The 230,686-nt window shown below is 45.2% G+C and carries 194 protein-coding genes, 2 other RNA genes and 1 other annotated feature (1 of these 197 cut by a window edge); of the genes, 63 read left to right on the plus strand and 133 right to left on the minus strand.

Annotated elements, in window-relative coordinates; genetic code table 11:
• Window positions 1-21: 21 nt before the first annotated feature.
• From map to CCZ37_RS09940, 3 genes are all read left to right on the plus strand, one after another.
• Complete coding sequence (gene map / locus CCZ37_RS09930; RefSeq protein ID WP_010320126.1) at window positions 22-864, plus strand: type I methionyl aminopeptidase; 843 nt, start codon at window positions 22-24, stop codon at window positions 862-864.
• A gap of 115 nt (window positions 865-979) precedes the next feature.
• Window positions 980-3,604 (plus strand): bifunctional uridylyltransferase/uridylyl-removing protein GlnD, encoded by a 2,625-nt coding sequence (gene glnD, locus CCZ37_RS09935; protein ID WP_094500421.1) that lies wholly within the window; start codon window positions 980-982, stop codon window positions 3,602-3,604.
• 128 nt (window positions 3,605-3,732) lie between these two features.
• Window positions 3,733-4,116 (plus strand): DUF3461 family protein, encoded by a 384-nt coding sequence (locus CCZ37_RS09940; RefSeq protein WP_010320128.1) that lies wholly within the window; start codon window positions 3,733-3,735, stop codon window positions 4,114-4,116.
• Between the two features lie 144 nt (window positions 4,117-4,260).
• Here CCZ37_RS09940 and pgpA read toward each other — a convergent pair whose 3' ends face one another.
• From pgpA to vcdP, 15 genes are all read right to left on the minus strand, one after another.
• Window positions 4,261-4,764: a phosphatidylglycerophosphatase A gene (pgpA, locus tag CCZ37_RS09945; RefSeq protein WP_094500422.1), complete on the minus strand. Its 504-nt coding sequence runs from the start codon at window positions 4,762-4,764 to the stop codon at window positions 4,261-4,263.
• A complete protein-coding gene (gene thiL, locus CCZ37_RS09950; RefSeq protein ID WP_026027638.1) occupies window positions 4,761-5,735 on the minus strand; it encodes a thiamine-phosphate kinase in 975 nt (324 codons plus the stop codon). The genes pgpA and thiL overlap by 4 nt, the downstream gene beginning before the upstream one ends.
• A 123-nt stretch (window positions 5,736-5,858) precedes the next feature.
• Window positions 5,859-6,326, minus strand: a complete 468-nt coding sequence (nusB, locus tag CCZ37_RS09955; RefSeq protein ID WP_013856197.1) for a transcription antitermination factor NusB — start codon at window positions 6,324-6,326, stop codon at window positions 5,859-5,861.
• Window positions 6,326-6,796, minus strand: a complete 471-nt coding sequence (gene ribH / locus CCZ37_RS09960; RefSeq protein WP_026027639.1) for a 6,7-dimethyl-8-ribityllumazine synthase — start codon at window positions 6,794-6,796, stop codon at window positions 6,326-6,328. Before ribH ends, nusB begins: the two co-directional genes overlap by 1 nt.
• A 208-nt stretch (window positions 6,797-7,004) precedes the next feature.
• Window positions 7,005-8,114: a bifunctional 3,4-dihydroxy-2-butanone-4-phosphate synthase/GTP cyclohydrolase II gene (gene ribBA, locus CCZ37_RS09965; protein ID WP_094500423.1), complete on the minus strand. Its 1,110-nt coding sequence runs from the start codon at window positions 8,112-8,114 to the stop codon at window positions 7,005-7,007.
• Between the two features lie 88 nt (window positions 8,115-8,202).
• The gene (locus CCZ37_RS09970; protein ID WP_010320134.1) at window positions 8,203-8,859 is read right to left on the minus strand and encodes a riboflavin synthase; all 657 of its coding nucleotides are present in this window, start codon (window positions 8,857-8,859) and stop codon (window positions 8,203-8,205) included.
• A 1-nt stretch (window position 8,860) separates the two neighbouring features.
• On the minus strand, window positions 8,861-9,958 hold the full coding sequence (gene ribD / locus CCZ37_RS09975; protein ID WP_094500424.1) for a bifunctional diaminohydroxyphosphoribosylaminopyrimidine deaminase/5-amino-6-(5-phosphoribosylamino)uracil reductase RibD: 1,098 nt from the start codon (window positions 9,956-9,958) through the stop codon (window positions 8,861-8,863).
• A 6-nt stretch (window positions 9,959-9,964) separates the two neighbouring features.
• Entirely contained in the window at window positions 9,965-10,414 is a 450-nt protein-coding gene (gene nrdR, locus CCZ37_RS09980; protein ID WP_010320136.1) for a transcriptional regulator NrdR, read from the minus strand.
• Between the two features lie 142 nt (window positions 10,415-10,556).
• On the minus strand, window positions 10,557-11,807 hold the full coding sequence (locus CCZ37_RS09985) for a glutamate-5-semialdehyde dehydrogenase (protein WP_088732791.1): 1,251 nt from the start codon (window positions 11,805-11,807) through the stop codon (window positions 10,557-10,559).
• A 13-nt stretch (window positions 11,808-11,820) separates the two neighbouring features.
• Entirely contained in the window at window positions 11,821-12,960 is a 1,140-nt protein-coding gene (proB, locus tag CCZ37_RS09990; protein WP_094500425.1) for a glutamate 5-kinase, read from the minus strand.
• 122 nt (window positions 12,961-13,082) lie between these two features.
• Window positions 13,083-13,472 carry a sigma factor-binding protein Crl gene (crl, locus tag CCZ37_RS09995; RefSeq protein ID WP_026027640.1) on the minus strand — a complete coding sequence of 130 codons (390 nt, stop codon included), beginning with the start codon at window positions 13,470-13,472 and terminating at the stop codon, window positions 13,083-13,085.
• 100 nt (window positions 13,473-13,572) lie between these two features.
• Complete coding sequence (gene frsA, locus CCZ37_RS10000; protein WP_010320140.1) at window positions 13,573-14,820, minus strand: esterase FrsA; 1,248 nt, start codon at window positions 14,818-14,820, stop codon at window positions 13,573-13,575.
• 89 nt (window positions 14,821-14,909) lie between these two features.
• Complete coding sequence (gpt, locus tag CCZ37_RS10005; RefSeq protein WP_010320141.1) at window positions 14,910-15,374, minus strand: xanthine phosphoribosyltransferase; 465 nt, start codon at window positions 15,372-15,374, stop codon at window positions 14,910-14,912.
• A 39-nt stretch (window positions 15,375-15,413) separates the two neighbouring features.
• The gene (locus tag CCZ37_RS10010) at window positions 15,414-16,709 is read right to left on the minus strand and encodes an NCS2 family permease (RefSeq protein WP_081245039.1); all 1,296 of its coding nucleotides are present in this window, start codon (window positions 16,707-16,709) and stop codon (window positions 15,414-15,416) included.
• A gap of 331 nt (window positions 16,710-17,040) precedes the next feature.
• On the minus strand, window positions 17,041-17,127 hold the full coding sequence (gene vcdP / locus CCZ37_RS19730; RefSeq protein WP_481008213.1) for a small protein VcdP: 87 nt from the start codon (window positions 17,125-17,127) through the stop codon (window positions 17,041-17,043).
• 469 nt (window positions 17,128-17,596) lie between these two features.
• Here vcdP and CCZ37_RS10015 point away from each other — a divergent pair, with 469 nt between their 5' ends.
• The 4 genes from CCZ37_RS10015 to CCZ37_RS10030 all read left to right on the plus strand — a co-directional run bounded on the left by CCZ37_RS10015 (window position 17,597) and on the right by CCZ37_RS10030 (window position 21,768).
• Window positions 17,597-19,069, plus strand: a complete 1,473-nt coding sequence (locus tag CCZ37_RS10015; RefSeq protein ID WP_094500426.1) for an aminoacyl-histidine dipeptidase — start codon at window positions 17,597-17,599, stop codon at window positions 19,067-19,069.
• A 296-nt stretch (window positions 19,070-19,365) separates the two neighbouring features.
• Window positions 19,366-19,806 carry an ATP-dependent zinc protease family protein gene (locus CCZ37_RS10020; protein ID WP_094500427.1) on the plus strand — a complete coding sequence of 147 codons (441 nt, stop codon included), beginning with the start codon at window positions 19,366-19,368 and terminating at the stop codon, window positions 19,804-19,806.
• Window positions 19,806-20,711 (plus strand): 30S ribosomal protein S6--L-glutamate ligase, encoded by a 906-nt coding sequence (rimK, locus tag CCZ37_RS10025; RefSeq protein ID WP_010320145.1) that lies wholly within the window; start codon window positions 19,806-19,808, stop codon window positions 20,709-20,711. The genes CCZ37_RS10020 and rimK overlap by 1 nt, the downstream gene beginning before the upstream one ends.
• Window positions 20,671-21,768 (plus strand): succinylglutamate desuccinylase/aspartoacylase family protein, encoded by a 1,098-nt coding sequence (locus CCZ37_RS10030; RefSeq protein ID WP_088729107.1) that lies wholly within the window; start codon window positions 20,671-20,673, stop codon window positions 21,766-21,768. The genes rimK and CCZ37_RS10030 overlap by 41 nt, the downstream gene beginning before the upstream one ends.
• 106 nt (window positions 21,769-21,874) lie before the next feature.
• Here the strand turns inward: CCZ37_RS10030 and CCZ37_RS10035 are convergent, their stop codons facing one another.
• From CCZ37_RS10035 to CCZ37_RS10095, 13 genes are all read right to left on the minus strand, one after another.
• Complete coding sequence (locus CCZ37_RS10035) at window positions 21,875-23,230, minus strand: sodium-dependent transporter (RefSeq protein ID WP_026027641.1); 1,356 nt, start codon at window positions 23,228-23,230, stop codon at window positions 21,875-21,877.
• Window positions 23,231-23,356: 126 nt separating this feature from the next.
• Window positions 23,357-24,949, minus strand: a complete 1,593-nt coding sequence (locus CCZ37_RS10040; protein WP_208613913.1) for a diguanylate cyclase — start codon at window positions 24,947-24,949, stop codon at window positions 23,357-23,359.
• 63 nt (window positions 24,950-25,012) lie between these two features.
• Window positions 25,013-25,756 carry a YggN family protein gene (locus CCZ37_RS10045; RefSeq protein ID WP_094500429.1) on the minus strand — a complete coding sequence of 248 codons (744 nt, stop codon included), beginning with the start codon at window positions 25,754-25,756 and terminating at the stop codon, window positions 25,013-25,015.
• 142 nt (window positions 25,757-25,898) lie between these two features.
• Window positions 25,899-26,963 (minus strand): DNA polymerase IV, encoded by a 1,065-nt coding sequence (dinB, locus tag CCZ37_RS10050; RefSeq protein ID WP_094500834.1) that lies wholly within the window; start codon window positions 26,961-26,963, stop codon window positions 25,899-25,901.
• 118 nt (window positions 26,964-27,081) lie between these two features.
• Window positions 27,082-27,315, minus strand: a complete 234-nt coding sequence (gene nqrM, locus CCZ37_RS10055) for a (Na+)-NQR maturation NqrM (protein ID WP_010320029.1) — start codon at window positions 27,313-27,315, stop codon at window positions 27,082-27,084.
• Between the two features lie 8 nt (window positions 27,316-27,323).
• Window positions 27,324-28,331 (minus strand): FAD:protein FMN transferase, encoded by a 1,008-nt coding sequence (locus CCZ37_RS10060; RefSeq protein ID WP_094500430.1) that lies wholly within the window; start codon window positions 28,329-28,331, stop codon window positions 27,324-27,326.
• 184 nt (window positions 28,332-28,515) lie between these two features.
• Entirely contained in the window at window positions 28,516-29,739 is a 1,224-nt protein-coding gene (nqrF, locus tag CCZ37_RS10065; RefSeq protein ID WP_010320031.1) for an NADH:ubiquinone reductase (Na(+)-transporting) subunit F, read from the minus strand.
• Between the two features lie 34 nt (window positions 29,740-29,773).
• On the minus strand, window positions 29,774-30,370 hold the full coding sequence (gene nqrE / locus CCZ37_RS10070; protein WP_010320032.1) for an NADH:ubiquinone reductase (Na(+)-transporting) subunit E: 597 nt from the start codon (window positions 30,368-30,370) through the stop codon (window positions 29,774-29,776).
• Window positions 30,371-30,375: 5 nt separating this feature from the next.
• A complete protein-coding gene (locus tag CCZ37_RS10075; RefSeq protein ID WP_094500431.1) occupies window positions 30,376-31,008 on the minus strand; it encodes an NADH:ubiquinone reductase (Na(+)-transporting) subunit D in 633 nt (210 codons plus the stop codon).
• Complete coding sequence (locus CCZ37_RS10080) at window positions 31,008-31,775, minus strand: Na(+)-translocating NADH-quinone reductase subunit C (protein WP_094500432.1); 768 nt, start codon at window positions 31,773-31,775, stop codon at window positions 31,008-31,010. Before CCZ37_RS10080 ends, CCZ37_RS10075 begins: the two co-directional genes overlap by 1 nt.
• On the minus strand, window positions 31,765-33,009 hold the full coding sequence (locus tag CCZ37_RS10085; protein WP_010320035.1) for an NADH:ubiquinone reductase (Na(+)-transporting) subunit B: 1,245 nt from the start codon (window positions 33,007-33,009) through the stop codon (window positions 31,765-31,767). The genes CCZ37_RS10080 and CCZ37_RS10085 overlap by 11 nt, the downstream gene beginning before the upstream one ends.
• A 5-nt stretch (window positions 33,010-33,014) precedes the next feature.
• Window positions 33,015-34,355, minus strand: a complete 1,341-nt coding sequence (locus tag CCZ37_RS10090) for a Na(+)-translocating NADH-quinone reductase subunit A (RefSeq protein WP_010320036.1) — start codon at window positions 34,353-34,355, stop codon at window positions 33,015-33,017.
• Between the two features lie 510 nt (window positions 34,356-34,865).
• Window positions 34,866-35,174, minus strand: a complete 309-nt coding sequence (locus tag CCZ37_RS10095) for a BolA family protein (protein ID WP_094500433.1) — start codon at window positions 35,172-35,174, stop codon at window positions 34,866-34,868.
• 161 nt (window positions 35,175-35,335) lie between these two features.
• Between CCZ37_RS10095 and CCZ37_RS10100 the strand changes: the two genes are divergently transcribed.
• The 4 genes from CCZ37_RS10100 to CCZ37_RS10115 all read left to right on the plus strand — a co-directional run bounded on the left by CCZ37_RS10100 (window position 35,336) and on the right by CCZ37_RS10115 (window position 39,080).
• Entirely contained in the window at window positions 35,336-36,466 is a 1,131-nt protein-coding gene (locus CCZ37_RS10100) for a methyltransferase (RefSeq protein WP_094500434.1), read from the plus strand.
• Between the two features lie 24 nt (window positions 36,467-36,490).
• Entirely contained in the window at window positions 36,491-37,060 is a 570-nt protein-coding gene (locus tag CCZ37_RS10105; RefSeq protein ID WP_094500435.1) for a YajG family lipoprotein, read from the plus strand.
• Window positions 37,060-37,605 carry a peptidylprolyl isomerase gene (locus CCZ37_RS10110; RefSeq protein ID WP_094500436.1) on the plus strand — a complete coding sequence of 182 codons (546 nt, stop codon included), beginning with the start codon at window positions 37,060-37,062 and terminating at the stop codon, window positions 37,603-37,605. The genes CCZ37_RS10105 and CCZ37_RS10110 overlap by 1 nt, the downstream gene beginning before the upstream one ends.
• Before the next feature lie 83 nt (window positions 37,606-37,688).
• Entirely contained in the window at window positions 37,689-39,080 is a 1,392-nt protein-coding gene (locus tag CCZ37_RS10115; RefSeq protein ID WP_094500437.1) for an AmpG family muropeptide MFS transporter, read from the plus strand.
• Window positions 39,081-39,135: 55 nt separating this feature from the next.
• On the opposite strand, the gene CCZ37_RS10120 is transcribed toward CCZ37_RS10115, so the two are convergent.
• From CCZ37_RS10120 to CCZ37_RS10130, 3 genes are all read right to left on the minus strand, one after another.
• Window positions 39,136-39,819, minus strand: a complete 684-nt coding sequence (locus CCZ37_RS10120) for a ChrR family anti-sigma-E factor (protein WP_094500438.1) — start codon at window positions 39,817-39,819, stop codon at window positions 39,136-39,138.
• The gene (locus CCZ37_RS10125) at window positions 39,816-40,418 is read right to left on the minus strand and encodes an RNA polymerase sigma factor (RefSeq protein ID WP_010318254.1); all 603 of its coding nucleotides are present in this window, start codon (window positions 40,416-40,418) and stop codon (window positions 39,816-39,818) included. Before CCZ37_RS10125 ends, CCZ37_RS10120 begins: the two co-directional genes overlap by 4 nt.
• A gap of 161 nt (window positions 40,419-40,579) precedes the next feature.
• On the minus strand, window positions 40,580-41,155 hold the full coding sequence (locus CCZ37_RS10130; RefSeq protein ID WP_208613944.1) for an LON peptidase substrate-binding domain-containing protein: 576 nt from the start codon (window positions 41,153-41,155) through the stop codon (window positions 40,580-40,582).
• 329 nt (window positions 41,156-41,484) lie between these two features.
• Here CCZ37_RS10130 and CCZ37_RS10135 point away from each other — a divergent pair, with 329 nt between their 5' ends.
• From CCZ37_RS10135 to csdA, 3 genes are all read left to right on the plus strand, one after another.
• A complete protein-coding gene (locus tag CCZ37_RS10135) occupies window positions 41,485-42,273 on the plus strand; it encodes a nucleoside-specific channel-forming Tsx family protein (protein ID WP_094500440.1) in 789 nt (262 codons plus the stop codon).
• Window positions 42,274-42,377: 104 nt separating this feature from the next.
• Window positions 42,378-43,274 carry a 2-dehydropantoate 2-reductase gene (gene panE / locus CCZ37_RS10140; RefSeq protein WP_094500441.1) on the plus strand — a complete coding sequence of 299 codons (897 nt, stop codon included), beginning with the start codon at window positions 42,378-42,380 and terminating at the stop codon, window positions 43,272-43,274.
• The gene (csdA, locus tag CCZ37_RS10145) at window positions 43,267-44,478 is read left to right on the plus strand and encodes a cysteine desulfurase CsdA (protein WP_094145265.1); all 1,212 of its coding nucleotides are present in this window, start codon (window positions 43,267-43,269) and stop codon (window positions 44,476-44,478) included. Before panE ends, csdA begins: the two co-directional genes overlap by 8 nt.
• Window positions 44,479-44,510: 32 nt before the next feature.
• On the opposite strand, the gene csdE is transcribed toward csdA, so the two are convergent.
• The 4 genes from csdE to CCZ37_RS10165 form a co-directional block, all read right to left on the minus strand.
• Window positions 44,511-44,942, minus strand: a complete 432-nt coding sequence (csdE, locus tag CCZ37_RS10150) for a cysteine desulfurase sulfur acceptor subunit CsdE (RefSeq protein WP_017044037.1) — start codon at window positions 44,940-44,942, stop codon at window positions 44,511-44,513.
• A 5-nt stretch (window positions 44,943-44,947) separates the two neighbouring features.
• Entirely contained in the window at window positions 44,948-45,757 is an 810-nt protein-coding gene (tcdA, locus tag CCZ37_RS10155) for a tRNA cyclic N6-threonylcarbamoyladenosine(37) synthase TcdA (RefSeq protein ID WP_017044038.1), read from the minus strand.
• A gap of 90 nt (window positions 45,758-45,847) precedes the next feature.
• The gene (mltA, locus tag CCZ37_RS10160; RefSeq protein ID WP_094500442.1) at window positions 45,848-46,951 is read right to left on the minus strand and encodes a murein transglycosylase A; all 1,104 of its coding nucleotides are present in this window, start codon (window positions 46,949-46,951) and stop codon (window positions 45,848-45,850) included.
• A gap of 83 nt (window positions 46,952-47,034) precedes the next feature.
• The gene (locus tag CCZ37_RS10165) at window positions 47,035-47,469 is read right to left on the minus strand and encodes a DUF2850 domain-containing protein (protein ID WP_244187266.1); all 435 of its coding nucleotides are present in this window, start codon (window positions 47,467-47,469) and stop codon (window positions 47,035-47,037) included.
• Between the two features lie 184 nt (window positions 47,470-47,653).
• Between CCZ37_RS10165 and argA the strand changes: the two genes are divergently transcribed.
• Window positions 47,654-48,991 carry an amino-acid N-acetyltransferase gene (gene argA, locus CCZ37_RS10170; protein ID WP_010318245.1) on the plus strand — a complete coding sequence of 446 codons (1,338 nt, stop codon included), beginning with the start codon at window positions 47,654-47,656 and terminating at the stop codon, window positions 48,989-48,991.
• A 256-nt stretch (window positions 48,992-49,247) separates the two neighbouring features.
• Window positions 49,248-49,427 (plus strand): hypothetical protein, encoded by a 180-nt coding sequence (locus CCZ37_RS10175; RefSeq protein WP_013856153.1) that lies wholly within the window; start codon window positions 49,248-49,250, stop codon window positions 49,425-49,427.
• Between the two features lie 114 nt (window positions 49,428-49,541).
• Here CCZ37_RS10175 and recD read toward each other — a convergent pair whose 3' ends face one another.
• The 4 genes from recD to CCZ37_RS10195 form a co-directional block, all read right to left on the minus strand.
• Window positions 49,542-51,668: an exodeoxyribonuclease V subunit alpha gene (gene recD / locus CCZ37_RS10180; RefSeq protein WP_094500445.1), complete on the minus strand. Its 2,127-nt coding sequence runs from the start codon at window positions 51,666-51,668 to the stop codon at window positions 49,542-49,544.
• On the minus strand, window positions 51,665-55,282 hold the full coding sequence (gene recB, locus CCZ37_RS10185) for an exodeoxyribonuclease V subunit beta (RefSeq protein WP_094500446.1): 3,618 nt from the start codon (window positions 55,280-55,282) through the stop codon (window positions 51,665-51,667). The genes recD and recB overlap by 4 nt, the downstream gene beginning before the upstream one ends.
• A gap of 273 nt (window positions 55,283-55,555) precedes the next feature.
• Window positions 55,556-58,999, minus strand: coding sequence for an exodeoxyribonuclease V subunit gamma (recC, locus tag CCZ37_RS10190; protein ID WP_094500447.1), 3,444 nt, complete (start codon window positions 58,997-58,999; stop codon window positions 55,556-55,558).
• 144 nt (window positions 59,000-59,143) lie between these two features.
• Window positions 59,144-60,112 carry a TDT family transporter gene (locus CCZ37_RS10195; protein WP_094500448.1) on the minus strand — a complete coding sequence of 323 codons (969 nt, stop codon included), beginning with the start codon at window positions 60,110-60,112 and terminating at the stop codon, window positions 59,144-59,146.
• A gap of 117 nt (window positions 60,113-60,229) precedes the next feature.
• On the opposite strand from CCZ37_RS10195, the gene CCZ37_RS10200 reads away from it, so the two are divergent.
• The 3 genes from CCZ37_RS10200 to dapD all read left to right on the plus strand — a co-directional run bounded on the left by CCZ37_RS10200 (window position 60,230) and on the right by dapD (window position 62,795).
• Window positions 60,230-61,123, plus strand: a complete 894-nt coding sequence (locus CCZ37_RS10200) for a LysR family transcriptional regulator (RefSeq protein ID WP_094500449.1) — start codon at window positions 60,230-60,232, stop codon at window positions 61,121-61,123.
• 97 nt (window positions 61,124-61,220) lie between these two features.
• The gene (locus CCZ37_RS10205; protein ID WP_010318120.1) at window positions 61,221-61,520 is read left to right on the plus strand and encodes a YebG family protein; all 300 of its coding nucleotides are present in this window, start codon (window positions 61,221-61,223) and stop codon (window positions 61,518-61,520) included.
• Window positions 61,521-61,763: 243 nt separating this feature from the next.
• On the plus strand, window positions 61,764-62,795 hold the full coding sequence (dapD, locus tag CCZ37_RS10210; protein WP_094500450.1) for a 2,3,4,5-tetrahydropyridine-2,6-dicarboxylate N-succinyltransferase: 1,032 nt from the start codon (window positions 61,764-61,766) through the stop codon (window positions 62,793-62,795).
• A gap of 134 nt (window positions 62,796-62,929) precedes the next feature.
• Here dapD and CCZ37_RS10215 read toward each other — a convergent pair whose 3' ends face one another.
• Together CCZ37_RS10215 and CCZ37_RS10220 are read right to left on the minus strand one after the other, a co-directional pair.
• Window positions 62,930-64,114 carry an NnrS family protein gene (locus CCZ37_RS10215; protein WP_094500451.1) on the minus strand — a complete coding sequence of 395 codons (1,185 nt, stop codon included), beginning with the start codon at window positions 64,112-64,114 and terminating at the stop codon, window positions 62,930-62,932.
• Window positions 64,115-64,293: 179 nt separating this feature from the next.
• Window positions 64,294-65,409, minus strand: coding sequence for a GNAT family N-acetyltransferase/peptidase C39 family protein (locus CCZ37_RS10220; RefSeq protein WP_094500452.1), 1,116 nt, complete (start codon window positions 65,407-65,409; stop codon window positions 64,294-64,296).
• Window positions 65,410-65,479: 70 nt separating this feature from the next.
• On the opposite strand from CCZ37_RS10220, the gene CCZ37_RS10225 reads away from it, so the two are divergent.
• The 6 genes from CCZ37_RS10225 (at window position 65,480) to CCZ37_RS10250 (ending at window position 72,946) form a co-directional block, all read left to right on the plus strand.
• Complete coding sequence (locus CCZ37_RS10225; protein WP_017046561.1) at window positions 65,480-66,931, plus strand: RimK family protein; 1,452 nt, start codon at window positions 65,480-65,482, stop codon at window positions 66,929-66,931.
• Between the two features lie 66 nt (window positions 66,932-66,997).
• Window positions 66,998-67,939 (plus strand): zinc transporter ZntB, encoded by a 942-nt coding sequence (locus CCZ37_RS10230; RefSeq protein WP_017047492.1) that lies wholly within the window; start codon window positions 66,998-67,000, stop codon window positions 67,937-67,939.
• 256 nt (window positions 67,940-68,195) lie between these two features.
• Window positions 68,196-69,344: a chromate efflux transporter gene (chrA, locus tag CCZ37_RS10235; RefSeq protein WP_010320570.1), complete on the plus strand. Its 1,149-nt coding sequence runs from the start codon at window positions 68,196-68,198 to the stop codon at window positions 69,342-69,344.
• 224 nt (window positions 69,345-69,568) lie between these two features.
• A complete protein-coding gene (locus tag CCZ37_RS10240; RefSeq protein ID WP_010320571.1) occupies window positions 69,569-70,717 on the plus strand; it encodes an HD-GYP domain-containing protein in 1,149 nt (382 codons plus the stop codon).
• A 176-nt stretch (window positions 70,718-70,893) separates the two neighbouring features.
• On the plus strand, window positions 70,894-72,579 hold the full coding sequence (locus CCZ37_RS10245; protein ID WP_094500453.1) for an AMP-binding protein: 1,686 nt from the start codon (window positions 70,894-70,896) through the stop codon (window positions 72,577-72,579).
• Between the two features lie 154 nt (window positions 72,580-72,733).
• Entirely contained in the window at window positions 72,734-72,946 is a 213-nt protein-coding gene (locus CCZ37_RS10250; RefSeq protein ID WP_010320573.1) for a VF530 family protein, read from the plus strand.
• A 294-nt stretch (window positions 72,947-73,240) separates the two neighbouring features.
• Here CCZ37_RS10250 and fusA read toward each other — a convergent pair whose 3' ends face one another.
• Window positions 73,241-75,334 carry an elongation factor G gene (gene fusA, locus CCZ37_RS10255; protein WP_094500454.1) on the minus strand — a complete coding sequence of 698 codons (2,094 nt, stop codon included), beginning with the start codon at window positions 75,332-75,334 and terminating at the stop codon, window positions 73,241-73,243.
• 162 nt (window positions 75,335-75,496) lie between these two features.
• Window positions 75,497-76,876 carry a DNA repair protein RadA gene (radA, locus tag CCZ37_RS10260; protein ID WP_094500455.1) on the minus strand — a complete coding sequence of 460 codons (1,380 nt, stop codon included), beginning with the start codon at window positions 76,874-76,876 and terminating at the stop codon, window positions 75,497-75,499.
• Between the two features lie 191 nt (window positions 76,877-77,067).
• Between radA and CCZ37_RS10265 the strand changes: the two genes are divergently transcribed.
• The gene (locus CCZ37_RS10265; protein ID WP_094500456.1) at window positions 77,068-79,410 is read left to right on the plus strand and encodes a PilZ domain-containing protein; all 2,343 of its coding nucleotides are present in this window, start codon (window positions 77,068-77,070) and stop codon (window positions 79,408-79,410) included.
• Window positions 79,411-79,554: 144 nt separating this feature from the next.
• Here CCZ37_RS10265 and serB read toward each other — a convergent pair whose 3' ends face one another.
• The gene (serB, locus tag CCZ37_RS10270) at window positions 79,555-80,535 is read right to left on the minus strand and encodes a phosphoserine phosphatase (RefSeq protein ID WP_094500457.1); all 981 of its coding nucleotides are present in this window, start codon (window positions 80,533-80,535) and stop codon (window positions 79,555-79,557) included.
• A 187-nt stretch (window positions 80,536-80,722) separates the two neighbouring features.
• Between serB and CCZ37_RS10275 the strand changes: the two genes are divergently transcribed.
• Entirely contained in the window at window positions 80,723-81,340 is a 618-nt protein-coding gene (locus CCZ37_RS10275) for a YtjB family periplasmic protein (RefSeq protein WP_010318294.1), read from the plus strand.
• Between the two features lie 57 nt (window positions 81,341-81,397).
• Here the strand turns inward: CCZ37_RS10275 and deoD are convergent, their stop codons facing one another.
• The 9 genes from deoD to CCZ37_RS10315 all read right to left on the minus strand — a co-directional run bounded on the left by deoD (window position 81,398) and on the right by CCZ37_RS10315 (window position 91,025).
• Complete coding sequence (gene deoD, locus CCZ37_RS10280; protein ID WP_094500458.1) at window positions 81,398-82,117, minus strand: purine-nucleoside phosphorylase; 720 nt, start codon at window positions 82,115-82,117, stop codon at window positions 81,398-81,400.
• Between the two features lie 78 nt (window positions 82,118-82,195).
• Window positions 82,196-83,419 (minus strand): phosphopentomutase, encoded by a 1,224-nt coding sequence (locus tag CCZ37_RS10285; RefSeq protein WP_094500459.1) that lies wholly within the window; start codon window positions 83,417-83,419, stop codon window positions 82,196-82,198.
• 21 nt (window positions 83,420-83,440) lie between these two features.
• On the minus strand, window positions 83,441-84,802 hold the full coding sequence (gene deoA / locus CCZ37_RS10290; RefSeq protein WP_094500460.1) for a thymidine phosphorylase: 1,362 nt from the start codon (window positions 84,800-84,802) through the stop codon (window positions 83,441-83,443).
• A gap of 95 nt (window positions 84,803-84,897) precedes the next feature.
• Window positions 84,898-85,674, minus strand: coding sequence for a deoxyribose-phosphate aldolase (deoC, locus tag CCZ37_RS10295; RefSeq protein WP_094500461.1), 777 nt, complete (start codon window positions 85,672-85,674; stop codon window positions 84,898-84,900).
• A 646-nt stretch (window positions 85,675-86,320) separates the two neighbouring features.
• Entirely contained in the window at window positions 86,321-87,580 is a 1,260-nt protein-coding gene (locus CCZ37_RS10300; RefSeq protein WP_094500462.1) for a NupC/NupG family nucleoside CNT transporter, read from the minus strand.
• 208 nt (window positions 87,581-87,788) lie between these two features.
• Window positions 87,789-88,577: a TatD family hydrolase gene (locus CCZ37_RS10305; protein WP_094500463.1), complete on the minus strand. Its 789-nt coding sequence runs from the start codon at window positions 88,575-88,577 to the stop codon at window positions 87,789-87,791.
• On the minus strand, window positions 88,564-88,701 hold the full coding sequence (locus CCZ37_RS19040) for a DUF5363 family protein (protein WP_013856121.1): 138 nt from the start codon (window positions 88,699-88,701) through the stop codon (window positions 88,564-88,566). The genes CCZ37_RS10305 and CCZ37_RS19040 overlap by 14 nt, the downstream gene beginning before the upstream one ends.
• Window positions 88,702-88,717: 16 nt before the next feature.
• Window positions 88,718-89,491 (minus strand): peroxide stress protein YaaA, encoded by a 774-nt coding sequence (gene yaaA, locus CCZ37_RS10310; RefSeq protein WP_047691605.1) that lies wholly within the window; start codon window positions 89,489-89,491, stop codon window positions 88,718-88,720.
• Between the two features lie 109 nt (window positions 89,492-89,600).
• Window positions 89,601-91,025, minus strand: coding sequence for an alanine/glycine:cation symporter family protein (locus CCZ37_RS10315; protein WP_094500464.1), 1,425 nt, complete (start codon window positions 91,023-91,025; stop codon window positions 89,601-89,603).
• Window positions 91,026-91,735: 710 nt separating this feature from the next.
• Here CCZ37_RS10315 and CCZ37_RS10320 point away from each other — a divergent pair.
• A complete protein-coding gene (locus CCZ37_RS10320) occupies window positions 91,736-91,915 on the plus strand; it encodes a DUF3545 family protein (protein WP_010318284.1) in 180 nt (59 codons plus the stop codon).
• A 51-nt stretch (window positions 91,916-91,966) separates the two neighbouring features.
• Here the strand turns inward: CCZ37_RS10320 and CCZ37_RS10325 are convergent, their stop codons facing one another.
• From CCZ37_RS10325 to nfo, 3 genes are all read right to left on the minus strand, one after another.
• Entirely contained in the window at window positions 91,967-92,518 is a 552-nt protein-coding gene (locus tag CCZ37_RS10325) for a hemerythrin domain-containing protein (protein WP_094500465.1), read from the minus strand.
• A gap of 87 nt (window positions 92,519-92,605) precedes the next feature.
• A complete protein-coding gene (gene ung, locus CCZ37_RS10330) occupies window positions 92,606-93,286 on the minus strand; it encodes a uracil-DNA glycosylase (protein WP_094500466.1) in 681 nt (226 codons plus the stop codon).
• A gap of 270 nt (window positions 93,287-93,556) precedes the next feature.
• A complete protein-coding gene (gene nfo, locus CCZ37_RS10335; RefSeq protein ID WP_094500467.1) occupies window positions 93,557-94,474 on the minus strand; it encodes a deoxyribonuclease IV in 918 nt (305 codons plus the stop codon).
• A 298-nt stretch (window positions 94,475-94,772) separates the two neighbouring features.
• Between nfo and grcA the strand changes: the two genes are divergently transcribed.
• On the plus strand, window positions 94,773-95,150 hold the full coding sequence (gene grcA, locus CCZ37_RS10340) for an autonomous glycyl radical cofactor GrcA (protein ID WP_010318280.1): 378 nt from the start codon (window positions 94,773-94,775) through the stop codon (window positions 95,148-95,150).
• Between the two features lie 109 nt (window positions 95,151-95,259).
• Here the strand turns inward: grcA and thrC are convergent, their stop codons facing one another.
• The 4 genes from thrC to thrL all read right to left on the minus strand — a co-directional run bounded on the left by thrC (window position 95,260) and on the right by thrL (window position 100,136).
• The gene (thrC, locus tag CCZ37_RS10345; protein WP_094500468.1) at window positions 95,260-96,543 is read right to left on the minus strand and encodes a threonine synthase; all 1,284 of its coding nucleotides are present in this window, start codon (window positions 96,541-96,543) and stop codon (window positions 95,260-95,262) included.
• Window positions 96,540-97,496, minus strand: a complete 957-nt coding sequence (gene thrB, locus CCZ37_RS10350; RefSeq protein ID WP_010318278.1) for a homoserine kinase — start codon at window positions 97,494-97,496, stop codon at window positions 96,540-96,542. Before thrB ends, thrC begins: the two co-directional genes overlap by 4 nt.
• 18 nt (window positions 97,497-97,514) lie before the next feature.
• A complete protein-coding gene (thrA, locus tag CCZ37_RS10355) occupies window positions 97,515-99,974 on the minus strand; it encodes a bifunctional aspartate kinase/homoserine dehydrogenase I (RefSeq protein WP_094500469.1) in 2,460 nt (819 codons plus the stop codon).
• A 29-nt stretch (window positions 99,975-100,003) separates the two neighbouring features.
• Window positions 100,004-100,121 (minus strand) — a sequence feature (Thr leader region).
• Complete coding sequence (gene thrL, locus CCZ37_RS10360; RefSeq protein ID WP_081480684.1) at window positions 100,059-100,136, minus strand: thr operon leader peptide; 78 nt, start codon at window positions 100,134-100,136, stop codon at window positions 100,059-100,061. (Overlaps the previous feature by 63 nt.)
• A 242-nt stretch (window positions 100,137-100,378) precedes the next feature.
• Here thrL and CCZ37_RS10365 point away from each other — a divergent pair, with 242 nt between their 5' ends.
• A complete protein-coding gene (locus CCZ37_RS10365; RefSeq protein ID WP_029626850.1) occupies window positions 100,379-100,882 on the plus strand; it encodes a hypothetical protein in 504 nt (167 codons plus the stop codon).
• Here the strand turns inward: CCZ37_RS10365 and CCZ37_RS10370 are convergent.
• Window positions 100,879-101,364 carry a putative 4-hydroxy-4-methyl-2-oxoglutarate aldolase gene (locus CCZ37_RS10370; RefSeq protein WP_010318275.1) on the minus strand — a complete coding sequence of 162 codons (486 nt, stop codon included), beginning with the start codon at window positions 101,362-101,364 and terminating at the stop codon, window positions 100,879-100,881. The two genes, CCZ37_RS10365 and CCZ37_RS10370, sit on opposite strands and share 4 nt — an antisense overlap.
• 697 nt (window positions 101,365-102,061) lie before the next feature.
• Between CCZ37_RS10370 and arcA the strand changes: the two genes are divergently transcribed.
• Complete coding sequence (arcA, locus tag CCZ37_RS10375; protein ID WP_013856108.1) at window positions 102,062-102,778, plus strand: two-component system response regulator ArcA; 717 nt, start codon at window positions 102,062-102,064, stop codon at window positions 102,776-102,778.
• Between the two features lie 167 nt (window positions 102,779-102,945).
• Here the strand turns inward: arcA and arcB are convergent, their stop codons facing one another.
• Both arcB and mnmL read right to left on the minus strand, forming a co-directional pair.
• Window positions 102,946-105,279 (minus strand): aerobic respiration two-component sensor histidine kinase ArcB, encoded by a 2,334-nt coding sequence (arcB, locus tag CCZ37_RS10380; RefSeq protein WP_094500470.1) that lies wholly within the window; start codon window positions 105,277-105,279, stop codon window positions 102,946-102,948.
• A 99-nt stretch (window positions 105,280-105,378) separates the two neighbouring features.
• Window positions 105,379-106,314, minus strand: coding sequence for a tRNA modification radical SAM protein MnmL/YtqA (gene mnmL / locus CCZ37_RS10385; protein WP_094500471.1), 936 nt, complete (start codon window positions 106,312-106,314; stop codon window positions 105,379-105,381).
• Window positions 106,315-106,852: 538 nt separating this feature from the next.
• Here mnmL and gltB (CCZ37_RS10390) point away from each other — a divergent pair.
• From gltB (CCZ37_RS10390) to CCZ37_RS10430, 9 genes are all read left to right on the plus strand, one after another.
• Window positions 106,853-111,400, plus strand: coding sequence for a glutamate synthase large subunit (gltB, locus tag CCZ37_RS10390; RefSeq protein WP_094500472.1), 4,548 nt, complete (start codon window positions 106,853-106,855; stop codon window positions 111,398-111,400).
• Window positions 111,401-112,870 (plus strand): glutamate synthase subunit beta, encoded by a 1,470-nt coding sequence (locus tag CCZ37_RS10395; protein ID WP_094500473.1) that lies wholly within the window; start codon window positions 111,401-111,403, stop codon window positions 112,868-112,870.
• 411 nt (window positions 112,871-113,281) lie between these two features.
• A complete protein-coding gene (gene gltB, locus CCZ37_RS10400; protein ID WP_094500474.1) occupies window positions 113,282-117,745 on the plus strand; it encodes a glutamate synthase large subunit in 4,464 nt (1,487 codons plus the stop codon).
• A gap of 18 nt (window positions 117,746-117,763) precedes the next feature.
• Window positions 117,764-119,176 (plus strand): FAD-dependent oxidoreductase, encoded by a 1,413-nt coding sequence (locus CCZ37_RS10405; protein ID WP_064625861.1) that lies wholly within the window; start codon window positions 117,764-117,766, stop codon window positions 119,174-119,176.
• A gap of 138 nt (window positions 119,177-119,314) precedes the next feature.
• Window positions 119,315-119,740 carry a DUF1499 domain-containing protein gene (locus CCZ37_RS10410; protein WP_167372405.1) on the plus strand — a complete coding sequence of 142 codons (426 nt, stop codon included), beginning with the start codon at window positions 119,315-119,317 and terminating at the stop codon, window positions 119,738-119,740.
• 96 nt (window positions 119,741-119,836) lie between these two features.
• Window positions 119,837-120,532: a 5'-methylthioadenosine/S-adenosylhomocysteine nucleosidase gene (gene mtnN / locus CCZ37_RS10415; RefSeq protein WP_094500476.1), complete on the plus strand. Its 696-nt coding sequence runs from the start codon at window positions 119,837-119,839 to the stop codon at window positions 120,530-120,532.
• Window positions 120,533-120,549: 17 nt separating this feature from the next.
• A complete protein-coding gene (locus CCZ37_RS10420) occupies window positions 120,550-121,503 on the plus strand; it encodes a cobalamin biosynthesis family protein (protein WP_094500477.1) in 954 nt (317 codons plus the stop codon).
• Complete coding sequence (btuF, locus tag CCZ37_RS10425) at window positions 121,504-122,328, plus strand: vitamin B12 ABC transporter substrate-binding protein BtuF (RefSeq protein WP_094500478.1); 825 nt, start codon at window positions 121,504-121,506, stop codon at window positions 122,326-122,328. It begins immediately after the preceding gene.
• Between the two features lie 74 nt (window positions 122,329-122,402).
• Window positions 122,403-123,023, plus strand: a complete 621-nt coding sequence (locus tag CCZ37_RS10430; RefSeq protein ID WP_029627214.1) for a TRIC cation channel family protein — start codon at window positions 122,403-122,405, stop codon at window positions 123,021-123,023.
• 31 nt (window positions 123,024-123,054) lie between these two features.
• Here the strand turns inward: CCZ37_RS10430 and CCZ37_RS10435 are convergent, their stop codons facing one another.
• The 5 genes from CCZ37_RS10435 to CCZ37_RS10455 all read right to left on the minus strand — a co-directional run bounded on the left by CCZ37_RS10435 (window position 123,055) and on the right by CCZ37_RS10455 (window position 130,402).
• Window positions 123,055-123,840: a TSUP family transporter gene (locus CCZ37_RS10435; RefSeq protein ID WP_010320296.1), complete on the minus strand. Its 786-nt coding sequence runs from the start codon at window positions 123,838-123,840 to the stop codon at window positions 123,055-123,057.
• Between the two features lie 329 nt (window positions 123,841-124,169).
• Complete coding sequence (locus CCZ37_RS10440; RefSeq protein ID WP_094500479.1) at window positions 124,170-126,332, minus strand: hypothetical protein; 2,163 nt, start codon at window positions 126,330-126,332, stop codon at window positions 124,170-124,172.
• A 793-nt stretch (window positions 126,333-127,125) separates the two neighbouring features.
• Window positions 127,126-127,794, minus strand: a complete 669-nt coding sequence (gene ptuB, locus CCZ37_RS10445; RefSeq protein WP_094500480.1) for a retron Ec78 anti-phage system effector HNH endonuclease PtuB — start codon at window positions 127,792-127,794, stop codon at window positions 127,126-127,128.
• A gap of 3 nt (window positions 127,795-127,797) precedes the next feature.
• Window positions 127,798-129,486: a retron Ec78 anti-phage system effector ATPase PtuA gene (ptuA, locus tag CCZ37_RS10450; protein WP_094500481.1), complete on the minus strand. Its 1,689-nt coding sequence runs from the start codon at window positions 129,484-129,486 to the stop codon at window positions 127,798-127,800.
• Window positions 129,479-130,402 (minus strand): retron St85 family RNA-directed DNA polymerase, encoded by a 924-nt coding sequence (locus CCZ37_RS10455; protein ID WP_094500482.1) that lies wholly within the window; start codon window positions 130,400-130,402, stop codon window positions 129,479-129,481. Before CCZ37_RS10455 ends, ptuA begins: the two co-directional genes overlap by 8 nt.
• Before the next feature lie 662 nt (window positions 130,403-131,064).
• Between CCZ37_RS10455 and CCZ37_RS10460 the strand changes: the two genes are divergently transcribed.
• Window positions 131,065-131,553 carry a hypothetical protein gene (locus tag CCZ37_RS10460; protein WP_094500836.1) on the plus strand — a complete coding sequence of 163 codons (489 nt, stop codon included), beginning with the start codon at window positions 131,065-131,067 and terminating at the stop codon, window positions 131,551-131,553.
• Window positions 131,554-131,667: 114 nt separating this feature from the next.
• Here the strand turns inward: CCZ37_RS10460 and carB are convergent, their stop codons facing one another.
• The 5 genes from carB to secA form a co-directional block, all read right to left on the minus strand.
• A complete protein-coding gene (gene carB, locus CCZ37_RS10465) occupies window positions 131,668-134,898 on the minus strand; it encodes a carbamoyl-phosphate synthase large subunit (RefSeq protein ID WP_010317985.1) in 3,231 nt (1,076 codons plus the stop codon).
• Window positions 134,899-134,914: 16 nt separating this feature from the next.
• Window positions 134,915-136,054: a glutamine-hydrolyzing carbamoyl-phosphate synthase small subunit gene (gene carA / locus CCZ37_RS10470; RefSeq protein WP_094500483.1), complete on the minus strand. Its 1,140-nt coding sequence runs from the start codon at window positions 136,052-136,054 to the stop codon at window positions 134,915-134,917.
• 482 nt (window positions 136,055-136,536) lie between these two features.
• Complete coding sequence (dapB, locus tag CCZ37_RS10475; RefSeq protein WP_208613914.1) at window positions 136,537-137,361, minus strand: 4-hydroxy-tetrahydrodipicolinate reductase; 825 nt, start codon at window positions 137,359-137,361, stop codon at window positions 136,537-136,539.
• 89 nt (window positions 137,362-137,450) lie between these two features.
• Window positions 137,451-137,849 carry an 8-oxo-dGTP diphosphatase MutT gene (gene mutT / locus CCZ37_RS10480; RefSeq protein WP_010317990.1) on the minus strand — a complete coding sequence of 133 codons (399 nt, stop codon included), beginning with the start codon at window positions 137,847-137,849 and terminating at the stop codon, window positions 137,451-137,453.
• A 104-nt stretch (window positions 137,850-137,953) separates the two neighbouring features.
• Window positions 137,954-140,680, minus strand: coding sequence for a preprotein translocase subunit SecA (gene secA / locus CCZ37_RS10485; RefSeq protein ID WP_094500485.1), 2,727 nt, complete (start codon window positions 140,678-140,680; stop codon window positions 137,954-137,956).
• Window positions 140,681-141,004: 324 nt separating this feature from the next.
• On the opposite strand from secA, the gene CCZ37_RS10490 reads away from it, so the two are divergent.
• Window positions 141,005-141,460: a DUF721 domain-containing protein gene (locus CCZ37_RS10490; protein ID WP_010317992.1), complete on the plus strand. Its 456-nt coding sequence runs from the start codon at window positions 141,005-141,007 to the stop codon at window positions 141,458-141,460.
• 70 nt (window positions 141,461-141,530) lie between these two features.
• Here the strand turns inward: CCZ37_RS10490 and lpxC are convergent, their stop codons facing one another.
• From lpxC to rsmI, 16 genes are all read right to left on the minus strand, one after another.
• Complete coding sequence (gene lpxC / locus CCZ37_RS10495) at window positions 141,531-142,448, minus strand: UDP-3-O-acyl-N-acetylglucosamine deacetylase (RefSeq protein ID WP_010317993.1); 918 nt, start codon at window positions 142,446-142,448, stop codon at window positions 141,531-141,533.
• Between the two features lie 97 nt (window positions 142,449-142,545).
• Window positions 142,546-143,763, minus strand: coding sequence for a cell division protein FtsZ (gene ftsZ / locus CCZ37_RS10500; RefSeq protein ID WP_017042647.1), 1,218 nt, complete (start codon window positions 143,761-143,763; stop codon window positions 142,546-142,548).
• A 30-nt stretch (window positions 143,764-143,793) separates the two neighbouring features.
• Complete coding sequence (gene ftsA / locus CCZ37_RS10505; RefSeq protein WP_010317995.1) at window positions 143,794-145,056, minus strand: cell division protein FtsA; 1,263 nt, start codon at window positions 145,054-145,056, stop codon at window positions 143,794-143,796.
• Entirely contained in the window at window positions 145,049-145,822 is a 774-nt protein-coding gene (locus CCZ37_RS10510) for a cell division protein FtsQ/DivIB (RefSeq protein ID WP_010317996.1), read from the minus strand. Before CCZ37_RS10510 ends, ftsA begins: the two co-directional genes overlap by 8 nt.
• A gap of 188 nt (window positions 145,823-146,010) precedes the next feature.
• Window positions 146,011-147,471 (minus strand): UDP-N-acetylmuramate--L-alanine ligase, encoded by a 1,461-nt coding sequence (gene murC, locus CCZ37_RS10515; RefSeq protein ID WP_094500486.1) that lies wholly within the window; start codon window positions 147,469-147,471, stop codon window positions 146,011-146,013.
• A gap of 13 nt (window positions 147,472-147,484) precedes the next feature.
• Window positions 147,485-148,546, minus strand: coding sequence for an undecaprenyldiphospho-muramoylpentapeptide beta-N-acetylglucosaminyltransferase (gene murG, locus CCZ37_RS10520; RefSeq protein WP_094500487.1), 1,062 nt, complete (start codon window positions 148,544-148,546; stop codon window positions 147,485-147,487).
• Window positions 148,533-149,708 (minus strand): cell division protein FtsW, encoded by a 1,176-nt coding sequence (gene ftsW, locus CCZ37_RS10525; protein ID WP_094500488.1) that lies wholly within the window; start codon window positions 149,706-149,708, stop codon window positions 148,533-148,535. The genes murG and ftsW overlap by 14 nt, the downstream gene beginning before the upstream one ends.
• Before the next feature lie 42 nt (window positions 149,709-149,750).
• Complete coding sequence (gene murD / locus CCZ37_RS10530; protein WP_094500489.1) at window positions 149,751-151,088, minus strand: UDP-N-acetylmuramoyl-L-alanine--D-glutamate ligase; 1,338 nt, start codon at window positions 151,086-151,088, stop codon at window positions 149,751-149,753.
• 15 nt (window positions 151,089-151,103) lie between these two features.
• Complete coding sequence (gene mraY / locus CCZ37_RS10535; protein WP_013856079.1) at window positions 151,104-152,186, minus strand: phospho-N-acetylmuramoyl-pentapeptide-transferase; 1,083 nt, start codon at window positions 152,184-152,186, stop codon at window positions 151,104-151,106.
• Window positions 152,183-153,541, minus strand: a complete 1,359-nt coding sequence (locus CCZ37_RS10540; RefSeq protein ID WP_094500490.1) for a UDP-N-acetylmuramoyl-tripeptide--D-alanyl-D-alanine ligase — start codon at window positions 153,539-153,541, stop codon at window positions 152,183-152,185. Before CCZ37_RS10540 ends, mraY begins: the two co-directional genes overlap by 4 nt.
• The gene (gene murE / locus CCZ37_RS10545; RefSeq protein WP_094500491.1) at window positions 153,538-155,025 is read right to left on the minus strand and encodes a UDP-N-acetylmuramoyl-L-alanyl-D-glutamate--2,6-diaminopimelate ligase; all 1,488 of its coding nucleotides are present in this window, start codon (window positions 155,023-155,025) and stop codon (window positions 153,538-153,540) included. The genes CCZ37_RS10540 and murE overlap by 4 nt, the downstream gene beginning before the upstream one ends.
• Before the next feature lie 16 nt (window positions 155,026-155,041).
• On the minus strand, window positions 155,042-156,772 hold the full coding sequence (locus tag CCZ37_RS10550; protein ID WP_094147960.1) for a penicillin-binding transpeptidase domain-containing protein: 1,731 nt from the start codon (window positions 156,770-156,772) through the stop codon (window positions 155,042-155,044).
• On the minus strand, window positions 156,769-157,086 hold the full coding sequence (gene ftsL, locus CCZ37_RS10555; protein ID WP_010318013.1) for a cell division protein FtsL: 318 nt from the start codon (window positions 157,084-157,086) through the stop codon (window positions 156,769-156,771). Before ftsL ends, CCZ37_RS10550 begins: the two co-directional genes overlap by 4 nt.
• Window positions 157,087-157,089: 3 nt before the next feature.
• The gene (gene rsmH, locus CCZ37_RS10560) at window positions 157,090-158,040 is read right to left on the minus strand and encodes a 16S rRNA (cytosine(1402)-N(4))-methyltransferase RsmH (RefSeq protein ID WP_010318016.1); all 951 of its coding nucleotides are present in this window, start codon (window positions 158,038-158,040) and stop codon (window positions 157,090-157,092) included.
• A gap of 200 nt (window positions 158,041-158,240) precedes the next feature.
• An RNA gene (gene rnpB, locus CCZ37_RS10565) (RNase P RNA component class A) lies at window positions 158,241-158,644 on the minus strand.
• A gap of 119 nt (window positions 158,645-158,763) precedes the next feature.
• Window positions 158,764-159,630 carry a 16S rRNA (cytidine(1402)-2'-O)-methyltransferase gene (rsmI, locus tag CCZ37_RS10570; RefSeq protein WP_010318018.1) on the minus strand — a complete coding sequence of 289 codons (867 nt, stop codon included), beginning with the start codon at window positions 159,628-159,630 and terminating at the stop codon, window positions 158,764-158,766.
• 69 nt (window positions 159,631-159,699) lie between these two features.
• Between rsmI and CCZ37_RS10575 the strand changes: the two genes are divergently transcribed.
• Genes CCZ37_RS10575 through CCZ37_RS10590 form a run of 4 tightly spaced genes read left to right on the plus strand, consistent with a single transcriptional unit; the run spans window position 159,700 to window position 163,027 of the window.
• Window positions 159,700-161,505 carry a penicillin-binding protein activator gene (locus tag CCZ37_RS10575; RefSeq protein WP_094500838.1) on the plus strand — a complete coding sequence of 602 codons (1,806 nt, stop codon included), beginning with the start codon at window positions 159,700-159,702 and terminating at the stop codon, window positions 161,503-161,505.
• The gene (locus CCZ37_RS10580) at window positions 161,492-161,860 is read left to right on the plus strand and encodes a YraN family protein (RefSeq protein WP_094500492.1); all 369 of its coding nucleotides are present in this window, start codon (window positions 161,492-161,494) and stop codon (window positions 161,858-161,860) included. Before CCZ37_RS10575 ends, CCZ37_RS10580 begins: the two co-directional genes overlap by 14 nt.
• Before the next feature lie 3 nt (window positions 161,861-161,863).
• Window positions 161,864-162,454, plus strand: coding sequence for a phosphoheptose isomerase (locus CCZ37_RS10585; RefSeq protein ID WP_010318025.1), 591 nt, complete (start codon window positions 161,864-161,866; stop codon window positions 162,452-162,454).
• Between the two features lie 3 nt (window positions 162,455-162,457).
• Window positions 162,458-163,027 (plus strand): BON domain-containing protein, encoded by a 570-nt coding sequence (locus CCZ37_RS10590; RefSeq protein ID WP_094500493.1) that lies wholly within the window; start codon window positions 162,458-162,460, stop codon window positions 163,025-163,027.
• Between the two features lie 86 nt (window positions 163,028-163,113).
• Here CCZ37_RS10590 and sspB read toward each other — a convergent pair whose 3' ends face one another.
• From sspB to zapE, 8 genes are all read right to left on the minus strand, one after another.
• The gene (gene sspB / locus CCZ37_RS10595; protein WP_010318029.1) at window positions 163,114-163,593 is read right to left on the minus strand and encodes a ClpXP protease specificity-enhancing factor; all 480 of its coding nucleotides are present in this window, start codon (window positions 163,591-163,593) and stop codon (window positions 163,114-163,116) included.
• 9 nt (window positions 163,594-163,602) lie between these two features.
• Window positions 163,603-164,238 carry a stringent starvation protein SspA gene (gene sspA, locus CCZ37_RS10600; protein ID WP_026027272.1) on the minus strand — a complete coding sequence of 212 codons (636 nt, stop codon included), beginning with the start codon at window positions 164,236-164,238 and terminating at the stop codon, window positions 163,603-163,605.
• Between the two features lie 97 nt (window positions 164,239-164,335).
• Entirely contained in the window at window positions 164,336-165,073 is a 738-nt protein-coding gene (locus CCZ37_RS10605) for a cytochrome c1 (protein WP_010318033.1), read from the minus strand.
• A complete protein-coding gene (locus CCZ37_RS10610) occupies window positions 165,070-166,335 on the minus strand; it encodes a cytochrome b (protein WP_010318035.1) in 1,266 nt (421 codons plus the stop codon). The genes CCZ37_RS10605 and CCZ37_RS10610 overlap by 4 nt, the downstream gene beginning before the upstream one ends.
• Complete coding sequence (petA, locus tag CCZ37_RS10615) at window positions 166,335-166,931, minus strand: ubiquinol-cytochrome c reductase iron-sulfur subunit (protein ID WP_010318038.1); 597 nt, start codon at window positions 166,929-166,931, stop codon at window positions 166,335-166,337. Before petA ends, CCZ37_RS10610 begins: the two co-directional genes overlap by 1 nt.
• A gap of 325 nt (window positions 166,932-167,256) precedes the next feature.
• Window positions 167,257-167,649 carry a 30S ribosomal protein S9 gene (gene rpsI, locus CCZ37_RS10620; protein WP_010318040.1) on the minus strand — a complete coding sequence of 131 codons (393 nt, stop codon included), beginning with the start codon at window positions 167,647-167,649 and terminating at the stop codon, window positions 167,257-167,259.
• Window positions 167,650-167,664: 15 nt separating this feature from the next.
• The gene (rplM, locus tag CCZ37_RS10625; protein ID WP_010318042.1) at window positions 167,665-168,093 is read right to left on the minus strand and encodes a 50S ribosomal protein L13; all 429 of its coding nucleotides are present in this window, start codon (window positions 168,091-168,093) and stop codon (window positions 167,665-167,667) included.
• 237 nt (window positions 168,094-168,330) lie between these two features.
• A complete protein-coding gene (zapE, locus tag CCZ37_RS10635) occupies window positions 168,331-169,437 on the minus strand; it encodes a cell division protein ZapE (protein ID WP_010318043.1) in 1,107 nt (368 codons plus the stop codon).
• Between the two features lie 142 nt (window positions 169,438-169,579).
• On the opposite strand from zapE, the gene zapG reads away from it, so the two are divergent.
• From zapG to degS, 3 genes are all read left to right on the plus strand, one after another.
• The gene (gene zapG / locus CCZ37_RS10640) at window positions 169,580-170,023 is read left to right on the plus strand and encodes a Z-ring associated protein ZapG (RefSeq protein ID WP_010318045.1); all 444 of its coding nucleotides are present in this window, start codon (window positions 169,580-169,582) and stop codon (window positions 170,021-170,023) included.
• A gap of 116 nt (window positions 170,024-170,139) precedes the next feature.
• Window positions 170,140-171,504 (plus strand): Do family serine endopeptidase, encoded by a 1,365-nt coding sequence (locus tag CCZ37_RS10645; RefSeq protein ID WP_094500494.1) that lies wholly within the window; start codon window positions 170,140-170,142, stop codon window positions 171,502-171,504.
• A 164-nt stretch (window positions 171,505-171,668) separates the two neighbouring features.
• Entirely contained in the window at window positions 171,669-172,733 is a 1,065-nt protein-coding gene (gene degS / locus CCZ37_RS10650; RefSeq protein WP_094500495.1) for an outer membrane-stress sensor serine endopeptidase DegS, read from the plus strand.
• A gap of 71 nt (window positions 172,734-172,804) precedes the next feature.
• On the opposite strand, the gene parC is transcribed toward degS, so the two are convergent.
• The 6 genes from parC to nudF form a co-directional block, all read right to left on the minus strand.
• The gene (gene parC / locus CCZ37_RS10655; protein ID WP_094500496.1) at window positions 172,805-175,081 is read right to left on the minus strand and encodes a DNA topoisomerase IV subunit A; all 2,277 of its coding nucleotides are present in this window, start codon (window positions 175,079-175,081) and stop codon (window positions 172,805-172,807) included.
• Window positions 175,082-176,965 (minus strand): DNA topoisomerase IV subunit B, encoded by a 1,884-nt coding sequence (gene parE / locus CCZ37_RS10660; protein WP_017042666.1) that lies wholly within the window; start codon window positions 176,963-176,965, stop codon window positions 175,082-175,084.
• 212 nt (window positions 176,966-177,177) lie between these two features.
• Entirely contained in the window at window positions 177,178-177,762 is a 585-nt protein-coding gene (yqiA, locus tag CCZ37_RS10665) for an esterase YqiA (protein WP_010318050.1), read from the minus strand.
• Between the two features lies 1 nt (window position 177,763).
• Window positions 177,764-178,585: a 3',5'-cyclic-AMP phosphodiesterase gene (cpdA, locus tag CCZ37_RS10670; RefSeq protein ID WP_010318051.1), complete on the minus strand. Its 822-nt coding sequence runs from the start codon at window positions 178,583-178,585 to the stop codon at window positions 177,764-177,766.
• Between the two features lie 47 nt (window positions 178,586-178,632).
• A complete protein-coding gene (locus CCZ37_RS10675; protein ID WP_017042669.1) occupies window positions 178,633-179,067 on the minus strand; it encodes a DUF1249 family protein in 435 nt (144 codons plus the stop codon).
• Window positions 179,055-179,684 (minus strand): ADP-ribose diphosphatase, encoded by a 630-nt coding sequence (nudF, locus tag CCZ37_RS10680; RefSeq protein WP_010318052.1) that lies wholly within the window; start codon window positions 179,682-179,684, stop codon window positions 179,055-179,057. The genes CCZ37_RS10675 and nudF overlap by 13 nt, the downstream gene beginning before the upstream one ends.
• Before the next feature lie 234 nt (window positions 179,685-179,918).
• Between nudF and tolC the strand changes: the two genes are divergently transcribed.
• Window positions 179,919-181,226 carry an outer membrane channel protein TolC gene (tolC, locus tag CCZ37_RS10685; protein ID WP_094500497.1) on the plus strand — a complete coding sequence of 436 codons (1,308 nt, stop codon included), beginning with the start codon at window positions 179,919-179,921 and terminating at the stop codon, window positions 181,224-181,226.
• An 84-nt stretch (window positions 181,227-181,310) separates the two neighbouring features.
• Here tolC and hldE read toward each other — a convergent pair whose 3' ends face one another.
• The 4 genes from hldE to CCZ37_RS10705 all read right to left on the minus strand — a co-directional run bounded on the left by hldE (window position 181,311) and on the right by CCZ37_RS10705 (window position 188,937).
• Window positions 181,311-182,741: a bifunctional D-glycero-beta-D-manno-heptose-7-phosphate kinase/D-glycero-beta-D-manno-heptose 1-phosphate adenylyltransferase HldE gene (gene hldE / locus CCZ37_RS10690; protein WP_094500498.1), complete on the minus strand. Its 1,431-nt coding sequence runs from the start codon at window positions 182,739-182,741 to the stop codon at window positions 181,311-181,313.
• Window positions 182,742-182,804: 63 nt separating this feature from the next.
• Window positions 182,805-185,648 (minus strand): bifunctional [glutamate--ammonia ligase]-adenylyl-L-tyrosine phosphorylase/[glutamate--ammonia-ligase] adenylyltransferase, encoded by a 2,844-nt coding sequence (glnE, locus tag CCZ37_RS10695; RefSeq protein WP_094500499.1) that lies wholly within the window; start codon window positions 185,646-185,648, stop codon window positions 182,805-182,807.
• Between the two features lie 126 nt (window positions 185,649-185,774).
• Window positions 185,775-187,031 carry a methyl-accepting chemotaxis protein gene (locus tag CCZ37_RS10700; protein ID WP_010318060.1) on the minus strand — a complete coding sequence of 419 codons (1,257 nt, stop codon included), beginning with the start codon at window positions 187,029-187,031 and terminating at the stop codon, window positions 185,775-185,777.
• A gap of 382 nt (window positions 187,032-187,413) precedes the next feature.
• Window positions 187,414-188,937 carry a CYTH and CHAD domain-containing protein gene (locus CCZ37_RS10705; RefSeq protein WP_010319784.1) on the minus strand — a complete coding sequence of 508 codons (1,524 nt, stop codon included), beginning with the start codon at window positions 188,935-188,937 and terminating at the stop codon, window positions 187,414-187,416.
• A gap of 205 nt (window positions 188,938-189,142) precedes the next feature.
• Between CCZ37_RS10705 and CCZ37_RS10710 the strand changes: the two genes are divergently transcribed.
• The 3 genes from CCZ37_RS10710 to CCZ37_RS10720 all read left to right on the plus strand — a co-directional run bounded on the left by CCZ37_RS10710 (window position 189,143) and on the right by CCZ37_RS10720 (window position 191,994).
• A complete protein-coding gene (locus CCZ37_RS10710; protein ID WP_094500500.1) occupies window positions 189,143-189,823 on the plus strand; it encodes a TIGR00153 family protein in 681 nt (226 codons plus the stop codon).
• Window positions 189,824-189,967: 144 nt separating this feature from the next.
• Complete coding sequence (locus CCZ37_RS10715; protein ID WP_094500501.1) at window positions 189,968-191,227, plus strand: inorganic phosphate transporter; 1,260 nt, start codon at window positions 189,968-189,970, stop codon at window positions 191,225-191,227.
• A gap of 158 nt (window positions 191,228-191,385) precedes the next feature.
• Window positions 191,386-191,994 (plus strand): TIGR04211 family SH3 domain-containing protein, encoded by a 609-nt coding sequence (locus tag CCZ37_RS10720; RefSeq protein ID WP_094500502.1) that lies wholly within the window; start codon window positions 191,386-191,388, stop codon window positions 191,992-191,994.
• Window positions 191,995-192,053: 59 nt separating this feature from the next.
• Here CCZ37_RS10720 and CCZ37_RS10725 read toward each other — a convergent pair whose 3' ends face one another.
• Window positions 192,054-192,821 carry a general secretion pathway protein GspB gene (locus tag CCZ37_RS10725; RefSeq protein ID WP_094500503.1) on the minus strand — a complete coding sequence of 256 codons (768 nt, stop codon included), beginning with the start codon at window positions 192,819-192,821 and terminating at the stop codon, window positions 192,054-192,056.
• Window positions 192,821-194,419, minus strand: a complete 1,599-nt coding sequence (locus tag CCZ37_RS10730) for an ExeA family protein (RefSeq protein WP_094500504.1) — start codon at window positions 194,417-194,419, stop codon at window positions 192,821-192,823. Before CCZ37_RS10730 ends, CCZ37_RS10725 begins: the two co-directional genes overlap by 1 nt.
• 88 nt (window positions 194,420-194,507) lie before the next feature.
• Between CCZ37_RS10730 and CCZ37_RS10735 the strand changes: the two genes are divergently transcribed.
• A complete protein-coding gene (locus CCZ37_RS10735; protein ID WP_094500505.1) occupies window positions 194,508-195,719 on the plus strand; it encodes a multifunctional CCA addition/repair protein in 1,212 nt (403 codons plus the stop codon).
• A 113-nt stretch (window positions 195,720-195,832) separates the two neighbouring features.
• Here CCZ37_RS10735 and eno read toward each other — a convergent pair whose 3' ends face one another.
• From eno to rlmD, 5 genes are all read right to left on the minus strand, one after another.
• Window positions 195,833-197,134, minus strand: a complete 1,302-nt coding sequence (eno, locus tag CCZ37_RS10740) for a phosphopyruvate hydratase (protein WP_013856041.1) — start codon at window positions 197,132-197,134, stop codon at window positions 195,833-195,835.
• A gap of 79 nt (window positions 197,135-197,213) precedes the next feature.
• Window positions 197,214-198,854 carry a CTP synthase gene (locus CCZ37_RS10745; RefSeq protein WP_094500506.1) on the minus strand — a complete coding sequence of 547 codons (1,641 nt, stop codon included), beginning with the start codon at window positions 198,852-198,854 and terminating at the stop codon, window positions 197,214-197,216.
• A 223-nt stretch (window positions 198,855-199,077) separates the two neighbouring features.
• The gene (gene mazG, locus CCZ37_RS10750; protein ID WP_094500507.1) at window positions 199,078-199,875 is read right to left on the minus strand and encodes a nucleoside triphosphate pyrophosphohydrolase; all 798 of its coding nucleotides are present in this window, start codon (window positions 199,873-199,875) and stop codon (window positions 199,078-199,080) included.
• Between the two features lie 134 nt (window positions 199,876-200,009).
• Window positions 200,010-202,232 carry a GTP diphosphokinase gene (relA, locus tag CCZ37_RS10755; protein ID WP_064625889.1) on the minus strand — a complete coding sequence of 741 codons (2,223 nt, stop codon included), beginning with the start codon at window positions 202,230-202,232 and terminating at the stop codon, window positions 200,010-200,012.
• 63 nt (window positions 202,233-202,295) lie between these two features.
• The gene (gene rlmD, locus CCZ37_RS10760) at window positions 202,296-203,618 is read right to left on the minus strand and encodes a 23S rRNA (uracil(1939)-C(5))-methyltransferase RlmD (protein WP_094500508.1); all 1,323 of its coding nucleotides are present in this window, start codon (window positions 203,616-203,618) and stop codon (window positions 202,296-202,298) included.
• A 183-nt stretch (window positions 203,619-203,801) separates the two neighbouring features.
• Here rlmD and barA point away from each other — a divergent pair, with 183 nt between their 5' ends.
• On the plus strand, window positions 203,802-206,582 hold the full coding sequence (gene barA / locus CCZ37_RS10765) for a two-component sensor histidine kinase BarA (RefSeq protein WP_094500509.1): 2,781 nt from the start codon (window positions 203,802-203,804) through the stop codon (window positions 206,580-206,582).
• Between the two features lie 109 nt (window positions 206,583-206,691).
• Here barA and acpS read toward each other — a convergent pair whose 3' ends face one another.
• The 11 genes from acpS to rpoE form a co-directional block, all read right to left on the minus strand.
• Window positions 206,692-207,072 carry a holo-ACP synthase gene (acpS, locus tag CCZ37_RS10770; RefSeq protein WP_094500510.1) on the minus strand — a complete coding sequence of 127 codons (381 nt, stop codon included), beginning with the start codon at window positions 207,070-207,072 and terminating at the stop codon, window positions 206,692-206,694.
• Window positions 207,073-207,081: 9 nt separating this feature from the next.
• Window positions 207,082-207,813, minus strand: a complete 732-nt coding sequence (gene pdxJ, locus CCZ37_RS10775) for a pyridoxine 5'-phosphate synthase (protein WP_013856034.1) — start codon at window positions 207,811-207,813, stop codon at window positions 207,082-207,084.
• Window positions 207,810-208,538 carry a DNA repair protein RecO gene (gene recO / locus CCZ37_RS10780; protein WP_026027280.1) on the minus strand — a complete coding sequence of 243 codons (729 nt, stop codon included), beginning with the start codon at window positions 208,536-208,538 and terminating at the stop codon, window positions 207,810-207,812. Before recO ends, pdxJ begins: the two co-directional genes overlap by 4 nt.
• A gap of 47 nt (window positions 208,539-208,585) precedes the next feature.
• Window positions 208,586-209,560 (minus strand): GTPase Era, encoded by a 975-nt coding sequence (gene era, locus CCZ37_RS10785; protein WP_094500511.1) that lies wholly within the window; start codon window positions 209,558-209,560, stop codon window positions 208,586-208,588.
• On the minus strand, window positions 209,553-210,230 hold the full coding sequence (gene rnc / locus CCZ37_RS10790; RefSeq protein WP_010319803.1) for a ribonuclease III: 678 nt from the start codon (window positions 210,228-210,230) through the stop codon (window positions 209,553-209,555). Before rnc ends, era begins: the two co-directional genes overlap by 8 nt.
• 36 nt (window positions 210,231-210,266) lie before the next feature.
• A complete protein-coding gene (gene lepB / locus CCZ37_RS10795; RefSeq protein WP_013856032.1) occupies window positions 210,267-211,163 on the minus strand; it encodes a signal peptidase I in 897 nt (298 codons plus the stop codon).
• Window positions 211,164-211,256: 93 nt separating this feature from the next.
• Entirely contained in the window at window positions 211,257-213,050 is a 1,794-nt protein-coding gene (lepA, locus tag CCZ37_RS10800) for a translation elongation factor 4 (RefSeq protein ID WP_010319805.1), read from the minus strand.
• 112 nt (window positions 213,051-213,162) lie between these two features.
• The gene (locus CCZ37_RS10805; protein ID WP_010319806.1) at window positions 213,163-213,633 is read right to left on the minus strand and encodes a SoxR reducing system RseC family protein; all 471 of its coding nucleotides are present in this window, start codon (window positions 213,631-213,633) and stop codon (window positions 213,163-213,165) included.
• Window positions 213,630-214,610: a sigma-E factor regulatory protein RseB gene (gene rseB / locus CCZ37_RS10810; RefSeq protein ID WP_094500512.1), complete on the minus strand. Its 981-nt coding sequence runs from the start codon at window positions 214,608-214,610 to the stop codon at window positions 213,630-213,632. Before rseB ends, CCZ37_RS10805 begins: the two co-directional genes overlap by 4 nt.
• Complete coding sequence (locus tag CCZ37_RS10815) at window positions 214,607-215,230, minus strand: sigma-E factor negative regulatory protein (RefSeq protein ID WP_094500513.1); 624 nt, start codon at window positions 215,228-215,230, stop codon at window positions 214,607-214,609. The genes rseB and CCZ37_RS10815 overlap by 4 nt, the downstream gene beginning before the upstream one ends.
• Window positions 215,231-215,264: 34 nt before the next feature.
• Window positions 215,265-215,837 carry an RNA polymerase sigma factor RpoE gene (gene rpoE / locus CCZ37_RS10820; RefSeq protein WP_026027282.1) on the minus strand — a complete coding sequence of 191 codons (573 nt, stop codon included), beginning with the start codon at window positions 215,835-215,837 and terminating at the stop codon, window positions 215,265-215,267.
• A 405-nt stretch (window positions 215,838-216,242) separates the two neighbouring features.
• Between rpoE and nadB the strand changes: the two genes are divergently transcribed.
• The gene (nadB, locus tag CCZ37_RS10825) at window positions 216,243-217,850 is read left to right on the plus strand and encodes an L-aspartate oxidase (RefSeq protein ID WP_010319810.1); all 1,608 of its coding nucleotides are present in this window, start codon (window positions 216,243-216,245) and stop codon (window positions 217,848-217,850) included.
• A 54-nt stretch (window positions 217,851-217,904) separates the two neighbouring features.
• Here the strand turns inward: nadB and CCZ37_RS10830 are convergent, their stop codons facing one another.
• Both CCZ37_RS10830 and CCZ37_RS10835 read right to left on the minus strand, forming a co-directional pair.
• Window positions 217,905-218,249 (minus strand): protein YgfX, encoded by a 345-nt coding sequence (locus CCZ37_RS10830; RefSeq protein ID WP_244187297.1) that lies wholly within the window; start codon window positions 218,247-218,249, stop codon window positions 217,905-217,907.
• 52 nt (window positions 218,250-218,301) lie between these two features.
• Window positions 218,302-218,562 (minus strand): FAD assembly factor SdhE, encoded by a 261-nt coding sequence (locus tag CCZ37_RS10835; RefSeq protein WP_010319812.1) that lies wholly within the window; start codon window positions 218,560-218,562, stop codon window positions 218,302-218,304.
• Window positions 218,563-218,709: 147 nt separating this feature from the next.
• On the opposite strand from CCZ37_RS10835, the gene ygfZ reads away from it, so the two are divergent.
• Window positions 218,710-219,681 carry a tRNA-modifying protein YgfZ gene (gene ygfZ / locus CCZ37_RS10840; RefSeq protein WP_094500515.1) on the plus strand — a complete coding sequence of 324 codons (972 nt, stop codon included), beginning with the start codon at window positions 218,710-218,712 and terminating at the stop codon, window positions 219,679-219,681.
• 635 nt (window positions 219,682-220,316) lie between these two features.
• Complete coding sequence (locus tag CCZ37_RS10850) at window positions 220,317-220,523, plus strand: DUF1107 domain-containing protein (protein WP_010319814.1); 207 nt, start codon at window positions 220,317-220,319, stop codon at window positions 220,521-220,523.
• Between the two features lie 74 nt (window positions 220,524-220,597).
• Here CCZ37_RS10850 and CCZ37_RS10855 read toward each other — a convergent pair whose 3' ends face one another.
• The 3 genes from CCZ37_RS10855 to CCZ37_RS10865 are packed head-to-tail and all read right to left on the minus strand — an operon-like array spanning window position 220,598 to window position 223,609.
• A complete protein-coding gene (locus CCZ37_RS10855) occupies window positions 220,598-221,827 on the minus strand; it encodes an FAD-dependent 2-octaprenylphenol hydroxylase (RefSeq protein ID WP_094500516.1) in 1,230 nt (409 codons plus the stop codon).
• Window positions 221,828-221,839: 12 nt separating this feature from the next.
• Entirely contained in the window at window positions 221,840-223,021 is a 1,182-nt protein-coding gene (gene ubiH / locus CCZ37_RS10860; protein ID WP_094500517.1) for a 2-octaprenyl-6-methoxyphenyl hydroxylase, read from the minus strand.
• Window positions 223,022-223,033: 12 nt separating this feature from the next.
• Window positions 223,034-223,609: a YecA/YgfB family protein gene (locus CCZ37_RS10865; protein ID WP_094500518.1), complete on the minus strand. Its 576-nt coding sequence runs from the start codon at window positions 223,607-223,609 to the stop codon at window positions 223,034-223,036.
• A 243-nt stretch (window positions 223,610-223,852) separates the two neighbouring features.
• On the opposite strand from CCZ37_RS10865, the gene CCZ37_RS10870 reads away from it, so the two are divergent.
• From CCZ37_RS10870 to serA, 5 genes are all read left to right on the plus strand, one after another.
• Window positions 223,853-224,161 (plus strand): cell division protein ZapA, encoded by a 309-nt coding sequence (locus tag CCZ37_RS10870; protein ID WP_010319818.1) that lies wholly within the window; start codon window positions 223,853-223,855, stop codon window positions 224,159-224,161.
• 20 nt (window positions 224,162-224,181) lie between these two features.
• Window positions 224,182-224,366: non-coding RNA, 6S RNA (gene ssrS, locus CCZ37_RS10875), on the plus strand.
• Window positions 224,367-224,368: 2 nt separating this feature from the next.
• Window positions 224,369-224,959 carry a 5-formyltetrahydrofolate cyclo-ligase gene (locus tag CCZ37_RS10880; RefSeq protein WP_010319819.1) on the plus strand — a complete coding sequence of 197 codons (591 nt, stop codon included), beginning with the start codon at window positions 224,369-224,371 and terminating at the stop codon, window positions 224,957-224,959.
• A 64-nt stretch (window positions 224,960-225,023) separates the two neighbouring features.
• Window positions 225,024-225,680, plus strand: a complete 657-nt coding sequence (rpiA, locus tag CCZ37_RS10885) for a ribose-5-phosphate isomerase RpiA (RefSeq protein ID WP_010319820.1) — start codon at window positions 225,024-225,026, stop codon at window positions 225,678-225,680.
• Window positions 225,681-225,943: 263 nt separating this feature from the next.
• A complete protein-coding gene (serA, locus tag CCZ37_RS10890; protein ID WP_094500519.1) occupies window positions 225,944-227,173 on the plus strand; it encodes a phosphoglycerate dehydrogenase in 1,230 nt (409 codons plus the stop codon).
• 82 nt (window positions 227,174-227,255) lie between these two features.
• Here serA and ilvN read toward each other — a convergent pair whose 3' ends face one another.
• The 3 genes from ilvN to CCZ37_RS10905 form a co-directional block, all read right to left on the minus strand.
• Window positions 227,256-227,750 (minus strand): acetolactate synthase small subunit, encoded by a 495-nt coding sequence (gene ilvN, locus CCZ37_RS10895; RefSeq protein WP_010319822.1) that lies wholly within the window; start codon window positions 227,748-227,750, stop codon window positions 227,256-227,258.
• Between the two features lies 1 nt (window position 227,751).
• Entirely contained in the window at window positions 227,752-229,491 is a 1,740-nt protein-coding gene (locus tag CCZ37_RS10900; protein ID WP_094500520.1) for an acetolactate synthase 3 large subunit, read from the minus strand.
• Window positions 229,492-229,921: 430 nt separating this feature from the next.
• Window positions 229,922-230,686 carry the final stretch of an AMP-dependent synthetase/ligase gene (locus tag CCZ37_RS10905; RefSeq protein WP_094500521.1) on the minus strand. Its footprint extends 1,044 nt past the window's final position, so the window shows 765 of its 1,809 coding nt (coding positions 1,045-1,809); its start codon lies beyond the right edge, outside the window — the gene reads right to left on this strand; its stop codon occupies window positions 229,922-229,924.

Below are 230,686 nucleotides of genomic sequence, written 5' to 3' on the forward strand. Positions count from 1 at the left end.
ATTAATGCATAGAGAAAGCCGATGTCTGTAAAAATCAAAACTGCTGAAGAAATAGCCAAAATGCGCATTGCGGGTAAACTGGCTGCCGATGTCCTTGAGATGATTGAACCGCATGTAAAAGTGGGGATAACGACTGAAGAGCTAGACCAGATCTGCCACAAATACATCACTGAAGTGCAGCAAGCTATTCCAGCACCATTGAATTACCACGGTTTTCCTAAATCGATCTGTACCTCTATCAATCACATTGTTTGCCATGGAATTCCAGCCACTCAAGATGAGCAGTATGGGCAATTACAGCGCCCTGGAGTGCTGAAAGAGGGTGATATTCTAAACATCGATATCACAGTTATTAAAGATGGCTACCACGGTGATACCTCAAAAATGTTCCTTGTCGGTGAAGCATCCCCAGCAGATAAGCGCCTATGTCTTGTTGCGCAAGAGTGTCTTTATATCGGCATGAAAAAGGTCAAACCCGGCGTTCAGTTAGGTGAGATTGGTACAGCAATAGAAAAACACATTAAAACCAACAATAAGAATAACCCTCGCCTCAAATTCTCGATTGTGAAGGATTATTGCGGCCACGGTATTGGCGCTCAATTTCATGAAGACCCACAAGTGGTTCATTATAAGAACAGCGACAGAACCGTACTGCGTGAAGGGATGATTTTCACTATCGAACCAATGATTAATGCGGGTAAATTTGGTTGCCGCCTTGATGATGAAGACAATTGGACGGTTTATACCGCCGATGGTAAAAATTCAGCGCAGTGGGAACACACCATTTTGGTTACCGCCACCGGCTGCGAAGTACTGACGCTGCGTGAAGAAGAAACCATTCCGCGTCTGATGAACAACGCCTAATTGCGTAGAAACGAAACCTTATAAAAATATCCCTCTTGCAGGGATATTTTTTTATCTGTAGCGATTTGATACAGTCAGGCTACGTTGTGACATATCACCAGCATGGATTGCCGTTATGCCTTTTCAGTCTCCTCTCACTTTTACTGACTTACAGCTCACTATCAGCGAGCTTAAGCAGCAACTTGACCAGTTCACTCATTATCAAAAATATCAATTTTTGCACCATCATCCAGTTAATGACCTGGTACTAGGCCGCTCTGAATATATGGATCAACTGCTCTACAGGTTATGGGAACATTACGCATTTTCGCAGGTTCCTGACATCAGCTTAGTGGCTGTCGGAGGCTATGGACGCGGTGAACTGCATCCTCTTTCGGATATCGATATTCTGGTCGTCTCCCATCATACTTTACCCGCTGAACTCGGCAGTAAAATCAGCGAATTCATCACCCTGTTGTGGGATTTGCGTTTAGAAGTCGGCCATGCCGTGCGTACCGTACAACAGTGTGCTGAGATTGGCCGTGAAGATTTAACCGTCGCAACAAACTTACAAGAAGCTCGGTTAATATGTGGCAGCGAAAAGACATTTTATAAACTCAAAATGTTGATTCATTCCGAGTCATTTTGGCCAAGCGAGACCTTTTACCGCGCCAAAATTCAAGAACAACGTAACCGCCACGCTCGTTACCATGACACCACTTATAACCTTGAACCCGACATCAAATCGACGCCAGGAGGCTTAAGGGATATTCATACGTTAAGCTGGGTAGCTAGACGCCACTTTGGTGCGACCTCTCTGTTTGAAATGAGTCGTTTTGGTTTTTTAACTGATGCAGAATATCGTGAGCTAGTAGAGTGCCAAGACTTTTTATGGCGCGTGCGCTTTGCGCTGCACATTGAATTAAAACGTTATGACAATCGGCTCATTTTCGCTCATCAAGCTCAAGTGGCAGAACATCTTGGTTTTACTGGTGAAGGGAATCGCGCAGTCGAGATGATGATGAAAGAGTTCTACCGCACGCTGCGTCGTGTTGCGGAACTCAACAAAATGTTACTGCGTCTGTTTGATCAAGCCATACTCAATAACGGCGAAGAAGCCGCAGCAGAAATTTTAGATGATGATTTTCAACGTCGTGGCAACTTGATAGAAGCTCGTAAACCGGCGCTGTTCCAAGCTCGCCCTGAAACGATTTTAGATATGTTTATTCATATCGCCAATGATTCCAGCATCGAAAGCGTCGCGCCCACAACCATGCGCCAGTTACGCACAGCCAGAAGGCGGCTCAATAAATTCCTGCACACCATTCCAGAAGCACGTGAAAAATTCATGACATTGGTACGTCACCCTAACGCACTACATCGTGCGTTCAGCCTAATGCATAAATTAGGCGTGCTTGCCGCTTATCTTCCCCAATGGAGCCAAATTGTTGGACAAATGCAGTTCGACCTATTCCATGTTTATACGGTCGATGAACACAGCATTCGTCTTCTCAAACACATCAATACCTTTAGCTACGCACAAAATCACGATAAACACCCCATCTGTTGCGAAGTCTACCCACGTCTCCAAAAAAAGGAGATGCTGATTCTGGCCGCTATTTTCCACGACATCGCCAAAGGGCGTGGCGGTGATCACTCTGAAATCGGCGCGGTAGAAGCCTATGATTTTTGTATTGAACACGGTTTATCAAAACCTGAAGCAAAATTAGTCTCTTGGCTGGTACAAAACCACCTCTTGATGTCGGTAACGGCGCAAAGGCGCGATATTTACGACCCAGATGTCATTACCGAATTTGCCAAAAAAGTGCGCGATGAAGAGTATCTCGAACATCTTGTTTGCCTGACTGTCGCCGACATCTGCGCTACCAACCCTGAGCTTTGGAACAGTTGGAAACGCACCTTGCTGGCAGAGCTCTACCATTCAACACAGCGGGCGCTCAGACGTGGGCTTGAAAACCCGGTAGATGTGCGCGATCGCATTCGCCACAACCAACAAATGGCATCCGCATTGCTTCGTAAAGAAGGCTACAGCGCACGTGAAATTGAAGTGCTTTGGCAGCGCTTTAAAGCGGATTACTTTTTGCGTCACACTCACAAGCAGATCGCTTGGCATTGTGAGCACCTACTCAAACATAGTGATCCAAGCCAACCGTTGATCCTGATGAGCAAAAAAGCCACGCGTGGCGGCACTGAATTGTTTGTTTACACTAAAGATCAACCCGCACTCTTTGCAACTGTGGTTGCTGAACTGGACCGTCGAAATCTCAATGTCCATGATGCGCAGATAATGTCGAGTAAAGATGGCTATGTCCTTGATACTTTTATGGTGCTGGATCAAAACGGTCACGCGATTGATGAAGAGAGTCACCCATCGCTGATCAAACACCTACTCAATGGGCTAGACACTGGCTGGCAAAACAAACTGAAATTACGCCGCACACCACGTAACTTGCAACATTTTAAAGTCAAAACTAAAGTCGATTTTTTGCCTACCAAAAGCAACAAAAGGACATTAATGGAATTTGTCGCACTTGATACTCCTGGGCTACTGGCAACGGTCGGAGCAACCTTTGCTGACTTAAACATTAACCTGCATGGTGCTAAAATCACCACCATTGGTGAACGAGCAGAAGACTTGTTTATACTGACAGGTTCACAAGGCGGAAAATTGAGTGAAGAAGAAGAGTGCACGTTGCGTGAAATTCTGATTAAAAATGTTTCTGAACTCGCGCCAAATTAAACGAAAAAGGAAAGCGATCTTGCCCACAACTTGCGTCTTTGATATCACTATGAGCTACCTCGTGCGGGCATGGACTGCTACATTGAAATGATTCATTGATGTGTCACAAAAAACAATAGAGGTCGCTTATGTATCCCTACCTCACCGGTTTAGGCATTCAAGATCCTAAACAGATTGAGCGCTATTCACTTCGTCAAGAAGCCCATAAAGATGTGCTGAAGATTTACTTTCATAAGCAGAAAGGCGAGCTGTTCGCTAAGAGCGTGAAATTTAAATACCCTCGACAGATAAAAAATGTGTTAGTTGATAGCGGCAGCCATCAGTACAAAGAGGTGACGGAGATCAATCGAAATTTAACCTTGGTGATTGATGAACTGAACAAAATCACTAAGCCTGTTCCGATGAGTGATCTCGATCTGAAGCAAAAAATATTGACCGACTTGCACCATTTGGAAAAAGTGGTCACGAGCAAAATCGCTGAAATTGAAGCTGACCTAAAGAAGCTAAAATAATATCGAGACGACAAAGTAACTTTAGATACCCAGAGCATCGAATAACCCTGTTGTAGATGACTCTTCGCTGACAAAACAGGTTCCCAAAGGAAGCTGTTTTGTTGCTAAGCCTAAGCGTTCAGTCAACATTGAACGCTGAGCGAGTTATAACCAACCCGCCCAAAAGCCGACCCAATACAGCGCAATCGCCGATACAACACCCGCTACGATATCATCGAGCATAATCCCCAAACCACCATGCACTCGTTTATCTAACCAACTGATCGGCCACGGTTTGAGCATATCGAAAAAGCGAAACAGCACGAAGCCAGTCACCAGCCATTTCCAATCTAAACTGGGCAGTTCAAGCAATGGCACGACTAGCATTGTTATCCAGAAACCAGCAAATTCATCCCACACAATTGAACCGTGGTCATGCACTTTCATGTCGTCAGAAGTCACTTGGCAAATTTTCACACCCACCAAGCAAGCCAGCACAACCACAGCACAATAAATAGCAATAGGTAGCTGTACTAACAGCAAATAAAAAGGTACCGAGGCGAGCGTTCCCGTTGTGCCGGGCACGATAGGCGATAGGCCACTGCCAAAACCCGTGGCCAAAAGATGCCAAGGGTTCTTTAATGAGATTAATGCGATAGGGTTTGTCATTCGTTCACCTTAAAATGATCATAGCCGCTTAACTGCCAATTGAGTTTTTTTCCTTGATGCTGGAGCTCAAAAATACCCTGCGGGCGAATTTGGCCAATGCAACTCACCTTACAACCGCAATGAGCAAGCGCACTTTCGATGGAACCTCGGTTATGCTCTGGAACAGTGAAACACAACTCATACTCTTCACCGCTGGTTAGTGCATATTGCTGGGCTATTTGTCTCTCGCCCACAAACTGCAACAGCTCTTGCGAGATAGGCAACGCACCGACATCTAAACTCGCCCCAACATTTGAACGATGCAAAATATGTTTGAGATCAGACACCAAACCATCGGAAATATCAATTGCAGAAGAAGCCAAATGAAGCAATGCTTGACCGGCAAGAATTCTTGGCGTTGAGAGATAGTGACGCTTTTCAAGCTCTTGGGCAAAAGGTTTATGGCGTAAGCTTGGGTCAAGAACCACATCGAGCCCTGCTTGGCTATCACCAAGCTCGCCAGTGACATAAACCCAATCTCCCACTTTGGCTCCACTGCGCAGCAGCGCCAATTCTTGTGGCACAAAACCTTGAACTGTCAAGGTAATGCTCAGTGGGCCTTTGGTTGTATCCCCACCAATTAACTGAATGTTGTAATAGTTCGCAAGTTCGAAAAAAGCATCACAAAAGGGTTTTAGCCATGCTTCATCGACACTAGGTAGAGTGAGTGCAAGCGATACCCAAGCAGGCGTTGCCCCCATAGCAGCCAGATCACTGATGTTAGATGACAATGCTTTATGAGCCACCCAAGCGGGATTCGCATCGGTTAAAAAATGAGTGCCTGCGACTAAGGTGTCGGTACTGATGGCGATCCGAACATTTTCTGGTGCTTTGACTAATGCACAATCATCTCCTAGAGCAAGAGAGACATCTTTACGTTGTGACTGACGGTTAGAGAAATAGGTATCGATTAAATTGAATTCACCGAACATAAAAAATTCCCTGCCCTGAGTTTTTATTCTGTACATCATTTCTCATCGCTTAGGGCTTTCGCGGAGAAAGATCCGTCATAAAAAAGGTCAGCGAATGCTGACCTTTTATTTTAAAACGACTTATTATTTTTTGCGTACATGTGGGGCGGCTTTATCAAGCACGCCATTCACAAATTTATGGCTATCTTCAGCAGCAAATACTTTTGCTAACTCAATCGCCTCATTGATGACCACTTTATATGGCACATCATCGCGACGAGTCATTTCGTACATGGCTAAACGAAGTAACGCCAATTCCATCATGTCTAAGTCTTGCATTGGACGAGACACGAAAGGACGCAATTTGCTATCTAGCTCTGTGTGGCTTAGCACTACACCCGTGAGTAGATCACGGAAATATGCAACGTCGGTTTCTGGAGCCGCTAACGCTGGCTCAGCAGCATGATGCTCTTCTTCATCATACTTACCACCCGAGAGGAATTGCTCTTCGATAGTGGCAACATTTTCTTTTGTAATTTGCCAAGAATAAATTGCTTGTAGCGCAAATTGACGTGCATTACGACGTGCGGCTGGTTTCACACTGGCCCCCATTAGGAATCGATTTCTGAAAGAACGTTAATCATCTCAAGCGCGCTTAGTGCAGCTTCTGCACCTTTGTTACCAGCCTTGGTTCCCGCGCGTTCAATGGCTTGATCGATGGTATCAACAGTTAGAACACCAAATGCCACTGGAAGGCTGTATTCCAAAGACACTTGCGCCAAACCTTTATTGCATTCACTGCACACATAATCAAAGTGTGGCGTACCGCCACGAATCACAGTGCCAAGAGACACGATAGCGTCGTATTTACCCGTTTTTGCTACGCGTTGAGCAGTAAGAGGTAATTCGACAGCACCAGGGCAGCGAACAACAGTAATATTGTCATCGCTAACTTGTCCGTGACGCTTTAAAGTATCGATTGCACCAGAAAGCAGGCTTTCGTTAATAAAACTGTTGAAACGAGAAATAACGATAGCAATTTTTGCATTTGGTGCGGGGAAACCACCCTCGATCACTTTCATAAGCCTTCCTTTAACTATATACACAAGTGAGAATCGCCGGATTCTAGCACAATTTTGTGAGCAATATCTAATGGAAATTCGGCTTAGACGGCAAACCAAGCGGCTAATCAGCGAAATAATAAAGGAAGCATTGGGCTTCCTTTATTGGTTTTATTACGGTGTATTTTTAAATGTGGCCTTAGGTTCTAAGCGCTAAAACGAGATGAGGTTATTGACAAACATACTCTGTCACATTCAAGCCAAAACCGCCTAAAGCGTGATACTTTTTATTGGCTGAGGAGAGTAAACGCATATCACGAACGCCTAAATCCGCCAGAATTTGTGAACCAACCCCAACTCGGCGTGAAGTACCTTGTTTTTTCGCTAAAGTAGGCGCTTGGCCCTTGTCTTGCTGTTCAAACATTTTAACGCGATGGATCAATAAATCGCTCGACTCTTCATTACCTAAAATGACCAATACGCCGCCCTCTTGGCCGATACGCTGCATCGCTTTATCTAAAGTCCAACTGCGCTCAGCATTGCGATCGCTACGCAGCAAATCGGTAAAGGTATCGTGCAGATGAACTCGCACCAAGGGCGCTTGACCATCCAATGTTCCTTTTTGCAATGCGTAATGGATCTGATTATCAATCACGTCGCGGTAAGTGATCAGTTCAAATTCACCGTATTCTGTCGGCAACTTGCACTGTGCAACACGCTCAATGGTCGTCTCAGTATTGTTACGGTATTCAATCAGATCGGCAATCGTACCGAGTTTTAAACCATGTTGCTCGGCAAACACTTCAAGATCAGGGCGACGCGCCATGGTGCCATCATCATTTAAAATTTCGACGATCACAGACGCGGGCTCTAACCCCGCAAGGCGCGCCAAATCACAACCGGCTTCCGTGTGCCCAGCGCGAGTTAAAACGCCCCCCTCTTGCGCAGCCAGTGGAAAAATGTGCCCAGGCTGCACTAAGTCTGAAGCTTTCGCCTCTTTCGCCACCGCAGCTTGTACCGTCACGGCGCGATCGGCCGCTGAAATGCCGGTGGTTACGCCTTCGGCCGCTTCAATCGAGACGGTAAAATTGGTGGTGTATTGAGCATTATTATCCTGCACCATAGGAGCCAAGCCTAAACGCTGACAACGAGCTTTAGTCATGGTTAAGCAGATCAGGCCACGACCAAATTTAGCCATAAAATTAATCGCTTCAGGAGTAACGTGCTCGGCGGCCATGATCAAGTCACCTTCGTTCTCACGATCTTCGTCATCCATTAAGATGACCATTTTCCCAAGGCGAATATCTTCAATGATCTCTTGCGGGGTACTTATTGGCATACTCTATTTTCCTATCGCTGAACTATTTTCCGCACAGTCCCTGACTTAGATTTATCCACGACCGTGGTAGCATGGGACAATGCGCGGTTTACGCAAAACCATTTTGTTGTAAAAATGCTAAGCTAATTTTTGACTCTGGTGTCTCTTCATCTTGCTGGTTTTGCAGCAAACGCTCCATATAACGCGCGAGCACATCCACTTCCAAATTCACTTTACGCCCAACATGAAATGCATCAATGGTCGTTTCGGCAGAAGTGTGAGGCACTATGGTCAGCTTAAAGGCATTCTTTCTTAAATCATTCACAGTGAGGCTGATACCATCTACTGTAATTGAGCCTTTTTCAGCCACGTATTTATTCAATGCCGGTGGGATCGCTACCCAAAACTCTATCGAACGACCAACAGGATTTCGTTCAATGATTTCACCAACACCGTCAACGTGCCCAGAAACAATGTGTCCACCAAAACGAGTGGTGGGCAACATGGCTTTTTCTAGGTTGACCTTGTCACCAACTTGATAGTGAGCAAACCCGGTTTTGTTGAGCGTTTCTAGTGAGAGATCCGCTGTATATTGAGTGCTGTTATAATCTACCACGGTCAAACAGACACCATTTGTGGCAATACTGTCACCAAGTTTGACATCGCTCATATCAAGATGACCGACTTTCACGGTCACACTGATGTCTTCACCTTTGGGTGTAATCGCGGCAAGTGTACCTACCGCCTCGATAATTCCTGTAAACATGCTATTTATCTTTTATTTTAGGTACGGCAATGATCCGAATATCCGGCCCAACTTGTCGTACATCTTTGATGATTAACTCTAGCGTATCCGCCATGGAAGATAGCCCCAAAGCACCAAATAGCCCCCGACCATCACTACCCATGATTTTAGGCGCTAAGTACAAAATGATCTCATCAACCAATTGGGCTTGGATCAGTGAACGAGCCAGTGTGGCACCAGCTTCCACCCAGAGATGATTCATTTGTGAATGCTCAGCTAAATAAGCTAAGGTATCCGCTAACTCAAATTGCGTCTGGTTGCTATTGAGCAATGACGTATGTTCACTGCCAAGCACCAATACTTCACCGGAATGTTGATACAGCTTTAGACCATCATGGAGTTGGTTTTGCCTGTCAAGAATGACTCGCACTGGTTGGCGTAACTGATGTTGTGGGTAGTTCACTTGCACTGATGGAGGCAGTTCATCCCAACGCACAGTCAATGAAGCATCATCTTCAATCACTGTTTTGCTGGTCGATAAAATCCCACCCGCTTTGGCGCGAAATTTTTGCACATCTCGCCGCGCGGCTGCTGAAGTTATCCATTGACTCTGACCATTATTGAGTGCCGTTTGTCCATCAAGACTTGCGGCCATTTTCAATTGGACAAAGGGCATCCCACTTGTCATGCGTTTAATAAAACCCGGATTGAGCACGATGGCATCCGCTTCTAACAAACCGAGTTCGACTTCAATCCCAGCGTCACGCAGCATTTGAATACCACGCCCAGCGACTTGAGGATTCGGATCCTGCATTGCGCAAATCACTTTCGCCACTTTGGCGTTAATCAAACCTTCAGCGCAAGGCGGTGTACGGCCATGATGCGAGCAAGGCTCTAAAGTGACATAAGCGGTAGCGCCTCGCGCTTGCTCGTTTGCCATGCGTAAGGCGTACACTTCGGCATGCGGCTCACCAGCACGCGCATGAAAACCCTCACCAACAATCTGCTCTCCTTGAGTGATCACGCAGCCGACATTGGGGTTAGGTTGAGTGGTAAAAACGCCACCTTTGGCAAGCTCAATGGCTCGCGACATCATTTGATAATCAAAAGGAGTAAACATAAGCGATTAATCTTCCAGCTTCGCGATTTCTTCACCAAACTCACGAATATCTTCAAAACTACGATACACGGAGGCAAAGCGGATGTAAGCGACTTTATCGAGTACTTTGAGCTGCTCCATCACCAAGTTACCAATCATTTTACTTGGGACTTCTCGCTCACCAGTAGCTCGCAACTGAGATTTAATCATACTGATTGCAAGCTCAATCGCATCGGCGCTGACGGGGCGTTTTTCTAATGCTCGCTGTATACCACCGACCATTTTATCTTCGTTAAACGGTTCACGATTTCCATTTGATTTGATGACTCTTGGCATCAAGAGCTCGGCCGATTCAAACGTGGTAAAACGTTCATTACATGCCAAACATTGACGGCGACGGCGCACTTGATGGCCATCTGCGACAAGACGAGAATCAATCACTTTGGTGTCGTTCTCTGAACAAAAAGGACAATGCATATCACCTCCATAGCAATGAGCATCAGTGTACCGGAATTAGTACGCAAGTTGAACGCAAAAGGGGCATCAGCCCCTTTTCAATCTCTATTGTGTTAACGGCCACACTTTGTTAACTCGCACCGTTAGCCATCACAAAAAGAACTTAGCGACGTGATAAGTAATTGGCTTTGCCAACCCACTTGTAACTGGTCAACTCTTCTAAGCCCATCGGCCCGCGAGCGTGCAATTTTTGGGTCGAAACGGCCACTTCAGCGCCTAAACCAAATTGAGCCCCATCGGTAAAGCGCGTCGAAGCATTGACATACACTGCAGCAGAGCCCGCGGAATTAATAAACAGCTCTGCATTAAATAGGTCATTTGTCATGATCGCATCCGAATGGCTTGCATTGTGTTCACGCATATGTTCAATCGCTTGCTGCACGTCATCGACCACTTTAACGCCCAAAGTGTAACTTAGCCATTCGGTGTCAAAATCGCCCTCAACAGCCTCTCTCAACTGCTTCGCGTGGCTCATGCAGGCTTGGGCTTTTGGCTCGACAACGAAGGTCACTTGATCATTAAGTCGTAGCACCAGTTTTGCCAAAAATTCACTGGCAATCGCTTGATGAACCAGCAAAGTATCCAGTGCGTTGCACGCAGAAGGGCGCTGAATTTTGGCATTTTCAATTACCTCGACTGATTTATCCAGATCCGCCGATTGGTCAACAAAAATATGGCTAATGCCAAAACCACCAATAATCACCGGAATCGTGCTGTTTTCTTTGCACATTTTATGTAGGCTAGCGCCGCCGCGCGGAATGATCATATCAACATATTCATCCAGCTTGAGCAGCTGTGAAACCAGTTCGCGATCCGGTTTTTCAATATACTGCACAGCAGCCGCTGGTAGTTGTGCTTTTTCTAGCGCCGATTGAATAACGTTGACTAGCGCCATATTGGAGAAAAAGGTCTCTTTCCCTCCCCGTAAAATACTGGCGTTACCCGTTTTTAAACACAATGCCGCAATATCAATGGTTACATTCGGACGCGCTTCATAAATAACGCCCACCACACCTAACGGTACTCGGCGGCGAGACAATGACAATCCGTTTTCAAGCACTCGGCTATCGATTTCACTACCGACAGGGTCATTGAGATTAATCACATTACGCACGTCATTAGCAATGGCTTGCAGGCGCGATTCATTGAGCAATAGGCGATCAAGCATGGCATCGTTCAACCCGGCTTCGCGGGCCAGTTCGATATCTTGAGCATTCGCTTTTAAAATCGCGGCGCTCTGCTCCTCCAGTTCATCGGCAATGATCGCTAATGCATTGTTTTTTTGTGTCGTTGAAACGGTAGCGAGCTGGAAAGCGGCCTGTTTGGCGGCTTTACCCATTATGGTTAAATCCACTTTCTTTTCCTTACTATTCTTGGATCACAACAAGATCATCGCGATGAATGACTTCTGAGCCATAATCGTAACCTAAAATGCCTCCGATATCTTTGCTGTGTTTGCCCGCGATTTTGGCTAAGTCTTGGCTGGAATAAGCGGCGATGCCACGGGCAATTAATACGCCTTGTTTATCGGTTACTCGCGCCACTTCACCACGTGCAAAAGTACCACTGACATTCACTACCCCTTTCGCTAATAAGCTACTGCCATTCGCGACTACAGCTTTGACGGCTCCGCCATCAATGACAATGTCACCAGAAGCGGCAGGACCCGCTAAAATCCAGCGTTTGCGGTTTTCTAACGCTTCAGTACATGGCAAGAAACGGGTGCCTTGTGGCGCATCACTTAAAGAGTCAAAAATAACGTTGCTGGCACGCCCTGCGGCGATAATGACTTCAATCCCTGCACGGCGAGCAATATCCGCAGCCTGAAGCTTAGTTGCCATACCTCCGGTTCCAAGAGTGGTACCACTACCCCCAGCGATTTTACGCAAGGTATCATCAATGGTTTTGACTTCTTTAATCAATTCAGCGTTAGGATCTTTACGCGGGTCCGCGGTGAAGAGTCCTTTTTGGTCAGTGAGCAGCAATAGTTTATCGGCACCGCATAAAATACCGACCAAGGCTGACAAATTGTCGTTGTCGCCCACTTTGATTTCACTGGTTGCCACGGCATCGTTTTCGTTGACTACAGGAATAATATCGTGCTCGACCAAAGCATTAATGGTATCTCGCGCATTCAAAAAACGCTCACGATCTTCTAGATCGGCACGAGTCAGTAGCATTTGACCTATTTTAATCCCATAGATGGCAAAAAGAGATTCCCATGCTTGAATCAGTTGACTCTGCCCAACCGCAGCAAGCAACTGTTTGCTAGCCATTGCGTTGGGGAGTGCGGGGTAACCTAAGTGTTCTCGACCAGCGGCAATTGCGCCCGACGATACAATCACCACTGAGTGGCCTTGCTTTTTCAGTTCAGCACATTGACGGACAAGCTCAACCATATGAGCTCTATCTAACGCCAAAGTACCACCGGTTAATACACTGGTTCCTAGCTTCACAACGATTGTTTGAAGTTGCACCGCTTTTCCGCTTTGTTGATTCGTTGTCATGATTTCTTCTGAAATGGAAAACACATAAGAGCTGATGTTTTAGCAATCAAAGCAATAATTCACAAGTAGAAAAGGTGCTAAAAAGCACCTTTTTCATCACGAGGGTAAGGGGATAACGAAAATCAGACGAATTCAGCGGAATCTTGTGCAATCTCAACACTCAATTCAAAGCGCTCATAGAGACTCGCTACCAGTTTGGCATGAAACTCTTCTTGGGTACGTTTGACTTCAGAAAATACGGATTTAGGAATCGCGTCGGCATCCCACGCGCCAGCTAAGTTGTAACGTCCTGTATGATACTTAGCCTCAAACCCTGATTCTTTCTTAGTAAGTTCCAGCCACCAGCCCCAAAACTCTCGTTTTTCTGGGGATTTTTTGTCATTAACGCAAGACGCAAGGCAATCAAATAAGTAGTGATCCTCACGACATTGGCCTTCTCGTAAATAAGGTCCAATAGCTTTTAAAGCAGACAATAAGCGATAATGAGTCGGGGTGTGGGTCATTTCTGACATATTGACTCTCCATTTCAATGTTAAGAACGATCATTATTTTTATTAATCATATGCTTGTTACCGCATACCAATATCATGCTTAACTAATTTAGTAGAAAAGTCACCTAAATAGCTCATCTTCTAACCACTTTATCGCTAAATCGAGGGATTGCTCATATCCTTGTGTAATTGTTTTGCTTTTTATCTGTTTCGCTTTGCCATATTCACTAAAAATTGCAACTAATTGATTATCCGAATAGGGTGAAATGGGATCGCCTTCTAATCCTAAAGCTAAGATTGGAACCTTTGTGCGCCGACTGGTTAGAAAACCTTGCACTTTCAGTGACCACGCCCGCATCAACCCAGCGAGACTATTAATATCAACGACTTCTTTACCTAAACGAGAAGCCAGTACATCGATGTACATTTTAGGCATTTTTTTCAATTTTTCTGGCGAGGCCAAAATATCGTGGATAGGTGCACCTAATGAAACACAAGCCTTGATTTTATCTTGCTCTAGAAAAGAGAGCCTGATCATAGCGTTACCACCAAATCGAAATCCAACAAGCCCTACTTTTCGATGATCAACCCAAGGCAAGCTTTCCAGTTCATTGAGTACCGCTTGATGCAGACATGAAGAATCTTCAGTTAAAGGCCAATGAGAGCTATGACCGACAGAGGGCATATCAATGGTTAACATCGCAATATCTCTAGGCGCGAGATAATCTCTAAACAAACGCCACATATCCGTCTGCAAACTGTCTAAACCAGCGCTAACCAAAACGACCGGATGAGGCCTATCGGTATTAGGTAAATGTAAATTAGCGACTATTTTTTTATTCTTATAGGGTACTTCAACCTGCTTAATCACATAACGAGTCAGCTTAGCCGCTTCGTTATAAGCGCTGTTTGACAGTATCTGTGCCTGTAGGGATAAATTATCGTTTTTTAGATGTGGATAGCCAGCAATGCTAAAGCAGAGCGACGCGGAAAAAAGTTCATTGGCCGCCTCTTCGTCTTGTTTGCCATTAGCGCGCTTTTGGTGACGCATACCTAGTTTGATCCACTCGTATGCCCAGTTGCCACTGTGATAACCCATAACAGTATCGAGCCAATCCGCTTCGGTTCGCGAATGCTTCGAAGAGGCAATGCGTGCGAAAACTTCTTCTTGTTCTACTGGGTCAACACCTTGCCATATCCACTGTAAACGCCTAAGGTTTCGATACCAAACGTACCCTTCTTGCTGTTTTTTTAGGTCCAAAATTTCTTGGCTACTTGGCATATAGCGAATCAATGCCGAAGTTTCTTGAGCTTGCTTGTGTTTCTGAAATAATTTTTCAGAAAGATTTTGGCTATTAGATTCAGACATAAGTCGATTCAATTGAGAGCGGTGCTCTAATAGTAATAAAAAAAATGGCCCGATAAAGGGCCATTCTCAAATAAACGCAAAGAAAACCATTACTTTTGCTTACGGTTAATCGGTTCTGCGTACTGAATCGTCATATCCCATGGCTGTTCAATCCAGGTATCTTGAGCAATATCGACAACGTAATCATCTAACAAGCTGACGCCAGAAGGCTTCGCACACACCGCAATCAATTTCGCTTTAGGATACATTTCACGTAGCTTACGTGCGGTATCACCACTATCAACCAAATCTTCAACAATTAAGAAACCTTCGCCGTCACCTTCAGGTGCTTTGATCACTGTCATGTCACGCTGGTGATCATGATCGTAACTTGAAATGCAAATCGTATCGACATGGCGAATACCTAGTTCGCGCGCCAATATGGCACCAGGAACCAGACCACCACGGCTCACCGCCCAAATACCTTTCCATTGCTCTGCAGGCATCTGTTTTTCTGCCAATTGACGGCAGTAAGTCTGCATATTGTCCCAAGTGATAACGAATTTATTACTCATTGTTGTAAACCTAATTATTTAAATAATCTGTGTCGTTCATTACATTGCAGAGGCGATATATTTAAAGATGAAGATGGCTGACATTACCCACACACTCATCGATACACTGCGCCCTTTGCCACTAAATAGTTTAATAGCCGCATAAGCAATGAAACCAAGAGAAATACCTTCTGCGATAGAGAATGTCAGCGGCATTAATAAACAGGTAACGACGACAGGAGCCGCTTCTGTTAAATCGCGCCAATCAATACTGACCAAACCAGAAAGCATCAAAATTGCCACATAAAATAATGCACCAGACGTAGCGTACGCAGGGATCATTCCAGCTAATGGCGAGAAGAATAATGCAAGTAAGAACAAAATGCCAACAACGACTGCAGTCAGCCCTGTGCGCCCGCCAGCCGCAACACCCGCCACACTTTCAATGTAAGAGGTTGTGTTTGATGTACCTAGCAGGGCACCGACTGACGTAGCGGTAGAATCGGCAAGCAATGCTTTATTTAGACGTGGAATTTTACCATCTTTACCAATCAAATCTGCTTTTTGCGCCACGCCAACTAAGGTGCCAGCCGTGTCAAATAGATCGACAAACAGAAACGCAAACACCACTGAGATCATACCCACTTCAAAAATGGCGGAGAAATCAAGCTGCAAAAAAGTTGGCGCAATACTTGGTGGTGCCGACATAATGCCATGCCACTGAACGTCACCAAACACTAAACCAAGGCCAGTAACCGCAAGAATCGCGATCATTACGGCACCCTTTAAACCACGATGAACCAAAGCAATCGTCAGGAAGAAACCTATCGCACCGAGTACAGCAGGAAGAGAAGTAATTGCGCCGACAGAAACCAAAGTTGCAGGGTTATCAACCACAATGCCAGCATTCTTCAGGGCAATAAAGGCAAGAAAAAGTCCAATACCGGCCGAGATCCCCGTTCGTAATGACATAGGAATCGAACCGATGATCCACTCACGGATTTTAAAGATACTAAGAAAAATGAACAGCACACCAGAAACGAATACCGCCGCCAGCGCAACTTGCCATGTATATCCCATACCGAGCACAACGGCGTAAGTAAAAAATGCGTTTAACCCCATACCCGGAGCCTGCGCAATTGGGTAGTTGGCGACAAAGCCCATGATGAAACAGCCAATAGCCGCCGCAAGACACGTAGCAACAAATACTGCACCACGGTCCATGCCGGCATCCGCTAAGATCGCAGGGTTAACAAAGATAATGTATGCCATCGTGAGAAATGTCGTCATTCCTGCGATAACCTCAGTGCGCACGTTTGTACCATATTCACTGAGTTTAAATAGCCTTTCGAGCATGATCGAGTCCTATAAAGGGTAAAGAGTAAACGGTTGCGTAATCGATTGGCTGAGGATTATAGAGAGATCAGATCACAAATTCCAGATAGAATTAAGGCTGCAATATGCTTTTATTAATAGCTTATGAACCTAGTCGCGCTTCATTTCTTCAAAAATAAAAAGCAGGCTTCAATATCGTCTTGTCACCGAGCTGTAAAGGAAGTGTGGAACATTGAGATAAAAAAACGCCACCTCATCTGAGGTGGCGGCGAATCATTTTAGCCAAACTGACTACAAAAAAATTCCAATATCTAGGGGGTGAACATACAGTTCAAATAACATGCTTAAAGTCTTAATAACCAAAGCTTGTTGGGTAAGCAAAGTTGCCAGTGTAAACAGACTTGTTTGTCCAGAACATTGCTGATGGTAAACCTTTCATAACTATCACCTTATAAAATCAATTGAACATAAATTTGATTTCTCGGTTCCATGGAGGCGATAAACGGACTCATCCTTTGAGCATTTTTTCTTCGCTTTCGAAGTTGGTTACAAATATACCACCAAGAAATTAAATTACAATATTTAGCGTGATAAAAATCACATAATTTTATTTTAATGATCTGCATCAACAGATTTAGGTAATTAAATTACACAAATATCAGCAAAAAATGATTATTAGGCGGTAAGGGGAAGAATCTCATCGCCGATTGTGTCATCTCTTCTATACGCTACAGTCGATTTAATGTGACACCAATAAAACAATTCTCAAGCGGTGAGGCTACTCGCTGATTGTCGAGAGTGGTATGCTGTCCACCACTACAAGTCATGCTCAGATCTAGTCGATATCGCTACCAAAGAAACATTTCGCCTGTTCATGATCTGGCAAGCTCGAATAAAAGGAGTATTCCGTGTCTGAGTTCTATTCTGAAATCAGTAAATTGTCATCGGCACCCGTATGGCAATTTTTCGATAAAATCTGTTCCATTCCTCACCCATCTAAGCATGAAGAAGCCTTAGCCCAATACATCATCCAGTGGGCGACAGAGCAGGGTTTAGCGGTACGCCGAGATCCAACCGGTAACGTTTTCATAAAAAAACCAGCGACAGCTGGCATGGAACATAAGAAAGGTGTGGTTCTACAAGCTCATATTGATATGGTGCCGCAAAAAAACGAAGACACGCAGCACGACTTTGCTAAGGACCCTATCCAACCGTATATCGATGGCGAATGGGTAACAGCCAAAGGAACCACTTTAGGTGCCGATAACGGTATGGGTATGGCAGCATGTTTGGCTGTTCTCGCGTCAAAAGAGCTCAAGCACGGTCCTATTGAGGTGTTACTGACGATTGATGAAGAAGCGGGTATGACAGGTGCTTTCGGCCTTGAAGCGGGTTGGTTAGAAGGAGAGATCCTGCTCAATACTGATTCAGAGCAAGAGGGCGAAGTGTATATGGGCTGCGCTGGTGGTATTGATGGTGCAATGACTTTTCATATCCAACGACAAGCCATGCCAGTCGGTTACATAACGCGTCAATTGACTTTAAAAGGATTAAAAGGAGGTCACTCAGGGTGTGATATTCATACCGGCCGAGGGAATGCCAATAAGCTGCTGGCCCGTTTTCTTGCTGGTCACGCACAAGAGCTTGATTTACGTTTGATCGAGTTTCGCGGTGGTAGCTTGCGTAACGCCATTCCTCGAGAAGCCTTTGTCACTGTGGCCATTCCTGCAGAAAATGTAGTGAAACTGGATGAACTATTTAGTGCCTACACCCTGCTCGTGAAAGAAGAGCTTGGACGCGTGGAAACGGGAATCGTCACCTTCAACAACACACAAGAGAATGCGAAAAACGTCTTCGCTCTTGTTGATCAACAACGTTTTATTGCCGCATTAAACACATGTCCAAACGGTGTGATCCGGATGAGCGATGAAATTGAAGGCGTGGTTGAAACCTCATTGAATGTCGGTGTGATTACCACACAAGAAAACTCTGTGACTGTGTTATGCCTTATTCGTTCTCTGATTGATTCAGGTCGCCAACAGGTTGAAAGCATGCTCAAATCCGTTGCTGAGCTAGCGAATGCGGAAATTGCCTTTACTGGTGCTTATCCGGGCTGGAAACCAGATGCCGATTCAGAGATCATGGCTGTTTTCAGAGACATGTACCAAGGTATTTACGGTCATAAACCGAATATCATGGTGATCCATGCTGGCCTAGAATGTGGTCTTTTCAAAAAACCTTACCCAGATATGGATATGGTTTCATTTGGCCCAACCATTAAATTCCCTCACTCACCGGATGAGAAAGTTAAGATCGACACAGTCGACCTTTTCTGGGAGCAAATGGTTGCCTTACTAGAGCATATTCCAGCCAAAGCTTAACACCTACTCGGATGTCGAATTCCTTAGCCATTTTTTAATAACAAGTAGATGAATATCTTGCTTTAGCAAGGGAATTCGGCCTCCACTTCGACATCTTTTCTATCAATTAATTTTATCGATAAGGCAAATTAATTTCATTAGCGCACATTTTTTGTGACTGCTAGAGTTCGCCCCCTTGAAGTTCCTAGAGTTATTCACCACACTCTCTTCAAGCGATAACACCATTTAAAAGTTGTATCGGGGATGCGGCTACTCCTTAGCGGCGTCTTACATTCTCCAAAAATATTGAAACTGCGATGAAAGAAAAAATGATTGTCGGATGGCGAGAAACTCTCAGCCTTCCAGGGTTAGGTATTGAGCAAATTAATGCCAAAGTCGATACCGGAGCCCGCACGTCGTGCTTACACGCATTTAAGGTAGAGAGCTTCACCAAAGAAGAGGCTCTTTGGGTTCGCTTTTGGATCCATCCTTTGCAACGTAATAATGAAAAAGTCACGGTTTGTGAAGCTAAGGTCCTCGATGAACGAATCGTCCGTGATTCTGGCGGCCATGAAGAATCCCGTTACGTTATTCAATCAGACGTCAGTTTGGGCGGCCAAACTTGGCCCATTGAAATAACGTTAACCAATCGCGAAAATATGGGTTTTCGCATGCTATTAGGTCGCACCGCAATGCACCATCGAATTTTAGTTGATCCTACTAAATCGTTTTTAATCGCTTTCGAGGAGAGCAAATAATGAAAATTGGTATTCTGTCACGTAATGCTTCGTTGTATTCAACCAAGCGTCTGATTGAAGCGTGTAAAAGCCGTGGCCACCAAGTCAAAGTGATTGATGGGCTGCGTTGCTATATGAATATCAATTCTGAAAAACCCGAAATTCACTTTAAAGGTGAAGAGTTAGCGGGTTTTGATGCAGTCATTCCTCGTATTGGTGCATCCGTTACGTTTTACGGCACTGCGGTATTACGCCAATTTGAAATGATGGGGGTTTATCCCGTCAATGAATCTGTGGCTATTAGCCGTTCCAGAGATAAACTTCGCTCAATGCAGCTATTGTCTCGTCGCGGCATTGGTATGCCAATTACAGGTTTCGCCAGTAAACCCGATGATGTCAAAGACTTACTCGACATGGTCGGAGGAGCACCGGTAGTGATTAAATTACTTGAAGGAACTCAAGGCATCGGTGTAGTGTTAGCGGAAACACGCAAAGCAGCAGAAAGTGTGATCGAAGCGTTCATGGGCCTGAAAGCCAATATCATGGTGCAAGAGTACATCAAAGAGGCCGGTGGCGCCGATATTCGCTGTTTCGTTATTGGCGACAAAGTTATCGCAGCCATGAAACGGCAAGGTGCCGATGGTGAGTTTCGCTCTAATCTACACCGCGGCGGAACGGCCTCTTTGGTAAAAATTACTCCCCTAGAACGTAAGACGGCTATCGATGCGGCGAAGATTATGGGTCTCAATGTTGCGGGTGTGGATCTTTTGCGATCGGAACGTGGCCCACTAGTGATGGAAGTCAATTCATCGCCAGGTCTTGAAGGTATTGAAGCTGCTACTGGTAAAGATATCGCCGGGTTGATTGTCGAATTTATTGAAAAAAATGCGGCAACGAAAGGGACAAAAACACGTGGCAAAGGTTAGGAAAAACACAGCATTTCATTTCCTGGGGGATTCAGTTCCCCCAGGAACGCGCAAGGCAATGGAGCTAGAAGCGGCTAAGCTTTATACACACTCGCCGCTCTCTATTCCTATCGAAATCATTAATGGAATATCCACTGGCCCAACCTTGATGATCAATGCCGCCATCCATGGTGATGAACTGAACGGCGTTGAAATAGTCCGTCAACTGATCAACTCCATCGACCCGCAAAAACTAAAAGGGACACTGATTGTTGTCCCCATCGTCAATGCCTTTGGCTTTATTCATAAATCTCGCTACCTTCCTGATCGACGCGATCTCAATCGCTGCTTCCCTGGAAGTGAAACTGGCTCCCTCGCCTCTCGCATTGCACATACTTTCTTTTCCCAAGTCGCTTTACGTTGTGATTACATCATCGACCTGCATACTGGTGCGATTCACCGCACGAATTTGCCACAAATCCGCGCCGATCTCACTAATCCTGAAACCTTGCGTATTGCCCAAGCATTTGCAACCCCAGTGATCATCGACTCTCCACTGCGTAATGGCTCGCTCAGAAGTGAAGCGGAGAAATCAGGCATCACAGTATTAACTTATGAAGCAGGTGAAGCGCTAAAATTTGAACCCATTGCCATCAATGCGGGTATTGTCGGTGTAAAACGCACCATGCAAGCCATTGGTATGATGCGCAAGAGTCGCAAGGCCGTACCGACATCGATCATCGCAAAATCAACCAGTTGGCTAAGAGCCGAAAGCGATGGCATCTTGCGCACTGTGGTGACGCTTGGTGACAAGGTCGAGAAAGGACAAGTGCTTGCCTATATCAACTCACCGCTTGGTCATGTCGAAGTCGAATTAAGAGCCAATAAGGGTGGTATTGTGATTGGCCAACAAACTCTGCCTCTTGTTAATGAAGGAGATGCCGTATTCCATCTCGCCTACTTCTCGCAAAGCGATGAGATGGTTGAGCAAGTCGTGGGCGATTTTATTGAAGAGGTCGCAGACAGCGATTTAGAACCTCTAACCACGGGACACCTGATGCCACCGTCGATGGTCTAAATAGTCGATAAGTCTAAACAATAGAGACACATAAGTTCAATAATAAAGCCCTTATTCAAAGGGCTTTATGCTGTTTAAGCGTGAGTGGGATGAAGAAAGTAACTCATTAACCGAACGAAGCCCAAATCACCGTAGCCACTAATACAGGGCAGACAAATTTCACATACCAAGGCCAGATTTTACCAAACCAACCCAATTGGAACTCAGGGAAACCTTGCTCTAACTCTTTGACCTTCGCGTGACGACGCCATACCCAACCGCCAAATAGGCAGAACATCAGCGCTGCTGTCGGCTGCAAATATTGCGTCGCAACCGTTGCCACTAAGCCAAATAGCGCACCAAAGTTATAAACAATAACAACACTGACTAGCGCAATTAACGCGCCTAATACCCAGCTTGTTGGTGCACGTTTCGTGTTAAAACGCTCGCTGACTAAGGCTACTGGGCATTCCAGCATAGAGATAGAAGAGGTTAACGCGGCGATCGTCAGTAAAGTGAAAAATACGATCGCAAACACCTGACCCATCCAACCAAGGCTATCAAACATCAATGGCAACACGGTAAAAACGAGCGTGTCTGAATTGAGTAAAGAACCGTCAGCGGCATAGATTTCCACTCCTTTATGCATCGCAACAAACATCGCAGGCAACACGACAAGACCAGCAATAAAAGCCACGGCGGTATCAACTAAAGTCACATTTAGTGCCATCTTCGGCAGGTTTTCTTGCTTACTCAGATAAGATCCGTAAATCAGCATCGAGCAGCCACCTATGGTTAATGAGAAGAAACCTTGCCCCATTGCCGCCAGTAAGAGATGTCTGTCAAACACCTTTGAAAAATCAGGGACCAAATAGTGTTGTAAACCTTCCATCGCACCAGTTTGCATCATGATGTAAACAAACAGCACACCAAACAGTACAAACAATGCAGGCATTAAACGCGTTGACCATTTTTCAATCCCGTCTTTAACACCACCTTGCACGATTAGAATCGTCAAAATATAAAACACCAAGGTTCCGAATAAGTTACGCTCAACACTAAACCCTTTCAACCAAGCTGTGATTTCCACAAAACCCAATAACTCAGTCATCGCACCGAGTAAAAAGCAGATTAGCCAGCCACCGACGATGCTGTAAAACGCCAGTACCGCACTCGGAACACTCAAACCAATCCAACCGACAAAGCCACCGACCATTTTACCTAGTGGATGAGGCGTTAATGAGCGCATGCTATCAACAGGGTTTGCTTGCCCAAAACGGCCTATCGCCATTTCAACCACTAACATAGGGAAGGCAACGACCATGATCATCACCAAATAAACCAATAAGAATGCGCCGCCGCCGTTGCTTGCCGCTTGGGTTGGAAAGCCCCAGATATTACCTAGGCCAACTGCCGCACCCGCCGCCGCAAGAATAAAACCAAGACGTGAACCAAAATGTTCACGAGAATCAGACTGTGTCATACCACTCACACAAATATCAATAGACTAGTTAGCTAGTACAGTAATACAGACCATCAAACTGAGCAATTGCACTGCTTATTTATTGCACAATCAGTGCAAAAATAAACAGAATTTACTTCGTAAAGATTATTGAACAGGCAATACTGACGGGAGATTAGAGGTGAATTTTTGCACGAGGTAACGACCTCTTCCTTGGGCTTTGACTGCATAAAGTGCTCTATCAGCCACATGAAAAAAATCTAGATAGTGACTCAACTGCGGTGTATCAATCTCAACCCCTCCGACACTGATTGAAAGCGTCTTCTTAGCTTGGGAAAATTGGTGGGTAATGCGCAGCGATTCAACCGATTCGATCAGTCGTTTAGCATAAGCTTGACCATCAATTTCGATGTCGCTCGCCAAAACTACACAAAACTCTTCTCCACCAAAGCGAGCAACCAGTTTTTCACCGCTAAAATCCAGAGTATTTAAGCTAGAAGCCACTGATTTCAATGCTTCATCACCCTCTAAGTGGCCGTAGTGATCATTGAATAGTTTAAAATAGTCAATATCGATTAAAAACAGTACGATATGCCTGAATTGATAATCAACAATATAGCTTTTAAAGACCTTTTCTAAACGGCGACGGTTCGCAATACGTGTGAGTGGATCGTGCTCTGATTGCCATTTTAGTTCACGCCGACTAATTTCCAGCTCCCATACTATTTGGCTCATCGTACGAGAAAACTCCTTCATTTCCTTCGATATAAAGGAGCGTTCACTAGGCATCTTTCCACCCGAAGCTTTAAATTGCTCCAATACTTGATTAGCATTGTTAATTGGCTTAACCACTTTATTCGCTACGACTAAGTTCAAGAAGAACATCAGGATAGAGAAAGCGGCAAGCCCTGAAAGCTCCTGCCATTGAATAAATGGCGGCACTTTAACCGTATGATTTATTTTAATTAATATGGTGAGGCGGTTTCGGTAATCAAGCATTTCAAGGTAGGAGATATTGTTATTGTGTGGCGCGACAGTAGGTTGAGCAGCGACAGTAGGTTGAGCAGCGACAATAGGTTGATCATTGCGCTTATTGATCAACATCACTTCCACATTGACACCTGTCGCCGTCACAAGCTCATTGATAAACTGCTCGCTTATCCTTTTTAAAAAAAGTAAATAACCTTTATCGCATTCCTTTGCATTACTATTGCAAACTCGAGAGGTTGCGACGATAAAAGGTTTGTTATCTATCACGATAAAACTGAGGTCCGGTTTGATGAAATCTTTCGGTGCTTTCATCGCACTCGCCAAAATATCACCAAAATTATATCGAATCGTATCATAGCTGGCTTCATTGCCAGTATCATAGTCATAAAACATGCCGCAGACTAACCGCATATCCGGATTAAAAATAAAAATACCGTCGAGTAACTTAGATTCAAAGGCGTGATCACCAATACTGTCGCGAATAAAATCATCATTAGGCTTGGCAATAAAATCAGCCATTTCATTCCATGCAGCATAATCAGCCAGTGATGCACCCATGTCTGCTTTTTGCATCTTAAGAATGGTTTGGACTCGGTTTACCTCATTGCGTTGCAAAGAAAGAGCATCTTCAACAGCGCGATCATAAGACCACATAAACTTAAATAGTAGATAACACAAAATAAACAGCACAACGAAGGCTATTGAAACTAATGCTGTTAACCATCTCAAACTAAAATTATTAAACGACATCCATACCAGCAAATTGAGATAACATCATAGACAAATAAAGAGCACCGAATGTGCTCTTTCAGTTTAGATGGTAAATACTTGATAATCTTTTAATAGAGGTATTTTTTGGTGCAGTTGCTGCTCTTGCTCAACCATATCATCGAGCGACTCACAAAAATCACGGCTCTCTTTTTGAATTGTGGCGGCGTTTTCTTGAATCCGCTCAGCTAACTTAACTTTTAAGTCCGCCATGGTATCGGTCAATTTTGTGATGTTTAATCCCCCCTCTTCTTTCATTTTCAGTGAAAGAGCATCAAAGGCACCGGATATAAACTCTTTGTTAAATAAAGCTTTCGCTTTTTCAAAATCATCGGCCCAAGTTTGCGTCATTGATTCAAAAGTCTGCGCAGGGAGAACCAGCTCACCATCTTTGTAATAACGAGATTCAATATTGGCAAAAAAAGCAGCCATGGATTGCTTGGCGCTATCGAAAGCGTTGGGAGATCCAATACTTTTCGCGACATCATCCAAAATATTATTCGCCATAACCAAGCCATCACTCGCCATCTGTTTCAGTTTAGGCAATGAAGCATTCATTCTTTCTCGATACTGCTCAAGGGCCGTTCTCTGATCACTGTCGAGCTCCATTTTTTCACCACGGATATAGAGATTGTTCTGTTTATCCATCAAAACGGTGTCGGTGCTCGTTTTGAGAATTTCAACCTTATCACCATCAAGGTGAACTTCATGGTTAACATCAACTCGGCACTGTGCGGCCCACAAAGGGAAACTCAACAGCATTGAAGTGACTAGCACTACTTTTTTCATTGTTTTCTCTCATCGATCGTTTTATGACTAACCATATCAGGTGTGGATATTTGATGAGTTAGTACTTCTCGCTAGCAATATAAATGATTTCAACCTAAAAACCGTCAATTTAATGACATAAATGTTAGTTTGTTTCACTAATTTAAAAAAAACTGAGCTGCTTATTAAGCATTTCTGGCTTTAACATCACTTGCAAACCGAGTAAGCGAATTTCTCGCCCATTTTGCCGCAACAAAATATTTTCCAAAAGAGTTCTAAAATCATTGAGATCTAACTGTGGATGAAGATGCTCAATCGTCGTGAGTTGAAAATCGGCAAACTTAATTTTGATCCCTTGCTTAATAATCGAACCATCAACACTCACTCTGCCTAACCTCGCTTTTATCTCTGGATAAAGATGATGCTCAATCACCTGCCAGCACTCTTCATAGCTTGAGATATTTTGGCTAAACGTTCTTTCGACACCTAATGATTTTCGCTCCCTTTCGGTCACCACTTCGCGATTATCAATGCCATGACTTTTCTTCCATAATGAAGCTCCTAACCTGCCGAAGTTACTCAGTAGTTCTCGATAATCGGTCAGCTTGATATCTTCACATTTATAAAAACCTGCTTGGTGCAGTTTTTCCAGACTCACCTTACCGACACCGGGTATTTTCTCTAGTGGCAATAAATCGACCACTTGCTGTACTTTATCGGGCGGTATTACAAATTGGCCGTTAGGCTTATTCATATCAGAAGCCACTTTGGCCAAAAACTTTACAGGTGCTACGCCCGCAGAGGCGGTCAGTTGAAGTTCGTTGTAGATATCATGGCGAATGGCTTGAGCTATCAATGTTGCGCTTCCTTGACATAGCGGTGAATCACTCACATCAAGAAATGCTTCATCTAATGATAACGGCTCAATAATGGAAGTATAACGTTCAAATATTTGTCTGATTTGAATAGAAATAGCTTTGTATACCGACATACGGCCCGGAACGACCAGTAGATTAGGGCATAGTTTTAATGCTTGAGCGGTTGGCATGGCAGATCGAACGCCAAATTTCCTCGCTTCATAATTGCAAGTACTTAACACACCACGCTGCTTTTCATGACCACCCACAGCTAGAGGGCGATGCCTATATTCAGGGTTATCACGCATTTCTACCGCAGCGTAGAAACAATCCATATCAATATGAATGATTTTTTTGATTTTATTTTCCAATTCAAAACCATTTAAAAAACCTGTATGCATAAACAGTATATTCTTGATTTCTATGGATTGAAATGAATTGCTTTTAAAAATTAAAGAGCCTACACAAAACAGGCTCTTTAATCGTAGTTCAGGCGATGCGATCTTTTTCCCAATGCGCTAACTTTTCAGCTCTTGCTGCGGCCTTAGCTTCGCGTTTTTTACGTGCATCACAAGGCTCTGGGCAATTGCACACTTTTTCAATGCCGACAGCACCTAATCCACCACAACTACCTTTGACTACTTTCTTTTGAAAGATATAGCCAACCGCCATCGCGGCAATGACACACAGAAATACACTGAATGTAATGAAAAAAGTATTCATAACTTAACTCACTTTTTATTTAGAAATGACTTAAATGCACTGGAGGCAATCTCTTCAAAACCTTGTTCTGTTTTCACAATCATGAACACAGGAATATTATATTGCTCTGCAACCTCAATGCCTTTCGTCTCTCCTAGTACCATTAATCCCGTCGCTAGGCCATCTGCCGTCATTGAAGAAGCATCCAACACAGTGACTGACACCACTTTATTATGGATGGGTTTTCCAGTGATAGGATTGATAATGTGAGAATAACGCACACCATCTTGCTCGAAATAGTTGCGATAATCACCCGAAGTGGCAATCGCCATATCACCAGGTTCAATGATCTCTTGAACGGTACGCTCATCAACCGTCGGTTTCTCTATCGCTATTCGCCAAGGTACACCTTCTCGGTTTACGCCTTTTAAGCGCATCTCGCCACCGACTTCAACCATGTAATTGGTAATGCCTTGTGCTTGAATGTAGTCAGCGACTACGTCTACTCCCCATCCTTTCGCAATAGTTGAGAGGTCCACATAGAGATTAGGAAGATCTTTACTTAACGTAGTGTCGGTTGCGCTAAGGTGCTCAATGCCTATATTGGCTTTACGCTCAGCCAATTCGGCATCGCTTGGCACAACATCAGGACGAGCTTCTGGGCCAAAACCCCATAGATTAACCAAAGGACCGACAGTCACGTCCAATGCACCTAAAGTAAGGCCGTTAAGACGCAGCGCTTCTTTCACCACGGTTGCGGTTTGAGAAGAAACCGCAAAAGGCTCCGTTCCTTGATATTGATTAAAACGGCTGAGTTCGGAATCTTTACGATAAGTCGACATTTGATCGTTCACTTCTTCCAGCAAACGATCAACTTCCTTTTGGAGAGTCTCCGGGCTAGGGATCCCTTCGGCTTTCAGGTATTTGATATTGTAAGTAGTGCCCATGGTAGGGCCACTGAGATGAACTTGCTCAACCGATTTTTCACAACCCGCCAAGATGAATAGAGAAGCTAACGCAACAAGCCATTTTTTCACTTGTTTACTCCTAAAAATGAAAGTGAATATAGAAAAGAAGTGGTTATGGAAAAGAAATTCTTACACCTATTTTCTATGTTAACTGAGTTGGAATTCAAAGCCACAAGGCAAAACTAAAACTAAAACTAAAAAAACAATGGCTGACTCATCAGAGCCAGCCATAGGTTTTACTTACTTCAGTGAATTAACCACCGAAGTCATCAAGAAGGATGTTCTCATCTTCTACACCAAGGTTCTTCAGCATGCCAATCACAGCCGCATTCATCATCGGTGGACCACACATGTAGTATTCACAATCTTCAGGCGCTTCATGATCTTTCAGATAGTTTTCATACAATACATTGTGGATGAAGCCTGTGTATCCATCCCAGTTATCTTCAGGCATTGGATCAGAAAGCGCACAGTGCCATACAAAATTCGAGTTTTCAGCTGCAAGGCCGTCAAAATCTTCAACGTAGAACATCTCACGCTTAGAGCGCGCACCATACCAGTAAGACATCTTACGGGTAGATTTTAAACGCTTAAGCTGATCGAAGATGTGTGAACGCATTGGAGCCATACCCGCGCCACCACCGACAAAGACCATTTCTGCGTCCGTATTTTTGGCAAAGAACTCACCAAATGGACCAGAAATAGTACATTTATCACCTTCTTTCAGTGACCAAATGTAAGAAGACATCTGACCCGCAGGCACATTGGGATTATTAGGCGGCGGCGTAGCAATACGCACGTTTAGCATAATAATACCGAACTCTTCTGGGTAGTTCGCCATTGAGTAAGCACGAATAATATCTTCATCAACTTTTGACTCGTAGCGGAACAGGTTAAATTTGTCCCAATCGCCACGATACTCTTCTGGCACGTCAAAATCTGAATATTTGATATGGTGTGCTGGCGCTTCGATCTGAATGTAACCACCAGCACGGAAAGGTACTGATTCGCCATCAGGGATCTGAAGTTTAAGCTCTTTAATGAAGGTGGCTTTGTTGTCGTTAGAGATAACGCTACATTCCCACTTTTTAACACCAAAGATTTCTTCTGGAAGTTCAATGTCCATGTCTGTTTTCACAGCCACTTGACACGCTAAACGTTCACCCTCACGAGCTTCACCTTTAGTTATGTGATCAAGTTCAGTAGGAAGAATATCACCACCACCAGATTTCACTTTTACACGGCATTGACCACAAGAGCCACCACCACCACAAGCAGATGATACAAAGACACCAGAACCTGCAAGTACGCTCAGTAGCTTGCCGCCTGGGTTAGTCACGATAGACTTTTCTGCATCACCGTTAATTGAAATTGTAATGTCGCCTGTTGGAACTAGCTTAGATTTGGCAAATAGAATGACCAAAACGAGTGCTAGAACAATCAGGGTAAACATCACTACACCAAGAATAATGTCCATTGACTATTTCCTTAATTGTTACGGTTTACCCGACTTACAGTTGAACACCAGAGAAAGACATAAAGCCTAACGCCATTAAACCTACCGAGATAAAAGTGATACCTAAACCACGAAGACCCGGAGGTACGTCTGAATATTTCATTTTTTCACGAATACCAGCAAGAGCGACGATCGCTAGCATCCAACCCACACCCGAACCAAAACCATAAACCACAGATTCAGCAAAGTTGTAATCACGCTGAACCATGAAAGACACGCCGCCAAAAATGGCGCAGTTCACTGTGATTAAAGGTAAGAAAATGCCCAGCGCGTTATACAAAGGCGGAAAGAAACGATCCAATATCATCTCTAAGATCTGAACCAATGCAGCAATAACACCGATAAAGGTAATGAAGTTAAGAAATGTTAAATCAACGCCATCAACCAGAGCATTTTCTTTCAGTACTAGGTTATACACTAGATTGTTAACAGGCACTGAGATTGTCAAAACCACAACAACAGCAATTCCCAAACCAAAAGAAGTCTTAACTTTCTTCGATACGGCAAGGAAAGTACACATACCTAGAAAGAAAGATAACGCCATGTTTTCGATGAAAATCGACTTAACAAGTAGACTAATATAATGTTCCATGACCTTTACTCCTTCGATTCTAGTTGTTCAGGTTTGAACGTACGAATCGCCCAAATCATAAAACCAATCAGGAAGAACGCAGAAGGCGCCAATAGCATTAAACCATTGGGTTGATACCAACCACCATTGCTAACCAATGGCAGCACTTCTATACCAAATAGCTTGCCTGAACCGAGAAGTTCACGGAAGAAACCAACAGTGATCAATACAAAACCATAGCCCAAACCATTACCGATACCATCGATAAAGGAAGGAATCGGTGCCGACTTCATTGCAAATGCTTCAGCACGGCCCATTACGATACAGTTAGTAATGATCAACCCTACGAACACCGATAGCTGTTTCGAGATATCGTATAAGTAAGCGCGTAGGATCTGGTCGACCACAATAACCAATGAAGCAATGATCGCCATCTGAACGATGATACGCACACTGTTGGGAATGTGGTGACGAATTAACGAAACGAATAAGTTAGAGAAAGCTGTTACAAACATAACGGCTAGCGTCATAACAAACGCCGTTTCCAGTTTTGTGGTTACCGCAAGGGCAGAACAGACACCAAGCACTTGAAGTGCGATTGGGTTGTTATCCAACACTGGCGCTAGAATGCTCTTTTTAATCTCTTTTGCGCTAGACATTAGTTCAAACCTCCGTCACGAACTTTTGCTAGGAATGGACCAAAGCCCATATCACCTAACCAGAAGTCGAAAGTGTGTTGAACACCGTTACTGGTCAGTGTGGCGCCAGAAAGTCCATCAACGCCATGCTCAGATCCGGCAGGAGCGCCACCTTTCACAATTTTGATTGCAGGTTGGTGGTTGTCATTAAACAATTTCTTGCCAACAAATTGAGCACGCCATGATGGGTTTTCAACTTCACCACCCAATCCCGGAGTTTCACCTTGTTCGTAGTAAGTAATGCCGAAAACGGTATTACCATCGGTTTCTACAGCCACAAATGCGTACATCATTGACCACAAACCATTACCGTGAACGGGAACAATCACTTTAGAAATCTCGTCGCCACTTTTCACTAGGTAAACAACCCCAGTATTGGCACGACGAATAATCTTCGCTTTATCTTGTTCCGCTGTTAGCTTGATAGATTGAGCTGGGTCTTTAGAAGCTTTGCGTTGATCATAGACCGTTGCATCGCCATCAACAAAGTTCCCAGTTTTAAAATCAATCAAACGAGGTTCAATGTATTTAGCAAAAAGCTCTGGCACGCTACCAGACTCGTTAATGCCTGCAACTTCAACAATCTTGCTTTGCTTATCAAGTACTGCGTTAACTTTTTGCTTGTCACGCAGGCCAACCGCTGCTGTCGATACGATGATTGAACAAACTAGGCTCAATCCGATAACAACACCCAGCGTCTTTTTAATGCTGTCGTTATTACTTGCCATAGCGTGCTAGTCTCCGCTTGATGTTCTTCTCAATCACAATATGGTCAAACAAAGGTGCAAATAGGTTCGCAAATAAGATCGCCAGCATCATACCTTCTGGGTAGGCTGGGTTAACCACACGAATCATCACACACATTGCGCCAATCAAAATACCGTATGCCCATTTACCTTTGTTAGTAAATGAAGCCGATACTGGATCGGTTGCCATGAAGAACATACCAAACGCAAAGCCACCAAGAACGAGGTGCCAATGCCAAGGCATATTAAACATTGCATTTGTGTCTGAACCAATGACATTGAACAGCGTTGAAATGGCAATCATACCCACCATAACACCAGCAATAATGCGCCATGAAGCGATGCCCATGTAGACAATAAATGCCGCACCAATCGCCAGTGCCAACGTCGATACTTCACCGATAGAACCAGGAATGTTACCAACGAACGCGTCCATCCAAGTAATGGCTTCGCCAGTGACCTTATTGAGCAGAGCACCGTTACCACCTTGAGCCCATTGGCTTAAGGCCGTTGCGCCAGAAAAACCATCTGCAGCTGTCCAAACAACGTCACCAGAGATCTGTGCTGGATAGGCGAAGAATAGAAAGGCACGACCAGCTAATGCTGGGTTTAGGAAATTACGCCCGGTACCACCAAAGATTTCTTTGGCAACAACCACACCAAAGGTAATCCCTAAAGCGGCTTGCCATAACGGCAGTGTGGGTGGAACAATCAGAGCAAACAAAATTGAAGTAACAAAGAAACCTTCGTTAACTTCATGCTTACGCACCATACAAAACAGCACTTCCCAGAAACCACCGACCAAGAAAACCGTGGCGTAGATAGGTAGGAAGTAAGTCGCACCGAGCAGCATCATACTTGCCCAACCGGCTTGCGTACTTAATGTACCGCCAAGCATTTCAGTTAGCCAATAGTGCCAGTTACCACTGATGACTGTCGCCAATTCAGCGCCAGAATACAGATGGTTAAGTGCAGTAATCGATTGGTGACCAACGTTATACATACCCCAGAACATCGCTGGGAATACCGCTAGCCAAACCATGATCATGATGCGTTTGAGATCAACGCTATCACGAACGTGTGAGCTTCGTTTTGTAACTAAACCAGGCGTATAAAAAAGCGTTGCGGCTGCTTCATACAAGGCAAACCATTTTTCGTGTTTACCGCCAGGTTCAAAATGATGCTCGATGTCTTCAAGAAACTTTTTAAGGCCCATGAAAATTACCCTTCCTTCTCAATCTTATCTAGGCACTCACGAAGTAGCTGACCATATTCGTATTTACCAGGACATACAAAGGTACACAATGCGAGATCTTCTTCGTCCAGCTCAAGGGCACCGAGACGTTGAGCGCTATCGATGTCACCTGCACATAGGTCACGAAGTAGGAGCGTTGGTTCCATATCTAGTGGCAACACTTTTTCATAGTTACCAATAGGTACCATCGCACGATCACTACCATTGGTTGTGGTTGTCATGTTGAACAACTGACCTTTGAATAGATGACCAAGGAAAGAGCGAGTGACTGAAAACTTGTTCTTGCCAGGCATTGCCCAACCAAGAAAATCTTTGTCACGACCTTCACGCAGAACCGATACTTGGAGGTGGTAACGACCAAGATAAGCTACAGGCCCCGTCGCTTTCACACCAGAAAGCACAGAACCAGAGATGACACGAACTTCGCCCGGCATCAATTCGTTATCCGTTAACTCTTCGAGGCTAGCACCAATCTGAGTACGGACAAGACGAGGTTTGTTGACCACGGGTCCTGCAAGCGACACCACTCGTTGTGTGTATAGCTCACCGGTTAAGAACAATTGACCAAACGCAATCACGTCTTGGTAATTGATGCTCCACGCCACATTGACTGCATTTACTGGATAGAGGAAATGCATGTGAGTCCCTACAAGACCAGCAGGGTGTGGGCCATCAAACACATGTTCTTCAACGTTTGGCTGTGAAGAGCGTGGTAAGCTAGTACCAGATTTACAGACGTAAACCTTGCCCTCAGTCAGAGTTGACAGGATATCGAGACCAGCGACGAATGCTTCAGATTGCTCATTAATGATCGTCTCAGGTTTTGCCGCTAATGGATTGGTATCCATTGCTGTCACAAAAATAGCCTGAGTTGAAGACTCAATTGCTGGAACCTTGCTAAACGGACGAGTACGCAACGCAGTCCAAAGACCAGACTCAACTAACTGAGTTTTAACCGTTTGACGGTCAATACTTGCTAGTTGGCTAGCTTCAAAGCTATCGAACGTGATTTGCTCATCACCTGCCACTTCAATCACAACCGATTGTAGGACACGTTTGGCGCCACGATTGACTTCGATAACCTTACCGCTTGCTGGTGAAGTAAATTTAACACCCGGATTCTTTTTATCTTCAAAAAGAATTTGAGCTTTCTTTACTTCATCGCCTACGCGAACATGCATGGTAGGACGCATGCCAACGTACTCTTCGCCAAGCAAGGCGACTTTAGTGATGGTTTTACCATCATTAATCACCTGGGAAGGAGTTCCTGCAATAGGAAGGTCCAAACCCCTTTTTATTGTAATCATACGCACTTGCACTATTTTATCGGGAAAAAGATTCTTTTAATTGCGTAAGTTCAAGACTTGTTTATCTTTCATGGTCGTTCTTGATAAGAGGCCAAATGAAAGTTAAACCAGCCTTAGACACGACATTTCTGTGTCCGATTTTGGCTTGTTTTAAACGCCAGAACCGCAACATCCTTTTAATAACCTCATCACAAGTATGGTATGAGATCCATTAGGTGCAATAGTTTAGCATTTTTTCGGAACCTGATGCCATGACCAATCCTCTGATAAGTCGTTTTATTTGGAAGGATTTGAATCATAAAGGCTAGCGAATAGTCATAACTTTGAAGCATCGCACAAATAGCCTATTCCTTACCCCTTATGAGTATTTATTTCTATTCACTACCTAAAACAATTTCTCTCAACTTGTTCATCTCGTCAATTTGTTGATCTACTGTTAACATGCGGCTCAAAAACAGAACAAAAAAGAACAGAATAAGAGAACGGCATATTCAGACGGTTCTGAACGAGTTATTTTCCACCGCCCATACACATAGGACTATCAGGTGCGCCACTAATTTGCGCCTGCCACTCGTGTGGTGTGTAGGTATGAATCGAGAGTGCATGAATGTGGTTCGCTAACTCTTCTGCCAACACTTGGTTAACCTGGCGGTGACGGCCAATCAAACGCATTCCTTCAAAACTGTCACTCACCACGATGACTTTAAAATGGCTTTCCGATCCTGAAGGCACATTGTGCATATAGCTTTCATTTTCAACTTTCAAATAATCAGGGTGAAATGCTTGATGCAATTTTTGTTCGATTATGGGTTGGATCATACCGTTGCCTTTCTTCCTCAAATAAGAGCATGAGAATATATACGAGTGTAAAGAGATTTAAGTTTAACTAGCCTTATAGAATAGCGAAAGGTTTTGGTTCCTTGTTTCTACGCCATTTGAGACAATGCATCCGTAATTCTCACTACGACCTATAAAAAATTATGAAAACAGAGTTGGCACTGCATGATCGAACGTTGAGTTTGCACCGTTTCCCACATCGTTCAAATGAAACATTACAAGCTTGGGATGCGGGCGATGAATATGTGATTAATCATATTGAAGCGTTGAATTTAGTAATAGGCAAACGCATCCTTATTTTAAACGATCACTTTGGCGCTCTATCGTGTTGGTTTGCAGATAAGCATCACGTCACCATGATGAGCGACTCTTTTATTTCGCAACAAGGTACGTTAAACAATCTTCAGCGCAATCAGTGCCGCAACGTGCAATTGCTTTCAACAATGGATGCCATCCCTGAATCGGTCGATCTGGTGCTTTTTCAATTGCCCAAGAGCAATCGCCACTTGGTTTGGCAATTAAGCCAACTCCGTCAGTCCCTTGCCCAAGATTGCCCTGTGATAGCGGTCAACAAAGCGAAAGAGATCCACACATCAACCTTAAACTTATTTGAAAAGTATTTAGGTTCAACAAGCACTTCTCTTGCATGGAAAAAACACCGCCTCGTTTTTTCAGCACCGAACGTATCACCGATTGAAACGGTGGAACCCATAACTGAATGGGCCGTAGAAAACGAATCCATCCATCTAAAAAACCTGCCGAATGTCTACTCAGGTGAGGGATTGGATCTCGGCGCACGCTTTTTTCTACAGCATCTTCCACAAGATCCTAAGTTACAGCACATCATCGACCTTGGATGCGGCAACGGGGTGTTATCAATCAAGATGGGCCAACTCAATCCTCAAGTACGAATGACCTGCGTTGATGAAAGCTTGATGGCCGTCGAGTCTGCAAGACAAAACTTAGTGGATAATTTAGGAGAAGATCGCAATATTCAATGCATTGCGAATAACTGCTTAGATGGTTTTCAACAAGAGAGTAGCTGTTTAGTATTGTGCAACCCACCATTCCATCAACAACAAGCTATCACGGATCACATTGCTTGGCAGATGTTCTGTGATGCAAAGCATGTTCTTAAAAAAGGGGGACGATTATTAGTGATCGGCAATCGCCACCTCGGCTACGATGTAAAACTAGCAAGATTATTTGGCCAAGGGCAGGTAAAAACTGTCGCGACCAACCATAAATTTGTTATCTTACAAGCAACTAAATAGGCAAGGATAAGAAAGGAAATGACCATGAAAAAACTGGTTCTCGCAGCCTCAATCGCATTACTCACCGCTTGTGCCGCACCTCAGCAACAGCAAATCAACTTTATGCCCACGGCAACGACCAGCAAAAATACGGTCGTCAACGATAAAGCCTTTACTCTGGTCAGCAAAGATGTTCGATCGGCGCAATATGTGGCATTAGTGGACAGTGGTCGATCCAATATTGAACCCATTCATGCCAAGCAAAACGTTCGTATTGCGGTTGAGAACGCGTTGGCGGAGCAATTTGGGTCTCAAGGCTATCGCTTGACAGTGAACAGCGAAAACAATGTCACAGCTGAAATTTCAGAAGCACTAGTAACAGTAAAACACAGCGTTATGTCAAATGAAATGGATGGCAGTGTCACGCTTGAAATCACCGCTGAAACACCAAAAGGCAAATTAGTGAAAACGTTCAACGGGACGGCAAAACGCTCCGGTACACTCAGCGCTTCAAATGATGAGATTGAGATGGTACTCAACGATGTTATGAACTTGGTACTTAAAGAAATTGCCAATGACAGCGAACTGAATAGCTATTTGCAGGAGCGCTTTTAATGTTACGTTCTTTCGTTACGACACTGGCGCTCTTTAGTTGCACTGTGTTTGCGGCACCCAACGTCCTGATTGAAACTAACTTAGGGGCGTTCACTATTGAACTAAATACAGAGAAAGCGCCAACGACTGTCGCAAACTTCGTAAAATATGTTCAAGATGGCAGTTATGTTGGCAGCCAATTTCACCGCGTTATTCCAGGGTTTATGGCACAAGGCGGCGGATTTGATGCGGATTTAAAACAACTCACCACTTATGCTCCCATCAAAAATGAAGCGAGCAATGGGTTGACCAATGACACTGCGACGATCGCAATGGCGCGTACCAATGATCCTAACTCGGCTACTCGCCAATTCTTTATTAACTTGGTCGATAATGATTTTCTCAACTACAACGCTCGCCCACCGGGTTATGCAGTCTTTGGTAAAGTCACGCAAGGGTTTGATGTTGTGCAAAAAATGGCTCAACAGCCGACCAGCACGAAAGGGCGAATGCAAGACGTCCCCATCGAACCAATCGTTATTACGAATGTCACACTAGAACAATAACCATACCAACGCCGATTTATCGGCGTTTGATTTTATTGGGTCGCCTTTCGACCTAAGCTGCTTTGTTAACAAGGATTAACTGTATGTCATCAGCGTCTCCCTCTCTTTCTTGGATGGAAACTATCCGTAGCTATCTTGATAAACGCCTATTGTGGGTATTTATGATGGGGTGTTCGAGCGGTTTTCCGTGGGTTTTGATTGGTTCGAATATGTCAGGATGGCTAAAAGATGCAGGCTTAACCACCGCTGCAATTGGTTATTTTGGCAGTGTCTTCGCGGTTTACGCGATTAATTTTCTATGGGCACCATTGGTGGATCGCGTCAAATTACCCATTCTGACGCCATTATTAGGTCAACGCCGCAGTTGGGTGTTTTTGTGCCAATCGATCATTTTGCTCTGTACGTTGCTGATTGCGGGTGTCAATCCAGCCCAAAATTTGATGTTTACCTCAATGCTTGCCTTGGGCATTGCGATCGCTTCTGCCACTCAAGATATCGCGATTGATGCTTTTCGTATCGATACTTTCCCCAAATCACAAGCCAATAAGCTGCCACAAGCCTCCGCCATGGCCATCATGGGGTGGTGGACTGGATACTCTCTGCCGGGCTATCTCGCTTTTGTAAACGCTGATAGTATCGGTTGGAATGCCGTTTATTATGGCATGGCACTCTGTGTCGGCCTGCTAATGCTTTTCACGCTCTTGGTGGGCGAACCAAAAACACATCGCGAAGCGCTACAGCATCAAGCGGAGCTGCGACACAATCAGGTAGTTGGTTCGAAAGTCGTCGCGTGGTTCACCGTTACCGTAATCGAACCATTTCTCGATTTCTTCAAACGCAATGGCGCGCAAGTAGCAATAACCCTGCTGTTGTTTGTCTTTTTATTCAAGATTGGCGAAGCTTTTCTTGGCCGAATGTCGATTCCATTTTACAAAGAAATTGGCTTTAGCAACGAACAAATTGGTCACTACTCGAAGCTAATTGGTTGGGGAGCAACCCTGTTCTTCACTTTGATTGGTAGTATGTTTAACGTGAGGTTTGGTATTGTTCGCGGCTTGATGATTGGTGGCATCGCGATGTCTGCCAGTAATTTGATGTTTTCGTGGATCGCTCAAGTTGGCCCTAATGAGCACCTGTTCTTAGCGACCATTATTGTTGATAACTTTACCACTGCGTTTTCCACCGTGGCCTTTGTTTCGTTTCTTACTGTGTTAACGGGGCAGGCATTTTCAGCAACGCAATATGCGCTATTGGCCTCTCTAGGAAACTTTGGCCGCACCACGCTGGCTTCCTTTAGCGGGGAGCTGGTCGATTATCTCAATAATTGGTCACTGTTCTTTATTATCACCGCACTGATGGTAGTACCAAGCCTTATCATGCTCTACTCACTGCGCCATTATTTTGCTGATTTGCTGCAAAAAGCTCACCAGAGAGACATCGATGATATTGCTAAGCAAGGCATTGATAAGCGTTAGATGAAAAAAAGGTCGTACAATACGACCTTTTTTCATTTGATGTGTCCGCTATAGACTATGGATAGAGGCCTTTACCAAATAAGTTAAACACTCTCGCAACACCTTGCGTAAACAGCATTGGCTCAGTTAACACCGTTAAGCATAAACAATCTTCATCCACTTTGGTAAAAGGGCTGTGTTTAATACTCGCATCTCTTTGAATGAAATCACCCACTTGATAATGTCCATCTTCATCACTGAAACCACCATGGAGTACCAAGGTCGACTCAACCCCTTTGTGTGTATGCTGAGGGATCTGCACGTTGTGATTGATGTACATCAGGTTCATGCGAGAGTCTTCAGCAATATCTAGGTGGGCACTAAAAACTTTACCACCATAGCTACGCCACTCGCCTTTAAAGCGAATCAGTTGGCTCAGCGTACTAGGCAGCATCACAACGCGATCATTGACTTTAATTTCTATCGATTCAGGCTTACGCAAGGTCGATGGATGTAGGGTATCCAGCGCCGTGATCGTTTCAAACATCTGGTTTAAATGATCATCATTAGAAGCGGCCATCGTTTGCTGCGGCAACGATTGGCTCAACAACGCTTCGGCGGCACGAGTTTCTAAGTATTGAACCTGTTGACGACACTGAGTACAGAGTTCAAGGTGAGTGGCAATCATAATGCCATGCGCCGCATCAATTGAACCATTGGCATACTGCTGCAGTACTTCGTTGCTTGGATGGTGGCTCATAATTGCTCCGCTTGAATAGAATGTCTAAGTTTTTCAACAGCTAGTCGTAAACGCGATTTGACAGTACCGAGAGGAATATTGAACATCTCCGCAACCTGCTGCTGCGGCAGTTCTTCAAGATACACCGCCTTCACGATGGCTTGCTGAGCTTCAGGCAACAACGCCACAAACTTTAATATTTGCTCTTTTAACATGTCATGTTCAGGACAGTAATGTTCAACCAAATCAGGTGGGCAGTAGTCAGTTGGCCAAATATCATCAGCATAAACATGTAACTCTCGCCCGCGCTGCTTACGCAGAAGATCAAAACACAAATTGCGTGCAATCGTGTAAACCCATGTCGAAAGCGAACTTTTTCGGTTATCGAATAGATGCGATTTCTGCCACACCGTGGTCATGGTTTCTTGCACCATTTCTAACGCCACTTGCTCGCTGCCTACATGCTTAAACGCAAACTGCTGTAAACGAGGAGAGAAATAACGAAACACTAAAGCAAACGCCTGTTTATCACGTTGCTTGACACGTTCCATGCATTCAGCCCAGTCTTGCTTGGTGTAGCTTGGGCTTAGCGACACACTATGCTGAGAATCACTGATCATGCTGCGCTCTTCCTTTAGGGGTAACCTTGGTCATTGGCATAACGTAGCCATAAAACCTTATACGTGAGCAATGAATCCATCGATCACTCTTCAATATTCTTTTTAATGCAGAGTCGTTGCTGAGCGACTTCACATTATCAGTGTAATGCACGCTTTCAAAGTTAGTGTGAGACTTCGATAACCTGCAACAAAAAATCAACCGCACTGTGCGCGTCATCCTGTCTCATTAAATCATCAAATTGTTGAATCGAGATAGGGAGCAGCTCTAGCCATCGCTGCGCCACCCAACTGGCATCATCAAAAAAACAGTGTGAATAGAGCTCGCCAAGTTGAGGAAATTGTTGATAAACCGCTTGTAACTGGTGGCTTAAATACCATTCGTGAGGTTCTAAATCTCTTACTGACCAACCATTCAATGGCGTGACATGAGCAACTCGCAGGCCATCAAATTCGCTTACTACTGACTCTATTCTAAAGCGCTCCATCCCCATCACAGTTAATCCTAACATCCCATTATCGAGCGCTTCAAAATCAACAATTTTAACCAACATCCCAAATTTAGATAACTGATTTGCTTTATTGCCTTTTTTGTTATGAATCAAACAAATGCCAAATGTAGAGTCAGACTGGCTGGATTGAGTGACCATCCGCTTGTACCTTGATTCAAAGATCCGTAGCTTCATTTTCCCTTCAGGTAAAACGATTGAAGCCAAAGGAAACAGCATCAATTTCTTCATCATTCATCACTCTTCATCATGCCCATCAATAAATACGTTGAAGATTACAAAACGATCACTAACTAAAAATGTTGGTTTATCGATTTGCATAAAGCAATACCAAAGCAAACGTTTAAGTTATTAAAATCACACTAAAGATGCAAAAGAACGAAATATTAATTTAGTTCCGAGCAAATATTCATTAACGTGACCATGGTCACTAAATTTGTTCAAATTTGCATTCGCAATCACTTTTAATTGAGATTTTTATCGTTATTATTCGGGCCAATTGAACGCACATCAGAAATATACGTGTGCTGAATTATGACAAAACATAGAGAGTCCCCCTTATGCGTAAATCACTTCTAGCTCTAGGCCTAATGGCTGCAACTTCTGCTCCAGTTATAGCAGCTGACTATTCAGATGGCGACATCCATAAAAACGATTACAAATGGATGCAATTTAACCTAATGGCTGCAATCGATGAATTACCAGGTGAGTCATCGCATGATTACTTAGAGATGGAATTTGGCGGCCGATCAGGGATTTTTGATCTGTACGGTTACGTTGATATCTTTAACCTGCTAAGCAACCCAAGCAGTGACAAAGACGGCGCCGAAAAAATCTTTATGAAATTTGCACCTCGTATGTCACTAGATGCACTTACAGGTAAAGATTTGTCTTTCGGGCCAGTGCAAGAGTTGTATGTCTCTACGCTAATGGAATGGGGTGGTAACTCTGACGTTAACACTCAAAAAGTGGGCCTTGGCTCTGATGTGAATGTGCCTTGGCTAGGTAAAGTAGGTTTAAACCTTTACGGTACTTACGATTCAAATAAGAAAGATTGGAATGGTTTCCAAATCTCAACCAACTGGTTCAAACCTTTTTACTTCTTTGAAAACGGCTCATTTATCTCTTACCAAGGTTACATCGATTACCAATTTGGTATGGAAACAGACAAAGGATACGCAACATCTAGCAATGGCGGCGCTATGTTTAACGGTATCTACTGGCACTCAGACCGCTTTGCTGTGGGTTACGGCCTAAAAGGCTACAAAGATATCTACGGTATCAAAGATACTGATGGATTCAAATCAACTGGCTTTGGTCACTACCTAGCTGTGACTTACAAGTTCTAATCGAACCTAAGTTTTTGGCTAAATGGCGCTCTCGAGCGCCATTTTTATTGCTTTCCATTTCTACCTCATTATCCTTGGCGCAAAGTTAACAATGGAGAGGTGTTATGAATATCGTCGTGCTTGGGCCGGGCGCGGTTGGGTTGCTTTGGGCGACAAAGCTGCATGCTGCTGGACACCGCGTTTCATTATGGGGCAGACAAGCTCAATCTTCACTTTCCATTGCTTTAGATAAACAGGCATCTATTACCCTGCCCTGTAATGATTGCAGCGCGCTCTGCCATGCCGATCTCTTACTGATTACCGTTAAGGCTTGGCAAGTTGAGCAAGCGCTCACTCCACTGCTGAATACACTCAATCGTGACACCATTTTGCTATTTATGCACAACGGCATGGGCGCGCTTGATTCGATGCAGGATCAACTGAACGACTTTCCTATTGTGCTTTCAACCACCACGCACGGTGCACTCAAGCCGTCAATGAATCAAGTATTGCATACTGGCAAAGGCGTAACTCAATTAGGGGCTTACAACGCCCAAGGCAAGCAGTGTCAATTTCTAGTGGATGTACTTCAGCATGCATTGCCAGACGTAATGTGGAATAACACGATTGAAGAAGCACTATGGCATAAGCTTGCAATTAACTGCGCGATTAACCCGCTCACCGCGTTAGAGCAATGTCGCAATGGTGATTTAGCCGATGAACGCTTCCAACGGCCGCTGGCAAATATTGTTGCAGAGCTAGCCGATGTCATGAGCGCTGAAGGCTTTGCGATCACTCAATCATCACTGCTTGCTAAGGTTAAGCAGGTGATTCAAGCCACAGCCGAGAATTATTCATCAATGCATCAAGATATTTTTTATCAACGCAAGACTGAGATAGACTTTATTACGGGCTATTTACTGAAGAAAGCAGAGCAACATCAGCTCGCAACACCGGAAAACCATAAACTTTATCTGGCAATCAAGCATCAGGAACAGAGTTGGGTAAGCAATCATGTTTAATATCCAAAACATCCGCCGTCAATTTCCGGCTTTAGCTCAAAATGAAGGCCAAGAAGCGCTCATCTATTTAGACAGCGCGGCCACCACGCAAAAGCCACAAGTGGTGATAGATGCCATTAGCCATTACTACAGCACGCAAAATGCCAATGTACATCGTGGTAGCCATCGCTTAACGGCCAAAGCGACCAGCGATTTTGAAGCGGCGCGTGACACTATGGCTCAATTTATTGGCGCATCATCTCGTAAAGAGATTCTTTGGACTCGCGGAGCGACCGAAGCGATCAACCTGATCGCGCAGACTTACGCACGTAATACCTTGCAAGTCGGTGATGAGATTCTGGTCAGTGAAATGGAACACCACGCCAATATAGTGCCTTGGCAAATCGTCGCAGCGCAAACCGGAGCAAGCGTCGTCAAAATCCCCATCACGCCAGAGTGCCACTTTGATCTTGAGGCTTTTCAAGCACGACTATCGAGTAAAACCAAAATTGTCGCCTTAGCCCATACCACCAACGTGACGGGCACGCGCCAACCGATTGAAACTGTGATTAAACTGGCGCACCAAGTCGGCGCTGTGGTCGTGATTGATGGCGCGCAAGGAATTGTGCATGAAACGGTCAACGTGCGCGAACTCGACGCAGACTTTTATCTCTTTTCTGGGCACAAGCTTTACGCTCCCGCTGGCATTGGCGTTTTGTACGGAAAATTAGCGCTGCTTGAAACAATGCCTCCATGGCACGGCGGCGGCAAGATGGTAGAAAAAGTCTCGTTTGAAGGCACAACATTTGCTGAACTGCCGGGGAAATTTGAAGCAGGCACACCGAATGTCGCAGGGGCAATAGCCCTTGCCAAAGCAATCGAATGGTTACAAAGCTGCGATAGAATCGCCATAGAAGCGCACTTACATAGGTTGCAAAAACTGACCTATCAAGCCCTGCAGCAACTCGATGATATTCGCGTCATCGGCTATCAACCGAATGCCAGTATTCTCAGTTTTGTGATGGATGGCGTTCATCATCAAGACATAGCCACCTTACTCGATCAACAAGGTATTGCCGTTCGATCTGGCCATCATTGCGCTCACCCATTAATGGATGCGCTCGGTTTAACTGGCACAGTGAGAATTTCGTTTGGTATTTACAATACCGAACAAGAGGTTGAACAGTTGATCGCCGCCATCAATAAAGCGGTTGATATGCTGTAATAATTCCCCCTTTCATCAAAAGGGGGAGATGCTCAGCTTGGATCGATATTTTTTATCTTATCGACAATGGCTTTAAGGCCATTACCACGTGAAGGACTTAAATGGGCAATCAAGCCTATTTTTTCAAAATAAGCATCCACATCAAACGCTTGAATTTGTGCGTAGGTCTTGCCGTTGTACGCAGCAAGGACTAAAGCAATTAAACCACGCACAATCCGCGCATCCGAATCGGCACAGAAAGACCATACTCCTTGGCGTTCATGCCCCACTAACCATACTTGACTCTCGCAGCCTGCAACACTGACTTGCTGCGATTTCAAAGCATCAGGCATCGTGGGCAATAACTTACCCCACTGGATCACTTGTCGGTAGCGATCTTCCCAGCCAGTAAAATTTTGCATGGTTGCCACAATCTCATCAGCGCTAATCTCACGACCAAAGGGGGAGGCAGGAAAAGGAGTCATTAACGTTACACCTTATGTTTCTGAATTAACTTTTCAACAATGCGCGCTACGGCAACAAAACCAAAGGTTGCGGTAACAACCGTCGCAGCGCCAAATCCGCTGGCACAATCCATCCGCTTTGGCCCTTCTGCGGTTGATTTCACCGCGCACACACTGCCATCGGCTTGCGGATATTTGAGCTGCTCTGTCGAGAACACGCAATCAATACCAAACTTACGCGCAGGGTTTACAGGGAAATTATGGCGATGACGAAGCGTATCTTTGAGTTTTTTTGCCAATGGGTCTTGAATCGTTTTGGTTAAATCCGCGACCTTGATTTGAGTTGGGTCAACTTGACCACCCGCACCACCAACGGTAATAACTTTAATTTTATTGCTACGGCAATAAGCCAGTAGTGAAGCTTTCGCTTTCAAACTGTCTATCGCATCGAGCACGTAATCGAACGTTTGACTCAAATAGCGGTGCTGGTTATCTGGCGTGATAAAGTCATCAATTAAGTGCACCACACACTCAGGGTTGATGAGCTTGATCCGCTCGGCCATCACTTCAATTTTACTTTGCCCAACCGTACCGCTCATCGCATGGATTTGACGGTTGATGTTGGTGACGCACACATCGTCCATATCAATCAGTGTTAACTCGCCAATACCGGTGCGCGCCAATGCTTCGACCGCCCATGACCCAACGCCACCGATACCAATCACACACACATGCGCAGCACGCAGTATTTCAACCTCACGATTTCCATAAAGGCGACGAGTGCCTCCGAAGCGTTGGTTGTAGCTATCTGAAGCAGGGGTATCGAGTTCACGCATAATTAAAAGTCCGATTGAAAGCGATAGAAAAATAAAGAGTGCGATTTATACGCACTCTTTATTTAAAAGTCTAGGTCGAAACCTGTGTCACTATTGTAGCTTTTCAGGCGGCAATGCCCAAGGCGCTTGTGTGGCTGAGTTTTCTAACCCCAGTTTCCAAACGCGACCAAAATGTTTGTAGTGCCCTGCTTCGGTTCCGGCGCGCTCGCCCATGCCATGGTACAGATCGAGGTGGTTATCTTTTACCGCGCCGCCCGTATCTAGCACAATCAACATTCGCAACTGATGGGCGCCACTCCATGTGCCATCAGCATTGAGCAGCGGCACTTCTGCTAAAATAGGTGTGCCCATAGGAAAGATGGAACGATCTCCGGCCACCGAGGCCATCGGCAGGAGTGGAATACCGGCAGAGCCAGTGACAGGGGCTGCCGCTTTGGGCGCAAAAAAGACATAGGAAGGATTTTGCTCTAGCAGCTCTCTCACCGTCGGTTCATCATTGGCTAGCACCCATTCTTTGATCGCTTTGAGTGACATTTTCTCTCGTGTCACTTCACCTCGTTCAATCAAGACTTTGCCAATACTGATGTAGGCTTTGTTATTCTTACCTGCGTAAGCGAAGTACTCAAGTGTATCGTCATCTTCAAAATGCACAAAGCCACTGCCTTGCACTTCCATAATGAAAGGATCAATCAGGTTCGCCGCATAACCTAACTCAAGCCCTTTTTCAGCTAACGCACCATCATAAATTTGCGCACGCGTTGGGCAATCGGCCGAACATTCAGGCAAACCAAATACGGGATATTTGAATATTTCATCCGGTTGATGGCGAAGCTCCATCACCGGAGAAAAATAGCCAGTGAAAAGCACATTACCTTTTTTATCGCCACCACCAAGCTGCGCCGCTTGTATTCCAAAATTCGCCAAATCTTGTGGATCACCACTTTGCAAAATCCATTCACTGATCTGTTGATACAAAGGTTGATAAATCGCTGCCATTGACGCCGAGCGAGTCACCACTTGTTCGCTCTGTTTGGAAAATTGCGTAAAGTCACGCGGCGTATTGGACTGCAGCGTGTCTACTTTGTTGAGCGCTTTAGAGAAATCGCCATCCAAATATTGCTGAGCACGGTCGGTCGATTGCGCACAACCAAACAGCAGCAGTACTGCCGCAAGAGGAAAAATTTGCTTAATCACAGAAGTTATCCGTTATTTGAGTTGCTAAAAGCATGACAAACTCGCGCCTAAACCGCAATCAGCGAATTGTTAATTGTTAATTGTTAACGGAGGTTTTTTTGGTATTTCCCTGACAATCGGAAGGTTGGATTGTAGTGCGACGACGACATTTGTGTCATTTCAGTGTTGCTGTCGTCACGCATTTTGTAACGATAAAGCGTATCGCCAATTTGGTACTCCACAATACGCCCATCAAACTCAAATGAAGTGGTGAGCACACGACCACCACTGATCACGCCAGCTTTGCTCAATTCAATTCGTTTGGCTGAATAAGGGGCAACATACTGCTCAACCCAAACCCCATACACCTTATCCTTTGGCGAAAAATAGTTTTCCAACCGAGTAAACAGGTCACCGTATAGCGACGCTACGGAAAGCAAGCCAATCATCACAAGCAGCATCAAACCTCGTTCAATGTACTTACGTCTTCGTAAGTTTATTGCCTGAGGCGTAACCGTGAGGTCTGCGTTTTTTGTCATTTTTGTGCGACTCAAATCGTTGGTTTTGGCCATATTTCGCCTTTATTAATCGGTAGTCTAACGAACCTTAAATTAGAGATAAAATCGGCGATTGAATAATTGCACCAAACTCAAAAAACCACTTGCCGACACATGAATAAAAAGTCATTATTTGAACATATTTAAACACCAAGGTGCTCTCAGAGTGAAAATTCGCAGTACAGCTCTCGTTAAAGGATTCAGACAATCAGCTCCCTATGTTAACGCTCACCGTGGAAAAACCATGGTGATCATGCTCGGAGGTGAAGCCATTGCCGATAAGAACTTCGCTAATATCATTAGCGATCTCGCACTACTGCATAGCCTTGGTGTTAAAATTGTTTTGGTGCACGGTGCTCGGCCACAAATCAATCAAATTCTGGCAACACATCATTGCTCCACTCCTTATCACAAAGGCATTCGGGTCACTGATGAAGAAGCGCTCAGCTTAGTCATGCAAGCTGCGGGGCAGCTCCAACTCGCTATCACAGCACGCCTTTCAATGAGCTTAAATAACACACCAATGGCAGGAACTCAGCTCAATATCGTTAGTGGCAATTTTGTCATCTCTCAACCATTAGGTATAGATGATGGTGTCGATTATTGCCACAGTGGCCGTATTCGCCGTATTGATATTGAAGGCATCAACCGTATGCTTGACCAAGGTTCGATCGTGCTACTGGGGCCCATTGCGAGTTCCGTCACTGGCGAATGTTTTAATTTGCTCTCTGAAGAAGTAGCCACACAAGTCGCAATACGCCTAAAAGCAGATAAGCTGATCGGCTTTTGCTCAGAGCAAGGCATTATCGATGAGCAAGGCAACGCGATTGCTGAACTGTTTCCATCTGATGTTGAACGGATAATGCAGCGTATTGAAGCAGATACCGACCAAGTTCAGGATAATAGCTCAGGTACCTCACGCTTTCTGCGAGCCGCCGTTTCAGCGTGCCGCGCAGGTGTGCCACGTAGTCACTTAGTCAGTTACAAACAAGATGGTGCTTTAATTCAGGAGCTGTTTTCTTTTGACGGGATCGGCACTCAGATCGTCATGGCAAGTGCCGAACAAGTGCGTCAGGCACAGATCGATGATATCGGCGGGATTTTCGATTTAATTCGCCCGTTAGAAGAACAAGGAATACTAGTGAGGCGCTCACGTGAACAGTTAGAACAAGAGATCCACAAGTTCACGATTATTGATAAAGATGGCTTATTAATTGGTTGCGCCGCGCTTTACCCTTACCCAGAAGAGGGCATGGCAGAAATGGCGTGTGTTGCCATTCATCAGGATTATCGGGACGGAAACCGCGGTTTATTGTTGCTTAATCACATGAAGCAGCAAGCAAAATCGATGCGTTTAGATCGCCTCTTTGTTTTGACGACGCACAGTTTACATTGGTTTAGAGAACAAGGTTTTTATGAAGTCGGCGTAGAATCGTTACCGATAACCAAACAAAGTTTGTACAACTATCAGCGCCGTTCAAAAATTTTAGTTCTGACGCTCTAACGTCAGGATATTGTGTTTATCCGTTAAGTTATGGTAAATATTTTATCTTCGATCAAATGCAAACGTTTTCATTTGTCTGTACACAAAATAAGCACTTTATTTAACTTAATATTATGTGTAGAATCCGCCGACTCATTAATGATGTACATTTAATGAACAACACAGGAACTTGGCTTTATCTCACTTGATCAAACATCAACTGAGTAAGCTTGCACGGATTGCTTTTACTACGACACGTACTTAAGAGCAAAATTCTATGAAAACTGTTATTTGTAACTCACTTCAAAGCTTTTGGGATATGGCTGATAACCAATTCCTTGAAGGCCAACATGTGCATTGCGTATTTCCCGTTAACGACAAGCTACGAGTCTTTATACTCAGCTCGCAAGATCGTTATAAAATCAGAAACATCTCTTTTACTCATGCTTTCGCATAGCAGCACACCAAATCAGTAATTGAGCTTCCCCCAAACAACAGAATGAATTCAACATACCATGTAAATTTCAAACTGTGTGGGGACAGCTCAAACTCGTTTATCCTAGTTGTTGATTTACGCTAGTCTCTTGTCTAATCTCGTAACTAAGCCGCTGGCTCGCTGCGTTTTTATCTTGAGCCCTCGTTTCATCGTTCCCATGTCAGCAAAAAGCATCAGCTGCTTCTTGGCGCGCGTAATGCCAGTATAGATAAGCTCTCTGGTCAATATCGGGCTAAAATCAGGCGGTAAAATCATCAGCGTTAGATCAAACTCACTGCCTTGTGATTTATGAATGGTCATCGCATAGGCTGTTTCGTGCTCTGGTACGCGGCTTGGTAAAATAGCTTTCACGCTACCATCTGGCAGCTCAAAATACACCTTCAAACGCGGTTCTTGCTCGCTCGTATCGAGCATGCATATGCCGATATCGCCATTATACAAACCCAAACTATGATCATTACGCGTCACCATCACTGGCCGGCCGTGATACCAAATCTCATCTTGAGTCTTGATCAACTTACGTGCGACCAGCGCACGTTCAATGCGTTGATTCAAACCACTTACCCCAAAATCCCCTTCACGAATAGCGCAAAGCAAACGGCATTGATTAAAGCAATCCAATACGGCTTTGGCTTTTTGGGCTTGAGTTTCCGCAGCATAAGCACCAGAACTCTCGATGCGCGTGAGATAACGACCATACTCCTTGACTAAGGTTTTCAGCATTAGGTTATAGCTTTCACTGCTGAGTGAGTGGTGCGTAATATCAGCATAATTACGTTTTAACACCTCATCCACCATAGCCACTTGCCCAGCATTGATCGCTTTGGCTAATTGACCAATGCCTGATCGGACATCAAAGCGGTAGCTTTTTTGCAACATGCATAAGCTGTCTGAAATCGGGCTTGCGTTAGGGTGTGAATGAGCAATCAAGGTTTGATAGCCTGTTAACTTAGCCAGGTACTCGCTGTGCGCTCGGCTGTAGCCTAAGGTCAAAAATGAACAAATGTCCCCCAGCACAGCGCCCGCTTCGACTGACGCGAGTTGGTCTTTATCACCCAGTAAAATCAAGCGCGCGTGTTTGGGTAATGCCTCGATTAACTTGACCATCATCGGTAAATCGACCATTGATGCTTCATCAACCACCAATATATCCAAATGCAGCGGGTTACGCTGATGGTGACGAAACTCAACACTGTTAGGTATGACGCCCAATAAACGGTGAAGTGTGCTCGACTCGGTGGGAATCGCCGCTTTCAACGCTGGCTCAACCGCCAGTTCAGCCACCGCTTTACCGATCGATTCCGTTAAACGTGCCGCGGCTTTACCCGTTGGTGCGACCAATTTAATGGTGGGCGTCTCACCTTGCTGTTGGGCTTGGGTAATCAAAGCGGCTAGTAATTTAGTAACCGTGGTGGTTTTACCGGTTCCAGGTCCACCAGAAATAACGGCAAAGCGGCGTGTCAGTGCCACTGCCGCTGCGACTTTTTGCCAGTTGATGCAAACGCTTTGCGGGATCAGCGTCTCTAATGCTTCGAGTTCTTTCGCCGTACGTGCTTGGCTAATGACTTGATCAATCTCATTCCAATCAAGTTCATCGGCGTTGACCACATCCAGAAAATCACACACTTGTTGCTGGCGTGCTGATGCATTGGCTGTCTCTGGCAATTGACGAAGCGCATGGAGCAGAAAGTGGTATTGACGCGCAAACAGTGTATCGAGCAGCAATTTTAGCTTTTGGACATCAGTAGGCTTTAGGCTCATTGGTGTCCCAAAGCTGATTAAACGCTGCGCTAAGGTGACTTCATAGTACCAATAGCGGTGTAGGTATAAACGTTGCCCATCAAACATTAAAGGCACCGCTTCCCCTTGCTGGCCGACTAAGTCTGAACGGTTGAGTAGCCAAGGCCAATCAATCGCCAATAGGTGCTGATTGACCGCCAAGGCAGCCTCACCAAACAAGCCTAACTTAGCCGCGAGGTCGACACCCTGCGCCGTTGAAGCATCCACTAAAGGTAAGCAGATATGCCCCTTGGCCAATTCAGCACTGACCACTGCGGCAATAAATCCGAGCGCTTGGCTATGTTCAGCGCCAAGTTGCTGCTGGCTTTTTTGTTCGATAAAACGCGCGAATTGGTAATCTAACTGACGCATAGCGCCTTTTTCCGCTAACTGCTTAAGCGTTGTCATTAGCGTACTGCTCATAAATCTAACTCCATTTGCCCTGCATCGGTCGCGCGAGTATCTACGGTTTCTCCATCAATCAATCTGTCCATCTCATCAAGCAGTTCAAAGCTCGGTTTGGTTGAGAAAACCCCATGCTCAGACTCGCCATCCATGCCGCGCAAAAAGAGATAATAGACTCCGCCAAAATGGCGATGGTAGTCATAGTTTGCTAGACGGCTGCGTAAGAATCGATGCAGCGCCAATGCGTAGAGTTGATATTGTAAATCATAGCGATGCTCTGCCATCGCCGCGTTTAAACGCTCGCCATGATAGGCGCTGACATCATCCCCCAGATGATTCGATTTCCAGTCCAGCACGTAATACTTTCCTTGATGCTCAAACAGCAAATCAATAAAGCCCTTCAGCATGCCCTGCACAGTGTAAAAACCAAGATCTCCGGCTTTGGCCGACAGTGGATCATGGCGTTGAATGACACGGTTCAATGCAGGAGCGCTCAGTACTTCTATCGGTAATAGAAATTCCATTTCAACCAAACGCTGAGTGGCGGTTTTTTGGTTCAAACGCAACGTTTTGCCATCTAAAGGTGTCTGTAACACGGTATCGACCAGCGTTTGTAATACTGGTAACCATTCAATATCGATTTGTTCTCGCACCAGTAAATCCAGTATCACTTTTTGGTTAGCATCGCTGCTAGCAGGCTCAGTAAACTCGACCTCCTCAAAGAGAGAGTGCAAAAAAGTACCGGGCGTTGCACCGCGTGGAAAAGTAAAAATGGAACGTTCTGGCTCAACCAGTAAAGCTTCCGCTTGCTCATCAGCAGAGTCGATATCAAAGCCTGAGACTTCTAAACTCGCGTCGTGGCTAGCGTGTTTCACACCTTGTTTTACCAACCCAGAATAGCTGGTCATTCGCCAAAAACGGTCAATCTGCGCTTGCAGTGTTTTGGCACTCAATACCGGCGTCTCGACGCTCAACGCTTTAAACGGCTCTGGCTGATCGGCAGGTGGCTCAGAGACACGAATGTATTGATTGGATTGAGCGTGCAACGCAGCGTTAAGATCGGCAATGCCTGCGGCTTGACCATTTTGCAGCAGATAGCCAATGGCACTTAAATGCACACCGGTTGGCTCTTTGGTGGAGCGGCCATTACGCAGCGGCGCAATGCCGATAAAACAGCCATACACAGCACGAGTCAGCGCTACATAAATCAAGCGAAGATCTTCCGCAAGCCGCTCTTTATCTGCTTGCTTGAGAGAAGCTTCACTGGCGGTAATATCCAGCACCGTTTCCTCATTCACGGCATCATGATATTTGCCTTCACTTGCCTCTCGGTAGCTGACCACAAACGGCAGAAATACTAAGTCGTATTCCAAACCTTTCGATTTGTGAATGGTGACGATCTGCACTAGGTTGCGTTCGGATTCCAAACGTTGAATTTGATCATCACGGCCCCCTAGGCCATGCTCGGCGTCACTGATAGCTTGTGCCAGCCAACGCAGCAAACCGTGATCGCTATCAATCTCTTGTCGCGCTTGCTGTAGTAGCTCACCGATGTGCATAAAATCGGTCAGTGAGCGCTCACCTTGCGGCTCTTCCAACCAACGTTCAGCGACGTGACGTTTACTCATCACACTGCGCAACATAGGAAGCACGCCGCGCTCAAGCCACAATTGGCGATACTGTTTAAATTCGTTAACCGCGTTTTCCCATACCGATTCGTCGTTGTTTAAATCATCCAAGCTGGCAGCATCTAACGCGAAAAGTGGTGAGGCCAAACAGGCCCGCAAGGCGCGATCATGTTCAGGAGTCAGTACTGCTTGCAATAGACGCTGTACATCTTGTGCTACCTCACTGCCAAAAACACTATCGCGGTTCGAGAGATAAACACTGGCAATGCCTTGCGTAGCGAGCGCCTCTTTCACCATACGACCTTCATTACCCGTCCGCACTAAGACTGCGATGTCACCTGCTTGCACACTCTTTTGCCCTTTAGCCGTATCAAAGTACGCTTGTTGATGCTGCGCGGCGCTCAAAATGGTCTGAATTTGGCTGGCGCACGCTTTGGCCATGCATTGCAGGTATTCGCCTTTTGGCAACGGGCTGTCTTGCGCTTCTTGCAGCCAATAGGTGAGCGCTGGTTGCACGGTTCCGTTAAGCCACCATTGACGCTGCTGCGCATTTGGGCTGGCTTCAACGGGTAAAAAGGGAATATCTTGGTCGTAGATAAAAGCACTGTCAGGCGTACTAAAAATCTGATTGACGGCATTGACCATATTCGCGCTAGAACGCCAGTTAGTCCCCAAGGTGTAGTGTGCGCTCACCTGTTTACGCGCTTTGATGTAGGTAAAAATGTCTGCACCACGAAACGCGTAAATCGCTTGTTTTGGGTCGCCAATCATAAACAAACCGCATTCAGCCTTAGGCAGATAAATGCGGCTAAAAATACTGTATTGCAGCGGATCGGTATCTTGGAATTCATCGATCATCGCAACGGGGTAAAGGCTGCGAATCCGCTCAGTCAGTATGCCCAGCTCATCATTATCTATCGCGGCAGAAAGCTGAGTGAGCAAATCATCAAACGATAACCACTGCTTTTGTGCTTTCGCTTTGGCAAGCATGGCTCGGCAATGAGTAATAGCGTGCGCCAGAAGCGGCGCTTCTAAGCTGATGGGTTGTTGCAAAAAGAGCTCAATGGTCGTGAACAGCGCATGTTGCGGGGGTTGACCTTTTTTCGACTTAGCCTCCAACGCGCTTTGTGCAAACTCTTGTAATTCGCTCGGTAGGTTCAATTCATGCTGCGGGTTGCTCGCCCACAACGCTAACCCTTCTAGCCGTTTCAGTAACGCTTTCTTGGTTGCTGCATGCAAATCTGAAGCTTCAATGCACGGCGGTAAATCATCGCATGAATCAAGCCACTGCTTTTTTAACGACTCTATGCGTGACAGGCACGATTGATAAAGCGCGCTTAAATCGCCACTCATCGCTTCAACAGAGAGCGTTAGCGCCGAGCCAGTTAAATAGCCACTGATTTTTTCAAGCAGCGCCGCTGGTGATGACCATAAACGGCGCACTTCCGCAGCAAGCTGAATCGACAACGGATAGAACTGACGACGCCAATAATCCGCGACCACTTGCGCTTTTAGATGGCTTTCATCGGTCACAAATTCGTTATTAAAACGGCTTCCCGATTCAAACGCATTTTGGGTGAGCATACGCTGGCAAAAGCCGTGAATGGTATAGACTGCTGCTTCATCCATCTGCCGTTCCGCTTGCAGTAATATTTGCGCCGCTTGCTTGTGATGACGGGTTTGCTCAAGTAGCGGTTTGATAACAGGGTCATCACTGAAACCGCGCGAAAAAGCGATACGCGCCTCATGAATGCGCCGCCGAATGCGGTCGCGAAGCTCAGCTGTGGCAGCTTCCGTAAAGGTCACCACTAGAATTTGATCGACCGTCAGTGGCGCTTGATGACGTGACTTTGCATCACCATGCCCAAGTAACAGGCGCAAATACAAACCTGCAATGGTGAAGGTTTTACCCGTGCCCGCTGACGCTTCGATAAGCCTTGCACCGTGCAGCGGGAACGTAAGGGTATTTAATGGTGTTGTGACCGTAGCCGGGGTCATACTCATAAACAGTTAGCCTTTGAATACGCAAGCGAATGTGATCGCGCTTGAATAATGGTATGAATAATCAAAATAAGTTTATAAATTAAGACGTTGTGAGATCTTTCTCACGGTTCGCCAAACGGGCAGCCTTTACTATCCGCGCCACGTGTTTCGTCAATCTCACGATGATGCGAACCAACCAAATCATGGTCCCTCTGACCTGTGGCCGTACAGAAAACGCCCTACACAATAATGATTGACTGGCGGCCACTTTACTTTCCAAGCAGTTATCCATCGCTAAACATCCTGCGCCACTTGAAGCCACAATCGTGGCCCTTGCATCACCAACGTGGCTAATAAACGCACCTGCTCAGCTAAGGCTTCATTCCACTGCGGCCAAATCCGCGCGATGTAAACATTGCTTCCTTCACCGTGGCTCATGTAACTTTCATTAAAGCTATCGGCCATTTTCTTGAGCGATTTGTCGCGATCATCAACCCATTGACCACGGCTGAAGCCAGCTTCCACACAGGCTAACGCGGTTTTTGGAAAGTAAGCGAGCGGCGCTGTCATACCTTGATAAAACAAACCCACCAGTTCTGCGAGCAACGCTTTGGCTTGTTCGGTATCGGGCATGGGCGGATAAATAAAATGCTGCACACCTTCTTTACGATCGTAGCCCATCAAATGAGTAGGTTGACTTTCGCCCATCGCCGCTAGTGAGAGGTGATCAATCCACGCGGCTAAATAATCCTGCGCGCGAATCGAACCACTGCGGTAGCGCACTAAACCGGATTGATAGCGCTTAGTCAGCCACCCCGTCAGCTCTACGTTTTTGCCTTCACCAAACAATTCAAATCGCAGATCGATCTCTTGGTCATCAAGTGGCGAATGGCATAAGAAAGCGATTCTTTGCGCCAATTCTTGTGCTTGCACGCGATTAGTTTCAAATTCCAAGGATCCAAAAGCACCAATCGGTAACTTTCCTTGCGCGCGCTGCTGGTCAATGAATCTCTCAAGGGCATGCGGTGAATTGGATTGTTCAAGCAGCAACTCTAGCAGTTCATCGCGTAACTGGTAGCTCTCTAAGCCATTTAAGACAAAAGGTTCATCATCTTCCATTACCGGTAACGGAGGCTCGAACGTCACTTTAAGGCGACGGTTAAAGAAATATTGCACAGGCAAACGCCAAAACCGTTGCAGCTCAACCAGATCTAAACTGACAGGAAAGCTCGCCCCTTGTAAGTAATCGCTCAGGGCGAGATTAAACTCACCACTGGCTCGCCCTTGCCGACTGGCGGCAGGTAGCCACTCTTTGGCATAGCTACCGGTTTTACTCAAAAAAGCATTAGGGCTAAAAGGCACCATGGCGTGAGTGGTCGTTAAAGCACAGGCTAAATTTTTGGCCGATTGATCGCTGCCAAGCGCTTCATCCCCGACCAAACAGTAATTTTGTTGGCAATACTCTAAAAGCTCAGAGACCAACACTGAAGGAACGCGTTCGGTATTATCTTGAATTGAGCGTCCAACGTAGCTGATGTACAAGGTTTGCTGCGCCGAGAGCATCGCTTCTAAGAACAAATAACGGTCATCGTCACGCCGCGAGCGATCGCCAGCGCGGGTGCGACCGTTCATCAAATCAAACCCTTCGGCTGGCATGGTGCGCGGGTAAACGCCATCGTTCATTCCTAGTAAACAAACGGTTTTAAAAGGGATGGAACGCATTGGCATTAAAGTACAGAAATTGACTTGTCCCGCCAGAAAACGCTGGCTGATGCGCGTACCTGACAATTTGTTTTGCAAATATTGAGTAATAATACTTGGCGCAAGTGCTTGCTCATAACCGGCCTCGGCCAGTTGATCTTTTAACTGAGACAAGGTGTCGCGAATCGACTTGAGTGCGAGCTCCCCTTCCAGCTCAACCTTGAAAAAAGCGCCAAGCATCTCACCGAGCAAGCGACGCCACTCGTCCACGCTTTGGGTTTGCGCTAACTGCTCGCGGTAATGGCTCACTTGCTGAATAAAGTGCGCTAATTTACCCGCCAATTCAGCGTTGATGCCTTGCACTTCATTATAAGGAGCGAGCGCCACTTCGCCTTGCGTAAATAAACCCGCTGAGGCAGGCATGGCATAACCAAGTAACATGCGCTCAATCCCGAATTGCCAAGTATTTTGCTCGGTCTGCGGCAACTCAAATTGTTGCGCGGTGCTCGCATTAAGCCCCCAGCGAATACCTGACTCTTCTACCCACAATTTGGCTTGTGCAAAGTCTTGCTCATTAAGCTCAAATTTTGCCATCATCGCCGGAGTTTCAAGCAGCTCTAATAACTCTGACGCTAGGCAGCGAGAATCGGGTAAATGCACTAATTGCATAAATGCCGCTAAGATCGGGCTCTCTTGATCTGCCGTACGGTCTGAAATGGAGTAAGGAATAAAGCGCTCACCCGGCGCGTTACCAAATACTGCCGCAATGGCTGGGCTGTAAGCATTGATGTCCGCCACCATCACAATAATATCGCGCGGTTTCAGTTCAGGGTCAGCATCAAACATTGCCAGCAATTGATCATGCAACACTTCCACTTCTCGCATCGGGCTATGGCAAGCATGAAGAGTAAGCGATGGATCATCCAAAGCAATCACTTGTTTGTGATCGCTACTGTCCAGTTGGCTATCATCTCGATGCTCTTGCAAATGTAAGATGTCGGCCTGCAACTGATGCAATAAATTATCGCGTGGCAGATCAATAAAAAATTCGTGCTCTTCATTTTCCGTTTGGGAGAGCAAAAAAAGATTATCGCGCCCAAGTTTCCCCATCGAGGCCAATAACTCATTGCCAACCGCAGCTTCGGTATGCAATTCATCCACGAGGTTAGCTTCAATGTCACCTTTAAGCGGCGAGCGTTGCCCTTCAAACTGAATCTCATCACCTTGTAAGGCGAACGTTTTACGTTGCTGGCTGTGCAGTCTGGCGAGCGTTTTTCTATCTCGAAGATCGCCCCAATAATGCTGACAAGGGTTGGTAAACATCAAGTGAACATCAATCTGATCGCCCAACGCTTTGAGTGCATCCATATAACGAGGCGGCAGTGACGAAATACCGAAAATAAACAAACGTCTGGGCAGTTTGGTTAAATCAACCGAGCCACGCGCAAGCTGATCAATAAAACTTTGATAGAGATTGGCACGGTGGTAGTGCGACTGGCCTTGATCTAGCGTGTATTGATATAAGGCTTGCCATAATATCGGCTGCCATGGATGCTCATCACCAATCTCGCTCACGTCATCGCCCGCCTCCCACTTGGCAATCCAATCGGGGCGGTAGACTAAATAACCATCAAAAATATCGGCAATTTTCTCGGCCAACTGATAGAGCTTGGAATGGTCATCATCCTGTTCAAGATAACGCTGCAAAGGGGCAAAGGGGTCGAGCGTGAGCAAGGTTGGCAACAGATGCATCAGTTTCCACGTCATCGCTTCTTTGTTAAAAGCGCTGCGCTTAGGTACATCAGGTAGCACTTTAGTGAACATGTCCCAGATAAAGGTCGCCGGTAGAGGAAACTCAAGGTTCGCCGCCACACCGAGCTCTTTCGCTAAGGCCATTTTGAGCCATTGCGACATCCCTGGGCTTTGCACCAAGATCTGCTCTTTCTCAAAGGGGTTGGCTAACGGTGCACTTTTGATCAAATGCACGAGTAGGATCTTTAAGGTATCGACTTTATTGGAATGATAGACAGTAAACAAAATGCACTCACGCTTTTCTTGTCACAATAAGGACTGAGATTAGCATAAGTGCATTCTATACTTGAGAATTTTATGTTTTGAATTGCCTAAACTGCAGGCTATTTCATTTTGCAGTTCAATGCGTGTTCATCTTGCTCTTCTAGCTCATTCATGCTGCTGAGTAGCACGATGAGGTTGATAGAAATTTAAGTAACGAATAGCAACATAACCCACCACAATGGTTGCCACAATCAACTCTAATCCAGCTAACCAATGCACTTGCTGTACATATTCAGCACTTATTCCAACGGTTTCCATCCAATGTGTGAGTTTAAACAACGCCGTTGCACCAATCACCATTGGGAAGGTAAACGCTGCGTAGCCTGGGCTAAAAGGCAAGCGTAATAATTTAAAGAAAGCTAAGTAGATAATCGCTGTCATTAACACGGCAATACCAAATAAAATGCCGATGATCACTGGCGATGGGTTAGCTGTGACAGTTAAGTAACCAGCCAATGAGAGGCTCGCTGGCGCCGCCAAAATAGCCATGGTTGGTTTTGCTGCATCTGGAACTTCATGCGTAAACATGAAACGGTAAATCATCATCGGCAGCATCACCCCATAAGCGACTAAACCGAACATCAAGGTGGCATTGGCGATTGGTGCAAGTGCTGGATTTCCAGAAAACGCCACATCAGCCACAATAATACCCACAGGTGGAACGAACCAACTTGGCACCATGTGGTGAAGTTCAAAAGACTGCGCGCGATGGTACAAAAAACTGACCAAGAAGATGATGTGTAAACCCACAGCAAATAGCCATAACGCATCACCGGCCATTGGGTAAAAATGGCCTAATGAATTGGAAACCACCATTGTGCCCATCGCAAAAGTAGGCACAACACTGCCCACAACCGGATGAGCGAGATCTTGGCGTAATAAGTGGCCATGAAAGAGAAATTTAAGCGCAAGAACCACCAGCAACACGCTGGCAATAACGGCTCCACTTAATTGGCCATAACCTTGTAATGGTGCAAAGTTTTCCCAACTCCAACCCAAGCTTGCGATGCCTAGAGCTAAACCCGCCATAGGGGTTGGCGCACCCATAACTTTCGCTTTTGCTGCTCGAATCATATTGACCTCTCATCAGAACTAACAAAGTAGTTGTTCAATGTTGCTATTATAGCCTTGCCTTTTGTTCTGATATATCTAAATATACAGAACATACGTTAAGATTTATTAAACAAAATTATGGCTGCCAATATTTCTCTTAAGCAATTGAAAGTATTCACTTCGATTACGCAACACAAAACCTTGACCCAAGCTGCAGAGGCGCTATTTTTGTCGAAAGCGGCCGTGAGTATGGCATTGTCTGAACTAGAGAAACAGCTTGGGCATGCGCTGTTCGATAGGGTCAATAACCGTTTAATCCTCAATCAAGAGGGACAAAAACTGTTGCCGCTCGCCGATGAACTGCTAAGCCGAGCGAGCAACATCAATCATCTGTTTGACAGTGAACAAAGCCTTTCGGGTCAATTACGCATTGGCACCAGTGATACGATTGGCAACCATGTCGCGCCTTATCTACTCAGTCAATTTCGCCAGCAAACCCAACACATCTCGCAAAGTTTGTTTATTTGCAACTCAGCGCTGATTTGCCAAAAGTTGGTCGATTACGAATTGGATCTTGCGTTGATTGAAGGAAAAACACTGCACCCAGAGCTGATTTCAACGCCTTTTTCACACGATGAAATGTGTATTATTTGCGCACCCGAACATCCACTCACAATGATAAATCAGCTCACCCTCAATGATTTCGAACAGAGCCAATGGGTATTGCGCGAAGCGGGTTCTGGCTCGCGAGAGTTTTTCTTACGGGCTATCGCACCGCGGCTCGAACAGTGGCATGAAGCCTTTGAATTGAATACTACGGAAGCCTTAATCAACAGTGTTTCGGCAGGGTTAGGTTTAGGCTGTTTATCCACCCTTTCTGCGCATTCAGCACTGCAAGATGGCCGGGTCAAACGGCTCCATGTGCCGCTGGACATGAAACGCCGTTTTTGGCTATTGGTACATAAAGAAAAATACCAAAGCCCACTGCTCAAACACTTTATTGAATTTTGTTATCAATGGAACAAAGAGTAGCCATCCACCTCTCACTTTTTCCTGCTCACCTAGACTTCATGGTTTAAAAACTGTATAAACAGCCAGTAGAATTAATGACTAAGTTAGAGGATTAACCATGGCTGTAATCGTCAAGTACGTGGTGGAACGCAACGGAGAAGAAAAGATGACTTTTACCTCTAAAGCAGACGCTGACGCTTATGACAAAATGCTCGATATGGCAGATGAGCTTTTCGAACTGTTAGGGAAAAGTGAGTTGCTAGAAGATGAAGCCAAGCAAGAAGCTTTGGCGATGTTCTTAGCGCAAAATAAAGAGGAAGTGCTTTACGCACTTGGCGCAAAGCGCAAGCCTGCACCGGCTAAGCCTAAAAAAGCCAAAGCGGTAAAAGACGAAGCACCAGAAGAAGATGCAGCTTAAGGCAATTAAACGCTTAAGATGATAGAACGTGAAAAGGCCGCTGCTTCGTCAGCGGTTTTGTATTTCTGTCTAAAGAAATACATCGCTAAAAAGACAAAAGGTATCGTTTTACGGACTTTCTCCCCTTTTGCCCTTTCCTACCCCTGCCTCACTCTTTATGATGCTTGATAAATCGAGTGCGCCGCAATGATGCTCAACCTACGCAGGCGAGCGCATCAATAGTGACAACATGGAGATATCAAAATGGCTTACTTTGCACTTGCCTTTGGCACGGCAACCAAAAACCGTGATGGAAAAATGATTGAAGCGTTTTTTCCAGCGCCAATTCTCAACCCAAGTGACGCACTAGTAAGCGAGCTTGCTCAAGTCTCTGGTTATGGCGAAGGCAACCAGTATATCGACATCTCAACTGAGCAAAGCGCCCAACTCGCCGCGATATTTGCTCGACATGATCAGGCTAACAATGCCAGTTTTGCCGATAAAGCCGCTAACGCCTCACAACCACTGGTGCTGGTTATTTTAGCTTCCGACCAACAGCCTCAATCAGTCGCTGAAGGCTTTTTGAAGCTACAACTGATTTCACACCGTTTAGTGAAACCACACGGTACTGTGCTTGATGGTATTTTTGGCCTGCTGCACAACATCGCATGGACCAATGAGGGTCCTATCGATCTACCTGAACTAGCGGATCGTCAAATTGAAGCTCGCCTTGCAGGCCGAGCTTTAACGGTAGATTGTGTCGATAAATTCCCGAAAATGGTTGATTACATTGTCCCAGCGGGCATCCGTATTGCGGATACCTCGCGCGTTCGCCTTGGCGCGCACGTGGGCGAAGGTACCACTGTGATGCATGAAGGTTTTATCAACTTCAACGCTGGTACAACAGGCGTGAGCATGGTTGAAGGGCGTATTTCTGCAGGTGTAGTTGTTGGTAATGGATCGGACATCGGCGGTGGCGCTTCTATCATGGGTACGCTTTCTGGCGGCGGTAAGGTCGTGGTCTCTATCGGTGAAAACTCACTGCTTGGCGCAAATGCAGGCTTAGGTTTCCCACTCGGCAATCGCTGCACGATAGAATCAGGTTTGTATGTAACTGCTGGCACTAAAGTGCGTATGCTCGATAACCAAGGCCAAGAAGTGGAAATCGTCAAAGCACGTGATTTAGCTGGTGTATCGGATCTACTTTTCCGTCGCAACTCGATCACAGGTCAAATTGAGTGTTTAGCCAATAAATCAGCCGTTGAACTGAACAGCATGCTGCACAGCCATAACTGATCCAGTTTTTCTGATAAAAAGGCTTGGCGATGTGCCAAGCCTTTTTCTTTTGCGCGCTTTCTACTGCTAGGCTACTTTCTACTTTCTACTTTCTACTTTTTTATTTTGCTACTTCCACGTGACGAGCCAAACCGTTATCCCGGGTGGCCATCGACTCTCGGCGTAAGTAACATCGTGCCGAATTTCCACACAAACAGAGTAAAAGCCAATATCCAGAGTGCGGCACTGATATTCACCATCAAAAAGAGTTGTGCTGGAAAAAACGCCACACCGAGGCTGCGTACCAATGCCGACATCATCAAAGCCGCAAACGCAATACTCATTTTAGGCCCTTGATAAATCGCCCTGCCGGTATGCCCCATGGTCACGCGTGCAATCATCGACAAAATCAAGCCTGAGATGGCTCCAATAGCAAAGAGATGGATCAGGTTATGAGTGACATATACATCATCAATTAACCCGCGCAGTAATAAGCTCAAAGGAATGCAGGCATACGCAGCGTGCAGCGACCAAACCAGAGGCTCACTCAATGTTAGCCATGGTTTCCAACGCATCCAACGTACCCACTGCGCTAACCCAGCCAGTAACATGATAGGCTGACCAATCTGCACCATCGTCAGCGGGAAGAAACTCAAAATAAACAAGGCCGCAATGGGTGCATTGGCTAACCAATCGAGCCATACCCATGGCTGTGCTTTTTCAAAGTTAAAACGCCTTGCGCTGAAGAAAGGGATCACGCGTGCTCCCATGACTGATAGCAACAATGTGAACCACCACAACATCGCCTGCCATACCGCCGCTGAGCTAAAGGGCGGCATTCCTTTAATGGTGGCATAACTCGCAAAGTTCGCGCCGATCGCTAAAAGAAACAGCGGTACAAAAAAGAGATTTTTCCAGCCTTTCGCTTGCACTACTCGGCGGCCAATTTCATAGGCCGAAGCGGCCAAAAAAAGCGCTTCGACAGAAGAGATGACCCACAAAGGTGTCGGCGTCCACAATAAGATTCGAGGCGCTAACCACAAGGCGACTAACACGGCTAAGCGATAATGTTTCGTGCCATTAATGCCAGTCCAGTTCTGTACGGCAGTCAATAGAAAACCGACCACAATTGCCATAGCAAAACCAAACAGCATTTCATGTACATGCCACCACAGCGCAGGAACTTGCAATGCCGATGGTTGACCTGTTTGAAACATCCAGACCCATAACGTCACCGCTAAAACGGCATATACGCTACCAAGTAGGAAAAAGGGACGAAAACCAAGGCGCAACCAAGCGGGTATGCGTTGTTCTACTTTTATATCGGTAATATTGAGCACTGTGACCTCTTACGGCGGTGGTGGATATCATGACAGACGACCAACACCACAAGCACAATTTAAGCCAATAAAAATACCGAATAAAAACAATAAAATAAGAAATATCACTCAAAAAAAAGAGTCATAACAACTCAGAAAAAACAGTCATTATGACTCAATAAATTCACTTAAACTCTATCCTAACCAGTGGTTACACGCATGGCACTGCGGTTCGGGCTAATCACCACACAAGCCGTCTGTTTTTGTTTACCAAAGCCGATGATTTGTGACAGCGCTTTTTTGCCGACCGGAATGAAGGCCGAAGCCATCGCATCCGCTTCTGTTTCTGCATGTGGATCGTGAATAAAGAAGAATTTATCGCTCATACCACTGAGTACGATCCAATGCGGCTCTTTCTTACCATCGAAACGATAAGTGCTGATGAGTAGCAGCACACATGATCCTTCCGTCACCCACGCTTCTAGTTGCTCTTGACTCGGTGGTGCATCAATCATCGCCACATCTTGATGAGTAAGCTGCTCACAAAAATCAAGATGAACCAATTCGATAACTTGTTTTTTATTGGCATCTCGCACGCTATCAATAAAAGGCGTGCTTTTGGATTGGCTCCACAGCTCCACATGATAACCGCGTCGACTAGCAGCCAGTGCCAACCCTTGCCCGCTACACCCACCGTGCCCTGCCGCCATAAAAATCGTTGTCGCTTCTCGCCACAGTTGCAGCTCAGCGGTGCGACTCGGCTCAAACGATTTAGACAAGCAAGAAAAGCTCATCAGCAAGCATGCCGCACCGCAAGTAAATGGCGTAGTCTGAACATAAAGTGGCATTGGCAATTGCACCTTAGGCCCTTGTGGCGACAAGCGTTTTTGCATCCGGCGTCCATTACACAAATCATCGTAATAATGGATAAGAAATTTCAGGGTTTTATAGCCCATTTTTTCATATAAATTTATCGCTGCCGTATTGTCTTCACGCACTTCTAATCGTAATGTAGTGGCACCTTGATCAAGAGCAGCACGCTCGCATTGCTCGACCAAATTTTGAGCAATCCTCCGGCCTCTGAAATCAGGTTTTACGGCAATCGAATACAACCTTGATAGCTGTGTACCTTGATGAAATAGTAGCAATGCATATCCAGCCAGCTCTGTGCCGGCATCGGCCACAAACAACACCGCTTGGTTGGAATGTAAAAAACGCTTCATTTGGCGTGGAGAGATTTTATCTCCGTCAAACAGCTGTTGTTCTAACGCATTAAGAGCAGTGAGATCAGCACTTTTCGCAAGACGAAAGTCCATACGACGTCCTTAAGTGGTTGGCAAGATTGCGGCTCAATATTATTCCTATTGATTAAGGAAAAGAATAGCAATGGCAAACCTTTTGATCGTGACCGACCAGTCCAGTGACTGGCAACAATATTTCCCCTCAGAGCAAGTGGTAAGTGTAGACCAATACCTCAACAGTAATGGCACCCATACTCATCGCAGCCTGCAAGTGGTCAACCTGTGTCGCGATTATGGCTACATGAGCAGCGGCTATTACTGCTCGCTGATGGCAGAGGCACGCGGCCACCGCGTTATCCCTCGAGTGATGGCGATCAACGACATCAATCAACCCTTTTTACTCTCTTCTGGCTTATTGAAACTCAATAAACTGTGCGCCCAAACCGATTTTATACAGTGCAAAATTTATTTTGGCCGCACCGCAGAAAAAGGCTTGGATAAACTGGCTCGCCGCCTGTTTGAACAGTTTATGGTGCCCGTTATTGAGTTGGAAATGAACCGCGTTCAAGGGCAGTGGCAAATCAGCAAAATTGGCCCTTTCCCATTCCAGGATTTGAACGACCAAGAGCAAGATTTCTTCGTCGAATCATTAGAGCTGTTTTCAACCAAAGTTTGGCGTAAACCGAAGCAAGAGAAAAAATACCGTTACGATATTGCCATGCTAGTGGACGAAGAAGAGAAAATGCCACCTTCTGACCCCTCAGCATTAAAACGTTTTCGCCGCGCCGCAAACCGTTTAGGGGTTAACCTAGAAACCATTTCACCGGATGACTTATCGCGTTTGGGTGAATTTGATGGCTTGTTTATTCGCGCCACCACCAACATCAGTAACTACACTTACCGCTTTGCAAAAACGGCCGAGAAAATGGGCTTGGTGGTGATGGATGATTCTGAATCGATCATGAAATGCACCAATAAAGTGTTCTTAACTGAGTTATTGCAACGCAATAAAGTGCCTGCGCCAAAAGGCGTGATTTTGCAAAGTTTTGATGAGCAATGGAAAAGCAATGTCATGCAGGAGTTGAGCTTTCCCATGGTATTAAAAATTCCAGATGGCGCATTTTCACGTGGCGTGGTCAAAGTACGCGACGAGCAAGAGCTGGAACGCGAAGCCGGCGCACTGTTTGAAAAAAGTGCTCTGATTTTGGCACAAGCCTTCATGCCAACTGACTTTGACTGGCGCATCGGTGTAATGAACCGCCAAGCCATCTTCGCCTGCAAATACATGATGAGCCGCGGCCACTGGCAAATTTATCAACACCACAACAGTGGCCGAGTCTCTTCTGGCGGCTTTGAAACCTTGGATTTAAAACAAGTACCTAAAAACGTCGTTGATGTTGCCTTAAAAGCGTCAAACCTTATCGGCAGTGGCCTGTACGGCGTTGACTTGAAAGAGATTGATGGCCAAGTTTATGTAATTGAAGTGAATGATAACCCTAGTATTGATCACCAAGTTGAGGATGCGTTTTTAGGCGATCTTCTTTACGATAGAATCATGACTGAGTTTTTGCGTCGTATTCAAATGCGCGGCTTCTGATCTCAATTGATATAATCTACTGCTCCTCAATGCAGAGTCATTGAGGAGCAAGTGATAAGGATATTCATGGAATTTTTGATCGACCAGTGGCATTTTTCTGCATCCGCTCCGCAGCAAAAACTCAATAGTGCTTCACTGATTGAAGCTGGGAATTGGTATCACTGCCAACGCGATATTCCCGGTTTAAAAGAGTGGTTGCTGCAGTATCAGATCCCCACTTCAATTGTCGACAGCCTCTTAGCAGAGGACACTCGCCCACTGTTTGAGCAATACGATGATGAGAACTTTTTACTGATTTTGCGTGGCGTCAACATGAACGACAACGCCAACCCAGAAGATATGTTGAGCGTTCGCATTCTCTATTTCAATGGCGCGCTGTTTTCAACCAGAAAAATCCCGTCAAAAGCCGTCAATGTAATCCGTGACCTACTGCAGGCCGGGCAAGGCCCGCAAACCCTTTCAGATGTACTCGTGCAGATCATTGATGGTTTAAACAAAAACATCGATAACTACTTAAACAGCATTGAAGCGAAAATCACCCAATACGATAACGAAATTGAACTCAGTGACGAGCTGATGCAGACGCATAAAGCGCTGCTCAAAATCAAACGTTTTATCAAACCTCAGCAATACGCCATCGATGATTTCAGTGATTCCAAAGTCTCGCTGGCAAATGATAAAAACTTGCGTCTGCGCCACAGCGTTAACACCATCACGCGCATTAATGAAACCCTCGATTTTTACCTTGGAGAGCTCGAACTGATCAAAGGGGAATTACGTCAATATCATGCAGAGAAGATGAACCAAAACACCTATTTATTCTCGGTGATTGCGGCGATCTTTCTACCCACAAGCTTTTTAACTGGCTTACTTGGGGTTAATGTCGGCGGTATTCCCGGCACTGAATCCCCCGTTGCTTTTGCTCTCTTTTGCATCGCACTGGTTGGTATTTTTGGTTTAGAGTTTTGGATTTTGCATCGGTTACGTTTTTTCAATAAGGAGTCGTAATTCACTAATTTAGCGGGTAGAACCCCGTCATCATGCGATCATTGATGAGCTAATTGCTACTGCCCGTCAACACATTAGCTTTTATTCCAACTCTAAACGTTTACCTTAATTAAAAGCTTGGACTAAGTTTAAACTCAGTTAACCCATGCCAGTCTGTTTATCGTTTTTCTGCGGTTTACAAATGGTTAAGGATTAAATTTGAATCTGCTCAAACATCCTTTTAAAGTAGCGAAACAACGTCTCTTTAAGAGTGCTTATGCACATGTTTACTATTTTCAAAACTTTTTTTCTGCTTGGGTGGATAAGCTTTGGTGGGCCAGCCGCTCACATTGGTTATTTCCGCAATACATTCGTTGAAAAATTAAAATGGATTGAAGATAAAGAATACGCACAGATCGTTGCCTTAAGTCAGTTTTTGCCAGGGCCAGGTTCAAGCCAAGTTGGGTTTGCACTAGGATACCATCGTGGTGGCTTACTGGGTGGATGTGCCGCTTTTGCTGGTTTTACACTCCCTTCGGTTTTGATCATGGTCGCCCTTGCCATCGCCAGCAGCCAATTACTACAAGCCCCATTATTTCAAAACGTGATTCACGGCTTAAAACTGCTAGCCGTTGTCGTTGTCGCGGATGCCACATGGGGAATGTATAAAAACTTCTGTAAGAATCGCTTAACCGTTGGGTTATGTTTGGCAACCGCTGTGATGCTGATTGTTGCACCCAGTATCGGAACGCAAATCGGAGTTCTCATTGTGGCAGCGCTGATCGGAGTCAAATGGCTCCCTAGCCAAGATTTAGCCACTGAACGTTCATTTGTCCCCGCCTTCATCCCTTTCGCTCTCTTTATTGGCTTACTGGTCGGTTTGCCTTTTGCCGGCCACTTGATGCCTGAAATCGCTCTATTTAACCACTTTTATCAAGCGGGTAGCTTGGTGTTTGGCGGCGGACATGTCGTACTTCCATTGCTACAAAATTTGGTTGGCGACGCGCTTGATCCGGATCTGTTTTTAACAGGATATGCCGCAGCACAAGCAGTTCCTGGTCCAATGTTTACCTTCGCCACTTACATTGGTTACGCTCTGCTACCACAAGCGCCAATCTTAGGCGCAACCCTGGCCACCATTGCCGTCTTTTTGCCGGGATTTTTGTTACTGCTCGGCGTGCTTAAAAATTGGCAAGCCTTAGCAAACTATCGATCGGTATCAGGAGCCATTAACGGTGTTAACGCCGCCGTCGTTGGTTTGCTGCTCTCAGCCTTATACCACCCTGTATTTACAAGCTCGGTCAGCAACAATTTAGACATGGCGATTGTTCTGATCGGTTTTTACCTGCTAAAACAGCTCAAACTGCCTATTATCTGGCTGGTTATATTCTTTACGCTCAGTGGCATTGCGCTTGGATTAAGCTAAAATCGGCTATACGCCTTGCTACTAAACATGGCGTCAAATAACCGTATTTATCTAGTGACCTAGCGTCATCCAGCGGCTTTCCAGTAGCACCTCATATTGCTTGGTTATATAACCCATTTTTTAGTTAAATTTCACGCACGCATCGCTTATCTGTCCTAAACTTATCAATTAGACGATACTCTCCATTTCAACCTTGGAGACCCTGTAGCGCAGAGGAACACGCGATGGATACGCATAGCAAAGGTTGCGAGCACGCCTATTTTCCACAGGTTGGCCCACTCAATAAGCAACTCGATAATATACACCAACGAATGCAAGTCAAAATCCCAGAGATTGACCGCATCTCTTTTGCTCTATACGACCATCACAATGACCATTTAAAAACCTACGCCGACAGCACCTTTAACGGCGGAGAGCTTATACATTACGAGTTTCCACTTGCTGAACTTCCTGTCCTTAAACAATGTGCACAAAACGGCCAGAGCCGTAGCATTGAAAATATCCCACTCCAATTGAAGCCAGACTATCCTCATACTCGCTGGCTAATTGAACAAGGTTATTGCTCATCACTGGCGATTCCGACTTACCATCAACAAGTATTTATTGGCTTTATTTTCCTCAATTCGCGCCAAAGCCATTTATTTACCGAACAAGTAAAACAAGATGTGGAACCTTTTGTCGAGATGATCCGCTTCGCAGTTTGCTCTGAATACGATTTAGTCAAAACCATTTTGGATATAGCGAATTTGACTCAAGCACGCTCCCCAGAACATCAACTAGAATCAAAAGAACATAAAGAGCGCATTAGTTGTTATGCCAAAGTCATCGCTATTGAGGTTGCTGACATTTATCAACTGGATGATGAAGCTATTGATAACATCACCCAGTTTTCACGCTATCACGACATAGGCAAACTTGCCCTACCGACGAGCTTATTGCTTAACCCAAATACATTAGATAAACCAGAGCGTGCTCAGCTCTATACACACATAGAAAAAGGTATTGATATCATTAATCAAATTATTGATGAGATTGGCACACCTGATCACCCTTGCATATCCATATTAAAAGAGATCGTCGCTTATCATCATGAGTTTTTGGATGGTAGTGGTTACCCTTATGGACTAACTCAAGATGATATTCCCATATCGGCACGTATAATTGCCGTTGCCAACGTCTTTGATGCCTTAACAAGTCATCGTCCATACAGACAAGCTTGGTCTGTTCCTTTCGCCCTTCTCGAACTGGAAAAAATGGTCGTGAGCGGCAAGCTTGATAAACACTGTGTCAATGCCCTTCGTTATCATCAAGAGTACTTAAAACAAGTGATTGATACCCACCCAGAAATTGACCCGAAGGATAGAATCAACTGAACAGAAATAAACGCTACTCGGAGTTAGGAGTGTCAAAATAAGAAAGTGAATCCAGCGCGCAACTTTAACGTTTAGTAACCACAATCTTCTTTTACCTAATCATTTCATCATGCTAGAGTTAACAAAGCGTTAACATAAAAACGATAATACTTTTGCCACTAACATGGAGTTAGAGAATGATTCAGCCTAACGAGTTAAGCAAAGCAACTTGTGCTCTCCCACCACCGAATGAAATGATCTTGAAATGGGCAGCGGAGCGCCCCAATCAAGTTTATTTAAGACAAATTATTAACCGACAATTTGTTGAATACACCTATGCAGAGGTTGCCGACAAAGCACTCAAACTCGTCTCTGCACTGCAAGGATTAGGCGCCAAACCTCAAGATAAAATTGCGCTTATTTCCAAGAACTGCGCTGAATGGTTTATTTGCGATCTCGCAATGATGCTCGGCGACTTCATTAGCGTACCTATTTTTCCAACCGCAGGCGCTGATACCATCGAATATTGCCTCACTCACAGTGAAACAAAAATAGTGATTGTAGGTAAACTCGATAACGGGCAAGCCACTCAGCAAGTACTCAGCAATTTACCCGATATAATTAGCATCGCGCTCCCCTATGATTCAGCGCCAGCCTGCGATCATCTCTTTACTAAGCTGATTGAGCACGCTCTACCAAGTACAGATCGACCAGTGCATTATGACGATAAGCTGATGTCTTTAGTCTATACCTCCGGTACCTCAGGCTTACCGAAAGGAGCGATGCTGACCTATGGAGCATTCAGTTGGTCAACCCAGCAACTCATTAATCACATTGGCATTCAAGAAAACGACCGATTATTTTCTTATCTCCCACTCGCTCATATTACTGAGCGAGTTTATATCTTTGGCTCTTCCATCATGGGCGGAGTGCAAACCGCTTTCCCCGAATCATTGGATACCTTTATTGAAGATGTGAAAATGCACCGTCCGACCCTATTCATCTCTGTACCAAGGTTATGGACTCTATTTCAGCAACGTATTCAAGATAAATTACCTCAGAAAAAACTCAATTTTCTGCTAAAAATTCCTTTCGTTAGCACCCTTATCAAGAAAAAACTGGCCGATGGGTTAGGACTTGACCAAGCTCGAGTGCTCGGCTGTGGCTCGGCTCCAGTCTCACCCGCACTCCTTGCTTGGTACCACAAAATTGGGTTAAATATTACTGAAGCTTGGGGAATGACAGAATCTTTTGCTTACAGCACTCTCAACTACCCGTTTAGATCAGATAAAATAGGTTCTGTTGGACAAACGGGGCCGGGAATTGAGCTAAAAATCGCTAACGATGGCGAAATTATGGTCCGCAGCAAAGGGCTATTTTCAGGCTACTATAAAAATGATATCGCAACGCAAGAGTCTTTCGGCAAAGAAGGATGGCTACATACTGGCGATATCGGTTTTATTGATGCTGAAGGTTATCTCACCATTCAAGGGCGCAAAAAGGACACCTTTAAAACAGCCAAAGGCAAGTTTGTGGCTCCCGTACCTATCGAAAATAAACTGTTCGAATACACTCGAGTCGAGATGATGTGTCTGATTGGCTTAGGGCTTCCCGCCCCTATTTTGCTGGTTGTTCCACATAATTTCCCTCATTTTGATCGCGTTCGTTATGAGCGTACTACTCAAAAAGTCATTACGCGGATGAATGAGGAATTGGAATCGCATGAGCAAATCAAAGGCGTGCTAATGATAAAGGATCCATGGTCAATCGAAAATGGCGTACTCACTCCTACCTTAAAAATCAAGCGGCATGTATTAGAGCAGAAATATCATGAAATGGGCCACCATTGGCCAAAAGGACAACTGGTTGTTTGGGAAGAGTAATCCATTCTAATTGTGCAGGTTGGACTTAGCCTCTAACCTGCCAATACACCAAGTTTTCACACTAACAACCTCCTATATTGCCTAATATTTTGTCCTAATTTAACTCCGGTGCCTGCTATACTTAGCTTAAATAACACTATTGAATAATTGGATCATGACACAAGGTAATAACCCGCTGCATGGAGTCACTTTAGAAAAACTACTCACGGAGCTCGTTGAATACTATGGCTGGGAAGAGCTCAGCTATATGGTCAATATTAACTGCTTTAAAAAGGATCCGAGTATTAAATCAAGCTTGAAGTTTTTACGTAAAACTGAATGGGCACGTATTAAAGTTGAAGAAATCTATATCAACCTTAAGGGCTAGCTATACCCTTCCTACTTGAAACTGCAGCGGTGTTGGCTACGTTCGCTCACCCCAATCACATAGTTTATCTATGCTCATGGGGATGAACTTACTTGCCGCCTACCTGCAATTTCAAGTTGTTTGGGTATAAACGATATGAATTGAGTAGTATAAACTACCTTCGCCCGGCAGTTTCTACTTTTATCGGTTCTGCTTTTATCGGTTTTTATGCCCTTTTCTATTTCGTTGTTACATAAAAAAGCCCCACCAGCTTTCACTGGTGGGGCTTTTTACGTTCAGCTTAGCTTTTAAGAATTACTTCTTCTCAGCTTCTTTACGTGCTTTAACGTCAGCAATAACTTGCTCTGCAACGTTTGCAGGACATGCAGAGTAGTGTGAGAACTCCATAGAGAACTGACCACGACCAGATGTCATTGTACGTAGGTGACCGATATAACCGAACATTTCAGATAGAGGAACGTTCGCTTTAATGCGTACACCTGTTACGCCAGCTTCTTGATCTTTAATCATGCCACGACGACGGTTAAGGTCACCGATAACATCACCAACGTGATCTTCTGGAGTAAACACGTCAACGTGCATAATTGGCTCTAGAAGTTGAGCACCAGCTTTAGGCATAGATTGACGGAATGCACCTTTCGCTGCGATTTCAAATGCGATTGCAGATGAGTCAACTGCGTGGAAACCACCGTCGAACAGTTCAACTTCAACGTCTAGTACAGGGAACCCAGCAAGAACACCTTGGTCCATCATAGACTTAAAGCCTTTCTCTACCGCAGGCCAGAATTCTTTAGGTACGTTACCACCAACAACTACTGATTTGAACGTGAAACCTGAATTTGGCTCACCTGGTTTGATACGGTAGTCGATCTTACCGAACTGACCAGAACCACCAGACTGTTTCTTATGCGTATAGCTGTCTTCAATTGCTTTAGTAATTGTTTCACGGTAAGCAACTTGAGGAGCACCAACGATAAGATCAATGCCGTGTGTACGCTTAAGGATATCGACTTTGATATCTAGGTGAAGCTCACCCATACCTTTAAGGATGGTTTCGCCCGTTTCTTCATCAGACTCAACTTGGAATGATGGATCTTCTGAAACCATTTTACCTAGCGCAATACCTAGTTTCTCAGAACCGCCTTTGTCTTTAGGAGCAACAGCGATAGAGATTACAGGCGTTGGGAAAATCATTGGCTCAAGAGTACATTCGTGTTTAGGATCACATAGAGTGTGACCAGTTTTCACGTTTTTCATACCAACGATAGCGATGATATCACCCGCTTGAGCAGCATCAAGTTCGTTACGATCGTTCGCGTGCATCTCAACCATACGGCCAATACGCTCAGTCTTACCAGTGGCACTGTTAAGAATGGTGTCACCTTTCTTCAGTTTACCAGAGTAAATACGGATAAACGTTAGAGCACCAAAACGGTCATCCATGATCTTGAATGCTAGTGCGCGGAACGGTTCGTCAACAGAAACTGTTGCAACTTTACCAGTAGGCTCACCTGTTTCAGGATCAGTCAGATCTTGAGGTACAACTTCAGCTGGAGCTGGAAGGTAATCAACAACTGCGTCTAATAGAAGCTGCATACCTTTGTTTTTGAACGCTGAACCACAGAATGTAGGGAAGAACGCTAGTTCACGAGTACCCTTACGGATACAAGCTTTTAGTTGCTCAACAGTTGGCTCTTCGCCTTCCATATAAGCCATCATTAGCTCGTCGTCTTGCTCTACCGCAGTTTCGATTAGCATTTCACGGTATTCTTCAACTTGATCTACCATGTCTGCTGGAATTTCTTTAACTTCGTAGTTTTCTGGCTGACCTGAATCATCCCAAACGTAAGCTTGACGGTTTAACACGTCAACAACGCCAACGAATTCATCTTCACGACCAATTGGAAGAGTCATCACAAGTGGGTTTGCGCCAAGAACTTTCTTCACTTGTCCTACAACGCGGAAGAAGTCTGCACCCATACGGTCTAGTTTGTTTACGAAGATCAGACGAGCGACTTCTGAATCGTTCGCGTAACGCCAGTTAGTTTCTGACTGAGGTTCAACACCGCCAGAACCACAGAATACACCAACACCGCCATCAAGAACTTTCAGAGAACGGTAAACTTCAACTGTGAAGTCAACGTGCCCAGGAGTATCGATAACGTTAAAACGGTGATCTTTCCAGAAACAAGTCGTCGCTGCTGATTGAATTGTGATACCACGTTCAGCTTCTTGTTCCATGAAGTCCATGGTAGAAGCGCCATCGTGTACTTCACCTGTACGGTGGATTTTACCAGTAAGCTTAAGAATACGCTCAGTGGTAGTGGTTTTACCGGCATCAACGTGCGCGAAAATACCAATGTTTCTGTATTTTGATAAATCTGCCATTGTCTTACTCTGTTAATAAGGTATAAAGTGCGCGCAGAGTATATCACAATCTGTCAAGACTGATACCCTTGCATACGCTTGCTTGAAAAAAAATATAGTACGGTTACGAACTGTCGGTGAAATATAGGTCATAACCGTAAAAGAGGCGAGTTTAATTAAGATTTATAACTCATCAAATGCTTCAATTGCTTCAGATAATTTCTTCACACCGTGCAATTGCATGCCAGCTATTCCACCTTTAGGCATATTCGCCATCGGAATAATTGCTTTCTTAAAACCATGTTTAAATGCTTCATTTAATCGCTCTTGACCACTAGGTACTGGGCGAATTTCTCCGGCCAAACCGACTTCGCCAAAAACAACGACATCTTTAGCAAGTGGTTTATCTCTGAAGCTTGAAAGCAGTGCCATGAGAAGGGCTAAATCGGCGCTTGTTTCTGTCACTTTAACGCCACCAACCACATTAACAAACACATCTTGATCGGACATTTGTAAGCCACCGTGCTTGTGAAGCACTGCTAACAATAAAGATAAGCGATTTTGCTCAAGCCCAACGGCGACTCGCCTTGGGTTCGCTAATTGTGAATAGTCGACCAGTGCTTGGATCTCCACTAGCAGTGGACGCGTCCCTTCCCATACAACCATCACCGAACTGCCCGAAGTATCTTCTTCGCCTCGCGAAAGAAAAATGGCAGAAGGATTACTCACTTCACGCAAACCCTGTCCTGTCATCGCAAAAACGCCGAGTTCATTGACCGCGCCAAATCGGTTCTTGTGACTGCGCAAAGTACGAAAACGAGTATCCGTTCCTCCGTCTAGCAATACCGAGCAGTCAATAATATGCTCTAGCACTTTTGGACCAGCCAAAGTACCGTCTTTCGTCACATGTCCGACTAAAAATACGGCAACGTTGTTTTGCTTAGCGTAGCGTGTGAGCATAGTCGCAGACTCGCGCACTTGTGCCACCGTACCGGGAGAGGATTGGACGTCGGCCACATGCATCACTTGAATTGAGTCTATGACCATGATGCGGGGCTGCTCTTTTTCAGCGATTTGGCAAATGCGATCTACATTGGTTTCCGACAGCATTTTAAGCTTATCTTTAGGTAAACCAAGACGAGAAGCTCGCATCGCGACTTGCTGAAGCGATTCTTCACCCGTGACATACAAAGCAGGCATTGACGCCGCGAGCTGACACATGGTTTGTAGCAATAAAGTCGATTTCCCAGCGCCAGGGTTACCACCGATTAAAATCGCCGCGCCGGGAACGACACCACCACCCAATACACGGTCCAACTCTTTAAATCCGCTAGAAAACCGTGGAACTTCCTGCAGATTAATATCCGACAGCACTTGAACTTGTGATTCTGTTACCGCCCCGGCGTAACCACCTAGTCGCTCATTACGTGCAACCTGCGACGATGCGGCCAAGCGTACTTCGGTGATAGTATTCCATGCACCACAAGCACTACATTGACCTTGCCAACGCGGAAAATCTGCTCCGCAATCATTACATACATAGGCGCGTTTTGCTTTTGCCATGCTTCCTCAACAATTCCTGTTTCTTGTTGGTAACCTATACTTTTCAAGCTTAAAGATTAAACTATTAAGTAGTCATGAAGTGATATAGGTTGATTTACATTTAAATAAAGGTTGAACCTTCGCAACAGATAACTAAAGATTATGGTAACGATGCCGATTAATCTTTGAGACGGACACTCTAACAGAAAAGTATGCAGCAATCTGAAATTCTATCAATCGCAGAGCGTTTGATCCCAGCTTACCGTTTACCTGATTTTGACTATCTTCTTTCACAAATGACAGCAGATGAATCACCGTCGGCAAAATTACTGGTCAAGATGGAGCTCAATCGCATCATGGCTCCTTGTGTTAAAAGTATTGACTTGCGAGGTCGGGTGCAAGGGGAATGCCGAGAATATGAATTAGATGGCCGCAAACATTGGTTCGACGATGTGGCCTTTAACGCCTATCACAAAGGGGTCAAAAAATTTGGGGCGTACACGGAAGGTGTATGGGAAGCGTTAAACAATACGCCAAACAACTTCCGTGTGATGCAACAACGTGGTGCCCAAAACCCACAAAAGGACGGTGGCAGTACGTTTTTTGAAGCTGAGCCAATTAAGCTTGGTTATGATCTGAAACGCCAAGAAAATCGCTTAAAAGTCACCTCACAAGTTGAAATTCACCTATCAAGTAAACAACTGGTCAATGGCCTCAGTGTTGATCTATCGGTTTCGGGTGCAAAATTTAAAGTTCCCGCCGCTTTTAACTACAAGCTTGGTGAGGTGATCCAAGTCTATTTTTCCGAACTAAACAAAACGTCAGAAGTGGTTGGACTCAACCAAACCATTGAATATCGTATTTTAGGGATTGATGAATCTTACGATAACGACGCCGTGAAATTTCTGCGTACACTAAAACTTTCCGATACAAATATCATCGAAAAAGTGATTACTGAATCGCTGCAAAATAACACTCAGAAAGCACGACATGATAACCAAGATAAGCTGATCAGAGCACGAACTCGTGGTTACGAGCACACCTATTTAAAACATACCTGTAACTTACCGGTATTTTTTAGTGGCAGCGAACTGAAGTTGGTATTGCTGACTGAAAATAACCAACCTATCTGGCAATACTGGCACGACGAGCGTAATCAGCAAGTACTCGGTTCGTTATTCAATAAAGAGCGGATGGAGCAGTTGACCAAGCCGGGGATGCGGGGTAGCAATAATGTGCTTTATGCTTTTAAGTATGAACATCAGGAAAAAACGCTCTTTTTTTCAATGATGATGCCCGAGGCCAACCGTGAACAAAGAAAAATGTTTTGGCATGTTGGCGCTCGTCGACAAAGTTGGAAAGCGTTTCGCTTATTTGTCTTTGAACTCTCGGATGAAGAGCGTCAAGAACTTGCGGTTCATGCCCATGAATTGTCTGATCGCTCAAGCCACTTAACGCACTGTGGCGTTTTACAAGAAATTGGCGATGAGGATTCGGCAAAAGATTACCTATTGACTGACAAACCCAATTTACCCAATAGCGAACTCAATAAATTCCGTCATTTAAGGCAGATCATTGGCCAACCTACAGGCATTTACTTTGATGCTCGCTCGCGTAGAAAAGAGCCTCGTTACCAATTCAAGACACCGCTGACCATCACTTCAGGATCAGGGGTAAATGCAACTGGCCACACAATTGATTTATCTAAACGTGGTTTAAGTATTGTTTTGGATACACCACTGCCCGTAAAAGCAGGCGACAATGTCACCATCAATTACCACGAATTACAGCTTTACGATAAAAAGCTGCCGCTGCATAGCCTTCCCTACCATGTCATTCGTATTGGGCCAGAAGGTCAACGTCTGCAATTGGTGATAGAAGAAAATATACATACCATCAAAACGATCGCTTTTTTCAATAGCATTATTGAAAACAATCAAGATAAGTTGCTACCGAAAGAAGAAGTGCTACCAAGTCATAACTTACTGGAAGGGTTGCACAACATCTTGCTTGATAAGATGATAAGTTCGCCGATTTTCGTTGATAAACACGGTGCAAATTTACGCCCTAAGGTGATTGGCGTGAATTATCCCTTGCCGCCTCATCTTGTGTTACTGGCTAAATTAGGCCAAGAAAATCGCATCACGTTAGAGCCGATATTCAAAGGCCACACCAATACTCTACTGGCTAAGCCGATGCGGCGCATTGAAGGTGCGCTACCGCAATATCACGACGTTTATATTGCGGCAATCAAATTTGGCACGCGTATTCAATCAATTCAATCGAAATTATTGAGTGATTTTGAAAACACTAAAGAGCGCATTAATTTTATCCAAAAAGCGCAACACATGGGTGAAATTTACATCTTGAGGATTTGTAGTGCACCCGTCTTTGACCCAATCACTACGCTGCTGCGCAGTGATCTCAATGAGTTGGCACAAATTAGTCTTCATCACGCTCGTACGCTAGAAAAAGAGATCACCTCGATCATTGGTTATGGAGAGGTGATCGATATTACAGAAGAAGTCTTGATCCGCTTAGAACTAACTTTGTAAAAGAGACTGACTTTGTAAAAGAGACTGACTTTGTAAAAGAGACTGACTTTTGTAAAAGAGAGTGTGGGTAGAAGAGAGTGTGTGTGGGTAGAAGAGAGAGAGCGGGCATCGCTCACTCTCTTATCTTTCACCGTTGAGCTTTACTCAAGGCTTCACTTTCCAACTGAGTTTTTGCTGCTTCACCAATGAGGCAGAAAGAATACAGAGCACGCCGCCAAGGCCTGAAAAACGGACCGCCGCTTGTGCTTTTGCTTCAACTTTAGGTTTCGCATGATAAGCAACGCCTAACCCCGCTGCAGCCATCATAACTAAATCATTCGCCCCATCGCCAACCGCGACAGTATTGTGCAATTCAATCTCATAACGCTGTGCTAACTCAACCAAAATATCGGCTTTGGTTTGCGCCGAAACGACCTCACCTAACACTTGACCAGTAAGCTTGCCATCAACAATTTCCAACGTATTGGATTGCGCATGATCAAGTTGCAGTTCGCTTTTTAAATAATCTGAAAAATAGGTAAAGCCACCAGATGCAATCGCCGTTTTCCACCCCAAGGCATGCAATGTCGCCACCAGTTCACGCAAATCAGGCATCATGGGTAATGTAGAGCGAACCGCTTCAAGAATCGACTCATCGGCACCAGCAAGTTTGCCAACCCGCTGACGCAAGCTTTGCTCAAAATCCAATTCACCTTGCATCGCTCGCTCAGTGACTTCGGCGACCTCCTCTCCGACACCCGCTAACTTGGCTATCTCATCAATACATTCTATTTGAATCGCCGTAGAGTCCATATCCATCACAATCAAACCCGGCTTGGACAGGTCAGGCACTTCACTCAAACGGGCGTAATCAATTTCGAGTCCTTGTAAAATTTTCTCGTGCTCTGTCGTCAGTTCACCTGACATCAGCGCCACTTCATAATGTCCCACTTTCCACATATCGAGGACGGCGTTGTAGTAACCGGTAAAAAAATCAATATCATCAAAATGTTGAGTGGAGAGATAAGGTGCAAAAATAATCCAACTTGCTTTTGCTTTGTCAAATTGTGAAGAAAAACGAGTTTCAGGCAAGCGGTTGAGCAGCGTTGTGTGCCTTTTGATCGGCAATGTTTTGAGGGCATCCATGTTTATCATTCCTTAATCAATCCTTTTCCTTCAGCCTGCTTAAACGCACCACAAGCAAAATGGGATCAACTCGATTCAATGCTCGAGTATCAATAAATGGGTGTATGCCCCTGACGTTACCCTATTGCAATTTAAAAACGCAAGTCTCAATATGAGTAAAGTTTTTATTTATCCAATCAGGTGGGTTATGGACGGCTCTTTATTTTCATTTCGCGTCGCAATTCGTGTGCTTACCGTCATTTTATTAGCAGGCATGTTCTTCTTTACCGTAAAAAACAGCGTTGTGATCAGTAAAGGTAACGAACGAATTCAGGCCAACCAACTAGAAACATTAACTAAGGTTTTGATTTCACAGGCATCATTATCTGCTGGCAGCATGATATCAGAGCAAGATCAAGAGCGCCTGCTAGCCCTAACCAACCAATTAGCTCAAGATAAACTGGTGTTTGATGCCACCATTTATGATTCCGAAGGGGTCAAATTAGCCGCCAGCGATAACGCGTTAAGCGTACGCGAAGTATTAGGATTGGATACACCACTGCGCACGGCCAGCATTGGCCGTCAGCAACTGGTTGAGCCCGTCTATCATGAAAGCAGTATTATTGGTTTTATCCGCATTACTTTTGAAACTGGCCGCGTCACGGCGATTTCAGATCACCACTATCGTAAAAGTGATCGCTACATGTATCTCATGCTGTTGACCAGCTTTGTCAGCGGTGTATTACTCACACTGCTACTGCTGCGCCGAAAACCAAAGAGTGGTGGTGAGAACCTGCTGCTGCAGAATGTGAATGATATGACCTAGCAAGCTTTGTAAATAAAAACCTCAGTTGCGACACTGAGGTTTTTTAATAAAAGAAGATTATTGAGCGTCGCCAATCAATACTGAATCTAACGCAATTTCAATCATTTCATTGAAAGTGTTTTGACGCTCTTCAGAAGTCGTTTGCTCGCCAGTTTTGATGTGATCAGACACAGTACAAATCGTCAGTGCTTTTGCGCCATATTCCGCCGCTACGCCGTAGATTCCCGCCGCTTCCATTTCTACACCAACAATACCGTATTTATCCATCACATCGAACATCTCTGGATCTGGCGTGTAGAAAAGTTCTGCGGAGAACAAGTTACCCACCTTCACGTTAATACCACGGGCTGTAGCCGCCTCTTCTGCAGCTTTAACCATTTTGTAATCGGCAATCGCAGCAAAGTCGTGGTCTTTAAAACGGATACGGTTGACTTTGGAATCGGTACAAGCACCCATGCCAATCACAACATCACGCACTTTGATATCGTTGCTGACCGCACCACAACTTCCAACACGGATCACTTTTTTCACGCCAAAATCTTTGATAAGTTCCGTCACATAAATTGAGCATGAAGGAATCCCCATGCCGTGGCCCATTACCGAAATTTTGCGACCTTTGTACGTTCCTGTATAACCAAACATGTTACGCACATCACACACTTGTACCACATCATCCAGGAAAGTTTCTGCGATGTATTTGGCACGAAGCGGGTCACCCGGCATTAAAACGACGTCTGAAAATGCGCCCATTTCAGCATTAATATGTGGAGTTGCCATTAAAAGTATCCTTTATCTAAATTGACCAAAGAATAGAGAGTGATCTCTCTATTCATCCTCAAAAATGAATAGCTACGCTTACTGTAAGAAATTGGTGCCGTAATCCATCGCAGACGTACCGAAATAGTGCGCCAGTGACTGGCCAATATCAGCAAACGTCTCGCGACGGCCCAACGAACCGGGTGCCACTTTGTGACCATAAACTAACACTGGAATGTGCTCACGCGTATGATCCGTGCCCGGCCAAGTTGGATCGCAACCATGATCCGCCGTAAGAATAAGCACATCGTCCTCTTCCATTAACTCAAGCACTTGTGGCAGACGCTTGTCAAAGTACTCCAGTGCTGCAGCGTAGCCCGCCACATCACGGCGATGACCATAAGCAGAATCAAAATCAACGAAGTTAGTGAAGACGATGGTGTTATCTTTCGCTTGTTTGATTTGTTCTAGTGTTGCATCAAATAAAGCCGGGATGCCTGTCGCTTTGACTTTATGAGTGATGCCGCAGTAGGCGTAAATATCAGCAATTTTACCAATAGAAACCACGTTACCTTGCTTCTCATCAACCAACTTTTGCAGCACGGTCGCCGCTGGCGGCTCAACGGATAAATCACGACGGTTGCCAGTACGAGCAAATTCTCCCGCTTTCGGGCCAATGAACGGGCGCGCAATCACGCGGCCAATATTGTAATCCGCCAATTCTTCACGTGCGATCTGGCAAAGTTCTAACAAACGATCAAGACCGAACGTCTCTTCGTGACAAGCAATTTGGAACACTGAGTCAGCTGAGGTATAGAAAATCGGTTTACCCGTTTTCATGTGCTCTTCACCCAAATCATCGAGAACCTGAGTGCCTGATGCATGGCAGTTACCAAGAAAACCATCCAAACCTGCGCGTTCAACAATGCGATCGGTCAGCTCTTTCGGGAAACTATTTTGCTTATCGCTGAAATAACCCCATTCAAACAGCACAGGAACACCAGCAATTTCCCAGTGACCCGAAGGAGTATCTTTACCTGATGAAAGCTCAGCTGCGTGGCCGTACGCACCGATAATATCAGCGTTGGCATCAAGCCCCGGAGCAAAACGCCCCGTTGACTCTTTATGCGCCATGGCAAGCCCCAGTTTCGATAAGTTTGGCAGCGTCAATGGGCCCTGGCGATCCACGTTATTCGCTTCGCCTTTAGCACATTGGTCTGCGATGTGGCCCAAAGTGTCAGCGCCAACATCACCAAATTGTGGTGCATCAGCGGTTTCGCCGATACCAAATGAATCTAATACTAAAATAAATGCTCTTTTCATTGCTCTCTCCAACCGATATTTTTATACGTCTTCTGCGCGAATTTGGCCGTAGACATCGGGTGTTGGTGTGTATTCTCCGCCAATTTGAATGGCGCTTTGTAATGCTTTAGCCGCTTGTTGCCATTGCGCTTCATTACGCGCATGGATCACCGCCAACGGCTTGCTGCTATCGGCAACGTCACCTAGGCGAATAAATTGGTCAAACCCAACCGCGTAATCAATGGTGTCAGTTGCGACGCGGCGTCCACCGCCCATCTCCACCACGGCCATGCCAATCGCGCGAGTATCCATTGCCGATACGACGCCACTTTCTGGAGCGTAAACGGGCTTAACCAGCTCGGTTTTTTCAAGATAGTGATCGTAATTTTCCACAAAATCAGCGGGGCCGCCTAACCCTTTGACCATTTTGCCAAAGCATTCAGCCGCTTTTCCGTTATTAAGAACGGACATCAGTTTCGCACGAGCATCATTGCTGTCTTTTGCTAAATTGCCTAACAATAACATTTCAACGCAAGAGGCCAAGGTAATTTCCAGTAAGCGAGGATTGCGATATTCACCAGTTAAAAAGCGTACCGCTTCACGCACTTCGAGGGCATTGCCTGCCGAAGAGGCCAGCACTTGGTTCATATCCGTCAAAATAGCCGTGGTTTTCGTACCTGCGCCGTTAGCCACTGCGACGATAGATTTAGCTAACTCTTCAGAAGCTTCGTAAGTCGGCATAAATGCGCCAGAACCGACTTTGACATCCATCACCAAGGAATCTAACCCAGCGGCTAATTTTTTAGAAAGAATCGAGGCGGTGATGAGTGAAATGTTGTCGACCGTTGCGGTAATGTCACGTGTGGCGTATACGCGTTTATCCGCTGGCGCGAGATCACCCGTTTGGCCGATGATAGCAACGCCCGCTTCTTTGGTTACTTGACCAAATACGTCATTACTTGGCGTGATGTTATAACCGGGAATCGACTCCAATTTATCCAGCGTGCCGCCCGTATGACCAAGGCCACGCCCTGAAATCATAGGAACAAAACCACCGCAGGCTGCAACCATGGGGCCAAGCATCAACGAAGTGACATCGCCTACGCCACCAGTTGAGTGTTTATCAACGATAGGACCACCGAAGTTCATCGCATCCCAGTTGATCACTATCCCAGAATCACGCATGGCGCACGTCAGTGCAATGCGCTCTGGCATAGTCATTTCATTGAAGAAAATCGTCATGGCAAAGGCCGCAATTTGGCCTTCAGAGACGGTATTATTCGCCACACCTTGAATAAAAAAGTTAATTTCTTCGGTGGTGAGGATCTCGCCGTCACGCTTTTTGCGAATGATTTCTTGAGGTAAAAAAGTTTGAGTTGAATACATGAGTTGCCTCCCAAGCATGATGCTTTGGTCAGTAAGGTAAAGAGGTAATCGGGAGCTGATGGCTCAGCTCCACGAGTCAGACTTATTATTATCAGTCCTACTTCAGCGCATAATTAATACGCAGCTGGATCGGCTTTTTGGTCTGTTACTTCTAATGTATTCAAAAGATTGGTTAGCAGGCTTGAGGCCCCAAAACGGTAGTGCATGCTGTCGGCCCAATCTGCGCCAAGTAGCTCATCAGCCATCGCGAGATACAATGCAGCATCTTGCGCTGTGCGTACACCGCCCGCAGGTTTAAAGCCTACCGTTTTGGCAACGCCCATATCGCGAATCACTTCTAGCATCATGTGTGCGTATTCTGGTGTTGCATTCACAGGGACTTTGCCCGTTGAGGTTTTGATGAAATCAGCGCCCGCTTCAATACAGATTTGAGACGCTTTTTTGATTAATGCTTCTTCTTTTAGCTCACCAGTTTCGATGATCACTTTAAGCAGAATGTCACCACACGCGGCTTTACATTGCTTAACAAGATCAAAACCGACTTGCTCATTACCGGCGATTAATGCGCGGTAAGGGAATACAACGTCGACTTCATCAGCACCGTACGCAACGGCGGCTTTCGTTTCCGCAACGGCAATCTCAATATCATCATTACCGTGTGGGAAGTTGGTCACGGTTGCGATACGAACCTCTGGCGTGCCTTGCTCACGAAGTGTCTTCTTCGCAATAGGAATAAAGCGAGGGTAAATACAAATTGCAGCGGTATTACCTACAGCCGTTTTGGCATCATGACAAAGGGCAATCACTTTCGCATCCGTGTCATCATCGTTTAGCGTAGTCAAATCCATCAATTTCAGTGCACGTAGTGCGGCTGCTTTTAAATCGCTCATTTCTATCTCCGATCAATATATTCAAATAGTTCACTAGTAAACCACGCTCAGTGTTAAGAACGAGATGGCTTACTAGCCACAAATGAACGGACTTGGTTCCTTGAAGACTCGAAATGCACTTGCATTTCAATTGCTATCCCTGTCACCGCACAGTACCAATTTGGCCTATGGCACAACCATAATATGCCGCTTATTTGCACTCATCGCCGTGTCTAACGTATATCCGTGTGTAACTTATACCCGTATCTAATTTATATCAAAGCAACACGACATGATAAAACGGGCTGCCTTTACGTCAAATCATACTCCATGTATTGATTGGCGCTAGCTGATATCTTCACTCTTCTATTGAAAATGAATCTCACTGATACAGTATAGATTTTCACTACAAAACTGTAGCGTCATTCATAGAGCAAACGGTTTGTATCTCAAAAAAGATCAGCCTCAACGATAATCTCGTTTACCGATAAACTCTGATCTATCCATTAAAAGCTAACTTATAAAAGAAAGCTTTCGGTGATAAACACTGACCACCCGACTAAAGAGTGAATCAAAGTATTCCTTTCGCCAAAACAAAAAAGCCCCGCAGCAATCTCTTGCTACGGGGCGATGTTAAACGGCGTCTATATCTCTTTCTCTTGTTTAATTAGAAAGAAAGGAAGAAGCCAGCAATGGTTGCGGCCATTAAGTTAGACAGTGTACCAGCACAAACGGCTTTTATACCCATCTTCGCGATATCGTGACGACGGTTAGGAGCAAGACCACCTAAACCACCGAGTAGAATCGCAACAGAAGAAAGGTTGGCGAAGCCACACAGTGCAAATGAGATGATAGCTTGAGTTTTCTCAGACATCACCGCACCAGTAGCAGCAACGATCTGTGCGTTCTCACCCACGTAAGGTACGAAGTTTAGATAAGCAACAAATTCGTTTACAACCAGTTTTTGACCGATGAAAGAGCCCGCTAGCGTTGCTTCTTCCCATGGCACACCAATTAGGAATGCTAATGGAGAGAAAAGCCAACCAAGCAGTAGTTCTAGAGTCAGTTCAGGCATACCGAACCAACCACCCACACCACCAAGCATACCGTTAACTAACGCGATTAGACCAACGAAGGCAAGTAGCATTGCACCTACGTTCAGCGCAAGTTGCAGACCAACAGAAGCACCACCAGCAGCAGCATCGATTACGTTGGCAGGTTTATCATTGCCATCCATATCGCTACCCAGCTCTTCATCTGGAGTATCGGTTTCTGGTTTGATGATTTTTGCAAACAGTAGACCACCCGGTGCTGCCATGAAAGAGGCCGCAACAAGGTACTCTAGCGGCACACCCATCGATGCGTAACCAGCAAGTACACCACCCGCAACTGAAGCCAAACCACCACACATTACTGCAAACAGCTCAGATTGAGTCATTTTAGGTACAAACGGACGAACCACCAGTGGCGCTTCTGTTTGACCTACGAAAATGTTGGCTGCAGCAGACATCGATTCCGCACGAGAGGTACCGAGTGCTTTTTGTAAACCACCACCTAGAATCTTAATTACCCATTGCATAACGCCAATGTAATAAAGCACAGAGATAAGTGCCGAGAAGAAGATTAAAGTAGGTAGAACTTGGAAAGCAAAGATGAAGCCAATACCGTCAACTGAAAAGTTAACTAGGCTGCCGAATAGAAAACCAGTACCGTCTTTACCGAAGTCGATGACGTTTTGAACACCCGCAGAGAAACCTGCAAGGAGATCACGACCCCATGGCACGTAAAGAACGAAACCACCGATAATAAATTGGATAGCAAAAGCGCCACCCACTGTTCTTAGATTGATAGCTTTGCGGTTATCAGACAGTAGAACTGCAAGTCCTAGCAGAACTGCCATACCGACTAGGCTCATAAACAGGCTCATAGTTTATGATTTCCTTATTAGGTTATTGTTGGCGTGTTATAAAATGGAGCTCATGAAGCGGGGTGATTATACTCATCACCACTAAGATAAAGTAATGCCAGCCTCACACTTTCTTATAAGATTCACTGCCCATTCACTCATTTATGTGAGCACGTTCAATGTTTACTGACACTAGAATCATTAAACCTACATTTCATTTCGAATTTATTCACACCGGAAAGAACAAAGAATGACTATTTTCCCACAAAACATCAGCAACCGTTTGCTCTGATTGGTTCTTCAGTAACGCAAGCGTTTGCAGGATAATCGGCAGTTTTTGCGGGTGATTCGCTTGCCCTTGAAAACCATTGAGTGGCATATCTGGGGCATCTGTTTCTAGCACTAAACTTTCGATTGGGAGTGCCGCAATAGTAAGACGGGTTTTGTTGGCTCTTGGATAGGTAATAACACCACCGATGCCAATCTTAAAACCCAGTTCAATAAACTGGTTTGCCTGTTGAACGCTGCCAGAAAAAGCATGCAGCACTCCACCTTGGTTAAATTGATGCTTTTTTAACAGTTGTATTAAGCGGTTGTGCGCTTTGCGGCTGTGTAATATCAATGGAAGTCTGGCTCGTTTCGCAAGCTCTAGTTGCATTTCAAACATTGTTTCTTGCAAAGCGGGAGCAATATCCGTCGTAAAATCTAAGCCACACTCCCCCAGAGCCACGCATTGAGCTGGTTTTTGAAGTAGCTTTTGCTCAAGCTCGTCGATATCCGCAGGGGAAGAGGTTGATAAAAAACAGGGATGGAAACCGAGAGCAAAGTAGAGTTCAGGATAACCGTTAGCAAGCTCGGCCACTCGCTGCCAGTTACTTGGACCAACGGCGGGAATCATTATTTTCTCAACCCCCTGCTGGCGAGCTAAATGTAAATGGTATTCAAACTCACGCTCAAAGATAGAAAAATCGAGATGGCAATGCGTATCAAATAAACGCAGCTTCTTATTCTCGCTCACGTTCTTTACTCTGAACAGGATCTTGACGATAAGGAACACAGCTACGTTTTTTATCTGGTGTTAAACCCATGTTCTCACACCAACGATCATAACGCGCAACCTGCTTTTTCAACCATTGCCACATAACCGCCTCTCTTACATCACTGCTCTTCGCGTTTAAAGACCAACTCAGTTGCTGATGACTCCTGTTCTACAAAATAGTAGCCAGCACTGTCAAACTGAGCCAATTGCTCTACAGAAGAGATTTGTTTATCGATAATGTAGCGCGCCATCATGCCACGAGCCTTCTTAGCATAGAAGCTAATGACTTTGTATTGCCCTTTCTTACAATCCTTAAATACCGGAGTAATGATGCTCCCCTTAAGCTTTTTCGGATTAACCGCTTTAAAATACTCGTTGGAAGCGAGATTAATCAACACATCATCACCTTGCTCTTTGAGAGCTTGATTGAGTTTATCGGTAATGATATCTCCCCAAAACTGGTACAGGTTAGTCCCCCTCGGGTTATCTAACCTCGTGCCCATCTCTAAACGATACGGTTGCATCAGATCCAGTGGTTTCAATACACCATACAAGCCAGAGAGCATTCTTAAATGCTGTTGTGCATATTCAAATCCGGCATCCGATAACGTTTCTGCTTCAAATCCTGTATAAACATCCCCTTTAAACGCCAAAATGGCGGGACGTGCATTATCCAACGTGAAGGTTGGGCTCCACTGCGCAAAGCGAGCCACGTTGAGCCCAGCGATTTTATCGCTCACTTTCATCAACGCTGAGATATCGGCAGGAGTCAATTGACGGCAAACATCGATCAACTGAGCTGAATGGTCAATAAGCTCCGGCTGAGTATATTTGCTTGTCACCAACGGGGATTCGTAATCTAACGTCTTGGCTGGGGAAACAACAATGAGCATAATTTTCCTTCCTTTCTATTCTTGTTTTATGGCTCACAGAGTACAAAAAAAGCCATGCGGTGTCTGCATGGCTTTTTCAATCTATTTAATCGTCAGTAACGATAACAGGCTATTTGTTGTTGTACCAAATGCCATCTTCCAACTGAGATTTTAACTCCGGGTAATCATTAGCATCGAAGGTAGGAACCTTACCTGCAGCTAACTGACGGTTATAATCTTTCGCGAGCTTAATCACAATGCCAGAGAGCAGAATGATCGCCACCAAGTTAACAATCGCCATTAACCCCATCGAGACATCCGCCATTGCCCATACGGTAGGCAAGGTCGCCAATGAGCCAAACATCACCATGGCAAGGAAAACAATACGGAACAACGTTAACCCTTTCTTATTGTTGTGCTCTAAGAAAATCAGGTTCGTTTCGGCATAAGAGTAGTTGGCAATGATTGAAGTAAAGGCGAAGAAGAAAATCGCAAAAGCAACAAAAATCCCACCCCAACTGCCCACTTGTGAGCTTAATGCGCGCTGAGTCAACTCGATACCGGTAATTTCACCGTGTGGTACATATTCACCCGACATCAAAATAATGGCGACAGTTGCTGAACAGATCACAATCGTGTCAATAAAAACACCCAACATTTGCACGTAACCTTGAGAGGCTGGGTGCGGCGGATAAGGCGTTGCAGAAGCCGCTGCATTAGGTGCTGAACCCATACCAGCTTCATTGGAAAACAGACCGCGTTTAATACCGTTAATCATGGCTTGAGCAATCGCGTAACCTAAACCGCCTGCGGCCGCTTCTTGAAGGCCAAATGCACTTTTGAAAATAAGGCTTAATACGGCTGGTAGCTTTTCTATATTAGTGACCATGACAAACATCGCAATCGCTAAGTAAGCTAATGCCATGAAAGGGACAATCAGTTCAGCAGTACGCGCAATTTTACGGATACCACCAAAAATGACGAAAGCCGAAATTGCAACGATGAAGATACCGACATACAGCGGATCAAATCCAAAAGCATTTTTCATAGCCCCTGCAATTGAATTAGCTTGAACGGCATTGAATACTAGGCCAAAAGCAATAATCAGGAAGATGGAAAACAGCACACCCATCCAACGCATACCAAGGCCTTTTTCCATATAGTACGCAGGACCACCACGGTAGTTACCATCTTTGTCACGGGTTTTGTATAGCTGAGCCAACGTGCTTTCAGCAAATGAAGTCGCCATACCAAGCATAGCAATCAACCACATCCAGAAAATCGCGCCTGGACCACCCACCGTTAAAGCAACGGCTACACCGGCCATGTTTCCCGTACCAACACGCGCAGCAAGGCTAGTACAAAGTGCTTGGAAAGAAGATATACCGGCCTTATCTGCTTTACGGCTGTTTTTCAACACGCTAAACATGTGGCCGAAATGGCGAAATTGAATGAATCCTAGGCGAACGGTGAAGTAGACACCAACACCGACTAAAAGATAAACAAGGATGGATCCCCAAAGTAGATCATTCATTAAATTGATTAAGTCTGTCACAAGAACCTCTCATAGAGTGATAGCGCTGACCTAAGCGAAAAGCTTCACGAAAAAATGCACATGCTGCGAGTCAAGGTTATAACCAGCATGTTTTTATCGATATTATGCAATGCATTTTATTCGCCCAAAAAGTGAGGAGTCTCAACTTTTGAAGGGGCAACGTATTTTTGACGGGCGGATAATGCAACCTGGAAGAACAAAAATCAATATGCAACAGGTTTGGTTAAAATGTTATTTTTCACTATAAAATCACCTTTAATTAACATTTCACAAACCAATACAAAAACAATTCAGCAACCAAAAAAAACCAAACTAGAAACATTGAAAGATAAAAAACAACCATAAAAACCCAGTTGCACTCACTTAATCTCACCCCTTGAGAATAAAGGGCTAATCAGTTTCACCACTAAATCTTGCATAAATTTATGATAATTTTTTATTGAATGGTCATAAAACAGCCAGCCAGGCAATCGCAATCCTTACAACCAACATTTATGTAACATTTAAAAATGTAAATAAAATCGTTTGCGTCACTTAACCGCTCCCTTTTTGTACTAAAGAATCCCGCTAAAATTGTGAAATTCTGGTCAAAATCCAATAAAAGGTTCATCAAAAAGAAACAAATGAGAAACAAATCATAGCTAGGCTAGCGAAAACTGTGCTATCTAGAGAGCACGACATGGCGTAATAACAACAACAAGGGGTTGCTTATGGAAAGCTTGCAATTTGACGAAATGTTGGAAATGGAAATCACAAAACTCCGCTCTAGTCGCACTAAACCAGTAAAAAGAATGTGGCGAGAAATTGAAGCGATTCAGGATCAAAAACGGTTACAAAGAGAATTGATGGAAATGGATGTCTGCTTTGAGGCAGATCAAATCAAACTCTGAGCAAAAAGGCACTTCAACAGTGCCTTTTTTGTTTAACTAAATCAGCAGAGATTACTGGCACTCTTGTGCGGTTTGCCGAACTCGGTGAGCTAATTGCTGGTACTGCTCGGCAATTGTCTCACCAAATACTGGATCATCTTCGGATTGTTGCCAGCTCGCCTCCACCGCTTGCCAATCAGCGACATTAAAGGTGCGGCTGATCAAAGGTAAAACCGATTGTTCTTCTAACTCCAGATGGCGCTTCTGGGAAGAAATAAACTCCTCAAGCTGCTCAATGAACACGTGCTGTGGTACAACAGCATCTTGCAAAATCATATCGACAATCTCTAGAAAAGCATGAGTTTTCTCAGAAAGTTCTACATGTTCTCTCGCTAAATTTTGAATATCATTATGTTGACCATAATGATCAATATAATAGTGATAGAGAATATCTTCTTTGGGGTGGTGTACTGACTCAGAATGGGTCGCCAAGTAGTCAATAATCTCTCTCACTAAAGAGTAGTTGATACTTTGTTCATTGCTCAATTGCCGTTGTTTATCTCGCAAAATGGCAAGCAAACGCGCCATATACCCGTGTTCTCTACGGATCCTTTCAATCATCATTGTGCTTCTCCATTACACTTACTTTAGATAAGTGTATAAAAGCTTCACCCTGCTTGTTTTGACCCTGCTCGAAAAAACATCAATTAATCACTTATTCAATACGGGTTGCCAATTCACAGGCGCTTTCCCCTGCTCAATAAGTAATTGATTAGTCTTTGAAAAATGTTTACAGCCCAAAAAGCCTCGATGCGCAGAAAGAGGAGAAGGATGCGGTGCTACTAATACATGATGTTTACTGCGATCAATCATGCTGCCTTTCTTCTGCGCGTGTGAACCCCACAACAGGAAGACAACACCTTCACGCTGCTGATTTACCGCCTCAATCACCCGATCGGTAAAGGTTTCCCAACCAGTATTAGCGTGCGAATGCGCCATACCTTGTTCAACGGTCAATACGGTATTGAGCAATAGCACCCCTTGCTCGGCCCAACTTTTTAGGTAACCGTGCTGAGGAGTAACAAAACCGGGGATATCTTGCACCAGCTCTTTGTAGATATTCACCAGTGAAGGTGGGGTTTTTACGCCGGGTAACACCGAAAAACATAACCCATGAGCTTGATTTGGCCCGTGATAAGGATCTTGCCCTAAAATCACAACCTTAACATCGCCAAATTCGGTAAAACGAAACGCATTAAACACGTCAGCAGCAGGTGGATAAATCACTTTCCCCGCTAGCCTTTCCTTTTCAACAAATGCCATTGTCTGTTGAAAATACTCCTGCTGTTTTTCATGGCCGATAACATCGTGCCAAGTCAATGATTGAGTCATAACTAAGCCCTGTAAATGAACTAATTACCGCATTGTAACCATAAAAAGCCACCACTGCATGAGTCAATGTCACAGAGCTTTTGCCAGTTAATGTGATTTTTGTGGCGTTCGAGTATGCCCTTGACCGTTCACATGTCGGTTAGGTATAGGCAATCGGACTGGTGGTCGAGCTATTGATGGTGAACGTGAGATCATATGAAACATAGTGACATCCTCCTTCATTTTGACGCGCTATGCCTTTGTCTTTATGAAAGAAAGATGCCAACTTATTTAAGATGCTACTGAATCCACCGATTGTGCGTGTAGATCTCTTAATGTTTGAATTTCTTGGGCCCAAATATCTGGATCGATTGTTTCTAAAATCAATGGGATACCATCAAACCTTGCATCTTTGGCAATAAATTCAAAGCATGACCAACCAATTTCGCCTTGTCCTAGAGAATGATGGCGGTCAACACGGCTGGCGAACTTTGCCTTTGAGTCGTTGATGTGCATTGCACGTAAGTAGTGCATTCCCACCACGCTATCAAACTCTGAAAAGGTTGCCTCGCACGCCTCAACTGTGCGCAAATCATAACCTGCAGTAAAAGTATGACACGTGTCAAGGCACACACCTACTCGCGATTTATCCTCAACTTGCTGGATAATTTCGGCTAAATGTTCGAAACGCCAGCCTAGATTCGTCCCCTGCCCTGCGGTGTTTTCAATCACAGCAACGACCTCAGGCACGGCTTGATGTGCAAGGTTTATCGATTCTGCAATCGTCGCAAGACATTCACTTTCTGAGACTTGTTTAAGGTGACTACCCGGATGAAAATTCAGAAGCGTCAGCCCCAGTTGCTGGCAACGTTGCATTTCATCAATAAAAGCTTCGCGTGACTTAGCAAGCTTATCGGCTTCTGGCGCGCCCAGATTAATAAGGTATGAATCGTGCGGCAAAATGTGTTCACTTTTAAAACCAAGCATGTGGCAGTTAGCCTTAAAAGCGCGAATGGTTGCCTCTTCGAGCGGTTTAGCAACCCACTGGCGCTGGTTTTTAGTGAATAAAGCAAATGCATTTGCTCCAATTTCTCTCGCTCTCAATGGGGCTTGGTCAACGCCGCCAGAGGCCGATACATGAGCACCAATAAATTTCATTCCACGGCCCTGAATTCTATTTGTCATTAAATCACTTTGTACTTTCAACATTGGACTTCAATTGTCTGATTTTCTGTTACTTAGGTCAAACACGCGCTAAAAATGTAGTAAAATTACAACAAAATCATAAATAAAAAATATTTTATGCATTAAAAAAAAGTAGAACTCATTGTTTTTAAATGATTTATTGATTTAAATCAATAAAATAAACCCCATATTATCAATGTTTATCGTTGTTTTTTGACCTAAATCAATATTAATATTAAGGATATTAGCTATATAATAACCAACTCAACAAAGTTAGAAAATAAACACCAATAACGCCACTTAAGTGGACTAGGAGATAGTGATGATTCAAGGCATTCAAATTACAAAAGCAGCAAACGACAACCTACTAAATTCTATCTGGTTACTCGATAACGAAAAGAATGAAGCACGTTGCGTTGCCGCTAACGCAGGCTACCAAGCAGATCAAGTTATCGCGGTCAGCGCCCTTGGTGAGTATGAAAGCCGTGAAGTTGCGATTGAAACAGCACCTCGCATCGAAGGCGGTCAGCACCTAAATGTGAACGTTCTTAAGCGTGAAACTCTTGAAGATGCCGTTGCACACCCTGAGAAGTATCCGCAACTGACGATTCGTGTTTCTGGCTACGCTGTTCGTTTCAACTCATTGACTCAAGAACAGCAACGTGACGTTATCGCACGTACCTTCACTGAGACGCTATAATCATAGCGTTGATGAGAAGATTCATATCCAAAAATGGCGCTCAATGAGCGCCATTTTTATCGTTAGAGGAATATCATCCTGACTTCAATAAGATGAAATAAGGATCTCTTTAAGGCTGAACGCGTCTTAACACCGTTTTTAGAGCGTCAAAATCATTGTCTAACTCTTCAGAAAGCAACGTCATCACTGCATGTTTTGCAAGAGGAGCTGGTAATTCAATGTCAGTACCTAGCACATCGTCAACGACTTCTTTAAATTTGGCAGGGTGCGCAGTACACAAAAATAGCCCCGTTTCTCCCGCTTGCAACTGCTCATCCAAAACTCGATACGCAATGGCACCATGCGGTTCACACAAATAACCTTGCGCGTAAAGTTCACGAACTGAATCCGCACTTTGTGCATCAGATACCGCACCTTTACCTAAGGTATCTAGCCCCCAGCCCTTTAAGCGACAAAGCTCTTCGATGCGCGGCCAGTTGTTCGGCTGACTAACATCCATCGCATTCGATGTGGTCGCGACCGTGGGTTTTGGATCCCATTGACCCGTTTCTAAGTAACGAGGAACCGTATCATTGGCATTGGTTGCCGCGATAAAACGCTTGATAGGTAAGCCCAATGCTTTTGCCAACAGACCAGCGGTTAGGTTGCCAAAGTTGCCACTCGGTACGGAGATGACTAAGTTTTCACGCTGCGCTTTGCTTAATTGTGATGCGGCCTCAAAGTAGTAGCAAATTTGTGCCATTAAACGGCTGATATTGATTGAATTTGCAGAGTTTAAACCAATCTCTTGGCGAAGCTTGGCGTCATCAAAAGCCTGCTTAACTAACGCTTGGCAAGCATCAAAGTCACCCTTTATCGCGACAGTGTGAATATTGTTGCCCAGAGTGCAGAAGAGTTTTTCCTGTAACGGGCTAATCTTACCTTTAGGGTAAAGTATCACGACCTTGATGTCGGGCATTCCATAAAAGGCATGAGCCACCGCAGCGCCAGTATCACCAGAAGTCGCGGTTAAAATAGTGATCTGTCCACCATTTGAAACGGCGGCCAGTGACTGCGCCATAAAGCGACCACCAAAATCTTTAAATGCCAGCGTTGGACCGTGAAAAAGCTCTAGAGCATAAATGCCGTCTTTCACTTGCTTAATGGGGGCTGGAAACTGAAAAGCCGCATCAACCAACGCATTCACTTGCTCTGCTGGTAATTCATCGCCAATCAGGGCGCTGAGAATTTTTGTACTACGAGAGATAAAATCTTCCGCTAGTAACGCGTCAATATCTTCAAACTGAGGCAACTCTGCTGGGAAAAATAGCCCTTGATTGCGTCCTAATCCTTGGCGTACGGCTTGGCCAAAAGAGACTTGTTCATCATTTTCTTTTATGTTGTAAAGCTTCATAGAGCACTTCCTGTAACGGTCGAGCCATTTTTGTCTAAGCGACAAATATGGACGAATCCTTCTTCATTTTGTACATAATGTTGTTCAAGCCAACGAGCAACTCGCTCGGCAACCTCTTTTTCTTTGCAAATACTGAACAGTGTTGGGCCACTGCCAGAAATGCCAGTAGTGAGCGCTCCGGCTGATGCAGCGTATTTACGCGCATCCGAAAAGCCGGGCAGAAGTTTCTCACGATACGGTTCAGCAATCACATCTTTGATCAGTTTAGCCGCTAGCTCAGGCTGACCTGAGTGACAAGCATGAATGAAACCAGCGAGATGACGTCCATGCGCAATGATGTCCTGCCGACGATATTGTGAAGGTAAGATCGCTCGCGCTTCGGCTGTGGAAACTTTAATCCCAGGATACGCCATCACCCAATACCAATCGTCAAAACAAGGCACTTCTTGGCTGATGATACCTAGCTCTTCAAGCATCAATTGCACGCCGCCTAAGTAGCAGGGGGCAACGTTATCATAATGTATACCGCCTGAAATTTTACCTTCCATTTCGCCCATCAGCGCTAAAAGCTCGGTCTGATTAAGTGGGTTACCGTGAAACTGGTTCAACGCATCTAAAGCTGCAACAATTGAACAAGCACTGGAACCTAAGCCTGAGCCAATCGGCATATTTTTTTCTAACGTCATTTGCAACGGCTTTACTGCAATGCTCTTTTTTTCAAGCTCTCTGGCAAAAACAAGCCAGCAATCGTAAACAATATTCTGCTTTGGATCTTGTGGCAACTTGTCGACAAAGCGACCTGCTGTTTCGAGTACAAAAGGTTCGCTGCCCGCTTTAACTTCAACGCGATCCCCCAGTAAACTGCCATCAATTGGCGACACAGCCGCCCCTAAAACATCAAACCCAACACTAACATTACCAATTGAAGCTGGGGCATACACCACCACACTCATGTCACTTGAACTCATCAATTAAACCCCTAACTTCCAACCTAAGGTACGCATCACATCAGAGAACACCCCTGCTGCTGTTACTTCTGTACCCGCCCCATAACCACGCAACACCAATGGAATCGGTTGATAATAACGGCTATAAAACGCCAGTGCATTCTCACCATCTTTGACTTTAAACATTGGGTCATTTTCATCGACCACTGCAATTTTCACCTTGCATTGGCCTTCTGATATTTCACCAACATAACGTAATACCTTACCTTCGGCTGCAGCCTTAGTGGATAACTCTTGGAAATAAGCATCAGCCTGCGGCAAGCGCGCCATAAACTCTGCAACTGTACCCGAAATATCGAAACCCGGTGGCAAAGCAAGATCGACTTTTACGTCATCCAGTTCTAAAGGCATTCCCGCCTCACGAGCTAAAATTAACAGCTTGCGAGCCACATCCATTCCCGACAAATCATCACGAGGATCAGGCTCAGTAAAACCTTTGTCTTTAGCCAGTTGCGTAGCTTGACTAAGAGTCATACCTTCATCCAGTTTGCCGAAAATAAACGAAAGAGAGCCAGATAAAATACCGCTGAATTTTTCCAACTCATCACCGGCGGCAATGAGATTTTGCAAGTTTTCAATCACAGGTAAACCAGCACCAACCGTCGTTTCGTACATCAGCTTACGGCGCGAGTTGCGCGCCACTTCACGCAGCTGGTGATAGTAGGCCATGCTTGCGGTATTGGCTTTTTTATTAGGCGTCACAACATGAAAACCCGCAGCCAAAAATTCGGCGTACTGGTTGGCAATCACTTCACTGGAAGTACAATCAACTAAGACAGGGTTAATGATATGGTTACGCTGCACTAGAGAGATGAGCCTTGCGAGGCTAAATTCTTCACTCGCGCTATGCATTCGATCGCGCCAATGCTCCAGAGGCAAGCCTTCGCTATCCAGAAGTAGCGCCTTACTATTTGCAAGGCCACACACTCGCATCACAATTCCTTTATCGGCTAGTTTGGCTTGCTGACGATGAATTTGGTCAACTAATTCGCCTCCGACACCGCCAACACCGACCACAAACACATCCAAGAAATGCTTAGAATTGAAGAGATTTTCATGACAAGCCTTGATCGCTTCTGAAATTTTATCTTCTGGAATCACCGCCGAAATAGCTCGCTCGGAAGAGCCTTGTGCAATGGCAACAATATTGACGTGAACTTCAGCCAGCGATGAGAAAAATTGAGAAGCCACTCCGCGCGAAGTGCGCATGCCGTCACCAACCAGAGTGACAATCGCAACGTCATCCATAAACTCGACAGGCTCAAGTAGGCCATCTTTTAATTCCAGTTCAAACGCTTCCGATAATGCGCTTTTGGCAAGGGCTTTATCTTGCGCCTCAATACAGAAACTGATGCTGTATTCTGAAGAGGATTGTGTAATCAGCACAATAGAAACGCCTGCGGCTGACATCGCACCAAACACACGGCTAGCCATGCCGACCATGCCTTTCATGCCAGGGCCAGAGACGTTGACCATGGTCAAATTATTGAGTGTGGTAATGCCTTTGATAGCCAGCTTATCTTCACCAGTATCTTGACCAATCAGCGTGCCTGCGCCTTGAGGGTTAAAACTGTTTTTGATAAGGCACGGAATATGAAACTGTGCAATCGGCGCAATAGTTTTAGGATGTAACACTGACGCACCAAAATACGAAAGCTCCATCGCTTCTTGGTAGCTGAGTGATTTTAATAAACGAGCATCCGCAACCAAACGTGGGTCACAGTTATAAACGCCATCGACATCGGTCCAAATCTCACAACAATCTGCACGTAAACATGCCGCAAGCACAGCCGCAGAATAATCCGAGCCATTACGGCCTAGACAGACCAATTCACCCTTTTCATTACCAGCCGTGAAACCCGGCATAATGTTAACATGCGCTTGCGGAAGTGGATTTTGCTTGAAATTTTGCGTGGAGATCTCAACATCGACCATTGCCTCAAGGTACTCACCTTTAGCAAAAAGATATTGTACTGGGTCAATCAATGCAGCCGCTTGTCCTTTTGCTTCAAGTACCGCTTTCATCAGTTGGATAGAGACTCGCTCACCTTTACTGATAATGCGCGCATTGACGTTGTCTGGGCACATACCGAGTAAATTAATGCCGTGTACAAATTGACGCAGCTGAGACAGTGACGTTTTTACTTGATTGTCAAAAGCGGCCGAATCCACATTAGGTAATTGTGCTTTGATGCCAGCGAGTAGATCGAAAAATGAGAATTCAAGCTCCGCTATTTGGCGTTCTGCTTCGCCATTACGCAAAGCACTCTCAATAACTGCCACTAATTTATTGGTGGTTTTTCCTGGTGCAGAGAGCACAACGGCGACTTCTTCTTGCTGTACATTGTTAACGATGATATCTGCCGCCCTTAAAAAACGATCAGCATCGGCTAACGATGAACCTCCAAACTTTAATACTCGCATCCCTTCCTCCAAAACAGTTCAAATTGGTATAAAAAAAGGCCTGTATCTGGTGGGATACAGGCCTTTTTTGTAAAAACTTTTCGCTCAGCGGCCCGCCCCAACATGTGTAATGTCGGTAATAATAATGGTGGTTGTCATTACTACTAGGCTGCGCTGTAACATAGAAAAATTTAAATACTCGTGTGTTTCATTGCCTTTACGTTTACCTTACTTCGTCATCATTAGTCAACGAAAATCTGCTATTTTTTATTGCCATTCCGAATTAATCAAATTTAAAACCACCACACAAATAAGACACTTGCTGCACATTAAGTGCAACCATGTTACACATAAGCAAATAACAAAATGCTATATACATAACGCTGTCATCGTGTGAAATTTGTGCTTTAATTGTTATCACCGCAGTGGACGCAGTAACTCAAAACAAGAATAAGGAGAGGCAGATGAAACTAAAAGTCGCACTATGTTTATTTCTGCTTGTCTCGTTATCTAGCATGGCCAATACCTTACCTGCACTTCCTTCATCACAGAGCCAATCTCCACATCGCTTATTTCTTTCAAGCGAAAGTGATAATCAGCAATTTGATAGTTGGACTATTGATGGCGGTTATTCTTATAACCTTTTTGACAATTTAGATCTGTACATTGGAGCGAGGATAAACAATTCTGACTACGGCTCCGAAAGTGGTTTTTTAAGTGGCCTCAGCTACCAGCTAACTCCCAAATTATCACTAAAAAGCACCTTGCGTTCAGCCGCCAGTAATCCGAATGATACGAGCAGTGCCGGTGCTATGGCGGCGGAGCTATCTAGCCGACTTCAAGTGTCAGAAAACCTTGATTTACATGCCACCCTTGATTATCAAGAGTGGCAACAAGGGGTTCAATTTGGGGTAGGTTTCCGATTTTAGTGCCAGTCTAGCGCTTGAGTTGACGTTAAAACACCATTCCAATCGGCATAAACATAATCACCCGGCTGAATCATCTGGTTGAGGATAGTCAGCGTCACATTAATTTCGCCTGCACCTCTCTTATCGGTCTTAAGTGGGCAACTCGCTAACGCTTTCACGCCTAAATCCATTTGCGATAACGCAGCAACATCGCGTATTGCTCCATAAATGATGACTCCTTCCCAACCATTTTCAATCGCCATGATCGCCAGTTGGTCACCCAATAACGCTCTTTGACACGAACCGTTGCCATCAACGACTAAAACTTTACCTTTACCATTTTGGCTCAATACGTCACGAACTTTAGAGTTATCGTGATAGCAACGCACGGTGACAATTTGCCCCCAAAAAGCACTCCTTAAACCAAAAGTTTGCAAAGGCAAATCCAATATATTGATTTGCGATTCAAATTTATCGCAAATATCTGGTGTGATATCTATCATCCTTCTTCCTTGATTATTGTTTATTATTTTCATCTGACACATTAGACGCGCTGTAAAATCACAGCTCAATCAACCATGATGCCAGATACTTTACTCACCTATTCATACAAACGATGCAAAGAAAAATCCGCTGAGAATGAGCATAACTTGGCGGCCAACTGCATTTAAAAGACTTAATATTCATATTGGTGAGATCCATAGTAGTGCGATATCCACCGCTGTAAACGTTGATTTTTTACGCAATTCCCATTTTTTGACAAGTATCGAGTTAACAAGTTCTTTGCTGGTAAATTTCTCTGTGAGGTAAAGCCCATTGCGCCCAATGCTACCATCTCCAGCGAAAATCCCCAAAAAGCATGCTATTTGCATGGGTAATGTGGTGTAAATTTACAACTGCTTAAGACGATTAATATTTGTTACATTAGAACTCTTGATGTAAATCAACAAAGTGATTGGAATTAACATTCTGCCGTTGTTAGCATGCTGTTAACATTATAGAATCCGCCTTAAAGACTAGTAGAACACAGAGGGTATGGAGACCTCAATGCAAGCTATGCCTAAGGACCGCGGGCAACTGAAGTAAGTGTTTTTTTCAAAACTTTAGTTTATTATCGGCAGCAGATTACCTGTATGTTGTAATTATTTGCCTACAATTAATTCTATTAGCACAATTTTTTCACAAGTTTAGGTACCGCCAATGCAAACCCCGCAGATTCTTATCGTTGAAGATGAGCAAGTAACTCGTAACACTCTTAAGAGTATTTTTGAAGCAGAGGGATACGCTGTTTTTGAGGCCAGTAACGGTGAAGAGATGCACCATGTGCTGTCTGATAACCCCATTAACTTGGTCATCATGGACATCAATTTACCAGGTAAAAATGGCCTTCTGTTAGCTCGTGAGCTTCGCGAACAGGCTAATGTTGCACTGATGTTTTTGACTGGTCGTGATAATGAAGTTGATAAAATCCTCGGTTTAGAGATCGGGGCTGATGACTACATCACTAAACCATTTAACCCACGTGAACTAACGATTCGTGCTCGTAATCTTCTAGGTCGTTCAATGAATACCAATACGACTCAAGAAGAGAAACGCAGTGTGGAAAAATATGAGTTCAACGGTTGGGTATTGGATATCAATAGCCGCTCTTTAGTGAATCCGGATGGTGAAGGCTACAAGCTTCCTCGCTCAGAATTCCGCGCTTTACTGCACTTCTGTGAGAACCCAGGAAAAATCCAAACTCGCGCAGATTTGCTTAAAAAGATGACTGGCCGTGAATTGAAACCACACGACAGAACCGTAGATGTGACGATTCGTCGTATCCGTAAACACTTTGAATCAGTCTCAGGTACGCCAGAGATCATCGCCACAATTCATGGCGAAGGCTACCGCTTCTGTGGTGATCTAGAAGACTAAACGTCTATCCTAAGATAGTTAGAAGCCCTTTAACCTCAGGTTAAAGGGCTTTTTTTCATCGACGGTAATTTCTCATCACGGCTTCCTGCAGCCAATTCACTTGCGGTGAACTACAGCCAGATAGTAGCGCCATAACTAATGAAGCCAACCCGATTTTTTTCATACCATTACCTTTGAGCTACCCATTGTTTCAAGACTTGAATATCGTGTTGATAGCCATTTTTAATTTCATCTATCCAGTCACCAATGTTTTCCCACCAAGCTGGTAACTCTGGCGACTGTGCCTTTTGTGCAACGTTTTGAATGTGTTTCAAACCAATTGAACCCGCAGCACCCTTGATTTTGTGTGCTTCTGAAACAATGCCTGCTTGATCTTTTGCTACCATATTGGAGTCTAGCACTTCAACATAACTGGGCATCATCTGCTCGAACATTTGGATACTTTCCAACACAGGTTTTGGGCCAACAATATCGATATAAGACTCAAGCATTTCAAGATCGAGCAAATGCAACTCACTGTGTTCTTCTGAGGCTGCCTTAATTTTAGCACCGACAAGTTGAATCGCCTCACCATGTGTGAATTTTGCAATCACCTCCTGAATCGCCAGTACTGACAATGGTTTACTGATCGCGTCATCCATCCCTTTCTCTAGATATTCAACTTTATTTTTCAATACGTTGGCGGTCAATGCGACTAGTGGCGGAAGGTTATCATAGGTTTCTCGGTAAAACGCAGCGACATCAAACCCGGTCATGTCTGGCAGTTGAATGTCGAGGAAAACCAGATCGTACTCTTGCGGCACAAATTTTTGTTTGGCTTCTTCACCTGTCATAGCGACGGTAACCGTGTGTCCTAAACTTTCTAGCAAAGAACGAGCAACTGTAATATTGAGCTCAATATCTTCAACCATAAAAATGGCTAAACTTTTTTGAGGAACGGGTAACGTTGGTTTGAATTGGGCATCTTGTGCCAAAGGCACACGAATTGAAACGGTGAAGGTGCTACCAAAACCTTCTTCACTGCTCACAGAAATATCACCATCCATTAAGTTGATTAACTGGCGAGATACCGCTAAGCCAATCCCCGTGCCAACAGCGTGCAAATTGTCCTTACCCGATTTGACTTGGTAATACATGGCGAAAATTTTATCGAGTTCAGCCTCTGGTATACCAATGCCAGTGTCTTCAACTTCCATGGTAATGTGCGCAAACTTATCCTCAATGTCGGCGCAGACCGTCATGACTACGCCGCCTTCTTTGGTAAATTTCATCGCATTGCTTATCAGGTTCCACAGTACCTGACGCAGGCGCGTCGCATCCACTTCAATCGCAACAGGTAAATCACTGAGCCGTTCGAGATCAAACCTAAGCCCTTTTTGCTCTGCCATCAACGCCGAGATGCTTTCAATTTCAACAACAAATTCTTCAAAATTCAACGGCGCTGGCAGTAGTTCTAGTTTTCGGCGGTCAAACTTATCCATATCAATGATATCGTTGAAGATATTACCTAACGTAATGGCACTGACATTAATGGTCTGCATGTACTTACGCTGTTCTGGGGGCATGGGGCTATCGAGCAACATGCGGCTCAAACCAACGATACCGTTGAGTGGTGTGCGCAATTCGTGGCTGATGGTCGAAATAAAGGTGGTTTTATCCCGGCTCGCTTTTTCCAAAGACTCTTGGTTGCGTTTGCGTTCGGTAATGTCTCGCCCAAAGCCCACCAACCCTAAGTGGCGGCCATCTTTGCTGTAAAAAGGGACTTTACGCAGTTCAAAATAGTTTTTTCGACCATCAGGGTATTCGAGCCACTGCTCATAAGTGATGGCTTGATTGTCGGCAAACACTTTTTCGTCAGTTTCAACGATCTGTTGCGCCACTTCTTTGCTATAGACATCCCATGGAGTTAACCCAACCAACTGATGCTCACGCTTGCCCGTTAGCTCTTCCATCGCCCGGTTGCAGCCAGAGAAGACGCCGTTCGCATTACGGTAGTAAATCAGATCAGGAGAAGCATCGATAAAAGAGCGTAATAAGGCGGTTCTTTCTGCCAATTCAAGCTGCGTTTTTTCGCGTTGATAGACCTCATTTTCTAAATCAGCCATCGCCTCTTCACGCGCTTCCTCTGCCTTAATTCGCTCTTCAATTTCTTGGTTAAGCTTTTCGATATTTTGCTGAAGCTTATAATTGAGCTCTTGATCGCGTGAGCGCATGTCTTTGAGCTTAGAAACCAACTTAGAGAGGCGTTGACGTGACTCTTCTAGCTGATCAACCACCACGGAAAGGAAATAGACCGCCCAAGGCGTGATCAATAAACCAAAAAAGATGGAACGAACGATGTCGATATCATCAACATAACCATTGAGCACCAGCGTGATACCAACTTGTACCACCACCGCCAAGGCCACTAAAGCGAGTGCGAGAAGAATAGAGAAACGAAGAATGCCCAGTTTGACCAATAGGTCGACATAGTACTGGGCAAGGTTTTTCATGGGTTTCATTAAACACTTCCATGTAATAACAGTGCCACTAGTCTAACGCGTTTAACGTCGATTCGTCAGCCAAGTTAATCACAAGGATTTGTGAAATTGCTTGAATCTTTAGCGGTTTGGAAGCGTATAGACAAACGGTCGACTTAAGCGTGAGCCTTGCGCGCCACCTTGATTAAGTGCTCGACCTATTTCGGTCATCGCAAGCCAACGATTTTCACACCACAGTGGCGCAAGCAGGGTCGGCCGCCGGGCGGCTGACGAGACTCGGTGATAAATGATCTCGGGCGGCGTCATTTGAATCAATTCACTCGCAATGGCAACATACTCTTCTAACGTTGGCGCTTGTAATTTTCCTGCTCGCCACGCTTTGGCCATCGTACTGCCTTCAACAATATGCAACCCATGTAACTTGATACCATCAGTGCCTACCGTTAAGACTTGCTTTAAGGTTTGAAGATTATCGGTACGCGTTTCTTTAGGTAGCCCTACAATGAGGTGTGTGCATACTTTGATCCCCAAGGCTCGAGCGCGCTCAGTGATCAACGCATAACATTCAAAATCATGACCACGGTTGATCCGTTTGAGCGTTTGATTATTGGCGGTTTGCAAACCCAGTTCGAGCCAAATTTCAAAACCTTGTCGCACATAATCGGCCAATAAATCAAGCACAGCACCGGGTACACAATCAGGCCGAGTGCCAACACATAACCCAACAATGTCAGCCGATTGAAGCGCTTGCTGATACATATTTTTCAACACCTGCACTTCTGCATAGGTACTGGTATAAGCTTGAAAATACGCGAGATATTTTTTGGCACGTTTGATTTCACCAGCGCGTTCTGTCAATTGCTGCTCAATACTTTGGGCTTGTGTTTCTTCATCAGCAAAAGAAGCGACATTACAGAAGGTGCAACCACCTCGCCCAATCGTGCCATCTCGATTCGGACAGCTAAAACCACCATGCAGGGTCAGCTTGTGAACTTTTTCGCCATAACGACGCTGCAGATCTTGGCCGATCGTGTTAACCAGTTGATGTAATTGCATTGAATAAATACCGCTTATAGATAGTAATGAATCTCAGTTAGATCTATGTAACTAAATTACATCCCTGCAAAATAAATTCACAAAGAGTAGCCGTATCAAACACTCTCCAACCTAACAAAAATCAATAAACATTCATAAAAACAGCGTTATTTGCTTAATGTTGCACCAATGTTAAACGGTGCATGCATTTTTAACGAAAAAAATGGGCGACTAAAATGAGTTTTCGTTGGAATTCCTATAAACAAAATTGTAGGATACTTACACATCCGCCCTATTTTTTGTGATATTCCTTACATAAATAGTTGTGGAAAAATCGGTGATATTCGCCCCCCTCCTATACAAACCACTAGCAAGTGGCATAAATAAATTGAATATCACTAAGGAATGTTTTTCTCGCCATATTTTTCCGGCGAGAGACGGAAAGGATTCGAACCCGCCAACACAGGCAGGTTTAGGTTGATAACAATTAAAGGACAAGTCGCATCGCTAAGTATGCCTTAGCACACGTGCGTCTAAATTGAACTGGAAGGATGTATCTATGGTAGATAGAGAGCAGGATTCACGAGGTCTATATACTCCTGAATTGGAGCATGACGCTTGTGGTATCGGTTTTGTTGCCCACCTGAAAAACCGTAAGTCTCACCAAGTTGTGACTCAAGCTTTAGACATGCTTGCTCGCATGGAACACCGTGGTGGCCAAGGTTGTGACCCATGTTCTGGTGATGGCGCAGGTATCTTATTACAAAAACCTCATGAGTTTTTACTTGAAGAGACCGTTAAACTTGGCTTAAAACTGCCTTCGTTTGAAAAGTACGGCGTCGGCGTGGTGCTGTTTCCAAGAGATGAGCACAAACGCGCCCAGTGTCGTGATATTTTAGAACGCAACGCCAAGAGACTCGATTTAGAAGTACTGGGTTATCGCGTTTTGCCAACCGATAACTCAATGATTGGCGCAGACCCACTTAGCACTGAACCTCAATTTGAGCACGTTTTCATCTCCGGTGGCCCAAGTACCACCCCCGCAGAATTAGAGCGTAAATTGTACGTTCTGCGTAATTACACCGTTCGCGTCTGCTTAGAAAGTGTATCTAACATTGGTGATGATTTTTACATCAACTCCATGTCTTACAAAACCTTGGTGTATAAAGGTCAGCTCACTACAGAGCAAGTACCACAGTACTTCCTTGATCTACAAAATCCGACCATGGTGACCGCGCTCGCACTGGTGCATTCTCGTTTTTCGACCAATACATTCCCTAAATGGCGCTTAGCTCAGCCTTTCCGTTACATTGCGCACAACGGCGAAATCAACACAGTTCGCGGCAATTTAAACTGGATGAAAGCGCGCGAAGCGATCCTCGAATCAGATTTGTTTACACAAGCTGAAATCGACATGCTACTGCCAATTTGCCAAGAAGGCAGTTCAGATTCCGCCAACTTCGATATGGCATTAGAGTTACTGGTTCTGTCTGGCCGCAGCCTGCCACACGCCCTGATGATGATGATCCCGGAAGCGTGGCAAGAAAATAAAAATATGGATCCAACCCGCCGCGCATTTTACCAATACCATGCTAACGTCATGGAACCGTGGGATGGCCCAGCATCAGTCTGTTTTACTGATGGTGTACAAGTTGGCGCAACACTGGACCGTAACGGCCTGCGCCCATCACGTTATACCGTGACTAAAGATGATTTTCTGATCATGGCTTCTGAATCTGGCGTGGTTGAAATTGCACCAGAGAACGTGGAATACCGTGGCCGTTTACAGCCCGGACGTATCTTTGTCGCTGATTTAGAGCAAGGACGCATCATTTCTGATGAAGAAGTGAAAGACAGCATTGCGAATGCGCAGCCCTACGCCAAATGGGTTGAAGAGAACCTCCTCAGCTTGAACAAACTGCCTGAAGCGAGCAACCAGTACAGCCAACCAGCTCCTGAGCGTCTAATGTCACGCCAACAGTCGTTTGGCGTCAGCTCAGAAGAGGTGAATGAAATCATTCTTCCTTTGGCAAAAACCGGTTATGAACCGCTTTCGGCCATGGGGGCAGACTGGCCTCTGGCAGTGCTTTCGCATCAATCACAGCATCTCTCCAACTACTTTAAGCAACTGTTTGCTCAAGTCACCAACCCACCGATCGACCCGATCCGTGAAAGAATGGTGATGTCGCTCAATACTTACCTCGGTAAAGATCAGAACTTACTGACAGAGACGCCCCTGCACTGCTTAAAAGTCGAATTGGAATCTCCGGTTCTTTCCAACTCTGAGCTTGAGAAACTGCGCGCTATTGATAACGAACATCTGCAAGCGAAAACCTTAGATATCGTATTTCAAGCCAGTGAAGATCAAGGCAAATTGGAACGTGCGCTGAAACGCATTTGCCAATATGCAGAAGATGCGGTTATCGATGGTTACTCGATTATTTTATTGACCGACCGCGCGGTAAACTCAAACCATGCGGCGATCCCTGCAATGCTCGCTGTCGGTGCAGTTCATCACCACCTGATCCGTAAAGGCTTACGAGCGAAATGTGACATAGTGGTAGAAACCGGCGACGCGCGTGAAACACACCACTTTGCGACATTGATTGGCTATGGCGCAAATGCGGTTAACCCGTATTTAGTCATTGAAACCATTATCGATTTACAACGAGTCAAAAAACTCGACCCGACCATTGCAGCGAAAGATCTGTTTGACAATTACCGCAAAGGCATCAACGGCGGGCTGCTGAAGATCTTCTCCAAAATGGGCATTTCCACCCTGCAGTCTTACCACGGTGCGCAAATTTTTGAAGCGTTGGGCATCAGCAAATCAGTGGTAGATAAGTACTTCACTGGCACTGTATCGCGCATCCAAGGTTTGACCATTGATGACATCGCAAAAGAGGTGTTAGTTCGCCATCGCGTGGGTTACCCGACTCGCGAAGTTCCAGTGCAAGTGTTGGATGTGGGCGGCGTTTATCAGTGGAAACAGCGTGGCGAAAAACACCTGTTTAATCCTGAAACGATTTCGTTGCTGCAACAATCAACACGCAACAAAGATTATGTGCAGTTCAAGCAATACGCGAAAGCGGTAGATGACCAAGGCGACAACGCTGCCACGCTGCGTAGCCAGCTTGATTTTGTTAAAAATCCAGCCGGTTCGATTCCTATTGAGGAAGTGGAACCGATTGAACGTATTTTAAAACGCTTCGCAACCGGTGCCATGTCATTTGGTTCAATCTCCTACGAAGCGCACTCAACGTTAGCCGTGGCGATGAACCGTATTGGCGCGAAATCCAACTCGGGTGAAGGCGGTGAAGATCCAGCACGCTTTGAACGCAAAGAAAATGGCGATTGGGAACGCTCTGCAATTAAACAGGTCGCTTCTGGTCGTTTTGGCGTGACCTCTTACTACCTCACCAATGCCGATGAGCTACAGATCAAAATGGCTCAAGGCGCGAAACCTGGTGAAGGTGGGCAACTGCCGGGTGATAAAGTCGATGATTGGATCGGCGCGACACGCCACTCGACTCCGGGAGTCGGTCTGATTTCACCACCACCGCATCACGATATTTATTCGATCGAAGATTTAGCGCAACTGATCTTTGATTTGAAAAACGCGAACCGTACCGGCCGCGTCAACGTGAAATTAGTTTCCGAAGCCGGGGTTGGTACTATCGCCTCCGGTGTGGCTAAGGCCAAAGCGGATGTGGTGTTAATTGCTGGCTATGATGGCGGCACGGGTGCATCACCGATGTCTTCGATTCGTCACACAGGCTTACCTTGGGAGCTCGGCCTTGCTGAAACGCACCAAACCTTGCTTAAAAATGGCCTGCGTAATCGCATTGTGGTGCAAAGTGACGGTCAGATGAAAACACCACGTGACCTTGCAATGGCGACATTGTTAGGCGCGGAAGAGTGGGGAATTGCCACCGCTGCGCTAGTGGTTGAAGGGTGTATCATGATGCGTAAGTGTCATAAAAACACCTGCCCAGTAGGGATTGCGACACAAAACAAAACCTTGCGTGAGCGCTTTGATGGCCGCGTAGACGATGTGGTCACCTTCTTCCAATACATGGCGCAAGGCTTACGTGAAATCATGGCTGAACTGGGTTTCCGTACTATCGATGAAATGGTTGGCCAATCGCATAAACTGAAAGTGCGTGACAACATCAACCACTGGAAATACAAAAACCTCGATTTGTCACCAGTGTTGTACATTCAAGAGCCTCGTGCAGAAGATGGTGTTTATTGCCAAACCAAGCAAAATCATCATCTAGAAAACGTGCTAGATCGTCAGCTAATTCAAGTAGCCACCCCCGCGCTTGAGAAAGGCGAAGCGGTTAAAGCAGTCTTCCCTATCGTCAACACTGACCGTAGCACGGGTACTATGCTGTCGAACGAAATATCGAAAGTATACAAAGACCAAGGTCTACCTCAGCCAATGAAAGTTAAATTCAACGGCTCCGCAGGCCAATCATTCGGTGCATTCCTTGCCAAAGGTGTAACGTTTGAAGTGGAAGGTGATGCCAACGATTATTGGGGCAAAGGTTTATCTGGCGGTACGTTAGTGCTCTACCCTGACACGCGCTCAACCATCATTGCGCAAGATAACATCGTGGTGGGTAACGTCTGTTTCTATGGCGCAACTTCTGGTGAATCCTACATTCGCGGCCTTGCTGGAGAACGTTTCTGCGTGCGTAACTCAGGAGCTAAAGTAGTCGTAGAAGGTATCGGCGATCACGGCTGTGAATACATGACAGGTGGCGTCGCAGTGATCCTCGGTTCGACAGGACGTAACTTTGCAGCTGGTATGAGCGGCGGTGTAGCCTACGTGTGGAATCGACATGGAGACTTCGAAACTAAGCTTAACGCTGAATTGGTTGATCTCGACCCACTGCAACAAGAAGATACCGATCTGCTACGTGAGATGCTCAACAAGCATGTTCAGTTCACAGGAAGTGAAGTGGCTCAGTTATTCCTTGATAATTTTGAAGCAAACCTTACCCAAATGGTAAAAGTGATGCCGCGTGACTACAAAGCGGTTCTTCAAAAACGCAAGGCTGCAGCTGCGCAAGTACAAACGGAAGAAGTGGAGGCCGTATAAATGGGTAAGCCTACTGGATTTTTAGAACATGGCCGCGAGCTGCCAAAAAAGCTCGATCCAACGGTTCGTATTCAAAACAACCAAGAGTTTGTCCTCAACGAAGAGTTTGGTAGCAAAATTAATACTCAAGCGTCTCGTTGCATGGACTGCGGAGTACCGTTTTGCCATAACGGTTGCCCTATCGGTAACATTATTCCTGAATTTAACGATGCCGTTTATCGTGATAGTTGGGAAGAAGCTTGGAAGATCTTAAGCTCAACCAATAACTTCCCAGAGTTTACAGGTCGCGTGTGCCCTGCACCTTGCGAAAGTTCGTGCGTACTCGGGATCAACCAAGATCCCATCACCATCTGTAATATCGAAAAAACCATCGTGGAAACGGCTTATCGCGAAGGCTATGCCAAAGCGAAAAAGCCGCGTTCTCGTACTGGAAAAACCATCGCTATCATTGGCTCTGGCCCGGCAGGTTTGGCCGCAGCTGAGCAGTTGAACAGCGCAGGTCACTCAGTTACTGTGTTTGAACGTGATGAAAAAGTCGGCGGCCTGCTGCGTTTTGGCATTCCGGATTTCAAACTGGGTATGGACGTTATTGATCGCAAAATCAATTTGATGGCAGAAGCGGGCGTCAAGTTTGAAGTAAACGCACATATCGGTGTTGATATCAACGCACAGCAACTGCGTCAAGAGTTTGATGTTATCTTGCTCACTGGTGGCTCTACCGTGCCTCGTAACCTGCCGATTCCGGGGCGCGAGTTAAAAGGGGTTCATTTTGCGATGGAGTTTCTGGCACAAAATAACCGCCGCGCGAATAACATGGATCTTAAAACTGATGAGATCCACGCTAAGGGCAAACATGTGGTGGTGATTGGCGGTGGGGATACTGGTTCTGACTGTGTCGGAACCTCAAACCGACACGGCGCCGCGAGCATCACGCAAGTTGAAATCATGCCGATCCCAGCCAATAAACGCCCAGCCAATATGCCTTGGCCGCAATATCCAATGATTTTGCGCACCTCAACCTCCCACGAAGAGGGCTGCGAACGTCATTGGAATATTCTAACCAAAGAGTTCCTCGGCAACGAGCAAGGTCAAGTCACGGGGCTACGTGTTGCTGATATCGTTTGGCAAGAGGCAAAACCGGGTGAGCGCCCGAATTTTGATGAAGTCGCGGGCAGTGAACGTATTATTGCATGTGATATGGCTTTCCTTGCTATGGGCTTTTTACATCCAGAGCCACATGGGGTACTTGCTCAGCTTGATATTAAATTAGATGAGCGTGGCAATGTGGCGACACAAGGTTTTGCGACCAGCCAAAAAGGTGTTTTCGCTGCCGGTGATATGCGCACAGGACAATCGTTAGTCGTACGTTGTATCAATGAAGGGCGCGAGTGCGCACGCGAGATCGACGCTTATTTGATGGGCAATACCAACTTAGAAGCGAAAGCCGATTCATTGATGCTTTCAGCCTAATGCCTCGCGCTCTTTTCGCTGATTCAAAGTGATCTAGAGCGCTGAGCAGCGATGATTCCTTCCAACGTTCTACTTTTTGGCCAGCATTTGATGCTGGCCTTTTTTATGGCTGATTCTTATTTGATGAGATTTCAATGTTACAAAACTGTGACATTAGAAAAACTATCCTATTGAATGCATTCAATTTATTCAGAAGATTAGGTGGTAAATCCCATTGCAACATGATTTTTCACCAACAACTTGACCTTTTGCACCATAAGCTATAGGTTGTGAAGTCAGTGAAAATTAAAATAATCATTTTTGTTAAAATTTAAATTGAGAATGAACGCATAATTACCCACTTAAAACAACAAAAATAGAATAGTTAGTCATTTACTGTCTGGATGACAGAGAAGCAAAGGGAGAATTGCAATGGCTCTATATGATCCAAGTTTAGAGAAAGACAACTGTGGATTTGGTTTGATCGCCCACATGGAAGGCCAAACCAGCCATAAATTAGTCAGAACCGCGATTTCAGCATTAGATCGCATGACCCACCGTGGCGGCATCGCAGCCGATGGTAAAACCGGTGATGGCTGTGGTTTATTACTACAAAAACCAGATAGTTACCTACGACTCATCGCTGAAGAAAAAGGCTGGAAGCTCGCCAAACAGTATGCGATTGGTATGATTTTCTTCAGCCAAGATCCGGTCAAAGCGCAATCAGCGCGCGATATTATCAACAAAGAACTGGCGCAAGAAACACTCACAGTGACAGGTTGGCGAACCGTACCAACGAACCAAGCTGTGCTTGGCCCTATTGCTGCCGAATCCGTGCCTGATATTCAACAAGTCTTTATTAGTGCTCCCGCAGGTTGGCGTGAACGAGATATTGAACGACGCCTTTACATTGCTCGTCGTCGCATTGAAAAACAGATCACCGAAGATCGTGATTTCTATATTTGCTCACTATCAACTCAAGTCATTGTTTACAAAGGCTTGTGCATGCCTGCTGACTTACCGCGCTTTTATCTTGACCTAGCTGATCTACGGATGGAATCAGCCATTTGCTTGTTCCACCAGCGCTTTTCAACCAATACTCAGCCACGTTGGCCACTGGCACAGCCGTTCCGCTACTTAGCGCACAATGGTGAAATCAATACTATCGAAGGGAACCGCCAATGGGCGCGAGCACGGGCTTATAAATTTGCCTCTCCCCTACTACCGGATCTGCAAACCGCCGCGCCATTTGTCAATGAAACCGGTTCAGATTCATCAAGCTTAGACAACATGCTCGATCTGTTTTTAGCGGGGGGAATGGATATTTTCCGTGCCATGCGTATGTTAGTGCCGCCGGCGTGGCAAAATCACCCTGATATGGACCCAGACCTTCGTGCCTTTTACGACTTTAACTCAAAACACATGGAGCCATGGGATGGCCCGGCTGGCATTGTGTTATCGGATGGCCGTTATGCTGCCTGTAACCTTGATCGCAATGGCCTTCGCCCTGCGCGTTATGTGATCACCAAAGATAAACTCATCACCCTCGCCTCTGAAGTCGGAATTTGGGATTACGCACCCGATGAAGTGGCTGAAAAAGGCCGCGTTGGGCCCGGAGAACTGCTGGTGATCGACACCCGTCATGGGAAATTGTGGCAATCTAGTGAAATTGATAACGATCTCAAAAGCCGCCACCCTTATGGCGAGTGGATGAAAAATAACGTCCACCGATTAACGCCATTTTCTGAACTCAGTGACGACTTGGTGGGCGAGCGCAGCTTTGACAATGACGAGCTGAAAACCTATCAAAAACAGTTTGCAATGAGCAACGAAGAGATTGATCAAGTACTGCGCGTACTGGGAGATGTAGGCCAAGAAGCGGTGGGATCAATGGGTGATGATACGCCGATGGCGGTGCTCTCTTCGAAAGAGCGCTTGGTTACCGATTATTTCCGCCAAAAATTTGCCCAAGTTACGAACCCGCCTATCGATCCACTACGTGAAAAGCACGTGATGTCACTGGCCACCAGCATCGGCCAAGAGATGAACGTGTTCTGTGAAACCGATGGTCACGCTTATCGTGTTACCTTTGATTCACCTATCTTGCTCTATTCCGACATGCAACAGCTATTGGAGCTCAGCGACAAACACTATCGCAATACCATTTTAGACATCAATTACGATCCACAGCATAAGGATCTCAAGCAAGCTTTGCTCGAACTTTGCCAACAAGCAGAGGAGGCCGTACGCCAAGGATCGGTATTGATCGTACTATCTGACCGCGCTTTGCATAAGGATAAACTGCCGATCCCAGCGGCAATGGCCGTGGGCGCAGTACACACTCGCTTAGTCGAAGCCAATTTACGCTGCGATGCAAACATCATTATCGAAACCGCCACCGCACGTGACCCTCATCAATTTGCGGTCTTAATCGGCTTTGGCGCAACCGCCGTCTACCCTTACTTGGCCTACGAAACGCTCGGCAAAATGATTGATGATGGCACGTTGGAAAAAAGCTATCGCGAGGTGATGCAAAACTACCGTTACGGTATCGACAAAGGTTTATTGAAAATCATGTCGAAAATGGGCATTTCAACCGTCGCCTCTTATCGCTGCTCGCAGCTGTTTGAAGCGGTTGGCCTACATAGCGACGTAGTTCAGTTGTGTTTTAAAGGCGTCACCACGCGTATTCAAGGTGCTAACTTCGAAGACTTCCAACAAGATCTATTTAATTTAGCGCGCAAAGCGTGGACCAAACGTAAAACGCTCGAACAAGGTGGCTTATTAAAATACGTGCATGGTGGTGAATACCATGCCTATAACCCAGATGTGGTTGGTACCTTACAAGCCGCAGTTAAATCAGGTGAAAGCGCCGATTACCAAAGCTTTGCCCAGCAGGTCAACGCACGCCCCGTCGCGATGCTACGCGATTTACTGCGCTTAAAAAAATCAGCGACACCGCTAGCACTGGAAAAAATCGAACCCAGTACGGAGCTATTTAAACGTTTTGATTCCGCGGCGATGTCGATTGGCGCCTTAAGCCCAGAAGCTCATGAAGCGTTAGCGACCGCAATGAACCGCTTAGGCGGCTATTCCAACTCTGGTGAAGGCGGAGAAGATCCACGCCGCTTTGGCACTGAACGTAACTCCCGTATTAAGCAGGTCGCATCAGGGCGTTTTGGCGTGACTCCGCATTACCTCACCAATGCTGACGTACTGCAAATTAAAGTGGCGCAAGGAGCAAAACCGGGTGAAGGTGGCCAACTTCCCGGCCATAAAGTGACCGCAGAAATTGCCAAGTTGCGCTACTCAGTGCAAGGCGTGACCTTAATTTCACCACCACCACACCATGATATTTATTCAATTGAAGATTTAGCTCAGCTGATTTTCGATCTCAAACAAGTTAACCCAAAAGCGCTGATATCGGTCAAATTGGTTTCAGAGCCGGGCGTTGGCACCATTGCCACTGGCGTTGCCAAAGCCTACGCCGACCTTATCACTATTTCCGGTTATGACGGCGGTACAGCGGCTAGCCCACTCACCTCGGTAAAATACGCGGGTAGCCCTTGGGAACTCGGCCTTGCTGAAACCCAACAAGCGTTAGTCGCAAACGGCCTACGCCACAAAATTCGACTTCAAGTTGACGGTGGTCTAAAAACAGGACTGGACGTGGTTAAAGGCGCGATTTTAGGTGCTGAAAGCTTCGGTTTTGGCACTGCCCCTATGGTCGCGATGGGCTGTAAATTTTTACGGATTTGCCACCTTAATAACTGTGCGACGGGCGTAGCAACGCAAGATGAAACGCTGCGTAAAGAGTATTTCAAAGGCTTACCTGAGATGGTGATGAACTATTTCATCGGTCTTGCCGACGAAGTCCGTGGTTACTTGGCGCAGTTGGGCGTTGAAAAGCTCACCGATCTGATTGGTCGCACCGATTTACTGGAAGTACTTGAAGGGATGACCGCCAAGCAAAGCAAATTGGACTTATCCGGTTTATTGGAAGCGCCAGTATCGGCTCAGGGTCATCCGCTTTACTGGACTCAACCCAATACACCGTTTGATAAAGGACAACTTAACCAACAATTTGTCGATGATGCTTTAGCGGCAGTTGAAGCACAACAATCGATCAGCTTGTATTACAACGTACAAAATACTGATCGCTCGCTCGGTGCTCGCCTATCTGGTGAAATCGCCAAACGTTATGGTAACCAAGGCGTAGCCGCCTCGCCGATTAAAATTTATCTCGATGGCACAGCAGGTCAGTCATTTGGTGTATGGAACGCGGGTGGTGTTGAGCTTTACCTTACTGGTGATGCCAATGACTATGTTGGTAAAGGGATGGCAGGCGGAAAGCTGGTCATCAAACCCCACCTTGGTACCGCTTTTAACTGCAACGACGCTACGATCATCGGCAACACCTGTTTATATGGTGCAACGGGCGGCAAGCTGTTTGCGGCTGGCAAAGCGGGAGAGCGTTTTGGTGTGCGTAACTCTGGCACTATCACAGTTATCGAAGGCGCTGGTGATAACGCTTGCGAATACATGACAGGCGGAATCGTCGCCATTTTGGGCGCAACAGGCGTTAACTTTGGCGCGGGTATGACGGGCGGCTTTGCTTACGTGATGGATGAAAACGGTGATTTCCAAGGTCGAGTCAACAGTGAATCAGTAGAGGCTATTTCATTGCAAGATCTCTACATTCACCAAGAACATTTACGTGGTTTAATTGCCGAGCATTTGGAAGAGACGGGGTCGGTGCATGCTGAACAGATCTTAGCGAACTTTGATGAATGGATTCCAAAGTTCTATCTCATCAAACCCCAAGCGGCGGATCTGCAAACCCTACTCGGCCATCAAAGCCGCAGTGCCGCCGAACTTCGCGTTCAAGCGCAATAATTGGAAGGAGCCAGATTAATGAGCCAGAACGTATACCAATTTATTGATGTGAATCGAGTTGATCCGGCGAAAAAGCCGCTCACTATTCGCAAAATCGAGTTCGTCGAAATCTACGAACCCTTTACTAAACAGCAAGCGACTGCTCAAGCGGATCGCTGCTTAGATTGCGGCAACCCTTACTGCGAATGGAAATGCCCAGTGCACAACTACATTCCGCAATGGCTAAAACTGGCCAACGAAGGGCGCATTATTGAAGCCGCTGAACTATCGCACCAAACCAACAGCTTGCCCGAAGTGTGTGGGCGAGTCTGCCCACAAGATCGCCTCTGTGAAGGTTCTTGTACCCTAAACAATGACTTTGGTGCGGTCACCATAGGTAACATCGAAAAATACATTAACGACAAAGCGTTTGAGATGGGCTGGAAACCAGACATGTCGCACGTGGAGTGGACAGATAAGAAAGTAGCGATCATTGGTGCAGGCCCAGCCGGCCTAGCCGCAGCCGATATTTTAGTGCGCAACGGGGTGAAGCCTGTGGTGTTTGATCGCTATCCTGAAATTGGTGGCTTGCTAACCTTTGGTATTCCCTCTTTCAAACTTGAAAAAGGCGTAATGGAAAACCGCCGCCGCATTTTCAGTGAGATGGGCGTCGAATTTCAGCTCAACATCGAAGTAGGTAAAGACATCACACTGCAAACGCTGCTTAATGAATATGATGCGGTTTTTCTCGGTGTCGGAACTTACCAAAACATGCGTGCAGGGCTAGAAAATGAAGAGGCAAACGGTGTTTACGATGCCCTACCCTTCTTAGTATCAAATACTTATAAAGTGATGGGTTTGGAATCACCCCAACCATTTATTGATATGGCGGGCAAAAAAGTCGTGGTACTTGGAGGCGGAGACACTGCGATGGATTGCGTGCGTACTTCCATTCGCCAACATGCCGCCAAAGTGATTTGTGCCTACCGACGCGATGAAGAGAACATGCCGGGTTCACGCCGAGAAGTGAAAAATGCCAAAGAAGAAGGCGTAGAATTTATCTTCAACCTGCAACCGCTCGCCATTGAGGTCAATGAACAAGGCCAAGTGAGTGGCGTTAAAGTGGTGCAAACTGCCTTGGGGGAGCCTGACGCGGCTGGGCGTCGCAAGCCCGAGCCCGTTGCGGGCAGCGAACATGTGTTGGCAGCCGATGCCGTCATTATGGCGTTTGGTTTTCAGCCACATGCCATGCCATGGCTTGAGCCATTCGGTGTTGAACTTGATCAATGGGGACGCATTAAGGCCGCGTCGCAGCAATCGTTCCAGTACCAAACCAGTAATGAAAAAATTTTTGCTGGTGGGGATGCCGTACGCGGCTCCGATCTGGTCGTCACGGCCATTGACGAAGGGCGCAAAGCCGCAGAAGGAATACTTGACTACTTAGGTCTTTAAGCCTTAACTGCTTAATATCCTTGAAGGATTCATGGTAACGTGAATCCTTTTTTCTTAGGCCATTTTCCTTAAGCCATCGACTGCAGCTCGCTTGTATTTTGGCGATTGGTAATGAGGATTGATTTGATAAGGACTATCATGCGCGTAGTACTAAGTTTACTGATGTTTGCCACGTTAACCGCTTGCAGCCAAGGAGTAACAACCATGACCGATCGCACTGCGACCCCTTGCGGAAATAAACCGAATTGCGTTTCGACTCAAGATGAGCGTAACGCGTTCTCGCTCTCTCCCTTTATCCTCAAAACAGGCGTCTCTTTAGATAAAATCGAAGCGGTAGCGCTTTCTATTCCCCGCTCTAAAACGGCGGTGAAAGAGGGCAATTATCTCCGCATTGAATGCACCAGTCGTATTTGGCGATTTGTGGATGATCTTGAACTTAAGATAGAGAATAGGCGTTTAATGGTACGATCTGAATCGCGCATTGGTTATTCAGATATGGGCGTCAATCGTAAGCGAGCAGAAACACTGCGAGAAAACCTCACCAAAGCAGGCTTGATTGAATAGTTGCTCGATATCGCACTGGCGGAAAGTTTCGTGCTAAACTTCGGCCAATTTAGCTATTAACCGAATATTTACTACTAACCGAATAAGAGAAACCTCATGAAAATCGGCATTATTGGCGCGATGGAGCAAGAAGTCGCGATATTAAAAAACGCAATCGACAATGTTCAACAAGTCAGCAAAGCGGGCTGCACCTATTTTTCAGGTCAAATCCATGGGGTGGATGTGGTGCTGCTACAATCTGGCATTGGTAAAGTCGCTGCAGCCATTGGCACCACTCTTTTACTTGATGAATACCAACCAGATGTAGTGATTAACACCGGTTCTGCAGGTGGTTTTGATTCAAGCTTAACCATGGGTGATGTAGTCATTTCAAGCGAAGTTCGTCACCATGATGCCGATGTAACAGCATTTGGCTATGAAATGGGGCAAATGGCAGGTCAACCAGCCGCTTTCAAAGCAGATGAGGCATTGATCCGCGTTGCAGAACAAGCACTCACACACATCAAAGATAAGCACGCGGTACGCGGCCTGATTTGTACCGGGGATGCTTTCGTTTGTAGCGCTGAGCGTCAAAGCTTTATTCGCCAACACTTCCCAACCGTGATTGCGGTTGAGATGGAAGCTTCAGCAATTGCACAAACTTGCCACCAATTCAAAGTGCCTTTTGTGGTCGTTCGCGCCATTTCAGATGTAGCCGATAAAGCGTCGCCGATGTCCTTTGATGAATTTTTACCGCTTGCCGCACAAAGCTCATCAGAAATGGTGATTAAGATGGTCGAACTGCTTAAGTAAGCAGTGACAGACTCAACATGGACGAGTTAATCACCTACTTGTATGGCAACGGTACGCTCCTCGTGATGTGGGGAGCGGTTGCCTTTCATCTTATTTTACCCATCCCGCGTAACGCTCATCCCGTCACTTTGTGGCGAAAATTTGCGGAAATATTAGCGGATAAAGTCAATACCAGTAGCAGTTATTCACAAAGCCTACTTTCCGGCTCACTGGCTTGGCTATTGATGTGCCTACCCGCATGGGTCACCTTAGTCGCGTTAAAACCTTTGGTATGGCAACCTCAACTATTTGATTTAGCGCTACTATTACTCGCATTTGATTGGCGTAGCCAAGAGTTATTAGCCAATCAGCTTATCGATGCACTCAGCAAAGAAGACAAAAAATACGCTCGCAGCGTACTTGCCCCTTTTGTCAATCGTGAAACCGATAGCTTGTCAGCGCTGGGGTTAGGTAAGGCGGGGGCTGAAACCCTCATTATTGGCTATGGGCGCAACGTGATCGCGGTGTTATTTTGGTACGCCTGTCTTGGCGGTATTGGCGCGCTGATGTACCGTCTGATCGCTGAACTCGCCAGAGCTTGGGCGCCTTCGCGAGCGGCGTTTCATCCTTTTGGTATTCCATCGGTACGCTTGCTGGCTGTGCTTGACTTTGTGCCGCTGCGCCTATTTAGCCTATTGATTATCATTGGTCGCAACGCATCAAACACCTTCTCAGCCATGTTACAACAAAGCCGCTTATGGCCACTCCCGGGGCCTGCATGGCTGTTAACCGCCGTCGGCAATAAACTATCACTGGCCTTAGGTGGCCCAGCTATCTACGGTGATAAAAAAGCCCTACGCGTAAAAATAGGCGGACGTATCGCCCCATCAGCCTTCCACCTTGCGCAAATCCAAAAACTGTTAGCTTGGCGTATTTTCGCGTGGATAGCATTAGAGAGCGTGATACTGCTGCTCGTTCACCAAGGATTTTAGATGCGTTTACTGTTTCTCAATGTTGTCGTCACGCTGTGCGTGGCTTTTCCGGTTCAAGCGCAAGTTAAACGCATCATCAGCTTAGCACCTCATGCCACGGAATTAGCTTTTGCGGCTGGCCTTGGTGATAAATTGGTGGCCGTCAGCGAGCACAGTGACTACCCGGCACAAGCACTCAAACTCGAAAAAGTGGCCAATTACCAAGGGTTGAATATAGAACGCATTCTTACCCTGAAACCGGATTTAGTGATTGCTTGGCCCGCGGGCAATCCGGCGAAGGAGCTCGATAAATTAAAGCAGTTAGGGCTGAGGATTTATACGACAAAAACTCAAAAACTCGATGACATTGCCAATAATATTGAAGCACTTAGCCAATTTGCCGATGATCCAAGCATCGGCCAGCAAGCGGCGCGTGATTTTCGTCAATCACTCATCACTCTGAAACAGAGTTATGGCAGCCAAAGTAAAGTTCGTTATTTCTATCAACTCAGTGAAAAACCGATCATCACACTGGCCAAAGGCAGTTGGCCCAGTGAGGTCTTTGAATTTTGTGGCGGCGAAAATATTTTTGCCAACAGCGCATCCCCCTACCCTCAAGTTGGGATTGAGCAAGTGCTACTGGCTAAACCTGATGTAATTTTCACCTCAGAACATGCGATAGAAAATGGCACTATGTGGCAAAAGTGGCAACAGCAACTACCCGCTGTACAAAACGGGTTTGTGTGGGCACTGACCTCAGATTGGTTAAATCGACCAACGCCCAGAACACGGCAAGCGATAGAAGAAGTGTGTGAGTACTTTTCCGTCGTTCGCCAAAAACGCTAACGCTTGCGTAATAAAATCTCGTACAATTCCCGCCCGAATTTCATTCCATTAACGACTAAAGAGAACCCAGTAACATGGACTCCATGCTGCTCTATTTTATTGACTTATTTGGTACGGCTATCTTTGCCATTTCTGGTGTTTTATTAGCTGGTCGATTAAAAATGGACCCGTTTGGCGTGGTCGTGCTTGCGAGCGTTACTGCAATTGGCGGTGGAACAATTCGTGATATGGCATTGGGTGCAACGCCAGTTTTCTGGATAAAAGACACCACTTATCTTTGGGTCATTTTCATCACTTGTTTACTCACCATGCTGCTGGTTCGCAGGCCTAAACGCGTTGCTTGGTGGATCTTACCCGTTTGTGATGCAATCGGTTTAGCGGTATTTGTTGGCATTGGTGTTGAAAAGGCGATGAACTATCAAGACTCGGCCATGGTTGCGGTAATCATGGGCGTTATCACTGGCTGTGGCGGCGGTATTATTCGCGATGTACTGGCCCGTGAAATTCCAATGGTGCTGCGCAGCGAAGTCTATGCTACAGCTTGTATCATCGGCGGTCTGTTTCATACCACAGCACTGGCGATGGGCTACGATAGCTCAAGCGCCTTTCTGGCTGGAGTGGCCTCAACCTTAATCATTCGACTTGGCGCGATCCGCTGGCACTTATCACTGCCCACTTTTGCACTGAATAAATAACGCCGCTTAAGCGCCAGCCGTTATCGCAGCGCTAGTGGGCAAGCATGGATAACAGCGCTGCATGGTGTTGCTCCCAAAGCAGTTTTAGCGCCATCAACATCGACATGGTGATCACCAAAGGACGAATCCAACGCTGACCGTTACTGATCACCACTTTTGCCCCCATGCGTGCACCGATAAACCCACCCACGGCCATGGTTAAACCTATCTGCCAAATCGGTAAACCGGCAATTAAGAAAAACGTCAGCGCCGCAATATTAGAGGTAAAATTCAGCACCTTAGTCCGCGCGGTCGCCTCGACCAATCCAAAATGGCCTAAAGCGACAAAACAGACCGTAAAGATCGAACCTGTACCGGGGCCAAAAAAGCCATCATAAAAACCGATGCCAAAGCCGACCGTAAAAGCAAACGCGGTTTCAGACAAAGGCGCGGGGCCACTGTGAGTTTTGGTTGTAGGCGCAAGTAGAAAATAAAGCGAGATGCCGATCAGTAGTAGCGGGATAAGGCTGGTCAACAAAGAGGCATCAATATACTGCACCGCTTCTGCACCTAGTGCAGCGCCGACAAAAGTACAGGCAATCGCGAGTCGCATCGCTTTTAAGCTCACAACGCCCTTGCGCACAAAATAGAGGGTGGCCGAAAAGCTACCAAAGGAGCTTTGCAGTTTATTGGTAGCCAGTGCTTGAGTCGGTGGTACGCCTACTGCTAACAAAGCCGGCAAAGTAAGCAAACCGCCACCGCCGGCCATCGCATCAATAAATCCTGCAATCCCTGCAACCAAAAACAACAGGCTTAATACTTCCAGTGAAAGTTCCATTTCTTATCAACGTATTGAACAATAAAAACCAACAATAACACCACTTAAAAGGTGGCAACAGCAAAAGCCAAGACCAATCCTTTACCACAGGGTAATGAAATTTGATCATTGCCAAACACGTTTTGGGAAACCCCTCTCCCTTCGAGGGAGGATGGAAGGGTGGTCACTTGGAGTTTACTGCTTATTGTGAATATCGAGCTAACACGTTTGTGGACACAAATGTTCCAGCGCTTTTTCTAAATTAGCAAAACATGAATAACCACATGTATGGCAAAGTCACTTAACTCAGCGTCCAGTCTAGATGGTGCAGTTAATGGGCATATGCTCTCTTATTTCAGACTACTCACATCGTTGTATAGATCGACTAGATGAATTAGCGATAGATCTAAAATTGGTTCATACATAAATGAATTCAAGTGGATATTAGAACAAACCGTCACACTGACTTTTTTTAACGTAGAAAGATATGGTGACTCTGGAAATTGAGGTTCATAATCTTTACTTAGCAGTTTCCCATATGAAAATTGGGAACTCCAGTATTCATCACCCTTAACAGTTCTTAGTTCTTCTGTTATGAATTTCTCTGCTTTAACTCGTATTGCAATCGATAAAAGCACTTTATCTTGAAGATTTACACCTTCATGATTAGTTTGCTTAGCGATATTGTCAGCAGTATCGAAAAGTATTTCAAGCATACGAGTATAGCTATTCTTTGGTTTGTGTTCGGTTGAAAACAACTGATTGTATACTTCGAAATATTGACCAACCGTTATTTCGGCAGTTCCTTGCTTCCAGTGCAATAACTTCGTTAAGAGTCTATAGCCATCATCATCGGTCCCTTTAGTAAATTCAATTAGGTTACGAGCAAATGGTACACAAGAATAAAGGATCGAATTGCTACTGGTGACTTTTCCTTTCCATAACCCAACAAAGATATTTCGTACACCTTCCGATTTAACAAGCTCTAAGCAACTTTCAGATTTATTAACCATTAGGCATCGTTTATCGTGAACAAAAGATTGCAATAGAGAACGGTAGAAGTCGAAGTTGTGAGTCAAAATGAGTTGATGAAAGAAGTCTGTTTTAGTTAAGTCATCGAGGTACTGCAAAATCGCATGTTTGTTCTTATAGTCGAAAGAGTCTGCCACATCATCAATTATGAAGATTGTTTCGATAGACTCCCTTTTTCTATATTCGACATCAAATATAAAGCTAAGTAAGTAAAGAGCGCGTCGTTCACCTTGACTAAGAGACGAAATCTCATGACGTTGGCACTCTAGGCGGTCTTCCTTGTCTGTAAAAATGAATTTTAATACGGCTTTTGACTTGCCTAGTATTGCGTCTGCCTGATTGAACAAGCCCAATTTGAAAGGCATATCTACAAAGCGAGAGTTAAAAAGATCTATTGCATCTAACCATTGAGGTGCTTCTTTCGCAGCTTCTTCCTCTAGCGTTTGAATTTGTTCTTTGTTTGACTCCCAACATGATAAAAACAGTTCTACTTCAGGGCAGTTTTGTATATACATGCGCCAAAGCTCTTGTTTAAACCAATCGCGTTTACCCGGATTTAAGTTAGTGATTAGGGTTTCCGCATCGCTAGAACTAGATGACTCAAGTAATGTTTGGATTGCTAACGATTGTGCGTTCTTGGCTAATTTGGTCTTTAGTGTGCTCAGTTTTTTGTCAGAATCGATTTCAACATTTATTTTCTTGATCTTGTCTTTGAAATCATCAAGGCCAATATCTTCTACATCACCATTAATTTTTATAGTGTGCCCAGCATCGAAAAATGCGTTTTTTTCCAATGCATCACAACTAGCGTTAGCCTGATTAGGGTTAAAAACACCCTTCAGGTACAAGCCACCACTGGATTTGAAGACATCATCATAGCGTTCAAGAAATTCTCTCGCCTTTAAAACGAATTCTGGACTATCAAGGACTTCAACTGCCTTTGGGTGAAACACGTCACTATAGAAAACTCTATCAGATGAAAATGTAGCTTTAGTCGCTTTCGCTTTATTAAGTGAATCTATGAATGACTTAGCTGGGAAATCTTTTTGGATAGTCGACTCAATATCCGCTTTTTTTACCTTCGAAAGTTTTTGAAGTTTCGAAAGCATTTTAGATTTCGCGTCTTCTAAGTCTTTGACAAGGGAGTCATATTTTTCCTTACTATCCCTATTGATTAGTAGATTAGTAACAGATTCGTCATCAGAGTCCAGATGTATATTTGAGTTAAGAACATAGATCGATTTAGGGTCTATAGGGGCGTCTTTAAACTGAATATCGGCAGTGGAGGGACGTTGAAACCTTTCTTCTTGTGGCTGTTTGTTTTGTCTTATCGCATCAAAAGTTTTTGTAAATGAGGTTTTCATTAAGCCGTTAGGGGCATATATAGCGAAAGCTTGGTTGCCTCCTCCGGAGAATTTGAAGTCATACTCTAATTCAGGAATGCCATAACAGTTTTTCAACTTAACATTTAACTCAGCCATTTAGTTTCCTTAATTATCATTAAATCAATAACATATTGAATAGTATGATATGCAATATGGTTATTAAAGGATAATTTAGCAAATTTGGTAAGTAGGCCTATTAGTTGCGTAGGAATTAACGCTGTAATACATCGCGATGATTCACAACAAACAACATTGTAAATATGGATAACTTTTGATGGGGCAAACGGACATTAGCAGGATATGAATGAGTTCGAACTCTAGCCAATAATGGGGCAAAACTGTTTTAGCAAACCCCATAGATCATCATAAATGACATACTCCCAACGCTCACAAAACTAATTCCCTCCCCTTCAAGGGGAGGGTTAGGGTGGGGTGAACCCCCTCCTAGCCTCCCCCTAAAAGGGGGAGGAACAGAACCGTTATGAGCTTCTACTTTAAAGCATTAAATGGCATAAAACTAAGTTGTATTAATTAACCGCACCCCTCAACTGAGCCAACCCATCCAGTCTCCTGCCCTACCTGTACGCAATTCTTATTAAGGGAAATTGCGCCACTCTCTTTTTATTTGTATAATAAATGTGTTTGGTTAACCTATCAAACCTAACTATGATTAGGCGCCTTTTACGATCTGAGTTGTTTAACTAAATGGCAATATCGACAGCTTACAAAAAACAAAGGTTATCGTCGTGTAGATATCTATAATGACCAATTTCTCCCATTAGATGTAGATGAAATTTCGAATTTACATTCAATAATCCATTCTTTAGCTTATCTTTGGTCAAATAGAATAGTGAGTTGATATCTTTAATCAACTCACTGAATTAATTGCCTATAGCCAGATTACGGCTTGTTTTATTGCTGTTCTATGTGATGCGAACTTTGCTTCTTGTTCTATATTTCTGTATTCAATCATGGCTAAAGCTATAGTTTCCTCATCTCCAGTGTCGATGAAGCTTAGAGCTGTGGTTACTTTTGATTGAAATCGAGTTATTTGTTGCTCTCGCGAGCGGACTAATGATGGGGCGTCAAGGTTTAACGCCTTAATTGTTTCACTCGCTTTTTTTTCAGAGATAGTATCTAAGCCATTTTTGCTCTCAATTTTACCACTAGGTAAGAACTGTAAGTAATCTTCTGGATCTTCAGTGTCAGGTTTTATTAATAAGCTCGTGTTATAGGTTCGCCTAACTCCTCCAGGAAGCTTTTCATCTTTGTAATGGCCACAATGAAGTCTTGAAGCGCAACATCCAAATAAGTTGCTCCAATCAAAGGTTAGATGAACATGAGTGCTTTTGTCGAAAAAATGCTCGATATGACCTGTATGAGTTCCTTTTTCGGCTTTAGACTCACAATAAACGCAGAGCTTATCTTGGAATTTCTCTAGCTCTTTCCACACACTTTTCTTTCTAGATTTGGTCATATTCTTCCAAGTGTGTGTCGTGTAACATATACTATTGAGAAATATGGGCTTTTCCGCCAAGTTGCGATCTAACTGCTTCACTTATTAACCCTCTTTTCTCTTGAGGTTAATCCTTTCCTTCATTTCGAATACGTCTAATTTGCTCTGGCAATCTCGAATGACAGGGTGGTCGGAACCAAAATGTTGTTCAAGCTCTTTAAGTAGCTCCGTTGCTTTATCTTTCTGATTATCTAACAAAAATCCTGAAAACTTATCAACTTTACGAGCTTCCTCTACATCTGGAATTGAATTTGTCCCCATTATTTCAGCGAGGATATCAGAACTTCTAACCCCTTTCGTTTGAAACCTAGGTGGTGGGCAATGGACATTACCATTCTCATCTGTAATAAAGTGCCTAATTGAAGATTTATCGACAGTCGATAGAACTTGTGGGCTATGCGTTGTAACTATAAATTGAATGTTTGGGAATGTGGTTACTAATACATTGGCTATATTTTGTTGCCACTTAGGGTGTAAGTGAAGTTCAATCTCATCGATTAGTACTATTCCTTGGCCATGTAAAGGGTTCTCCATATTAGGATTCAACGTAACTAATTTCCTCGCGATATCAGCAATCATTGATATAAAGACATGCTGACCTTGTGAAGTTTGAAATATATTAATATCCCTCCCGTCCACAGTTACTTTTAATTCGGCCCTCCCTGTGTCAGGATTTTTTTTAATAAAAATATCTGTAAAGTCAGGTACTGTTGAAAGTATTGCACTTTTTACAAAGTAAAGGTTCTTTATGTGAGATTTACGACTGTCATAATCATTTTGGAGATGTTCATACTCTTCTTTAGCGGTAGTGTATAATTCAAAAATCTCACTAGTATCTTTATCTGCTCCTACAGCTTTCAGTGCATCAAGTCGTTTTTTTGCATTGCGTAAGCGAACGCTTAAATCTTCGCCTGAGAGATTGTGTAGAGCTAAAAACCATTCAGAAAACTCATCAAAGTTACCAGTGCCATCAATTGATTTATTCTCATAAGCATCATACTTTGAGCCTATTTTAACTGAGGTGATTTTTTCTAAGTCAAAGGTTTTATTAGACTTAATATTGGTTCTATTCACTGAATAGCTAACAATAAGTGGTAGGTTAATCTCACTTTTATTATTTGTGCGATTGTAATTATCTATTACTCTATATAGTCCACCTAATTCTTCGAACGCCTCTAGTTCACTTTTTTTAGCTTCTTTAGCACCTTTGGCTGTTTTGTATAAAGATACTGAATACTGACTGTTTTTATTTAGGCTTGTCTGTAAGGTAACTTCAGTAAAGCTCATTGAATCAATATTTACATCATAATCTGTAACACGAAGGCCAACGCCCCCTTTCTTGAGAATGTTTGCACTAAGCCAACTTAAAGATTTTGTTATCCCGTCAATAATGGTCGTTTTACCTGCACCATTATCACCAATAATAACAGTTAAGTTTTTATTCAGCTTTACTTTGAGTGTTTTGAACTTTCTAAAGTCTGATAAAGTTAAGCGAGAAACATGAAGTCTGTTATTTTTTTCATTCTCATTAAGTAACTGTCTGCAATCTAGTAAATATGCATGAGCTATTTTGGGGTTCTTATCTAGGATGCAAACTATATCGCCATCAGAATTTTTTTCGAAGACGCCATTGTCATACATCTCATAAAGCTTAAATCCAGATGAAATAGATCCTGCCTTAAAGCTTCTTTCAAGTAACGCAATTTCATTGTTTATCTTAGCTTCTCTACTCATTTGGGACCTCAAAAATACGTTCTATTATTTCTTTTGAGTACTTTATTATAAGAGACTCATGAAAACTTGGTTCAATATGACGAGCGTAAGCCATCAACCCTTTTAAGTGCATTACTTCGTGGTTATTTAGCAGATCAAGAGAGAATTGATGAATTTTATGTTTTATATATCTTTTCTTACTACGGCCTAAAGATATTTCCCCACTGTTAGTAATGGTAATTCCAGTTACGTGACGATTATGTGCCTTGGACGAAAAAATAGTTTTACCTTTATTTAATCTTAAATTTCCGTTAAAGCATTTTGACAAAATATTTTCTACACTTTCTGGAATTTTGAAAAGTATATCTTTCTCATTGGTAGAGAAGGTTAAATCATCGGCATAGCGAGTGTACTTTATTCCCAAATTTTGACACTGGTCTTGTAATATTTGATCGAATATAAGCATACAAAAATTGGATACTGAAGGTGAGCTAGGGGCTCCCACGCTTAAGACGAGCTTATCTTCTAGATTCCAAAAAAGCAGCTTTTCAATCCATTGTTGATTATCTTTAGTTGGCAGCTCTGCACCTGTTAATTCCCATGTGTGCCAAAAGATATTCGGAGTAATGCTGTTGAAGAAGTTTTCGAGATCTAGCTTGAGCAAGTATGCTTGGTTTTTATGTGCAATGGCATTGTTTTTGATACTTAAGCCTTCTCTATAGGCCATAGCGCAGTTGTGAGTGGGGAGGTTACAAAACCTAAGAAATGCTCTCTGGCATTCTTTTAATTCTTTTGATGGTTGGGCTATTTGTCTAAAACCGTGAGTTCGTTTAGGGATATAGTAAATTTTATATCTAATTGGAGCTATGAAGAGAATATCTTCTATCACGTACTCAGGTTTCTTTAAGGTTTGTGCTAACAGGCTAATGATACTCATAGTTTTCCGTTAAAAAGCTCAAGGTGTGGTAAAGCACCTTGAGCTTAACTCTTTACTAAAGAGTGCGAGGTGTACGCATCCTAAAGGAGGAACGAGTTTAGGATGCGTACACCTCGCATTTAAACCTGTTCAATAAATTTGAGTCTGGCTAATCACCCGACTAGACGAATTACGTCTTACACTAAAGAGTCTTCCAATGTTACTCCACTAACTGGCAAACCTCAACATTCCCTAAGCATTTGAGTCGGTTTGTTGTGGATTAGTAAATTTGGTCACTTAGTTAGATTAGAAAAAGTAAGTCAGATGAAGCTTTGGTGAAGTATGTGTTGAGTCAGTCGAAACAAGGAAAGGGGCAAAACTGTTTTAGCAAACCCCATCGATCATCATAAATGACATACTCCCAACGCTCACAAAACTCATTCCCTCCCCTAAAAGGGGGAGGAACAGAAGCATTAAATGGCATAAAACTAAGTTGTATTAATTAACCGCAACCCCTCAACTGAGCCAACCCATCCAGTCTCCTGCCCTACCTGTACGCAATTCTTATTAAGGGAAATTGCGCCACTCTCTTTTTATTTGTATAACAAATGTGTTTGGTTAACCTATCAAACCTAACTATGATGCATGGCGATTTTTCACAGCATAACGACAGAGAAACATTAATGAACAAAAAGAGCATCACCGCTTTGGTAGGGATAGGCCTTTTATCGATAGGCTTACTTTATCTATTTTGGGGACGTGAGTTTATCGCCCAAGACCGCTGTTTAGATGCGGGAGGTGCCTACCAGCAAGCAACGCAAAGTTGTGATCACAGCATGGATGATATCGCCTACGATGCCTTCGATGGCGTGATCTACCGTGGAGCGTTGGATGGCAAATCCGTCACCTTGGAGATCATTGGTCACGGAGATGGCTATCGGATGTCTGTTGATGGGCTGGTGACGCTTGGGGAACTCAATACAGAACGTGGCTTTGAGCAGGATGATAATGCCGCACTATTTATCCTAAATTGGCGCAAGCCAGAAGTAGAGCAGATAAAATTTGTCAAGCTATCCAATGATCATCAGCGTTTAGTTTTGGTCGATGTTGGTGGAAGCCTCGATACTAGAGCGATACTTTCTGCACCAGAAACCACCGCTACCCCGCGTTAAACTCCCCCCCCTCAAATAACATGAAATAAGAAAATAAAAAAAGCCCGCTTAATTCAGCGGGCAATGAGGTTGTCATGTAGGTCTTAGACCTACTGATTTATTATTTTTTAACGCTTATGCTAAGTGTGCTTTCACTTGCGCGTGTAACTCTTGCACTGACGTAACTGATGACTTCGCATCGGCCGTATGAGACATACAGGTTGCAAAAGCAGCATTCAGTGTTGTGGTGTAGTTCACTTTTTGTGCTAATGCACCACGACGAAGAACTTTAGAATCTTCAATCGCTTGACGCCCTTCGGCCGTATTAATGATGTAGGTGTATTCATTATTCTTAATACGGTCAAGAATATGAGGGCGACCTTCATGCACTTTATTCACCAAACGTGGGTTAATACCGGCTTCACCTAAAATTACGGCGGTACCGTGGGTAGCATCAAGCTGATAACCTAATTTCACCAGTTTCGACGCTAAATCAACCACACGCTGTTTATCACCTTCACGTACAGAGAGCAGAGCTCGGCCGCCTTCAGGATAAACATTACCGCAACCTAATTCCGCTTTTGCATAAGCTTCAGCAAACGTTGCACCCACACCCATCACTTCACCCGTTGAACGCATTTCAGGGCCAAGCAGTGGGTCAACACCAGGGAATTTATTAAATGGCAGAACCACTTCTTTCACTGAGTAGTAAGGAGGAATGATCTCTTTAGTAAAGCCTTGTGACTCTAGAGACTGCCCTGCCATCACGCGCGCGGCAATTTTGGCAAGCGGTGCGCCCGTTGCTTTTGACACAAACGGTACGGTACGAGCGGCACGAGGGTTAACTTCAATCAGGTAAACTTGATTATCTTTAACCGCAAACTGCGTGTTCATCAAACCGCGAACACCCAATTCAAACGCCAGCTTCTCAACTTGTTCACGCATCACATCTTGGATTTCTTGGCTTAACGTGTAAGCCGGTAGAGAGCAAGCTGAGTCACCAGAGTGAACACCCGCTTGTTCGATGTGCTCCATGATGCCACCAATGACGACACGCTCACCATCACAAATCGCATCGATATCGACTTCAATTGCATCATCAAGGAAACGATCAAGCAGTACTGGTGATTCGTTAGACACACTGACCGCTTCGTTAAAGTAACGACGCAGATCTTGTTCGTCATAGACGATTTCCATCGCACGGCCACCAAGAACGTAAGACGGGCGTACCACCAGCGGGAAGCCGATGTCTTTCGATTTTTCAATCGCCTGTTCCATCGTAGTCACTGTTGCGTTTTCTGGCTGCAGCAGACCTAAACGCTCAACCGCTTGCTGGAAACGCTCACGATCTTCGGCGCGGTCAATCGCATCTGGGCTAGTACCAATGATAGGCACTCCAGCGGCTTCAAGTGCACGAGCCAATTTCAGTGGTGTTTGACCACCGTATTGCACGATGACGCCTTTAGGTTTTTCAACACGAACAATCGCCAATACATCTTCGAGTGTCACTGGTTCAAAATAGAGGCGATCGGAAGTGTCATAATCTGTTGAAACCGTTTCAGGGTTACAGTTAACCATGATGGTTTCATAACCATCTTCGCGTAGCGCGAGTGAGGCATGAACACAACAGTAATCAAACTCGATACCTTGACCAATACGGTTTGGACCACCGCCGAGCACCATGATTTTGTCTCTATCGGTCGGTTGTGCTTCACATTCGTCATCATAAGAGGAGTACATGTAAGCCGTATCAGACGAAAACTCCGCCGCGCAAGTATCGACACGCTTGTAAACCGGATGAATATTATATTGGTCACGCATACGACGAATTTCACTTTCAGCCACGCCAAGCAGTGAAGAGAGACGCGCATCCGCAAAACCTTTGCGCTTCATCTTGCGTAGAACATCTGCATTTAAGCCAGCAAAACCGCCCGCTTTGACTTCTTGTTCCATTTTGACCAGTTCTTCGATTTGTACCAAGAACCAGCGATCAACGTTAGTCAGGTTGAAGACCCCATCCACAGACAAACCAGCGCGGAAAGCATCTGCGATATACCAAATACGCTCAGCACCCGCTTCTTTCAGCTCATGGCGAATTTTAGTCAGTGCATCTGGTGCGTCTAAATCAACCATTTCGTCTAGGCCGTTTACGCCAATTTCCAGCCCACGCAGTGCTTTTTGCAGCGATTCTTGTTGGTTACGACCAATCGCCATCACTTCGCCCACCGACTTCATTTGCGTGGTTAAGCGATCGTTAGCACCGGCAAATTTTTCGAAGTTAAAGCGAGGGATTTTCGTCACAACATAATCAATAGTTGGTTCAAACGACGCTGGGGTTGCACCACCAGTAATGTCGTTCATTAACTCATCCAGTGTGAAACCTACCGCCAATTTGGCTGCAACTTTGGCAATAGGGAAACCCGTCGCTTTAGATGCAAGAGCCGAAGAGCGAGAAACACGTGGGTTCATCTCGATGATCACCATGCGGCCATCTTTCGGGTTGATACCAAACTGTACGTTCGAACCCCCCGTTTCTACACCGATTTCACGCAGTACGGCTAGCGATGCGTTACGCATGATCTGATATTCTTTGTCAGTTAGCGTTTGCGCAGGAGCTACCGTAATCGAGTCACCCGTGTGAATGCCCATTGGGTCAAAGTTTTCAATCGCACAGACTATGATGCAGTTGTCCGCTTTATCGCGAACCACTTCCATTTCGTACTCTTTCCAACCGATGAGTGATTCATCAATCAACAGCTCGTTGGTTGGCGAAAGATCAAGGCCACGGCGGCAGATCTCTTCAAACTCTTCTTTGTTGTAAGCGATACCGCCGCCGGTTCCACCCATGGTAAATGAAGGGCGAATAATGCAAGGGAAACCCACCATCTCTTGAACGCGGTAAGCTTCTTCCATCGTTTTTGCCGTATCAGCGCGAGGACAAGCTAAGCCGATTGACTTCATCGCTTTATCAAAGCGAGAACGATCTTCCGCTTTATCAATCGCATCAGCCGTTGCGCCAATCATCTCAACGCCAAACTCAGCCAGAACACCATGCTTTTCCAGTTCAAGTGCACAGTTCAATGCGGTTTGGCCACCCATGGTCGGTAATACCGCATCTGGGCGCTCTTTTTCGATGATTTTACGCACAACTTCCCAATGGATAGGCTCAATATAAGTCGCATCGGCCATCTCTGGGTCAGTCATGATAGTGGCAGGGTTCGAGTTGACCAAAATCACTCGGTAACCCTCTTCACGCAGGGCTTTACATGCTTGAGCGCCAGAGTAGTCAAACTCACAAGCCTGACCGATTACAATCGGGCCAGCACCTAGAATTAGAATACTTTTAATGTCAGTACGTTTTGGCATTGTCTACTACTCCGAATTACGCTGTGTGCTTTTTAATTAGTTCAATAAAATGGTCAAACAAAGGGGCGGCATCGTGCGGGCCAGGGCTAGCTTCAGGGTGTCCCTGAAAGCTAAAGGCTGGCTTATCGGTGCGGTGAATTCCTTGTAGTGAACCATCAAAGAGCGATTTGTGCGTTGCACGAAGTGTGACTGGCAGCGTTGCTTCATCAGCAGCAAAACCGTGGTTTTGTGCCGTAATCATCACCACATTACGATCCAAATCTTTCACTGGATGGTTCGCGCCGTGGTGGCCAAATTTCATTTTTACTGTTTTCGCACCAGATGCTAATGCCAAAATTTGATGTCCTAAACAGATGCCAAAAATAGGCAGTCCTTTCTCTAAGAACACTTTGGTTGCTTCAATCGCATAAGTACATGGTTCTGGGTCGCCAGGGCCATTTGATAAAAAGACACCATCAGGTTTCAGCGCTAGAACTTCTTCAGCCGAGGTTTGTGCTGGTACCACAGTTAGGCGGCATCCTCGGTCAACCAACATACGGAGGATATTGCGCTTTGCACCGAAATCGTAGGCAACAACGTGATAGGGCAACTCGTTGTCATCTTTCGCTTCAGGAAGTCCACCTTCAAGCGTCCACGAGCCTTGTTTCCATTGGTACGCTTCTTTTGTTGTAACTTCTTTCGCAAGATCCATTCCTTTTAAACCGGGGAACTCTTTGGCTTTTACCAGCGCCAATGCTTCATCTAAATGGTCACCTGCCATAATACAGCCATTCTGAGCTCCTTTTTCACGCAAAATGCGCGTTAGCTTGCGCGTATCGATATCGGCAATGCCCACGATATTTTGTGATTTAAGGTAGTCAGAAAGGGAAAGTTGATTACGGAAGTTAGAAGCGATAAGAGGGAGATCGCGAATCACAAGGCCTTGTGCATGGATAGAAGAGGATTCTTCGTCTTCGGAATTGGTTCCGGTATTGCCTATGTGGGGGTAAGTAAGAGTAACGATTTGTTGAGAATAGGAAGGATCAGTGAGGATTTCTTGGTACCCCGTCATCGAGGTATTAAAGACGACTTCACCAACGGATATTCCATCAGCGCCAATGGATACACCGTGGAACACCGTCCCATCTTCTAGGACTAACAGTGCTGACTTACTCAAGACAACCTCCAGAATAAAAATGCAAAAAATATAAATTAAACTGCAAATTCGTCTTCCTTAAGGCTACAAAATAGCGCCATAGGGGGATTTAGACAAATTGGCGGTATTCTAATGACCACCATGATTACTGTCAACATTTCATAATAAATTAAAGCAACATTTAGAGCATTAGAGATTAAAAGCGAATCTAAGGCAGCAAAAAGATATGTTTATTGATTAAAAAGAGGAGAATGGAGGAATTATCATGAGCAAAGTGAGATCCCTTGATTCATTTTAGGCAATCAACGGCAAACAAAATCACGCAAACGTTAATCAAGCAGAGAACAAGATGAATTTTAGGCATCTAAAACAAAAATGGAGGACCAACCCACCAAAAGACAACAAAAGTAAGCCGATAAATTGAAAATAATGAGAGATAATTAAATCAGAAAAAAGAGAGGCAACAAGGATGCGCCAGTAAATACTGACGCATAATTATGTAATTAAAGATCGTTCAAGCCTAACACATCAGCCATGCTATAAAAACCGGCAGGTTTATCAGCAAGCCAAACCGCCGCTCTCACTGCACCGTTGGCAAAAGTCATGCGATCCGTCGCTTTATGGGTAATTTCTACACGTTCGCCAATATCCGCGAACATCGCGGTATGCTCACCCACGATATCGCCAGCACGAATCGTAGCAAAACCAATCTCATTTTTAGTACGTTCACCGGTAATACCTTCTCGCGCATAGACGGCAACGTCACTCAGTTGGTTACCCATAGCATTAGCTATCGCCTCTCCCATGCCAATTGCGGTTCCTGACGGAGCATCCACTTTATGACGATGGTGGGCTTCAATGATCTCGATATCACAGTAATCGCCCATCACTCTAGCCGCTTTTTCAAGCAGCTTGAAAACAAGGTTAACCCCAACGCTGTAGTTAGGAGCCATGACAATCGCAACCTGTTGTGCGGCAGCATTGATTTGTGCTTTTTCAGCATCAGAAAAGCCAGTAGTGCCAATCACTAGCTTCTTACCGTGTTTTTTGCATAACTCAATATTGGCTAAGGTGCTCACTGGCGCCGTAAAATCGATAATGACGTCGAAGTTCTCTACGGCATTTTCTAGGTTATCCACCAAGGCGATATCAAATCGCCCTTCACCGCATAACTCACCGATATCAACACCAACCAACGAGGACTCAGGACGCTCTGAGCCCGCACCCACTCGAGCATGGTTATTTTGATAAGTGGCTTTCACCAAATTGCGGCCCATTCGACCCGCCGCTCCTGCAATCGCAATTCTCACCATTGCGTTATTCTCCATTGTGACGACATCAGCTTAAGCTTGCATCGTTTCTCTTCATTCAAGGTGTTTCTGTAAACTATCAATATTTGCTTGTGGTGGCTAGCGACTTAGGCAAACTCTTTCATGACGCGCTCAACGATAGGCGTATTGGCTTCAGGAAATGAATAGTTTGCCAACTCAGAAACCGCTACCCATTCTCCTTGCTGCCCTTCTTTACCATACGGCTGATGATCAAATTGTGTCACGCAAATAAAATCAAAAGTTAAGGACTTGTCTGAATAGTCAAACTCAAGGTATTGGTAAGGAGATTGCTCAGTAATATGAATACCAATCTCTTCATCGAGCTCGCGGCAAATGGCTTGTTCAATCGTTTCGCCCGCTTCAACTTTGCCGCCAGGGAACTCCCAAAAACCGCCTTTGTGAAGATGATCTGGTCGTTTGGTAATGTAAATTTCTGATTTATCGCTATTAAAAATAATAGCCGCAACAATATGAACGCGTTTCATAAAGACTCCGATTCGGCGACTTCCCAACCTAGAAAATAAAGATGAGAAATATTGAGTTAAAAAAAGAGTCGCCTAAGCGACTCTTGGAGTGATCATTCAAGGGATCAGTTGATCTGTCCGTGGCACTGTTTGTACTTTTTACCGCTACCACAAGGGCAAGGCTCATTACGACCGACTTTACGCTCTTCACGAACCATAGGCTGGTGCCCTTCATCTTCAGAAGCTTCATCTGCAACCGAACTGTCGGCACTTTGGTGCTGGAACTGTTGGCGACGCGCGGCTTCTTCCGCCTGCGCTTGACGCTGTGCTTCCATACGTTCAACTTCTTCTTGCTGTTGTACGCGTACCTTAGACAAGATGGTAATTACATCAGTTTTCAAAGAATCCAGTAGCTCTTCAAACAGCTCAAACGACTCACGCTTGTACTCTTGTTTTGGGTTTTTCTGCGCGTAGCCACGTAGGTGAATACCTTGGCGCAAGTGATCCATCGCCGCTAGATGCTCTTTCCACAAGGTATCCAGAGTTTGTAGCATGACTGATTTTTCAAAGTTACGCAGAACCGAAGCCCCGACCGTTTCCTCTTTTTCACGATATACGCTAACCGCTTGTTCAAGAATACGTTCGCGCAGCGCTTCTTCGTACAATTTATCATCAGCATCTAACCATTGCTGTAATGGCAGCTCTAAATCAAAATCGTTTTTCAAACGATTTTCCAACCCTTTAACATCCCACATATCTTCGAGCGATTGTGGCGGAATGTATTCATCAATAACGGAAGTCAAAACATCTTGACGATTCTGCTCAATCATTTCGCTGATATCGTCTGCTTCCATGAGCTCATCACGCAGCTCATAAACTACTTTACGTTGATCGTTAGCCACATCATCGTATTCAAGAAGCTGTTTACGAATATCAAAGTTACGTCCTTCGACTTTACGTTGCGCTTTTTCGATCGAGCGAGAAAGCATCTTACTTTCGATCGCTTCACCTTCATCCATACCACTTTGGATAAGGCTTGCCATACGATCTGAGGTAAAGATACGCAGCAGTGAATCTTCCATCGATAGATAGAAACGTGAAGAACCCGCATCCCCTTGACGACCAGAACGACCCCGTAACTGGTTATCGATACGACGAGATTCGTGGCGTTCAGTACCAATAATGTGCAGACCACCAGCGGCTAACACTTGGTTATGAACCTCTTTCCACTTCGCTTTGATCTCATCGATCTGCTCTTGTGTTGGATTCTCTAGCTGCTCAATTTGTGCCTGCCAGCTACCGCCCAATACGATATCTGTACCACGACCTGCCATGTTAGTCGCAATCGTAACGGCCCCTGGAGTACCAGCTTGCGCTACAATTTCAGCTTCTTTTTCATGGAATTTCGCGTTAAGTACGTTATGTTTCACTTTAGCTTCTTTTAACGCATTAGAAAGCAATTCAGATTTCTCAATCGAAACCGTACCAACTAGCGTGGGCTGCCCTTTCGCAACACGCGCTTTGATATCTTCAATGATCGCTGCAAATTTTTCAGCTTCAGTGCGATACACCACATCTGGCATATCGTTACGAACCATAGGTCTATTGGTTGGAACTACCACGGTTTCCAAACCATAAATCGATTGGAATTCAAACGCCTCAGTATCGGCAGTGCCCGTCATACCAGAAAGTTTTTCGTATAAACGGAAATAGTTTTGGAAGGTGATCGACGCAAGAGTCTGGTTCTCGTTTTGGATTTTAACACCTTCTTTCGCCTCGACAGCTTGGTGTAAACCTTCAGACCAACGGCGACCAGGCATGGTACGGCCAGTGTGCTCATCAACGATGACCACTTCACTCTCTTCTGTCACGATGTAATCGACATTTTTCTCAAATAGCACGTGCGCACGCAATGCGGCATTGACATGGTGTAGCAAACTAATGTTGGCTGGTGAATAAAGAGTATCGCCCTCTTCCATCAAACCATTTTTCACCATCAACTCTTCAACAAACTCTTGGCCCGTTTCAGTCAAATGAACTTGTTTTGATTTTTCATCAACCGTGTAGTGACCATCACCACGATACTCTTCAGAGTCTTCTTTATCTTGCTTTTGCAGAAGTGGAATGAGGGTATTAATGCGGATGTACAACTCAGAACTATCTTCGGCAGGGCCTGAGATGATCAGTGGCGTTCGCGCCTCATCAATAAGAATTGAGTCCACTTCATCGACTACGGCAAAGAAACGTTCACGCTGTACTCGATCTTCTTTACGGAAAGCCATGTTGTCGCGTAAGTAATCAAAACCAAACTCGTTATTGGTCCCGTAAAGAATGTCCGCTTGATAAGAAAGTTTTTTCTCTTGTGGTGGCATATTCGGTACGTTAATGCCGACCGTCATGCCTAAAAATTCAAACAGTGGGCGGTTTGTTTCTGCGTCACGCTTAGCAAGATAATCGTTGACAGTAACAATGTGCACGCCTTTGCCAGGCAAGGCGTTGAGATACGCAGGCAAAGTCGCGGTTAACGTTTTACCTTCACCAGTGCGCATTTCTGCGATTTGACCCGCGTTGAGAACCATACCGCCGATCAACTGTACGTCGAAGTGACGCATACCATATACGCGCTTGGACGCTTCACGCACGGTGGCAAATGCTTCAGGAAGTAATTGGTCTAAGGTTTCACCTTGCTCTAAACGTTGACGAAACTCAACCGTTTTGGCTTTTAATTCTTCATCAGTTAGCGCTTCAAAAGTAGGCTCGTAGCTGTTGATCTCTTTGACAATTTTTTTAAGGCGGCGCAGCGTTCTGTCATTGCGACTGCCAATAACCTTTGTCAGTAGCTTAGTTATCATGTGTCAGGAATCTCTCTTTATTAGATCGTTTTCGATCTACTCTTAATGCCGTCAGTCTCTACCAGTTTTGAACTAAGGATACTGAGATAAATCATGTATCACAGATATTGTGACGGTGAGGTTTATTTTCAAGGTATTAAATAATTATGTAACGCATAGTGTAAGGAATTTTTGCAGCAACAACCAATAGCAAAACTGTTTGTTTGAAGCACACTTAATATTTTTACGCTTTTTGAGCACTGTTTAAGCAATAAAATCGATTTATTACTATACGCATCCTAGGCACCACAATAGAATTGAATGGCAACTTAAGAGGGAGACTCCATGCGCGATCACCGTCCCACGTTAACCAAAGAGCTGATCAGCGATTCATCTCTAAAGAAAATACAGCAACATGCCACCGAGATCCTCGCTTTAAATAAAGTGCTCAATAAGTTGCTTCCCAAAGGAACGGCCGATCATGTCCGAGCCGCTAACATTCGCGGCGGTCACTTAATCGTTGAAGTGGCCAGTGCATCGATAAAAATGAAGCTTGATTATGACCGATTACACATTTTGAATCAGTTACGCAACCAAGGATTTGCCAAATTGATCAGCATTGAGCTCAAGATAAACCCAGCGCTCTATCGTAATCGTGGTATGAAAGAAGAAAAAGAAACGGTCGCTCGCCCACCACTATCTGAAAATACGGCGCAAGCATTATTGATGGTGGCGAGTAGCGCTTCCCCTAAAGTCAAAAAACGTTTGGAAAATTTGGCGAAATTGGCTAGGCCCAAATAAGCGTCATCGATGAATCAACTTAAATAAAAAGGCCAGACAATTGTCTGGCCTTTTTATTTAAACATTGCGCCTAAGCGAGAACCATATTCGGTTCAGCAAACGCTACTGGAGAGCCAACTTCTTCTTCAAAAGTAGCCCATTCCCACGCCTCTTGGTCGGCTAAGACCGCACGCAGTAGCTGGTTATTTAAACCATGGCCTGATTTATAAGCACGGAACTCACCCACAATGGAATGACCACACATGTACAAGTCACCAATGGCATCCAATACTTTATGAGTGACAAACTCATTGGCAAAACGCAAACCTTCTTCATTAAGAATACGGTATTCATCTAATACGATGGCGCAATCAAAGCTGCCACCTAAACAGAGGTTTTGCGATTGTAGGTACTCAATGTCACGCATGAAACCAAAAGTACGAGCTCTTGAAATTTCCTTGACGAAACCTTGCGAGGAAAAATCAAACACCATGCGTTGCTCATCAGAATCGATAGCGGGATGTTGAAAATCAATCTCAAAATCCATACGAAAACCGTTATGAGGTACAAGTTCTGCCCACTTATCACCATCTTCAAATCGAACTGGTTTCTTAATTCGAATAAAACGTTTTGGTGTATTCAGCGTTTGAATACCTGCTTGTTGCAGCAAGTAAACAAAAGGACTAGCGCTACCATCCATAATCGGAATTTCGGGTGCGTCAACTTCGATGATAACGTTGTCGATTCCCATGCCCGCTAATGCTGCATTTAAGTGCTCAACGGTAGAGATACGAATACCTTCATCGTTGACCAAAGCAGTGCATAGCATGGTATCGCGAACAGATTCAGGATCCGCTGGGAAGTCTACTGGTGGATTGACATCAGTACGGCGGTAAATGATCCCCGTGTTTGCAGCAGCAGGGCGAAGCGTTAATGTGACTTTACGACCAGAGTGTAAGCCCACCCCAGTTGTTTTCACTATTTCTTTCAGAGTTCGTTGTCTGATCATCTACTTGCCTCTATGTCAGTGCGACAAAACACGGTCGGTAAAGCACCGACCGCGAATGCTACCATAATTTTGAACAGTGTCAAATTATGTCTAATTGTTAATCAGCCTGACGACGTAAAAATGCTGGGATATCAAGATATCCATTTTCCTTATCTGCTTTCGGTGCCGTATTTTGACTTGCACCGGAAGAAGATGAAACAGTTGACGACGATGCTGATTGCGGTTTCACTTCTGCTCTTTCCTGCAAAGGTTGTGCCGTTTTTTCTTCGATTTTCGCTGCTTGTTGAACCATTTGTGGCTGAACTGCTGGTGCGACTTTGGCTTTACCGCCTGCAACTAAAGTGATGTCTGGCTTTTTCTCATTACCAATACCCGTTGCAACGACAGTCACGCGAATTTCGTCTGCCATATCAGGATCTAACGAAGTACCGATGACAACTGTCGCATTGTCAGACGCAAACGCCTTAACAGTATTACCGACGGTTTCAAATTCGTCTAGTCGCATATCCAAACCAGCGGTAATATTGACCAACACGCCACGAGCGCCTGCAAGATCAATATCTTCCAAAAGAGGGCTAGAAATTGCCATCTCTGCCGCTTCTTCTGCACGATCTTCGCCGCGAGCCACTCCACTACCCATCATAGCGTGGCCCATTTCTGACATCACAGTACGTACGTCAGCAAAGTCCACGTTAATCATGCCTGGGCGTGTAATCAGTTCAGCAATACCTTGTACTGCATTTTTAAGCACGTCATTCGCGCTTGCAAAGGCTTCGAGCAAAGTAATACCACGACCTAATACTTTCAGTAGTTTTTCATTAGGAATGGTAATCAAAGAGTCAACGTGTTTTGACAACTCTTCAATGCCTTGTTCAGCAAATGCCAAACGTTTTTTTCCTTCAAAACTGAAAGGTTTCGTGACAACCGCTACGGTTAAGATACCCAGTTCTTTGGCAACTTCTGCAATAACAGGAGCTGCTCCAGTACCTGTACCACCGCCCATACCAGCTGCGATAAATACCATATCGGCACCCATCAGAACTTCTTTAATTCTTTCTCTGTCTTCTAGAGCTGCATCACGTCCAACTTGCGGGTTTGCACCAGCACCCAAACCTTTAGTGATATCACCACCAATTTGAATGACGCTACTTACGCTTGTTTTACGAAGTGCTTGCGCATCGGTATTGACACTGATGAATTCCACGCCTTCGATGGACTCACGCACCATGTGTTCAACAGCGTTACCGCCACCACCACCAACTCCAACGACTTTAATTACAGCATCGTCAGACATTTCCATCATCGGTTCAAACATGTGTTATCTCCGTTTTCCCTGCAACTCAGGTTAAAACTCTTTTTGTATCCAGTTACGCAAACGACCAATTAAGCTCGACATGGATTGGCGTTTCGGTTCGCTGTATTCCGTGTCGTCATTAATTTGGCTCTCTTTCGCATAATGAAGTAAACCAACCGCCGTAGAATGATACGGCTCTTTTACGTAATCTGTAAGGCCACTCACCTCTAAAGGCTTGCCTACGCGAACTTGATTGCGGAAAACGCGTTCCGCACACTCAACCAAACCTTCAATTTGCGCAGCGCCGCCAGTTAAAACAACACCAGCCGCTAAATGGTGTTTAATACCATTTTTGCGCAATTTGTCTTGGACAGTATCTATAGTTTGGTTAACTAATCCCATTAATTCAGTGTAGCGAGGTTCAATCACTTCCGACAAGGTTTGTCTTTGCAAACTTCGCGAAGGTCTTCCTCCTACACTTGGGACGTTAACGGTATCATCCTTGCTTACCAATTCACTCAGCGCACAGCCATATTTTACTTTAATCTCTTCAGCATCACTGACTGGTGTGCCAAATGCAAAAGCAATATCACTGGTTACTGCATTTCCCGCATAAGAAAACACTTCCGTATGCCGTAATGCACCACCAGTCCAGATAGCGACATCCATAGTGCCTGCGCCTATATCAATCACGCACACACCTAATTCTCGCTCATCTTCAGTGATAACCGCATTACTTGCCGCTAAGCCAGAGTAAACCAGTTGTTCAACTTTTAAACCACAGCGTTCTACCGCTTTGATAATATTTCTCGCCATATCATTATGACAAGAAATAAGATGCACGCTCACTTCCATGCGTACACCTGATAAACCAAGCGGGTTTTTAATTCCCTCTTGGTAATCAATCGTAAATTCTTGAGGAATGACGTGCAATATTCTTTGCTCTTCCCCAATCTTTATTGATTTGGCGGTATGAATCGCTCGATCCATATCCTCTTGAGAAACTTCTTCATCTGAAATAGTTCCCATGCCTTTTTCAATACGGCTCGCAATATGTCGCCCAGATAGAGAGAGAAACACATTACTAATTTGGCATTCCGCCATTAATTCTGCTTGGTCAACCGCTCTTTGGACAGACTTAACGACCGATTCAAGATCGTTAACTCCCCCTTTATCCATCCCACGGGATGGGCTGGTACCAGCGCCAATAATATTAATTTGACCGTCAGGCAGTATTTCGCCAACTAAAGCTGATACGGTAGCAGTGCCTATATCAAGACCAACAATAATGTTGTCATCAGCGGTCTTAGTCATTTTTACTCTCTTGTGCTTCTTGTTCAGGGAACCAACCTATTGCGGCTCCTGTATCATATCTAAGATCGATATAGCTCACTTGTTCAGTTTTATTGCCTAAATTCTTATACAGTGAAATAAAACGAGCCACTCGTTCATCTAGTGATTCTTTGCCTAACTCTAAGCGAATACCATTATCTAATATGATTTGCCACGCTCGGCGATCATTGAGTAACAGTGACGATATATTTAAGTTTAATAATTGAAACTTAGGGTTCGTTCTCTTCCAAACATTCAATACTTCTTGGCTAGTTCCTTGCGGGCCATAAAGTTTGACTCTTTCACCGTTCAATTGACCAATATCGCCATTAAATACTGTGCCATATCCATCTAACAAAGCGTTGCCATTCCAAATCGCGACTGCTCTATATTCTGTCAGAAACACTTTTATAGTGTCAGGCCACTGTTTACGAATCGATGCATGGGCTACCCACGGAATAGCCTGTACGCTCGACTGAAGTACATTAATATCTTGCGACATAAAAGTACCGATATGATCCAACTGAGCAAAAGCGCGCTGTACATCTAGCGAAGATACATATTGCAAATCACCTTGTAGTACAATCTTTGAAAGCGGTAGCCGCTGTTCGTCCCACATCCAACTGAGTGTTGAATAAACGAGTGAACTTATCAGCAGCAGCACTACAAACAAAAAAACAACACCAGAGGCGTGATTTTTTATGAGTGGCGAACGGGAAACAGCTCGGCTTTCATCGAACACATTCATTAACAAAGCCTGATGTTCCTGTTTTCAAATCGCAATCTCGTGCCCTATTTGGTTTGCAATAGAGGTAAAAGCACTAACTTTAACCTCCGGATTATACTGAGGTCGCTGAAAGTATCAAACATTGAAAGTAAGAAATCTGGACTGGATACCATGTTATTCAATATTGATACACAAATAAGCGCTCTAAATTAAATCTGTTGCATTTTATTGACATTCAATTCGAGAGCCGCTAGATGTTTCGCCACCTTGCCGATATCGCCGGCTCCTTGCGTCAACACAAGGTCACCCTCTTGTAATACATTAGCTAAAACTGAAGGTAGCATCGCACTGTCAGGAATAAAAATAGGATCAATTTTACCGCGACTGCGTATCGTTCGGCACAGCGATCGGCCATCGGCTCCCGCAATCGGCTTTTCTCCTGCTGCATAGACATCGAGCATGATCAGCACATCGACTTGCTCCAGAACATTGGCAAAATCATCATACAGATCACGAGTACGGCTATAACGATGGGGCTGGAAAATCATCACTAGCCGTTTTTCTTGCCAACCGCTACGCGCCGCCTTAATCGTCACTCCAACCTCGGTTGGGTGATGACCATAATCATCGACAAGCATGACAACACCATTGCCCGTGTCAAACTCACCAAGATGATCAAAACGACGTCCAGTGCCTTGGGTGCTCGCCATCGCTTTTAAAATCGCTTCATCGCAAATATCGTCTTCTGTAGCTACCGCAATAGCCGCGGAGGCATTAAGCGCATTATGACGACCTGGAATATTCAGCGTGATATCCAGATTGGCTCGTCCCTGTCTGACGACCGTAAACTGGCCTTGTTGCCCCTGCTGATGGTAATTCTCAATCCTGACATCGGCATCATCGGCAAAACCGTAGGTGATCACTTGACGGCTGATACGTGGAATGATTTCACGCACAACAGGATCATCAATACATAATATCGCCTGACCATAAAATGGCAGGTTGTGTAGGAAATCGATGAAGGTCTGTTTGAGCGTTTCAAAATCACCGCCATACGTATCCATGTGATCCGCTTCGATGTTGGTCACGATACTGACCATAGGCTGAAGATGAAGGAATGAAGCATCACTTTCGTCAGCTTCAGCAATCAAAATCCGACTTGAACCCAAACGCGCATTGGTGCCGGCGCTTTTGACTAACCCGCCATTAACAAACGTGGGATCTAAACCAGCCTCAGAATAAATTTGCGTAACCAATGCCGTAGTCGTTGTTTTACCATGCGTACCAGCCACCGCAATGCCATGACGAAAACGCATTAATTCCGCCAACATTTCTGCACGACGAACAATAGGAATGCGTCGCTCACGCGCCGCTTTCAGTTCAGGATTTAGCTCATCGATTGCAGTAGAGACTACCACCACGCTGGCGAGTTCAATATTAGTGGCTTGATGACCGATATAAATGATAGCCCCTTTATTTGCCAATCTTTCAGTCACAGGGTTGGAAGCGAGATCTGAGCCGGTAATTTGGTAGCCTTCATTGAGCAATACTTCTGCAATTCCGCTCATTCCCGCCCCACCAATACCGACAAAGTGAATACACTTGACGCGGCGCATCTCTGGCACCATGGCACGGATTTGAGCTAAATCTTGAGTATGTTTAATGGTCATGAAAAATTTCTCGTTATTGGGTAAGTGCGATGATAGCGTCGGCAACGACTTTATCAGCATCCAGTTGTGCGGCTGCACGCGCTTGTTGCGCCATCAACAGCAAATCATGACGCTCAAGAGAAGCAATCTCTTGCGCTAGTTTTTCTACTGTGAGCTGCGGCTGTTCAATCATTTTGGCCGCACCACAAGCGACTAAGTGATCCGCGTTAAGCGCTTGCTGTCGGTCTTTATGCATAAAAGGGATAAATATAGCGCCAACACCGGCCGCTGCCACTTCAGAAACCGTTAATGCTCCCGAGCGGCACACCAGTAAATCAGCCCACGCATAAGCGCCAGCCACATCCTCAATGAACTCGGTAACGTGTGCATTTTTGATCTGAAGCGCGCGATAAGCTTGCTCAACCGACTGTTGATTATTCTTGCCTGCTTGATGGCAAACTTGGTAATCATCGCCAAGCACAGCTAGTACGTCAGGCAAAGTTCGGTTCAGAATCTGCGCACCTTGGCTGCCGCCCATCACGAGAATGCGGATCGGTTCATTTCGCTCAGCAAAGCGCACTTGCGGTGCGGGTAATGTAGCGACATCTTGACGTACCGGGTTACCTACGACTTGTGCCTCAGTAAAGGCACCGGGGAAGGCTTGAAATACGCGTTTGGCAATTTTCGAAAGCCAACGGTTGGTTAACCCTGCTACGGCATTTTGCTCGTGAAGCACAACGGGAATTCCCATAGACCAGGCTGCCACGCCACCGGGGCCACTAACGTATCCGCCCATGCCGAGCACCGCATCAGGTTGCCACTGCTTCAAATAACGACGCGCTTGAAAAATCGCGTTCACAATTTGAAAAGGCGCTTTCAGCAAACGCCCTATGCCTTGGCCACGTAACCCTTTGACCTGAATAAAGTCGATCTCAATACCATGTTTAGGCACTAATTCTGCTTCCATCCGATCCGCAGTCCCTAGCCAGCGGATCTGCCAACCTTGCTGTTGGAGCTGTTTAGCCACAGCGAGGCCGGGGAAAACATGTCCCCCCGTTCCACCAGCCATAACCATTAAACGTTTATTGTTTGTCATTGGATTCTTTTTCTATAGACACTCGATTGCGATCTTTGAGTCGACATTCATGATCAATTCTCAACAAGATCGACACCGCAATCGACATAATAATTAAACTTGAACCGCCGTAACTGATCAAAGGCAGCGTCAGGCCCTTAGTCGGCACCATACCCGCTGCAGCGCCAACATTGATGAGCGTTTGGAATGCAAACCAAATTCCAATCCCAAAGGCCAAATAACCACCAAATTGCTGATCATGCTCAAAGGCTTTTTTACCGATAAACACCGCTTTAAATACCAGACTAAAAATCAGCAGTAGGACTAGTACAACACCAACAAAGCCGAGCTCTTCAGCCAGCACTGCAAATACGAAATCAGTGTGCGCTTCAGGTAAGTATTCTAGCTTTTGTATCGAGTTACCAAGCCCTTGACCAAACCACTCTCCGCGCCCAAAGGCCATCAGAGATTGAGTCAATTGATAACCGCTACCAAACGGGTCTTCCCATGGGTCAAGAAATGAAGTCACGCGGCGAATACGGTAAGGCTCTGCCGCAATCAGTGCGATTACCGCAACAATTCCAGCCACCATGAGCGCAATAAATTGTGACAGTTTGGCCCCAGCAATAAACAACATGCCAAACAGAGTCACCAACATCACAACCACGGTTCCCAAATCTGGCTGACCAAGCAGCAAGATGGCCAAGGTTCCAAACACCATAATCGGTTTCATGAAGCCACCAAAAAAGGTCTGCCTCACTTCATCTTGTTTACGAACTAAGTACCCAGCCATGAAAATAAACAGTGACAGTTTCGCCACCTCTGCTGGTTGCAGGTTAAATAACCCCAAAGGGATCCAGCGCGAGGCACCATTGACCGATTTGCCCGCGAGCAAAACCACAATCAGCAGCATAAAAGAGACGCCAAGTAGCACCGAGCTGTATTGCATCCAACGTTTCATTGGCACTTGCAACACCACACTCGATGTCACAATGGCCAGCATCAAGAAAATGGCGTGGCGAAACATAAAGTGAAACGGTTGATCCGTTAAACGCGAACTGATAGGAAACGAAGCCGATGTCACCATCACCAGCCCAGTCAGCATCAAACCTAAAGCAATCCATACCAATTGACGATCAAACAAGGCTTCAGGCGCTTGGCTCTGAAACCATTGACGAGTCATTTTGATGAGGCTTGAAAAGGACAAAATGCAATTTCCTGTTGATTAAGCGTAACGCTGTGCAAGCTCGGCAAAGGCGTCACCTCTGGCCATAAAGTTTTTAAACTGATCAAAACTGGCACAAGCAGGCGAAAGCATCACCATATCACCACGACGCAACCGCGGCTTGATCGATACGATAATCTCTTCCATCGATGAATAGAACTGAGCCGATGGATGCAGTGGCATGAATTGCTCACCGTCAACGCCAAAACAGCACAGTTTTACGTTCAATGTTTTTAGTATCGGTGCTAATGGCGAGAAATCAGCGCCCTTGCCAACGCCCCCCACAAGCAGATACAAAGTCCCTTGGCAATTTAACCCCGACAACGCCGCTTGGGTGCTTGCGACATTGGTTGCTTTCGAGTCATTGACCCATTTTACGCCGTGATTATCAGCAACAACCTGACAACGATGTGTCAGCCCGCGGTAAGATTTCAATGCATCAAGCGCAGATGAGTAATCAACACCCGCCAAATCGAGCAGTGCGAGTACAGTGAGCACGTTGGCACTATTGTGTCGTCCCACTAAGCTAAGCTCCTCGCTTGCCAACAATGACGTGCCTTTCGCGACTAAAAACGATTTTCCATCAATCATTTGCGTGCAATAGTCGGCGTCATGTTCAACGGAAAAACGTGCGATGTGACCTGAAAATGAGGGAGGTTCCGTCTGGCTATCATCGGCGTTCACGACCGCCGCTTGCGCATACTTAAAAATGCGCAATTTAGCTTGACGATACGATTCCATACCATCGTAGCGATCCATATGATCTTCAGTCAGATTGAGAAAGGCAGCAGAGACGAGTTTTAAACTTGAGGTCGTTTCTAGCTGGAAGCTTGAAAGCTCCAGCACATAAAGATCGGCCTCTTGCTGAAGTAGATCTAAAGCAGGCACACCAATATTGCCGCCAACGGCAACCTTAACCCCTGCAGCTTTAGCAAGCACTCCGGTTAAATCCGTCACTGTGCTCTTACCGTTGGATCCGGTGATAGCGATAACAGGCTTATCCACCTGCCAAGCAAAGAGCTCAATATCACCCACCACGGGAATATGTTGCGCTAACGCCTGTTGAATCTCTGGCGTAGCTAAAGCAATGCCTGGATTAGTAACAATCAAGTCAGCGTCAAGTAGCCAAGCTTGGTTCCAACTGCCACAATGTAGCTCAACTTGCGAGCTTAAATGCTCTCGACCTGGCGGGTTGTCCCGCGTGTCGATCACCTTAATCGTGAGCGAGCGATCTAAACTCAAAAGGTAGTTCACCACCGAGAGGCCCGTCATACCGAGCCCCACGACCACCACATTATTAACAGTTTGCCAACGATCCATCTTCATTCCATTCAACACCGTTTTGCTCTATCACTAGCGCACTTTTAGTGTAGCCAAACCCACTAACACCAACACAATTGAGATAATCCAAAAACGGACGATCACACGTGGTTCTGGCCAACCTTTCAATTCATAGTGGTGATGGATAGGGGCCATCCGGAAAATACGCTGACCACGTAATTTGTAGGAACCAACTTGTAAAATCACCGACAAGGTTTCCATCACAAACACGCCGCCCATGATCACTAACACAAACTCTTGACGAACCAACACCGCAATTGTACCGAGTGCACCGCCTAGAGCGAGTGAACCCACATCGCCCATAAAGACTTGTGCAGGATAAGTGTTGAACCACAGAAAACCTAAACCGGCCCCCACAATTGCAGTACACACCACCACTAGCTCTGAGGCATAAGGAACATAAGGAATATGCAGATAACTGGCGAAATTGACGTTCCCAGTTGCCCATGCAATCACAGCAAAACCGGCAGCAACTAAAACAGTCGGCATGATGGCTAAACCGTCCAGACCATCGGTTAAGTTCACCGCGTTACTGGTTCCGACGATGACAAAATAGGTCAGCACAATGTAGAGCAAGCCCAGTTGCGGCATCACATCTTTAAAGAAAGGCACCACAAGCTGAGTAGCTGCGGTATCGTTGCCATGTGCATAGAGAGCAAACGCCACTATCAACGCAATGGCCGACTGCCAAAAGTATTTCCAGCGCGCGATCAATCCATCACTGTTTTTACGCACCACTTTGCGATAATCATCCACAAAACCGACTACGCCATAGCCAAGCAGCACCGCGAGTACAGCCCACACGTAAGGGTTTGAGAGATCTGTCCACAGCAGTACGGTAGTAATGATAGAGGCGAGGATCATAACACCGCCCATGGTTGGCGTACCACGCTTACTAAAGTGTGATTCTGGACCGTCGTTACGCACCACTTGACCAATTTGCAGTAGTTGCAAACGTTTAATCAAGCGCGGCCCCATCCATAACGACAGAGCAAGTGCGGTTAAAATACTGACGATGGCCCGAAATGAGAGATATTCGAACAGACGAAAAAAAGAGAAGTATGGCTGGAGTAGATCCGCGAGCCAAATAATCATGAGTATTTCTCCTTGAGAGCAGCCACAATTTTACTCATACCCGCACTGTTTGCACCTTTGACAAGTAAGGTATGAGACTCTTGATCGAATTGTGATAATTGCTGCTCGATATAAGCAATCATGTCCGCATGGCTTTCAAAATGGAGGCCATGGCATAGGTCACTGATCACTTTTGCATCGCGACCGTAAGTAAGGACATAGTCAAACTGGAATGGTGCAGCATGTTCACCGACTTGACGATGAAGTGCAAGGCTTTCATCGCCCAACTCGGCCATATTACCTAAAATTAACCAACGCCTTGCAGAGAAAGTGTTAAGTAGATCAACCGCCGCTTTCATCGCTGGAACACTGGCATTGTAACTGTCATCAATCAGTTTCACAGTCGAGCTCAATTGGGTGACATCAACACGCCCTTTCACCTGAGCCAGATGCGCAAGTCCGTACTGCACCTCTTCAAGATTTGCACCCAACTCAATGGCTAATGCCGCCGCCGCCAACGCATTAGAAACGTTATGTTCACCCACAATATTGAGCCCAATGTCAATATGACCGACGGGTGTGATCATTTCAAACTGAGCTTCACCTTGTTCGTTAAGCCTAATACCACGGGCGTAAAAATCTGCCATTTGACGGCTGGAAAAGGTTTTAACGGTTTTGTCCGCTAAAATAGCGCTCCACCGCTCACCACCGTGGCTTTCTAAATTAATAATGGCTGTCGCACCTGAAGCAAGGCCTTGATAAATTTCACCTTTCGCCTGTTTTACGCCCTCAATTGAGCCAAAACCTTCCAGATGCGCCGCGGCAACATTGTTCACCAATGCGACATCCGGCTTCACTAAAGAGGTGGTATAAGCAATTTCACCAATATGATTCGCCCCTAACTCAATCACTGCATACGCATCATTAAGACCAGAGCGAAGCAGAGTGAGCGGCACGCCGATATCATTATTAAAATTGCCAGCAGTAAAGAGCACGCGGCCTTTGGCTGATAAAATATTTGCCACCATCTCTTTGACTGTGGTTTTACCGCAACTACCTGTAATCGCTGCGGTCGGTGTTTGACACTGTTGGTGAACCCAAGCGCCAAGCAGGCCTAACGCCAGTTTGGTGTCGGTAACCACCAGCTGAGGAACCGAAACCGCCAAAGGGCGCTGAACCAATAACGCCTTTGCACCAGAGGCAACCGCTTGTGCAGCAAACTCATGAGCATCAAATTTATCACCAACCAAGGCAACAAAGAGCGAACCCGGTTTGATTTGACGCGTGTCGGTCGAGACCTCAGACACCGTCATATCACAACCAACTAATTGTGCCTGCAAAACGTGCGTCAATTGCTGTAAAGAGACTTCTATCATGCACTTATCTCCAGTAAGGTTTGCGCCGTTTCGCGATCCGAATAGTGAATAGTTTGATGGGCCATCACTTGATAATCTTCATGCCCTTTGCCTGCCAATAAAATGATATCTTGCTGATCGGCGTGTTGCAGGGCGTATTGCACGGCAGCATAACGATTGTGCTCAACGTGTGCGCGACTTGCAAACTTAAGTCCTGCCACCATATCTTGCACAATGTCTGCCGGTTTTTCGCTACGAGGGTTATCGTCGGTCAAAATGATCTTATCGGCGCAGCGCTCTGCAATTTCGGCCATCATCGGACGTTTGCCTTTATCGCGGTCGCCACCACAACCAAAAATCGCCCATAGCTGACCTTGGCAATGAACGCGAAGTGCCAACAGTGCTTTTTCCAAAGCATCGGGCGTGTGTGCATAATCGACGACGATCTTCGCACGATTTGGCGCTTGAAAGAGTTCCATTCGCCCTAAGACCGGCTGCAGTTGAGAAGCCGTTGTCATCAAGGCTTGTTTATCAAACCCTAAAGTCAGCATAGTGGCAAAAGCGAGTAGAAGATTGCTGGCGTTAAATTCGCCAATCAACGGCACGCTCAATTCACCTTGACCATAGTAGCCGTCGAAGGTTAATGAAATACCATTATCACTGTAAGAGACCGAGCTCGCCCACAGCGCTTTAGCGCATTGCGGTTGCTGCTTTAAAGAGACAGCAATCGGTGCTTTCAGCTGTGCTAACCAACTCGCACCCACCGCATCGTCGGCATTGATGACAGCGTGTTGGCAGTGATGAGCGGTAAATAAGGAGAGCTTTGCTTTGGCGTACTCTTCCATGGTGCCATGATAATCGAGATGATCGCGGCTTAAGTTAGAAAACACGCCCACAGCGAACTTCAATGCTTGAACTCGCCCTTGAACTAATCCGTGCGAAGAGACTTCCAGCGCGGTATAGCGAGCGCCTTGCTGCGCTAATTGATAGAGTGTTTCTTGGACCTCAATGGCATTACCTGTGGTATTGGCGGCAGGCTGTAAATGGTTAAGAAAACCATTACCCGTCGTACCCAGCACCGCCGCTTTATCGCCTAACAAGTCAATCCACTGCGCGATTAATTGAGTAATGGTGGTTTTACCGTTGGTTCCCGTAACCCCAATCAACGTACTGGTCTTCGAACGATAAAGCCGCGATGCCAGTTGAGATAAATGTTGGTTTAGATCAGCAAGGTAAATCACTAACACGCCATTGACCGTAGTCATACTGCCATGCGGATGCTGCCCACACGCTTGAGCCAATACCAGATTCGCCCCAGCTTGAGTAGCGCTATCAATAAACTGCCTTCCGTCGATGGCATGGCCGACCACTGCAATAAAGGTATCATTGGATGATATTTTACGGCTATCGAGCACTAAACGAGTCACCGACAACGTTGAAATAGAATGGCCATCGAGGTCAAGCCAAGGGGCGATGAGATCTTGTAAACACATACTCGGCGTCATTGTGCTTCTCTCTTAATTATTTTTGGAATCGATTTTCATCAGGAGCGACATTGAGGATCTGCAACGCTCCTTTCATTATTTCGGCAAAGACAGGGCCGGCAACGGAACCGCCATAATATAAGTCACCTTGAGGTTCATTCACCATCACCACTAACGAGACTCGAGGGTCACTCACTGGAGCCACTCCTGCCGTGTAAGCAAAATATTCATCACCATAACCGCCGGCAATCGCTTTGCGCGAAGTGCCTGACTTGGCCGCAATACGATAGCCCGGAACCGCGGCTTGAGTTGCTGTGCCACCGGGTTGGGTAACGGTTTCCAACATTTCCAACACTTTCTTAGCATTAGTTTTATCAACCACTTGGCGTGATAAATCTTGCTGGTTGCTGTCAATAATATGGATTGGTTGGTACTGACCTAAATTGCCTAAAGTGGCATAAGCATGAGCCAACTGAATGGGGGTAATTGACAAACCATAGCCAAATGCCAAGGTGGCAATTTCAAACGGTGACCAACGGCGGCGATTCGGGAAAATACCCAAAGTCTCACCGACAAGGTTTAAACCCGACATTTCACCAAGCCCTACAGAGGTATACATACCTAATAGAGCTTCGAGAGGCATTTCAAGCGCCAGCTTAGCCACTCCGATGTTACTCGATTTTTTCAGAATTAAGGTTAAATCGGCTTTGCCGACTTTTGAGGTATCACGCACTCGACTGCCGCCGATTTGCATGATGCCATTCCCTGTATCAATCACCGTTTTGTCATTCGCAACGCCATTTTCAAGCGCGGCCAATACTACAAAAGGTTTGACAGTTGAGCCCGGTTCAAAGGCGTCCGTGATCACGCGGTTACGCATTTTAAAACTTTGCCAATCGGAACGGTTATTGGGGTTGTATGAGGGGGCGTTAACCATCGCTAATACTGCACCCGTTTTCACGTCGAGCAAAATCGCCGATGCCGAAGTGGCACGATAGTCCGCCACAGCTTGCTTGACCGCACGAAAGGCGATCGCTTGCAAACGTTGGTCAATGGTCAACGCCAGTGGCTTGCCCTCTTCACGCTCTTCAAGCGAGATATTTTCCACCACTCGGCCATACCGATCTTTGCGGATCACCTGTTTGCCCGCTTCCCCCGTCAGCCATTTATCATAGCTGCGCTCAACCCCTTCTAAACCGTGGCCATCGATGCCCGTCACACCAATTAAGTGTGCACTCGCCTCACCGGCTGGATAGTAACGGCGAGATTCGGCCTTGAGCCCCACACCCGCTAATTTGAGTTCGCGAATATAATTGGCCATTGCAGGGCTCACTTGACGCTGCAAATAGATAAAACGGCGGGTTTGGTTCTCTTCAATTTTTTTCAGCAGCTCACTGCGCTTAATGCCTAACACATCAGCCAGTGCGTACCAACGTTCACGTTCAACTAAGCCGCCGGCTTTAAAAATAGCCACAGGATCAGCCCATACTGCATCGACAGGAACACTGACTGCGAGAGGTTCACCATTACGATCCGAAATGATTCCGCGTGCCGATGGCAAGGTTTTGGCTCGGACAGAGCGCATATCCCCTTCGCGGATCAAATTATCCGGTTCGATAATTTGGATGAAGGCAACGCGCCCAACCAATAAAGCGAAAGTAACGAATACAAAAAAGAGGATGAGATAGAATCGCCAACGGATCAAAATAGGAGATGTCGCTTTTTCTTGACGAGGTGCCGCTTGGGCTTTGTCTTTGTTTTTTTTCATTTGAGCGTAATCACCACTTCTTTATCAGAATCAGGTCGCTTCATTTCCAGCTCTTGTTTGGCAAGATTCTGCACGCGACTATGTTCTGCGAGGGCCGTTTCCTCAAGAATGAGGTTACGCCATTCATTATCGAGCCGCTCGCGCTCAACTAAGGTTTGATCTTTTTCCGAAATCGCCTGCCTAGAATGGTGGGTAATAAACACCACCCCCATCGCACTGGCAAAAATTAACATTAACAAAATAAGCGGCACTCGACCCACCGTAAACAGGTCAAGTGCAATCAGTTTGGTTAAATTCGGCGGCGATTTAGACATAGACTACAGTTTTTCAGCAACTCGTAATACTGAGCTACGTGAACGGGGATTGAGTTCCACTTCTTCTTTAGTTGGCATAATCGCTTTCCCAACTGGTTTTAAGTTGGCTGAGCCCAATGCCTGAATTTGTATTTCTGTTAACGGCAAACCATGTGGAACCTCTGGGCCTTTACTCTCTTTACGAATAAAGCGTTTGACCATGCGATCTTCAAGCGAATGGAAACTGATCACCGATAAGCGCCCTTGCGGGGCTAAGATCTTAGCTGCGCCTTTCAATGCAGTGTCGATCTCTTCTAATTCACTATTGATATAGATACGAAATGCTTGAAATGAGCGCGTAGCCGGGTGTTTTTTCTCTTTAAAGCTTTTCGGCGCAGCTTCTGAAATCAGTTTGGCCAATTGGCTGGTGCGCGTCAGAGGCTCTTTTTCATCGTCTTCACGGTAAGCGACAATCGCTTTGGCAATACGGCGCGCGTGCTTGTCTTCACCAAATTCACGAATCACCCAAGTAATGTCGTCCAAATCGGCTTGCGCAAGCCACTGCGAGACAGGGATCCCTGACGTCGGGTCCATACGCATATCAAGCGGGCCATCTTTCATGAAACTAAAACCGCGCTCGGCATCGTCCAACTGCGGCGAGGAAACGCCTAAATCAAGCAGTACTCCATCTACTTTCCCAACCAGATCGTAGCGCTCAGCGTATTGTGCCATGCCAGAGAATGGGCCATGAATGATAGTAAAACGCGGGTCGTTAATTTTTCCAGCTTCAGCAATCGCTTGTGGATCGCGGTCTATGCTGTAAAGCCGACCATTGTCACCCAACTTAGAGAGAATTGTACGACTATGACCACCACGGCCAAACGTGCCGTCGATATAAATACCGTCTGGTTTGATAGCAAGGCCATCAATGGATTCATTCAGTAGTACAGAAATGTGTTGAAAAGGTTCAGTCATCGTTTTCTCATCGGGCTAAAGCTGAAATATAGCAATCGGCTACGGCGCAAGTATTCAGTTTACTGATTTAACGCCGCATCGCTACCACTTGACGTTGGCATCACGTGATATTGCGCTAAGTTTAGTGCTTACGAAATAATTTTCGTCAATAAAAAGCAAAAAACCCATCATAACCGCAAGAGTTATGATGGGTCTGCAATAGGTGGAGTTGACGTATAAGCCGGGTTCTGTTCCGCTTGCGCGGCAGTAGCCATTCGTCTAGGCCAGCAATCACTCACTGGCTCAAGCAACCTACCCGCTTCCTTACGCGAGCAACGCAATGTGGAAGCCTATTTGGTCTTGCTCCGGGTGGAGTTTACCTTGCTACGAACTGTTGCCAGACGCACGGTGCGCTCTTACCGCACCCTTTCACCCTTACCTGTGCCCATTCCGAAGAAATTGGGCCATCGGCGGTCTTCTCTCTGCTGCACTTGTCGTAGGCTTTCGCCCCCCAGGCGTTACCTGGCACCCTGCTCTATGGAGCCCGGACTTTCCTCCCCTCCATCAGTCTCCCCAGCACAAGGCTAAAGGACATCAATGAAGCAGCGACTACCCAGTCAACTCCGAGGGCGGATTGTATAGAGAAAGATAGGTACTGTCTAGGCTCAAACAACTTCTGTGTTTAATTCACGCTTAAGCGTTTAATTATCCATCGATTTAAAGCATTAAGATGCTGCTGGCTAATTAAGCAGATAGGTTTTCAAGCCCCCACTTATAAAGGGCATTTTTCTTAAGGTTATAAATTTCAGCCGCCAATGCGGCCGCTTTTTTCAGAGGCAGCTCTTTTGTCAAAATCGCTAAACTGCGCAACGCTTCGTCCGGCAAGCTATCGTCCACGCTGTCTCTGTAACCATGGATCAGTAACACCATTTCACCACGCTTGCGGTTCTCATCTTCATTAATCCAATTAATCAGTTCGCCTAACGGCAAACCTTGAATCGTCTCGAAGGTTTTGGTGAGTTCGCGGGCTAGCACCACGTTACGATCTGGCCCTAAGATAGCTAACATATCTTGCAGTGATTCGCTAATTCGGTGTGGTGACTCATAAAAAATACAGGTGCGTTCAGCCTTAGCGATCTCGAGGAATTTATCTTTACGCCCTTTGCTTTTCGGCGGCAAAAAACCTTCAAAACTGAAACGATCAGAAGGTAAGCCTGATGCACTGAGCGCAGTAATCACAGCACAGGCGCCAGGAAGTGGCACAACTCTCACACCAGCTTGACGACATTGATTGACAAGATGGTACCCTGGATCACTGATCAGTGGCGTTCCTGCATCAGAAACCAACGCAATAGATTGCCCTGATAATAATTTATCGACTAACACTTGTGCTTTTTGCTGTTCGTTGTGATCATGCAAGGCAAAGGTTTTAGTCTGGATATTGAAGTGAGCGAGAAGTCTGCCAGTATGGCGTGTATCTTCCGCAGCGATAACATCAACACTTGAGAGTACTTCAATGGCTCGCTGGGTAATATCACCCAAATTGCCAATTGGCGTAGGAACAATGTAGAGAGTTGGGATCTCTGCTGGCAAGGTTTTGCTATCTGTCATTTGTTTACCATCACTTCAACGATTAATATAGAGACAATTTTACACGGAATAATGAAAGAACTCATGGCTATGAAGAACCATCCGAGACTCAGTGTACCACGCTTATTCACGCCCGTTGCATTAGCAATGGCTTTGGCGGCGTGTTCGTCTTCACCGTCGACGCCCACCTCAGTCGATATTACGCAAGATCCCGCCAAGTCAGCGCAAACTTACTTGATGCAAGCAGATAGTAGCCAAGGTCCACTGCAAAATGATTGGTTGATCATGGCTCTTAAAGCCGCCATTAACGAAAACAACAGCGAACAAGCGCAACTGTTGATTATGCGCTTAGCCAAGCAGTCGCTCTCTGAAGCGCAACAAGCTGAATGGCAAATGGCTAGGGCGCAGTTGCTGAGTAATGCGGAACAGTTTTCACAAGCGCTCTCTCAGCTTAATTTTCAGGCTTGGTGGAAGCTAAGCCCTGAAACATGGGCTCAATACCATCAAATGCGCGCCGATATTTTTACCGCGCTCAGCCGCCCTTTTGATTCAAGTAGGGAGCTTATTGCATTAAGCACTTACGTTGATGATGCCGAGCAAGAAGCGATTGCCGATCAAATTTGGCTCAATTTCAATCACTATAGCGAACGTGAAATTACCCAATTCAATCCAGAGCCTAACGAAAACGTGCTCGATGGCTGGCTACAACTGGCTGTATATATGAAAACGCTCAATAGCAATATTCCGCAGCTGAAGAATACGCTCGAAAAATGGCTTGCGGAAAACAGCAATCACCCAGCGGCTCGTTATACGCCTAAAGCGATACAAGATATTTTAGCGCTGGAGATCATCAAGCCCACTAACACCGCGTTGTTACTTCCTCTTTCAGGAAAGTTTGCCACGCAAGCTCAACTGATCCGTGATGGCTTTATCATGGCGATGATGAATGACCATAACCGTGACCTCAATGCTACCTTGACTGTGATTGATACCAATGTCGAAGACGCCGCGCTCATAGACAAGCAACTGATTGAAAAAAACATTGATTTCATTGTTGGACCACTCATCAAAGAGAACATCGAGAATCTACATAAGCTTCAACAAGCACGCTTAGCTTCTATCCCTACGCTGGCGTTGAATATTCCAGACCAAATTGAAGATCATCCTAACACTTGCTATCTTGCACTTTCGCCAGAGCAAGAGGTTGAACAAGCCGCTAAGTATCTGTTTAGCCAAGGCTATCAATACCCTTTAATACTCGCTCCTCAAGGTAATTACGGCCAACGTGTAGTAGAAGCATTTAGCGAAGAATGGCAAAAATACAGCAAGAATAAAGTATCGGTGAACCTGTTTGGTGATAAGCATCAATTGCAACGCAACATTAACTCAGTATTTGGTCTGCAAGATAGCCAACAAAATATCGCGCAAATGGATGCGTTGATGGGTATTGATTTGCAAAGCCTGCCCCGCAGTCGTCGTGATATCGATTCGGTTTATATCGTGGCTAACAGCGCAGAATTGACTTTAATTAAACCCTTTATCGAGGTCGCAATTAACCCTGACACTAAGCCACCCAAACTGTTTTCAAACTCTCGTAGTAACAGTGGTAACACACAGTATGAAGACCTCTCTGGTGTAACTTATAGCGATATTCCATTACTCATTCATCCCAATTCAATGCTGGATAATGAAATGAACCAATTGTGGCCAAAGAACTCTAATAGTGAGAGGCGCTTACAAGCATTAGGTATGGATGCTTACCAGTTGATGATTGAGCTACCACAAATGAAAGTCGTCGAGGGGTATAGCATCGATGGCAAAACAGGCACATTAAGTATTGATGAACAATGCGTAATACAGAGAGAGATCAGTTGGGCGGTATATGGCGCTCTTTAGTCGCAGAGCGATAGGTCAACAGTATGAAAACGCAGCCAAACACTATTTATTGAGTTGCGGTTTAGTTTTTATTGAACAAAATTTCAATACCAAAATCGGTGAAATTGACCTCATTATGCGGGATAAAAATACCTTAGTGTTCGTAGAGGTTAAATACAGGAAAGATCAACATCATGGCCATGCAGCAGAAATGGTTACTACTGCAAAAATGACAAAGTTGATGAAAACCGCGAATTTATGGCTACTGAAGCGTGGCCTATCGCCCTATGACACCGATTTTCGTTTCGATGTGATCGCCATCCACCAAGATGTGCATCATATTGAGTGGATTAAAAACGCAATAACTCAAGGATAAACGATGCTAGACAGCATTAAAGACAGTTTTACCGAAAGCATCCAAATTCAAATTGCGGCTGCTGAAGCACTACCCCATGCGATCACGCATGCTGCACAAGCCATGGTGGCAACGCTACTTAACGGTCATAAAATTCTCTGTTGTGGTAATGGTGGCTCCTCGGCCAATGCCCAGCTTTTTTCTTCTTGCTTACTGAACCGTTTTGAAACTGAACGCCCGAGTTTACCCGCCATTGCATTAACCGCAGACAATACCACGTTAACCGCAGTTGCTAACGACTATCACTACCAAGAAATATTCTCGAAACAGGTACGTGCATTTGGTCAACCTGGTGATGTTTTGTTGGCTATTTCAACCAGTGGTAACAGCAAAAACATCATTAAAGCGATGGAAGCGGCTGTGACTCGTGATATGACGATTATCGCTCTCACAGGCAAAGACGGTGGAGAAATGGCTGGTCTTCTAGGTGAAAATGATGTGGAGATCCGCATCCCCTCGCAGCGGACAGCTCGAATCCATGAAGTTCATATGGTCACCCTACACTGCTTATGTGACTTGATTGATCAAGTCCTTTTCCCTTCTCATGAAGAATAGACAATGAATAGATTAAAACTTTCACTCATTCTACTGTTGAGCTTTGCTGTATCAGGTTGTGCAGGCGTTATCCTTGCTGGCGCGGCAACAACAGCGAGCCTAGTAACAGACCCTCGAACCACTCAAGAAATTTGGAATGATAATAACATCGAATTTGAAGTAGCAGGTATCGCCAATAAAGCCCCCTTTAACGGAAAAACTCGCATTACGGCCAGTTCTTATCAAGGGATTGTCGTGTTGATGGGACAAGCTGAAAACTCCGGATTACTCAATGAGTTTGAAAATAAAGCACGTGAGACAAAAGGGGTCAAAACCATTCATAATCAAGTCAGAATAAAAGCGCCTTTATCGATTGGCGAAATCAGTAACGACAGTTGGATTACGACTAAAGTAAAATCAGCGCTGTTGGCCAATTCTGAACTGAACACAATCAAAATCAAAGTAATCACAGAAAATAGAGAAGTATTTTTACTTGGCTATATCTCGGCAGAACAGGCTAATCTAGCCAGCGATATCGCTCGAAACATATCAGGCGTAAAACAGGTGATTAAGGCATTTCAATACAGCGAATAACCTTGGTTATCCTTTGTTTTTGTTAGAAAAAAAGCAGCGAATATCGCTGCTTTTTCGATCATGACTGCTTAATGTGTGAAAATGAGTTACTTAATGACTCTTAAGCTTGGTTTTCCCTTCGGCCGAGAAGTTTCTTGTGCCCGAGTCTCTAATAATTCCTCATCTTCTTGAGAAGCAACGCTTAACATCGGTTCTTGTTCAGATTCCTCTGTTATGCCCGCTTCTAGATAAGCGATATAGGCCTCTTCAGGTTCAAACATAGTACCGGCACCGTTTTCACGTGCATAGATAGCTTGCACTGCGTACAAAGGCACTATGACCGAATGAGGACGTCCACCAAAGCGAGCATTGAACGTAATCGCTTCATTGCCAAGCTCAAGGTTACCTATCGCTCTTGGGGCAAGATTAAGGATAATTTGTCCATCTTGCACAAACTCCATCGGCACTCGTACACCCGTAAGAGTGGCATCCACAACAACATGAGGAGTCAATTCATTTTCTAATAGCCAATCATAAAATGCTCTAAGCATATAAGGTCGGCGAGGAGTCATTTGAGAGATATCCATCAAACTGCCTTAACGAACTAAACGCATCTCACGTTCAGCTTCTGTTAAAGAAGCCAAGAATGAATCACGCTCAAAAACACGATTCATATATACTTTAAGCTCTTTAGAGCCAGGACCAATCAGATCAATCCCCAAAATAGGTAAGCGCCATAGTAATGGAGCTAAATAACAGTCAATGAGGCTAAACTCTTCACTCATGAAATATTCGTATTCCGCGAACACAGGGCCAAGAGTTAATAGATCATTGCGTAATTTATTACGAGCAGCTTCTGACTCTTCCGCATTGCCCTTCACGACTTTCTCAGCCAGTGAGTACCAGTTTTTCTCAATACGGTAAATCATCAAACGGCTATTACCACGAGCCACAGGATAAACAGGCATCAGCGGTGGATGAGGGAAACGCTCATCTAGGTATTCCATGATGATCTTTGAGTCATAAAGAGCAAGCTCACGATCAACCAACGTTGGTACTGTCTTATATGGGTTTAGCTCAATAAGGTCAGCAGGTAGATTGGTTTCATCAACTAATTCTACTTCAACACTGACACCTTTTTCCGCTAGAACAATACGTACCTGATGACTATACATATCAGATGCACTCGAAAATAGCGTCATCACAGAACGTTTATTGGCAGCTACAGCCATGGAGCCCTCCAGCACACTTACAGATATAAAAACAATGGAGGCCAGGCCTCCATTGAAGATTCTAAAAATTAGAAATTAACGCCGCATGGTAGCACAATTAGTGCACATCACGCCAATATTCTTTCTTCAATAGAATGACCACGATAGTAAATAGCACAAGGAATGCCATTACCCACCAGCCTAAAGTTTGCCTTTCAAGCTTGACTGGTTCAGCGGAATATTCAAGAAAGTTAACGATGTCGCGGACCGCTTGATCATACTCACTTTTACTCAGCTCACCAGTCCCATCAGACTCGACACCAATAACCGTCTTAACTTCCTCACCATTAACGATATGGGTGCTATAAACAGGCTGTGGTATACCTTGTAGCTCTTCAAGCACATGAGGCATACCGACGCTTGGGAATACAATATTGTTTACACCAAATGGCCGGCTAGGATCGGCATAAAATGAGCGAAGGTAAGTATACAGCCAATCTGTTCCTCGCACTCGGGCCACCAGCGTTAAATCAGGTGGTGGTGCACCAAACCATTTTGCTGCTGACTTATCTGGAATAGCATTCTCCATCAGTTGACCAATTTTGGCATTAGGATCAAAGATCAAATTCTCTTTCATCAAATCTGCAGGAATATTCAAGTCATTCGCTACACGTTCATAACGCTGGTATTGAGTTGAGTGGCAAGCAAAACAGTAGTTCATGAATAACTTAGCACCATGCTGTAGTGATGCTTGGTCCCTTAAATCATTATTCGCTTTATCTAGATGTACATTGGCTCCAGCTGCCAGAGCAAGTGACGGCAGCATTGCAAATAAAACTACAATCCACTTTTTCATTTAAATGTCACCCTTTCTGGTAATGGTTTCGTTGCTTCATTTTTGCTATAGAAATAGAGCAAAACAAAGAACATGAAATAACCTAAGCTAAAGATCTGCGCCATAAGAGTATAAGTTGGCGTGGCTGGCAACGCGCCCAATACACCCAAAGCAATAAAGCAGATAGTGAACTGAATGATATTGAATAAGTGAAACTTACTGCGGTAGCGGTAAGAACGAACTTTACAACGATCCAGCCATGGCAATAAGAACAGCACTACAATCGATGCGCCCATTGCAATTACACCGATCAGCTTATCTGGAACGGCACGTAAAATGGCGTAAAACGGAGTGAAATACCAAACGGGTGCAATGTGTTCAGGTGTTTTAAGTGGATTTGCCGCTTCAAAGTTAGGCGGCTCAAGGAAATATCCCCCCATCTCTGGGTTAAAAAACAGCACGTAACAGAATAAGAACAAGAAGCCAGCAACACCAATAAGATCTTTTACCGTCCCGTAAGGGTGGAATGGAATAGAATCAATGATGTCGTATTTCTTAGTGTAGTAGTCATGGAATTTAAACTGCGTTTTATAATCATCGCCCATAGACCCTTTTGGTATCTTGGTTTCAATACCGTCAGGGTTATTAGAGCCAACTTCATGCAGTGCTAAAATATGAAGAACAATAAGTAATAATAAGACGATAGGTAAAGCAATCACATGCAGAGCAAAGAAGCGGTTTAATGTAGCGCCTGAAATAACGTAGTCACCACGTATCCATAGAGTTAAATCATCACCGATAACAGGGATTGCACCGAACAAAGAGATAATAACTTGCGCTCCCCAGTAGGACATTTGTCCCCATGGTAGCAAGTATCCCATAAAGGCTTCAGCCATCAACACTAAGAAGATCAGCATTCCAAATAGCCATAGCAGCTCACGAGGCTTCTGATATGAACCGTAAATTAAGCCACGGAACATATGTAGATAAATCACCACAAAGAAAGCTGAAGCTCCGGTAGAGTGCATATAGCGCAGTAACCAACCATACTCAACATCACGCATTATGTATTCAACTGACGCGAAAGCGCCTTCACCTGATGGCACATAGTTCATGGTTAGCCACACACCTGTGAGCAGTTGGTTAACTAGAACCAACATAGCTAACGATCCAAACAAATACCAAAAGTTAAAGTTTTTCGGCATTGGGTATTCAGATAGGTGTTTCTTATAAGCGTTCATTGCAGGTAAACGCTTTTCTACCCAATCAAGTAAAACTTGCATTATGCAGCCTCCCCTGTTTCATCTAACCCAATGACAATACGAGTATCGCTAAGATACATGTATTGAGGGATAACCAAGTTTAGTGGTGCAGGTACGCCTTGGAAAACTCGGCCAGCCATATCAAATTTTGAACCATGACAAGGACAGAAGAAACCAGATTTCACCCCTTGAACTTGTTCACTAAAAGAATCCGGTAAATAAGTGGGTGAACAGCCAAGGTGGGTACAGATACCAACCGCAACGAAATATTCAGGTTTAATCGAACGATAAGCATTTTGTGCATAATTAGGCTGCTGCTGTTCATCTGATTGAGGATCTCGAAGCTGGTTTTCGATATCTTTTAGCCCATCGACCACTGATTGAGAACGACGAACAACCCAAACAGGCTTTCCTCGCCACTCAACACGAACCATTTGCCCCTCTTCAAGTTTACCTATTTCAACTTCAACAGGAGCACCCGCCGCTTTGGCTTTGGCACTTGGGTTCCAAGATTTAATAAAAGGAACGGCGACAGCAGCGGCGCCTAACCCTCCGACAACGGCTGTTGTCGCGGTTAAGAAACGTCTGCGGCCGTTATTTAAAGGCGCATTGCTCATCCAAACATTCTCCCATTTGCTCCCTGTGGATTATTGTTATTCCGCTTATAAGAGCATGGCTAACAAAATACGAATCTAGTTGTATTTATTTGATGGTAAATGATAAATAAAACCCTACTTTTTGACAAGATAAAGCTACCTTTTCGTAACATTCGTGAAGTAAATCGCACGTGAGGTCACAAAAGAAAGATTAAAGAACCATAACCAAATGATGTGATTAAAAAAATGAGTGTTTGCTAACACCAAAAAACAAAAAGCCCGGTATAAATACCGGGCTTTTGAACCACAATCCAGTAACACTGGAAGCGAATCTTTTGAAAAAAGATTAACGCTTAGAGAATTGTGGTTTACGACGTGCTTTACGCAGACCAACTTTCTTACGTTCAACGCAACGAGCGTCGCGAGTAACGTAGCCAGCTGCACGTAGAACAGGACGTAGTGATTCGTCGTATTCCATTAGAGCGCGAGTGATACCGTGACGGATAGCACCAGCTTGACCAGAAATACCACCACCTTTAACAGTGATGTATAGATCCAGTTTCTCAGTGAGTTCAACTAGCTCAAGAGGTTGTTTAACAACCATGCGAGAAGTTGGACGACCAAAGTAAACATCAAGGCTACGCTTGTTGATTACAATGTTGCCGCTGCCTGGTTTAATAAAAACGCGTGCAGCTGAGCTTTTGCGACGGCCAGTGCCGTAGTATTGATTCTCTGCCATTTTCGAAATCCCCAATTAGATGTCTAGTACTTTTGGTTGTTGAGCAGCATGGTTGTGCTCAGCGCCAGCGTAAACTTTCAGCTTACGGTACATAGCACGGCCTAGAGGACCACGTGGTAGCATACCTTTAACCGCTAGCTCAATAACCATCTCTGGCTTACGAACAATCAGCTTGTCGAAAGTGATTGATTTTAAGCCGCCTGGAAATTCAGTGTGACGGTAGTAAGTTTTAGCTGCTGCTTTGTTACCAGTTACAGTAACTTTCTCAGCGTTTACAACGATGATGTAATCACCAGTGTCTACGTGAGGAGTGTATTCAGCTTTATGTTTGCCACGTAGGCGAGATGCAATTTCACTTGCTAGACGACCTAGAGTTTTACCCTCAGCGTCTACGATATACCAGTCGCGTTTTACAGTTTCTGGTTTAGCAACGAAAGTTTTCATGCTAATAATAACCCGTTAAATAAAATTTACACTAAAAGGAGCATTAAAATGCCCCCACTGTCTAAGAGTCCAAAGTTACCCCTTCGAGCGTTTGGTTTCTCTCGGCCTCTCGTTTCACAGAAACAGGCCTGCAGTAACGGTGGGTCGCAGGATTATAGGGAAGTCAGTAGAAAAAATCACCTCTTTTTGAACAAAATCACGATTTTTTTATTTTGCTTTAAAAGTGTCCGAATTGAGCTAAGCCAGATGTTCCCTTGCTAAATACTCATGACTTTGCATTTCAATTAACCGCGACTGACAACGTTTGAATTCAAACTCAAGTTGCCCATGCGGGTACAGCTCGTCCAACGCCACTTCGGCTGAGATAATCACTTTGACATGCCGTTCATAAAACTCATCAATCAACGCAATAAAACGCCGTGCTGCATCATCAATGGTTCTATCCATCTGCTTCACATCAGCCAACAGTACTGTATGGTAAATTTTGGACAACTCAATGTAATCATTTTGGCTTCTTGCCGTTTGGCATAACTGCTCGAAGGTTGCATACAAAATACCATCACCAGCTTTTACAACAGAGAGAGTGCGGTGATTGATTTCGATCTCACTGAGCGCCTCTTTTTTCTCGTCACCAACCAATTGCCGATAGTAATGTTGTAAATTATGGCTTGCCGCTTCATCCAATGGATAGTGGTAAATTTCCGCTTGCTCTAATGTTCTTAAGCGATAATCAATACCACTATCGACGTTCAACACATGACAGTGTAATTCAATCAAAGCAATTGCAGGGAGAAATCGGGCTCGTTGCAAGCCGTTGCGATATAAGTCGTGCGGTGGAATGTTCGATGTCGCCACTAAGATAATACCGCGTTTAAACAGTGCTTGAAACAAGGTACCCAAAATCATCGCATCAGTAATATCTGATACGAAAAACTCATCAAAACAGATAATTTCCGTTTCTGACTTAAAAATATCGGCAACCTTTTCTAAGGGCTCCTCAACTCCAGCCAGCTCCTTCAACTCATCATGAACTCGATACATAAAACGGTGGAAATGCACTCGCAATTTACGAGTGGTTGGCAGAGCCTCAAAAAACGTATCCATTAAATAGGTTTTTCCTCTCCCGACACCGCCCCAAAAATAGAGCCCTTTAGGCAAGTTAGGCAGCTCAGGTTGGCGACCAAACCATTTAGCCCAAACCGCGGAAGGCTTAATTGGTTGGTTAAGATAATCCTGAAACTGGTGGTAGAGTAAATCCAACGCATCGACGGCGCTTTCTTGAGCAGAGTCTCGTTGAAAACCGAGTTTTTTCAAATCGTGTTCATATCGCTGTTTTGGTGTCATGACTGCCTACTACACTAAAAAATGGAAACTGCTATTTCGTGTATTTCGCTTTATTGGCTAGAGCAGTCATAGTAACATGTCGAAGCAACATGTGTAACCAATAGGTAATAAACATGTTAAATAACAACAATAAGGAGCTGTTATGCCTTTGATATATGCCATTGTGGGCTTGCTAGTAGGGGCTGCGTTGGGAATGGTCATTTCACGATTGACTACGCCTCAATATAAAAACCAAAAGTCTCTACAAAAAGAATTAGATAACGCGAAATTTAGTTTGGAACAACAGCGCCAAGAATTGTCAGATCATTTTGCTCAAACAGCAGAGATGCTCGATACCCTAGGTAAAGATTACACCAAACTGTACCAACACATGGCCAAAACATCGTCCGAAATTTTACCGAATATGCCAGAGCAAGATAATCCATTTATCAAAAAAATTGCACTGCACAGTGAACCAGAAAAAAGTAACGATAATCTTTTTGAACAACCACCAAAAGATTATGCTAATGGGGCTACGGGGCTTTTTAATACTCCAGAAAAAGAGATCATTCATTCTGCAGACGTAGTTAAGGCGAAAGCCCTTTAATCTGAATTCATGAACTTTATAAAGGTTTTTGAGTCATAAACCTCACGAGAGTGTTGAAGTTTTGTCTTTCGTACAAATATTAAACTTCGGACACAGTTATTCTAAAGGAGCTTATGATGAAAAAACCTTTACTTATTTTAACCGCCCTATCATTAAGTTTAAGTTCAATCATCACCCCACTACCTGCAATGGCAGCACTACCCTTTTCTGTCAGTGGTGAGCCATTGCCAAGCTTAGCACCGATGCTAGAGCAAGTGACGCCTGCGGTTGTCAGTATCTCCGTTGAAGGAACTCAAGTTTCTCATCAACGTTTACCCGAGCAGTTTCGATTTTTCTTTGGTCCTGATTTTCCAATCGACCAATCGCAAGAGCGGCCATTTAGAGCATTAGGCTCTGGTGTCATTACTGACGCAGACAAAGGCTATGTTGTGACTAATTATCACGTCATCGATGGTGCTGATAAGATTCGCGTCAAACTGTACGACGGCCGAGAATACGATGCGGAGCTCGTCGGTGGCGATAAAATGTCCGATGTCGCGCTGATCAAACTCAAAAAAGCAAAAAATTTAACCCAAATTCGTATCGCAGATTCAGACAAACTGCGTGTGGGTGATTTCACTGTCGCGATCGGGAACCCGTTTGGTCTTGGTCAAACGGTGACTTCCGGCATTGTTTCTGCGTTGGGACGAAGTGGACTTAATCTTGAAAACTTTGAGAACTTTATTCAGACCGATGCCGCGATTAACAGTGGCAACTCTGGTGGTGCCTTAGTCAATCTCAATGGTGAATTGATTGGGATTAATACCGCGATTCTTGGGCCGAATGGTGGCAACGTTGGGATAGGTTTTGCAATACCATCAAATATGATGAAAAACTTGACCGAACAGATCTTAGAATTTGGTGAGGTAAAACGTGGCGTGCTCGGCGTTCAAGGGGGTGAAATAACCTCTGAACTGGCTGAAGCGCTAGGCTATGAGTCAAGTAAAGGGGCGTTTGTTAGCCAAGTTATCAAAGATAGCGCCGCCGATAAAGCAGGGATCAAAGCGGGTGATGTCATCACAGCTATTAATGGAAAAAACGTTTCTACCTTCAACGAATTAAGAGCCAAAGTGGCAACATTAGGTGCAGGTAAAAAAATCACAATCGATGTTATCCGCGATGGTAAAAGCAAAACCTTCGACGTAACCTTGAGTGAAAACAACACCACAACCAAAGCAGAGCAACTGCACTCGGGGTTGACTGGTGCGGCACTGACCAATACGACGGATCAAGACCCAATCGCTGGCGTTAAAGTGACTGCTATAGAGAAAGGGTCAGCGGCAGAAGCGTATCAACTACAAAAAGAGGACATCATCATTGGTGTTAACCGCCAACGAGTGAAAAACCTCGCACAATTACGCGAAATTTTGGAGAAAAAGCCGAGCATACTTGCGCTGAATATCCAACGAGGTGATAGAACCATTTACTTGGTTATTCGCTAACATTTACTTGGTTATTCGCTAATTAGTGAGAATCGCTTGTGGAGCGAAAAGGGCAGCATTTGAATGCTGCCCTTTTCTTATTCAATCATGTAGTGCTATTCTTCCTCTCTCAAGCTCAGGTGTAAAATAAGCTGAGTATATAGCGGGTTTTGTTTGGGGAAGATATGCTTAACTTTTTACTTCGTTCAGTGGGACTTGGGCTTCTCGCTGCTGTCGTTATCTTATTAGCGGTTCCCTCGCTACGTTCCAATGTTCTCCCAAAAATAACAGCAATAGAATCACCTAATGCACTCTCTTTGCAAATTTCGTTTAACCAAGCAGTTCGCCGCGCCGCACCTGCTGTCGTCAATATTTACAACCAAAAATACACCGAAAGCGATCGCAGTAAACTGTCGATTCAGGGGTTAGGCTCTGGTGTAATTGTGAGCGAGAAAGGGTACATCATTACGAACTATCACGTAGTAGCCCAAGCCGACCAAATCGTGGCGGCATTGCAAGATGGCCGTCTCGCTGCCGCACAATTGGTAGGCAAAGATCGACGCACGGATATCGCAATTTTGCGAATTGAAGGCACAAACCTTCCCGTTATTCCACAAAATCCCAATTACTCGGTGAAAGTTGGCGATGTGGTACTGGCCATTGGCAATCCATACAACCTTGGGCAAACCACTACTTTTGGTATCATTTCTGCTACTGAACGTTCATCTGTCAGCACCGATGGACGCCAAGCTTTGATCCAAACTGATGCGGCCATTAATGAAGGCAATTCAGGAGGAGCTTTGGTCAACACTCAAGGAGAGCTGGTAGGTATTAACACGGCTTCGTTTCAACAAGCAACTGAAATGAAAACTGATGGTATATCATTCGCAATTCCCTACAAATTAGCCAATACCATTATGGAAAAAATCATTGCTGATGGACGCGTGATTCGCGGCTATATCGGTATTGATGGGCAAGATATTACTCCAGTAACATCTCGTTTACTTGGCAGTGAACATATTGGCGGCATAGTTGTGTTGGGCATTGACCCCAATGGCCCTGCGGTAACTGCTGGTTTTAAAGAGCGGGATATTCTTCTAAAAATTGGCGGAAAAAAAATTAATGGTCGCAAGAGTGTGATGGAAATTGTCACTGACTTGCGCCCTGGTACTGTTGTCGATGTGCTTATCTTACGTAAAGGTGAAGAGATGACACTTCCCGTGACAATTGTTGAAGACCTACGCGAATAAAACTAAGCACCAAAAACAAAGAGACATAAAAAAGCCCCCAACTGACGAAGGGGGCTTTTATTTATAGATTTTTACTCTTGCTCAAGATCTGAATCACTAAGTTCTGATTCAATCTCAATCGCAGTAACACGTTGTAACCCTCTCGGCAGTAAGCTACCTCGACGTCCACGCTCACCACGGAAGTTTTCTAGATCGCTGGCTTTTAAACCAAGTTTGCGTTTGCCGGCATAGAGCGTAATAGCCGCCCCTTGAGGCAAGGAAATTAAGTGTGACACAAACTCTTCACGCTCTTTGGACTTAGCCGCAGGAATATTGATTATTTTGTTGCCTTTGCCTTTGGTTAGCTGTGGTAAATCTTTGATTGGGAATAGCAACATTCGGCCCTGATTCGTGATCGCTAAAATGTCATCAGACTCCAAATGGCCGATGGTATGCGGCGTCATTATCTCTGAGTTCTCAGGCAAATTAACTAAGGCTTTACCACTACGGTTTTTCGACAGTAGTTCACCACCTTTACACACAAAACCATAACCGGCATCCGAGCCCACTAACCAGAGTTGATCCTCTTCCCCCATCACTACTTGGCGAATAGACGAGCCCTCTGTGATATTGAGACGACCCGTAATCGGCTCACCTTGGCTGCGCGCCGAAGGTAGCGAGTGAGCTTCAAGCGAATAACTTCGACCATCGCTACCCAAGAATACGACCTGTTGATTGCTCTTACCACAAGCATGAGCCAAATACTGGTCGCCGGATTTATAGCTCAAACTTTGGCAATCCACATCATGCCCTTTGGCATGACGTACCCAGCCTTTTTCCGAAAGCACAACGGTGATCGCTTCACTTGGCACAAGGTCACGCTCAGTCAAGGCTTTAGATTCAGCACGCTCAATCAGTGGTGAACGGCGATCATCACCATACTTCTCAGCATCTGCTTTGATCTCTTTCTTCAACAAGGTGTTCAAGCGACGCTCAGAACCAAGCAACTGCTCTAATTTTTCGCGCTCTTTAGCAAGCTCATCTTGCTCACCACGAATCTTCATCTCTTCAAGTTTGGCTAAGTGGCGAAGTTTGGTATCTAAAATCGCATCGGCTTGAATAGCACTAATACCAAAACGGGCCATCAGTACCGCTTTCGGTTCATCTTCAGTACGAATGATTTCAATCACTTCATCAATATTCAGATAAGCGATTAGTAAACCTTCCAAGATGTGCAAACGCGCCATGACTTTATCAAGACGGTACTGCAAACGGCGGCGAACCGTGGTGCGGCGAAACTCAATCCACTCAGAAAGAATAGTCACTAAACCTTTCACTTCTGGGCGATTGTTTAAGCCAATCATGTTCAAGTTAACACGGAAGCTTTTTTCTAGATCGGTTGATGCGAACAAGTGGCTCATCAACAAGTCACAATCTACACGGTTAGAACGCGGCACAATAACAATGCGCGTAGGGTTCTCGTGATCCGATTCATCGCGTAAATCTTCAACCATTGGCAATTTCTTCGCGCGCATTTGGTTAGCGATTTGTTCGAGCAATTTAGCGCCTGAAACTTGATGAGGTAATGCGGTGATCACAACATCACCACCCTCTTTATGCCAAACCGCGCGCATTTTGATACTGCCGCGACCTGAGCGATATATTTTCTCAATTTCAATTCTGGGTGAAATAATTTCCGCTTCGGTCGGATAATCTGGCCCTTGCACATACTGCATCACATCGTGCAGTTGCGCCTCTGGGTTATCGATCAGGTGAATCGTCGCATCGGCAATTTCACGCACATTGTGTGGTGGAATATCGGTCGCCATGCCCACCGCAATTCCCGTGACGCCATTGAGCAAAATATGAGGTAAACGCGCCGGCAGCATTTGGGGTTCTTGCATTGTGCCATCAAAGTTAGGCTGCCAATCAACGTTGCCTTGTCCAAGCTCACCCAGTAAAACTTCAGCGAATTTAGACAGTTTCGCTTCGGTATAACGCATCGCCGCGAAGGATTTTGGATCGTCCGGAGCACCCCAGTTACCTTGACCATCCACCAGTGGATAGCGGTAAGAAAAGGGTTGCGCCATTAATACCATTGCTTCGTAACAGGCCGAATCACCGTGCGGGTGGTATTTACCGAGCACGTCACCAACGGTACGCGCTGATTTTTTGTACTTGGCTGACGCCGAGAGTCCAAGCTCCGACATCGCATAAATAATACGTCGCTGTACCGGTTTTAAACCATCGCCAATATAAGGCAGTGCGCGGTCCATGATGACGTACATCGAATAATTGAGATAGGCGTCTTCAGTGAACTTACGCAGCGGCAGTTTCTCAACACCATCAAAGGTTATTTCAGTTGACATTTATTGCACCTCTGCCATATCGCCATAACGTTGCAACCATGCGCGGCGGTCATCTGCACGCTTTTTACCTAGCAACATGTCCATCATTTCATCCGTTGCTTCAGCATCATCAATGGTCAGTTGCACCAAGCGGCGCGTGTTTGGATCCATCGTTGTTTCACGCAATTGAAGCGGATTCATTTCACCCAAACCTTTAAATCGCTGGACGTTGATTTTGGCTTTTTTCTGGCTAAGTCGCTCTAAAATGCCCTCTTTTTCAGCATCATCGAGTGCATAAAAGACCTCTTTGCCGCAGTCGATCCGATACAAAGGAGGCATCGCAACAAAAATATGCCCCGCTTTGACTAATGCTCGGAAATGTTTGGTAAATAAGGCACAGAGCAAGGTGGCAATATGTAAACCATCAGAGTCAGCATCTGCGAGAATACAGATTTTACCGTAACGCAATCCATCCAGATCGTCGTTATCAGGATCAATCCCAAGAGCAACAGAGATATCATGCACTTCTTGTGAAGCCAGCACTTGGTCTGCCGACACTTCCCACGTATTTAAAATTTTCCCACGCAGTGGCATAACCGCTTGAAATTCACGATCGCGCGCTTGCTTAGCACTGCCGCCTGCTGAATCCCCTTCGACAAAGAAGATTTCCGTGCGGCTCAGGTCTTGCACTGAACAGTCGGTCAATTTACCGGGGAGCGCGGGGCCCGATGCGATTTTTTTCCGTACCACTTTTTTGCTGGCTCGCATGCGGCGATGCGCATTGGCTATGCACACTTCGGCAAGTAATTCAGCGAGTTGTGGTTTTTCATTCAGCCATAAACTAAAGGAGTCTTTTATCACACCTGAAACAAAAGCCGCGGTTTGACGTGAAGAAAGGCGCTCTTTGGTTTGCCCTGCAAACTGTGGGTCTTGCATCTTAACCGACAACACATAAGAACAGCGGTCAAAGACATCTTCACCAGTTAACTTAACGCCACGCGGCAACAGGTTGCGGAATTCACAGAATTCACGCATCGCATCGAGCAACCCTTGGCGTAAGCCGTTAACGTGCGTACCACCTTGTGCGGTAGGGATTAAGTTAACATAGCTTTCGGTGATCATCTCACCACCTTCAGGTAGCCAAATCACTGCCCAGTTGGCCGCTTCAGTTTCAGCGACAAACTCACCCGTAAATGGCTCTTCGGGCAATAAGGTGTAACCCTTTACGCCTTCTGCGAGATAATCTTTTAAGCCGTCTTCGTAGTACCAACGGTGCTCAAGATTATTAACCTTATCACTAAAGGTGATTTCGAGCCCCGGGCAAAGTACCGCTTTAGCGCGCAAATTATTGATTAGGCGAGTCACTGAAAAGTTAGGCGAATCAAAATAGCTGGTGTCGGGCCAAAAGTGGACACTCGTCCCTTTATTACGACGACCACAGGTGCCAGTTACCGTCAATTCCTCGACTTTATTACCGTGCTCAAACGCCATTTCATATATTTGCCCATCACGGCGAACGGTCACTTCCACACGCTTGGATAGGGCATTCACTACGGAAATACCTACCCCATGTAAACCACCGGAGAACTGGTAGCTTTTGTTTGAAAACTTACCGCCCGCATGTAATTTACAGAAGATAAGCTCAACGCCTGATATTTTCTCTTCAGGGTGAATATCAACGGGCATACCACGCCCATCATCGATCACTTCAAGTGATTGATCGGCGTGGAGAATAACTTGTACCTTGGAGGCATATCCGGCTAGCGCTTCATCGACACTGTTATCGATAACTTCTTGGCCCAAATGGTTCGGCCGCGCGGTGTCCGTATACATCCCAGGTCGGCGACGTACTGGTTCTAAACCATTAAGAACTTCAATGGCCCCAGCATTATATTGTTCAGTCATAATACGGAATGCTTTTATAGATAAATGATTCGTTACTTTTTCGGCAGTTTATCAATGATGTGCTTGTGCTTAATTAACGACAACAACGCTGATTTTTTCAGCATTATAAACTGCAAAAGTATAGGTAGAACATAGTCTGGAAGAGACTTGCTTATGTCAAGCGAGATAAGTAAGTAACAGGTAAAATTATGACTCTCCCCTCAATGAAGCCGTCAGAGATCTAGGAATTCGATGATTTGCCGCGGATATCGCTCAAAGTTCACAAAACTATGATCGCCGCCAAATTCAACCGTCTGTTTCGACCCTGTCAGTTTAGCGACAGCTTGACGGTAATCTAGTACTTCGTCACCCATTTGTTGCAACAACCAAAACGAAGTGGCGTCATTAATTTTAACCTCTAACGCTTTGAGCTCTTCAATATGTTTTGCTTCGAGTCGATAGTGCTCTTGCGTGTACGGGTTGACTTGTTCGCCTAAAAAATTGGCCAATAATTCATACGGTTTGATTGCTGGGTTTATCACCACGGCACGAAAACCAAACAAATAGTTTAACCAAATCGACAAATACCCGCCTAATGAACTCCCCACCAGCGCAATGCGATATTGATCTTGATGTTGGTGAATAAGATCAAGTAGATATTCCGCAGCTTGCGCGGGAAAACTGGGTAACTTAGGCACTAGCACTTTGATATCAGGTCGCTGCATTTGGCAATACATCACCATCACTTGTGCTTTATGCGACAACGGCGAGCTATTAAAGCCGTGAATGTACAGCAGCATAGGTTGACGAATAGGCATTTCAGTATCCATTAGCGTTAAAATCAGGTTGGAATGCGCCGTTAGCTAAACGTTTGACTTGAGTTTCTATTTGACCATCAGCCGATAGCGTTAATTCACGCCACCCTGGGGAAGTGCGATCCAAAACAAAATCATCTGAATTGGGCTTAAATTGTACACAGGTTGAGGGAGTGGCCATCACTCGGACACCGTGATGGAGTTTATCCATATTTTGATGAACATGACCACACAGGACGGCTTTCACATTGCGATGTTGCGTGACGATATTCCAAAAAGCATCGCTGTCTTTAAGGTTATGTTGATCGAGCCAAGCACTCCCCACCAATAGAGGATGATGATGTAGCACAACCAAGGTGTGTCGCTGATGGTGCGTCGATAATTTTTCGTCAAGTAAAGCCAATTGTTGATCGCTCAGCCGTCCATGCGGTACGCCCACGACTTGAGAGTCGAGCATCACCATTTGCCAGTGTTCACCGAGTAATACATGCTCCGACTGTTGAATCTGCTCTGACGGGAATACCGCGCCCATATTGGGTTTAAAGTCGTGATTACCTGGAAGCCAAAAACAAGTTTTTTCTAATGAGGAAATACCACGAGAGAAGCGAAGATAAGACTCAGCACTATGATCTTGTGAGATGTCGCCTGTGGCCAGAATGGCATCAAATTTAACATGTTGCGCACAAATCTCCGCCACAACAGCATGAAAGCTATCTACCGTATTAACACTCAACAAGCTGCCATCATCCGGCGCAAACAGATGCGTATCGGTGATTTGTAGCAGCTTGATGCTGTCTGAATTGTCTAGAGTTGGCGACACGTTCAAAATTTATTAATCCAAATTGAATGACTAATTTTCATCGATGACGAAGACTAAATTGGAGCTCGGCTAATCCCGTGCTTTAAACAGAAAGTAAGCCAATCGCCTAAAAAGCGATTGATTTGCGCTTTCTCATCTTTTTGCATCATTTGTTCATTCGGGTAATCATAGCGAGCTTTGATCTGATTTATCCGCGCACTTGCACACACTTCGGAAACACGTGCATCGTGGTAAAGCCTGACAGACATCGACGGTAATGGAAATACTGAAACGTCATCACTCTGACAAATCTCCACTAAAGTTGTGTACTTTGTGACCTCTAGCACTTGTAATTGATAGGTCATTTGAGCAGCTTGATAACAGCGTAAGTCACCCACGCTCGGCTGACTTGGTAGCAAAGCGTTCAATTTCGCGTAGTTAGTTTCGTACACACGCATTAATTCCGATAAATCAACGTGATACGGTTTTTTCAATGCTAATTCTGCCATTGCAATTGTAACTGTTGATAGTTTAGCTCTAACCATTGTAAAGCGATAATTGAGGCACCATTCTCAATTTGACCATTTTTCACCAAGCGGTAAGCCTCTTCACGGCTCATGACATGAACTTTGATGTCTTCACCTTCACACTCCAACCCATGTACACCTTTAGCTTGCGTTGCATCGATTTCACCCACAAAGACGTCCAGTAATTCAGAGCATCCGCCAGATGATGGATAATAAGAGCTAATTTTTTCGATTCGGTTCACTTTAATTCCCGCCTCTTCGATCGCCTCTCGACGGATAACCTGCTCGGACGATTCATCAGGGTCGATGACTCCCGCAACAATTTCCAGTTGCCAAGGCTGGGCGTGCTCTAATGCTCCAACTCGAATTTGCTCTATAATCACCACCTCATCACGCGCAGGATCATAAGGAAGCATAGCCGCAGCATGACCTCTTTCAAACATTTCTCTTTCAATCTCCTCACTCCATCCGCCTTCAAACAACTTGTGTTTAAAGCGGTATTTCACCATGCGGAAAAAACCTTGGAACAGAGTTTCTTTTGAAATGACGTCCACGTCTTGGGGCGTAAAAAGGTTGTACCGTTTATCAGGCTGCTGCATTTGAAACCTCGCTCATTTAATCTCATAGTTTAATCATGGAATTCATCCATCACCAAGGATATTGCTCAACTTTTTATACAAATTTTATATTTATTTTTAAATGAGCATCAATTTTTATTGCACAGATGGACAGTTATGTGTAAAAAAGTGCAAAGTTTCGAGTGAATTACCACCAATTTAAGTTAAACTCCTTAAAAGTAACCTTCTTACATATTAAGGCAGGGAATAGGACCAATGAAAAAACTGCTTCCACTATTCATCAGCGCAGCATTAGGCAGCCTGAGCTCTTCAGTATGGGCGGATACCCTCGCTGAAATCTATAATCAAGCCAAAGAAAATGACCCTCAGCTACTGAGCTCTGCAGCTCAACGTGATGCTGCATTTGAAGCGGTAACATCTAGCCGTGGCGATCTGTTACCACAAATCGACCTAGCCGCAGGTTACAATATTAACCGCAGTAATATTGATGAACGTGAAAGCGATAAGCTCACGGCAGGCATCACTTTTACTCAGCAACTTTATCAACGCTCAAGTTGGATTTCTTTAGATACCGCAGAAAAAAATGCACGCAAAGCGGATTCTGCCTACGCGGCAACGCAACAAGGGCTGATTTTACGCGTTGCACAAGCGTATTTTGAAGTGCTTCGTGCTAAAGATAACTTGGCCTTTGTCCGTGCAGAAAAAGTGGCGGTAGCTCGTCAATTAGAGCAGACGAAACAACGTTTTGAAGTCGGCCTTTCTGCGATTACTGACGTGCATGATGCGCAAGCGCAATACGATCGTGTACTTGCTGATGAAGTCTTAGCAAAGAATAGTCTTACCAACAGCTATGAAACCTTGCGTGAAATAACAGGTCAAGAACATTCTGATTTAAGTGTGTTGGATACTAATCGTTTTTCAGCCAGCAAAACAACGCAGCCGATTGATGTTCTACTTGAAGAAGCTCAACAGAAAAACCTCTCTTTGCTGACTGCGCGTATTACTCAGGATGTCGCGAAAGATAATATTTCATTAGCAAGTTCAGGACACTTACCCTCACTGACTCTTGATGGTGGCTATAAGTACGGTGATGAGAGTAATAATAACGGCGGCTCTAAAGTGGATTACAACGATTTCAATGTTGGGATTAACCTTAAGGTGCCGCTTTATACTGGCGGAAATACCACCTCGCAAACCAAACAAGCCGAATTTTCGTACGTTGCTGCAAGCCAAGATTTAGAAAAAACGTATCGCAGCGTGGTGAAAGATGTACGCGCATTTAATAACAACATCAATGCCTCCATTGGCGCTTTACGTGCTTATGAGCAGTCAGTTATTTCAGCGAAATCAGCACTGGAGGCGACCGAAGCAGGGTTTGATGTAGGTACGCGAACTATTGTTGACGTACTTGATTCAACGCGCCTTCTCTTCGAGGCGAATAAAAGTCTCTCTAACGCACGTTATGACTATGTACTGAACGTACTGCAATTGCGTCAAGCAGTAGGCACCTTGAGCGAGCAAGATATTTTAGATATCAATGCTGGCTTAAAAGCAGACAGCTAAAAAGTAAAAGCCGCTGAATTTTCAGCGGCTTTTTTGTAGCGATTGGCTCATTTTATACAATCCGCCAAAGGATGCAGCGCGATGTTAGCCTCTGCCGCCTTTAATCGCTTCAATAATTTCTGTGGTTGAGCAGCCATCTTCAAAGTTCAACACTTTGACTTCTCCACCCGCCGCAATCACTTCTTCACCACCAGCGATATCTTCAGGTTTATAGTCGCCACCTTTCACCAATAAGTTAGGTAGTACAGCCGCAATCAAACGCTGTGGCGTATCTTCAGAAAAAGGAACCACCCAATCGACAGCGCCCAATGCAGCCAGTACCGCCATGCGGCGATCTGTTGTATTGACTGGGCGACCTGGGCCTTTCAAACGCTTAACCGACTCATCCGTGTTAACCGCAACAATCAGGCGATCGCCCAATTTGGCAGCGTGGTTAAGATAAGAAACATGTCCTGCATGCAAAATATCAAAGCAACCATTGGTCATCACCACCTTTTCGCCCTGAGCTTGAGCCACTTTTACCGCATCAATTAAGGCTTGTTCACTGATGACACCATAATCAGTATCTTTGCTACCATGAACCGCTTCCGCTAGTTCAATGGTTGAAACGGTTGAAGTGCCCAATTTCCCAACCACAACACCCGCCGCTGCATTGGCCAATGCGCACGCTTCATCAAGTGGTTTACCTGCCGCAACTGATGCCGCCAGCACTGAAATGACCGTATCTCCCGCGCCCGTTACGTCATACACTTCTTTGGCTAACGTCGGTAAATGGAATGGCTTCTGGTTGCGCTGTAATAGTGTCATGCCATGTTCGCTGCGAGTCACCAGCAGTGCGCCAAGATCAAACTGTTCAATCAAGGCAGAGCCTTTTTCTACTAACTCTTGCTCTGTTTTTACTTTGCCTACGACTTGTTCAAATTCAGACATGTTAGGTGTAAGCAATGTTGCACCGCGATAACGTTCGAAATCGGCTCCTTTAGGATCGATAAAAACGGGAACGTTGGCTGCACGTGCTTTTTGAATTAATTGCTGCACATGCTCTAGTGCGCCTTTGGCGTAATCGGACAAGATCACCGCTTTTACTTTCGGTAAAGCCAGTTCCATGCGAGATAAAATCAGTTCTGGATCGGTGTTCTCAAACTTATCTTCGAAATCCAAACGGATCAGCTGCTGGCCTCGGCTTAGCACGCGTAATTTCGTAATGGTTGGGTAATTTGGCAGAGCAACAAAATCACAACTCACTTTCAACGCTGTTAACGTTTCAGTCAGAACCTTCGCTGGCTCATCCACGCCAGTTAAACCAACAATGTGCGCATGACCGCCTAGTGAAGCAATGTTCATTGCAACGTTTGCCGCGCCGCCTGGACGTTCTTCGCTATTCTCTACTTTTACTACAGGAACCGGGGCTTCTGGTGAGATGCGACCAGTTGGGCCATACCAGTAGCGATCAAGCATCACATCGCCAATAATCAATACACCTGCATCATTGTAGTCAGGTAGGATTGGTTTCATTGTGGATCTCCAATTTTTGTTATTGTGCTGAGTGTAACACAGCTCATTGAGTGTCTAAAACACTCAACCTAGCCACTGCTGCCAAGCATCTGTGACTCGTTTTCGCAGGTCAACAAACTTACTTTCATCAACATCCGCATCCAAGTTAAGCAAGTTTCGATGATGGATCTGATTGCGCATCGAAGTATAGGCATCGGTAAGAGCCTGCGCTTGTTCTTTGTCCATCACACCTTGGTTCAGTAGTGATTCAAAAATGCGTACGTTGTCTGACCAAAACGTCAACTTTGGCTTTTCATGGCTAAAACGCAGCACTAGATATTGAGCTAAAAACTCAATATCAGTGATGCCACCAGCGTCTTGTTTGAGCATAAAGCGACCACTCTTCTTACTGCCCAAATGATCACGCATTTTTATCCGCATCGAAACTACATCTTGCTTGAGCTTGGTTTCATCTCTCGTCAATGACAAAATCTCATGACGGGTGTGATGGAAAGCCTGTTGCAGAGGCTCATCACCATAAATGATTCGGGCACGAACTAAGGCTTGGTGTTCCCACGTCCACGCTTCATTTCTCTGGTATTCATCAAACGCTTCAGCAGGGCTAACTAACAAACCGGACGCTCCAGATGGGCGCAAACGAGTATCAACTTCATACAAAATACCAGAAGCGGTACGAGTGGCAAAAATGTGGATCACGCGCTGGGCTAAGCGCAAATAAAACTGACGGCCGTCAATCTCTTTTGCGCCATCAGTGTAGCAATCCGCTGGGCAGTCATGGAGAAATACGATATCAAGATCGGAATTGTAGCCCAACTCCCAGCCCCCCACCTTGCCATAACCAACCACGGCAAACCCTTTACCATCCCTCTCTTTTAAATGAGTGGGTTGGCCGTATTTTGCACTGACTTGCTGCCAAGCTTGGTTGATCACAGCTTCAACGATGGCTTCAGCAAGGTAAGTTAAGTGATCGCTCACTTTCATCACAGGCAACGCACCGGCAATATCAGCGGCAGCAATACGCAAAATGCAGATCTGCTTAAATTGGCGTAATCCTTCCATTTGCTGCTCCATATCCTCTTCGGGAATACGAGCAAGAAAATCACGCAGTTCAGTTTTATAAGCGGACAGCGCCATTGGATTATAGAGATGCTGCGGGTCGATAAGTTCGTCGAGTAAAATGGGGTAACGACTAAGCTGTTCCGAAATCATCGGGCTTGCGGTGCATAAACGCACCAGTTGCGTCAATGCCGCAGGGTGTTCATCTAGCAGCTCAAGGTAAGTGGTTCGAGTCACAATTTTGTACATCAAATGCAGCACACGAGGCAAGCCAAACTGCGCATCTGGGTGGGTAAAAATTGCTTGGAACAGTTTAGGCATCAATCGGTTTAAAACATCTCGTCCGCGTGGACCCAGCGTTTTTTTCGCCAAATCCTCTTTAAATTGGATCAATACATGCGCCATGCCGACAGGATCATCACAGGTAAGCTCTTGTTGAAAAATCGTTTCAAGCACATCTGGCTTGTGCGCCATATCCCACAGCTCGTGAAAATATTTAGCAACGCAGTGGTCATCTTCTTCATCATCACCAATCAGAGTTGCAAACACTTGATGTACTTTGGTCATATGCTGATGCGTTTCGTGAAGCAGCGTTACCCAATCAGGGCATTGCATAGCAACGGCTAAGCGAAGTTGATCCAGCTCATTGTCTGGCAAGGTTTGCGTCTGCTTATCGGCCATCGCTTGCAATAGGTTCTCAAGGCGACGTAAAAACAGATAAGCTTGTCGTAAATCGGCCACTTCTTGCGATTTGAGCAGGGCAAGTTCTTCTATTGCAACCAGTGTTTCTAATAATCCACGCTGACGTAAACTGGGTTCTCGTCCACCACGAATTAACTGAAAGACTTGGGCGATGAATTCAATTTCGCGGATCCCACCCGCGCCTAATTTGATGTTGTTATGCAGCCCTCGACGTCGCACTTCACTGCTGATCATCGATTTCATACGGCGCAGCGATTGAATGGCGCTAAAATCGATGTAGCGGCGGAACACAAATGGCCGCAGCATTTGACGCAGCTCTTGATACTGCGGATACATTTCCCGCCCCATCACTCGAGCTTTGATCATCGCATAACGCTCCCAATCACGCCCTTGCTCTTGGTAATAATCTTCGAGCGCCGCATAGCTCATCACCAGTGGGCCACTTTCGCCAAAAGGACGCAAACGCATATCAACTCGGTAGCAAAAACCGTCAAAGGTATGTTGATCCAACGCTTTGATGATTCGCTGGCCTAAGCGGGTAAAAAATTGTGCATTCGCGATGCTGCGGCGAGCGCCTTGTGTTTCACCGTTTTCAGGATAAGTAAAGATGAGATCGATATCTGAAGAAAAGTTCAACTCACCGCCACCTAATTTGCCCATGCCAATGATCAACATAGGTTGCGCTTCACCTTGGTCGTTGCTTGGCGTTCCCCACTCTAAGCAGCAAGCAGCGTACTGCCACTGATAGGTCTCAAAAATGAGCGCTTCCGCCAGTGCTGAAAGATGTGTAAGGCTCTCTTCTAACGTCCAACTGGCGGTGAAATCTCGCCAAGCGATGTACACCATTTCACGGTTACGAAACTGACGCAAAATACGATGCCCTGACATTTCATCTTTGCACTCTTCTAGCTGTATAGCGAGATCGTCTCGGTAATGCTCTAGCCTTGACTCTCCCGCCAACATTTCCGGTAATTGCATACACAACCGTTCATCTCGCAATAATGCTTCATTGATAAACTGGCTCATCCCGACCACATACAACAGTTGTTTTTTCAATGGCTCGGACCACTGCGCAATACTCGGTTGTTGCTCTAGCAAATCTTGATAGGTTGTGTGCGCAAAAGCGTGAAGTGATGAAGGCAGTAACATGTGACATCCTTGTGAATTGAGACCAATGCAGTCGCTAGAAGGCTATTTATAGCAAACTTATATCAATAAAAAACGCCCAACAACAAGAATTGTGGGCGTTGATTGAAGGATCGAATTTCTACAGAGTTAGACTTTGAACATCGTAATTTTCCGATCTAACTCTTCAGCGTTACTTTGCATGATCTCTGATGTTTCAAGCAACTCACCAACCACTGTTACTGAGGCTTCAACGAGCTCCCTCACATTGGTTAGATTTTGGTCCATTTCCTGAGCCACGCTAGTTTGCTGCCCTGCCACCGTTGCTATCTGCAAGTTCATACCGTTGATGCGTTGTACTTGACTGACAATGCCGTCGAGTTCGCTACCTGCATTAGTGACCAATTCAACTCCATCAGCCGCTTCAACCACACTTTTTTCCATCAAATCAACAGCAGAATTGGCACTATTTTGTAATTGAGAAATCATCTCTTGGATCTCAATCGTTGCTTTTTGGGTGCGCTGCGCTAAGTTACGCACTTCATCAGCGACCACGGCAAAGCCTCGTCCTGCTTCACCGGCACGCGCCGCTTCAATAGCAGCGTTAAGCGCGAGTAAATTCGTTTGTTCGGAAATACTTTGGATAGTGCCAACCACGCTGCCAATGGCCGCGACGCGCTCTTCAACTTGAGTCACGGCTTGCGCTGATGCAGCGATATCTTTCGATAATTCACTCATTTTAGTAATGGTGCCTTTGACAAAACGCTGCCCCGTTTCCGCTTGGCATGATGCTTGTTCGGTTAATGCTGACGCATGTTGTGCATGCTCAGCGACCGTTTGTGCAGTCGATGTCATTTGACTCATCGCGGTAGAAAGTTGATCAATTTCGTTAAACTCTTCTTGAGCGGACTCTTTGGTTTCTGACATGCTAATAGTCATGACCTCAGTAAGTGACGAAAGCTCTTGCGAGGCATCGACTTGCATCTTGATGACGTCTTGCAACTGGCGGCGAGTTTTCTCAAGTTCGCGTGCAACGTCACCGTACTCATCTTTACATTCCATATTAATCGGTGTGGAAAGATCACGACTTGCCATCAACTTAATTGAATCACTTAAATATTGTGTTTGGCGCAGCATGACTTTGGCTGCGGCGAGTAACAGCACAACAAAAACGATGATCATGAGTGCCGTTTGCCATACTACTTGAGTCAAATAAGCATCATAGTGTTGCTGAGCGATGTCGGTATTCTGAGTTACTGCAAGCAGTGATTCGTAAAAAGTACGAGCATCCCAAAGCTGCTTTGTGACGATCAATACTGTACTAAACACCATCAGCATAACCATTTTAGGAACGAGACGAATATCGGTAATCAAACGTTCCCATGGCTTAAATGCCATTGTTGTCATTATCAGTTCTCCACTCTGTCTTATTCGTTGATAATTTAGGTCAGTAGATACAAACTCAAACAAATCAAAAAAACACTATTTTTGAGCTTCGTATGAAAGAAGATGATATCAAACATGAGACAAACTCAATGCGTTTATTGTCATTGACCTGCTCATTTGTGGCATTATTTGTGATCTCAGACTTGTTGCTCATCCTTATCAATCACTCATACCGTTTAGAAAGGTATCGGCCCTAATTTTTTAAACTGTAGCCTTTTCATTGTGTAAAGCACTGAAGATTTGATCTCATCGACAAATCAGTTGCAGCTCGTCAGGATCAATAAAGAGATAAAAAGAGACATCACCGTCTCTTTTTTGAATTATTTATTTTAAACCGTTTTCATTAACGGCTTTTGCGCCAATAAGGCTCGGCTTCAATACCTATTTGTCGCGTCTGCTCCATTGCATGAACAATCGAGTTTTGTTGACGAACCAACCAGCGCTTGAGTTGTTCTTGTTCCTCTTCTTGCAACTTGTCGATCAAATTCTCTAGCGGCTTGAGCATCAATAAATCATCTATTCCTTGCAGTAAATCGGCCCAAGGAAGACGGAAGTTCTTACGCTCTTCAACATCATAAAGACTAGCAAAGCCAATACCTGTATAGAGATTACGCATTAAACGATATTGCTGATCGATATACTCTTGAGGACTTAACTCAACTTTAGGAGGAAAGGCTTCCATCAATTCGGCCCAAGTACGATCCAACTGTTTCACTGAAAACGAACCGACGTTACGCGCCATTTTTTCCCTAGCTTTATCATCTAAGAAAGGTTGCCAACCACGACTTAAAATCCAACGACTGAGATCAAGCAGTAATCCGGTATAACGCGCCGAATTGAGCAGTTTTATGTTTTCTTCACGGTTGGGCAGTGCTTCTTGTTGCTCTTTTAATTCAGCAATAAGCAACTTACGAGCGTCGAGCTTACGCAATGCGTGGCCTTTATCTTCAAGCAGATTGGTTAGGTAGTCATGGCTTTTTAGCCATGACAACTCTTGCTCTAACCATTTCAATTCCTGACGCAAAATAGCGCTAGCACGGCGTGGCACAACGCCACCATAAATGCTTAAGATCTGACGTAAAAAACTGGTAGCGTGGCTTATCTCATGTAACGCCGGAATTGAATCGCGCTCGGTGTAGATCTGCTCATGGTGATGCCAATGGGATAATGCATGCTCTAGCGAATGAATAAAGCACTCTTCCACGCTATCAGTACTGACTGTATTGACCAAGGTTAAGGCGTGAACTTCATCACCTTGATAACCAGACGCAAGACGATAGCCTCGCGCCGCTTTACTCAAGTTACCCAGACGCATACCACCGTGCTCACAAAACTGGCGAGCTAACGTAAACAAGGCATCGGTTTGACCTGATTTCAACTCAAGCTCCACTTCGCAGATAGGTTCTTGTTTTTCACCTGCAACGACAAAACCTTGATCGAAAGCCACTTCAACTTGGCTGCCATCGGCCATGCCAATCAGCCACTGTTCGCGTGTGAAATTAGTTGAAAATAGAGGCATCAGTTCAGATTGTAAGGTCGTAATATCTTTACCTTGTGGCCAGATATCTTCCGGATGAAGCGTCAAGTTCGGCTCATTGCTGTTGTGCTCAGCATTGTATTCTGGTCTTTGGTGCAGCCCTGCAACAACTCGACCAGCTGTTTTAACAGTTTGAACATACACATCATCAAAACGACGAATACGAAGCCCTGTGTCATGTTGACGCAACCAATTGTCAGGTGTATCGAAATAAGTGTTCCCTAACGCTCGACAACTGTGCTGAAGTACTTTGATTTCAGAGATCTTGTAACGCAAAATTTCTGAAAATTCTGGAGAAACAAAAAACTTCAGTTCTATCTCGGTTTCCATAACTAACCCTTCCAAAGCAGATAGCGAAAGAATATGGCCTAATGCACAGTGGGGCAAGTAACAAATATCACCGGAATGATGATCTAAAACAGTTTTAATGAGAGATTTAATGGGTTAACATGCGCGCCTTTATAGCCATCGCTCAACATTTCGCCATGAAAAGGTGTATGTTATTTTAAGGTTATATTTTTTAGGTTGAACGACCATGCCAGTAAATACAATTATGGGGTTATTTGCAAAGTCCCCTATAAAGCCTTTGCAGCGCCACGTTGTGTGTGTGAATGAATGTTGCTCTCACTTAGTCAATTTCTTTGAAGTTTGTTCAAAGGGTGACTGGGAAAAAGCAGGTGAAATTCGAGCCCAAATTTCTCATTTAGAGAAAGAAGCGGACGTACTCAAGCGTGAAATTCGTCTTAAACTACCACGCGGTTTATTTATGCCTGTCGATCGTACTGACATGCTAGAGCTGTTAACTCAGCAAGATAAACTGGCCAACCTTGCAAAAGATATTGCAGGCCGTGTCTACGGTCGTCAATTGATCATCCCAGAGCCTCTTCAAGAAAACTTTATTGCCTATGTAAAACGCTGTCTTGATGCAGCAAATCAAGCGCAAAAAGTGATCAATGAGCTCGATGAGTTATTGGAAACAGGATTTAAAGGTCGTGAAGTCACGCTTGTGGCAGAAATGATCAATCAACTGGATGTGATTGAAGATGACACCGATACGATGCAGGTTCGACTCCGTCAACAATTGATGGCTATTGAGTCGAAAATGAATCCGATTGATGTGATGTTCTTATACAAAATTCTAGAATGGGTAGGCGGCATTGCCGATCAAGCTCAGCGCGTTGGCGCTCGTCTTGAACTAATGCTTTCTCGCTCTTAAATCAGTAAGTTAACCAAATAACGAAGAGCAAAACTTGATCCATCAGTTTAGGCGTTGATTATTTTCTCCGCTGATGGTTTTGACTCGCTTCAAGAAAATGAGTCCAGTTATGCTCCGCTTGTTATCAAAAGACTAGGTATTACGATGGATATCCTTGCGAACTACGGCACTGTCCTGATTCTTGTTGCAGCCGCTTTTGGCTTCATGATGGCGATTGGTATTGGTGCGAATGATGTTGCTAATGCAATGGGAACTTCAGTAGGCTCAAAAGCGCTAACCGTAAAACAAGCTATTATCATTGCGATGATTTTTGAATTCGCTGGTGCATATTTAGCGGGTGGTGAAGTAACCGAAACCATTCGTAACAGCGTCATCGAACCCGCACTTTTCGCTCACCAACCTGACGTTCTCGTCTATGGCATGATGTCTGCGCTGCTCGCTGCAGGAACATGGTTATTACTCGCCTCCTACATGGGCTGGCCAGTATCAACCACTCACTCTATCATCGGCGCTATTATCGGATTTGCCTGCATATCCGTCGGCCCAGAAGCGGTCGATTGGGCCTCTGTAAAAGGTATCGTAGGCAGTTGGATTGTCACCCCAGTCATTTCTGGCTTATTCGCCTACTTAATCTTCGTCAGTGCTCAACGCTTGATTTTCGATACTGAAAATCCACTGATGAACGCCAAACGCTTTGTTCCTATTTATATGTTCATCACCACTATGGTGATCGCACTAGTTACCATCAAAAAAGGCCTTAAACATATAGGCTTACACTTGAGCACTGGTGAGGCATGGTTATGTTCGGCGGCGTTATCAGGCCTTGTTATGGTCGGTGGTTATTACTACATTAAGAAAAAATTTGCTAACCGCGAAGAAGACCACGGTTTTTCCGGTGTTGAGAGCATCTTTAGCGTATTAATGGTGATCACAGCGTGCGCAATGGCTTTTGCGCATGGTTCAAATGATGTAGCGAACGCGATTGGCCCTCTATCTGCGGTGGTTTCAACGGTTGAAAGCTTGGGCGCTGTCAGTGCTAAAAGCTCAATTGCTTGGTGGATTTTGCCACTGGGTGGTTTTGGTATTGTGGTTGGCTTAGCGACTCTTGGTCACAAAGTTATGGCAACAGTCGGTACCGGTATTACTGAACTGACACCAAGCCGTGGCTTCGCAGCTCAGTTAGCAACAGCATCAACGGTCGTCTTGGCATCAGGTACTGGCCTTCCAATCTCAACCACACAAACGCTTGTTGGTGCGGTATTAGGGGTTGGTTTTGCTCGTGGAATTGCGGCACTGAATTTAGGTGTGGTGCGTAATATCGTTGCCTCATGGATTGTGACTTTGCCAGCAGGCGCTTTACTTGCAGTTATTTTCTTCTATGCCCTGCAAGCAATATTTGGCTAACACAATAAGTCAATAGATTGTAAGTGCAATGTCATTAATTGACTCAAACGCACAGAAAGGGAGGCTTAGCCTCCCTTCTTTGTTGCACCAATCAACGAAACTTCTTAATATTTGTCGACAGCATTTTAATACCTCATTTGATAGCTAAAGGACTTATCGTGAAAAAACTGATCTGCATGGTTTTACTGACCATGTTGGCTGCGCCAACGTTTGCGCAAGACCGCTATATTGCGGACAAACTCTTTACTTATATGCATTCAGGTCCAAGTAATCAATTCCGTATTCTTGGAAGCATTGATGCGGGCGATAAGGTAAAACTGCTTGATGTCGACAAAAATACCGGTTATAGCCAAATTATCGATGAGAAAGGCCGCACGGGTTGGGTTGAAAGCCGTTTTATCACTCGCCAAGAAAGTATGGCAATGCGCTTACCTAAGTTGGAAAGTGAGTTGGCCGAAGTGAAAAATAAATTAGCGAATGCAAATAAAAATGCAGACAGTGAAAAAGCCGGATTGGCCAATTCATTAGAGGCTCGCAATCAACAAATTTCAGAGTTAGAACAAAACTACAGCGATATCAGCAAGCAGCTTACTGATTCACAAACTGAAATCCGCGAACTGCGTGCTAAGCTGGATACTCAGAAAGAGGATCTACTGCTTAAATACTTTACTTACGGGGGCGGCGTAGCGGGGATTGGTCTGTTACTTGGATTAATTTTGCCACACATTATTCCACGTCGTAAAAAACACCCTTCAGGTTGGGCATAATTTCCCTAACAAATTGGATCTTCAATTAAAAAACGGTCACCTGATAAAGGTGACCGTTTTTATCCTTTCCAATCATAAAGTGCTGGAACTTCAATCAATTCACCACCGAAGCGTATCAAGGTTGATTGCGGATTAATCTCGACTAATTGCACGCCATTCGCAACGTCATCACCTACTTTTCGCTCCACACCATTAATTTTTATCCATCGCTTATCTGCGCGACTTGAATAAACGTGAGTTTGGAAATTCAGCGCTGGGATACGTCCTGAAAAGGTATCAAGATGTTCTGTGAGCAGAAGATGATCTTTTGATGAGTCTCCTACCAGTACGACTTGATCTTTGCCTTGAATCGCCAGCTCAACTCGTTGTATCAATTCTGGGGATAATTGACTTAAGTCGAGATCATTAAGACCGAACTCCTGATCTGCGTTTTTATCTTGCTGATCACGAGTCGTCAATTGAGTGCCATATAAAGGAGTAAATGGCTGGGTAGATCTTGTCTCGGTAAGTGTTTTCACTCGTGGTGTATTGGTTTGTAACTCACCAAGGTCAGGGTATTCGAGAACTTGGTAAGCCCCCTCTTGTGGCACAACTTGTGGCGCATTGCGCTTCAATTGTTCTAGCTCATCGATTCGAGTCTGGTATGAATGATAAACAAGATAACCGCAACAGAGTATCGATGGAGCAAGCAACGCGGTGAGTGATGCTTTCGACCACCACGAAAACGACGGTAATTGATGAAATAGCGTCACTGGAGAAGATTGAGTTGAACCTTTATTCTGGCGGCTCAGCTCTGATTGCTCTAATGCTTTAAGCACTTGCGACATTATCCTTGCTCCTTAGTAATGAGAAGACGAGGTGCGTTGTGTTGAGTCAATAGCTCAAGCTTACTTATCGTGCGAGCACCTGCAATACCATCAACATCCATTTTTTGCCAGCGTTGGAAAAATTCTACCTTGCGTTTCACCTCCCCATCAAAACGTTGATGTCCTGTGGCTTGCTCTCCAAGTAGCTGAGACAATTTTTGATCAAGCAGCTCAACATCGTCCCCCTGCATACCTAGCTTCAAAGTTCGAAGTAAATCATGCTGCCAAATGTAGTGATATTCTCCCGTCCATACGTCATTGAGCTGGCTTTGGTTAATTTGCACATGCTTGCCTGCCATTAACAATTGCACCTGTTCAGCATTGATCTGGTACAGCACCGCATAAGCTTGTGTTTGCTCCGCAGCTAAAGTAAGCACCACTGGCAAATTTAACTGCTTTAATTGGTTGAAATCACCCTGCATACGCTGACATTGAAAGCGTCCTTGTGCTTGAGCATCACAAAAACTATCGGCCAAAGATGCACTGTAACCCCACACTTTATAAAGATCGCTAATGGCCGCTTCCAATGCCTTCGAGCGTTCTAGATCTTGTTCCAATTGAGCACTGATCACCACTTGAGTGATTGGTTTAGGTAACGCTGGGGGCGGCAACACAGAGCGCATCATGCGATCAATCCATGGCGGACTAAACCACGCGATAAATGCGGCTAACATTAAGCCCACAATAAAAGGAGACCAATGCGATATTGAAGATGGTGCAAGACGAATATTGGGCGACTGATAGACCGAGGACTGAAAATTCATGACCTCTTGACCCGCGGTACGCACTAACTCAAATGAGAGTGTTTTCATACCCTGCTGATAGGCCAACTTCAAACTCGCATCGCACACTAAGTTAATTAAACGCGGAATACCGTGGGTCTGTTCTGCTATCCATTTGATACTTTTCTGATCAAACCAGTCCTTGTGACCGCCGGCTAACGCTAAACGAAAGTGGATGTACTGCTCTGTCTCTTGAGCATTGAGAGGCAGCAAGTGATAACGACCGGTAATACGTTGCGCAAGTTGGCGTAATTGAGGTAATTGCAATTTTTGTTGTAACTCAGGCTGACCAATCAGTAAAACCTTAAGCAACTTACGGCTCTCCGTTTCAAGGTTAGTCAGTAGTCGTAACTGTTCCAGTACATCGGCGGCCAGATGCTGCGCTTCATCTATCACTAATAGCGTCTGTTTCCCTTGCGCGTGGTTATGCAGTAAATGATGATAAATCAGTTGGCTAAGTGCTTTTAAACTCCCTGAAGGTGAGTAAGACAGCGCAAACTCATCACAAATCGCTTCAAGCAACTCGATGTTCGAAAAAGTTGGATTTAAAATAAACCCCGCCTGAGTACACTCATCGAGTGCCGCAAGCATCGCTCTTGCGATGGTTGTTTTGCCAGTCCCCACTTCGCCAGTTAATAGCGCAAAACCACCACCATCACCCAGCCCTGCTTGTAAATGCTGCATCGCTTCACGATGACGATGGCTCAAAAATAGGTAACGAGAGCTCGGTACAATTGAAAATGGCGGCTCAGTAAATCCAAAAAATTCCTTATACATTCTCTCGTCTCTATCATTTCACTGTGAGGAAAAGTACCATTAGTAACATCAATCGCCAATGGCGTTTCAGCATATTTAAGGTAATCCGGTGCAAGTATACTTAGTTGGGGGCGCGGTGCGCGATCAGTTGCTCCATATTGATATCTATGACAAAGATTGGGTTGTAGTAGGCAGCAGCCCAGAGCAAATGCTGGCCACTGGTTTTACTCCTGTAGGAAAAGATTTTCCCGTATTTCTTCACCCGAAAACGAAACAAGAGTATGCCCTTGCTCGCACTGAGCGCAAAACTGGCGCAGGCTACACAGGCTTTGCCTGCTACTACGCACCCGATGTGACTTTGGAAGAGGATCTCGCCCGCCGCGATCTGACCATTAACGCCATCGCACAAGATAACGCTGGTAAGCTTATTGACCCTTATGGCGGCCAGCGCGATCTGCGCAATCGCCTACTGCGCCATGTTTCTGATGCCTTTATCGAAGATCCTCTGCGCGTCCTTCGCGTGGCACGCTTTGCAGCCAAATTTGCGCATTTAGGTTTTACCATTGCCGATGAAACCATGGCACTGATGAAACAGATAACGCAATCAGGTGAGTTGCAACACTTAACCGCCGAGCGCGTATGGCAAGAGTGGCAGAAATCACTCGCCACTCAGCATCCAGAAATTTTCATTTCTGCTTTACGTCAATGCGGTGCGCTCAAAGTAGTATTACCCGAACTGGATCGCCTGTTTGGTGTTCCTCAACCGGAAAAATGGCATCCTGAAATTGATACCGGAGTACACACCTTGATGGTTACAGCGCAAGCGGCGAAGCTCTCTTCATCGATAGCGGTTCGTTTTGCAGCGCAAGTGCATGACTTAGGCAAAGGAGTCACACCTAAAAACGAATGGCCCAGCCATAAAATGCACTGTCACACAGGAGTTAACATCATTAAAGCCTTATGCGAGCGGGTGCGCATTCCAAATGAGTGTAAAGAGTTGGCACTGCTCGTCTGCGAGCAGCACTCCAATATTCATCGAGCGGCAGAATTAAAACCCAGCACCAAACTCAAAATACTCGATAAACTCGATGCATGGCGCAAGCCTAAGCGCTTGCTGGACGTTTTACTTTGTTGTCAGGCCGATCATGCGGGTCGATTAGGTTGCGAAGAGACCCCTTATCCGCAACGCGATATTTTCCTCGAAGCCTATCAAGCCGCACTGAGTGTCGATGTACAACAGGTGATCCGTGATGGTTTTCAAGGGAAAGCGATCAAAGAAGAGCTGGATAAACGACGGATCGCAGCGATTAGCACGGTGTAAATCTTTCCCTTCTCAACTCGCAATTCAAAATGCGAGTTGCGGCAGAAAAAACAAAACGCCCTGCATTGCAGGGCGTTCTCTAAAGTAATGATGCTAAGCTGTACCCCGTGGGATTAAGCTTGACCTTTCACTTCTTTAAGACCGTTGAAAGGAGCACGACCAGCTAGCGCTTCTTCAATACGGATTAGTTGGTTGTACTTAGCAACACGGTCAGAACGGCTCATAGAACCCGTTTTGATTTGACCTGCAGCTGTACCTACCGCTAGATCAGCGATAGTTGCATCTTCAGTTTCGCCAGAACGGTGAGAGATTACCGCTGTGTAACCTGCATCTTTAGCCATCTTAATTGCAGCTAGAGTCTCAGTTAGAGAACCGATTTGGTTGAACTTGATAAGGATTGAGTTAACGATACCTTTCTCAATACCTTCTTTAAGGATCTTAGTGTTAGTAACGAATAGATCGTCACCCACTAGCTGAATTTTGTCGCCTAGAAGTTCAGTTTGGTGTTTGAAACCAGTCCAATCAGACTCGTCCAAACCGTCTTCGATAGAAACGATTGGGAATTGCTCAACAAGGCCCGCTAGGTAGTGGTTGAACTCTTCTGAAGTGAACGTTTTGCCTTCACCTTTCATGTTGTAGATGCCAGCGTCTTTGTCGAAGAACTCAGATGCTGCACAGTCCATCGCTAGAGTGATGTCTTTGCCTAGCACGTAGCCAGCCGCTGCAACCGCTTCTGCGATAACTTCTAGCGCTTCAGCGTTAGATTTTAGGTTAGGAGCGAAACCACCTTCGTCACCAACCGCAGTGTTGTAGCCTTTAGACTTGAGAACTTTAGCTAGGTTATGGAATACTTCAGCACCCATGCGAACCGCTTCTTTAAGAGTTTTCGCGCCAACAGGTTGGATCATGAACTCTTGGATGTCTACGTTGTTATCTGCGTGCTCGCCACCGTTGATGATGTTCATCATTGGTAGAGGCATAGAGAATTGGCCAGCAGTACCGTTTAGCTCAGCAATGTGCTCGTATAGAGGCATGCCTTTCGCAGCCGCAGCCGCTTTTGCGTTCGCTAGAGAAACCGCTAGGATTGCGTTCGCACCGAAGTTAGATTTGTTTTCAGTACCATCAAGGTCGATCATCACTTGGTCGATAGCTGCTTGATCTTTAGCATCTTTACCAACTAGAGCATCAGCAATTGGGCCATTTACAGCTGCAATCGCTTTAAGAACACCTTTACCTAGGAAACGTGATTTGTCACCGTCACGTAGCTCAAGAGCTTCGCGAGAACCAGTAGATGCACCAGATGGCGCAGCTGCCATACCTACGAAACCGCCTTCTAGGTGAACTTCAGCTTCTACTGTTGGGTTACCACGTGAGTCGATGATTTCGCGACCTAGAACTTTAACGATCTTAGACATTAATGTTTCCTCTCGTTGAATTTAAATGTCAAAACTATAAAGGGCAGCAGCACAACAATTGCAACTGCCCGTATCCTTGTTACTTCTCTGATTCACCGCGTTGGAACTCACCTGCCGCTTTAATAAAGCCTGCAAATAGTGGGTGACCATCACGAGGGGTTGACGTGAATTCTGGGTGGAACTGAGCTGCTACAAACCATGGGTGAGCAGGGTTCTCAATCACTTCAACCAACTTCTTATCAGCAGACAGACCTGATACTTTCAAACCAGCTTTTTCGATCTGCGGACGAAGTTTATTATTAACTTCATAACGGTGACGATGGCGCTCATGAATGGTTGCACTACCGTAAAGCTCATACGCTTTAGTGCCTTTCTCTAAGTGACATAGCTGCGAACCAAGGCGCATAGTACCACCAAGATCAGACTTTTCAGTACGCTCTTCTACGTTACCTTCGTCATCTACCCATTCAGTGATCAAGCCTACCACAGGGTATTGAGTCTCTTTGTTAAATTCTGTTGAATGCGCACCTTTCATACCCGCAACATTACGCGCGTATTCTATCAGCGCTACTTGCATACCTAAACAAATTCCTAGGTAAGGTACTTTGTTTTCACGAGCATATTGCGCAGCAAGAATTTTGCCTTCGATACCGCGGTCACCAAAACCACCAGGTACGAGGATTGCGTCCAAACCAGTCAGCACTTCCGCACCTTTGGTTTCAACGTCTTGAGAATCGATGTATTTGATTTTCACGCTCAAGCGGTTTTTCAAACCTGCGTGTTTCAGCGCTTCGTTAACCGATTTGTAAGCATCAGGTAATTCAATGTATTTACCAACCATCCCGACCACAACTTCTGCAGTTGGGTTAGCCTCTTCGTAAATCACTTGTTCCCATTCAGAAAGATCCGCTTCTGGCGCTTTAATAGCAAAACGGTTACAAACGATATCATCCAAACCTTGAGCTTTGATCAGTTGAGGGATCTTATAGATAGAATCGACATCTTTCATCGAGATAACGGCTTTTTCAGGCACGTTACAGAACAAAGCAATTTTCTTACGTTCGTTCGCTGGGATAACGCGATCACTACGACAAACCAAAATATCAGGCTGAATGCCGATAGAAAGCAGCTCTTTAACTGAATGTTGAGTCGGTTTGGTTTTCACTTCACCTGCAGCGGCAAGGTAAGGAACTAAAGTCAGGTGCATAAACATTGCGTGTTCACGGCCCACTTCAATCGCAAGCTGACGAATCGCTTCCATGAATGGCAATGACTCAATATCACCAACGGTTCCACCCACTTCAACGATAGCGACATCGTGGCCTTCAGAGCCTGCGATAACGCGATCTTTAATCGCATTGGTGATGTGTGGAATAACCTGAATCGTTGCACCTAGGTAGTCACCGCGGCGCTCTTTACGCAATACATCGGCATAAACACGACCAGCAGTAAAGTTATTGCGCTTGGTCATTTTGGTACGAATAAAACGTTCGTAGTGACCAAGGTCAAGGTCAGTTTCAGCGCCATCTTCCGTGACAAACACTTCACCATGTTGAGTTGGGCTCATTGTGCCTGGGTCAACGTTGATGTAAGGGTCAAGCTTCATCATAGTCACTTTAAGACCACGAGCTTCTAAAATCGCCGCAAGAGATGCTGCCGCAATACCTTTACCTAGAGAGGATACAACCCCGCCAGTAACAAAAATGTAATTTGTCGTCATGTTTAACCTGAAATTGGTTGAATGAGGGAAATGGATTTCTTCTGGACGGGATAAAAATATACCAGAAGCCCTTATTCGCTACAACGTGAAATCTATCACACTGTCATTTTTTATTTTTTGCTTCAAATCAAAGAGCACCGCTTGATATGGCTTATCACACCACTCAAATGAGTCAAATTTGTCTCAATGGGTGGGTTTTGTTGTGGATTGCCAACACAGGGCATTACTTCGACTCCAAGCGCTTCACTTCATTCCACATCGCATCCAATTCTTCGAGAGAAAAATCGGTCAAGGTTTTGTGCTGACGTGCCACCAGCATTTCAATACCTTTAAATCGACGTGAAAACTTTCGATTTGCTTTATTTAACGCCACTTCTGGATCAATTTTTAAGTGCCGAGCAAAGTTAACGGTGGCAAATAATAGATCGCCCATTTCATCCTCTACTCGAACCGGATCAGGGTTGATTTGCAACGCCTCTTCCATCACTTCTTCGATCTCTTCTTGGACTTTATCAACCACTGGGCCGATAGAATCCCAATCAAAGCCATATTGGGCACACTTTTTTTGAATCTTTGTAGCACGTAAAAGAGACGGAAAAGCGTGTGGTATTGAGTCTAGAATACTTTGATCTTTTTTTCCTGCTTGTACCTTTTCTTTGGCTTTTTCAGCTTCCCAATTGGCGTTGATTTGCGCTTCATCCTCAAACTTGGCACCCGAAAAAACATGAGGATGGCGGCGCGTAAGTTTTTCATTCACCGTTTCAACAACTTGCGAGAAATCAAACAACCCTTGCTCTTTCGCCATTTGACTATAAAAAATAACTTGAAACAGCAAGTCACCTAATTCTTCTTTGAGATTAGGCCAATCTTGGTTGTGGATCGCTTCCACCACTTCATAGGTCTCTTCGATTGTGTAAGGAACAACCGTGTCAAAAGTTTGCTTGATATCCCAAGGATAACCTGTTTTTGGGTCACGCAACTGTGCCATGATCTGTTCCAGTTGTTCGATTGGGTGGCTCATTTATCCGCTCCTTACATCAATATTTAAAATAAAAAAGCGAGCAGTCATTGCCACTCGCCTTTAAAAACCCAAGGCGCTTGCGTCGCGATTTAATTGCGATTCACGCCAATAAGAGTGTTACTGTGATATGAAATTTAGCCTAGGCGTTTCACCAACATGACATCTTTGATCTGCTCTACTCGCATTGATACTCGTGACAGCGCTTCGATGTTGCTCACTTCAAGATCAAAATCCATGATGATCAACTGTCTTTTGTAGTCGCTACGACTTTTCATGCTGATGACTTTCACTTTCTCATTCGCAAGCAGGGTGGTGATGTCTTTGAGTAGCCCACCTCGCTCCATCGCTTCAACGCGCAAAGTCAAAATATAGGTTCCAACAAACCCGCGCCCCCAAACGGTATCAATGATGCGTTCAGGTGCGTGATGGCTCAGCTCTTCTAGCTGTTCACAGTCACTGCGATGGACTGAAATACCACGCCCTTGAGTAATGTAACCTTTGATCTCATCACCTGGGATAGGTTGGCAACAGCGCGCTAGGTGTGTCATGAGGTTATCTACCCCTTCCACCACAACGGCATCTTTGTGCGCTCGATGTGGCTGAGCTGGACGAGTTTGCGCATCTTGCAATTTTTGCAGTGCTTGTTGATCTTCTTGCTCAGCGGTCGGCTTATTAACTAAGGCATTGATGTGATTGACAATTTGGTTGATTCGCAAATCACCACTGCCAATGCCGACGTACAGCTCGTCAGGCGTATTGACGTTAAAACGTTTGAGCGCGTATTTATCGGCATCTTTTAACGTAGCACCGATTTTGGCTAATTCTGATTCGAGGATCTCTCGTCCGGCTTCAAGGTTTTTCTCGCGGCCTTGTTTACGGAACCAGGCGTTAATCTTGGCGCGCGCACGGCCTGAATGGACAAACCCCGTTGCTGGATTTAGCCAATCACGCGACGGATTCGGCTCTTTCTGGGTGATAATTTCGACTTGATCACCCATAGATAATTTATGAGTAAATGGAACAATACGACCCGCGACTTTGGCACCGATGCAGCGATGCCCCACTTCAGAGTGAATATGGTAGGCAAAATCGAGCGGCGTGGCTCCCATGGGTAAATCAACTACATCACCACGAGGTGTAAAGGCGTAAACACGATCATCAAACACCTGGCTACGCAGCTCGTCGATCATCTCACCCGAATCAGACATCTCTTCTTGCCAATCAAGAAGCTTACGCAACCAAGTAATTTTCTCATCGTAACCACTACGGGCAACCGTTGCGCCCTCTTTATATTTCCAGTGCGCGGCAACCCCAAGTTCAGACTCTTCATGCATCTGCTTAGTACGAATTTGAATTTCGATGGTTTTGCCTTCTGGCCCTAAAATCACCGTATGAATGGATTGATAGCCATTCGGTTTCGGATTAGCAACGTAATCATCAAATTCGCTAGGTAGGTGTTTGTATTTGGTATGAACAACGCCCAAGGCGGCGTAACAGTCTTGCAGTTGATCAGCAATAATGCGAACTGCACGCACATCAAACAGCTCATCGAAAGCCAAACCTTTCTTCTGCATTTTGCGCCAGATGCTATAGATGTGTTTCGGACGGCCACTCACTTCAGCATTGATATGAGAAAGCTTCATCTCGGCGCGCAGATCTTCGACAAAATCGTGAATATATTGTTCGCGCACGATGCGGCGCTCTGAAAGCTGCTTGGCAATTTGTTTATAAGTATCGGACTGCTGGTAGCGAAATGCGTAATCTTCAATTTCCCATTTGAGCTGACCAATGCCCAAGCGGTTTGCTAAAGGGGCATAGATATTGGCGCACTCTTTGGCCGCCACACGGCGAATTTCGTCAGGTTCATCTTTTACTTCACGTAAATTACAGATGCGCTCCGCTAATTTGATCACCACACAACGAAAATCATCCACCATCGCAAGCAGCATGCGGCGAACGTTATCCACCTGCTCTGAAGCTTCACTGCCTTGCAAGGTGATGTTTAACTGACCAAGCGCCGCCATCTCTTCGACACCATCAATCAGCTTCACTATGCCTTTACCATAGGTCTCTTCTAATACTTCACGGTCAAAAAGCCCACTACTGACGATAGGAAAGAGCTGAGCCGCGACTAAAGTGGCGCGATCCATCGATAAAGTAATCAGGATTTCGATCATTTCACGGCCGCGCCACAGCAGTAGCGGTCCTTTGGCCTGACCTTCTAATAACGTTTCACACTGACGGTATACGTCCGTCAGTTTAGAGGCTGTGCTTTTATCTTGATGTAAACTCGCAATCCATTTATCTAGCTCAAACTGTTCGTCTGGATTCAAGTGTGCGCTTCGTACCGCAACCATCTGATTCGTCCTAGTTTTATAGTTTGTGGTATTCGACTAACGCCAACTGGGTTAGTTCTCTGTCTACCGACTTTTTACAAATAGCGCCATCGATTCTAAATGACTGGTGTGTGGAAACATATCCAACATGCCAAGTTTTACCAACTTATAACCTTGGCTGAGTAAACTTTGACTGTCTCTTGCCAGTGTCGCCGGGTTACAAGAAACGTACACCACGCGCTGAGCGCCGAGCTTAGCCAATTGGTCGACAATGCCTGCCGCCCCGGCTCGCGCTGGGTCGAGTAGTACTTTAGCAAATTTTTGCTTTGCCCACGCTTGCGTTGACATATCTTGTTCCAAATTTGCTTGGTAGAACGCGATATTATCGATTTGATTGCGCTGCGCGTTTTGTGTCGCTTGCTCAACCATCTCATCCACACCTTCAATGCCCACTACCGATTGAGCGTATTGGGCCATCGGCAAACTAAAGTTCCCTACGCCACAAAATAGGTCTAAAACTCGGTCATCCTCAGTCAAAGCTAACCATTCCAACGCTTGAGCCACCATTTTTTGGTTTACTTGGCGATTGACTTGAATAAAGTTGGAGGGCAAAAATTCGATAACGGATCCAGTTTCACGGTAGCTTGCCATCTCTCCGTAAAGACGTTCGAGCTGATCGCTTTCTGGCATCACATACAAAGTGAGATGATGCTGCTGAGCAAACGCCAGCAGCGCCGCGTGATCTTCACTTGGCAGCGGCTGAAGATGGCGCAACACCATCACAGCGCCTTGATCACCCAGCACCAATTCAACATGGCCAATCGCTTGCTGAGATTTAAATTGCGTTAACAGCGCTTGGATAGGTGTAAGTAGCGTGTTGAGTTGTGGTTCTAGCACTGGGCAGTCCGTCACGTTAACGATTTGCTTGCTCTGCTTTTTACGAAAGCCAAATTGCAGCTGTTGCTGCTTTTTGTCCCACAACACGCTGATGCGGGCGCGACGGCGATAGCCTTTATCGGCGCAACTTATTGCGGGGCTCAAGGCCAACGTTTGTCCGGCGAATTTACTCATCAATTGCGAAAGCGTTTGCTCTTTGTGCGCGACCTGCGCACTGTGCTCTAAATGCTGCAGATCGCAACCACCACATTGAGCGTAATGGCGACAAAATGGCGTCACGCGTTGTTCACTGGCCGTTAAGACTTTAATCAACTGACCGCGAGAGTATTTACTTTTGCTTTCAGTTAGCTGCATCAGCACTTGCTCACCGGGCAGTGCGCCATCAACAAAAAGCAGTTTATTGTGTTGATAAGCGATACCAGAACCTTGATGATCAAGACGTTCAATCAATACCGTTTGATGTTTTGTTTCTAATTGCGCTTTCTTTTTCGGTTGGAAAAAACGTGCCATGCTCTGTGCCTAAGTAAAATTAAATCGATGTTTTTTGCCCTAGCGTCACTATTTAGTGCGGGGATGATTGTCGAACTTACTCGACTTGATTAAGCTAGCCGTCAATTAAACGATTTTCGTACAGGCTTGCTCATCAAATTGCGGGCTATTTTCCCATATCCACACCACGATGTTTAGACAATAATGACCAGATATGGCTTACGCGCGCGCGTTATTACTTTAACCTTAGCTCCAACCTTAATTATCGGCTTGTTGCTCAGTGCTTTTTTCTCATTCAATCGCTACCATGATCTGGAAAAACAGGTGATCAATGCGGGGGCGAGCATCATCGAGCCCTTGGCCATTGCCAGTGAAGACGCCTTAAAAAACCAAAGCCGTGAGTCGGTACGCCGCATTATCAGCTATGCGCATCGGAAGAACTCTAAATTTGTCCGCAGTATTGCGGTGTTTGACGCCAACCACGAACTGTTTGTCACCTCGAATTTTCACCCTAACTTTGAAAGCTTAACTTATCCAAAAGAGAAGCCCATTCCGATTTTAAGCAGCTCAAATCTCACCGAGAACACTTTAATACTGCGCACGCCAATTTTGGCTGAAAACCGTCTAACCGAAGGCATAAATGCCAATACATCAACGCCTGCGCTCGGCTATATCGCGATAGAGTTGGATCTCTCTTCATTGCGTTTACAACAGTATCAAGAGGTCTTTTCCGCCTTTTTAGTGCTTGCGCTTGGGCTCGGTTTATCAGGGATGTTCGCATTCCGACTCCTGCACGATGTGACTCGCCCTATCTCACACATGAAAAACATGGTAGATAGAATTCGGCGCGGCCACCTTGATGTACGGATCGAAGGCAAAATGCACGGTGAGTTAGATTCGCTCAAAAAAGGGATCAACGCGATGGCGGTATCGCTATCGGAATATCACGTCGAAATGCAGCACAGTATCGACCAAGCCACCTCGGATTTGCGAGAAACCTTAGAGCAGTTGGAAATCCAAAACGTTGAATTGGACATTGCCAAAAAACGCGCCCAAGAAGCCGCGCGCATAAAATCAGAATTTCTTGCCAACATGTCCCATGAGCTACGCACGCCGCTTAACGGTGTCATTGGCTTCACCCGCCAAATGCTCAAAACCCAGTTGACGAATAGCCAAGCAGATTACTTACAAACCATTGAAAAATCGGCCAATAACTTATTAAACATCATCAATGACATTTTGGATTTCTCCAAGCTAGAAGCCGGTAAGTTAGCGCTGGAAAATATTCCGTTCGAGTTTCAAGAAAGTTTGGAAGAGGTGGTGAACCTCCAAGCGACCAGTGCTCATGAAAAAGGATTGGAAATCACTCTTAAAGTGGATCAAAAAATCCCAGCAGGCTTGGTAGGTGACCCACTTCGTATCCAACAAGTGTTGACCAACCTTGTCGGTAACTCGATTAAGTTCACCGAACGTGGCAACATCGACATCAGTGTTGAATTGCGCTCACAACGCGACAATGTGGTTGAGCTGCAATTTATGGTACGCGACACCGGCATTGGTATTTCAGAGCGCCAACAAGCACAGCTGTTCCAAGCGTTTAGCCAAGCCGATGCCAGTATTTCTCGTCGCTACGGCGGCACTGGGCTTGGTTTGGTTATTACTCAAAAATTGGTCAACCATATGGGCGGCGAAATTAGCCTAACCAGCCGCCTTCACCAAGGTTCCACCTTCTGGTTTACGCTGCGTCTCAATACCACTGAAATGCCGATGAGTGACTGGCTTGACCCACATATTTTAAGCAATAAACAATTGTTGCTCGTTGAGCCCAATATGCAAGCGGCCTCTATCGTTCAGCAAATGTTGGTGCAGGCAGGGTTAACCGTCACATATCGAGCAGTGATGCCAGAAGAAACAGATCGCTTCGATTATGTATTACTCAATTTAGCCCCAAGTAGAGAGACTGATTTAGATTTGGTTGAGCAGTGGGTCACAAAGGCTATTCAGCTTGCTGACAACGTGATTATCGGTACACCAAGTACCGAGCTCGCACTATCCGATTATTTAATGCAGCATCATCCAGTGCAGTGCATTACCAAGCCACTGTCGCGTAAAAAATTGCTGCAACTATTAATCGCACACCAACCGGTACAGCCTGCCATTCAAGATCTACCGATCACACTCGATACACTGCCCCTGAAAGTAATGGCGGTGGATGATAACCCTGCCAACCTCAAATTGATCATGGCCCTGCTGCAAGAACGTGTTGAAACCGTCATTGCCTGTACGAATGGCCAAGAAGCGGTCGAACAAGCAAGCCGCCAGAAATTTGATATGATTTTGATGGACATCCAAATGCCACAGATGGACGGAGTCACCGCTTGCCAGGAAATTAAGAAAACGGAGCTCAATCACCAAACGCCCGTGATTGCGGTAACAGCTCACGCGATGATAGGAGAGCGCGATCGTCTACTGAAAGCAGGAATGGATGATTACCTCACCAAGCCGATCGAAGAGCACATCTTGCAGCAAGTGTTAGCACACTGGAACCCCTACGCCAACCGTGAACAATTGGAAAAATTACAACTCATAGAACAAGTCATACCGCTATCATCACAGGAAGCTGAGCAGCCTAATCACACCATTATCATTGACTGGCAAAATGCACTTAAACAATCAGCCAACAAGGAAGATTTGGCCAAAGAGCTGCTACAGATGCTAGTTGATTCGATTCCACAGGTGAACCAAGTCGTCAGTATGGCGTTGGAAGACGATGAATACCCTATACAAGATCTACTGCACCATATTCATAAACTGCACGGCAGCTGTTCATACAGTGGCGTACCCCGCTTGAAAAAAGTGTGCGCGGCGCTCGAACAGGCATTGCGCTCCGGCAAATCCATCAGCGATGTCGAACCGGAATTATTCGAGCTACAAGATGAGATGGACAAAGTGATCATCACCGCTAAACCGTATTTAAGCGAATGACCAATTTAACCGAAGAGACAATTTAACCTAATGAAAAAAGGGGCTTGTGAAAAAAGGGGCTTGCCGCTCAGCCGTATTTGCTTGTCAGCAAGCAGAGAAGATTGACAGATTAAGACTCTAAAATCACCGTCGCCACCGCATAATGACGCTCATCGGAAATGGTTAGGTGAATGTGATTCACACTGGCTGCGGTAGCCAACTGCTTCGCCTTACCAGATAATGTCAGCGTGGGTTTTCCGTTGGCGTCGTTGGTGACGGAAAAATCCTGAAAGCTAACACCATGCGCAATACCCGTACCAAGCGCTTTAGATGCCGCTTCTTTAGCGGCAAAACGTTTCGCTAAATAGCGCCCTTTTTTCTTGAGCGAATGGAACACCGCCAATTCATCTTGGGTTAGCACCCGCTCGGCAAAAGCATCGCCACTGCGTGACAATGCTTTTTCTATGCGTTCAATTTCCGCAATATCAGTCCCTAAGCCGATAATCGCCATCGGTAGACCTTATTTGCGAGCCGCTTGCATGATGGCTTTCATATCGGCGACCGATTTTTCCAAACCATCAAATACAGCACGCCCGATAATCGAGTGCCCAATGTTGAGTTCGTAAATTTCAGGCAGTGCAGCAATGGCAGCTACGTTGTGGTAAGTCAAACCGTGACCAGCGTTCACCGTAATGCCCAAATCACTTGCATAACTCGCAGCCGCCGCAATTTTCTTTAACTCATCTTGCTGATCCGCTTCGGTTGTTGCATCGGCGTAATGACCAGTATGCAATTCAATAAACGGTGCACCGCAAGTTTTAGCTGCGTTAATCTGCTCACGATCAGCATCAATAAACAGAGAGACTTTGATGCCTGCAGCGGTCAGTTTTTCGGTTGCCGCTTTCACTTTGTCAAGCTGTCCTAATACGTCCAGCCCACCTTCCGTCGTTAGTTCTTCACGCTTTTCAGGCACTAAACACACAAATTCAGGCTGGGTTTGCAGAGCAATATCAATCATTTCGTCGGTAACGGCCATCTCGAGGTTCATTCGAGTTTGCAACGTCTCGCGCAAAATACGCACATCGCGATCCTTGATATGGCGTCGGTCTTCACGTAGGTGAATGGTAATGCCATCGGCTCCGGCACGCTCTGCCATTTCAGCAGCATGCACGGGATCTGGGTATTTAGTACCGCGGGCATTTCGTAACGTGGCGATGTGATCGATATTAACGCCTAAGTAAATTGCGCTCATTTTCCTATACTCCGTACTCTGGAAAAACTAGACATGGGCAGGAAAAGCTCCCTGCTTTTTAAAGGTTTGCCGCCAAGATACGGCTTTAACGCTATGCGTGTAAAGCGTTTTGCCGCTTGAAGCTGCTCTTTACTGACAAAGCGCCGCTCACTAATGGCAATCAACTCATCGCCCATAAACGTGAGGTTATCGCGCCTAACAGAAGCGATAAAACCTTTTTGCTCGCGATAGCGATAAGTCATGCGAGGATCGATAGCTTCTCCCGTTCCGGCGCAATGCAAGAAATCAACGCCATAACCCATTGAAGCTAGCAACGCGAGTTCAAAACGGCGCAGTGCTGGTTCTGGATTTTCACACTGAGCCAACTCGGTGAGTGCATGCAGATAATCATGGAACAGACCTGGGCAAGGCACTTCTTGCGCAAGCACGCGGCCAATCAGCTCATTGACGTACATGGCAGAATAGAGATGAATACCACTGAGCGGTAAGCCAAGGCTAATCGGTTCAGCTTGGCGCAAGGTTTTCATTGAACCGTTGCCTGACCATTTGAGCAATAAGGGGGTAAAAGGTTGCAGTGCACCTTTTAAGTTTGATCGTTTACTGCGTGCGCCTTTGGACATTAAGGTGACGCGGCCATACTCCTCACTAAACACATCAAGGATTAGGCTCGACTCGCTATAAGGACGTCGATGAAGGACAAAACAGCGCTGTAAACCGTCTGACATATCAGCACTCAAAGGTGAGCGATGTTCTCGCCCACCTCGAATAGAGGTTATAGATCGTCAATATAACCAAGGCTACGAAGGGCACGTTCATCATCTGCCCACCCGGATTTCACTTTCACCCAAGTTTCTAGGTAAACCTTGCGACCAAACAACTCTTCCATATCTAAACGCGCTTCACGGCCGATGGTTTTGATTTTTTCACCACCTTTGCCGATCACCATTTTTTTCTGGCCGCTGCGTTCAACGAGGATCAACGCGTTAATATGAAAACCATCAGTTTCAGGGTTATAGTCAAAACGTTCAATTTCAACGGTTACTGAATACGGCAGCTCTTCACCAGTAAAGCGCATCAGTTTTTCACGCACAATCTCGGAAGCCATGAAACGCTGTGAGCGATCGGTCACATACTCTTCAGGGAAGTGATGCGTGGCTTGAGGTAAATACTCACGCACATGTTTGCGCAATACATCGACATTTTTGCCATGTTTTGCCGCAATCGGCACGACATCAACAAATTCCATTTTCTTCGATAGCTCTAGCATATGCATCATTACATCGTTACGATCTTTCACGTTATCGACTTTATTGACACACAAGACTACAGGGAAATTAGCATTGCGTAACTTGTTGAGCACCATTTCATCATCGGCGGTCCACTGAGTGCCATCGACTAAAAACAGCACTAAGTTAACATCACTGAGCGAGCTACTAGCCGCACGGTTCATCAAGCGGTTAATCGCACGTTTTTCTTCGATGTGTAACCCCGGAGTATCAACGTAAATCGCTTGGTACGGCCCCTCTGTATCGACACCCATAATGCGGTGACGAGTGGTTTGAGGCTTGCGCGATGTGATGGATATCTTTTGTCCCAGTAAGTTATTCAGCAGAGTTGATTTCCCGACATTGGGGCGACCCACAATGGCGATAAAACCACAGTGCTGCTCACCACTTTCCGGAGTTGCTTCATTGCTGTTGGTGTTTGATGCGAAGTACGCATCCAAATCAAATTCGTTATCAGCCATTTGTCAGTTGCTCTAGTGCAATTTCAGCCGCCGATTGTTCAGCTTTACGACGACTGGTGCCTTTACCAATTACAGGCGTTCCCATTCCTGCTACATCACACGATACCGTAAATTCTTGGTTGTGTGCTTCACCTTTAATATTAGTCACTGTGTAGATAGGCAGTTGCTTTCTTCTACCTTGCAGAAACTCTTGTAGGCGAGTTTTTGGGTCTTTTTGCGATACGCCCGGCTCAATGGCGTCAAGGCGCTCTTGATACCAGCTCAAAATAATACGTCGTACTACTTCGGTATCGCTGTCTAAATAAATCGCACCAATGATGGCTTCTACGGCATCAGCAAGGATTGAATCACGGCGGAAACCACCACTTTTCAACTCACCTGGACCTAATTTTAAGTAATCTCCTAGGCAAAATTCTCTGCCCAGTTCAGCCAATGTGTGACCACGCACAAGCGTAGCGCGCATACGACTCATATCCCCTTCGTTAATTTTAGGGAAACGGTGGTACAGCTCATCAGCGATGACAAAACTTAAAATTGAATCGCCCAGAAACTCAAGACGTTCATTGTGCTTACCATTTGCACTGCGATGTGTCAGTGCTAAGGAAATAAACTCGGGATCATTAAATGAATAACCGAGTTTAGTTTCTAATTTACTAATTGGAGAATTCATGCTCTCTCGATGTAGTGATGGCTAGCCAAAGCTAGCCTAGTTAATGCCACCAATGCGGTTAAAACGCACACCAGTTGGGATCCACGAAGGTAAAACGCTATCGGCACCACGTTCAAATTCAAAACTTATCCAAATACCGACCGCTTTACCGACTAAGTTTGCTTCTGGAACAAAGCCCCAGTAACGGCTATCAGCACTGTTGTCACGGTTATCACCCATCACAAAATACTGACCTTGAGGAACAACCCATTCATTAACGCCATGGCGTGGTTGATAAGCATCAACACGATCACGACGCAGTGGATTGATCAAAATTTGGTGTTCAACCTGACCTAACTTTTCATTCACTTGAATTAAAGGGATGCCATTTTGGTTGAACTCACTCTCTTCAACATTGGACAGTTTGACCTGTTTACATTCTGTTGAACCTTGAGCTTGAATACAAATCTCTTTGTTGCTGCTATAACGAACTGTGTCGCCCGGCATGCCGACCACGCGCTTGATGTAGTCAATGCTTGGTTGCGGCGGGTATTTAAACACCACGACATCACCACGCTCTGGTTTACCAGTTTCGACCAGTTGAGTACGCCATACTGGGTCTTTCAAACCGTAAGCGTATTTCTCAACTAAGATGAAGTCGCCCACCAGCAACGTCGGCATCATTGAGCCAGATGGAATCTGAAAAGGTTCGTACACAAAAGAGCGTAGCACCAGCACAAAAGCAATCACAGGGAAGATGGAAACACTGTTTTCAATCCACCAAGGTTGCGCGGAAATTTTGGCGCTGAGTTTGTCATCCAAGCCGTTGGTTTGCGCTTCAATAGCGGCCATCTTCTGTTGACGTTTTTTCGCCCACACCAACTTCTCCAGCACCCAAACTATGCCAGTCACTAATGTGACGATCACCAAGATGAGTGAAAATGTATTCGCCATGGAGTTCCCTTATCTAAAAATACGAAAGTGAAAGAGCCGAAACTCTTTCACTTAATGATGACTGCTGCATGCATAAGAAAGCCAAAGCAATGCTTAATCTTTACCTACGTGCAAAATGGCAAGGAAGGCTTCTTGTGGCAACTCAACATTACCAATTTGCTTCATGCGCTTCTTACCTTCTTTCTGCTTCTTAAGCAGTTTTTTCTTACGGCTAATATCGCCACCGTAACATTTCGCCAGTACGTTTTTACGCAGCTGCTTCACGGTTGAACGAGCAATAATGTGGTTACCGATCGCCGCTTGAATCGCGATATCAAACATTTGGCGAGGGATAAACTCTTTCATTTTCTCAACCACTTGACGACCGCGCGTTTGCGAATTGTCTTTGTGAGTGATGATGGCTAGCGCATCAACTTTGTCACCATTTAGCAAGATATCCACACGGACCATGCTTGAAGCTTCAAAGCGTTGGAAACCATAATCAAGTGATGCATAACCACGAGACGTTGACTTCAAGCGGTCAAAGAAATCAAGCACCACTTCGGCCATCGGCACATCATAAGTCAAGGCGACTTGGTTACCGTGATAGACCATATCAACCTGCACGCCACGTTTTTCAACGCACAACATAATGACGTTACCCAAATATTCAGAAGGGGTCAAAATGTTACAACGCGCAATCGGTTCACGAATCTCTTCAATGTCGTTCACCGCAGGCAATTTAGCCGGGCTATCAACATAAAGCATCGTGCCATCGGTCTTCTTCACTTCATAGACTACCGTTGGCGCAGTGGTGATAAGGTCAAGATCGTATTCGCGCTCTAAACGCTCTTGAATAATCTCCATGTGGAGCATACCCAAGAAACCACAACGGAAACCAAAACCAAGAGCGGCCGAACTTTCTGGCTCATAGAATAACGAGGCATCGTTTAGGCTCAGTTTACCTAATGCATCACGAAAGTTTTCGTAATCATCAGAAGAGACAGGGAAAAGCCCCGCGTACACCTGTGGCTTCACTTTTTTAAAGCCCGGCAATGCTTTTTCACACGGATCTTTCGCGCTGGTCAGGGTATCACCGACGGGCGCGCCAAGGATATCTTTAATACCACAAACCACCCAGCCCACTTCACCAGTGTTCAACATGGTTTTGTCGACTTGTTTTGGCGTAAAAATACCTAAACGGTCAACACCCCAAGTTTGGCCTGTGCTCATCACTTTAATTTTGTCATTTTTCTTCAGCGCACCATTTTTCACTCGCACTAAAGAGACAACACCTAAGTAGTTATCAAACCAAGAATCGATGATCAACGCTTGCAGCGGCGCAGCAGGATCGCCCTCAGGAGCCGGAATACCAGAAACGATTTTTTCTAGCACTTCATCCACGCCAAGGCCTGTTTTCGCAGAGCAGCGCACTGCGTCAATAGCATCAATGCCGACGATGTCTTCAATTTCTTCCGCTACGCGTTCAGGCTCTGCGGCTGGCAAATCAATCTTATTTAGGATCGGGACAACTTCAAGATCCATTTCAATGGCGGTATAGCAGTTAGCCAATGTTTGCGCTTCAACGCCTTGACCAGCATCCACTACCAATAGAGCACCTTCACAGGCGGCTAAAGAACGGGAAACTTCATAAGAAAAGTCAACGTGTCCAGGAGTATCGATAAAGTTGAGCTGGTATGTCTCGCCATCGTTTGCTTTGTAATCGAGCGTCACACTCTGTGCTTTGATGGTGATGCCACGCTCACGCTCAAGGTCCATAGAGTCTAGAACTTGAGATTCCATTTCACGATCACTTAATCCACCACAAACTTGGATCAAACGGTCAGATAGGGTCGACTTACCATGGTCGATGTGGGCGATAATCGAAAAGTTACGAATGTGCTTCATAGATTTGGGATGACTAAACTCTTGAAAAAAGGGACACAAGAAAGCCACATCAAGCGGCGTTTCCATAAAGTTGGCCGATTCTACCCAATTTCGGTAGGGTTCGCATCATAAATTAGGCGATAGGTTCACCAAGGACTCGAACCAAAACCACCTCTTGCTGCGATCGTTTTTCAAGAACCACAGAGCAACGTTTGGCAATTCCGATCCCCAGCGCGATAAAAACCGCGGCCGTGATGATCACGATGCCCTCACCTAAACCTAGCAAAGGGGCCAAGAGGCTCTCACCCAGCCAAGCGCCAAACATCATCATAAAAAGCGGCACCAAATACACTAAGGCGGCCGATTGAAGCAAGCTTTTTTCGGGGAAACCGATTTCAACCGTCTGGCCTTGCTTGACTGGTTTTTTCGTATCGAGTTGCCATAACAACGCTTTATTGCCAATTGCTTTCGATACGATCCCAGTACCACAACTTTTGGAGGACGAACAACTGCTGCAACTTGTCTGCTGCTGACAACTGAGTTCAACGTGAAACCCGTTAGCATCAGGTTGAACAGCGGTGACTGTTGCTAACGCCGTCATCATGGTTTGGTTGCCTCTGTTGAGAGCGCCGCAGGCTGGACAAACGTCACCGATTGAGCAATGCGCTGCGCCGTTGCCGGTGGAATATCACCGACCACTGAGATTTCATTGTTTCCTTTCACCACACTATGCAGGGTACGGCGGCCTTGACGAACCAGTTGGCCTTTCAGCGAATGGTTGTCACTATCGGAAATATAGACAGAAAAACTAAATAGCCCATCACTGAACATCTGGCTCTCGACCAAACGCTCAGTAATCGCCATGCGATAACGGTTGAGTTCTTTAGGTTCAAAACCTTCTGGTTTCCAACTCACTTGCCAAAAACTTTCCGTAAGGTTGCCTTTTGGTAACGTCAACACCTCGGGTAACTCAACGTCATTTAGCCCTTGCATCGCCTGTGCTAATTTGTCGCTAATGGCGTAAGAAATCGTGCGATATTGCTCAAGCACCTCGCCGTCGCGATCGACTAAATCAGCTCGCAATGGCAATTTGCTGGCTTCATCTACCCATAAAATGTAGGAATAGCGTAATCCATCTTTCGGTACCACTCGCACCACTTGGCAAGCCGTGCCCGCTTCACGCGCACGACCAACTTTGACGAAATCGTAGTAACGGCCTAATTCGGTGACATTGCTGGTTAGCATCGGAATCGTCGGCGCAACCATAGTGCTTGACTCAATGGTGAACGGTTCTACCCCAGGTTCAATGTAACTCACTTCATTACCACGGCGAATTACTTCACGGATCGGGCCGCTGAGATAAACGAGATGGGCAAATTGCTGATCGCCTTGACTTGCATGACGATACAGTAGTGGATCGATGCTGTTTTTCTTAATCAGAATGTAAGACAGCTCATAATTTAAATGCTGACTGGCCTCGTTCATTTGAAGCAACAAAGCCTCTGCAGGTTGGTCTTCTGCAAAGGCTAATGTAGAGTTCAAACTGAACAGCGCCAGTGCACTGATCAGAAATTTATTCATTCAACTACCGATTCAAGTACATCGTTATGTGGGCTTGCACTTTCACTGTTCAGGCGAAGTTGCAGCTCGTAGTCTTGCAATAATGCGTTTACGCGGCGACGTTGTTCTTGCACGCGGCTTTCGCTGGTTTGGCGCTCTACTGAATCACGCGTTAAGCTCACAGGCTCTGCGCTGCCAGCAAACGGAATGGTTTGCAGTACGGGTAATTGGTCGTTTTGATCCACTCCTGAATCACGGCCACCGTATTGTTGAACACCTAAAATCACCACAAACGACACACACGCAGCAACCGCAACCTGGCCAAATTGGGAAAGCCAAGCCGGCAACTGCCGACGAGCTTGAGCTGGCGTCGGCTGAGACTCACGGCTTGCATCACGAAAATCAATAACCGAAGCAGATTGTAAACGACTGTGTGCGGGTTCGTCATCCAATGCTAACGCGACGCTCTGTGCAATATCCCACTCAGCTCGGACTGGGGCATCTCCACGCATCACATCACCAATCAAATGGTAATTTTTCCACGTTTGCAAACTTTCTTGGTCGAGCTCTAATTCTTGAATGAGCGCTTTATCGACCATTTCCCCATCCATGAGTGCTGAAAGTCTTTCTTTGTCAGCCATTATTTATTCACCATTTTCGTTACCAGTTTGAGCGCTATAAAAGAGGTTTAATCTTCTTTTCTACCGCTTCACGAGCACGGAAGATGCGAGAACGCACCGTTCCTACAGGACAATCCATGACTTCTGCTATTTCCTCGTAACTTAAACCATCCAGTTCACGCAAGGTCATCGCAGTTTTCAAATCTTCAGGCAACGCTTCTATCGCACCAAAAACGACCCGCTGCAATTCTTTCGACAACGTAATGTTCTCAGGGTTCGATATTTCTTTTAATGCGTTGCCACTTTCGTAATATTCAGCATCTTCAGCATCAACATCGCTAGCGGGCGGTCTACGACTTTGGGCTACAATGTGATTCTTAGCGGTATTAACAGCAATACGGTATAGCCAAGTGTAAAAGGCACTCTCTCCGCGAAAACTTGGGATAGCCCGATACGCTTTGATGAACGCTTCTTGTGCGACATCGGCTACATCTCCGGAATTGCTCACATACCGAGAAATAAGGTTGCAGACTTTATTTTGGTACCTTAAAACCAAAAGGTTAAATGCTTGCTTATCTCCACTCTGAACTCGCTCAATCAATACTTGATCGGTCAGCTGCTCGTTCATTCGAGCCTGTACTCCTATTGTTATTCCCCTTACCTTCTCAGATATGGGCATTCATTATGCAAAATGTAGTATTGACACCACCGCTTACATGAGCACTATTGTGACTCAAGGGAGAATAGAAAGTTCCATTCTGTCTAAAAATATTTGCCAAGCATTATTCAATAAATGTGATCTAATTTCACTATAGGGGATCTCCAATATAGTGAGGGTCGATAAGACGAAAGACAATGGCATTTACAAAGTATTGCATCAAATCTTTCTCTACTGCTATTGGCTTGAAGCCATAGCGATACCGTTGGTGGATAAACCTTGCGGCTGAATCACTTCAAGAGTATAGATAGATGCAATGCATATTTAAAATGAGAGTTGGACAACTCTACTCTAGTTCGGGAATTTAAAAGTTTTATGAACGCAAACCGTGAACATCTATGCGATGTATTAGTCGTAGGCAGTGGCGCAGCTGGTTTATCGCTCGCACTACGCGTAGCAAAACACAGTAAAGTCATTGTACTGAGTAAGGGACCACGCAGTGAAGGTGCCACTTATTACGCACAGGGAGGTATTGCCGCTGTTTTTGACGAATCAGACAGTATTGAGTCACACGTCGAAGACACTCAAATTGCGGGTGCAGGGATCTGTGAAGAGGATACTGTCCGTTTCATAGCCGAGCATGCTAAAGAGTGTGTTCAGTGGCTTATCGATGGTGGCGTTCCTTTTGACAGAGAAGAGAATGACAGTGATGAAGCACCTCGCTATCACTTAACTCGTGAAGGCGGTCATAGTCATCGCCGCATCCTGCACGCGGCTGACGCCACTGGCATGGCAATGCAAACCTCCTTGCAAGACAATGTTCATAATCACCCCAACATTACTATCCTTGAGCGTCACAATGCGCTGGATTTAATCACCGAAGATAAAATCGGTGGCGATAAAAAAAGAGTAGTTGGCGCTTATGTTTGGAACCGCAATGAGGAACACGTTGAAACGATCCGCGCTAAGTTTGTCGTTTTAGCCACGGGCGGCGCCTCAAAAGTGTATCAATATACCTCTAACCCTGATGTTTCCTCAGGTGATGGTATCGCAATGGCGTGGCGTGCAGGATGCCGAGTGGCGAACCTTGAGTTCAATCAATTCCATCCAACTTGTCTTTTCCACCCTGAAGCACGCAACTTCCTACTGACAGAAGCACTACGTGGCGAAGGCGCTTTTTTAAGACGCCCAGACGGTTCACGATTCATGCTCGATTTTGATGAACGTGCCGAACTGGCTCCTCGTGATATCGTGGCTCGCGCCATCGACTATGAGATGAAGCGCTTAGGCGCTGATTGTATGTATCTCGACATCAGCCACAAACCGGCCGATTTTATTGAAAAACATTTCCCAACCATTTATACACGCTTGATGGATTTGGGCATTGATATGACCAAAGAACCGATTCCGATTGTTCCTGCGGCGCACTACACTTGTGGTGGCGTTATTGTCAATAAACAAGGTAAAACGGATCTGCATAACCTGTATGCGATCGGCGAAGTTAGCTACACCGGTTTGCACGGTGCTAACCGAATGGCGTCGAACTCTCTATTAGAATGCGTCGTTTATGCTTGGTCAGCGGCAAAGGATATTTTAAAAGGATTACCAACGGCTCAGCTCCCACCAAGCTTACCCGGTTGGGATGAAAGTAAGGTCAATAACTCTGATGAAGAGGTCGTAATCCAACATAACTGGCATGAACTGCGCCTATTTATGTGGGATTACATGGGGATTGTCCGCACAGATAAGCGCTTAGAGCGAGCACTACGCCGCATTCAATTACTGCAACAAGAAACCCACGAATACTACAGTCATTTCCGCGTTTCAAATAACCTGCTTGAGCTGCGTAACTTACTGCAAGTGGCAGAGCTGATGGTGCGTTGTGCTATGCAACGTAAAGAGAGCCGCGGTTTGCACTACACGCTCGATTACCCAGAGTTAGCCGAAAATAGTGGCCCAACGATCCTAACGCCAGACGAGTAACCTCGCCAACGATCATCTGTTGGCGTCAAGTTGACCGAATGAATAAAGGAGCGTTTATCGCTCCTTTATTGTTGGTGATTGGTTATGGGTAACCTGCCGAAGCTGCACCAATAAACGGCGATAATCCGTTTCCACACAACTGTCGCGCCACACTAGATAGCGCTTACCTTGTTGTGCATAAATGATCAACACCATAAACGCAAACTGTGTAGAAACCTTTTCAATGGACAGGTTCTGGTCGGCAGATTGCCACTCACCGTGACTCGTGAGCTTGAATTGGCCGATTAAGCTAGGGACTAACAGTGAGGTACTCTTTTGCGCGATAATAAGAAGAGCGAAAAATAAGGGAAGCGTGACGAGTGGAATGGGCGATATCAATAATGCCCACACGGCTATCATCAAAAAAATGACGTTAGTAATGCGGGCAAAATGGGAAGGAAATAATACGAAATTAACGCACTTTGCTGAGGTTGTGGGCAACAATTTTATCCACCATTGCCGCATGCCCAAGATTTTCGCTACGACCATGCCCCATAATCCAAGTAAATAGATCAGGGTCGTCAGACTCAAGTAGGGAAACGAAATCTCGTTGCTCATTTTCATTCAGAGAATCAAAGCACTCTTCAAAGAACGGCATCACAACCACATCGAGCTCTAACATTCCACGACGGCATGCCCACTTGATTCTTGCTTTTTCTTCAGTGGTGTACATCGGTTTTCCTCACCTTATGTTTATTTGCGTTGAGTGTATCAACTGGATGAAGATACAACTAGTAGATGAGTCACAGTCCCTGTTCAAGCTGACAAAAAAAAATTTCCGGATTAACATGGGGCTCAAGATTCTCTTTAGGTAACGACTATGGACTGGCAAAACACATTGACACCTCTCGCAGTAACCGCCAATGACTCACTTCCACCACTGATGCTGACTCATCTTGCATCCTGGGGCGCTATCATCATTTCAGGCAATGATAAAAAAGCCTATTTGCAAGGCCAAGTGACCTGTAATGTCGTCACTCTTGAACCAACACAGTCAACCTTAGGCGCCCATTGTGATGCGAAGGGCAAAGTGTGGTCGGTCTTTCGCCTGTTCCACCATCACGATGGTTATGCGATGTTCCAGCCTTTATCAGCGATAGAGGCTGAATTAAGAGAGCTGAAAAAATACGCTATTTTTTCTAAGGTCAATATCAGCCAGAGCCAAGACATCGCACTGGGTGTTATGGGCGAACAAGCTGAGCAATATATCAATACATTAACGGCGGATGAAGGTGAGGTGCGTTTGATTGACGGCGGTAGCGCCATCAAAATCTCATCCCAACGTTGGCTATTACTTGTTTCAGAGCAAACCGCGCAACAGCTCATGACGCAAAGTGAAGCACTGAAAGTCACCGAGGAAACGTGGACTCGCTTTGATATCGAAGAAGCGGTCCCCGTCCTTCATCAAGCGGATCAAAATGAGCACATACCGCAAGCCGTTAATCTTCAGGCCTTTAATGGTATCAGCTTTAATAAAGGGTGTTACACAGGCCAAGAAACCGTCGCTCGCGCTAAATATCGAGGTATTAATAAGCGTGCAATGTACATCCTTCAAGGCAACATTGAGCAACCGCTAAGTAATGATCAACCAATCATGATCGAACGCTCAGTTGGAGAAAACTGGCGTAGTGCTGGGCAATTAATGGTTCACCACACGTTTGCTGATAATACCGCTATCGGTTTAGTGGTGTTACCAAACAATCTCGATTCAGAAACTGAGTTTCGTCTTGCTAGCCAACCAAACACTCGTTGGTTTATGCAAGCTCTCCCCTACTCTCTTACTGACGAATAAGTTTCTTCCTCATATTGACCATGCGCCTCTTTACGGGGCGTATCCTTTATCACACTCGCCTATCTCAAATAGATTTTATGAAAAAGAATGTAATGGATTACATTCTGTGCGTGATCGCTTTCTAAATTACACAACATTATCAATGAATCTTTAATCATATTAAAAACATAAATAGTCGGTTTGTTTGTTTTAACGTACTCTTGACGATGTTGGCTAAGGGCAAACAAAAAGTTGCCCTGACCAACAAAAAAGTGAATCCACTGATTGTTTCAGGACATCCACTTTTTGTGTAATGCATCTGTGACTATTCGCCCGCCTATTATTTAAGCGGGCTTTTTTTAGTCCATTTTTTAACCGAAATTTAACACTTTCCGGAAACAGCAGCTATTCTTTAAAGTGTAATATTTATCGTGCTTAATATGCATCAAGTGAATGGTGCACTGAACATTTTTTATCAGCACTATTTTGAGGAGATAATCACGTAAACATGGGTATTTATCCAACATTCTGCCTACGGCAGCACAAATATCCAAAAGAGTCACCAATAACTGCATATTCCTCTAGGGTAATCACACTATTAGAGGCGCAATTTATTTATAATTTGCAGTGTTAGAATAACAGAAGGATCGTGAAGTATGAGACTGTTTAAGCGCTATACGCCTGGTATGATAGCTAAACACGTAAGTCGACTTTTTAAAGGAAGAATCTATATTTACGGGGTTGGAAAATTTGAATTCGATAATGGCAAACTGATCTTGCCAGAGCGCGCAGACAAGCGCCACTTTCAGACGGTGAAGGAAGTGAATCAGGAAATCATGAGACTACGCTGCGCCTACGCATAATACGAGTTTCATTAAAGAATTTTAAAAGGGTTGGCCATAAGCCAGCCCTTTTGCCATCATTAGGTTAATCACGGTTAGGGCTCAAGCAGCACCATTTTTCTCTTGGCCAGATCAGGTAAATCACCTTTTAAACCCAGTGCTCTTTTCATAATTTCATCTTTGGCCCCAGGAAGATGCCCAGCCAAGTGCATGCCAATGCCACGGATCAGTTTCTTCGCCGGGTTATCACCTTCAAAAAGATCTTTGAAACCTTGCATCGCGGCAATCATTTTGGCAGCTTCTGTTTTTCGCCAACGTTCATAACCTCGCAAATTTTTAAGCAAACCAATATCTTCACCTTGATGCCACAACGCGAGTAGTTCTTGAGCTAAGCTTGCAGCATCAAGTAAACCTAAATTAACGCCTTGCCCGGCTAGCGGATGGATGGTGTGCGCCGCATCACCAACGAGTGCGATTCGTTGTAAGGCAAAATCTCGGGCATAACGCATTTTAAGTGGGAAAGCGGCACGTTCACCAACCACCTCACACAAACCTAAACGATGATCAAACTCAGCGGTCAGTATCTTATTGAATTCGAGCTCAGACAGGCTGAGCAAGCGCTGTGCTCGGTTGGGCTCTGTAGACCAAACGATTGAGCTCATATGAGGATCAGACATAGGTAAAAAGGCCAGCGGACCTTGTGGTGTAAACACTTGCCTTGCCGTCGATTGATGTGGTTCCGCCGTGCGGACATTTGCCACCAGCGCACTGTGTCCATAATCCCAATGGGTTAATGGAATGTCTTGCTGCTGACGAACCCAAGAGTTTGCGCCATCCGCCCCCACTATCAATTTTGCGGTGAGTGATTGGCCGTTATCGAGCGTTAGCCACGCCTCACCCTCTCCGACAGCCAGCGATTGGCATTGAGTGGGCATAAAGAGTGTCACATTCGCTTGCTTTTGTACTTGTTCGAGTAAGGCTAATTGAATGATGCGGTTCTCAACAATGTGTCCCAGATCCGGCTGAGTCATTTGATTGGCACTAAATTCGATCCGCGCAAAACTATCGCGTTCCCACACTTCCATCGCCGAATAAGGCGCAGCGCGACGAGAAATAATACCTTGCCATGCACCAAGGTTTCGCAACATGATTTCACTGGAACGGCTTAAGGCGGAGACTCGCACATCAGGCAGCTCTGCCAGTTCAAGGCTGGGCACTCGGCCCTCAATCACGGCGATGCGCAGTTCGCTATGCTTTAATGCGGCGGCCAGTGCAAGGCCAACCATTCCGCCACCCACAATGACAATATCGACACTTTGCATCATATACAGACCCTTTTATCTATTCACTACGCCAAGCGTTCGGCGCAGTAGCGGCATTTTCAGCCACGGTAAATTATCCATCATCATGAGGCCTACATTGCGACCAATACGAGTGGTTAACCAATCATTGGAAAAGAGATGCACCAGTGATGATGTCAGCTTAATGGTGGCATCACGATCCGCTTCTCGGCGTTGGGAAAAAGCTTGTAAACCGCGATAGCAGCCAACATCGGCTTGCTGCTTGATAAGCTCATCCGCCAAGCTTGCCACATCTCGAATACCTAAGTTAAAACCTTGTCCCGCAATCGGATGTAATGTCTGAGCGGCATTGCCCACTATGGCAAAACGATGTGAAATGTTCTGCTCTCGATAACGCAGTTGTAATGGATAGCAGGCACGAGTGCCTACTTTATTCATTCGCCCTAAACGCCAACCAAACGCATCTTGAAGCTGTGCTAAAAAACCCTCATCACTGAGTGACAAAACTTGCTCGGCTTTCGCGGGAGGCAAACACCAAACTAGAGAGAGTCGATTATCACTCATTGGTAATAACGCTACAGGACCATCGGCGGTGAATCGTTCAAACGCTCGTCCTTGGTGAGTTTTTGAGCTCACCACGTTAGCAATAACCGCGACCTGTTCAAAATCATGCTCTTGTTGGATGAGGCCGATTTGCTCGCAGCAGGTCGATATCGCCCCATCAGCTGCGACCAATAATTTAGCTTGGATCGTTTGTTGATCGTTAAGGGTGACAATGACCTTATCCATACTGCGTTCCACTTGCTGAACCGCGCTTGGGCAAAATAACTCAATATGCGGGCTCTGCTGCATTTTTTGCGCGTAAATTTGCCCCGCATCGGCTAATTCAACCACGTAACCTAATGCTTCTAAATCGAGTTGCTGGCAAGTAATATCGGTCATCCCAATATGAGACCGATCCGACACATGAATATGTGTAATTGGGGTGACGACCTCTTGCAGTGATGGCCACAAGCAGAGATTTTGCAAAATTTGCACGCTACCGTAGGATAAAGCAATTGAACGCGAATCAAAGCCGGGATGGGCGACCTTATCATCCAGCGGATGCGCTTCGACCACAGCAATCGCAAGCTTTCCTTGAGAAAGCGTATCTAAGGCCAACGCCAGTGTCGCACCAGCCATCGCCCCACCAGCGATAATCACATCAAATTGCTTCACAGTAACCTCTCTTTAATGCACGGTCGGCTGAGTTTCTTGTAGAGGTTTGATACCAAATTCAGCATGAATTGTTAACACGCAAGCTTTTACATGCTCAATGACGTGTTCCAAAAGTTGAGCTTGCTCATCCAAATCATCCTCTTCATCGATACCGAGCTTGGCAATTTCTTCTAGATCAGCCAAGGCTTCCTTAGTTTCTGCGGACGCTTTTTTCAAAACAACCCCAATCAAGCCAAGCCCAGAAATGAAGTGATTTACCCAGTCGGCTACGCCATCAGCCAAATCAAATACACTGGCACTCGCCTCTTCATCTGGCAACAGCAGTGACAACTCCATCTCGCTGCCAGTGAGCTCTTCGATTGTAAAGGTGAGTACTTGTTCAGCCAATGTCAATGGACGATCTGGCCAACCCATACCTTCGTTAGTGTAATCAAAAATAAGTGGCTGCCAGCTCTTATCATTTAAGCCCAGACCACCCGCTAGCATGCCCGTTAGCAACCCATGCAACTCAGCAGGGTTAACCGCAAGTGCTGCAGATTGAAGGGCAGTGGCAAGAGAAAGATAATCCGGTTGTTTTTTTTCGCTCATGGGAAGCTCGTAATAAAATCAAATAAGCGCGATCCTACCACTTAGCTTCCAATGCGAAAATGCTCAAAGCGTTAATTGTGGGTAGCTTTTACTCAATTTGCCTAATAACTGTGTTTTTAGTCCCTCATTTTTTACTGCTCGCTTTGAAAAGCTTGAATCTTAGGGCCGCTTTACCTATAGTTTCCACCTCGATGGGCATGTGAGTGGCACCATCTTAGACAGCGCGATAAGAGTTCATCCATCATGAGTAATCAAGCGGTAGACGTAGAAATTTTAGGAAAATTGACTCGTGTGAATTGCCCTGCGGGACAAGAGCAGTCTTTAATCCAAGCGGCACAAGATCTTGATAACCGATTGAAAGAGATGGCAGAGCGTACTAAAGTTACTAATGAAGTAAAACTACTCACGATTGCTGCGCTCAACATTTGTTATGAATTGCAAACTAAAAACAATGAGAGCCTAGGCCAACAAAATCAATTAACCGAGCGCATGGAACAGCTCGCTGCATCTCTTGAAGATGCCATCAGTAAAGTGAAGCTAGGACAGCAGTAGTCTTTACCAGCGTAACCAAATTTACCCTAGAGTGTTTGTCAGCCGGATTTAAGTCCCTGAGCCGATAAGCAACACCAAAGGGTTAGTACTTGGTAGCTATTGAGCAAGCTCGGCTCGTACCGAGAAGCCTGCGGTTACCATTGCTGATCCGCCTTGAACCAGCTGGTTCAAGGGCCAAAATCCGCAACGGCACTCTGGGGTATCCTTATGCAAAACACTCGACACACACTTCGTCAAGTCATCCGCCAGCGGCGTAAACAGCTATCACCTACGCAGCAAAAACACGCTTCAATTGAACTTGTCTCTCGTTTTTCAACACTGCCTGAAGTTTTAACGAGTCAGCACATTGCCCTCTACTTAGCGACCGATGGTGAGCTTGAAACACAACCGCTCATAGCGTGGTTATGGCAACAAGGCAAACAGACCTATCTTCCCGTTTTGCACCCCTTCTCGAGTGGGAATTTATTGTTCTTGCACTATGATGCTCAAACCATAATGACGCGAAATAAATACGGCATTGCCGAACCCAAGCTCAACCAAACATTGATCAAACCAGTAAATGAGCTAGATATCATCTGCACACCATTGGTGGCCTTTGATCAAACAGGGCAAAGGCTCGGGATGGGCGGCGGCTATTATGATCGTACGTTAGAAGCTTGGTTTAAAACGGGTAAAGGTGCCCTACCCATAGGTTTAGCTCATGATTGCCAACAAGTGACTCATCTGCCGAGCGAAGCATGGGATATACCTTTACCTCAAATAGTGACTCCAAGCCAAATCTGGCAATGGGAATCATAAATTATTGAGGCTATAATCGCCCCGCAACATTACCGTCACTATAAATCGATATCAGGAGATTGGCATGACTCAAGATGAAATGAAAAAAGCCGCCGGCTGGGCCGCACTCAAATATGTAGAAAAAGGCAGCATCGTTGGTGTGGGTACGGGTTCAACGGTGAATCACTTCATTGATGCACTGGGTTCGATTAAAGATGATATTAAAGGTGCAGTTTCAAGCTCTATCGCCTCAACAGAGAAGCTAAAAGGCCTAGGTATTGAAGTGTTCGACTGCAATGATGTCGATCAACTCGATATTTATGTTGATGGCGCAGATGAAATCAACCCTGCGCGCGATATGATCAAAGGCGGCGGCGCTGCGCTCACTCGAGAAAAAATCGTTGCCGCTATTGCGGATAAATTCATTTGTATCGTTGATGGCACAAAAGCGGTCGATGTTCTAGGTCAATTCCCACTTCCAGTTGAAGTGATCCCAATGGCGCGCTCTTATGTGGCACGTCAACTGGTTAAGCTTGGTGGTGATCCAGCCTATCGCCATGGCGTAATAACGGATAACGGTAACGTTATCTTGGATGTGCACGGACTAAAAATTACTGATGCCAAAGCATTAGAAGATAAAATTAATGGGATTGTCGGCGTAGTAACCGTTGGTTTATTCGCTCACCGAGGTGCTGATGTCGTCATCACTGGCACGGAAAATGGTGCCAAAATCGAAGAGTAAGTCACAAAATAAGGCTACTTTCCGTTATTTCATTACAAACGGCACCCATGGGTGCCGTTTTTCTTCGCTATGTCCTAGAAAATCATGCCTTATTTCGTAATTTTCTTACCCAAAACAAAAAAAGTTTGTTACTTTATTGGTCAGAAGACGCACAAGGAAAACGTTTGTCTTCCAACAAAATGGTTAATCTTCCTCTTTACATTAGCCCTTTTGCTTTATGTGCGCCGTGTTTGCCCACCTTCCCATTTTTAAGGACGAGAATAATGGCCAAAGTTTCACTCGAAAAAGACAAAATCAAAATCTTACTCCTCGAAGGGCTACACCCTTCAACGGTTGAAGTACTGCAATCGGCTGGTTACAGCAATATTGAGTATCACAAAGGTTCTCTGGGTGATGAACAACTGATCGAAGCGGTGAAAGATGCTCACTTCATCGGCATTCGTTCGCGCACTAATTTGACCGAAGCGGTAATCAACGCGGCAGAGAAGTTGGTTGCTATCGGCTGCTTCTGCATTGGCACCAACCAAGTTGACCTCAATGCCGCCGCAAAACGCGGTATTCCTGTCTTTAATGCACCATTTTCGAATACTCGCAGTGTTGCTGAACTCGTTTTAGGCCAAACACTGCTACTACTGCGTGGGATTCCTGAAAAAAATGCATTGGCGCATCGTGGTATTTGGAAAAAAAGTGCTGATAACTCTTATGAGGCACGCGGTAAACGCTTAGGTATTATTGGCTATGGCCACATTGGCACCCAGCTCGGTATCATTGCCGAAAACCTCGGTATGCAAGTCTATTTCTATGATATAGAAAACAAACTCTCACTCGGTAATGCAACGCAAATACATACCATGAGCGAGCTACTGAATAAATGTGATGTCATTTCTCTGCATGTGCCTGAAACTCCAGAGACTAGAAATATGATGGGTAAAGAAGAGTTTGCACGCATGAAGCCTGGATCTATCTTTATCAACGCAGCACGCGGAACGGTAGTCGACATTCCCGCACTCTGCGATGCATTGGCATCAAACCATCTAGCTGGAGCGGCAATAGACGTATTTCCAGAAGAGCCCGCCACAAACTCTGAACCTTTTGAATCCCCACTGATGCATTTTGATAATGTCATTCTGACACCTCACATTGGTGGCTCAACGCAAGAAGCACAAGAAAATATCGGTATTGAAGTAGCCGGTAAATTGGCAAAATATTCAGATAACGGCTCAACCTTATCAAGCGTGAACTTCCCTGAAGTATCGCTGCCAATTCACCGCGATAGTTCGCGTTTACTGCATATTCACGAAAACCGTCCGGGTATTCTGACACAAATCAACACCATCTTCGCCGAAGAAGGGATCAATATCGCCGCTCAATATTTACAAACGTCAGCGGATATCGGTTATGTAGTGATTGACGTAGAAACCGCTCGCTCTGCGGAAGCTCTGACTAAGCTGAAAAGCATCAGCGGCACCATTCGTGCGCGTATTCTTCACTAAGCACTTCTCCAGTAAAAGCACTAAATGACAAAAAGGCCACATAAAATGTGGCCTTTCTTATTTCGATAGGGAGCTCGGTAAATTAAGCTTTAAGCGCTCGCTCCCCGCGAGCAATCCCCACCACGCCACTTCGCGCGACTTCGATTACTTCAGTGACTTCCGACAACGCTTGAATAAAGGCATCGAGTTTTTCGCTGGTTCCAGCAAGCTGCACAGTATATTGCGCCGCAGTGACATCTACGATCTGCCCACGGAAAATATCAGCCGTACGTTTCACTTCGGCACGCGCAAAACCGCTGGCTTTGACTTTCACCATCATCAGCTCACGTTCAATGTGTTCACACTCTGACACTTCTTGCACTTTAAGCACATCAATCAACTTATGCAGTTGCTTTTGAATTTGTTCAAGTTGCATTTCATCGGTCTTAGTGGTGATGTTTAAGCGTGACAATGTTGCATCATCGGTTGGCGAAACCGTTAGTGATTCAATGTTATAACCACGTTGAGAAAATAGACCAACAACGCGAGACAAAGCACCCGATTGGTTTTCCATTAATATTGAAATAATGTGTCTCATATTATGTTCTCTCCGTTTTGCTTAACCACATTTTGTCCATCCCTTCGCCTTTAATTTGCATTGGGTAGACGTGCTCCGTTTCATCCACATTAATATCAACAAAAACCAGTCGATCTTTCATATCGAGTGCTTTTTTAAGCCCGGCTTCAAGTTCATCAGGCTGCGAGATACGGATGCCAACGTGGCCATAAGCTTCTGCAATGGCTGCAAAATCGGGAACAGAACTCATATAAGAATTAGAGTGACGTCCTTGATAAATAATATCTTGCCACTGTTTTACCATGCCAAGAAAACGGTTGTTTAAGTTAATAATTTTCACTGGAATATCATATTGCAACGCAGTAGAAAGCTCTTGAATATTCATTTGAATACTGCCGTCCCCAGTGACAATCACTACCTCTTCTTCTGGCATGGCAAATTTAACCCCCATTCCCGCGGGTAAACCAAATCCCATGGTGCCCAAACCGCCAGAGTTGATCCAACGATGAGGCTTATTGAATGGATAATAAAGTGCGGCGAACATTTGGTGCTGACCAACATCGGAGGCCACATATGCGTCTCCATTAGTCAGTTTATGCAAAGTTTCAATCACTTGCTGCGGCTTAATGCGTTCGCTGGATTTCTCATAAGCTAGGCATTGGCGGTCGCGCCAGCTTTGGATATCTTGCCACCATAGTTCAAGCGCCTGCGAATCATTACAGCCACCTTGTTCGCTGAGTAATTGCAGCATCGTTTCCAATACTTGATCAGCGGAGCCTACTATCGGCAGATCGACTGGCACATTTTTAGAGATCGACGAAGGATCAATGTCAATGTGCATGATCTTAGCGTTCGGGCAATACTTTTCTAGATTATTGGTTGTACGGTCATCAAAACGCACGCCAATACCGAAAATCAAATCCGCATTGTGCATCGCCATATTGGCTTCATACATGCCATGCATTCCAAGCATGCCTAACGCATTTTTATGAGTCCCCGGGAAAGCACCAAGCCCCATTAACGTGCTGACTACGGGTAAATTGAGCGTTTCAGCCAGTTGTAAAATGTGCTGATCTGCGCCTGAAATAACAGCGCCACCACCAATGTACAATACGGGTTTTTTGGCTTCTAACAACGCTTTTAGCGCCTTTTTAATTTGCCCTTTATGACCAGAAGTGGTTGGGTTGTATGAGCGCAGTTTGATTGACTCAGGATATGTATAAGGGAGTTTGATCTGAGGATTCAACACATCTTTAGGTAGATCGATCACAACAGGGCCAGGACGCCCTGTTGAAGCAATATAAAAGGCTTTCTTAATGGTTTCAGGAATATCTTCAGCTTTTTTTACAAGAAAACTGTGTTTGACGATCGGACGAGAAACCCCAACGATGTCGCATTCTTGAAACGCATCATTACCAATGAGGTTATTTGGCACGTTGCCTGATATAACAATCATTGGAATTGAGTCCATGTAAGCGGTAGCAATTCCTGTGACGGTATTCGTCGCCCCTGGGCCAGAGCAAACAAGTACCACACCCGTTTTTCCGGTTGCTCGAGCATAGCCATCCGCCATATGCGTGGCCGCTTGCTCGTGGCGAACAAGGACATGTTTAATTTGGTCGGTTTTTGCGTGCAGCGCATCGTAAATATCAAGAACGGAACCGCCTGGGTATCCAAATATTTGCTCTACACCTTCTTCGATCAGAGATTGAACCACCATCTCTGCGCCAGATAACATCTGTTGATTGGATTGCGTTGCCATTTTTTCTCCTTACCAGTACCCAACACATGGTCAGTAAATGGGCCTGGTTTTACATAGTTTAGGGCTTATTTGTAGCCTAATTCGAAAACTTTCCACTTTCGGCTATGTCTTGCTTTTGTCATAACAAAAAACAAGGTAACGCAACAACTGTAACTCTTTCTTATCATCGGGTCGAACACCAAATAGCGCACACTTTGGCGAATATTTGGTTAAATGGAATTTTATTAGGCAACTATCGTAAAACTGGCATTAAAAACAGCTAAATTCATGCATAATTAGCAAAAATAAAGCAAAAAATATTACCATTCAGCAATGTAACGTCATAAGGAAGCGAGACTTAACTTCCATCGTAATATAAAAAATCCCCCACGCTTTATCTGAAAAGCAAATGGAGGATTTTTAAACAATTCAAAAACTATCTTAAGATAATCTACTCGCCTTTAGTCTTTTCTTTGTACATTTCTTCGATTTCATCTTGGTAACGATCGCTAATGACTTTTCTACGCAGTTTTTGAGTCGGCGTCAGCTCACCTTTGTCCATTGAAAAAGCCTTAGGTAATAATTTAAACTTTTTCACTTGCTCAAATTTGGCTAGCTCTTTTTGTAAATCATTGACTCGCTTTTCTAACATCTCAACCACTTGGTTGTTCTTGATAAGCTCTAATCTGTCATGATATTTGATGTTGAGCTCCTTGGCGTAAACCTCCAAGCTGTCATAACAAGGCACAATTAAAGCCGATACAAATTTACGAGTGTCAGCAATCACTGCAATCTGTTCAATAAAGTGATCTTTACCAATAGCCCCCTCAATGACTTGTGGCGCAATGTATTTGCCACCGGAGGTTTTCATCAACTCTTTGATACGATCGGTGATGAAGACATTACCTTGCTCATCAATGCGTCCAGCATCTCCTGTTTTGAGAAAACCTTGTTCATCGAATGCTAACGCCGTTTCTTCGGCCATTTTATAGTAACCGCGCATAACCATTGGCCCGCGAACTAGAATTTCATTGTTGTCACCAATTTTGACCTGAGCTCCAGGCATCGACATACCGATTGAATCAGGATTAAAACACCGGTCATCCCAACAAGAAACCGTTGCTGTGGTTTCCGTCATGCCATAGCCCAACTTCACGTTAATGCCAATGGCATGGAAAAATCGGCCGATGGTTTCATCTAATTTTGCGCCGCCGCA

This window comes from Vibrio qinghaiensis (assembly GCF_002257545.1).
GTDB classification, from domain to species: Bacteria; Pseudomonadota; Gammaproteobacteria; order Enterobacterales; family Vibrionaceae; genus Vibrio; species Vibrio ordalii.

Excerpts from the sequence above, each read along its gene's own strand:
- map (WP_010320126.1), top strand. The coding sequence starts at position 22 with ATGTCTGTAAAAATCAAAACTGCTGAAGAAATAGCCAAAATGCGCATT.
- glnD (WP_094500421.1), top strand. The coding sequence starts at position 980 with ATGCCTTTTCAGTCTCCTCTCACTTTTACTGACTTACAGCTCACTATC.
- CCZ37_RS09940 (WP_010320128.1), top strand. The coding sequence starts at position 3,733 with ATGTATCCCTACCTCACCGGTTTAGGCATTCAAGATCCTAAACAGATT.
- pgpA (WP_094500422.1), bottom strand. The coding sequence starts at position 4,764 with ATGACAAACCCTATCGCATTAATCTCATTAAAGAACCCTTGGCATCTT.
- thiL (WP_026027638.1), bottom strand. The coding sequence starts at position 5,735 with ATGTTCGGTGAATTCAATTTAATCGATACCTATTTCTCTAACCGTCAG.
- nusB (WP_013856197.1), bottom strand. The coding sequence starts at position 6,326 with ATGGGGGCCAGTGTGAAACCAGCCGCACGTCGTAATGCACGTCAATTT.
- ribH (WP_026027639.1), bottom strand. The coding sequence starts at position 6,796 with ATGAAAGTGATCGAGGGTGGTTTCCCCGCACCAAATGCAAAAATTGCT.
- ribBA (WP_094500423.1), bottom strand. The coding sequence starts at position 8,114 with ATGCCAATAAGTACCCCGCAAGAGATCATTGAAGATATTCGCCTTGGG.
- CCZ37_RS09970 (WP_010320134.1), bottom strand. The coding sequence starts at position 8,859 with ATGTTTACAGGAATTATCGAGGCGGTAGGTACACTTGCCGCGATTACA.
- ribD (WP_094500424.1), bottom strand. The coding sequence starts at position 9,958 with ATGTTTACTCCTTTTGATTATCAAATGATGTCGCGAGCCATTGAGCTT.
- nrdR (WP_010320136.1), bottom strand. The coding sequence starts at position 10,414 with ATGCATTGTCCTTTTTGTTCAGAGAACGACACCAAAGTGATTGATTCT.
- proB (WP_094500425.1), bottom strand. The coding sequence starts at position 12,960 with ATGACAACGAATCAACAAAGCGGAAAAGCGGTGCAACTTCAAACAATC.
- crl (WP_026027640.1), bottom strand. The coding sequence starts at position 13,472 with ATGTCAGAAATGACCCACACCCCGACTCATTATCGCTTATTGTCTGCT.
- frsA (WP_010320140.1), bottom strand. The coding sequence starts at position 14,820 with ATGTCTGAATCTAATAGCCAAAATCTTTCTGAAAAATTATTTCAGAAA.
- gpt (WP_010320141.1), bottom strand. The coding sequence starts at position 15,374 with ATGAGTAATAAATTCGTTATCACTTGGGACAATATGCAGACTTACTGC.
- CCZ37_RS10010 (WP_081245039.1), bottom strand. The coding sequence starts at position 16,709 with ATGCTCGAAAGGCTATTTAAACTCAGTGAATATGGTACAAACGTGCGC.
- vcdP (WP_481008213.1), bottom strand. The coding sequence starts at position 17,127 with ATGAAAGGTTTACCATCAGCAATGTTCTGGACAAACAAGTCTGTTTAC.
- CCZ37_RS10020 (WP_094500427.1), top strand. The coding sequence starts at position 19,366 with ATGAAAGAAAAAATGATTGTCGGATGGCGAGAAACTCTCAGCCTTCCA.
- rimK (WP_010320145.1), top strand. The coding sequence starts at position 19,806 with ATGAAAATTGGTATTCTGTCACGTAATGCTTCGTTGTATTCAACCAAG.
- CCZ37_RS10030 (WP_088729107.1), top strand. The coding sequence starts at position 20,671 with ATGCGGCAACGAAAGGGACAAAAACACGTGGCAAAGGTTAGGAAAAAC.
- CCZ37_RS10035 (WP_026027641.1), bottom strand. The coding sequence starts at position 23,230 with ATGACACAGTCTGATTCTCGTGAACATTTTGGTTCACGTCTTGGTTTT.
- CCZ37_RS10040 (WP_208613913.1), bottom strand. The coding sequence starts at position 24,949 with ATGTCGTTTAATAATTTTAGTTTGAGATGGTTAACAGCATTAGTTTCA.
- CCZ37_RS10045 (WP_094500429.1), bottom strand. The coding sequence starts at position 25,756 with ATGAAAAAAGTAGTGCTAGTCACTTCAATGCTGTTGAGTTTCCCTTTG.
- nqrM (WP_010320029.1), bottom strand. The coding sequence starts at position 27,315 with ATGAATACTTTTTTCATTACATTCAGTGTATTTCTGTGTGTCATTGCC.
- nqrF (WP_010320031.1), bottom strand. The coding sequence starts at position 29,739 with ATGGACATTATTCTTGGTGTAGTGATGTTTACCCTGATTGTTCTAGCA.
- nqrE (WP_010320032.1), bottom strand. The coding sequence starts at position 30,370 with ATGGAACATTATATTAGTCTACTTGTTAAGTCGATTTTCATCGAAAAC.
- CCZ37_RS10075 (WP_094500431.1), bottom strand. The coding sequence starts at position 31,008 with ATGTCTAGCGCAAAAGAGATTAAAAAGAGCATTCTAGCGCCAGTGTTG.
- CCZ37_RS10080 (WP_094500432.1), bottom strand. The coding sequence starts at position 31,775 with ATGGCAAGTAATAACGACAGCATTAAAAAGACGCTGGGTGTTGTTATC.
- CCZ37_RS10085 (WP_010320035.1), bottom strand. The coding sequence starts at position 33,009 with ATGGGCCTTAAAAAGTTTCTTGAAGACATCGAGCATCATTTTGAACCT.
- CCZ37_RS10090 (WP_010320036.1), bottom strand. The coding sequence starts at position 34,355 with ATGATTACAATAAAAAGGGGTTTGGACCTTCCTATTGCAGGAACTCCT.
- CCZ37_RS10095 (WP_094500433.1), bottom strand. The coding sequence starts at position 35,174 with ATGATCCAACCCATAATCGAACAAAAATTGCATCAAGCATTTCACCCT.
- CCZ37_RS10100 (WP_094500434.1), top strand. The coding sequence starts at position 35,336 with ATGAAAACAGAGTTGGCACTGCATGATCGAACGTTGAGTTTGCACCGT.
- CCZ37_RS10105 (WP_094500435.1), top strand. The coding sequence starts at position 36,491 with ATGAAAAAACTGGTTCTCGCAGCCTCAATCGCATTACTCACCGCTTGT.
- CCZ37_RS10110 (WP_094500436.1), top strand. The coding sequence starts at position 37,060 with ATGTTACGTTCTTTCGTTACGACACTGGCGCTCTTTAGTTGCACTGTG.
- CCZ37_RS10115 (WP_094500437.1), top strand. The coding sequence starts at position 37,689 with ATGTCATCAGCGTCTCCCTCTCTTTCTTGGATGGAAACTATCCGTAGC.
- CCZ37_RS10120 (WP_094500438.1), bottom strand. The coding sequence starts at position 39,819 with ATGAGCCACCATCCAAGCAACGAAGTACTGCAGCAGTATGCCAATGGT.
- CCZ37_RS10125 (WP_010318254.1), bottom strand. The coding sequence starts at position 40,418 with ATGATCAGTGATTCTCAGCATAGTGTGTCGCTAAGCCCAAGCTACACC.
- CCZ37_RS10130 (WP_208613944.1), bottom strand. The coding sequence starts at position 41,155 with ATGAAGAAATTGATGCTGTTTCCTTTGGCTTCAATCGTTTTACCTGAA.
- CCZ37_RS10135 (WP_094500440.1), top strand. The coding sequence starts at position 41,485 with ATGCGTAAATCACTTCTAGCTCTAGGCCTAATGGCTGCAACTTCTGCT.
- panE (WP_094500441.1), top strand. The coding sequence starts at position 42,378 with ATGAATATCGTCGTGCTTGGGCCGGGCGCGGTTGGGTTGCTTTGGGCG.
- csdA (WP_094145265.1), top strand. The coding sequence starts at position 43,267 with ATGTTTAATATCCAAAACATCCGCCGTCAATTTCCGGCTTTAGCTCAA.
- csdE (WP_017044037.1), bottom strand. The coding sequence starts at position 44,942 with ATGACTCCTTTTCCTGCCTCCCCCTTTGGTCGTGAGATTAGCGCTGAT.
- tcdA (WP_017044038.1), bottom strand. The coding sequence starts at position 45,757 with ATGCGTGAACTCGATACCCCTGCTTCAGATAGCTACAACCAACGCTTC.
- CCZ37_RS10165 (WP_244187266.1), bottom strand. The coding sequence starts at position 47,469 with ATGACAAAAAACGCAGACCTCACGGTTACGCCTCAGGCAATAAACTTA.
- CCZ37_RS10175 (WP_013856153.1), top strand. The coding sequence starts at position 49,248 with ATGAAAACTGTTATTTGTAACTCACTTCAAAGCTTTTGGGATATGGCT.
- recD (WP_094500445.1), bottom strand. The coding sequence starts at position 51,668 with ATGAGCAGTACGCTAATGACAACGCTTAAGCAGTTAGCGGAAAAAGGC.
- recB (WP_094500446.1), bottom strand. The coding sequence starts at position 55,282 with ATGAGTATGACCCCGGCTACGGTCACAACACCATTAAATACCCTTACG.
- CCZ37_RS10195 (WP_094500448.1), bottom strand. The coding sequence starts at position 60,112 with ATGATTCGAGCAGCAAAAGCGAAAGTTATGGGTGCGCCAACCCCTATG.
- CCZ37_RS10200 (WP_094500449.1), top strand. The coding sequence starts at position 60,230 with ATGGCTGCCAATATTTCTCTTAAGCAATTGAAAGTATTCACTTCGATT.
- CCZ37_RS10205 (WP_010318120.1), top strand. The coding sequence starts at position 61,221 with ATGGCTGTAATCGTCAAGTACGTGGTGGAACGCAACGGAGAAGAAAAG.
- dapD (WP_094500450.1), top strand. The coding sequence starts at position 61,764 with ATGGCTTACTTTGCACTTGCCTTTGGCACGGCAACCAAAAACCGTGAT.
- CCZ37_RS10220 (WP_094500452.1), bottom strand. The coding sequence starts at position 65,409 with ATGGACTTTCGTCTTGCGAAAAGTGCTGATCTCACTGCTCTTAATGCG.
- CCZ37_RS10225 (WP_017046561.1), top strand. The coding sequence starts at position 65,480 with ATGGCAAACCTTTTGATCGTGACCGACCAGTCCAGTGACTGGCAACAA.
- CCZ37_RS10230 (WP_017047492.1), top strand. The coding sequence starts at position 66,998 with ATGGAATTTTTGATCGACCAGTGGCATTTTTCTGCATCCGCTCCGCAG.
- chrA (WP_010320570.1), top strand. The coding sequence starts at position 68,196 with ATGCACATGTTTACTATTTTCAAAACTTTTTTTCTGCTTGGGTGGATA.
- CCZ37_RS10240 (WP_010320571.1), top strand. The coding sequence starts at position 69,569 with ATGGATACGCATAGCAAAGGTTGCGAGCACGCCTATTTTCCACAGGTT.
- CCZ37_RS10245 (WP_094500453.1), top strand. The coding sequence starts at position 70,894 with ATGATTCAGCCTAACGAGTTAAGCAAAGCAACTTGTGCTCTCCCACCA.
- CCZ37_RS10250 (WP_010320573.1), top strand. The coding sequence starts at position 72,734 with ATGACACAAGGTAATAACCCGCTGCATGGAGTCACTTTAGAAAAACTA.
- fusA (WP_094500454.1), bottom strand. The coding sequence starts at position 75,334 with ATGGCAGATTTATCAAAATACAGAAACATTGGTATTTTCGCGCACGTT.
- radA (WP_094500455.1), bottom strand. The coding sequence starts at position 76,876 with ATGGCAAAAGCAAAACGCGCCTATGTATGTAATGATTGCGGAGCAGAT.
- CCZ37_RS10265 (WP_094500456.1), top strand. The coding sequence starts at position 77,068 with ATGCAGCAATCTGAAATTCTATCAATCGCAGAGCGTTTGATCCCAGCT.
- serB (WP_094500457.1), bottom strand. The coding sequence starts at position 80,535 with ATGGATGCCCTCAAAACATTGCCGATCAAAAGGCACACAACGCTGCTC.
- CCZ37_RS10275 (WP_010318294.1), top strand. The coding sequence starts at position 80,723 with ATGGACGGCTCTTTATTTTCATTTCGCGTCGCAATTCGTGTGCTTACC.
- deoD (WP_094500458.1), bottom strand. The coding sequence starts at position 82,117 with ATGGCAACTCCACATATTAATGCTGAAATGGGCGCATTTTCAGACGTC.
- CCZ37_RS10285 (WP_094500459.1), bottom strand. The coding sequence starts at position 83,419 with ATGAAAAGAGCATTTATTTTAGTATTAGATTCATTTGGTATCGGCGAA.
- deoA (WP_094500460.1), bottom strand. The coding sequence starts at position 84,802 with ATGCTTGGGAGGCAACTCATGTATTCAACTCAAACTTTTTTACCTCAA.
- deoC (WP_094500461.1), bottom strand. The coding sequence starts at position 85,674 with ATGAGCGATTTAAAAGCAGCCGCACTACGTGCACTGAAATTGATGGAT.
- CCZ37_RS10300 (WP_094500462.1), bottom strand. The coding sequence starts at position 87,580 with ATGAGCCTGTTTATGAGCCTAGTCGGTATGGCAGTTCTGCTAGGACTT.
- CCZ37_RS19040 (WP_013856121.1), bottom strand. The coding sequence starts at position 88,701 with ATGTGGCAATGGTTGAAAAAGCAGGTTGCGCGTTATGATCGTTGGTGT.
- yaaA (WP_047691605.1), bottom strand. The coding sequence starts at position 89,491 with ATGCTCATTGTTGTTTCCCCAGCCAAGACGTTAGATTACGAATCCCCG.
- CCZ37_RS10320 (WP_010318284.1), top strand. The coding sequence starts at position 91,736 with ATGGAAAGCTTGCAATTTGACGAAATGTTGGAAATGGAAATCACAAAA.
- CCZ37_RS10325 (WP_094500465.1), bottom strand. The coding sequence starts at position 92,518 with ATGATGATTGAAAGGATCCGTAGAGAACACGGGTATATGGCGCGTTTG.
- ung (WP_094500466.1), bottom strand. The coding sequence starts at position 93,286 with ATGACTCAATCATTGACTTGGCACGATGTTATCGGCCATGAAAAACAG.
- nfo (WP_094500467.1), bottom strand. The coding sequence starts at position 94,474 with ATGTTGAAAGTACAAAGTGATTTAATGACAAATAGAATTCAGGGCCGT.
- grcA (WP_010318280.1), top strand. The coding sequence starts at position 94,773 with ATGATTCAAGGCATTCAAATTACAAAAGCAGCAAACGACAACCTACTA.
- thrC (WP_094500468.1), bottom strand. The coding sequence starts at position 96,543 with ATGAAGCTTTACAACATAAAAGAAAATGATGAACAAGTCTCTTTTGGC.
- thrB (WP_010318278.1), bottom strand. The coding sequence starts at position 97,496 with ATGAGTGTGGTGGTGTATGCCCCAGCTTCAATTGGTAATGTTAGTGTT.
- thrA (WP_094500469.1), bottom strand. The coding sequence starts at position 99,974 with ATGCGAGTATTAAAGTTTGGAGGTTCATCGTTAGCCGATGCTGATCGT.
- thrL (WP_081480684.1), bottom strand. The coding sequence starts at position 100,136 with ATGTTACAGCGCAGCCTAGTAGTAATGACAACCACCATTATTATTACC.
- CCZ37_RS10370 (WP_010318275.1), bottom strand. The coding sequence starts at position 101,364 with ATGATAGATATCACACCAGATATTTGCGATAAATTTGAATCGCAAATC.
- arcA (WP_013856108.1), top strand. The coding sequence starts at position 102,062 with ATGCAAACCCCGCAGATTCTTATCGTTGAAGATGAGCAAGTAACTCGT.
- arcB (WP_094500470.1), bottom strand. The coding sequence starts at position 105,279 with ATGAAACCCATGAAAAACCTTGCCCAGTACTATGTCGACCTATTGGTC.
- mnmL (WP_094500471.1), bottom strand. The coding sequence starts at position 106,314 with ATGCAATTACATCAACTGGTTAACACGATCGGCCAAGATCTGCAGCGT.
- gltB (WP_094500472.1), top strand. The coding sequence starts at position 106,853 with ATGGTAGATAGAGAGCAGGATTCACGAGGTCTATATACTCCTGAATTG.
- CCZ37_RS10395 (WP_094500473.1), top strand. The coding sequence starts at position 111,401 with ATGGGTAAGCCTACTGGATTTTTAGAACATGGCCGCGAGCTGCCAAAA.
- gltB (WP_094500474.1), top strand. The coding sequence starts at position 113,282 with ATGGCTCTATATGATCCAAGTTTAGAGAAAGACAACTGTGGATTTGGT.
- CCZ37_RS10405 (WP_064625861.1), top strand. The coding sequence starts at position 117,764 with ATGAGCCAGAACGTATACCAATTTATTGATGTGAATCGAGTTGATCCG.
- CCZ37_RS10410 (WP_167372405.1), top strand. The coding sequence starts at position 119,315 with ATGCGCGTAGTACTAAGTTTACTGATGTTTGCCACGTTAACCGCTTGC.
- mtnN (WP_094500476.1), top strand. The coding sequence starts at position 119,837 with ATGAAAATCGGCATTATTGGCGCGATGGAGCAAGAAGTCGCGATATTA.
- CCZ37_RS10420 (WP_094500477.1), top strand. The coding sequence starts at position 120,550 with ATGGACGAGTTAATCACCTACTTGTATGGCAACGGTACGCTCCTCGTG.
- btuF (WP_094500478.1), top strand. The coding sequence starts at position 121,504 with ATGCGTTTACTGTTTCTCAATGTTGTCGTCACGCTGTGCGTGGCTTTT.
- CCZ37_RS10430 (WP_029627214.1), top strand. The coding sequence starts at position 122,403 with ATGGACTCCATGCTGCTCTATTTTATTGACTTATTTGGTACGGCTATC.
- CCZ37_RS10435 (WP_010320296.1), bottom strand. The coding sequence starts at position 123,840 with ATGGAACTTTCACTGGAAGTATTAAGCCTGTTGTTTTTGGTTGCAGGG.
- CCZ37_RS10440 (WP_094500479.1), bottom strand. The coding sequence starts at position 126,332 with ATGGCTGAGTTAAATGTTAAGTTGAAAAACTGTTATGGCATTCCTGAA.
- ptuA (WP_094500481.1), bottom strand. The coding sequence starts at position 129,486 with ATGAGTAGAGAAGCTAAGATAAACAATGAAATTGCGTTACTTGAAAGA.
- CCZ37_RS10455 (WP_094500482.1), bottom strand. The coding sequence starts at position 130,402 with ATGAGTATCATTAGCCTGTTAGCACAAACCTTAAAGAAACCTGAGTAC.
- CCZ37_RS10460 (WP_094500836.1), top strand. The coding sequence starts at position 131,065 with ATGAACAAAAAGAGCATCACCGCTTTGGTAGGGATAGGCCTTTTATCG.
- carB (WP_010317985.1), bottom strand. The coding sequence starts at position 134,898 with ATGCCAAAACGTACTGACATTAAAAGTATTCTAATTCTAGGTGCTGGC.
- dapB (WP_208613914.1), bottom strand. The coding sequence starts at position 137,361 with ATGGAGAATAACGCAATGGTGAGAATTGCGATTGCAGGAGCGGCGGGT.
- mutT (WP_010317990.1), bottom strand. The coding sequence starts at position 137,849 with ATGAAACGCGTTCATATTGTTGCGGCTATTATTTTTAATAGCGATAAA.
- secA (WP_094500485.1), bottom strand. The coding sequence starts at position 140,680 with ATGATAACTAAGCTACTGACAAAGGTTATTGGCAGTCGCAATGACAGA.
- CCZ37_RS10490 (WP_010317992.1), top strand. The coding sequence starts at position 141,005 with ATGCGCGATCACCGTCCCACGTTAACCAAAGAGCTGATCAGCGATTCA.
- lpxC (WP_010317993.1), bottom strand. The coding sequence starts at position 142,448 with ATGATCAGACAACGAACTCTGAAAGAAATAGTGAAAACAACTGGGGTG.
- ftsZ (WP_017042647.1), bottom strand. The coding sequence starts at position 143,763 with ATGTTTGAACCGATGATGGAAATGTCTGACGATGCTGTAATTAAAGTC.
- ftsA (WP_010317995.1), bottom strand. The coding sequence starts at position 145,056 with ATGACTAAGACCGCTGATGACAACATTATTGTTGGTCTTGATATAGGC.
- CCZ37_RS10510 (WP_010317996.1), bottom strand. The coding sequence starts at position 145,822 with ATGAATGTGTTCGATGAAAGCCGAGCTGTTTCCCGTTCGCCACTCATA.
- murC (WP_094500486.1), bottom strand. The coding sequence starts at position 147,471 with ATGACCATTAAACATACTCAAGATTTAGCTCAAATCCGTGCCATGGTG.
- murG (WP_094500487.1), bottom strand. The coding sequence starts at position 148,546 with ATGACAAACAATAAACGTTTAATGGTTATGGCTGGTGGAACGGGGGGA.
- ftsW (WP_094500488.1), bottom strand. The coding sequence starts at position 149,708 with ATGACTCGTCAATGGTTTCAGAGCCAAGCGCCTGAAGCCTTGTTTGAT.
- mraY (WP_013856079.1), bottom strand. The coding sequence starts at position 152,186 with ATGATTATTTGGCTCGCGGATCTACTCCAGCCATACTTCTCTTTTTTT.
- CCZ37_RS10540 (WP_094500490.1), bottom strand. The coding sequence starts at position 153,541 with ATGATAGAAGTCTCTTTACAGCAATTGACGCACGTTTTGCAGGCACAA.
- murE (WP_094500491.1), bottom strand. The coding sequence starts at position 155,025 with ATGACGCCGAGTATGTGTTTACAAGATCTCATCGCCCCTTGGCTTGAC.
- CCZ37_RS10550 (WP_094147960.1), bottom strand. The coding sequence starts at position 156,772 with ATGAAAAAAAACAAAGACAAAGCCCAAGCGGCACCTCGTCAAGAAAAA.
- ftsL (WP_010318013.1), bottom strand. The coding sequence starts at position 157,086 with ATGTCTAAATCGCCGCCGAATTTAACCAAACTGATTGCACTTGACCTG.
- rsmH (WP_010318016.1), bottom strand. The coding sequence starts at position 158,040 with ATGACTGAACCTTTTCAACACATTTCTGTACTACTGAATGAATCCATT.
- rsmI (WP_010318018.1), bottom strand. The coding sequence starts at position 159,630 with ATGACAGATAGCAAAACCTTGCCAGCAGAGATCCCAACTCTCTACATT.
- CCZ37_RS10575 (WP_094500838.1), top strand. The coding sequence starts at position 159,700 with ATGAAGAACCATCCGAGACTCAGTGTACCACGCTTATTCACGCCCGTT.
- CCZ37_RS10580 (WP_094500492.1), top strand. The coding sequence starts at position 161,492 with ATGGCGCTCTTTAGTCGCAGAGCGATAGGTCAACAGTATGAAAACGCA.
- CCZ37_RS10585 (WP_010318025.1), top strand. The coding sequence starts at position 161,864 with ATGCTAGACAGCATTAAAGACAGTTTTACCGAAAGCATCCAAATTCAA.
- CCZ37_RS10590 (WP_094500493.1), top strand. The coding sequence starts at position 162,458 with ATGAATAGATTAAAACTTTCACTCATTCTACTGTTGAGCTTTGCTGTA.
- sspB (WP_010318029.1), bottom strand. The coding sequence starts at position 163,593 with ATGGATATCTCTCAAATGACTCCTCGCCGACCTTATATGCTTAGAGCA.
- sspA (WP_026027272.1), bottom strand. The coding sequence starts at position 164,238 with ATGGCTGTAGCTGCCAATAAACGTTCTGTGATGACGCTATTTTCGAGT.
- CCZ37_RS10605 (WP_010318033.1), bottom strand. The coding sequence starts at position 165,073 with ATGAAAAAGTGGATTGTAGTTTTATTTGCAATGCTGCCGTCACTTGCT.
- CCZ37_RS10610 (WP_010318035.1), bottom strand. The coding sequence starts at position 166,335 with ATGCAAGTTTTACTTGATTGGGTAGAAAAGCGTTTACCTGCAATGAAC.
- petA (WP_010318038.1), bottom strand. The coding sequence starts at position 166,931 with ATGAGCAATGCGCCTTTAAATAACGGCCGCAGACGTTTCTTAACCGCG.
- rpsI (WP_010318040.1), bottom strand. The coding sequence starts at position 167,649 with ATGGCAGAGAATCAATACTACGGCACTGGCCGTCGCAAAAGCTCAGCT.
- rplM (WP_010318042.1), bottom strand. The coding sequence starts at position 168,093 with ATGAAAACTTTCGTTGCTAAACCAGAAACTGTAAAACGCGACTGGTAT.
- zapE (WP_010318043.1), bottom strand. The coding sequence starts at position 169,437 with ATGACACCAAAACAGCGATATGAACACGATTTGAAAAAACTCGGTTTT.
- zapG (WP_010318045.1), top strand. The coding sequence starts at position 169,580 with ATGCCTTTGATATATGCCATTGTGGGCTTGCTAGTAGGGGCTGCGTTG.
- CCZ37_RS10645 (WP_094500494.1), top strand. The coding sequence starts at position 170,140 with ATGAAAAAACCTTTACTTATTTTAACCGCCCTATCATTAAGTTTAAGT.
- degS (WP_094500495.1), top strand. The coding sequence starts at position 171,669 with ATGCTTAACTTTTTACTTCGTTCAGTGGGACTTGGGCTTCTCGCTGCT.
- parC (WP_094500496.1), bottom strand. The coding sequence starts at position 175,081 with ATGTCAACTGAAATAACCTTTGATGGTGTTGAGAAACTGCCGCTGCGT.
- parE (WP_017042666.1), bottom strand. The coding sequence starts at position 176,965 with ATGACTGAACAATATAATGCTGGGGCCATTGAAGTTCTTAATGGTTTA.
- yqiA (WP_010318050.1), bottom strand. The coding sequence starts at position 177,762 with ATGCCTATTCGTCAACCTATGCTGCTGTACATTCACGGCTTTAATAGC.
- CCZ37_RS10675 (WP_017042669.1), bottom strand. The coding sequence starts at position 179,067 with ATGGCAGAATTAGCATTGAAAAAACCGTATCACGTTGATTTATCGGAA.
- nudF (WP_010318052.1), bottom strand. The coding sequence starts at position 179,684 with ATGCAGCAGCCTGATAAACGGTACAACCTTTTTACGCCCCAAGACGTG.
- tolC (WP_094500497.1), top strand. The coding sequence starts at position 179,919 with ATGAAAAAACTGCTTCCACTATTCATCAGCGCAGCATTAGGCAGCCTG.
- hldE (WP_094500498.1), bottom strand. The coding sequence starts at position 182,741 with ATGAAACCAATCCTACCTGACTACAATGATGCAGGTGTATTGATTATT.
- glnE (WP_094500499.1), bottom strand. The coding sequence starts at position 185,648 with ATGTTACTGCCTTCATCACTTCACGCTTTTGCGCACACAACCTATCAA.
- CCZ37_RS10700 (WP_010318060.1), bottom strand. The coding sequence starts at position 187,031 with ATGACAACAATGGCATTTAAGCCATGGGAACGTTTGATTACCGATATT.
- CCZ37_RS10705 (WP_010319784.1), bottom strand. The coding sequence starts at position 188,937 with ATGGAAACCGAGATAGAACTGAAGTTTTTTGTTTCTCCAGAATTTTCA.
- CCZ37_RS10710 (WP_094500500.1), top strand. The coding sequence starts at position 189,143 with ATGCCAGTAAATACAATTATGGGGTTATTTGCAAAGTCCCCTATAAAG.
- CCZ37_RS10715 (WP_094500501.1), top strand. The coding sequence starts at position 189,968 with ATGGATATCCTTGCGAACTACGGCACTGTCCTGATTCTTGTTGCAGCC.
- CCZ37_RS10725 (WP_094500503.1), bottom strand. The coding sequence starts at position 192,821 with ATGTCGCAAGTGCTTAAAGCATTAGAGCAATCAGAGCTGAGCCGCCAG.
- CCZ37_RS10730 (WP_094500504.1), bottom strand. The coding sequence starts at position 194,419 with ATGTATAAGGAATTTTTTGGATTTACTGAGCCGCCATTTTCAATTGTA.
- eno (WP_013856041.1), bottom strand. The coding sequence starts at position 197,134 with ATGTCTAAGATCGTTAAAGTTCTAGGTCGCGAAATCATCGACTCACGT.
- CCZ37_RS10745 (WP_094500506.1), bottom strand. The coding sequence starts at position 198,854 with ATGACGACAAATTACATTTTTGTTACTGGCGGGGTTGTATCCTCTCTA.
- mazG (WP_094500507.1), bottom strand. The coding sequence starts at position 199,875 with ATGAGCCACCCAATCGAACAACTGGAACAGATCATGGCACAGTTGCGT.
- relA (WP_064625889.1), bottom strand. The coding sequence starts at position 202,232 with ATGGTTGCGGTACGAAGCGCACACTTGAATCCAGACGAACAGTTTGAG.
- rlmD (WP_094500508.1), bottom strand. The coding sequence starts at position 203,618 with ATGGCACGTTTTTTCCAACCGAAAAAGAAAGCGCAATTAGAAACAAAA.
- barA (WP_094500509.1), top strand. The coding sequence starts at position 203,802 with ATGACCAGATATGGCTTACGCGCGCGCGTTATTACTTTAACCTTAGCT.
- acpS (WP_094500510.1), bottom strand. The coding sequence starts at position 207,072 with ATGGCGATTATCGGCTTAGGGACTGATATTGCGGAAATTGAACGCATA.
- pdxJ (WP_013856034.1), bottom strand. The coding sequence starts at position 207,813 with ATGAGCGCAATTTACTTAGGCGTTAATATCGATCACATCGCCACGTTA.
- recO (WP_026027280.1), bottom strand. The coding sequence starts at position 208,538 with ATGTCAGACGGTTTACAGCGCTGTTTTGTCCTTCATCGACGTCCTTAT.
- era (WP_094500511.1), bottom strand. The coding sequence starts at position 209,560 with ATGGCTGATAACGAATTTGATTTGGATGCGTACTTCGCATCAAACACC.
- rnc (WP_010319803.1), bottom strand. The coding sequence starts at position 210,230 with ATGAATTCTCCAATTAGTAAATTAGAAACTAAACTCGGTTATTCATTT.
- lepB (WP_013856032.1), bottom strand. The coding sequence starts at position 211,163 with ATGGCGAATACATTTTCACTCATCTTGGTGATCGTCACATTAGTGACT.
- lepA (WP_010319805.1), bottom strand. The coding sequence starts at position 213,050 with ATGAAGCACATTCGTAACTTTTCGATTATCGCCCACATCGACCATGGT.
- CCZ37_RS10805 (WP_010319806.1), bottom strand. The coding sequence starts at position 213,633 with ATGATGACGGCGTTAGCAACAGTCACCGCTGTTCAACCTGATGCTAAC.
- rseB (WP_094500512.1), bottom strand. The coding sequence starts at position 214,610 with ATGAATAAATTTCTGATCAGTGCACTGGCGCTGTTCAGTTTGAACTCT.
- CCZ37_RS10815 (WP_094500513.1), bottom strand. The coding sequence starts at position 215,230 with ATGGCTGACAAAGAAAGACTTTCAGCACTCATGGATGGGGAAATGGTC.
- rpoE (WP_026027282.1), bottom strand. The coding sequence starts at position 215,837 with ATGAACGAGCAGCTGACCGATCAAGTATTGATTGAGCGAGTTCAGAGT.
- nadB (WP_010319810.1), top strand. The coding sequence starts at position 216,243 with ATGAACGCAAACCGTGAACATCTATGCGATGTATTAGTCGTAGGCAGT.
- CCZ37_RS10830 (WP_244187297.1), bottom strand. The coding sequence starts at position 218,249 with ATGATAGCCGTGTGGGCATTATTGATATCGCCCATTCCACTCGTCACG.
- CCZ37_RS10835 (WP_010319812.1), bottom strand. The coding sequence starts at position 218,562 with ATGTACACCACTGAAGAAAAAGCAAGAATCAAGTGGGCATGCCGTCGT.
- ygfZ (WP_094500515.1), top strand. The coding sequence starts at position 218,710 with ATGGACTGGCAAAACACATTGACACCTCTCGCAGTAACCGCCAATGAC.
- CCZ37_RS10850 (WP_010319814.1), top strand. The coding sequence starts at position 220,317 with ATGAGACTGTTTAAGCGCTATACGCCTGGTATGATAGCTAAACACGTA.
- CCZ37_RS10855 (WP_094500516.1), bottom strand. The coding sequence starts at position 221,827 with ATGATGCAAAGTGTCGATATTGTCATTGTGGGTGGCGGAATGGTTGGC.
- CCZ37_RS10865 (WP_094500518.1), bottom strand. The coding sequence starts at position 223,609 with ATGAGCGAAAAAAAACAACCGGATTATCTTTCTCTTGCCACTGCCCTT.
- CCZ37_RS10870 (WP_010319818.1), top strand. The coding sequence starts at position 223,853 with ATGAGTAATCAAGCGGTAGACGTAGAAATTTTAGGAAAATTGACTCGT.
- CCZ37_RS10880 (WP_010319819.1), top strand. The coding sequence starts at position 224,369 with ATGCAAAACACTCGACACACACTTCGTCAAGTCATCCGCCAGCGGCGT.
- rpiA (WP_010319820.1), top strand. The coding sequence starts at position 225,024 with ATGACTCAAGATGAAATGAAAAAAGCCGCCGGCTGGGCCGCACTCAAA.
- serA (WP_094500519.1), top strand. The coding sequence starts at position 225,944 with ATGGCCAAAGTTTCACTCGAAAAAGACAAAATCAAAATCTTACTCCTC.
- ilvN (WP_010319822.1), bottom strand. The coding sequence starts at position 227,750 with ATGAGACACATTATTTCAATATTAATGGAAAACCAATCGGGTGCTTTG.
- CCZ37_RS10900 (WP_094500520.1), bottom strand. The coding sequence starts at position 229,491 with ATGGCAACGCAATCCAATCAACAGATGTTATCTGGCGCAGAGATGGTG.